159 protein-coding genes, 8 tRNA genes and 3 pseudogenes (1 of these 170 running past the window's edge) are annotated in these 207,774 nt (G+C 58.4%); 22 read left to right on the top strand and 148 right to left on the bottom strand.

All coding sequences use genetic code 11. The features are described 5' to 3' along the window. From recQ to Q0D41_RS02520, 3 genes are all read right to left on the bottom strand, one after another. Window positions 1–49 carry the start of a DNA helicase RecQ gene (gene recQ, locus Q0D41_RS02510; RefSeq protein ID WP_294374737.1) on the bottom strand. 1,880 nt of this gene lie to the left of the window's left edge, so 49 of the gene's 1,929 nt are visible here — the first part of the coding sequence; its start codon is at window positions 47–49; its stop codon lies off the left edge, out of view. A gap of 110 nt (window positions 50–159) precedes the next feature. Beyond that, window positions 160–1,224: a redox-regulated ATPase YchF gene (gene ychF / locus Q0D41_RS02515; RefSeq protein ID WP_294374739.1), complete on the bottom strand. Its 1,065-nt coding sequence runs from the start codon at window positions 1,222–1,224 to the stop codon at window positions 160–162. A 279-nt stretch (window positions 1,225–1,503) separates the two neighbouring features. Beyond that, window positions 1,504–2,883 (bottom strand): sodium-dependent transporter, encoded by a 1,380-nt coding sequence (locus tag Q0D41_RS02520; RefSeq protein WP_294374742.1) that lies wholly within the window; start codon window positions 2,881–2,883, stop codon window positions 1,504–1,506. Window positions 2,884–3,110: 227 nt separating this feature from the next. On the opposite strand from Q0D41_RS02520, the gene Q0D41_RS02525 reads away from it, so the two are divergent. Further along, window positions 3,111–3,266 carry a hypothetical protein gene (locus Q0D41_RS02525; RefSeq protein WP_294374745.1) on the top strand — a complete coding sequence of 52 codons (156 nt, stop codon included), beginning with the start codon at window positions 3,111–3,113 and terminating at the stop codon, window positions 3,264–3,266. Here Q0D41_RS02525 and truA read toward each other — a convergent pair. Beyond that, window positions 3,263–4,177 (bottom strand): tRNA pseudouridine(38-40) synthase TruA, encoded by a 915-nt coding sequence (gene truA, locus Q0D41_RS02530; RefSeq protein ID WP_294374748.1) that lies wholly within the window; start codon window positions 4,175–4,177, stop codon window positions 3,263–3,265. The genes Q0D41_RS02525 and truA overlap by 4 nt on opposite strands. Window positions 4,178–4,398: 221 nt before the next feature. On the opposite strand from truA, the gene Q0D41_RS02535 reads away from it, so the two are divergent. Continuing rightward, window positions 4,399–5,049, top strand: coding sequence for an MOSC domain-containing protein (locus Q0D41_RS02535; RefSeq protein ID WP_294374751.1), 651 nt, complete (start codon window positions 4,399–4,401; stop codon window positions 5,047–5,049). 465 nt (window positions 5,050–5,514) lie between these two features. Here Q0D41_RS02535 and dnaE read toward each other — a convergent pair whose 3' ends face one another. Next, a complete protein-coding gene (dnaE, locus tag Q0D41_RS02540; protein WP_294374755.1) occupies window positions 5,515–8,982 on the bottom strand; it encodes a DNA polymerase III subunit alpha in 3,468 nt (1,155 codons plus the stop codon). A gap of 324 nt (window positions 8,983–9,306) precedes the next feature. After that, a complete protein-coding gene (locus Q0D41_RS02545) occupies window positions 9,307–9,846 on the bottom strand; it encodes a pyridoxamine 5'-phosphate oxidase family protein (RefSeq protein ID WP_294374758.1) in 540 nt (179 codons plus the stop codon). A gap of 408 nt (window positions 9,847–10,254) precedes the next feature. On the opposite strand from Q0D41_RS02545, the gene Q0D41_RS02550 reads away from it, so the two are divergent. After that, entirely contained in the window at window positions 10,255–10,983 is a 729-nt protein-coding gene (locus Q0D41_RS02550; protein WP_294374761.1) for a B3/4 domain-containing protein, read from the top strand. 180 nt (window positions 10,984–11,163) lie between these two features. On the opposite strand, the gene Q0D41_RS02555 is transcribed toward Q0D41_RS02550, so the two are convergent. Beyond that, entirely contained in the window at window positions 11,164–12,750 is a 1,587-nt protein-coding gene (locus Q0D41_RS02555; RefSeq protein WP_294374763.1) for a YfcC family protein, read from the bottom strand. A gap of 246 nt (window positions 12,751–12,996) precedes the next feature. Between Q0D41_RS02555 and Q0D41_RS02560 the strand changes: the two genes are divergently transcribed. Then, the gene (locus Q0D41_RS02560; RefSeq protein WP_294374766.1) at window positions 12,997–13,962 is read left to right on the top strand and encodes a helix-turn-helix transcriptional regulator; all 966 of its coding nucleotides are present in this window, start codon (window positions 12,997–12,999) and stop codon (window positions 13,960–13,962) included. 190 nt (window positions 13,963–14,152) lie between these two features. On the opposite strand, the gene Q0D41_RS02565 is transcribed toward Q0D41_RS02560, so the two are convergent. The 18 genes from Q0D41_RS02565 to Q0D41_RS10035 form a co-directional block, all read right to left on the bottom strand. Beyond that, window positions 14,153–16,237, bottom strand: coding sequence for a hypothetical protein (locus tag Q0D41_RS02565; protein ID WP_294374768.1), 2,085 nt, complete (start codon window positions 16,235–16,237; stop codon window positions 14,153–14,155). 273 nt (window positions 16,238–16,510) lie between these two features. Then, on the bottom strand, window positions 16,511–16,774 hold the full coding sequence (gene atpC / locus Q0D41_RS02570) for an ATP synthase F1 subunit epsilon (RefSeq protein WP_114615386.1): 264 nt from the start codon (window positions 16,772–16,774) through the stop codon (window positions 16,511–16,513). Window positions 16,775–16,777: 3 nt separating this feature from the next. Beyond that, window positions 16,778–18,220 carry a F0F1 ATP synthase subunit beta gene (gene atpD, locus Q0D41_RS02575; protein ID WP_342767417.1) on the bottom strand — a complete coding sequence of 481 codons (1,443 nt, stop codon included), beginning with the start codon at window positions 18,218–18,220 and terminating at the stop codon, window positions 16,778–16,780. A 15-nt stretch (window positions 18,221–18,235) separates the two neighbouring features. Next, window positions 18,236–19,132, bottom strand: coding sequence for an ATP synthase F1 subunit gamma (gene atpG / locus Q0D41_RS02580; protein ID WP_114615388.1), 897 nt, complete (start codon window positions 19,130–19,132; stop codon window positions 18,236–18,238). 12 nt (window positions 19,133–19,144) lie between these two features. Continuing rightward, window positions 19,145–20,710 carry a F0F1 ATP synthase subunit alpha gene (gene atpA / locus Q0D41_RS02585; protein WP_183907127.1) on the bottom strand — a complete coding sequence of 522 codons (1,566 nt, stop codon included), beginning with the start codon at window positions 20,708–20,710 and terminating at the stop codon, window positions 19,145–19,147. Then, the gene (atpH, locus tag Q0D41_RS02590) at window positions 20,704–21,282 is read right to left on the bottom strand and encodes an ATP synthase F1 subunit delta (RefSeq protein WP_114615390.1); all 579 of its coding nucleotides are present in this window, start codon (window positions 21,280–21,282) and stop codon (window positions 20,704–20,706) included. Before atpH ends, atpA begins: the two co-directional genes overlap by 7 nt. Then, complete coding sequence (atpF, locus tag Q0D41_RS02595) at window positions 21,272–21,913, bottom strand: F0F1 ATP synthase subunit B (protein ID WP_281667972.1); 642 nt, start codon at window positions 21,911–21,913, stop codon at window positions 21,272–21,274. Before atpF ends, atpH begins: the two co-directional genes overlap by 11 nt. A 17-nt stretch (window positions 21,914–21,930) precedes the next feature. Then, entirely contained in the window at window positions 21,931–22,149 is a 219-nt protein-coding gene (gene atpE / locus Q0D41_RS02600) for an ATP synthase F0 subunit C (RefSeq protein ID WP_114615392.1), read from the bottom strand. Window positions 22,150–22,309: 160 nt separating this feature from the next. Then, window positions 22,310–23,113 (bottom strand): F0F1 ATP synthase subunit A, encoded by an 804-nt coding sequence (atpB, locus tag Q0D41_RS02605; protein ID WP_294374790.1) that lies wholly within the window; start codon window positions 23,111–23,113, stop codon window positions 22,310–22,312. Window positions 23,114–23,138: 25 nt separating this feature from the next. After that, window positions 23,139–23,429 (bottom strand): hypothetical protein, encoded by a 291-nt coding sequence (locus Q0D41_RS02610; protein ID WP_114615394.1) that lies wholly within the window; start codon window positions 23,427–23,429, stop codon window positions 23,139–23,141. Window positions 23,430–23,598: 169 nt separating this feature from the next. After that, the gene (locus Q0D41_RS02615) at window positions 23,599–24,060 is read right to left on the bottom strand and encodes a cytidine/deoxycytidylate deaminase family protein (protein ID WP_114615395.1); all 462 of its coding nucleotides are present in this window, start codon (window positions 24,058–24,060) and stop codon (window positions 23,599–23,601) included. Window positions 24,061–24,075: 15 nt separating this feature from the next. After that, window positions 24,076–24,726 carry a uracil phosphoribosyltransferase gene (upp, locus tag Q0D41_RS02620; protein WP_294374802.1) on the bottom strand — a complete coding sequence of 217 codons (651 nt, stop codon included), beginning with the start codon at window positions 24,724–24,726 and terminating at the stop codon, window positions 24,076–24,078. A gap of 139 nt (window positions 24,727–24,865) precedes the next feature. Further along, the gene (gene glyA, locus Q0D41_RS02625) at window positions 24,866–26,107 is read right to left on the bottom strand and encodes a serine hydroxymethyltransferase (RefSeq protein WP_288168974.1); all 1,242 of its coding nucleotides are present in this window, start codon (window positions 26,105–26,107) and stop codon (window positions 24,866–24,868) included. A 138-nt stretch (window positions 26,108–26,245) separates the two neighbouring features. Further along, a complete protein-coding gene (gene rpiB / locus Q0D41_RS02630) occupies window positions 26,246–26,701 on the bottom strand; it encodes a ribose 5-phosphate isomerase B (protein WP_288483625.1) in 456 nt (151 codons plus the stop codon). A gap of 45 nt (window positions 26,702–26,746) precedes the next feature. Further along, window positions 26,747–28,246 (bottom strand): glycerol kinase GlpK, encoded by a 1,500-nt coding sequence (glpK, locus tag Q0D41_RS02635; RefSeq protein ID WP_294374812.1) that lies wholly within the window; start codon window positions 28,244–28,246, stop codon window positions 26,747–26,749. Window positions 28,247–28,557: 311 nt separating this feature from the next. Next, window positions 28,558–28,812, bottom strand: a complete 255-nt coding sequence (locus tag Q0D41_RS02640) for a hypothetical protein (RefSeq protein WP_294374835.1) — start codon at window positions 28,810–28,812, stop codon at window positions 28,558–28,560. Between the two features lie 81 nt (window positions 28,813–28,893). Beyond that, window positions 28,894–29,874 carry an alpha/beta fold hydrolase gene (locus tag Q0D41_RS02645; RefSeq protein ID WP_294374837.1) on the bottom strand — a complete coding sequence of 327 codons (981 nt, stop codon included), beginning with the start codon at window positions 29,872–29,874 and terminating at the stop codon, window positions 28,894–28,896. A 284-nt stretch (window positions 29,875–30,158) separates the two neighbouring features. Continuing rightward, window positions 30,159–30,524 carry a hypothetical protein gene (locus Q0D41_RS10035; RefSeq protein WP_367113801.1) on the bottom strand — a complete coding sequence of 122 codons (366 nt, stop codon included), beginning with the start codon at window positions 30,522–30,524 and terminating at the stop codon, window positions 30,159–30,161. 193 nt (window positions 30,525–30,717) lie between these two features. Here Q0D41_RS10035 and Q0D41_RS02655 point away from each other — a divergent pair, with 193 nt between their 5' ends. Continuing rightward, window positions 30,718–31,146 carry a hypothetical protein gene (locus tag Q0D41_RS02655; protein ID WP_294375176.1) on the top strand — a complete coding sequence of 143 codons (429 nt, stop codon included), beginning with the start codon at window positions 30,718–30,720 and terminating at the stop codon, window positions 31,144–31,146. A 208-nt stretch (window positions 31,147–31,354) separates the two neighbouring features. Here the strand turns inward: Q0D41_RS02655 and Q0D41_RS02660 are convergent, their stop codons facing one another. Further along, window positions 31,355–31,954 (bottom strand): L-threonylcarbamoyladenylate synthase, encoded by a 600-nt coding sequence (locus Q0D41_RS02660; RefSeq protein WP_294374840.1) that lies wholly within the window; start codon window positions 31,952–31,954, stop codon window positions 31,355–31,357. A gap of 138 nt (window positions 31,955–32,092) precedes the next feature. On the opposite strand from Q0D41_RS02660, the gene Q0D41_RS02665 reads away from it, so the two are divergent. Beyond that, window positions 32,093–32,275 carry a hypothetical protein gene (locus Q0D41_RS02665; RefSeq protein WP_294374842.1) on the top strand — a complete coding sequence of 61 codons (183 nt, stop codon included), beginning with the start codon at window positions 32,093–32,095 and terminating at the stop codon, window positions 32,273–32,275. 24 nt (window positions 32,276–32,299) lie between these two features. Here Q0D41_RS02665 and Q0D41_RS02670 read toward each other — a convergent pair whose 3' ends face one another. After that, window positions 32,300–34,135, bottom strand: coding sequence for a helix-turn-helix transcriptional regulator (locus tag Q0D41_RS02670; RefSeq protein ID WP_294374845.1), 1,836 nt, complete (start codon window positions 34,133–34,135; stop codon window positions 32,300–32,302). A gap of 271 nt (window positions 34,136–34,406) precedes the next feature. Here Q0D41_RS02670 and Q0D41_RS02675 point away from each other — a divergent pair, with 271 nt between their 5' ends. Then, window positions 34,407–36,311: an FAD-dependent oxidoreductase gene (locus Q0D41_RS02675; RefSeq protein ID WP_294374848.1), complete on the top strand. Its 1,905-nt coding sequence runs from the start codon at window positions 34,407–34,409 to the stop codon at window positions 36,309–36,311. Between the two features lie 177 nt (window positions 36,312–36,488). Here Q0D41_RS02675 and recO read toward each other — a convergent pair whose 3' ends face one another. From recO to polA, 24 genes are all read right to left on the bottom strand, one after another. Beyond that, window positions 36,489–37,259 (bottom strand): DNA repair protein RecO, encoded by a 771-nt coding sequence (recO, locus tag Q0D41_RS02680; RefSeq protein ID WP_294374850.1) that lies wholly within the window; start codon window positions 37,257–37,259, stop codon window positions 36,489–36,491. A gap of 130 nt (window positions 37,260–37,389) precedes the next feature. Next, a complete protein-coding gene (gene thrS / locus Q0D41_RS02685) occupies window positions 37,390–39,150 on the bottom strand; it encodes a threonine--tRNA ligase (protein ID WP_294374855.1) in 1,761 nt (586 codons plus the stop codon). A 222-nt stretch (window positions 39,151–39,372) separates the two neighbouring features. Then, a complete protein-coding gene (locus Q0D41_RS02690; RefSeq protein WP_294374858.1) occupies window positions 39,373–39,897 on the bottom strand; it encodes a zinc ribbon domain-containing protein in 525 nt (174 codons plus the stop codon). Between the two features lie 142 nt (window positions 39,898–40,039). Next, window positions 40,040–42,721 (bottom strand): valine--tRNA ligase, encoded by a 2,682-nt coding sequence (locus tag Q0D41_RS02695; RefSeq protein WP_294374861.1) that lies wholly within the window; start codon window positions 42,719–42,721, stop codon window positions 40,040–40,042. 77 nt (window positions 42,722–42,798) lie between these two features. Further along, a complete protein-coding gene (gene clpX, locus Q0D41_RS02700) occupies window positions 42,799–44,190 on the bottom strand; it encodes an ATP-dependent Clp protease ATP-binding subunit ClpX (RefSeq protein ID WP_294374864.1) in 1,392 nt (463 codons plus the stop codon). A 6-nt stretch (window positions 44,191–44,196) separates the two neighbouring features. Beyond that, entirely contained in the window at window positions 44,197–44,814 is a 618-nt protein-coding gene (locus tag Q0D41_RS02705; RefSeq protein ID WP_294374865.1) for an ATP-dependent Clp protease proteolytic subunit, read from the bottom strand. 187 nt (window positions 44,815–45,001) lie between these two features. Beyond that, entirely contained in the window at window positions 45,002–46,450 is a 1,449-nt protein-coding gene (gene tig, locus Q0D41_RS02710) for a trigger factor (RefSeq protein WP_294374867.1), read from the bottom strand. Between the two features lie 79 nt (window positions 46,451–46,529). Further along, a tRNA-Leu gene (locus Q0D41_RS02715) sits at window positions 46,530–46,615 on the bottom strand. 446 nt (window positions 46,616–47,061) lie between these two features. Next, window positions 47,062–49,140: a cation:proton antiporter gene (locus Q0D41_RS02720; protein ID WP_294374868.1), complete on the bottom strand. Its 2,079-nt coding sequence runs from the start codon at window positions 49,138–49,140 to the stop codon at window positions 47,062–47,064. Then, window positions 49,140–50,063, bottom strand: coding sequence for a diacylglycerol kinase family protein (locus Q0D41_RS02725; protein ID WP_294375164.1), 924 nt, complete (start codon window positions 50,061–50,063; stop codon window positions 49,140–49,142). Before Q0D41_RS02725 ends, Q0D41_RS02720 begins: the two co-directional genes overlap by 1 nt. Window positions 50,064–50,276: 213 nt before the next feature. Next, window positions 50,277–50,525 (bottom strand): hypothetical protein, encoded by a 249-nt coding sequence (locus tag Q0D41_RS02730; protein WP_294374869.1) that lies wholly within the window; start codon window positions 50,523–50,525, stop codon window positions 50,277–50,279. Window positions 50,526–50,729: 204 nt separating this feature from the next. Then, window positions 50,730–50,805 (bottom strand) — tRNA-Lys (locus Q0D41_RS02735). Between the two features lie 94 nt (window positions 50,806–50,899). Continuing rightward, a tRNA-Lys gene (locus Q0D41_RS02740) sits at window positions 50,900–50,975 on the bottom strand. Window positions 50,976–51,064: 89 nt separating this feature from the next. Next, window positions 51,065–51,141, bottom strand: a tRNA-His gene (locus Q0D41_RS02745). A gap of 263 nt (window positions 51,142–51,404) precedes the next feature. Further along, window positions 51,405–51,480 (bottom strand) — tRNA-Arg (locus Q0D41_RS02750). Window positions 51,481–51,530: 50 nt separating this feature from the next. Then, complete coding sequence (rsfS, locus tag Q0D41_RS02755) at window positions 51,531–51,923, bottom strand: ribosome silencing factor (RefSeq protein WP_114615415.1); 393 nt, start codon at window positions 51,921–51,923, stop codon at window positions 51,531–51,533. Between the two features lie 42 nt (window positions 51,924–51,965). Continuing rightward, window positions 51,966–53,018 (bottom strand): bis(5'-nucleosyl)-tetraphosphatase (symmetrical) YqeK, encoded by a 1,053-nt coding sequence (gene yqeK, locus Q0D41_RS02760; RefSeq protein ID WP_294374871.1) that lies wholly within the window; start codon window positions 53,016–53,018, stop codon window positions 51,966–51,968. A gap of 30 nt (window positions 53,019–53,048) precedes the next feature. Next, a complete protein-coding gene (nadD, locus tag Q0D41_RS02765) occupies window positions 53,049–53,765 on the bottom strand; it encodes a nicotinate-nucleotide adenylyltransferase (protein ID WP_294374873.1) in 717 nt (238 codons plus the stop codon). A gap of 1 nt (window position 53,766) precedes the next feature. Next, window positions 53,767–55,068: a glutamate-5-semialdehyde dehydrogenase gene (locus Q0D41_RS02770; RefSeq protein WP_294374874.1), complete on the bottom strand. Its 1,302-nt coding sequence runs from the start codon at window positions 55,066–55,068 to the stop codon at window positions 53,767–53,769. Between the two features lie 150 nt (window positions 55,069–55,218). Further along, complete coding sequence (gene proB / locus Q0D41_RS02775) at window positions 55,219–56,316, bottom strand: glutamate 5-kinase (protein WP_294374875.1); 1,098 nt, start codon at window positions 56,314–56,316, stop codon at window positions 55,219–55,221. A 21-nt stretch (window positions 56,317–56,337) separates the two neighbouring features. Next, entirely contained in the window at window positions 56,338–57,735 is a 1,398-nt protein-coding gene (gene obgE, locus Q0D41_RS02780; RefSeq protein WP_114615417.1) for a GTPase ObgE, read from the bottom strand. Window positions 57,736–57,985: 250 nt separating this feature from the next. Beyond that, window positions 57,986–58,270 (bottom strand): 50S ribosomal protein L27, encoded by a 285-nt coding sequence (rpmA, locus tag Q0D41_RS02785; protein ID WP_114615418.1) that lies wholly within the window; start codon window positions 58,268–58,270, stop codon window positions 57,986–57,988. 27 nt (window positions 58,271–58,297) lie between these two features. Next, on the bottom strand, window positions 58,298–58,603 hold the full coding sequence (gene rplU, locus Q0D41_RS02790) for a 50S ribosomal protein L21 (protein ID WP_294374876.1): 306 nt from the start codon (window positions 58,601–58,603) through the stop codon (window positions 58,298–58,300). A gap of 531 nt (window positions 58,604–59,134) precedes the next feature. Further along, a complete protein-coding gene (polA, locus tag Q0D41_RS02795) occupies window positions 59,135–61,771 on the bottom strand; it encodes a DNA polymerase I (RefSeq protein WP_294374877.1) in 2,637 nt (878 codons plus the stop codon). 205 nt (window positions 61,772–61,976) lie between these two features. Between polA and Q0D41_RS02800 the strand changes: the two genes are divergently transcribed. After that, entirely contained in the window at window positions 61,977–63,884 is a 1,908-nt protein-coding gene (locus Q0D41_RS02800; protein WP_294374879.1) for an LTA synthase family protein, read from the top strand. 87 nt (window positions 63,885–63,971) lie between these two features. Here Q0D41_RS02800 and Q0D41_RS02805 read toward each other — a convergent pair whose 3' ends face one another. From Q0D41_RS02805 to trxA, 25 genes and pseudogenes are all read right to left on the bottom strand, one after another. Beyond that, window positions 63,972–64,829, bottom strand: a complete 858-nt coding sequence (locus tag Q0D41_RS02805) for a MetQ/NlpA family ABC transporter substrate-binding protein (RefSeq protein WP_294374881.1) — start codon at window positions 64,827–64,829, stop codon at window positions 63,972–63,974. A 158-nt stretch (window positions 64,830–64,987) separates the two neighbouring features. Beyond that, window positions 64,988–65,665, bottom strand: coding sequence for a methionine ABC transporter permease (locus Q0D41_RS02810; RefSeq protein WP_294374884.1), 678 nt, complete (start codon window positions 65,663–65,665; stop codon window positions 64,988–64,990). Then, window positions 65,665–66,429 carry a methionine ABC transporter ATP-binding protein gene (locus Q0D41_RS02815; RefSeq protein ID WP_294374886.1) on the bottom strand — a complete coding sequence of 255 codons (765 nt, stop codon included), beginning with the start codon at window positions 66,427–66,429 and terminating at the stop codon, window positions 65,665–65,667. Before Q0D41_RS02815 ends, Q0D41_RS02810 begins: the two co-directional genes overlap by 1 nt. A 290-nt stretch (window positions 66,430–66,719) precedes the next feature. Then, window positions 66,720–68,498 carry a zinc-ribbon domain-containing protein gene (locus tag Q0D41_RS02820; RefSeq protein WP_294374888.1) on the bottom strand — a complete coding sequence of 593 codons (1,779 nt, stop codon included), beginning with the start codon at window positions 68,496–68,498 and terminating at the stop codon, window positions 66,720–66,722. 3 nt (window positions 68,499–68,501) lie between these two features. Beyond that, window positions 68,502–69,407 carry a GTPase Era gene (era, locus tag Q0D41_RS02825; protein ID WP_114615426.1) on the bottom strand — a complete coding sequence of 302 codons (906 nt, stop codon included), beginning with the start codon at window positions 69,405–69,407 and terminating at the stop codon, window positions 68,502–68,504. Between the two features lie 414 nt (window positions 69,408–69,821). After that, window positions 69,822–70,796 carry a PhoH family protein gene (locus tag Q0D41_RS02830; RefSeq protein WP_114615427.1) on the bottom strand — a complete coding sequence of 325 codons (975 nt, stop codon included), beginning with the start codon at window positions 70,794–70,796 and terminating at the stop codon, window positions 69,822–69,824. Window positions 70,797–71,026: 230 nt separating this feature from the next. Beyond that, window positions 71,027–71,326, bottom strand: a complete 300-nt coding sequence (locus Q0D41_RS02835; protein WP_294374896.1) for a hypothetical protein — start codon at window positions 71,324–71,326, stop codon at window positions 71,027–71,029. 112 nt (window positions 71,327–71,438) lie between these two features. Further along, the gene (gene ettA / locus Q0D41_RS02840) at window positions 71,439–73,118 is read right to left on the bottom strand and encodes an energy-dependent translational throttle protein EttA (protein ID WP_114615469.1); all 1,680 of its coding nucleotides are present in this window, start codon (window positions 73,116–73,118) and stop codon (window positions 71,439–71,441) included. Window positions 73,119–73,570: 452 nt separating this feature from the next. After that, a complete protein-coding gene (locus Q0D41_RS02845) occupies window positions 73,571–75,787 on the bottom strand; it encodes an ATP-dependent helicase (RefSeq protein WP_294374901.1) in 2,217 nt (738 codons plus the stop codon). Between the two features lie 293 nt (window positions 75,788–76,080). Continuing rightward, window positions 76,081–77,139 carry a nucleoid-associated protein gene (locus Q0D41_RS02850; protein ID WP_294374903.1) on the bottom strand — a complete coding sequence of 353 codons (1,059 nt, stop codon included), beginning with the start codon at window positions 77,137–77,139 and terminating at the stop codon, window positions 76,081–76,083. Window positions 77,140–77,258: 119 nt separating this feature from the next. Further along, the gene (locus tag Q0D41_RS02855; protein ID WP_294374904.1) at window positions 77,259–77,945 is read right to left on the bottom strand and encodes a cytochrome b/b6 domain-containing protein; all 687 of its coding nucleotides are present in this window, start codon (window positions 77,943–77,945) and stop codon (window positions 77,259–77,261) included. Window position 77,946: 1 nt separating this feature from the next. Further along, a complete protein-coding gene (locus tag Q0D41_RS02860; RefSeq protein ID WP_294374907.1) occupies window positions 77,947–79,605 on the bottom strand; it encodes a nickel-dependent hydrogenase large subunit in 1,659 nt (552 codons plus the stop codon). Then, window positions 79,606–80,838 carry a hydrogenase small subunit gene (locus Q0D41_RS02865; protein ID WP_294374910.1) on the bottom strand — a complete coding sequence of 411 codons (1,233 nt, stop codon included), beginning with the start codon at window positions 80,836–80,838 and terminating at the stop codon, window positions 79,606–79,608. A 431-nt stretch (window positions 80,839–81,269) separates the two neighbouring features. After that, the gene (locus tag Q0D41_RS02870; protein WP_294374912.1) at window positions 81,270–82,154 is read right to left on the bottom strand and encodes an adenine glycosylase; all 885 of its coding nucleotides are present in this window, start codon (window positions 82,152–82,154) and stop codon (window positions 81,270–81,272) included. Further along, the gene (locus tag Q0D41_RS02875; RefSeq protein WP_114615446.1) at window positions 82,151–82,558 is read right to left on the bottom strand and encodes an Rrf2 family transcriptional regulator; all 408 of its coding nucleotides are present in this window, start codon (window positions 82,556–82,558) and stop codon (window positions 82,151–82,153) included. The genes Q0D41_RS02870 and Q0D41_RS02875 overlap by 4 nt, the downstream gene beginning before the upstream one ends. Window positions 82,559–82,560: 2 nt before the next feature. Beyond that, on the bottom strand, window positions 82,561–84,219 hold the full coding sequence (locus Q0D41_RS02880) for a hypothetical protein (protein ID WP_294374916.1): 1,659 nt from the start codon (window positions 84,217–84,219) through the stop codon (window positions 82,561–82,563). A gap of 303 nt (window positions 84,220–84,522) precedes the next feature. Continuing rightward, the gene (locus Q0D41_RS02885) at window positions 84,523–85,323 is read right to left on the bottom strand and encodes an HAD family phosphatase (RefSeq protein ID WP_294374919.1); all 801 of its coding nucleotides are present in this window, start codon (window positions 85,321–85,323) and stop codon (window positions 84,523–84,525) included. An 83-nt stretch (window positions 85,324–85,406) separates the two neighbouring features. Beyond that, window positions 85,407–87,263 (bottom strand): ABC transporter ATP-binding protein, encoded by a 1,857-nt coding sequence (locus Q0D41_RS02890; protein ID WP_294374922.1) that lies wholly within the window; start codon window positions 87,261–87,263, stop codon window positions 85,407–85,409. After that, window positions 87,260–89,416, bottom strand: coding sequence for an ABC transporter ATP-binding protein (locus Q0D41_RS02895; protein WP_294374923.1), 2,157 nt, complete (start codon window positions 89,414–89,416; stop codon window positions 87,260–87,262). Before Q0D41_RS02895 ends, Q0D41_RS02890 begins: the two co-directional genes overlap by 4 nt. Further along, window positions 89,407–89,913 (bottom strand): MarR family winged helix-turn-helix transcriptional regulator, encoded by a 507-nt coding sequence (locus Q0D41_RS02900; RefSeq protein ID WP_294374926.1) that lies wholly within the window; start codon window positions 89,911–89,913, stop codon window positions 89,407–89,409. The genes Q0D41_RS02895 and Q0D41_RS02900 overlap by 10 nt, the downstream gene beginning before the upstream one ends. A gap of 939 nt (window positions 89,914–90,852) precedes the next feature. Further along, a tRNA-Asp gene (locus Q0D41_RS02905) sits at window positions 90,853–90,929 on the bottom strand. A gap of 27 nt (window positions 90,930–90,956) precedes the next feature. Beyond that, window positions 90,957–91,033: transfer RNA gene (locus tag Q0D41_RS02910), tRNA-Asp, on the bottom strand. A 105-nt stretch (window positions 91,034–91,138) separates the two neighbouring features. Further along, a complete protein-coding gene (locus Q0D41_RS02915) occupies window positions 91,139–92,143 on the bottom strand; it encodes an ABC transporter substrate-binding protein (RefSeq protein ID WP_294374929.1) in 1,005 nt (334 codons plus the stop codon). Between the two features lie 625 nt (window positions 92,144–92,768). Continuing rightward, window positions 92,769–93,725: an NAD(P)/FAD-dependent oxidoreductase gene (locus Q0D41_RS02920; RefSeq protein WP_294374932.1), complete on the bottom strand. Its 957-nt coding sequence runs from the start codon at window positions 93,723–93,725 to the stop codon at window positions 92,769–92,771. A 140-nt stretch (window positions 93,726–93,865) separates the two neighbouring features. Further along, a pseudogene (gene trxA / locus Q0D41_RS02925) lies at window positions 93,866–94,183 on the bottom strand (thioredoxin); the annotation flags it as partial. Window positions 94,184–94,447: 264 nt separating this feature from the next. Between trxA and Q0D41_RS02930 the strand changes: the two are divergent. Then, window positions 94,448–95,365: a patatin family protein gene (locus tag Q0D41_RS02930; RefSeq protein ID WP_294374937.1), complete on the top strand. Its 918-nt coding sequence runs from the start codon at window positions 94,448–94,450 to the stop codon at window positions 95,363–95,365. 278 nt (window positions 95,366–95,643) lie between these two features. Here the strand turns inward: Q0D41_RS02930 and nth are convergent, their stop codons facing one another. The 10 genes from nth to Q0D41_RS02980 form a co-directional block, all read right to left on the bottom strand. Next, complete coding sequence (gene nth, locus Q0D41_RS02935) at window positions 95,644–96,300, bottom strand: endonuclease III (protein WP_294374939.1); 657 nt, start codon at window positions 96,298–96,300, stop codon at window positions 95,644–95,646. Window positions 96,301–96,302: 2 nt separating this feature from the next. Continuing rightward, window positions 96,303–98,030: a DUF2130 domain-containing protein gene (locus Q0D41_RS02940; RefSeq protein WP_294374942.1), complete on the bottom strand. Its 1,728-nt coding sequence runs from the start codon at window positions 98,028–98,030 to the stop codon at window positions 96,303–96,305. A 90-nt stretch (window positions 98,031–98,120) separates the two neighbouring features. Continuing rightward, on the bottom strand, window positions 98,121–98,954 hold the full coding sequence (locus tag Q0D41_RS02945) for an HAD family hydrolase (RefSeq protein WP_294374944.1): 834 nt from the start codon (window positions 98,952–98,954) through the stop codon (window positions 98,121–98,123). A gap of 212 nt (window positions 98,955–99,166) precedes the next feature. Then, entirely contained in the window at window positions 99,167–99,706 is a 540-nt protein-coding gene (locus Q0D41_RS02950; protein WP_114615457.1) for a flavoprotein, read from the bottom strand. 220 nt (window positions 99,707–99,926) lie between these two features. Further along, window positions 99,927–101,258, bottom strand: a complete 1,332-nt coding sequence (locus tag Q0D41_RS02955) for a cytosine permease (protein ID WP_294374947.1) — start codon at window positions 101,256–101,258, stop codon at window positions 99,927–99,929. Window positions 101,259–101,553: 295 nt separating this feature from the next. After that, window positions 101,554–104,820 carry a carbamoyl-phosphate synthase large subunit gene (gene carB, locus Q0D41_RS02960; protein ID WP_294374950.1) on the bottom strand — a complete coding sequence of 1,089 codons (3,267 nt, stop codon included), beginning with the start codon at window positions 104,818–104,820 and terminating at the stop codon, window positions 101,554–101,556. Window positions 104,821–104,823: 3 nt separating this feature from the next. Further along, window positions 104,824–106,161, bottom strand: a complete 1,338-nt coding sequence (carA, locus tag Q0D41_RS02965) for a glutamine-hydrolyzing carbamoyl-phosphate synthase small subunit (RefSeq protein ID WP_294375166.1) — start codon at window positions 106,159–106,161, stop codon at window positions 104,824–104,826. A 472-nt stretch (window positions 106,162–106,633) separates the two neighbouring features. After that, entirely contained in the window at window positions 106,634–106,972 is a 339-nt protein-coding gene (locus Q0D41_RS02970) for an AzlD domain-containing protein (RefSeq protein WP_294374953.1), read from the bottom strand. A gap of 3 nt (window positions 106,973–106,975) precedes the next feature. Further along, window positions 106,976–107,872 carry an AzlC family ABC transporter permease gene (locus Q0D41_RS02975; RefSeq protein WP_367113802.1) on the bottom strand — a complete coding sequence of 299 codons (897 nt, stop codon included), beginning with the start codon at window positions 107,870–107,872 and terminating at the stop codon, window positions 106,976–106,978. A gap of 315 nt (window positions 107,873–108,187) precedes the next feature. Further along, window positions 108,188–108,901 carry a sulfite exporter TauE/SafE family protein gene (locus Q0D41_RS02980; protein ID WP_114616416.1) on the bottom strand — a complete coding sequence of 238 codons (714 nt, stop codon included), beginning with the start codon at window positions 108,899–108,901 and terminating at the stop codon, window positions 108,188–108,190. Between the two features lie 325 nt (window positions 108,902–109,226). Between Q0D41_RS02980 and pxpB the strand changes: the two genes are divergently transcribed. The 5 genes from pxpB (at window position 109,227) to Q0D41_RS03005 (ending at window position 114,480) form a co-directional block, all read left to right on the top strand. Next, window positions 109,227–109,952, top strand: a complete 726-nt coding sequence (gene pxpB / locus Q0D41_RS02985; RefSeq protein WP_294374960.1) for a 5-oxoprolinase subunit PxpB — start codon at window positions 109,227–109,229, stop codon at window positions 109,950–109,952. Continuing rightward, on the top strand, window positions 109,953–110,987 hold the full coding sequence (locus tag Q0D41_RS02990; protein ID WP_294374963.1) for a biotin-dependent carboxyltransferase family protein: 1,035 nt from the start codon (window positions 109,953–109,955) through the stop codon (window positions 110,985–110,987). Between the two features lie 179 nt (window positions 110,988–111,166). Next, window positions 111,167–111,979, top strand: a complete 813-nt coding sequence (locus Q0D41_RS02995; RefSeq protein ID WP_294374966.1) for a putative hydro-lyase — start codon at window positions 111,167–111,169, stop codon at window positions 111,977–111,979. Window positions 111,980–112,073: 94 nt separating this feature from the next. Next, window positions 112,074–112,838 (top strand): LamB/YcsF family protein, encoded by a 765-nt coding sequence (locus tag Q0D41_RS03000; RefSeq protein WP_294374969.1) that lies wholly within the window; start codon window positions 112,074–112,076, stop codon window positions 112,836–112,838. Window positions 112,839–113,166: 328 nt separating this feature from the next. Next, a complete protein-coding gene (locus Q0D41_RS03005) occupies window positions 113,167–114,480 on the top strand; it encodes an Nramp family divalent metal transporter (protein ID WP_294374970.1) in 1,314 nt (437 codons plus the stop codon). Window positions 114,481–114,981: 501 nt separating this feature from the next. Here Q0D41_RS03005 and ppdK read toward each other — a convergent pair. The 19 genes from ppdK to Q0D41_RS03100 form a co-directional block, all read right to left on the bottom strand. Beyond that, complete coding sequence (gene ppdK / locus Q0D41_RS03010; protein WP_294374972.1) at window positions 114,982–117,702, bottom strand: pyruvate, phosphate dikinase; 2,721 nt, start codon at window positions 117,700–117,702, stop codon at window positions 114,982–114,984. Between the two features lie 49 nt (window positions 117,703–117,751). Continuing rightward, on the bottom strand, window positions 117,752–118,654 hold the full coding sequence (locus Q0D41_RS03015) for a pyruvate, water dikinase regulatory protein (protein ID WP_294374974.1): 903 nt from the start codon (window positions 118,652–118,654) through the stop codon (window positions 117,752–117,754). Window positions 118,655–118,914: 260 nt separating this feature from the next. After that, on the bottom strand, window positions 118,915–121,002 hold the full coding sequence (gene glyS / locus Q0D41_RS03020) for a glycine--tRNA ligase subunit beta (protein WP_294374976.1): 2,088 nt from the start codon (window positions 121,000–121,002) through the stop codon (window positions 118,915–118,917). A gap of 3 nt (window positions 121,003–121,005) precedes the next feature. After that, window positions 121,006–121,923, bottom strand: coding sequence for a glycine--tRNA ligase subunit alpha (locus Q0D41_RS03025; RefSeq protein WP_114616038.1), 918 nt, complete (start codon window positions 121,921–121,923; stop codon window positions 121,006–121,008). Continuing rightward, the gene (lepB, locus tag Q0D41_RS03030; protein WP_114616039.1) at window positions 121,924–122,490 is read right to left on the bottom strand and encodes a signal peptidase I; all 567 of its coding nucleotides are present in this window, start codon (window positions 122,488–122,490) and stop codon (window positions 121,924–121,926) included. It lies immediately after the preceding gene. 35 nt (window positions 122,491–122,525) lie between these two features. Further along, complete coding sequence (gene trmD / locus Q0D41_RS03035) at window positions 122,526–123,266, bottom strand: tRNA (guanosine(37)-N1)-methyltransferase TrmD (RefSeq protein WP_294374980.1); 741 nt, start codon at window positions 123,264–123,266, stop codon at window positions 122,526–122,528. Between the two features lie 4 nt (window positions 123,267–123,270). Then, complete coding sequence (gene rimM / locus Q0D41_RS03040; protein WP_294374984.1) at window positions 123,271–123,819, bottom strand: ribosome maturation factor RimM; 549 nt, start codon at window positions 123,817–123,819, stop codon at window positions 123,271–123,273. A 5-nt stretch (window positions 123,820–123,824) separates the two neighbouring features. Then, on the bottom strand, window positions 123,825–124,082 hold the full coding sequence (locus tag Q0D41_RS03045) for a KH domain-containing protein (protein ID WP_114616042.1): 258 nt from the start codon (window positions 124,080–124,082) through the stop codon (window positions 123,825–123,827). Window positions 124,083–124,084: 2 nt separating this feature from the next. Continuing rightward, window positions 124,085–124,330: a 30S ribosomal protein S16 gene (gene rpsP / locus Q0D41_RS03050; RefSeq protein WP_294374986.1), complete on the bottom strand. Its 246-nt coding sequence runs from the start codon at window positions 124,328–124,330 to the stop codon at window positions 124,085–124,087. A 178-nt stretch (window positions 124,331–124,508) separates the two neighbouring features. Next, complete coding sequence (locus Q0D41_RS03055; protein WP_294374989.1) at window positions 124,509–126,746, bottom strand: polyribonucleotide nucleotidyltransferase; 2,238 nt, start codon at window positions 126,744–126,746, stop codon at window positions 124,509–124,511. Window positions 126,747–126,875: 129 nt separating this feature from the next. After that, window positions 126,876–127,166 carry a 30S ribosomal protein S15 gene (gene rpsO / locus Q0D41_RS03060; protein WP_123219688.1) on the bottom strand — a complete coding sequence of 97 codons (291 nt, stop codon included), beginning with the start codon at window positions 127,164–127,166 and terminating at the stop codon, window positions 126,876–126,878. Between the two features lie 385 nt (window positions 127,167–127,551). Beyond that, window positions 127,552–128,808 carry an MBL fold metallo-hydrolase gene (locus Q0D41_RS03065; protein ID WP_294375002.1) on the bottom strand — a complete coding sequence of 419 codons (1,257 nt, stop codon included), beginning with the start codon at window positions 128,806–128,808 and terminating at the stop codon, window positions 127,552–127,554. A 3-nt stretch (window positions 128,809–128,811) separates the two neighbouring features. Continuing rightward, window positions 128,812–130,341, bottom strand: a complete 1,530-nt coding sequence (locus tag Q0D41_RS03070; RefSeq protein ID WP_294375004.1) for an MFS transporter — start codon at window positions 130,339–130,341, stop codon at window positions 128,812–128,814. Between the two features lie 91 nt (window positions 130,342–130,432). Further along, complete coding sequence (locus tag Q0D41_RS03075; RefSeq protein WP_294375007.1) at window positions 130,433–131,311, bottom strand: MaoC/PaaZ C-terminal domain-containing protein; 879 nt, start codon at window positions 131,309–131,311, stop codon at window positions 130,433–130,435. 45 nt (window positions 131,312–131,356) lie between these two features. Continuing rightward, a complete protein-coding gene (locus tag Q0D41_RS03080) occupies window positions 131,357–132,940 on the bottom strand; it encodes an AMP-binding protein (protein WP_294375010.1) in 1,584 nt (527 codons plus the stop codon). A 115-nt stretch (window positions 132,941–133,055) separates the two neighbouring features. Beyond that, window positions 133,056–134,276 (bottom strand): L-carnitine CoA-transferase, encoded by a 1,221-nt coding sequence (caiB, locus tag Q0D41_RS03085; RefSeq protein WP_294375013.1) that lies wholly within the window; start codon window positions 134,274–134,276, stop codon window positions 133,056–133,058. Window positions 134,277–134,423: 147 nt separating this feature from the next. Next, window positions 134,424–135,575 carry a crotonobetainyl-CoA dehydrogenase gene (gene caiA, locus Q0D41_RS03090; RefSeq protein ID WP_114616050.1) on the bottom strand — a complete coding sequence of 384 codons (1,152 nt, stop codon included), beginning with the start codon at window positions 135,573–135,575 and terminating at the stop codon, window positions 134,424–134,426. An 82-nt stretch (window positions 135,576–135,657) separates the two neighbouring features. Then, the gene (gene aes, locus Q0D41_RS03095) at window positions 135,658–136,629 is read right to left on the bottom strand and encodes an acetyl esterase (RefSeq protein WP_294375019.1); all 972 of its coding nucleotides are present in this window, start codon (window positions 136,627–136,629) and stop codon (window positions 135,658–135,660) included. A 140-nt stretch (window positions 136,630–136,769) separates the two neighbouring features. After that, complete coding sequence (locus Q0D41_RS03100) at window positions 136,770–138,050, bottom strand: MFS transporter (protein WP_294375021.1); 1,281 nt, start codon at window positions 138,048–138,050, stop codon at window positions 136,770–136,772. Window positions 138,051–138,588: 538 nt separating this feature from the next. Here Q0D41_RS03100 and Q0D41_RS03105 point away from each other — a divergent pair. Next, a complete protein-coding gene (locus tag Q0D41_RS03105; protein ID WP_294375173.1) occupies window positions 138,589–140,070 on the top strand; it encodes a response regulator transcription factor in 1,482 nt (493 codons plus the stop codon). Between the two features lie 380 nt (window positions 140,071–140,450). Here the strand turns inward: Q0D41_RS03105 and Q0D41_RS03110 are convergent, their stop codons facing one another. The 5 genes from Q0D41_RS03110 to Q0D41_RS03130 all read right to left on the bottom strand — a co-directional run bounded on the left by Q0D41_RS03110 (window position 140,451) and on the right by Q0D41_RS03130 (window position 147,634). Then, window positions 140,451–140,783, bottom strand: a complete 333-nt coding sequence (locus Q0D41_RS03110; protein ID WP_294375024.1) for a response regulator transcription factor — start codon at window positions 140,781–140,783, stop codon at window positions 140,451–140,453. A gap of 227 nt (window positions 140,784–141,010) precedes the next feature. Beyond that, window positions 141,011–142,723: a BspA family leucine-rich repeat surface protein gene (locus tag Q0D41_RS03115; RefSeq protein WP_294375025.1), complete on the bottom strand. Its 1,713-nt coding sequence runs from the start codon at window positions 142,721–142,723 to the stop codon at window positions 141,011–141,013. A gap of 670 nt (window positions 142,724–143,393) precedes the next feature. Further along, complete coding sequence (locus Q0D41_RS03120) at window positions 143,394–144,848, bottom strand: hypothetical protein (protein WP_294375026.1); 1,455 nt, start codon at window positions 144,846–144,848, stop codon at window positions 143,394–143,396. Window positions 144,849–145,149: 301 nt separating this feature from the next. Next, window positions 145,150–146,949 (bottom strand): AAA family ATPase, encoded by a 1,800-nt coding sequence (locus Q0D41_RS03125; RefSeq protein WP_294375028.1) that lies wholly within the window; start codon window positions 146,947–146,949, stop codon window positions 145,150–145,152. A gap of 517 nt (window positions 146,950–147,466) precedes the next feature. Further along, on the bottom strand, window positions 147,467–147,634 hold the full coding sequence (locus Q0D41_RS03130; RefSeq protein WP_294375030.1) for a sugar transferase: 168 nt from the start codon (window positions 147,632–147,634) through the stop codon (window positions 147,467–147,469). A 336-nt stretch (window positions 147,635–147,970) separates the two neighbouring features. Here Q0D41_RS03130 and Q0D41_RS03135 point away from each other — a divergent pair, with 336 nt between their 5' ends. Further along, window positions 147,971–151,645: a hypothetical protein gene (locus tag Q0D41_RS03135; protein ID WP_294375032.1), complete on the top strand. Its 3,675-nt coding sequence runs from the start codon at window positions 147,971–147,973 to the stop codon at window positions 151,643–151,645. On the opposite strand, the gene Q0D41_RS03140 is transcribed toward Q0D41_RS03135, so the two are convergent. The 4 genes from Q0D41_RS03140 to Q0D41_RS03155 all read right to left on the bottom strand — a co-directional run bounded on the left by Q0D41_RS03140 (window position 151,635) and on the right by Q0D41_RS03155 (window position 153,324). Further along, window positions 151,635–152,096: a sugar transferase gene (locus tag Q0D41_RS03140; protein ID WP_367113803.1), complete on the bottom strand. Its 462-nt coding sequence runs from the start codon at window positions 152,094–152,096 to the stop codon at window positions 151,635–151,637. The genes Q0D41_RS03135 and Q0D41_RS03140 overlap by 11 nt on opposite strands. Before the next feature lie 84 nt (window positions 152,097–152,180). Further along, entirely contained in the window at window positions 152,181–152,693 is a 513-nt protein-coding gene (locus Q0D41_RS03145) for an IS3 family transposase (RefSeq protein WP_294375040.1), read from the bottom strand. After that, window positions 152,690–153,034 carry an IS3 family transposase gene (locus Q0D41_RS03150; protein WP_294375041.1) on the bottom strand — a complete coding sequence of 115 codons (345 nt, stop codon included), beginning with the start codon at window positions 153,032–153,034 and terminating at the stop codon, window positions 152,690–152,692. The genes Q0D41_RS03145 and Q0D41_RS03150 overlap by 4 nt, the downstream gene beginning before the upstream one ends. Beyond that, window positions 153,031–153,324 carry a transposase gene (locus tag Q0D41_RS03155; protein WP_294375043.1) on the bottom strand — a complete coding sequence of 98 codons (294 nt, stop codon included), beginning with the start codon at window positions 153,322–153,324 and terminating at the stop codon, window positions 153,031–153,033. The genes Q0D41_RS03150 and Q0D41_RS03155 overlap by 4 nt, the downstream gene beginning before the upstream one ends. 535 nt (window positions 153,325–153,859) lie before the next feature. On the opposite strand from Q0D41_RS03155, the gene Q0D41_RS03160 reads away from it, so the two are divergent. The 3 genes and pseudogenes from Q0D41_RS03160 to Q0D41_RS03170 form a co-directional block, all read left to right on the top strand. After that, the gene (locus Q0D41_RS03160; protein WP_294375045.1) at window positions 153,860–156,307 is read left to right on the top strand and encodes an ATP-binding protein; all 2,448 of its coding nucleotides are present in this window, start codon (window positions 153,860–153,862) and stop codon (window positions 156,305–156,307) included. An 83-nt stretch (window positions 156,308–156,390) separates the two neighbouring features. Then, window positions 156,391–156,609: pseudogene (locus tag Q0D41_RS03165) on the top strand (ATP-binding protein); the annotation flags it as partial. A gap of 220 nt (window positions 156,610–156,829) precedes the next feature. Then, window positions 156,830–157,720: pseudogene (locus Q0D41_RS03170) on the top strand (IS256 family transposase); the annotation flags it as partial. Window positions 157,721–157,881: 161 nt separating this feature from the next. On the opposite strand, the gene Q0D41_RS03175 reads toward Q0D41_RS03170, so the two are convergent. The 21 genes from Q0D41_RS03175 to Q0D41_RS03275 form a co-directional block, all read right to left on the bottom strand. Then, complete coding sequence (locus Q0D41_RS03175) at window positions 157,882–158,085, bottom strand: 4Fe-4S dicluster domain-containing protein (RefSeq protein WP_294375047.1); 204 nt, start codon at window positions 158,083–158,085, stop codon at window positions 157,882–157,884. Then, window positions 158,082–159,074 carry a Coenzyme F420 hydrogenase/dehydrogenase, beta subunit C-terminal domain gene (locus Q0D41_RS03180; RefSeq protein WP_294375049.1) on the bottom strand — a complete coding sequence of 331 codons (993 nt, stop codon included), beginning with the start codon at window positions 159,072–159,074 and terminating at the stop codon, window positions 158,082–158,084. Before Q0D41_RS03180 ends, Q0D41_RS03175 begins: the two co-directional genes overlap by 4 nt. Then, window positions 159,064–160,206, bottom strand: a complete 1,143-nt coding sequence (locus Q0D41_RS03185; RefSeq protein ID WP_294375051.1) for a polysaccharide pyruvyl transferase family protein — start codon at window positions 160,204–160,206, stop codon at window positions 159,064–159,066. The genes Q0D41_RS03180 and Q0D41_RS03185 overlap by 11 nt, the downstream gene beginning before the upstream one ends. Beyond that, complete coding sequence (locus Q0D41_RS03190) at window positions 160,206–161,699, bottom strand: lipopolysaccharide biosynthesis protein (protein WP_294375053.1); 1,494 nt, start codon at window positions 161,697–161,699, stop codon at window positions 160,206–160,208. Before Q0D41_RS03190 ends, Q0D41_RS03185 begins: the two co-directional genes overlap by 1 nt. Then, on the bottom strand, window positions 161,692–162,435 hold the full coding sequence (locus Q0D41_RS03195; protein WP_294375055.1) for an acyltransferase: 744 nt from the start codon (window positions 162,433–162,435) through the stop codon (window positions 161,692–161,694). Before Q0D41_RS03195 ends, Q0D41_RS03190 begins: the two co-directional genes overlap by 8 nt. Continuing rightward, window positions 162,416–163,462 carry a glycosyltransferase gene (locus Q0D41_RS03200; protein ID WP_294375058.1) on the bottom strand — a complete coding sequence of 349 codons (1,047 nt, stop codon included), beginning with the start codon at window positions 163,460–163,462 and terminating at the stop codon, window positions 162,416–162,418. Before Q0D41_RS03200 ends, Q0D41_RS03195 begins: the two co-directional genes overlap by 20 nt. A 6-nt stretch (window positions 163,463–163,468) precedes the next feature. Further along, on the bottom strand, window positions 163,469–164,707 hold the full coding sequence (locus tag Q0D41_RS03205) for a hypothetical protein (RefSeq protein ID WP_294375061.1): 1,239 nt from the start codon (window positions 164,705–164,707) through the stop codon (window positions 163,469–163,471). A gap of 154 nt (window positions 164,708–164,861) precedes the next feature. Then, window positions 164,862–165,896: a glycosyltransferase gene (locus tag Q0D41_RS03210; protein ID WP_294375064.1), complete on the bottom strand. Its 1,035-nt coding sequence runs from the start codon at window positions 165,894–165,896 to the stop codon at window positions 164,862–164,864. After that, a complete protein-coding gene (locus Q0D41_RS03215; RefSeq protein ID WP_294375066.1) occupies window positions 165,886–167,202 on the bottom strand; it encodes a hypothetical protein in 1,317 nt (438 codons plus the stop codon). The genes Q0D41_RS03210 and Q0D41_RS03215 overlap by 11 nt, the downstream gene beginning before the upstream one ends. Then, window positions 167,203–169,071, bottom strand: coding sequence for an alginate lyase family protein (locus Q0D41_RS03220; RefSeq protein WP_294375068.1), 1,869 nt, complete (start codon window positions 169,069–169,071; stop codon window positions 167,203–167,205). Further along, window positions 169,071–170,177, bottom strand: a complete 1,107-nt coding sequence (gene wecB / locus Q0D41_RS03225) for a non-hydrolyzing UDP-N-acetylglucosamine 2-epimerase (RefSeq protein ID WP_367113804.1) — start codon at window positions 170,175–170,177, stop codon at window positions 169,071–169,073. Before wecB ends, Q0D41_RS03220 begins: the two co-directional genes overlap by 1 nt. Window positions 170,178–170,207: 30 nt before the next feature. Further along, on the bottom strand, window positions 170,208–171,425 hold the full coding sequence (locus Q0D41_RS03230; RefSeq protein WP_294375074.1) for a nucleotide sugar dehydrogenase: 1,218 nt from the start codon (window positions 171,423–171,425) through the stop codon (window positions 170,208–170,210). A gap of 4 nt (window positions 171,426–171,429) precedes the next feature. After that, entirely contained in the window at window positions 171,430–172,203 is a 774-nt protein-coding gene (locus tag Q0D41_RS03235; protein ID WP_294375077.1) for a WecB/TagA/CpsF family glycosyltransferase, read from the bottom strand. Window positions 172,204–172,207: 4 nt separating this feature from the next. Then, window positions 172,208–173,083 (bottom strand): sugar transferase, encoded by an 876-nt coding sequence (locus Q0D41_RS03240; RefSeq protein WP_294375080.1) that lies wholly within the window; start codon window positions 173,081–173,083, stop codon window positions 172,208–172,210. Window positions 173,084–173,231: 148 nt separating this feature from the next. Beyond that, window positions 173,232–173,756: an antiterminator LoaP gene (gene loaP, locus Q0D41_RS03245; protein WP_294375082.1), complete on the bottom strand. Its 525-nt coding sequence runs from the start codon at window positions 173,754–173,756 to the stop codon at window positions 173,232–173,234. Between the two features lie 597 nt (window positions 173,757–174,353). Beyond that, window positions 174,354–175,004, bottom strand: a complete 651-nt coding sequence (locus Q0D41_RS03250) for a CpsB/CapC family capsule biosynthesis tyrosine phosphatase (protein WP_294375085.1) — start codon at window positions 175,002–175,004, stop codon at window positions 174,354–174,356. 117 nt (window positions 175,005–175,121) lie between these two features. Next, complete coding sequence (locus Q0D41_RS03255) at window positions 175,122–175,886, bottom strand: CpsD/CapB family tyrosine-protein kinase (protein WP_294375088.1); 765 nt, start codon at window positions 175,884–175,886, stop codon at window positions 175,122–175,124. A 3-nt stretch (window positions 175,887–175,889) separates the two neighbouring features. Beyond that, window positions 175,890–176,549 carry a YveK family protein gene (locus Q0D41_RS03260; protein ID WP_294375091.1) on the bottom strand — a complete coding sequence of 220 codons (660 nt, stop codon included), beginning with the start codon at window positions 176,547–176,549 and terminating at the stop codon, window positions 175,890–175,892. A 41-nt stretch (window positions 176,550–176,590) separates the two neighbouring features. Next, window positions 176,591–178,060, bottom strand: coding sequence for an LCP family protein (locus tag Q0D41_RS03265; protein ID WP_294375094.1), 1,470 nt, complete (start codon window positions 178,058–178,060; stop codon window positions 176,591–176,593). Between the two features lie 425 nt (window positions 178,061–178,485). Beyond that, window positions 178,486–178,737 carry a hypothetical protein gene (locus Q0D41_RS03270; RefSeq protein ID WP_114616324.1) on the bottom strand — a complete coding sequence of 84 codons (252 nt, stop codon included), beginning with the start codon at window positions 178,735–178,737 and terminating at the stop codon, window positions 178,486–178,488. 103 nt (window positions 178,738–178,840) lie between these two features. Further along, entirely contained in the window at window positions 178,841–179,773 is a 933-nt protein-coding gene (locus tag Q0D41_RS03275) for a homocysteine S-methyltransferase family protein (RefSeq protein ID WP_294375099.1), read from the bottom strand. 1,626 nt (window positions 179,774–181,399) lie between these two features. Between Q0D41_RS03275 and recN the strand changes: the two genes are divergently transcribed. Beyond that, the gene (recN, locus tag Q0D41_RS03280) at window positions 181,400–183,082 is read left to right on the top strand and encodes a DNA repair protein RecN (protein ID WP_294375101.1); all 1,683 of its coding nucleotides are present in this window, start codon (window positions 181,400–181,402) and stop codon (window positions 183,080–183,082) included. 479 nt (window positions 183,083–183,561) lie between these two features. After that, the gene (locus tag Q0D41_RS03285) at window positions 183,562–183,993 is read left to right on the top strand and encodes a YbaN family protein (RefSeq protein WP_294375104.1); all 432 of its coding nucleotides are present in this window, start codon (window positions 183,562–183,564) and stop codon (window positions 183,991–183,993) included. Here the strand turns inward: Q0D41_RS03285 and Q0D41_RS03290 are convergent. Further along, window positions 183,945–184,832 carry an ATP-binding protein gene (locus Q0D41_RS03290; protein ID WP_294375107.1) on the bottom strand — a complete coding sequence of 296 codons (888 nt, stop codon included), beginning with the start codon at window positions 184,830–184,832 and terminating at the stop codon, window positions 183,945–183,947. The genes Q0D41_RS03285 and Q0D41_RS03290 overlap by 49 nt on opposite strands. Before the next feature lie 213 nt (window positions 184,833–185,045). On the opposite strand from Q0D41_RS03290, the gene Q0D41_RS03295 reads away from it, so the two are divergent. After that, window positions 185,046–186,725 carry a DNA-deoxyinosine glycosylase gene (locus tag Q0D41_RS03295; RefSeq protein WP_294375110.1) on the top strand — a complete coding sequence of 560 codons (1,680 nt, stop codon included), beginning with the start codon at window positions 185,046–185,048 and terminating at the stop codon, window positions 186,723–186,725. A 246-nt stretch (window positions 186,726–186,971) separates the two neighbouring features. Here Q0D41_RS03295 and nifJ read toward each other — a convergent pair whose 3' ends face one another. The 12 genes from nifJ to Q0D41_RS03355 form a co-directional block, all read right to left on the bottom strand. Further along, on the bottom strand, window positions 186,972–190,517 hold the full coding sequence (nifJ, locus tag Q0D41_RS03300) for a pyruvate:ferredoxin (flavodoxin) oxidoreductase (RefSeq protein ID WP_294375113.1): 3,546 nt from the start codon (window positions 190,515–190,517) through the stop codon (window positions 186,972–186,974). 735 nt (window positions 190,518–191,252) lie between these two features. Next, window positions 191,253–191,987 carry a very short patch repair endonuclease gene (locus Q0D41_RS03305; protein WP_294375117.1) on the bottom strand — a complete coding sequence of 245 codons (735 nt, stop codon included), beginning with the start codon at window positions 191,985–191,987 and terminating at the stop codon, window positions 191,253–191,255. Continuing rightward, on the bottom strand, window positions 191,987–195,781 hold the full coding sequence (locus tag Q0D41_RS03310; RefSeq protein WP_294375120.1) for a UvrD-helicase domain-containing protein: 3,795 nt from the start codon (window positions 195,779–195,781) through the stop codon (window positions 191,987–191,989). The genes Q0D41_RS03305 and Q0D41_RS03310 overlap by 1 nt, the downstream gene beginning before the upstream one ends. Before the next feature lie 4 nt (window positions 195,782–195,785). Beyond that, complete coding sequence (locus Q0D41_RS03315) at window positions 195,786–198,458, bottom strand: PD-(D/E)XK nuclease family protein (protein WP_294375123.1); 2,673 nt, start codon at window positions 198,456–198,458, stop codon at window positions 195,786–195,788. A gap of 62 nt (window positions 198,459–198,520) precedes the next feature. Next, window positions 198,521–198,595 (bottom strand) — tRNA-Glu (locus tag Q0D41_RS03320). Window positions 198,596–198,719: 124 nt separating this feature from the next. Next, window positions 198,720–199,208, bottom strand: a complete 489-nt coding sequence (gene ybaK / locus Q0D41_RS03325; protein ID WP_294375126.1) for a Cys-tRNA(Pro) deacylase — start codon at window positions 199,206–199,208, stop codon at window positions 198,720–198,722. Between the two features lie 184 nt (window positions 199,209–199,392). Beyond that, window positions 199,393–199,767 (bottom strand): 50S ribosomal protein L7/L12, encoded by a 375-nt coding sequence (rplL, locus tag Q0D41_RS03330; protein WP_114616313.1) that lies wholly within the window; start codon window positions 199,765–199,767, stop codon window positions 199,393–199,395. A gap of 88 nt (window positions 199,768–199,855) precedes the next feature. After that, window positions 199,856–200,374: a 50S ribosomal protein L10 gene (gene rplJ, locus Q0D41_RS03335; protein WP_114616312.1), complete on the bottom strand. Its 519-nt coding sequence runs from the start codon at window positions 200,372–200,374 to the stop codon at window positions 199,856–199,858. Between the two features lie 325 nt (window positions 200,375–200,699). Continuing rightward, window positions 200,700–202,661: a Tat pathway signal sequence gene (locus Q0D41_RS03340; RefSeq protein ID WP_294375136.1), complete on the bottom strand. Its 1,962-nt coding sequence runs from the start codon at window positions 202,659–202,661 to the stop codon at window positions 200,700–200,702. Window positions 202,662–202,815: 154 nt separating this feature from the next. Next, complete coding sequence (gene acnA, locus Q0D41_RS03345; RefSeq protein ID WP_294375139.1) at window positions 202,816–205,464, bottom strand: aconitate hydratase AcnA; 2,649 nt, start codon at window positions 205,462–205,464, stop codon at window positions 202,816–202,818. Window positions 205,465–205,566: 102 nt separating this feature from the next. Then, window positions 205,567–206,655 (bottom strand): isocitrate/isopropylmalate dehydrogenase family protein, encoded by a 1,089-nt coding sequence (locus tag Q0D41_RS03350; RefSeq protein WP_294375142.1) that lies wholly within the window; start codon window positions 206,653–206,655, stop codon window positions 205,567–205,569. Window positions 206,656–206,877: 222 nt separating this feature from the next. After that, the gene (locus Q0D41_RS03355; RefSeq protein WP_294375145.1) at window positions 206,878–207,486 is read right to left on the bottom strand and encodes a hypothetical protein; all 609 of its coding nucleotides are present in this window, start codon (window positions 207,484–207,486) and stop codon (window positions 206,878–206,880) included. Window positions 207,487–207,774: the final 288 nt, after the last annotated feature.

The raw sequence follows: 207,774 nt of genomic DNA on the forward strand, positions 1-207,774 counted from the left end.
GCGCGCACGGCGTCATGTTCGCCGCCGAAAGCCCCTGAATATTCGCCATCGATTCGCCCTTTCCAAAAACGCCCACGACAAAAAGATGGGCAACGCACGCAATGCGCACATCGCCCATCTACGAAACAGGATAGAAGCCCCCTCGGGCGTATCTGCCTGTTACACGTTGAACTTGAAGTGCATGACGTCGCCGTCCTGCACCACGTACTCCTTGCCTTCCTGGCGAAGCTTGCCAGCGTCGCGGCAGCCCTTTTCACCGCCGAGAGACACATAGTCTTCGAAGCTCGCGGTTTCGGCCTTAATGAAGCCGCGCTCGAAGTCGGAGTGGATAACGCCCGCAGCCTGCGGCGCTTTCGCGCCCACGGGAATGGTCCAAGCGCGCGTTTCGGTTTCGCCGCTCGTGAAGTAGCTCTGCAGGCCCAGCAGGGCGTAAGCGCTGCGAATAAGGCGAGCGAGGCCACTTTCGGAAAGGCCCAGCTCTTCCATGAACATCTTGGCGTCTTCGGGATCGAGCTCAGCCAAATCGGCTTCCGTCTTAGCGCAAATAGGCACGGGAATCTGGCCGTCGATTTCGGGGAGCTCGGCGTTGAGCTGGTCCTCATCGACGTTGGCAATGTAGAGCATGGGCTTGCACGTAAGCAGGCACAGGTCTTTGATGGCGGCGAGCTCTTCATCGGTCAAGCCCAGCGTGAGCACGCGATGGCCTTCGTTCAGGCCCGCGAGCACCTTCTTGGCGGTCTCGAACTTGAACATGAGCGACTTATCGCGCTTCGCTTCCTTTTCAAGGCGAGGCAGCGCCTTATCGACCGTGGCGATGTCGGCCAGCACGAGCTCGGTCTTGATGGTTTCGACGTCACTTTGCGGGTCGACCTTCTTGGAAACGTGCTCGACGTTGGGGTCGCTGAAGAAACGAACGACCTCACAAATCGCATCGGTTTCGCGGATGTTGGCCAAGAACTTGTTGCCCAGGCCTTCGCCCTGGCTTGCGCCGGCAACCAGGCCAGCGATATCGACGAATTCGACCGTTGCCGGCACGATTTTAGCCGGGTGGTCGATTTTCGCGAGCTCATCCAAACGATAGTCGGGAACGGGAACCATGCCCGTATTGGGCTCGATAGTGGCAAACGGATAGTTCGCGGCGAACCCGGTTTTCTTGGTAAGGGCGGTGAAAAGCGAAGACTTGCCAACGTTGGGCAGGCCAACAATACCGATAGAAAGCGACATGCGCATCCCCTTCATACTTACTTGCGGCGATAAAACTCATCAATGATAGCAAAACGCCGCGCAACCTGCGCCGTTTTCGACAATTCCCCACTCGATATCGTCATACGGCGCCCGTATCGTTCAAATATCGCAATAAGATTCGACGCTTATGAAAGCGACGTCCCACAGCGTTCATCCTTCAGAAAACAAAAAGAGGCCTACTCACCTCGCCCCGATCGTCAGGCCGACGAACGGGAAACGAAGCAAGCAGGCCCCTTAAATGAGCGGAAAGCCGATCGGTTACATGCTGAACAGACCCATGGTCTGAGCGACGTACGCGACCAGAATAACAACGAGCATCACAGGCGCGATATATTTGATGACGACCGACCACACATTGGCCAGACGGAAACGAGCCGACACGCGCACCTCGTCGATGAGCGTCTGGGGCTTAATAATCCAACCCACAAAAACGCAGGTAAGAAGAGCAGCGATGGGCATCATCACCGAGTTGGAGATGAAGTCGAGCAAATCGAGGATGCTCGACCCCTCGCCCATCGGCTGAATGAACGACAACGAGCTGTAGCCCAGGTTCACGACAACGCCCATAAGCGTCACAAACACGATGGTCGCAATAAGCGAGCGCTTGCGAGACCAGCCAGCGCCGTCGGTAATGATGGACGTGCAAGTCTCAACGAGCGAGATCGAGCTGGTAAGGGCCGCGAACAAAACGAGCACGAAGAACACGACGCCGATGATGGTCGCTGCGCCGCCGAGATTCTCGAACACCTGCGGCAGGATGATGAACATGAGCGACGGGCCAGAGTTCTGAGCCACGGCATCGCCCGAACCAAGCGCGGCAAACGTAGCGGGAACGATCATAAGACCCGCGAGCAACGAAACGCCAAACGTGGTGCCCGCAATCTGCGAAACCGAAGAGGTGAGCTTCGTAGACTTCTGCAAATAGGAGCCATACGTCACCATAATGCCCATGGCGAGCGACAGGGTGAAGAACGTCTGGCCAAGCGCGGAGATAACCAGTTCAGGCGAGAACTTGCTGAAGTCGGGAATCAGGTAGTAGGCAAGGCCGTCCATAGCGCCTGGCAAAGTGAGCGCATAAATCGCAACGGCGGCAGCCATCACGATAAGTGCAGGCATCATGATGAGGTTCGCCTTCTCGATGCCCTTGTTCACGCCGAGGGCAACAATGAAGTACGTCAAAGCCATGAAGATGAGCATGAAAACGATGCTCTCGGCACCCGAGCTAATAAAGGTCGAGAAATAATTGCCGCCGTCGGCAAGCACCTCAGGAGCGGTCACGATATAGCCGAACAGGTATTTCGTGACCCAACCGCCAATTACGCAGTAATACGGCACGATGATGAACGGAACCGCCGACATGAAAATGCCGATGAACGCATACTTCTTGCCGAATGCCTTGAACGCGCCAATGCAGCTCTGCCCCGTCTTGCGACCAAGCGACGTCTCAAGCAGCAGCAACGCAAGGCCAATAGTGAACACGAAGACGAGGTACATGAACAAAAACATGCCGCCGCCGTATTTCGCAGCCAAATAGGGAAAACGCCACATGCTGCCCAGGCCAACCGCAGAAGCGGCCGCAGACAACACGAAGGCAAGTTTGCCTGACCACGTTGCTCGTGATTTTGTAGTTTCTGACATGAGATTCCTCCCGCCGCGCATGCGGCGCGCAGGCACGTGGCATGCCCGCGTTCTTTCTTCTATCGAAATGAATTGGACCCTGGCGAGTGGCGTCGCGTGGGGCCAAAAGACTTAAGGAGATATTCTAAATCAGCTTTCGGAAAAACCCTCCAACTATCGGGTTTTTCTCGTAGACGGCACAATGCGCCACAGAACCACCGCTTTTGCGCCGCATTCTGAAACGAGTTATGCCAAGGTTTCAAAAACCCTGCTCGCACAACGAGGAAAACCCCGAGCGCCAGCAGAAATCGTCACTCGGAAGCTCTATGCGGGCGAGCGAAAGCGAAATCGCCCAAAAGCCCGATACACATTGGGAAATCGCCGACTCCTCGTCGCGCGATTAACCGCAAAGAGGCTGCATGTCTTCGGGGTATTCAACCTTCCAGAACACCAAACCTGCCGCAGGCGCATTCTGGCCCGCCGCTCGCCTGTCGCGCGCCACCAGCACATCGCCTACCCAAGAGGGCGATTTGCTTCCACGGCCGACCTCCACGAGCGTTCCGACCATCGTGCGCACCATGGAATGCAGAAACGCGTTGCCCACCACGCGAATGGTCACGACTTCGGTGCCGGCGATAATCTCGGGATACACCGAAAGCTCCATGACATTGCGATGCGTTGGCTTGCCTACCGCCGAGGCTGCCATGCAGAAGCTCTTGAAATCGTGCTCGCCAATAAGGTGCGAACAGGCCTCGTTCATCGCATCGATATCAAGCGTCACGCCGCCCAAATGCCACGCGATGGGCGCAATGAGCACCGGACGAGCCGTGCTCGTGCAAATGTGGTAGTGATACTCGCGCCACAACGCGTCGAATCGAGCGGAAAAACCGAGCGGACGCTCATCGATAGAAGAAATCGAAATCGCCTCATCGACCAGGGCATTAAGCGAACGTTGCAACCCACGGAACGATCGGGATTGAAATTCGTCTTCCGACATGTCGAAGCTCACGACCTGCCCGCGGGCATGTACGCCCGCATCGGTGCGCCCCGCGCAAACAACGGGAACATCGCGCTTGTAGAGCATCGAGAGAACAGACTCGAGCTCCCCTTGCACCGTTTTGATGTGCGTTTCCGCCTGGCGGGCATATCCCGCAAAACCCGATCCCTCATAGCCAAGCGTCAACGAAACCGTGTGGGAAAACCCAGCGGCAAGAGCGTCCTCCACGCGCTTCGCGCGCATTTCCGCACGCGCAGCAGCATCGGGCGCGCCCGTGGCAACAGGTTGAGTTTCATCAATATGATCGCATTGAGGCACAGCGGGCTCCTATCAAAATCCAACCGCAGAAGTATACCGAAAAAAGGTTGCACGCGGCATTCCAGCGACTCGAAGCCATCCATGAGCGCACCCGAGCACCATGCACCGAGGCAAGACGAAAGAGCACGAATGAGAACAAGACGGCATCATCCCATTAATCCTATTGCATTGATTGGTTTCTAGCTTTTATACTGAGCGGAGCATATTCGCAAGGGGGAATCATGACCGAAAACAACGAGCCATCCAAATCACGCGCACGCACAACCGCGCCCGAAGGGTCTATCGATATCCACGAGTATATTGACGGCAAGAACTTCGTTCCGGAACCCAACATCAAAACCGAAGTAGGCCAAAAAGGCGTCATTCGTGCAACATGTATCTCGAAGCGCAAAGGAACACGCAAAGAGCCTATCCCCAAGGGCGTTGAGGTCGTCGCGCATTTCGGAGTGAAAAACGACGCACACGCCTCGAGCGATTGGCATCGCCAAGTCTCGCTTCTTGCCTGGGAATCCATCGAACGCGCCCAAGCTATGGGGCTCGATGTGAAAGAAGGCGATTTCGCTGAGAACTTCTGTACCGAAGGCATCGACGTAATGCATATGCCCATGGGTACCCAGGTCAAAATCGGCAAAGACGTGATTATCGAGATCTCGCAAATCGGCAAGGTGTGCCACACGCGGTGCGCCATCTACTACCTCGCAGGCGATTGCATCTTCCCACGTGAAGGCATTTTCGGCGTCGTGCTCCAAGGCGGAACGGTCAAGCCGAGCGACGCCCTCGAAGTGCTGAAAGTCGGCGATGGCACCTGCGAGTACTCCCCCGCCGACGCTATCGCCGAAGTCGAAGAAGCTCGTCGCAACGGAACGCTCTAACCACCAACGTTCGACGCCTGGCTCGGCCCAGCCCGCCTAGGACCACAGCGGGCTACCGTTCGCCTTCGGCTCACTATGCGCCCGCTTGGCTGTGTTTCATATTGAACGAATGAGGCATGAACACAGACGGTCCATGGCGGGCCGGGCCAAGCCAGGTGCCGAATATGCTGTGGCTCAACCGAAACATAGACGCGGCGTCAGTTCCTTTGCATTGCCCCGAAGCCGCCGAGGGCGGCATGGCGGAGCAAAGACCGTCCCACGGTTTACTTCGACAGGCTTCCGCGCCTTGCGCGTCCCGCGACCGTCTGAGTTCACATATGCTCTTAATCTAAAGTTAAGCGAAGCCAAGCGGGCGCATAGTGAGCTCCAGCGAACGGTAGCCCGCTGTGGTCGCGGAACGCGCGAGGCGCGGAAGCCCTGCTAAGCAAAAAGAGGAAGGCGATGCCTTCCTCTTTTTCGTATGACCTATGCGGCGCTCGAACCCCATACCTTGCGCCCGAACAAATCAAGCAACTCGGAATAGATGATGTTCTTCGTCAAGTCGACCTTAATAGGCAGCTCGGCGCGGAACTTACGTCCATCTGCTTGGCGAATGAACAATACCACTGCATCGTCACCCGGATGGCTGCGCAAAATCTGCTGCAGTTGCTGGGAACGCAACGCGTTCATCTCGCTCGCCCAAAGGCGAATCTCGAGCTGGCTCGGCCCTATTTGAGACGCGTCAAATGCCAGACGCTCCACCTCGAAGGCCATAATCTGGTCGCCGCGGTCGGAGTGCTCGAACTTGCCGCGCACTTTCACGATAGCGTCCTGCTCAAGAGCATCGGCGAAGTCGTCATACTTGAAACACACACCTTCGCAATGGCCCGACGTATCCTCCAGCACGAAGTTCGCCATCTTCTTGCCCTTTTTGGTGAGCTTGACCTGCACGCTCGTAATAAGGCCCGCGAACGTCGCCGAAGGAATGTCGCCATTGTGCTCAGCCAAATCGCCCAGGCGGAACTTCGTGATGCGACGCAAAGCTGCCTCGTATTGCCGCAACGGATGATCCGAGACATAGATCTTCAGAATCTCTTTCTCGTACGACAAAAGCGTGCGCTTATCCCACTCGACGCCATCGGGCGCAGGAATGTCTTCGGCAAAGCCTGAATCGTTATCGGCCGCAAACATGTCGAACATGCTCACCTGTCCCGCATCGCGGTCTTTCTGGCGCTTCGACGCGCTTTCCAGAAGCGGCGTTTGCTCGATGAAATACATGAGCTGCTTGCGCGTGTATCCCGTCGAATCGAACGCGCCCGACTTGATGAGCGCTTCAAGCGTTTTACGGTTGTAGCACTTCGTGTCGAGTCGGTTCACGAAGTCGTGCAAACTCGTGAACGGACCGTTCGCTTCACGCTCGGCGATAATCGCTTCGGCGACTGCACCGCCAACGCCGCGCACGCCGGCCAAACCAAAGCGAATGCCTTCGTCAAGCGGCGTGAATTCCAGGTTCGAAGAGTTCACGTCAGGAGGCAAAACGGGAATGCCCGAATGCGTGCAGCTCGCGATGTATTTAATGAGCTTGTCGGCGTTGCCCATGTAGCTCGACAACACTGCAGCCATATATTCGTTCGGGTAGTGCGCCTTCAAATACGCCGTGCGCATAACGAGAATCGCATATGCGGCAGAGTGCGATTTGTTGAACGCGTACTTCGCGAACTTCTCGGCGTCAGACCAAATTTGGTTTGCGATCTCGAGCGAATAGCCGTTTTCGACAGCGCCGTTGCACCAGTCGTCCTTCAGCTTCATCATGACGTCGAGCTTTTTCTTGCCCATAGCCTTACGCAGCTTGTCAGCTTTGCCTGCCGAGAAGCCGCTCATGACCATAGACACCTGCATAATCTGCTCTTGGTAGACCATGGTGCCGTAGGTTTCTTCCAAAACCGGGCGCAGGCGCTCGTCGTAATAATGCACAGCGGTTTTGCCGCTCGCAACCTTGATGTAGTCGTCGACCATGCCGGACTCAAGCGGGCCCGGGCGGTTCAACGCAATTGACGCGACGATGTCCGAGAATCGGTGCGGTGGAAGCCTGCCAAACAAACTCACATACAAAGCGCCTTCAACCTGGAACAAGCCGTCCATGTTGCCCGAGCGCATAAGCTCGAAAGCCTTCGGGTCTTCGGTAGGAATCTGCTCGGGAATAAGCTCGATGCCATAACGCTCTTTCACGTTGCGACACGCGCGCGAAAGCACGCCCAATGTACGCAAACCCAAGAAGTCCATCTTAAGCAAACCCAGGTCGGGCGTATAGTGGCCGTCATATTGCGTAATAATGCCGCCACCTTTGGTGTCGCGCTTCATGGGAACGTGGTCAGCCATGGGGTCGCGACAAATGATAGTCGCGCACGCATGCACGCCCTCGCCACGCACGTTGCCCTCAATCGAGCGAGCGGCGTCGACGACTTCTTTGGTTTCAGGTTCCTCGTCGTATGCCTTCTTGAAATCGGGATTCGCATCGAGCGCCTTGTCGATCGTGATGCCCAATTCGTCGCCGACCATTTTGCACAAGCGATCGCCCACGCTATAAGGCTGGCCAAGCACGCGAGCCGCGTCGCGAATGGCGTTCTTCGCCTGCAGCTTGCCGAACGTGATAACGCCTGACACGTGGTCTTCGCCGTAGAAATCTTTAATATGCTCAATAACTTCCTGGCGTCGCTCATCCTCAAAGTCGACGTCGATATCGGGCATCTCAACGCGTTCGGGCGACAGGAAGCGCTCGAACAGCAAGCCGTTCGGCAAAGGGTCGAGGTCGGTAATGCCCATGGCATACGTGCAAATAGCGCCTGCAGCCGAGCCACGGCCCGGGCCTACGGCAATGCCGTTCTCTCGCGCCCAGCGGATGTATTCCTGAACAATAAGGAAGTATGCCGGGAACCCCTGTTGAATAATAACGCCCGCCTCATACATATAGCGATCCCACGCGTCTTTCGGAATGGGTTCGCCATAGCGGCGTTTCAGGCCATCTTCGCATTCCTTGCGGAACAGCGTTTCTTCAGTGTATCCCGGAGGCAAGGGGAAACGCGGCAGAATTGAATCGCGCTCGAGCACAACATTGCATTTCTCGGCAACTTCCACCGTGGTGTCGCACGCCTCGGGGAAATCGCGCAACGCTTCACGCATTTCCTCTTCGGTTTTCATATAGAACTGGTCGTTCGCGAAGCGCATGCGATTCTCGTCATCCATGAGCGAGCCCGTGCCAATGCACAGCATAAGATCTTGCGCGCGAGCGTCTTCGCGGCGAAGGTAGTGGAAGTCGTTCGTCGCGATGGTCTTCAAGCCGAGCTTATTCGCGATGTCGCTCAAATGCCCATTCATCTCACGCTGGCTCATGCCGCCGTTGGTGGTAATGCCCTGGTCTTGCAGCTCGATATAGAAATCACCCGGCTCGTACAGCGAAGCAAGCTTGCGAGCCCACTGCTCGGCGCCTTCGAAATCGCGCGCATCGATGCAGCGCGGAATAATGCCCGCGATGCACGCGCTTGAGGCGATGCAGCCCTCGGCGTATTTCTTCAGCATGTCGAACGTAGTGCGCGGCTTGTAATAAAAGTTGTCGCAATGCGATTCGCTCACGAGGTGCAGCAAGTTGTGATAACCCACGTTATTTTTCGCGAGCAGCACCATGTGATACAGGCGCGACTTCACCTTCGAGCCGATTTCGGGGTCTTCCGTAAAGTAGATCTCGCATCCGTAAATGGGCTTGACCTTCTTGCCGGTTTCTTTTTCCACCGCCTCGCACGCATCGCACAGCTCAGGCACGCCGCACATGACGCCATGGTCGGTAATGGCCACGGCGGGCATGTCAAGATCTGCCGCGCGGCGCACCATGTCTTTGATTTTGGTGGCGCCGTCGAGCATGGAATATTCGGTATGGTTATGCAAATGGACGAAAGCCATGCAGCCCTACCCCTTCCGTATATTTACGAACAAATGGTCGTTTTCTATAACATAGTTTTTATCATAGCGATCAGGCGAGCGCAAGAGCCGTATGCCACGCAGAAAACCTGTTAAATGCTCATAGCATTTAACAGGTTCCGAGCGGCTTCTGAAACCACGAGATCGCAGTCGAAAACCGCGCTCTTGTCCCGAAACGGCACCCACGCCCATAAGCCTTATGTCGCTCATGAATCGCACTCTAGCTTAGAAGCACCATGACGTCCCGAATCACACATCGATTCGGTCCATTCACGCTGCATGCCGAAGCAGCGCTCACCCAGAGCTCTACGCTTTCGGTTTGCGTCGACCAGCCTTGCCCGTAATGCGTTCCACATCGATGCACCAAACATCGGTGATATCGAATTCGCGCTCAATTGCGCCGCCAATCTCGCGCTTTTCGGAAGGCATGTATTTCATGCACAACGCTACGAGCATTTTGCGCACCGCGAGCGAGCTCTCGACATGACGAATGCGACCCGCAACCATCGCGCTCGCAAAGCGCGTGGTGAAGAAGGTTTCTTCGTAGCACGGCTCCACCTCGCACGCGACGCTACCCCATACGCGAGCGTCGCGACGCCAGTTGGCCATCTTATGCCCATCATTCTTCGTCGTATGGATATAGATACGGCACACGGGCGCCTCGCCTTCGCCGGCACTTTCAACAGAGCCCCAACCGCGTTCAACCACATACGACAACGGTACGCAATACGGCATGCCATCGTCGTCGACAGTCGCCACGGTGATGAACTCCCCTTCGTCGAGAACCTCAAGAGCGTCTTCGACGGATATCTCACGGTCGGCGTACTGCATTGGGTAGTTTTTCATAACGAAGCTCCTCTCAACCATGGCGAACACGCGCAATCGAGCAAAGATGTCCTGGAAAGTGGGGCATGTCCCCTGCCGCCCATCTCGTTCAAACCAACGCGCGCAAAAAGCGAAACGCGGCAGGCTTCGATGCAGAACGAACGCCAACAAACAGCTGACCCGATCACGTGCGCATATTGTACCCATCAATGGCTTTGAACCTTGCAGAGCCATCCCATTTTTGATAAAGTGCACCACAAATTGAAGAACATCCCGCCGCCGGGTGGGAAACCGAGCACTCGGATCAATCGCGACGTTAGGCCTTTGAAGCCGCGATTGGCCCGAGTGCTTTTGTTTTTCGAGGAAACAGCAGCCCAGGAAAGCCGCATCGAATTCCATAGCGTGAAACGAACACAGGAAGGACCCGCCATGCAGAAATTCATCGCCGAACCGTCTTTTTGGGAAATTCTGCCAGAAGCTTCGATTGGAATCATGGTCGTGCGCGCCATGAAAACCGCTGACGAAGTATCCAGCGAAGACAAGGCAGCCATTGCGAGCATCCTCAACGAGGCGAATGCAGCGGCGAACCAGCACCTTACGAGTGACACCATCTCCGAAAACGAGGTCGTGGCCGTATGGCGTCAAGCATACCAGCTCTTCAAAACCAAGAAGGGAGCACGCTGCTCCATCGAGAACCTGCTCAAGCGCGTGCTCAAAGGCAACCCCGTTGGCTCAATCACGCCATCGGTCGACATTTACAATGCGATTTCGTTGAAGTACGCCCTGCCCGTTGGCGGAGAGAACATCGACGCATTCGTAGGCGACTTTCACCTGGGAATCGACGAAGAAGGAGGCAAGCCGTTCCTTCCTATTGGAGAAGAGGAAAACGCCCCCACCCTTCCCGGCGAACTGTGTTACTACGACGAAGAAGGCGCTGTATGCCGTTGCTTCAATTGGCGCGATGGCCAGCGCACCGAGCTCACCGACGACTCCCGTAACGCAATTCTCGTTATTGAATGCGTCGATGGCGCCCGCCTGCCCGAATTGCATGCCGCGCTCGACGAGTTCGCCGATTTGATGCACCGTTTCCTGGGCGCGGAAGTGGCAGCGAAGGGAATCGTCACGAAAGACAGCCCCGAAATGACGATCGTCGAGTAACCGCAAAAGCAAAACGGCCGTGCACCCAAGACGAATGTCCGGAAACACGGCCGCGCTCCCCTTCGGAAAAGAAAGAAGCCGCCCAGGGGAAAGGGCGGCTTCAGTCGTCCCGTGGCGGGGACGTATGGCGACTCGCCGCGCGTGGTTGAGCTGCCGCGGGCGATTAGGATATACCGTAGGTTAGGCGCCAACCATAACCTGGATAACGAGCAGGGCGCCACCGAACACGAACAGGAATCCAACCATCGGGAGAACGAACTTCACCCAGTGGGAATACTTCATGTCGAGCATGGTCAGGGTTGCCATGACCAGACCCGTAGGTGCGAGGTAGAGCATTGCGTACTGGCCCCAGTTGTAAGCGGAAACAACGATGGAGCGGTCGATGCCAACAGTGTCGGCGAGCGGCGCCAGAATCGGCATTGCGAGCACGGCCAGGCCCGAAGAAGAAGGCACGATAAAGCCGAGCAGGAAGAACATGACCATCATCATGAGGATGAACAGCGGGCCAGACATACCGGCGACTGCGTTGGAAGCCCAGTACAGAAGCGTGTCAGAAATCAGGCCGTTCTCCATGATCATGTTGACGCCGCGGGCGAGACCGATGATGAGCGAAACGCCAACCAGGCTCGAAGCGCCGCTTACGAATGCGTCGGTGACGGTCTTCTCATCGAGGCCGCACAGGAACATGCAGACGATGGCGACAGCGAGGAACGAAGCGGCCATCTGCGGGAACCACCAGCCCTGGGTCACAACGCCCCAGACCATGATGACGAACGCCATGATGAAGAGCACCAGGATGACCTTGCGCTTCCAGTCGAACGCAGGAATGTTGTCGGAATTGGGGTCATGCGTAGCGTAGAGCTTGGCGAATTTCTCGCGATCTTCGTAGGTGTAGCTGAACTCGGGGTTCGCCTTAACCTTCTTGCAGTACCAATACAGGTAAGAGATAACGACGATGCCGCCAACGACGCAGCCGATAACGCGCCACATGATGCCTTCGGTCCAGATAACGCCGGCAGCATTTGAAGCGATAACGACCGAGAACGGGTTGATCGTCGAGAACGTGGTGCCCATGGAGCCTGCGAGGAAGATAGCGCCAACGCAGACGATGGAGTCATAGCCCAGTGCCAAGAAGATAGGCACCAGAATCGGGTAGAACGCAACAGCCTCTTCTTCGAGACCGCAGGTGGTGCCGCCCAAAACCATGAGCGCGGCCACGAGGAATACGAGCGCGAACTCGCGACCTTTCGTCTTCTTCGTGAGCGCGACCAAGCCGCTCTCGAATGCGCCGGATGCGTTCACAACGCCGATCAAGCCACCAAGAACCAAGATGAAGACCATGATGTCAACGCCGTTGATGGTGCCATTGACCATCGAGGTGAAAACATCGGCAACACCCATGGGCTGAGACTCGAGCTCGGTGTAGGTGCCAGGAACAGAAATCGCCTTGGTGATAGCGCCGTTCAAGAACTGATTGACGTCGATCTTCATGTCGGCGAGTTCAGGGTCGGCATGGAATGCCTCGGCCGTACCTTCAATAGTACGAACATTGCCATCGGGCTCGGTGATCTGGAACACGCCCGAATCAGCGACGTAGGCGACCTTGGAATAGGCGCCCGCGGGAATAAACCACGTTGCGATAACTGCGAGAATGGTGATTACGAACAGGATCGTAAATGCCGTGGGGAAGCTGAGCTTGTGCTTCTTCTTCGGCTTTCCGTCAGCCGCGCCGTTTCCCACCGGCGTGGCCACTGCCTCTTCTGCCATATTTCCTCCTTGTGACGTGGGGCTCGCACCCGTATGGCGCCCAACGCCCCTCTCTCTGGCGCGAGTGTATCGGGAAAAGTAACGATTTGGCTACGTATAACTCTGGTGCATAAGGGGTATATCTTGGGTGTAGCATGCCGTTTACCCAGGTCAGCAAATACGCCTCGCATAATCCTCGACTCACACCCAGCCAGAGAGGTCTACAATGGTTGTAGGGGAAACTAGTACTGTGAAAAGGGGGCAACCATGGGTTTGGTCGCTCTGTTTTATTACACGCTTATCATTTTGCTGGTGAGCATCATGACGTCGGCAATGTGCTTGTCGACGTTTTTGGTCACGCATCGCAAGTCTCTCGGCTTCGCTTGCATTGGCTTTCTGTTCTACTTCTTTGACGTCGCGCTCGTCTTCTTGGACGACTTCATGGTAAGCTCCACGGCTACCATGCCCGAATCGGTGTATTTCATTGGATCGCAAGTCGCATCCATCGTTACGGGCTGCGGGCTGTTCACGGCTTTCTGGCTCATGGTGTGCGACGCACTTGACGAGCAACGCCGCGCGCTGCAAATCGCGCCGGCCGTCGTGTTCGTCGTCGCGAGCTTGCTCGTGTACGCATTTATGCCAGCAGGCAACACGCACCTCTTCATGTTCTACGGCATGCGCACGCTCTATCTGCTTTGGATGATGGTCTACATCGCCGTTCGGTATATGGGGCGAAGCGATGCCCTGCGCGAACGCATGTGGCGCCATCGCATAGCATATGTTGGCGTACTCGTGCTCGGAGCTGCCATACTTATCGAAAACGTCCTCTTCCTGTTCTACATCGATCCCGTGTTGGTCGAATCGGGCGCGGTGCCGTTTTTCCCTGAACGCAATTTCGCGGAAAACGCCCTCATGTTGTGGATGGCGGCGTTTATTGGAACCTCGTGCTACAAGCTGCTTTCGATTCATTTTGAGAAGCCCCCTGCCGAAGCTGAAGGCCGCGTTGGAGCATTCATCAATGCCGGCCTTGCTGGCTATGCGCAGCACTATGGCCTTTCCGCACGTGAAACCGAGGTACTTCGCATGGTGCTCGAAGGCAAAGACAACCAAAACATCGCAGGAGAACTCAGCCTCGCCGCATCGACCGTGAAGGTGCACGTGCATAACATCCTGAAGAAAACGGCCCAGGCGAACCGCCAGGAGCTCATGCGCGACTTCCGCAAAATGTCATAACCCGTTTGCACTCGCCTTCCCGTCCTCACGATCCCAATGTGCCGCAAGGCAACGCTCAAGCATCGCGTACGCCCCATGCTATCGGCAACCTGCTAAACGCTACGAGCATTTAGCAGGTTTCTGAAAGCAAAAAAGCCGAGCTCGTCGTGTCACGAGCTCGGCTTTTTACTTGATCGGTGAGGCGCCGCCGCTAACGATCGTCCCTGCGATGAGTCATTCGGAAAACGACCACGCCGATAACCGAAAGCGCCGCAACGGCAATCGCAGCCATCGCGATAATGAGGCCCTTCATGCTGTCGTTGGTTTGAGACAGCCTGTTGTCCTGCTGTACCTGGTTGTCGGCTGCAGCCTGTTCACCCTGGGCAGAACCCGATTCGGCCTTCACTGTGGCCGCATCGGGTTCGCTATCCAACGCCTTTGCAAGGCTCAAGGAACCATCCTCGGCCTTTTTCTCGTCATCTGCGGCATCGGCTTTGTTCTGCATGCCATTATCGGGCTGAATATCGCTTCCGCCCTCTTCTTTCCCAGACGCCCCACCCTGGGTTGCGCCGTCAAGGACGCCATTGGACTCCTCAGGGCTTTGGGAAGCACCGGAATCATTCGAAGGAGCCTGGTTCGAACCAGAAGCGTTATTTCCGGCTCCATTCAACGTGCCGCCCAAAATCGAGAAAGGCGGAACGAGAGGCGCCATATTCACGACAGGAGCGCCCGTCGAAGCAGAACCGCCCGAAGAGGAAGCGGAGCCAGACGTTGCATCCGATCCCAATGCTGCATCGGAATTCGAACCCGATCCTGCACCGGAACCGTTGCTTCCGCTAGAGACGCCCCCAGCTGCACTCCCGTTTCCAACCGACGAAGAGTCCGAGCCGCCCGAAGCTCCAACGCTCGACCCATTGCCGGCCCCCGTCGAATTCGAGGCATCGCCCGAAGACGCAGCACCAGCGCCATTGGAATTCGCATTTCCGTTGCTCGGCGAAGGGCCCTCATTATTCGAGCTACTATTTCCGCCCGCAGCAGCATTATTGCCACCCGACGGCTCGCTGCTTGAAGAAGAGCCATTGCCAGCACCCGATGCGGAAGAATCATTGCCATTCGAGGCACAATCACCGTTCGACACCGAATCGCCACTAGCGATTCCACCATTGCCCGGCTCGCTCGGCTGGGTTGGCTCGCTCGGCTGGGTTGGCTCACTCGGCTGGGTTGGCTCATCGGCTTTCACATGGGTATCGCCATGCTCGGCAATCATCGCGAGGCATTGGGCCTTCTCGCGCTTGTAGCGATTCTGCCAACCCTGATGATATTGAGGCTGGCCCTTGTAGAACACGACGACGTTTTCGACCACATAGTCGCACAGCGTGCTCACGAACTCAGCATCGGTCATATCGTTATTCAGGCCGCAACCATCCCAATATTTCCAGCTATTGTAGAAGCCGTTCCAGTCATAGCCATCGGAATACCCTCCGACGAATTTATGCCATCCAGACGGGCCGAAAAGGTTGCACAAGCTCGCGCAGAGGCCCTGAACGGCATCGGCGCGGCTATAAATATCGATTCCACGAGAGTCAAGATAGTCGAGCGCAGGCTCGATGTACTTGATGTATTCCCAGCCATCTTGCAGACGAGAGAATTCCTCGGCATCAGCCGCGTATGCGGCTTTCCACGAAGAGTTCAACGCGACGCCAAGCGCCGTGAATTGGCCGTTTTGACGCATGGCATTATCGGCTTTGAAGGTCGAATCGGCGACATAGTTGAATTGCTCAAACATCGAGTACTTCAACGGATCGTATGCGTACACCGCACGAATGAAATCGAGCAGACCGTAGCGATTATCGAACTGATAATAGCCAACCGCATGGAAGCCGTCGCCCGAACTCAAGGTTTGAGCGTAGCTGCCGCCCTCATAGGCACCGAAATACGTTACATCGCTGCTCAGGTTCACAGGACGCAACCCCGACGCGGATCTTCCCATCGAAAACAGCGACATAAGCGCCTCGGGAGAGCCTTCTTCGGAATAATAGTCTTCCTTATTCACCTGCACGCCGGTTGTCTCGGCTACATAATTGGTTTGCGACTCCCCTGCAGAGCTTGCCGCAGCTTCGTCAACCGAAACGCCAGCTTCCAGGCCGGCAGAATGAGAGGCTGCTGAATCTCCTTCAGAGCCATTGAAGGTATCGGCAAGCGCAACGGCGGGAAATGCCATCGTCGCCGCCATAGCAACCGCAACGCCGCTCGAAATAACATTACGGCGCGTATAAGCAAAATGAGACAGAGCCATAAGCCCTCCTTACGCGTGGTTCGAATACATTGCAGATGCGTAATCGTATTAATACAACCACAGAAACAAAGAAATGGCTAGAAGGCACTAAAAGTAATTGGGTCTGACCTGGCAAAAGACAACGACCAATTCAGCCGAATACCAACGGAGGAAACAAGCGGCACCCGCAGAAAAGGCAACCGCGCCCATTGTTTCGCGCCGCGTTCCAGCTCCACACGGCAAACAAAAAAGCCGACCCCAAACGGGATCGGCTTTTCAGAGATGCAATGGATGCTATTTCTCTTCGGCCTTGTCGGCAAGGATGATGACTTTGTCACCGCTCACTTGCACGTAACCGCCTTCAACGGCAAATTCCTTGAAGGGGCCGCCTTCGTCTTTCTGAACGCGAACAACGCCGTCCGCGAGCGTCGAGACCAAGGGCACATGGTCATAGAGGAAACCCATTTCGCCTTCGGATCCGGGCACCACGACGAAGTGGACCTCGTCGGAGTAGAACTTCGCCTCAGGCGTCACGATATCGCAGGCAAATTTCGTCATCGCTTATGCCTCGTCCTTCTTCATGGCTTCGTACTCGGCGTACACGTCGTCGATGCCACCCTTCAGGCGGAAGCACTGCTCAGGAATCTCGTCGCACTCGCCGTCGAGAATGGCAGCGAAGGAACGAACGGTGTCTTCCATCTTGACGTACTTGCCCGGCAGGCCCGTGAACTGGGTCGCAACGTGGAAGCACTGGCCGAAGAACTGCTGAGCCTTACGCGCACGGGAAACCGTGAGCTTCTGCTCTTCAGTAAGTTCGTCCATACCCAGAATAGCGATGATGTCCTGCAGGTCTTTGTAGTTCTGCAGAAGCTCCTGGATGCCGGTAGCCACGCGATAGTGCTCTTCGCCAACGATAGCAGGCTCAAGAGCGCGAGAGGTGGACTCCAGCGGGTCGACGGCGGGGTAAATACCCAGCTCGGCGATGGAACGAGACAGAACGGTCTTCGCATCCAGGTGGGTAAACGTCGTGGCCGGCGCGGGGTCGGTCAAGTCGTCAGCGGGAACGTAAACAGCCTGAACGGACGTAATGGAGCCCGTAGAGGTAGAAGTAATGCGCTCCTGCAGGTCGCCCATCTCGGTAGCCAGCGTGGGCTGGTAACCAACGGCGGAAGGCATACGGCCGAGCAGAGCCGAAACCTCAGAGCCCGCCTGGGTGAAGCGGAAGATGTTGTCAACGAACAACAGAACGTCCTGGCCCTGATCGCGGAAGTACTCCGCCTCGGTCAGGCCAGCCAGGCCGACGCGCAGACGCGCTCCCGGAGGCTCGTTCATCTGGCCGTAGACCAAGCAGGTCTTGTTGATAACGCCAGAATCGCTCATCTCCAGGTACAGGTCGGTACCCTCACGGGTACGCTCGCCGACGCCGGTGAAGACGGACGTGCCGCCGTGCTCCTGCGCCAGGTTGTTGATGAGCTCCTGGATGATAACGGTCTTGCCAACGCCAGCGCCGCCGAACAGGCCAGTCTTACCACCCTTGATAAAGGGCTCGATAAGGTCGATAGCCTTGATGCCCGTCTCAAAGATTTCGGTCTTCGTGGACAGGGTATCGTATTCAGGCGCGGGGCGATGAATCGGCATGTAGCCAGAAACCTCGGGCATCGGCTTCTCATCGACGGGCTCGCCGATGACGTTCCAAATGCGGCCAAGGGTCTCAGGGCCAACGGGCATCATAATCGGATGACCCGTGTCAACGACCTCGGTGCCACGCACCAGGCCGTCGGTAGAGCTCATTGCGACGGAACGCACGAGGTTGCCAGGAAGCATGGTTTCAACTTCCAGAACAACGTGCATTTCGCCGGCGGGGGTTTTCGCATCAACCGTCAGCGCGTTATAAATCGCCGGCAGCTGATCCGCAGGGAATTCGACGTCAACAACAGGGCCGACGATACGCACAATGCGACCGGTGGCACCCTTGCTGGCTTCGAGTTCCGCTTTGGTAAGCATTCTCTCGTCAGCCATTTAATCCTCCAAAGCTGCAGCGCCACCAACGATCTCGGAGATCTCTGTGGTGATGGCGCCTTGACGTACGCGGTTATACACTCTCGACAGCGTTTCCACCATCTCGTTGGCGTTCTCGGTAGCCGAGTGCATTGCCGTGCGGCGTGCGGCCTGCTCGCCAGCAGCAGAGTCGATCAACGCATGGTAGATCGACGTGCGCAGGTAAGCGGGCAGAAGACGCGCGAGCACATCGGCGGGTTCGGGCTCGAACTCAACGCTCGCGGAGACTTCGGCATTCTCGGAGGTTTCCTCGGCAGCCGCAGCAACGACAGCCTCGGTATCGACCGGCAGAATGACTTCCTCACGGAGCACCTGCTCAGCCGCGTTCTTGCAGTGGTTGTACACCAGAACGACCTCGTCGACGGAGCCTTCCTCATACGCCTTGACAGCGTAATCGGCGATCTCGCTCGCCTCTTCAAACGTCGGATCGGCGGAGAGGTCCTTGAAATCAAGAACCGGCGTCACGCCGCGGAATTTGAAGAAGCCACCGGCCTTCTTGCCACAGGCGATAACGTCCACCTCGACACCCTGCGCCTTTTTCGCGCGAATCGTCTTCTCGACGGTGCGCAGGACGTTCGAGTTAAAGCCGCCTGCGAGGCCGCGGTCGGAAACCACGGCCACACACAGGACACGCTTTACGCTCTCACGCTTTTCCAGCAAGGGGTTCTCGCTGGCCTGCACGCGCGCCGCGACGCCTTGCAGCATCTCGGTCATGGAGTCGGCGTAAGGAGCAGAGGTCTGAATACGCTCGGTGGCATATTTAACCTTCGCGCCAGCGACCATTTCCATGGTGCGCGTAATCTGCTTCGTCGAAGAAACCGACTTGATGCGCTTTTCAATGTCGTGCAGGTTAGGCATTTTGGGCCTTCCTTACGCCACGAATTGCGCCTTGAAAGCGTCGATAGCAGCGTTGAGCGCAGCTTCGCTTTCAGGGGTGAATTTCGCATCGTCGTGAATCTTCTTCAGGACGTCAGCGTGGCTTGCGCGCAGGAACTCGATGAGCTCGTTGCGGAAGCGCACGACGTCAGAAACCGGTACGTCGTCCAGGAAGCCCTTGCCGCCAGCGTAGACAGCCACGGCCTCTTCCTCGAAGGAAAGGGTGCTGTAGCGGCCCTGCTTGAGCAGCTCGGTCATGCGGGCGCCGCGGTTCAGCTGATCCTGGGTAGACTTGTCAAGGTCAGAACCGAACTGGGTAAACGCCTTGAGCTCGCGATATGCAGCAAGGTCGAGGCGCAGAGTACCGGAAACCGATTTGACGGCCTTGGTCTGCGCGGAGCCACCAACGCGTGACACCGAAATGCCGACGTCGACAGCGGGGCGCTGGCCCTGATAGAACAGGTCGGTCTGCAGGTAAATCTGACCGTCGGTAATAGAAATAACGTTGGTCGGAATGTATGCAGACACGTCGCCTGCCTGGGTCTCGATGATCGGCAGAGCCGTCATGGAGCCGAGGCCGTATTCCTCGTTCATCTTCACAGCACGCTCCAGCAGGCGCGAATGCAGGTAGAAGATGTCGCCGGGGTAAGCTTCGCGTCCCGGCGGGCGACGCAGGGTCAACGACATCTGACGGTAAGCAACAGCCTGCTTAGTCAGGTCGTCATAGGTGATAAGCACGTGGCGGCCGAGGTTCTCGGGGCCAGCGGGCTTGCCGTCTTCGCCGTTGTAGACGAAGTACTCACCCATTGCAGCACCAGCCATAGGAGCGATATACTGCAGAGGAGCCGAGTCGGCGGCGGTGGCGGCGACGATGATCGTCTTGTCCATAACGCCGTACTTCTCGAAAGTCTCCATGATGCCAGCAACCGTAGAGGCCTTCTGGCCAACAGCGACATAGATGCAGATCATGTCGTTGTCTTTCTGGTTGATAATGGCATCGATAGCAATAGCAGTCTTGCCGGTCTGGCGGTCGCCAATGATGAGCTCGCGCTGGCCACGGCCGATAGGAATCATCGAGTCAACTGCGATGATACCGGTCTGCATGGGCTCATGCACGGGCTTGCGGCTGATAACGCCAGGAGCCTTGAACTCGACGGGGCGATAGCCGTCGGCCTTAATGGGGCCTTTGCCGTCGATGGGCATGCCAAGCGGGTTCACAACGCGGCCGAGAAGACCCTTGCCCGAAGGCACTTCCATGATCTTGCCGGTGGTGCGAACCTGATCGTTCTCTCGGATTGCCGTGACATCGCCGAGGAGCACAGCGCCGACTTCCTCTTCCTCAAGGTTCTGGGCCAAGCCGTACACGGTCTTGCCGCCCTCACCAATGAACTCGAGGAGCTCGCCGGCCATGGCGCCCTTCAAGCCGTCGACGCGAGCAATACCGTCGCCAACCTGGACGACCGTACCGACCTCGCGTGCATCGACGCTCGTGTCGAGGGACTCCAGCTGTTTGCGCAGCGCTTCGTCGATAGACTTCGCGGTGATTTCAGTCACTAGCATTCACCTCCATCGTTTTCTTCTTTGAGCACGATGCGCGCATGTTCCAGTTCGGAAGCAACGCTCGCATCGATGCGTTTTCCATTGGTGCTCATAATGATGCCGCCCAGGATAGAAGCGTCGATGTGCTCGCGCAGCACGACCTTCTTACCCAGATCAGCAGAGAGCTTCTCGGTGATGACCTCGCGCAGGTGATCGTCGAGAGCCACCACAGTGGTGACATCGACAACCGCTACGCCGAGCTTTTCCTCGGCCGCGTTGCGGTACGCATTCACGGTAGAAGAAAGCTTGTCGAGGTCGCCACGCTCAGCCATGACAGCGATAACGCTGACGGCCAAAGGATCGATACCATCGAACACGTTGACGGCCAACGTGTGTCGCTGCTCAGGGGAGTACGCCGGATTGCCAAGCGCCTCGCGCAAATCCGCGTTGCCGCGATAGGTGCGAAGCACGAAATCCAGCTGCTCGCGAACCTCAAGCACGCGCTCTGCCCCACCCTGCTCAAGGGCGGCGTCGAGGAGCATGCCGGAATAGGTCGCGACCTCTTCTTTTGCGAGCAGTCGATTATTTGGCATTGAAGCTACCTGCCTCTGCGACATAGCGCTCGATCATCTTGCGATGCTCGTCATCGGTCAAGTCGTTGCCGATGAGCTTGGCCGCGACGTTGATCGAGAGGTCGGCGACAGAACCCTGAAGGTCGGCGATAGCGGCCTTCTTCTCTGCCTCGATGGCCGCGTGGGCCTTCTCAATCATGCCGGCGGCTTCTGCCTGCGCCTTGGCGGTGATGTCGGCCTTCACATCTTCGCCGGCCTTCTTGGCGTCGGCGACGATCTTGGAAGCCTGAACCTTGGCCTCAGCGAGCTGCTGCTGGTACTCAGCAAGCACGCGCTCGCTTTCCTGGCGCGCTTCTTCAGCGTTCTTGAGGTCGTCGCGAATGGTGTTCGCGCGCTTCTCAAGCATCTTGTCGAAGACGGGCCAGCCAAACTTGGCCAGGACGATCCACAGAATAATGAAGGCGACGAGCATGGGGATGAATTCGCTCATCTCAGGCAGAATGGCTTCGATGCCACCTTCCTGGGAAGCGAACGCATACGTCGGGCACGACAGAGCGAGAGCACCAGCGGACAGAGCCACGGCACTGAGCTTGCCAGCTGCCTTGTTGAAATGCTTCAACTCGTTTGCCTCCTGTTCTTTCTTAGTAATCATGCAGTGATCGAGCGTGATTAGCCGATGAAGAACAGAACCAAGCCGAGCAGAGCCAGCGCCTCAGACATAGCAGCGCCGATGAAGAAGTAGCCCATGAGCGTACCCTTCATTTCAGGCTGGCGGGCAGCAGCGGTGCAAAGGCCATAGGTGGCGATGCCGATGCCGATGCCGGGGCCGATGGCGGCCAGGCCGTAGCCGACGACCTTCAGTGCGGCGAGCGCGAGCGTGATTTCCACAGTTTCCTCCTTTGTCGTGCCCCTCACTTCTCAAGTCGCGTCGGGGCAAGATCCAATATTGCTCAGCTGAGGGGTGCAGCTGCAACACCATAGTTATGCGTGTGCGCCACGCAGGGCGGGCGGTTTAACGACGCGGCGGTCGATGCCAAACGATTCGGGCTTAGTGCGCGTGCACCGCTGTGGACACGTAGGAAGCCGACAGAATCGCGAAAACGAACGCCTGGATGAAAGCAACCAAGCACTCGAGGGCATACATAACAACGAGCAGGGCGAACCATGCAATCGAAGGCAGGCCGGCGATGAGGTCCATGGAACCGGAGAACAGCGCGGTCTGGATGAAGCAGGTGGTGGCGATGCTGAAGATGGCGAGCATCATGTGGCCGGCGAGCATGTTGCCGTAAAGTCGGACGGCAAGGGTAAGCACGCGAATGACCATCGAGAAGAGCTCGAGGAACCAGATGACCGGCTTCATGGGACCAGGAACGCCCGACGGGCAGAGGTTCTTGAAGTACTGGAAGAAGCCGAAGGTCTTCATACCATAGAAGTTGAAGTACACGAACGAAATGACTGCGAGAGCCCAGGTGCACGAAATGGCGCCGGTGGACGTCTTGAAGCCGGGAACGAGGCCCAAGATGTTGCAGACGAGGATGAAGAAGAAGATCGTTGCGAGGAACGGCACATGCTTCTTGAAGCCTTCGCCAATAACGTCTTCAGCGATAGAGCTGTTCACGAAGTCGTAACCAAACTCAACCGTGTTCACGAATTTGTTGGTGGGGACCAACGAAATCTTCTTAGCGGCAACGAGCACGACGACGAACGTCACGGCCAGAGCGATGAACAGCCACACAATGTACTGCGTGACGCCCCAGGGGCCGATGTAGAACACGACCTGGGGATCGAACTGGGCCGAGAGCCCTTGTGCTTCCTCGACGAAGTTACCGAGAGCGGTTGCAAGACCCTCCATAGCTTTCCTTCCTTACTAATTTCACTTAAACGCGCTTGCGCTTGGCGAGCACGTTCTTGTACACGACGAACGCGATGGTGCAGCCCAGAAACACGATGCCTTCGGCCACGACGAAACCCACGAGCCCGTCGCGTGCAAGCATCGCGCAGGCGATAAGCCCCGCGACAAGTATGACGAGAGAGATTGCAACGCCCGCAAGGCCGTACAGGCCAATAGTGAGGGCGTGCGTGGAAGTAGAACGGCGCGATAACCTCAAAGACAGGAACAATGGCAGAAACCCTAAGATACCGGTCACAATTCCCAATGCGATGAGCATATTGCGGTGCTCACTCTCCTACTTCTCGTCGTGTTGTTTGCCTCTATTCCGTGGCAAACAAGCGTTACCTTAACAAAGAACTACGCATATGAATGCATGAAGCGTTTAAAAGTTGAAAAAAACTCGTAAGCGGCACGTAAATAACGCCCATGCCGGTGAATAATGTGCGTTATTCGGAGTATTCAACGCAGCGAATGAGGATATCAGTTTCGCCGAGCAGCTCTTCGGAGAGCTTGTCGGGATACGCGGTGGCGAACACAATCTCCTTAATGCCGGCATTGATGAGCATCTTCGCGCACACCGAACACGGCTCGGTGGTGATGTAGATCGACGAGCCCTCAATGTCGATGCCGTAGCGCGCGGCTTGGATGATCGCGTTCTGCTCGGCATGCAGGCCTCGGCAAATCTCGTGGCGCTGGCCGCTGGGCACGCCGAGCTGTTCACGCAAGCATCCTGTTTCTTCGCAATGCCGCAAACCCGAAGGCACGCCATTGTAGCCCGTGGCCAGAATGCGACGGTCCTTCACGATAATGGCCCCTACCGCACGACGCAGGCACGTCGAACGCTTCGAAACCTCGAAGGCGAGCTTCAAGAAATATTCGTCCCAGCTGGGTCGTTGCGTATCGCGCATGAAGAATTTCCTTACCTAGACCGTGCCGAAGATGCGATCGCCGGCATCGCCAAGGCCGGGAACGATATATGCGTCATCGTTGAGGCCTTCATCGAGCGCGCAGGCCCAAATATGCACGTCGGGCTCGGCGGCGTTCACGGCAGCCACGCCTTCAGGGGCGGCGACCATCACGAGCAGGCGAATGTCTTTCACGCCCGCCTCTCGAAGGTATTTGATCGCGGCCAGAGCACTTCCGCCCGTAGCCAACATGGGATCGATCACGAGCGCCATGCGGTTCTCGATGCCCTGAGGCATTTTCGCGTAATAGGAATGGGGCTCGTGGGTCTCTTCGTCTCGCTCCATGCCGAGCACGCCCACAGCGGCCGACGGAACAACCGAAAGCACGCCCTCGAGCATGCCCATGCCGGCACGAAGAATGGGAACCACGGCCAAGGCGTCGTCTTTGAGTCGCACGCCCTCGGTTTCGCAAATGGGGGTTTTCACCTGCACCTGCGTCGTGGGCAAATCGCGCGTCGCCTCATAGGCCTCAAGCGCCGCGAGCTCGTGGACAAGCTTGCGGAAGTGCGCGGGGGCGGTGCTTTCGTCGCGCAAAATCGTCATCTTATGGCCGACCAGCGGATGGTCGAGCACGGTAAGGCAATTCTCGTCGTACGTAACGTTGGCCATGGGCTCATCCTCTCTGAATAGAAACGAATTCATGATACTGCAATGCCACGCGGCACACAAAAAACTCGCCGGCCAAGCGGAATGCTAAGCCGACGAGCCTCTCTTCGCTGCTTTTCATGCGAGCAGCGCGCGCACGTGGTTACAGTTCGGGATACAGGGGATGCTTGGCGATAATGGCCTTCACGCCCTCTTTGATTTCAGCGAGCTTCGCTTCATCGCCATTCGCGAACACGGTCGCGGCAATGAGCTTGCCCACCATGTTGAAGTCTTCGGCATCGAGGCCGCGCGTGGTGGCCGCCGCCGTGCCCACGCGAATGCCGCTCGCCACAAACGGGCTGCGGGGCTCGTTGGGGATAGTGTTCTTGTTCACGGTAAGGCCGACGCTTTCGAGCAGCTTTTCGGCGTCTTTGCCAGTCACATCGGCAGGCGTGAGATCGACCAAGCACAGGTGGTTGTCGGTGCCGCCCGTCACCAGACGCAGGCCGCCATCGATAAGGCCGTCGGCCATCGCTGCGCAGTTCTTCACCACGTTGTCGATATACGTCTTGAATTCGGGCTTGAGAGCCTCGCCCAGCGCAACGGCCTTGCCTGCAATCACGTGCATGAGCGGACCGCCCTGGCTGCCCGGGAACACCGCGGAGTTGATTTTCTTCGCGAGGGCCTCGTCGTTGGTAAGAATGAGGCCGCCGCGCGGGCCGCGCAGGGTTTTATGCGTGGTGGTGGTCACGATGTCGGCATACGGCACGGGCGACGGATGCGCGCCCGTAGCCACGAGGCCGGCGATGTGGGCCATATCGACCATGAAAAGCGCGCCGTTGTCGTGCGCGATGCGCGCCATGCGCTCAAAGTCGATCACGCGCGGATAGGCGCTCGCGCCGCCCACGATAAGCTTGGGATGGAGCTCCTTCGCCATGCGCTCGATGGCGTCGTAGTCGATGCGCTCATCCTCGCCCAGGCCATACGCATGGAAGTCGTACAGCTTGCCCGAGAAGTTCGCCGGCGAACCATGCGTAAGGTGGCCGCCATTGTCGAGACTCATGCCAAGCACGACATCGCCCGGCTTGATAGTTGCGAAATATGCCGCCAAATTAGCATTGGCGCCCGAGTGGGGCTGCACATTGGCGAACTTGGCGCCGAACAATTCCTTCGCGCGATCGCGTGCGAGGTCTTCGACGATATCGACCTTCTCGCAGCCGCCGTAATAACGCTTGCCCGGATAGCCTTCCGCATATTTATTGGTGAGCACGCTGCCCATAGCCTGCATGACGGCAGGACTGGTGAAATTCTCAGATGCGATAAGCTCAATGGAATTGCGCTGGCGATCGAGCTCTTCGGAAATTGCCTCGGCCACCTGAGGGTCTTGTTCGGCGAGCAAAGACATGCTGTCTCCTTCGTTTGATACGGCATCGCGCATCATGCGCGAGTTTCGGAACCGCTCCAATATAGCCGAAGGGAGCCGCGGGGGCTCCCTTCTCTTCGGTATTTAACGCAATCGTTCGAAAACGATGGTGGCTGGCGCCTAGCGATACGTATTCACGTCGGCGTCAAGGTCCATGATCTTCTTCACGCGCATAGCGTGGCGGCCGCCCTCGAACTTGGTCGTAAGGAAGGTATCGACGATCTGCTTGTTCACGTCGAGCTCAACGAAACGGCCGGAAAGCGTGATGATGTTCGCGTCGTTATGCTGGCGGCACAGCTCGGCGAACTGCACGTTGATGATGTTCGCAGCGCGGCAGCCAACGATTTTGTCGGCCGCGAGCGCCATGCCGATGCCCGTGCCGCATACGAGCACGCCGCGATCGGCCACGCCGTTGGACACGTCATGAGCAACGGCGGCCGCATAATCGGGATAGTCGACGCGATCGTCGCTGTCGGGGCCGCGGTCGATAACCTCAAAGCCCTGCTCTTTCAGATACGCCGCGAGTTCTTGCTTCTGCTCGAAACCAGCGTGGTCGCTGCCAATGGAGATTTTCATTGCCATGACAATCCTTTCTTCGCGCGGCCATGCCGCCGATATTCGTTACTCGTGAATCATAACCCGAGAAACTGCCGCGTGCCAGTCGGCAAGCTTTTCTTCACGCTCTGCCTCGATCATTGCGGGGCGGAAGTGGTCATCGCGCTCACGCATGGCGCGCAATTCAGCCGTGCTTTCCCAGAATCCCGTGGAAAGCCCCGCCAAAAACGCGGCGCCCAAGCCAGTGCTCTCAAGCACTTTGGGGCGATTGAGCTGGGCATTGAGGATGTCGGCCTGAAATTGCATCAAAAAGCCGTTCGCCGATGCGCCGCCGTCGACGTTGAGCTGGTCAATCGCATGTCCCGATTCGCGCTCCATGGTCGCGGCGACATCGGCAACCTGGTACGCCATGGATTCGAGGGCCGCCCGGGCGATATGCGCTCTATTCGCGCCGCGCGTAAGGCCGAAAATCGCGCCGCGCGCTTCGGAGTCCCAGTACGGCGCGCCGAGGCCCGTGAACGCCGGAACCACCACGACGCCCGCAGAATCGGGGACGCTGTTCGCAAGGTCTTCGCTTTCGGCGGCGTTTTGGATAATGCCGAGCTCATCTCGAAGCCACTGCACCACAGCGCCCGCCACGAACACGCTGCCTTCAAGGGCGTATTCGAGCCCATCGGTGCCAGGAGCGCTCGCGGCAACCGTGGTTACCAGGCCGTTTTGCGATTCGACGGCGGTATGGCCCGTATGGAGCAACATAAAGCAACCCGTGCCGTACGTGTTCTTCGCGCGGCCGGGGTCGAAGCAGCACTGGCCGAACAAGGCCGCCTGCTGATCGCCCGCAACGCCGCGAATCGGAATGCCGGCAGGCACGGCGGCGCAGGCCGTTATTCCAAAGTCGCCCGACGAGGGACGCACTTCGGGAAGAAGCGATACAGGCACGTCGAACAACTCGAGCAATTCTTCGTCCCACTCGCCCGTATGGATGTTGAAAAGCATCGTGCGGCTCGCATTGGTCACGTCGGTCGCATGCACTGCCCCGCCCGTGAGCTGCCAAATGAGCCACGTATCAACCGTGCCGAACGCAAGCTTGCCGGCCTTTGCCGCCTCGCGAGCCCCGGGAACATGGTCGAGCAACCACTTGATTTTGCTCGCCGAGAAATACGCATCGGGAATAAGGCCCGTTTTTGTTTGAATGAGCTCGCGAACGCCTGGCCGCGCGCACACTTCCTCGACGATGTCGGTCGTACGGCGGCATTGCCACACGATGGCGTTCGCAATGGGAGCACCCGTCTCGCGATTCCAAACCACCGTGGTTTCGCGCTGATTCGTAATGCCAATCGAGTCGATTTCTTCAGGAGATACGCCCGAAGACACGAGCACCTCGGTTATTACACCGAGCTGCGATGAGGCGATTTCGCGCGGATCGTGCTCAACCCAGCCGGGCTTAGGGTAAATCTGGCGAAAGGGATGCTGTGCGATGCCGACCGGCTGGCCTGCATGGTCGAACAAGATAGCGCGCGATGACGTAGTCCCCTGGTCGAGCGCAAGAACGTATTTTTTCGACATGGATCCTCTCTTTGCTCGTCGCCTGGAATGCGGTTTCGGCTCGGTCAGGTCCTGACTCGCGCGAAAGCCACATTAAGTGGCTTTCGGCTCGTGCGGAATCTACCGAAACCGCACCTCAGGCGACGAGCAAACGCGCTCACCAGCATAAACGAAGTCGTCTTCTTCATTCGAAGGAAGCTTCGAGGCCCTCGGTGTTCAAATATTCTTTATTCCAATACGAAACACCGCGAAGCGGGCGCATAGCGAACGAAGTGAGCGGTAGCCCGCTGTGGCCTCAGGGCTTTCTTCGGATGAAGAAGACGACGGACGGGTTACGAAATTCCGTAGGCCTCGTACATCGCGAGCGTTGCCTTGATGGCAATTTGCTGGGCGAACAGCTGCTGCGCTTGAGGGTCGGCCGAGCCGGTCTCCTCGATATCGGCGAGCTTTTCGTTCACGTTTTCCAACTGGTCTTCCAAATCTTGGTGCATGTCTTCATAAGCGGCCAGGCGACGAAGCGCCGCTGCTTGGTAGCGAGGCTGAACTTCCACATCGCCGTTCGCAGCGATTTCAGTCAAACGATGCATAGAACTCTCCAATCGTTAAAGCCGCCAAATAACAGGCGGCGCAATACAACCTTTGCAAACGGTGCAATTGTAACGCGAACGTTAGATTCCTTGCTTTGCAAGCCAGGCTTCCACATCGGCCATAACGCGTGCGCGACCGGGTTCATTGAGAATCTCGTGGCGCATGCCGGGATAGATTTTCATCTCAACCGATTGCACGCCGGCATCCCGGTACTCTTCGGCAGCCTTCCGTACGCCGCGCCCGCAATCGCCCACAGGGTCTTCCCCACCCGCGATAAAGAACAGCGGCAAGGCTTTAGGAACTTTGGACGCGCTTTCCGCACGAACCACTTCGCCCGTAAGCGCGGTGAGCGTGGCGTACCCACCCACGGTGAACATCTGGCCGCATTCCGAGTCGTTGATGTAGGCGTCGACTTGCGCAGGGTCGGTTGAAAGCCAATCAAAATCGGTACGCGGGTTTTTGACGGCCTTCGAATAGGCGCCGTCGGCCATGGAATGCAAGAGCTCGCTTTTGTGGCGCTCTCCGCGCAGACGTGCAAGCGCATGCGCCAAAGCATTGCCCGCCATCGAGAGCGCTGCCGCCTGCTGGCCCGTGCCGCACAGCACCGCTGCCGCAAGGCCCTCTCCGTGCTCGGAAATGTATTTGCGCGTAATGAAACTACCCATAGAATGGCCGAATATCACATAGGGCACCTCGCTGCCGAATCGCGCCTGCATAATGCCCCGCAAGGCGTGCACATCTTGAACGAGAACCTCGGCGCCATCGCGAGCGGGCATATGGCCCAAGTCTTGCGCATCGGAAATGCTTTTTCCATGCCCCACGTGGTCGTTCGCGCACACCACGAAACCGCTTTCCACAAGGAATTTGGCGAAATGAGCGTAGCGCGCGACATGCTCCGACATTCCATGCACGATTTGGACAATGCCCCGAACGTCTGAATACCGCAGTCCTTCCGAGCTTTCCGAACCTTCCGGCCGCTCGGCGGCATCGGGCTCCCATACGAGCGCGCGAATCGCCGTTTTTCCATCGGCGCTCGGATACTTCAACGTGGCAGTTATCATATGCGCACCTCTTTCAACGGAGCTGGCGCGCCACCCATGCGCCCCTTGCCCATTCACTCTGCGCTCATTTTACAATGGCGAATGCCGCGGCCGCCCGTCATGCTGCTCGTTTGCCCAATTGATAAAAATGCCGTCCATGGAGCACGGGGCACCGGCATGGGCATGGGCATGGGCATGGGCAATCATAATGGCTGACGATTCCGCGGCAATGTCGGCCATGGGCACGGGACAATCGCTCGAACGAATCATGCGGGGCCGGTCGCCGTGCCTACACCTTTTCGAAATCACAGCGGCGCCCCTCCCAAGAAGAGCGGCACGATGCCACTTACGGCAAGAAAGCCGATTGCGAGAAACGGGGCAAAGGGAAAGTCGCGCGCTGGTCGGCCGGCCGCGAATCGAGCCAGACAATACAGAAGCGATGCAACGCACGCGACGCCAAGCGCCACGATGCCCCCTTCGAAACCAGCGAAGAGCCCTATGGGGAACAGCAGTTTCACGTCACCTGCGCCAAGCGATTCGCCACCACGGAAGAACGAGATTGCAAGCGAACACGCAAGCGCGAAGAGCGACACCCCGAAAGCCCCCATGACGTTCGATGCCGCCGTGGACAATATCGACTCTACGAGGTTCGATGAAGACGCGCCCGCCAATTCAGAAGGGCTTCCCGGTGAGGCATTCGTCGCGAACGAGGAAGTCACCCCGTTGAAAACGAGATCGACTGCACATGAGGGTTCTTGGACAAAGAACGGCCCTTGAATAACACCTACGACCTGAACAAGAAGCGAAACGCACCATAACGCGATTCCAACAACCACAACGCGATTGGGAATGATTCGCTCCCGAATGTCAATGAAGCTCGCGCAAAGCAGAACGACGAGAAACGCCGCAGAGAAGAAATTGGAAGCCATCGCAAAGAAAAGGCCGCAGGTCGTAACCGAGACGCCCTTAAGAGCAGCCACCATACCCCCTTCGCATGCTTATTGGCGCTCTGACGGAATGGAGCAGCCGCCACAAGCACCGGAACAAAGCCGGCGCGAGCGGAAATATGCAGCGCAACGTATTCATGAAGTCGAGCGCGCCATTCCGCTTACAAGCGCATCCACGCCCCATGCGACAACTCTAGCGCGCCAACCTTGCCGAAACCTTGCCCGCATGCTCGCGCTTCGGCTCAAAAATCTCGCCTATTCCCTCTTTTTTCCCGCGATTATTACTTCCGTTTTCCCTCGAAACAACGATTATTTTCCTTCGCAATCGCTCGCGTTTTCCATCTAGGAAACTCCGGATTGTCGCGTATCCCAGTTCAAGGAGCCGGGACCAATCATCAAAGGCATCGCGCATGCCGCCACAACGGCATCACACACGCAGTCACCAAAGCGCCGCGCGTGCCGGCACAGCAGCATCGCTCGCGTATTCACGACGGAATCGCACATGGCGTTACGAGGGCATCGCGCACGTCGCCGCAACAGCATCGCGTATGCTGCTATAACAGCTCCTTGAAATCATCAGCGGTAAGGGCCCCGACTCGCAAAATATGAGGATGCTCATGCGTGCAGTCGACGATGGTCGACGAGACGCCCGAACGAGGAACGTCGTCGCCAAGCACAACGGGTACCTGCGCCGCGAATTCAGAATCGACGTCAGCCAGTGTTTGGGGTGGTTTCTTTCCTTGGAAATTCGCGCTCGAGGTTGCCAAGGGGAACCCGACTCGATCGATAAGCTCCAGGGCAACAGGGTCGTTCGGCATGCGCAGCGCAATGGTGTCGTTCGCGCCGCGGAAAGCTTCGGGCACATTGTCGCCCGCTTTCACCACGAGCGTGAGCGGCCCAGGCCAAAACTGCGAAACCATATTGTGCGCGAGCTGCGACACGTCACGGCCATAGCGAGTAAGCGCCGCAGGAGAGCCAACAAGCCACGGAATAGCTTTGTCGGGGTCGCGACGTTTATCGGCGAAAATAGCCTCGGGGGAACACGCGAGACCGACGGCAACGCCGATGCCGTATACCGTATCGGTCGGGAAAACGACGGGCTTGCCCGCGGTAAGCGCCGCGACAGCCTTGCTCAGTTGGGCGTCATCGACCATAGTTGCCTCTTCCAAACGCGCCGCCTGCACCGGCGGCATTTTCTTTTAGCCGGATTGTACCAACCACGCGCCCTCAAATGGGAACGCATGCGTAAAAGACACCGTGACGCCACGCGGGCGAAAGGAACCCGAATCCCCATGGAGCCGAACCGGGCACAGGAATCGATGGGGCATCGCGCGCGGATTCCCTTCACGCACGAATTCTCATCAAGCATGGAACGGTTGCGGCGTTCGCCCGTGGCGCTGTTCGTGCGAAAACGGATTCCCAACGCGTACAAAGTAGTCGACATGATTGACCAAGGGGTCGTGCTCGCGCAATAGGCCCCCTCAACACGCACGGAGCAGTTACTCACCCAGCGCACTTTTTTCGAACAGTTCAATGAGCGCATTCTTGCCGGCCGCGCCCGTTTTCGCATACACGTTCTTCACGTGGCTCCATACCGTATTTTCCGAAATCACGAGCTCTTCGGCGATATGCTTTGCCGAACGACCGCGCACAAGATACGAACATATTTCTGTTTCGCGCGGCGTAAGACCATAGGTCTGGGCAAACGATGCAAGCTCGCTGCGCCAATCGGGCTCCGCGACGGTTTCGACAGAAGCGCCAATGCCCGCTTCCTTTTGAGCGGCATGCCCCTCGGCGGAACTCAATTGATCCACGTTCGATTGGCCATCGGACACGAGCGCATTGTCAGCCTGGCGCCCATGGACCGTCGCATCGCTCGACGATGGATTAAGCGGCACAGCTACGCTCTCCGAAATGGCGCTTTCCCGCGGAACCTCCGCCGTCGTATTGCCAATCGCCGCGTTGCCCACGAGGCGCGCATTCACTCCAGCATCGCCCGACACCACGGCGCCCGCTGCCGCATCCCCTTCCGAAGCGCCGCCAAACACACGATCGCCTTCGGAAAACCCAGCATGAGCCACCGCCGCTCCCCTGCCGTCGATTTCACGCTCCGAATGGCGCATGGCGAACACGAACGCGATGCCGAGCGGATACAGGGCGACGAACGCGAGCAGTGTCAGCAGCGAAACGCCCCTGCTTGCGGAAAACGCTCCCACAACCAAGCCGGCCGCCAACCCGAGCGCGAGAAACGCATTCGACCCTATGAGGTAAATGCCCGAAAGCACGAAGCTGCTCACGCCCGTTTCACGTGAGGCGTTCGCGATATAGAACAGGAACAGCATGCCGCACACGTCGTAGCACATAATCATGATGGTGCCCGAAAGAGGGCCTAAGGCATCGCCGATGAAAGGCATGAGCGAGAGCACTACGAGCATTACCGGCAAGCATGCCTTGTATGCCGCCGTGGGATTGCCGCGTCGCGATGCGACAAGCGCAATGGCAGAAGCTACCGCGGTCGATGCGAACAGAGGCGCCGCCATGGAAACGTCGCCGACGATATGCTCGGAAGACGACCCCAAAACCGACGTATGCAAAATGCCGACCACGCCAACGAGCGCGAAGAGGCACCAATAATCAGGACCGAATGTGAGCAGAATGCGTCGGACAGGCATCGTCTTGCCCGCGGATCGCGCAACCGCACACGCGCCGCCAGCAGCTTCCCCAAAAGATCGCGCAGCATTTCCTGCGTCGCGGCCCTTTAATGCTGACGCGGGAGCGGGCCTGTGCGCCAATGCGACCGACACGCGATAGCACGCAAGCGAGCACGCCGCCATGGCGCACACGACCAAATCGAACGCGAGGCCGTATCCGAAGCAGAAAGAACCAGCGACAATGAAAGCTTGCAGAACCAAGCCGCACACCATGCATATATGAGAACGTTCGCTCTCTTGCATGGAAAAAATATCGAGCCAGGCAATCGAAACCACCGTTTGCCCAATGCCGTAAAGAACGCCCAGAAGCGGCGCCATCTCAAGCGCAACGCCGGCTTGCGCGAAAACCGCCGAAGCGGCGAAGCCCACCACAAGCGCGGCAACGCCCGGCCACATCGCAAACGAACCCGGCTTCACCGCGCCGCGACACGCAAGTGCGATGACGAGCGAAGCGACGATGATCGAAGCCGCCTCGCTCGCGAACATGAACCAGAGCTCGGTGACAAAGCCCACACTCTGCCCCACCGACCCCATGGCCGACAAGTATCCCAACGAAGTGGCCGCCTTTGCCAAGCCGAAGCCCACAATGGTCGCAGCCGCTTCCTTTTTTCGTTGCTCTTCCATAATCCCTCCCCATATGGAACATGCCTATTGTAGCGTCTCTCACAGGGGTCTTCCGAACATCGTTACGAACATTGTTTTTTCAATGACCTATTTATCAGGCTTTTTATAAATATCACCGATAGTCGGTGAGGACTTCGCCAGGCAGCGAGAGTAGGTTTGGACCCATACGAGGCAGGCAAAGCATGGGAGGCTTTGCACAATGCGAATGCCGAAAACGCCAAAACGCGGCAACGGCATGCATTGGCCGTCAACAACAAGGAGGGGTTTCATAATGGAACTTTCACGCCGTAATTTCTTGAAGGGCACCGGCGCTCTTGCGGGCATTTCCGCGATGGGCGCAATTGGACTGGGCTGCTCGCCCGCGGCAAAAGAGGGCACCGAGGCGAAGGGCGGCAAGGCCGAAGCGCCGAAGACGCCGGCAGAAACCACGCCCACCGCGCTGAAAGAAGCGACCGACGGCAAGTTCACCGCCAAGGCCATGGGCCACGAGAACTACATCTACGTCGAAGCCACCATGGCGGGCGGCGCCATCGCGAACCTGCGCGTGCTTACCCACGACGAGACCGTTGGCGTTGGCAGCCTTGCGACCGAGATGTGGCCTGCCAAGGTCGTCGAGACCCAGAACCTCGACGTTGATGCCATTTCTGGCGCAACCACGACGTGCACCGCTATCAAGAACGCCGCCATCGAGGCCATCTCCAATTCCGGCGCCGATGTCTCGCAGTTCCAGAAGGGCGCTCAGGCTCCCGAAAAGGGGGAAGACCAGACCATCGACACCGACGTCGTGATTATGGGCGCAGGCACCGCAGGCCTCACCGCCGCGACCCGCTTGCTCGAGAAAGGCTTCAAAGTCACCCTTTTCGAGAAGCAGGACATCCCCGGCGGCTCTATGTCCATGACGTATTCCGGCCTCGCCTGCGCCGGCAGCCAGCTGCAGAAGAACTACTCGCTCGGCCGCTTCGACTCCAGCCCGTTCTTCGACAAGGACGCCATGCTCGGCGTGCTCAAGGGCCTCGTTATTCCCGAAAACGACCGCTTCGACGGCGCCATGCCTTATGACGACGCTCTGTACACCACCTCGCCCGCCTTGGTCGACTGGCTGCACGAAATTGGCGTCGGCTTCTACAGCATGGGCGTGAACAAGGCCTATGGCGTGACCCCGTACCTGGCTCCCGGTTGCTATGAGGGCGGCTGCGGCTACGCGATGCAGTACCTCGTCGACCGCATTGGGGCCTTGGGCGGAACCATTATCTATGGCGCGAAGGTGACCGACATCACCATGACCGACGGCCGCGCTACGGGCCTTGTCGCCGAGGGCAAGGGTGGCGAAGTCTACACCGCCACCGCCAAGGCCGTGCTTCTGGCATCGGGCGGCTTCGGCGCCAACCAGGAAATGGTCGACGAATACTACCCGCAGTACAAGGGTCGTTCGTTCAACTGCTGCCCCGCTTCCACGGGCGACGGCATTGTGCTCGGCCAGAAGGTCGGCGCAGGCATCGAGTGCATGGGCCGCGAGCTTGGCGCTTACATGTCTACGACTGCACAAGCCGGCAGCCGCATGGAGATCGCCTTCATGTATCAGACCACGCCGGGCATCATGGTGAACGCGTCGGGCGACCAGTTCGGCAACGTGATGAGCGCGAACCACTACGTCATTGGCCGCGCCCTGTGCGACGACGCCAACGGCGGCAAGTTCTTCTGGATCACCGACGAGTCGGGCGCCGTCACTACCATGAACAACCTCACCTATGCGTTCGACACCTACAAGGCTGTCTTCGAGCGCGGCGATATGGTTCACTATGCGTCCGTCGAGGAAGCCGCCGAGGCTTTGGGCCTGTCCAACCTGCAGCAGACCCTCGACACCCATAACGCCCATGCTCTCGCAGGCGAGGAAGACGAGTTCAAGCGCAAGAAGCTCCCCTACATCGACACGCATGACGGCGTGTGGGTCTGCGGAATTGAGCCCACGTTCTACCTCACCACGGGCGGCTTGGCCATCGACACCTCCGCGCATGTTCTTACCGACGACGGCAGCACCATCGCGGGCCTCTATGCCGCAGGCGACGTGTGCGGCTCCGTCGAGGAGAAGGACGGCAAGCAGTACGGCATGGGCTTCGATGCGGCCATGAACTATGGCTACATCATGGCCGAGACCGTGGCTTCGGAAATCGCCTAACTCTCTCTTTCAGCCCCTCCATTCCTTGGGAAGCCCCTCGATTGCTTCCCAAACCCAAAAAGCCGACCCATCTTGGGTCGGCTTTTTTGCTGGCAACGAGCTGCCAGCAACCTGTTAAATGCTCGTAGCACCTAGCAGGTTTCAACGGGATTCGGGGACGCACATGGGAAGCGTCCCTTAAAACAAACCGCAGGTGAAAAGGAATTCCAGGCTCTTCAGCTTGCTGCCGACATGCTCGCGCACCCACGCCTGGCACAAATGGAGAATCTCGAAGGAAATATGGCGCGGCACCTCACGTTGCGCAATGTCGTCAAACGTCGACATCATGAGCCAGTGGGCCCACGAAAGCACGTCGCTTCCCACTTGCACGGTATCGGAAAACATGAGGCAATCACGGCACACGGCGCCGCCTTCCGCGGGCGAAAATGCAACCTGCACGCGAGAATCGTCTCTCGCGAGCGGACGCCCACACATCACACACCGATTCAGACTCGGACGAAAGCCCGAAAACGCAAACGCCTTCAGCATGAATGCCGCGCACACCGCGAGCGCGCCTGTCGCATCGGTCGATTCCGCATGCTCGAGTGCAGACGTGCTTAGGTCATATAGGCGGGGCGATTCCAATTCGGGCTGCGTCAGCCGCGTGAGCAAATCGACGATAGGGGCAGCGGCGGCCGCATGCTCCATGTCTTCCCGCACGCCAATATGAGCGTTGAGCAGCTTGGCCTCTTTCACGATATCGAGGCTTTTGCCGCATACGAGCAGCAAGTCGACTTCCGAAAAAATCTCGAGACGCGAGGCAAACGATGAGTTCGGCTTGCGCGCGCCTTTCGCGACCGCGCGAACCTGACGGCCGTCTTGAGCCAGAAGGGTGACGATCAAATCGGTTTCACCGAGTTTCGTTTTGCGCAGCACCAACGCCTGAAGCGAATACGTATCTGCCGGCATGGCCCACTCCCCTTCCAAACAAAAAAGCCGCCTTCAAAAGACGGCTTTCATTGTATATCAGCGCAGCTTCACGCGAACGTCAGCCCCATATTCCGGGCGCCGCGGCGCGAAAACATCGCAGAACTCGAACCTACGCGCGATCGGCGATTTCCTTCGAAATCTCGGCGACGAATTCCTCGATGGACTTCTGCACGGTCTCGTTCGAGCGGTCGCGTACGGAAATGTTGCCCTCCTCGGCTTCCTTCTCGCCCAAAATGAGCATGTAAGGAACGCGGTCGACACCGCGGGCCTCGCGGATCTTGTAGCCGATCTTCTCGTCGCGATCGTCGACAACCACGCGCACGCCGGCCTCTTCAAGCTTGGAAGCAACCTGGTGAGCGTAGTCGCGCGACTTCTCGGACACAGGCAGCACCTTCACCTGCACGGGCGAGAGCCACGTGGGGAATTTGCCCGCGAAGTGCTCGATGAGAATGCCAATGAAGCGCTCAATGGAGCCGTAGCACACGCGATGCAGCATGATGGGGCGCTTCTTCGAACCGTCGTGGTCGGTGTACTCAAGATTGAAGTTGAGCGGCATCTGGAAGTCGAGCTGCACGGTGCCGCACTGCCAGGTGCGACCGAGCGAATCTTCCAGATGGAAGTCGATCTTCGGGCCATAGAAGGCGCCGTCGCCTTCGTTGACCTCATAAGGCATGTTGAGCCTCTCGAGAGCGGCCTTCAAGCCGCCTTCTGCTGCTGCCCAATCTTCGTCAGAACCCATGGAGTCGTCGGGGCGGGTGGAAAGTTCCACATGGTATTTGAAGCCGAATTTCTGATACACCGAATCGATGAGGTTCACGACGCCGATGATTTCATCGGTGAGCTGGTCAGGGCGCACGAACAGGTGCGCGTCGTCTTGGGTGAAGCAACGAACGCGGAACAGGCCGTGCAGCGCGCCGCGCATTTCGTGGCGGTGCACAATGCCCAGCTCGCCTGCGCGAATAGGCAGGTCGCGATAGCTGTGCGGCTTCGAAGCATACACGAGCACGCCGCCCGGGCAGTTCATGGGCTTCACGCAGTACTCTTCTTCATCGATGATGGTGGAGTACATGTTGTCTTTGTAGTGGTCCCAATGACCCGAGGTCTTCCACAGCTGCTTGTTCATGATGAGCGGCGTGGAGATCTCGACATAGCCGGCCTCGCGATGAATCTCGCGCCAGTAGTCGATGAGCGTGTTCTTCAGAATCATGCCGTTGGGAAGAAAGAACGGGAAGCCGGGGGCCTCGTCGCGCATCATGAAGAGGTCCATTTCGCGGCCGATCTTGCGGTGGTCGCGCTTCTTGGCCTCTTCGAGCACGCGCAGATGCTCGTCGAGCTCTTCTTTGGTGGCGAAAGCGGTGCCGTTGATGCGGGTGAGCATCTTGTTGTTCTTGTCGCCCTTCCAATAGGCGCCCGAAACGGCCGTAAGCGTGAAGGCCTTCAGGGCCTTCGTATAGCAAATATGAGGGCCGACGCACATGTCGATGTAGTCGCCCTGCTGGTAGAAGGTGATGCGAGCGTCGTCGGCCAAGTCGCCGATGTGCTCGACCTTGTACTTCTCGTTGCGCTCTTCCATGAGCTTGATAGCCTCTTCGCGCGGAAGCTCGAACGTCGTGAACTTCAGGTTCTCTTTCACGATCTTCTTCATTTCGGCTTCAATCGCGGGAAGGTCTTCCTCGCTGATTTTCTTGTCGCCCAGATCGACATCGTAGTAGAAGCCGTTGTCGGTCGCGGGGCCATAAGCGAAGTCGGCCTCGGGATAGAGGCGTTTGATGGCCTGCGCCATGATGTGCGCCGCGGAATGGCGCACGACGTGCGTGACTTCTTCCTCGGGCAGCTCGGCGACGGTACCGTCGTTGTAAAGGGCCTTCATAGGGCTATCTCCTCTCGAATGCGAATACGCATACGTTACTGAAATCGAGTTCCAATTATAGGCACACGGCGCACAGGAACAAGCTGCGCCGCTCAGCATACAGAATGGCGACATGACGGCGGGATAACCGCCTCGCCCACCTGCGCGATTAAGGTCGCGACAACAAGAAAAGCCGCGCGCAGGCGGCTTTACTTAAGGCAGGATTGCAAACCAGATCGGCGCTTACTGGCGCGGTGCCTGGCCATGGGCCCCGACATTCGCCTGGGGCACAGCCTGCCTCGGCGCGCCGGTAGTTCGACCGCTGCGACGAGCGCCGACGCCGGGAAGCGGCGTTGCGCAGTACGGGCAAACGGTCCACGACGGATCGAGCGCATGACCGCACTTCTGGCACTGGTTCTTCAAACGCTGGTGGCAGTTCGGGCACAGCACGTAGTCGGCCTCGACCGGGTAACCGCAGTTGGCGCATTCGCCATACTGCATGAGCTGGCGCTGCTTCAGCGCGACCTCGAGCTCTTGCTCGTCGCGGTCGATTTGCAGCAGCGGCGGACGAAGCAGGCAATACGCAATGACGCCCAGAATGGGAATAAGCGCGACGATGGCCCAGATGTACCACACCGTGCCGCGCTGGTAAGCATCGCGAACAACCCAAATAATAGAGAGCACGTAAACGGCCACGAGCATGACGATGCATACCGTGACAGCCATTTGCAGCTCAGGAGTCCAAAGCTGCGAGAGAATGTCGCTCATTGAGAAATCCTTTTCGTACATCAATACACTAGCCATGCATTGTAGCAAAGAAAGAAGCGCCCCGCATACCGCGAGGCGCTTCTCTATGCAATTTTGAAATTCGGCGGCACGCATGCTCGAAATTCGGCAGAAAGGCCCTCGCCTACAGCTCGGCGATCTGCTGGGCAACCAGCTCGAGCTTCGCGGCGAACTCGGCGCGCTTCGCCTTGTCCTTCTCGACGATTTCGGGCTTCGCCTTGGCAAGATAGCCCGGGTTGGAGAGCTTCTTGTCAAGCTTAGCGACGTCTTTCTCGAGCTTCTCGCGTTCCTTGGAAAGGCGAGCGTGCTCAGCCTCGAAATCAACGAGGCCCTCGAGGTGGCAGTAAACCTCGCAGCCAGAGACGAGCGTGGCGTTGGACGCCGCGGGCTTTTCGGCTTCGGCGGAAACCTCGGCCACGTTCACGCGTGCGAGCGACACGATAAGATCCTGCTGCTCGTTGATGGCGGAAACCACCTCGGCGGGCGCCTTCACCGTAATGGCGAGCTCCTGCTTCGGCGAGATGCCATAGCGCGCGCGAGTGGAGCGCACGGCAGAAACGACGCCGCATACCAGCTCGATCGCGCGTTCGGCTTCGGCATTCTTGAAGCGCGCAAGCGTTTCGGGCTCAGGCCAGGTGGCGACCATAAGAGCTTCGGCGTCTTCGCCTTCCGCGTGAGGCAGCTGCTCCCACAGAGCCTCGGTCACAAACGGCATGGCCGGGTGCAGAAGGCGCAGGGCGGAATCGAGCACGAACACGAGGTTGCGCTGCGTTTGCAGGCGGGCAGCCGGATCGGCGCCTTCGCGCAGGCTCGCCTTCGAGAACTCGATGTACCAGTCGCAGAACTCGTTCCAGAAGAACGCGTGCAGGTCGCTGGCGACTTCACCGAACTTGTATTCGGAAATGCCCTGGGTCACGCGCTCGGAAAGGCCGGCCAAACGCGACAGGATCCACGCATCGGCGGGCGTCGCGGCAACGGGCTCGCCCAGCGTGAAGCCCTCGAGGTTGCCGAGCACGAAGCGGCTCGCATTCCAGATCTTCGTGACGAAAGCGCGCGCTTGCTCGGTGCGTGGCGAAGAAATGAGCTCGTGGGTTTCGGGGTCGATGTCGGCATCGAAGCGCACGTCCTGGTTGTTCGTAACCAGCGTGAGCAGGTTGAAGCGCATGGCATCGGCGCCGTATTTCGCGATGAGGTCCATAGGATCGACGCCGTTGCCCTTCGATTTGGACATGCGGCTGCCGTCTTTCGCCAAAATGGTGGCGTAAATCACGACGTCATGGAACGGAATCTCGCCCAAGAAGTACGTTGAGGACATGATCATGCGGGCAACCCACAGAGCGATGATGTCGCGCGCGGTAACGAGCGCCGCCGTAGGATGATGGCCTTCGAGCTGCTCGGGGTGGTTCGGCCAACCCTGCGTGGCGAAAGTCCACAGCTGGCTCGAGAACCACGTGTCAAGCACGTCTTCGTCCTGATGCACATGATGGCCGCCGCATTTCGGGCACACGTCCACGTCTTCCATGCATGCGTCTTCCCAACCGCAATCGGCGCAGTAGAACACCGGGATGCGATGACCCCACCACAGCTGGCGGGAAATGCACCAGTCTTTCAGGTTTTCCATCCAGGTGAGATAGGTCTGCGTCCAACGAGCCGGGTGGAACGTGACTTCGCCGCTCGTGACGGCCTCGGTCGCGGGGCCCTTCAGCTTATCGACGGCGACGAACCACTGCTCGGAAAGCCACGGCTCAAGAGCGCTCGGGCAACGGTAGCAATGCATCACGGAGTGATGATGGTCTTCCACATGATCGAGCAGGCCATGCTCCTCGAACCATGCGACAACGGCTTCGCGGCATTCCTCGCGGCTCATGCCGGTGAATTCGCCGTAGCCTTCAACCACGTGGGCGGTTTCGTCGAAGATATTGATTTTCTCGAGGTCGTGGCGCTCGCCCATCGCGAAGTCGTTCGGGTCGTGAGCCGGGGTGACCTTCACGAAGCCCGAGCCGAAATCGGCGTCGACATAGAAATCGCTGAAAATGGGGATCTCGCGGTCGACGATAGGCAGCTTGACCTTCGCGCCCACGAACTTATCTTTGTCGTGGTCTTTCGGGGACACCGCAACACCCGTATCGCCGAGCATGGTCTCGGGGCGCGTGGTAGCGACCACGATGTATTCCACGCCGTCGATGGGCTCGACAAGCGGGTAGCGAAGGTGCCACAAGTGGCCATCTTCTTCCTGGTATTCCGCTTCGTCGTCGGAAATGGCAGTACCGCAGGTGGGGCACCAGTTCACGATGCGCTTGCCGCGGTAGATAAGGCCGTCATGGTACCAATCGCAGAACACCTTGCGCACTGCGGTGGCATATTCGGGATCCATGGTGAAGTGCGGGTCGTCGAAATCGACCGAGCAACCCATGCGCTTGATTTGCTCAATGATGTGGCCGCCGTATTCGTGCGTCCAATCCCAGCAGGCGTCGATGAACTTCTCGCGGCCGAGCTCGCGACGGGAAATGCCCTGTGCGGCGAGCTTTTTGTCGACCTTCGTTTGCGTCGCGATGCCCGCATGGTCGGTGCCGAGAATCCAACGGGTCGATACGCCGCGCATGCGATTGAAGCGAATGATGGTGTCTTGGATGGTGTCGTCCATGGCGTGGCCCATGTGCAGAACGCCGGTAACGTTCGGCGGCGGAATGGTGACCGTGCAGTCACCCACGCCCGGGCGGCGGGCGTAGTAGCCGCCGGTGAGCCATTTATCGAGAATGCGAGGCTCGAGCACCTCGGAGTCATAGTTCTTGGAAAGCTCTTCCACTCTCTGCTCCCAACTTGTTTGTTTGTAAGGCGGAATACTGAAACAGCCCGGCCGCGCGTGCGGCCAGGCCGTGGCATTTATTCAGAGACGACAGCCGCGCCGGCCGCCTGCTCGATTTCGGGTTTCGTTTCGCCCTCGATATCGCTCGGGCGAATAACGACCCTCGTGGGTCCGGCGTGCTCAGGCAAATCGAACATCACGTCTTGCAGCACACGCTCGCAAATGGCGCGAAGGCCACGCGCGCCCGTGCCATGCTCGACCGCCTCGTGCGCGATGGCGCGCAGGGCTTCGGGCATGAACACGAGTTCGGAGTTCTCGAACTCGAACATGCGCACATACTGCTTCACCAACGCGTTCTTCGGATCGGTGAGAATGTGCACCAGGTCGTCTTCGGTAAGCTCATCGAGCGAGCAAATCACCGGAATGCGGCCCACGAATTCGGGAATCATGCCGAACTTGTTCAAGTCTTCAGGCAGCACCTTTTCGAGAAGCTCTGCTTCGGCGTGCTTTTTCGACTGCGGCACATCGCTCGTGAAGCCGATGCCCTTCTTGCCCACGCGCTGGCCAATGATGTCGGCCAACCCCACGAACGCGCCGCCCAGAATGAACAGGATGTTCGTGGTGTCGATATGAATGAGCTCCTGCTGCGGGTGCTTGCGGCCACCCTGCGGAGGCACGCTCGCCTCGGTACCCTCGACAATCTTGAGCAACGCCTGCTGAACGCCCTCGCCCGACACGTCGCGCGTGATGGAGAGGTTTTCAGCCTTACGGGCGATCTTGTCGATCTCGTCGATATAGATGATGCCGATCTGCGCGCGCTCGATGTCGAAATCGGCCGCGGTAATGAGCTTCAGCAAAATATTCTCGACGTCTTCGCCCACGTAGCCCGCTTCGGTAAGCGTGGTGGCGTCGGCGATGGCGAACGGAACTTGCAGCGTGCGAGCGAGCGTTTGCGCGAGCAGCGTTTTGCCCGAACCCGTGGGGCCCAGAAGCATGATGTTGCTCTTAGCGAGCTCAACGTCGTCGTCATTCGACTCGGCGCCGAGGCTGATGCGCTTGTAGTGGTTGTATACGGCAACCGAAAGCGCACGCTTGGCAGCCTCCTGGCCAACGACATGCTGGCTCAGGCGATCGAAAAGCTCATGCGGCGTGGGCAGCGCGGCGAGAATCTCGGCCGCAGAAGGAGCGCCCTGCTCTTCGTCGTCAAACGGAGCCTGCGCAATGTGGCCTTCGTAGCCGTCGAAGTCGGCGTCGAACGAATCGGGCATATCGCCCTGGCCGGGATGGCGACCATTGAGGTAGCCGCCACGGGCAAGCACGTCGGTGCAATACAGAATGCACTCGTCGCAAATGCACGTGCCATCGGGGCTTTGGATCATGCCAGCAACCTCATCGGCCGTTTTGCCGCAGAAGACGCAGCGCGCCTTTTTCGGGTCCATGGTTTGAGAATCGGGATTCTTGGTCTGCATAAGGCCTTATGCTTCCTTCTTCGGCATAGCGCGAGACGTGATGATATCGTCGACCAGGCCATATGCCTTCGATTCCTCAGCGGTGAGCCAGTGGTCGCGCTCGGAATCGGCATGGATGGTCTCGATGGATTGGCCGGTGTGCTTGGCGAGAATGCCTTCGAGGCGCTCGCGGCACTTGCGCATTTCTTTCGCAGCGATTTCGAAATCGGTCTGCTGCGTGCGGCTTTCGGCACCGCCCATGGGCTGATGGATCATGATTTGCGAATTCGGCGTGATGAAACGCTTGCCCGGAGTACCCGCAGCAGTGAGCACGGAGGCCATGGAAGCGGCCATGCCCATGCAAACGGTGGACACATCGCAGCGAATGAACTGCATGGCATCGTAGATGGCCAGACCCGCGCTCACGCTGCCTCCCGGGGAGTTGATGTAGAGCGAGATATCTTTCTCGGGATCGGCGCTCTCGAGGTGCAGGAGCTGCGCGATAACGACGTTCGCGACGTCGTCGTCGATAGCGCTGCCCAAGAACACGATGCGGTCATTGAGCAGTCGAGAATAAATGTCATACGAGCGCTCGCCGCGCGGCGACTGCTCGATGACGTAAGGAATCGTATATCCGTTTTGCATAAATGCTGCCCCTTTATTCTGTATCGAAGTCGAAGCAATAATACAACCAAGGCTCGCTTCCGAAAACAGGAAGCGAGCCTTAAGGACTGTACCACGTTTATTGAGCGGACGAGCGATATCGCCGCCCTTGCAGCCAAGCCGTCACGCGCACTCCACGGTTTGTTCGAGAAAACGCGCGGGATGGAAGCTATTCGGCAGCGGCCTCGGTGTTCTCGGCCTCAGCCTCGTCAGCCTTCTTAGCGGCCTTCTTGGTGGTTTTCTTGGCGGCAGCCTTCTTGGCAGGCTTCTTCTCTTCCTCGTCAGCCGTGGGAAGCTCGACCTCTTCGATCTCGGCTTCCTTCAGCAGGGCCTCGAGAGCCTTGCCGCGCAGAATGCCCTCGCGGACGAAGGACAGGCGACCCTGCTTCTTCCACTCAGCATAGAGCTTGTCGGTATCCTTGGCGCCGGAGTTCTTGAACTCGTCAACGACTTCCTCGTCGGTCACAACGATGTTGTTGTGGCGAGCATAGGCGTCAAGAGCCAGGTTCTGCTTGACGGTGTCGGCAGCCTGAGCCTTGACGTCTTCCTTGAACTGGTCAGCAGTGATCTGCTGGGCAGCCAGGTAAGCGTCGAGCGTAGCGCCCTGGCGCTGGAGCTGCTCGAAGAAGCTCTGCAGCAAGTCGCGCTCGGCGGCGTCGCACATAGCCTGGGGCACGTCGCCCTCGAGGCGCTTCTGCAGCTCGAACAGAGCATTGTTCTCCATAATGCGGGGAATGATCTCGCCCTTCTGAGCCTCGATCTGCTCGCCCATGAGCTTGCGCAGCGCGGCGACATCTTCGAAGCCGAAGTTTTCCTTGACCCACTCATCGGTGATTTCAGGAAGAACGACCTTCTTCACGGCATTGACGGTGACGTCGAAGACGACCTTGGCGGTCTTGCCCTGAAGGATGCTGGTGAGCATGCAGGGGTTCGACTCAACCTCGATCTCGAAGTGCTTCTCTTCGCCCTTCTTGCAGCCAACGAGCTCCTCGTCGAATGCGGCCGGGAACAGGCCCTTGCCCAGTTCGTAAAGGCGAGCTTCGCTGCACAGCGCGGCGATATCTTCGCCGTTGTCGTCGACGGCCTTGATGTCGAGCTCGACGACGGAGTCGGCCTTCACCTTGGTGTTGGCAGGAGCGTTCTTGTAGTCGTGATAAGCGTTGCCCAGGTTGTCGATTTCCCTGTCGATTTCGGCCTCAGAGGCGGTCTTGAAGGGAACCTCGATGTGAACCGGGGAGTAATCGGAAAGCTCGAGAGCGGGCTTGACCTCGCACTCGATGGAGAAGGTGAAATCTTTGCCCTCTTCAACGAGGCCGTCGACCTCGGAGAACTTGGGCTCGGAAATCAGGATGAGGTCGGCTTCATCGATAGCCACGGGGAACGACTCGTTGAGCATTTCGTCGGTAACCGTGGAGAGCACGGCTTCCTTGCCCAGGTTGGCGTCGATAATCTGACGAGGCACATGGCCGGGACGGAAACCAGGGAACTTGTACTTCTTGCCGAAGTCTTTGTAGGCCTTCTTGATGCGAGCATCGATATCGGCGGCTTCAATGGTCACCGTGAGTTTGGTGGCGCCGGATTCGAGAACCTCAACGTTCGTTTTCAACTTTTCCTCCATCTGGATCTTCGTTCAAAGCCTGTGTTACCAGACTAGACTGACCGAGACGCGCGTTCGGGCACGTCGGCGGCGCGAGCTATGGTGCGGGCGAAAGGACTTGAACCTTCACGGGTGTTGCCCACCAGAACCTAAATCTGGCGCGTCTGCCAATTCCGCCACGCCCGCATTTCGCAAGCGCACGCATGCCCGTATGGACACGCAACAGAGCACTATAGCAAAAAACCCGCAGGTTGTGCAGGTCAGCTTTCGAATACACAAGACCGCCGTTCGATGGCCGCTCTGCCAAAGAAGGCCGCACCTTCAGGCCGCCGCCCCATTCGTTACACGAGCGCAAGAGGCCGCGTCGGCTCGGGATGCCTGCCGGCGACCACAGCTCGCTGGCGCTTCGCCGTATTTGATTCGATCGGGCAAGCCTGAACGCGTGAACCTAAGCGGTCGCTCCGGCTCGGGATGCCTGCCGGTGGCCACAGCTCGCTACCGCTTCGCGCCTCAAGGCGCTTCGCTATGCGCTCGCTTCGCCGTGTTTAACCTTAGACGAAGAACAAGTTTGAACACGGAGGGCCTCCGGCAGGCATCCCGAGCCGGGGCGGCCGCCGGAGCCTTCTCCTCCCCTACACCTTGTCCTCGAGCTCGAGCTGCATCATGTGCACGTTTTCGCGCATATGCTTCGCCGTGTGGCGGTTGATGCGACCCGACTCGTACATCTGCTGAATGTGCTCAAGCTCGATTAAGAAGCCGGCACGGCGCACTTCGGTCGCCTTGTCCTCGACGCGCGCCACGGTGCCTATGTCGCGGCCGATGCGCTTCACGCGCCTCAAGTCGCGCTGCACCTGCACCATGAGCGAGCTCACATGCTCGGTGCGATAGTTCGGGTCGTCGAGGCGCGCGCGCAGATTCTTCACCACGTACTCGAGCGATTCAGCCTGGAGCTGTCGCACCTCGCGCTCCTCTTCGAAACCGTCGGAAAGCACGTTGCTGTCGAGCAGCGTTCGGGTAATGGAACGGGAAATAAGGGCCGCGCGGCGGGCAATGATGCCGAACAGCCACAACGCATCGCGATCGCGCTGGATGAGGTTTTTCGACTGGCGAATGCGGCGCAGCATGCGATAACCCACCACGGGCGACACGCGTTCCTCGTCAATCGTGGAAAGCACGTATTCCTGCTCCCACTCCAAAGCCTCAAGGCGCAGCGCCGAATCGTCGTCCTGCTCGCCCGTCCCCTGCTTAATGCGATCGATTCGATCGTTGTACTGGGCCATGACCGTTTGCGTCGCACGGCGGTTTTCCCTCGTTTGGCGCGCCGCAAGCTCTTCGATGGTCGCGCGCAACACCTCGATCGACGCATCGGTATCGGTGGCGTAGGCCTTCTCGCCCTGCTCATCGGGCAACAACACCGGCAATGCGAAGTTCGCGAGCAGCAACGTCACCAAAATCACGCCGCATGCGAGGAAGATGAGGAACTCGCGCTGCGAGAACACGCCCGGCGCGGCATTGAGCGACCACGGCAGCGTGAACATGATGGAAAGCGTGATGGCGCCCTTCGGCCCCGCAAGCGCCAGGGCGAGCGATTCTTTCAGCGAATCGGGCGTGACCAAGCGAATCGAGCGCAGCACGCGGCGCACCTGCTCGGGCGTGCCGCCGGAATTCCTTTGCTCAGCCTGCGCGACCTGCTTGCGGCCGACATAGCTGATGCCCACAAACCACAGCGTGCGCACGCCAATCACGATGGCGGAAATCACCAGCACGAGGAACAGCAGCTCACCGTTGCTTATGGCCTTTTCCTCCCACATGCCCGTCATGGCGTGCGGAAGTTGTATTCCCAAAAGCACGAATACCAGGCCGTTGAGCACGAACGAAAGCACGCGCCACACGCTCGATGACACGATTTTCATGCGCGCGATTGACGGGCCCAAATCGCGATTGAAAAACGAATACGAAAGACCCGCCGCGACAACCGCCAAAATGCCCGAGACGCCCACATGTTCCGCCGTGAGGAACACCGCAAACGGCGTGAGCACTTCGAGCAGCACGTGGAACGTGGTGTCTTCAAGCCCGAGGTTGCGCACTCGCGAGACCAGAAACGCGAGCAGCGCCGCGAACACAAGGCCGAATGCGATGCCGCCAAAGAAGCTCACCAAAAACGCGCCCGTCGCGGAAATCAGCGAGAAGGTTCCCGTAGTAAGCGCGGCGATGGAGAACTGGAATGAGACGACGCCCGAGGCATCGTTGATAAGCGACTCACCCGAAAGCAGAATCGATTGACGTCGCTTGAGGCTCACGCGCTTCGAAAGCGAAGCTACGGCCACGGCGTCGGTCGGCCCGAGCGCCGCGCCAAGGGCGAAAGCTGCCGCAAGCGGAATAGTGGGCTCAAGGGCATGCAACGTGAAACCGATGCAGAGAATGGTAACGACCACAAGGCCCACGGCGAGCGAAAGCACCTTCGCGCGATTCGACCACAACGCCACCTTGTCGGTGTTGCGCGCCTCGTGATAGAGCAGAGGCGCGATGAAGAGCACCAAGAACAGCTCAGGGTCTACTTGGAAATTCGACGTGGTAAGGCCTGCAAACGCAAGCAGCACGCCGATGCCAATTTGGATGAGCGGGGTTGCGACGCCGCTCACGACCTGGTTGATGGCGCTCGAGACGAGAACCGCGGCGCCGAGGATGAGTACGAAGGTAAAGGTGCTCATTAATGGGCGGCCCCCTTCGCAAAGTACACGTCCAAAGCCCCCGGCAAAACCGCGATATCGAATTTCGTGCCATGAATAGGCTCGCCATCGATCTGGGCCGGCGGCTCGCGATCGAATTCCAACGTGAGCGATTTCGCATCGAAGAAATCAAACGAACCCGTATGCCCCACGTGCTTTCCGTCTTTCGCGCGTGCGAACAGGTACGCCGCCTTCAGCATGCTCAGCGGCGCCTTGGCCACGCAGCAATCGAGTTTGCCGTCAGTCGCATCGGCGTTCGGGCACACCCGAAAACCGCCGCCATACGTAGGGCCGACCTGCACGGCGAACAGGTGCATCGAACCTTGCTTCGGAGCGCCGCCATCTGCAATGGCGGTAAAATCGTAGGCATCGCGATGGAACACGAGCTGGTTCGCGCCTTCCTCGACGAACAAACGCGTGCCTTCGCGACCCGTTCTGCGTCGGCGTTCGTACGTTCCCAGCGCAATGGCGGCATCGAGCCCGAACGAAAGCGTCTCCGCGAAATACTCGCCATTGCACACGCCCACATCGGTGCTTATGCGCTGCGCGGAGGAGAGCTGCGTGAGAGCTTCTTCCATAACGAACGACATGCCGAGCGTGCGAGCGTAATCGTTGCCGTTGCCGCACGGAATAAGCGCGAATGCGGGGCGCTTCTCGCGCGGAATTCGCATGAGGCCCGCGAGCGTTTCATGCACGACCCCGTCGCCGCCCACAGCAAGCACGCAATCGAAATTCGACGCCTGCGCAGCAAGCGCCGTCGCATGCCCAGCTTCGCGGGTGGTCTCAATCTGAATGCTCTCAAAAGGAGCCGCGGCCGAACCAGCCGTATATCGCAAAAAAGCCGCGCCGCGAGCGCCGTCCCCATTTCTTGCCGCGGGATTCACAATTGCCAGCGTTTTGCCCATGCTCGTCACGTGCGCACCTCCCCGAATCGCCGCACATGCGGCGAAATATCTTTCGGTGGCATTATACAGAGGAATGGAGATGTCCCGTCGAGCAAAAACACGCCGAAACATAAGAGCAATCGCACGGCACGCGGCATCTTGAGTAGGTGCGGAATGGAAACTCAAAAAAGAAAAGCCGCCCGAAGGCGGCACGCATACGAACCGAAAGTATCTCTATCGCGCGTTAGGCGGAAGATTCAATGCAACGTTCACGGGAGGCTCGGCCATTTCCCAATTAGCGAGAAACGCATCGGCGTTGTCGTAAGGACGCGTGCAGCGCGACTCGCCATCGGTGATTTCAACCCAAAAGCCCTCGCGCCCATATTTGCGCTCGAGCGGGTCGATTTTATATACGTGACCCGGCTCGAGGCTCAAGCCCGTGACAAGCGCGCGTTTACCGCGGTACCTCATCATGTCGCTCATGCCTAAAACCGCCTCCTTCTATTCAAACCGCACACGCGGTTTCGAAATTGACTCGAAAACTAAGCGTCTATGATAGCGACTGCCAGCAGAAGGCGAAAGGGGGGAACGCCAATATTTAGCAGAGGGCCATCATTATTCAAGAGTTTTTTACACTCCTGAAATAAATGAAAAGACCAGGTACTTGGCCTGGTCTTTAAATTTCAGTGGTGGATCGTCGGGGACTCGAACCCCGGACCTTGGGATTAAGAGTCCCCTGCTCTACCAACTAAGCTAACGATCCAGAAAAGAAAGCATATGTAAAGGTTCGCGCGTTTAAACGCAATGTCATCTGCGGCTTAGCTTTCATTCAGCTGCAGCGACACCGAAAGTGCAAGTGGTGGATCGTCGGGGACTCGAACCCCGGACCTTGGGATTAAGAGTCCCCTGCTCTACCAACTAAGCTAACGATCCAGAAAAGAAAGCATATGTAAAGGTTCGCGGATTCCCGCAGCCATTGTGAACGTAGCTTTCATAGCCCACAATGCCTTGTGTTGAAAAACTGGGGTGGGTGATCGGATTCGAACCGACGACCTCAAGAGCCACAATCTTGCGCCCTAACCAACTAGGCCACACCCACCATGTTTCTCACGCCGTTTGGGTGATGCCCAAGCGGCAAGCGAATACTATACAGATGTCTCCCTCACAACGCAACCCCCTTTTTTAAAATTTTTTCGAGAGAATCGAAACCGCAGGTCAGGGCTTCGAATTCTTGAAGAACAGAAATGAGGCCGCTCGCTTTCCAAAAACAGCGAGCGTAGCTTGCGAGGGTCGAGGCGGCCGCCGGAGCCCGGCGCAGCGTCGACAAAAAACGCCGTTCGGCAGAACGGCGTTTGACATCAATGGTGCCCCCGGCGGGAATCGAACCCACAACCATCGGATTAGAAGTCCGGTGCTCTATCCGTTGAGCCACGGGGGCTTGTGCAGCGTTTAATTATATACGAAGCTGCAGCAATATCGGTTTGTTAATTATTCGGCGTCTTCGCTTTTCGGCTCATCGGGCTCGAAGTCAATCGTGGGAGCATCGTTCCACACCTCTTCGAGGCGATAGTAGTCGCGGCCTTCGGGCTGGAAGCAGTGCACCACGAAATCGCCGAAGTCAAGCAGGGCCCAGAAACCCTCATCGGCGCCTTCGATGCCGAACGGCTTCACGCCGGCCTCTTTGACCTCAGCCTCTTCAATGGCGTCGAGTACAGCGGCAACCTGGCGGTTGTTCTGCGCGGTCACGATAACGAAGAAATCGGTCACGCTCACGAGCTCGCGAACGTCCTGAATCACGATGTCGGTAGCCTTCTTGGAATCGGCCGCCTTCGCAGCGATCATCACTTTCTCAAGGGCGGTAAGTCCTTTGTCTTTTGCCATTCGGCATTTCCTTTCTAAGCTTTTGGGCAGGCGCCCAACGGTTTACTGAATGGGGATAATGCGCGCGCCATTCGGCGTGCGCTCCACCTTGGGTTGTTCGTTCGTCTTTGCGACAGATGCACATTGGCCCTCAGCGTCAACGACGGCTTTCGGCCCAGTTTCGGCGACGGCCTCGGGCTTTGCCTGGGCGGCAGCGTCAAGTCGCGCCTTTCCGCGAGCTTCAAGCTTAGCTCGCGCCTCGGCGGCTTCTGCCTGCATTTTCGCACGCTTCTCTTCGCGCACGCGCTCGCGTTCTTCGGCAGCCTTGCGGGCAAGCGCCATTTGCTGCTCGGCCTCGCGCGCCAACTGCTCGCGACGGGCGATTTCCGCAGCAAGCAATTGCGCTTCCGAGGCTTCGCCCCCAGCCGGCGCATCGCACGCGGCGCGTTCGGCCTCAAGGCGCTCTTTGCGCTCAACGACCAGGGAATTGTACACGTCAAGCGACGGCGACGCCACCACCATGTCGGCCGAAAGCAGATACATGAAGTTCGCTTTATACGTGCGATAGAACAATTCTTCCAGGCACACCTCGCCCACCGCGGCGCGCAGGCCCTCGATATCGGGGAAATCACGGCCCGGCTCAATAATGTCGGCCACGAATACCACCATGTCCAAATCGGACATTCCAACCGCACCGCACGTGTGTCGGCTAATCGCCTGCAACACGGCATCGGAAAGCTCAGGGAACTCGTCGCGCAGCGTTGCCGCAGCCGTCCACGAATGCAGCACACCCGTCGCATGCTCGCGCACTTCCTTGTCTGCGAGCTTGAGCTTTTTCGCCTTGCGCTTGAGTTCATCGCCCGTAAGCGACTTATCCCAATCGTGCAGAAGGCCCGCAACGGCCGCCTCGTTCTGGTCCACGCCATAGATGCGAGCCAGCTGTTCGGCGGTTTGGGAAACGCCGAGCGAATGGCGGTAGCGCGACGCTTTCACGCGCGCCTGGAGCGCCTGGCGCATCTCGTCGAAACGGTCAGGAGAAATCGCGACAACCTGCTCGCAGCTTTCCTGATGCTTCTTCATCTTCTTTTCTTTTTTCTTCGATTTGGCCTTGGCCATATCAATCGCCCCTTGCATACGCCCAGCGGTTTAACGCTGGTAGAGCCCGTGTGACTCGATATAGTCTGCCACAACCGCTGGCACCTCATCGCGAATGGAGCGGCGTGTGCGCACTTTTTCCCTTAAATTGGTAGAAGATACATCCATTCGAGGCATCTCTACCTGCAATATCTCGCGCGCGCCAATGATTTGGGCAAGGCGAGAAAGACCGCGCTCGTCAAGCGCCACGTCGTCGCGCTGCGACACCACGGCGAACCTCGCGAGGCCGCCAAGCTCGCTCGCCTCGCGCCACTCCCCCAAACGCGCCGCAGCATCGGCTCCCATAAGGAAGCACAGCTCGACATGTGCGGGAAGAATTCGACGCAGCTCGCGCAGCGTATCGACCGTATAGGTTTCCCCAGCCCGGTCGATTTCCATACGGCTTGCAGCAAAGCGAACATCGCCTTCAATGGCGGCCTGAACCATGGCAAAGCGGTCTTCCGCAGGCGTCAAGGAGCGTCCATGCTTCATCCACGGGTCACCCGCAACTACGAACAGCACGCCCGAAAGGCCCAGCGATTCGCACGCGCGACGAGCGATTTCGAGGTGGCCATTGTGAATGGGATCGAACGTGCCCCCCATAACGCCCAAACGGCGCACATGTCCACCGGCTGCCAAATTCGCGAGGAAGTCGCCTTCGCTCAATCGCGCGGAACAACCGCCGCCAGCGCCCAAGGGAGCACCCGCATTCAAGCTTTCATTCGCCACGCTAGCCTCGCACCTGGCCCGACCCACGAAGCTGATACTTGTACGTGGTAAGCGCTTCGAGCGCGAAGGGGCCGCGCACATGCAGCTTCTGCGTGGAAATACCGATTTCGGCACCAAGCCCGAAGCAGCCGCCATCGGTGAAACGGGTTGAGGCGTTTGCATACACTGCCGCGGCATCGACGCCTGCAAGGAATTCCTCGATTGCATCGATGCCCGCCTGAGTCGCCTCGTCAGCCACAATGCATTCGGAATGCCTGGTGCCGTAACGATTGATATGCTCGATTGCCTCCTGAACGCCAGAAACAGCCTTCACGCTTATCTCGAGCGCAAGATATTCACGACCCCAATCGTCATCGGTCGCATCAACAAACTTCGAACGCGCAGCCTCCCCTGCCAAATCGGCAGCACGCCGAGCTGCCGCATCGCCGTGAATAGTCACGCCCGCCTCGGCAAGCGCGCCTAAGGCCTTCGGCAGAAAATCGGCGGCGATGGATTCATCGACGAGAAGCGATTCGCACGCATTGCACACGCCCACGCGCTGCGTTTTCGCATTAAGCAGAATGGCGCAGGCGCGATCGAAATCGGCCGTTTCATGCACATAGGTATGGCAGTTGCCCGTGCCCGTCTCGATGACGGGGACCTTCGAGCACTCGATGCAATGGCGAATAAGGCCAGCTCCGCCGCGAGGAATGAGCACATCGACAATGCCGTGAAGTTGCATGAGGGCATCGGTCGCCGTGCGATCGGTGGTATCGATGAAGGAAATGCAGCCGGCGGGCAGGCCTGCGGAAACGACCGCTTCGCGCAGCGCGGAAACGATTGCCGCGTTGGAATGGAGGGCCTGCGAGCCACCACGCAGCACGCACGCATTGCCCGATTTCAGGCAAATGCCCGCGGCATCGGCCGTGACGTTCGGGCGCGCCTCATACACCATGGCGACAACGCCCAGCGGCACGCTTACGCGCGTAAGGTCGATACCGCCTTCCAATTCGCGATGCTCGAGCACGCGGCCCAGCGGGTCGGGCAGATCGGCGAGCGATTCAAGGGCATCGGCCATGGCATTGACGCGGCCTTCGTCCAAAAAGAGCCTATCGAGCAAGCCAGACGACATGCCGGCGGCTTTGCCAGCCTCCATATCGACTTTGTTACCCGCGAGAATGTTGGCCATATTGCCCCGAAGCGAAGCGGCCATTGCGAAAAGCGCCTGGTTGCGAACCTTTTCCGAAGCGCGCCCCACCGCACGGGAAGCCGCCTGCGCGCGAAGCGCGATATCACGAACTGACTCTTCGATTGAGGTCATCATTGTCTCCAATCAAACGCACCTGCGCTGTCTCGCGTCGGGCATGCGGATACGCAAGATTCCGCACGAGCCGAACAGCCCAGTGGGCTGTTCGTGCGAGCCAGGACTTGCCCGAAGCGGAGCCGCATCCCCATACAAAGCGGCCTTGATTGCTTATTCAAACAAGATTAGCTCATCGCGATGAACAGCGACGTCGGCTTTCCCCGAACGCATCGATTCGGCCGAGCAGCGTGCAAGGCCGCGAGCAATCACGAAGCCGGCTTCGTCAACCACATCGACCACATCTTCCGCTTCGAACTCGCCTTCAACGTTCTTCACGCCCACAGCAAGCAGCGAGGCGCCGTCTTCGACGATGGCGCGAGCGGCGCCCGCATCGACGAGCAACGTGCCTTTCACCGAATCGCCGAGGGCGATCCAAAGCTTGCGCGGCGTGATTTCATGGGGAACATCGGCGCCCGTGAACAGCGTGCCAATTGGGTCGTCGGCAAGCGAGCGCACCACGGCATCTTCAGCGCGGCCGCTGCAAATGACGAGCGGGATGCCCGCCGCGCCAAGCACACGCGCGCTCGTAAGCTTGGTGATCATGCCGCCCGAACCAACAGCGCTGCCTGCGCCCGACGCGCCGGCAAGAATTTCGGGCGTAATGCGATCGACGCGCTTAATGAGCTGAGCCGACGCGTCGGTTTTAGGATTCGACGTATACAGGCCATCGATGTCGCTCAGAATAACGACGCGGTCGGCGTTCGCAAGGCACGCGACAAGCGCCGCAAGCGTGTCGTTGTCGCCGAACTTGATCTGCTCGACCGATACCGTGTCGTTTTCGTTCACGATAGGCACCGCGTTCAGTTCGACAAGGCGGCGGAACGTGTCGCGCGCATGCAGATACGCATTTCTGTCGGCGGTATCGCGGCGCGTGAGCAGCACGAGCGACGTGAGCATGCCATACGGAGAAAACACCTGGTCATACGCGGCAAGAAGCGCGCGTTGCCCAACGCTTGCTGCAGCCTGCACGGTAGGCATGTCATCGGGGCGGCGCAAGGGCAAGCCCAGCGCTTCAAGGCCGCACGGAATGGCGCCGGAGCTCACGATGATCACGCGCCAGCCCTCGCGGCGAACGCGCGCCACCTGATGCGCCAAATCGGCGAGATAAGCGCGGTCGCACTTGCCCTCGTCATCGGTCAGCGTATTCGAGCCGATTTTAATAACGGCGGTCTTGTACGCCTTCGCGTTTGCGGAAGTTTCTGCAGCCATGCCCATCACGCCTTCACTATGCTAATCGTCGAGTTCGGCGAAGATATCTTCGGTCGACTCGGCCGTCTCGAACTCGAACGCGCGACCGAGAATGCGAATCTCGTCGCCATTCACAGCGCCCGCCTTGAGCAGTTCCTTCTCCAGGCCCAAACGATTGAAGCGATGCTGCAAGAACGACAACGCCTCGTCGTTTTCCCAGTCGGTTTGCACAACCATGCGCTCGATCTGCACGCCTTCCACGCGGAAGATGCCATCGGAAAGCTTACGCACGGTGTATTTGCGGTCGCGCTGTTCGCGCTTGTGCTGCCACACCTGGTCGTACTGAACCTCGCCCTCCTGGGCTTCTTTGGCGGCGCTGCGCAGCTCGAACACCTTGTCGGCGATGGCATGGATGAGCGAATCGACGCCCTTGCCCGTAAGCGCAGAAATCTCGAATACGCGCGAAGCCTCGTCGACGCCGTCGGCGAATTCATTGCCGTTCGCGGCAGCGATGGCGTCTTTGCGCACCTCTTCCTTCAAGCGACGCACGGCGTCTTCGGTGCCGGGAACGTCGACTTTGTTGGCAACCACGATGCGAGGACGCTGCGCCAATTCATCGGCGTACATCGCAAGCTCGTTGTTGATGATGCGGTAATCCTCCACCGGGTCGCGGCCTTCATAGCCGCCCGTCATGTCGACGACATGCACGATGAGCGCGGTACGCTCGATATGGCGAAGGAATTCGTGGCCCAGGCCCTTGCCCTGGTGAGCGCCTTCGATAAGGCCAGGAATGTCAGCCACGACGAAGTTGTGCTCGTCGCCCTGCACAACGCCCAGGTTCGGAACGAGCGTGGTGAACGGGTAGTCGGCGATTTTGGGGCGGGCGGCGCTCATGCGGGCGATGAGCGAGCTTTTGCCCGCGGAAGGCACGCCAACGAGCGCGGCGTCGGCCATGAGCTTCATCTCGAGCTCAATCCAGCATTCCTGCGCGGGTTCGCCCAGCTCGGCGAACGCGGGAGCGCGGCGCGTGGAGGTCACGAAATGGATGTTGCCGCGACCGCCGTGGCCGCCTTCCGCGACAATGACGCGCTCGCCATCGTGCGTAAGGTCGGCGATAAGCTCACCGGTTTCCTTCTTCTCTTCGAAGTATTCGTGCACCACCGTGCCCACGGGAACCTTCAGAATAAGGTCGTCGCCCGTAGCACCGTGCATGCGCTTGCCCATACCATGGGTGCCGCGCGTCGCCTTGAAATGATGCTTGAAGCGGTAGTCGAGCAGCGACGAGACCGACTGGTCGGCCTCGAGCACGACGTTGCCGCCGTGGCCACCGTCGCCGCCGTCGGGGCCGCCCTTGGGAACATGGGCCTCACGGCGGAAGCTCAAGCAGCCCGCGCCGCCGTCGCCGCCCTTCACGTAAATGCGTACTTTGTCTACGAACATAGCGTTCCTATCGATATCGTTGGGGCATATCGCCGCCTGCGCGCCGCCTGCCCAAGCCTGTGTCGCGCCGCATGGGACGCCCAATGAATTGAGGCTCTGCGGTGCGCTTTCTTGCAAGAAAAAACGTGTTCTCGAATTATACGCATGCACCTGCGCCAATACGGCGCACACACCTCAAATACGGAAAAAGCCCGCCGCAAAAGCGACGAGCTTTTTCCTCCCCTTATGAAACCCCTCTGGTTGCGTGAGGCTATTCAGCGCTCTCGGTGGTCAGAGGACGAACATGCACAAAGCGGCGATAGCCCTTGTTGCGGCGGGTGCTCTTCGTGAATTCAACGGTACCCTCACACAGTGCGAACAGGGTGTCGTCTTTGCCACGGCCGACGTTCTCGCCGGGATGGAAGTGGGTGCCACGCTGGCGAACGATGATGTTACCGGTGATGACGTGCTCGCCACCGAAGCGCTTCACGCCAAGTCGCTGGGAATGAGAGTCGCGGCCGTTACGGGTGGAGCCAAGACCTTTTTTATGAGCCATGAGTAATCTACCTACCTTCTAAACTAACTAGCCGATGCTCTCGATCTTCAGACGAGTGTGGAGCTGGCGATGGCCGCGCAGCTTCTTGTAGTTCTTGCGCTTCTTGAACTTGAAGACGAGGACCTTGTCGCCCTTGAACTGATCAACGATGGTAGCCACAACCTTGGTTTTGGCAGCCTCAGCCGGATCGGCGACAACCTTGGTGCCGTCGACAACAGCGATAGCCTGCAGCTCAACCTTGTCGCCAATTTCGCCCTGAAGCTTCTCGGTGACGAGGATGTCGCCAGCAGCAACCTTGTACTGCTTGCCACCAGTCTTAACGATAGCGTACATGTATGTTTCTCCTTGGTTTTGCGGGGCTCATATGAACCTCTACGTTTACTTCGCTTGCCGTTTGTACAGCGCACGTGAGCGGTGGGAAACGGTTACCGCCAAGTCGCGCCAATACAGCAAACTCCGCTATTATACGCCGCGAAAATCGTTTGACAAGAGGGGTTTTGTGGACTCGTCACAAGTTTTCCTCTTCTCGCCGGCGGAAGCTGGGCAAAGGCCCGTTGGAGACCGTCTGCGCTCAAACATGCCCTTATTTCAATGTTAAGCGCAGCCAGGCGAGCGCATAGCGGAGCCCTCGGGGCGGAGCGGTAGCGAGCCGTGGTCTCAAATGGGCCTTTGCCCAGCTTCCGCCGGCGAGGGCGGCCGCGAAGCCGATGACGGGCACAGCAGGCTACCGCTCGCTGCGCTCGCTATGCGTCTGCTTGGCGGTGTTCAACTTTGAAACGAAGGGCAAGTTTGAACACCGACGCCCTCTATCGGCCCCGCGGCCGCCCTCGCCTGCCCTTCGCGCCACCTTCAGCCGAACAGCCGTTAGTGCGCTTCGGCCCAGTTCTCGCCGCTGCTCACTTCGGCAATCAGCGGAACTTTGAGCTCCACAACCGAATCCATGACGCTTGCAACCATTTCGGAAAGGCGCTCCACCTCGTCCGCCGGCACGCTGAAGTCGAGTTCATCGTGCACCTGCAGCATGAGTTTCGCCTCAAAGCCGTCGGCGACCAAGCGGCGCTCAACCTCGTTCATGGCGAGCTTGATGATATCGGCCGCGCTGCCTTGCATAGGATGGTTCATCGCTGTGCGCTCGCCGAAGCTGCGCTGCATTTTGTTGCTCGCCTTCAGTTCGGGAATATGGCGCTTGCGGCCGAACATCGTGGTCGCGAACCCGCATTCCTTCGCTTCTTCAACCGTCTCATCAAGGTAAGCACGCACGCGAGGATAGGCCTCGAAATAGCGGTCAATCATATCTTGAGCCTCTTTGAAGCCGATTCCCAGGCTTTGCGCCAAGCCGAACGCCTGCTGGCCATAGACGATGCCGAAGTTCACGGCCTTCGCGCGGCTGCGCAGCTGCGGGGTGACCTCTTCCACAGGAATGCCGAACACGCGCGCCGCCGTGTTGGCGTGGAAGTCGGCACCCGAGCAGAACGCATCGATCAGGTGCTCATCGCCCGACAGGTGCGCGAGCAGGCGAAGCTCGATTTGCGAGTAGTCGGCCGAAACGAACACGTCGCCCTCGCGCAGCGGCACGAAGCAAGCACGCACGCGGCGACCGAAATCGGTGCGCACGGGAATGTTCTGCAAGTTCGGATCGCTCGACGACAAACGGCCCGTGGTGGTGACCGTTTGGTTGAAGCTCGTGTGCACCAAGCCATCGATGCGACGCATGCGCGGCAAGGCATCGAGGTACGTGGACTTCATTTTCGCGAGCTCGCGATAGCGCAGCACCTTGGCCGCGATGGGATGCACGTCCACGAGCTTGCCGAGCGTTTTCGCGTCGGTGGAATAGCCGCGCGAGTTCTTCTTGCCCGCCGGCAACTCGAGCACTTCAAACAGAATATGGCCGAGCTGCTTGGGCGAATCGACGTTGAATTCCTCACCCGCAAGTTCATGGATCTCGGCGCGCAGCCCTTCGAGCTCGGTCGTGGTTTCCTGCGCCATGCAGGCGAGCTTGTCGACATCGATGCGCGCGCCCACGCGTTCCATTTGGGCGAGCGTTGAAACGAGCGGCAGGTCGATGCGCTCATACACCTCGAGCGATCCGTCGCGCTCAAGCGCCTCGCGCAGCGCATCGGCCAAACGGTGCGCGACCAAGGCATGCGTCGCAGCCTGCGCTCGCTCGTCTTCGCACTCGGGCAAAGCCGCGCCCAAATACGCGTCGCACAACGAGCTGTATTCGTATTTCGTGACATTGGAATTCAGCAGGTACGCGGCCAAGCCAATGTCGAAGAAGCGCGCCGCGTGCATTTCGGATGCCTCGATGAGCGCTGCTTCCGCGGAATCGACTGGATAGATTTCCTGCAACGCACGCTTGCAATCGAGCGCACAGAAATGCCCCAAGCGCACGATTTCCGCAAACGTCTCGTGGGCGTCTTCGCCCTCGAACATGAGCACCGAATCGGGCAGGCCGACGAATAGGCGATGCGGCTCGGCGAACAGGCTTTCCTGCGCCTCAACGAGGAATTCCACGCCCAGGCACACGTCGTGCTCCATGGCGGTTTTCAGCGCGTCATGCGCGTAGTCGCCCACAACGGGCGCCAAGCTGGGCAGCTCGAGCGCGGCGGGCGCGGCAAGCGATTCGTCGGCGCCGGCAAGGGCGAGCACCTTGGCCAAATGGGCGTTGAAGCGGACTTCGCCAAAAGCCTCGGCGACCTTCGCGCTGTCGAAATCGGGGAATTTCACGCCCTCCAAATCGAGGTCGAACTCCACATCGCGCACGATGGTCGCCACGCGGCGGCTCGTGTACGCATCTTCCTTGTGCTCGGTAAGGTTTTGCAGCTGCTTGCCCTTGAGCTTGTCGAGATTGTCGTAAATACCGTCGATGCTGCCATAGTTTTGCAGAAGCTTCGCGGCGGTCTTATCGCCAATGCCGGGCACGCCGGGAATGTTGTCGGACGAATCGCCCTTCAGGCCCAAGAAGTCGGGGAACTGCGCCGGCGTCACGCCATAGCGCTCCTCAACCTCGGCGGGGCCGTAAATCGCGACATCGGTGATGCCTTTTTTCGTGGTAACCACGTGCGTGCGATCGGTCACGAGCTGGTAGACGTCTTTATCGCCGCTCACGAGCAGGGTTTCGTATCCCAGCTCTTCATCGCGGGCCGACACCGTGCCCAACACGTCGTCGCCTTCCCAACCCTTCACGCGAATAACGGGCACGTTCATCGATTCAAGCAAATGCTCGATAACGGGGAATTGCGCCTTGAGTTCGGCGTCCATCGGCGGCCGCTGGGCTTTGTACTGCTCGAGCGCTTCCATGCGGAATGCCGGACGTCCAGCATCGAACGCGCATACCACGGCATCGGGACGTGCCATTTCGTAGAATTTCAGGAACATGGACAAAAAGCCGAACGCGGCATTCGTGGGCGTGCCATCGGGCGCGTTCATCGTGGCCGGCACCGCGTGGTATGCGCGATGCATGAGCGAATTACCGTCGATTACGGCGATTTTCTTTGGCATAATACGTCCTTCGAGACCAATTTCGGCTGCTTGTGCCGCGCACATTGGCGGCATGGGGTTGTACTTCATAAAGTATAGCCCGTGCGGCCTCTCGAAATCGAGAAGCACCCACAACGCGCAGAAACGCGCCCAATGCCCAAGCGAAGGCATGCGCACTCGTCGCTTCCTTCGAGCCGCGCCCCGCTTTGAAGAAACGGAGCCATCTATGCTCGCCTTGCATATATCCTTGCCCATTGCATGCGTATTCCTCATATGTGCAGCCTTGCTCGCATGCGCCCTGGCGTTTCGCGTGCAGCTGCGCGATCGGTTCGGCAGCGTGCTCGACCGCGCGCGCCCCATTGTGACCATCGCATGCGTGCCTATGGGCTTTTGGCTCATGGAGGCACCCTACAACACCATATTGGACCAGATGAGAACTCAATGGATGGTTTTGGGCCTCGTGGTTTTGGAGCTCATGTTCGCCGTGGTGTACTTCCTAGGCCAGCGCACGAAAGGCGCCATGGTCGCGTTTCTTGTGGCATGCTTCGTAAGCGGCGTGGCCAATCATTTCGTCGCTCAGTTCAAAGGCCAGCCCGTTCTGCCTTCCGACGTGCTCGCCATTCACACCGCGGCGTCGGTGGGCGGCGGCTATGAATACGCCATCGACAACACGCTCGCATTCTGCATCGCCGTGATGCTCGCCGCGTTCGCGGCAATTGCGGTTGTGCCGCCTACCAAGCACACGCGGAAAGCCGCCATCGCGAACACCGCCCTTGGCGCCGCAACCCTTGCCGCGTGCTGCGTCGGCTTCTCGACGGTCAACATCGAAAACGACTTGAACGTCAACGTCGACGTGTGGAGCAGCCTCGATTCTTACCAGGCGCAAGGATCGCTGCTGTGCTTCGCGCAGCGTGCCCAAAAGATCTCGCCGCACGAGCCCGAAGGCTATTCCGAAACGCGCGCCGCCGAACTTCGCAGCCAAAAGGCCATGGCGGAAACCGTCGACGAGCTCATCGACAACCCTCGCGTGGTAAGCGCCGCCGAAGCCACCGACCCCGACGTGCGCCCCACCATCATCGCCATCATGAACGAAACGTATTCCGACATTTCGACGTATCCGCAGCTGGCGGAAAGCTACGACGGCCCCATTCCCTTCTCGACGTACGCGGGAACCATTGCCACGGGCGATGTCTATGTGTCGGCGATGGGCGGCGGCACGTGCAACAGCGAGTTCGAGTTCCTCACGGGATCGAGCATGGGCCTTTTGGGACCGGGCGTGTACCCCTATATGCTCTATAACCTCGAAGGCGTTGACAACTTGGCATCGTATTTGAAATCGATCGGCTATGCCACGAGCGCCATCCACCCCGCCGATGCGCAGAACTGGCGCCGCGATCGCGTCTACGAGCAGCTCGGGTTCGACGAGTTCTACGACATCACGAACTTCGATGGCGCCGAATATTTCCGCGACATGGTGTCGGACGGAGCGACCTACGACAAAATCCTTCAAATCATGGATGAAGGCGAAGGGCCGCAGTTCATCTTCGACGTGACCATCGCCAACCACGGCGGCTATGACACGGGAACGATTGCGGAAGAAGACATGATGCATGTCGACATGGACGGCGAGGAATCGGCCGAGGTCAATGAATACGTGACGGCCATCGCGCGCGCCGACGCCGATTTGGCGGCATTTTTGGCGAAGCTTGCGCAACGCGAAGAGCCTATTGTGGTCGTGCTGTTCGGCGATCACCAGCCGGGATTCGTCGAGCAGCTCGCGCCTACGGGCGATTCCGACGAAGAGCCTACCGTCGACGACGCGCAGCAGCGCTACGTCACCCCCTACATGCTGTGGACGAACAGCGAGCAGCTTTCGCGCCACGTGCGACACGACGGCGACACGAGCTTGAACTATCTGGCGGCCACCACCCTGAAAACGGCTGGCTTGCCGCTCAACGAGTACTTCGCGTTCCTTTACGCCACGAAGCAATCGCTGCTGGCGATTAACCTGAACGGCTATATGGACGCGGAAGGCGCTTGGCATTGGAACGACGATGCCGACAGTTCTTCCGCCGAGGCGGTTTCCGATTTGGCAATCGTGCAGCACCAAAACCTCTTCGACAACAAGCAATAGCACGAGCAGCGACACGAACAAGGGGCCTAATACAAAACAAGCCGCTCCGAAGAGCGGCTTGCGTGCGACAAAGCGAATCGACTGAGATTATTTCTTCAGGTCGTCGAGGCTTGCGGCCTTGCCACCGTAGAGGGCCATGGCCTCAAAGTGGATCTTGGCGACGCCAACCAGATCGGTGCCGTTTTCCTCGTTGTAGTTGTCGAGGTAGGGCTGATGCTGGAAGTAGTTCGCGTCGAGGCTGCCGTCAGACAGGGCGACGTTGGGCTGCACGTAGTCGGTGAACTCAACGACCTCGAGCGTCCAACCCTTGGCAGCAAGCAGGTCTTTCGCGGCGTTCAGAATCTCGGCGTGAGGCGTGGGCGAAGCTCCAACCTTGATGGTAGTGTCGTCGCCAGTGGCCTGCGGAATGTCGTCAACGACGGTGAACACAGGCACGACGGTACCAGAATAGGTGCTCGTGATGAAGTCGGAAACCTTCTGGCTCTGCAGCGCAGCGAGCAAAGCTTCGGTCTTGGCAGACTTCTCGTCGCCAGAGCGAACGGCCACGACGTTGCCGTATTCCTTAGCGGCCTGGGAGTCGGCGCCCTCAGCAGCGAACGCGGTCGACGGGTCGAGGTTTGCGCCCAGGGCGTAGTTGCCGTTGATCACCGCAGCGTCAACATCGGAAAGCGTGCGGGGAACGCTCGCGGCTTCCGTTTCAACGAACTGGATGTTGTAGGGGTTTTCCTTGATGTCGTTGATGGTAGCCGTAAGGCCCGCGCCGTCATTGAGCGTGAGCAAGCCCTCGTCCTGCAACAGCAGAAGCGCGCGAGCCTCGTTGGTGGCGTCGGACGGAACGGCGATTTGGTGCTGCGAGGAAGAAGACCCGCAGCCGGCGAGTGCCACGGCGAGCACGCCCGTGGCGGCGGCGCATGCAGCGATGCGCACAACGTTTTTCAGGTTCATAACGAAACCCTTTCCTTCTTGCGAGCCAAACGGCCCGCACCTTCGAAGCGCCTGGGCGCTTCCCTTCCCTATTCAAATTCCTTAACGGAAATGAACGCAATGTGGGTGCACGAACCCAAGGCCAGCATGTGACCTGGGAAAACTATGCGAAAAAATGATTAACGAACGCGGTGGTCGATCTTGCGGGCGATGGCCGAGCAAATGCTCTGCGCGATTTGCACAATGATCACGCACAGCACGATGGCCACGACCATGACGTCGTCTTGGTAGCGCTGGTAGCCGTAGCGAATGGCGATGTCGCCGATACCGCCCGCGCCCACCGTGCCGGCCATGGCCACGAAGCCGAACAGCGTGATGAACGTGATGGACAGGCCGCGCACCAAAGACGGCATGCTCTCGGGCAGAAGCACCTTGCTGATGATTTGCCAGGTGCTCGCGCCGAAGCTTTGCGCGGCTTCGACAAGGCCGCCGTCGATTTCGGCGAGGCTTTGCTCAACCATGCGCGCAACGAAGGGCGCAGCCGACACGGTAAGCGGCACGATAGCCGCGCCCACGCCAAGCGAGGTGCCTACGATGGCGCGCGTGAACGGAATCATGAACACGATAAGGATGATGAACGGGATGGAACGCATGATGTTCACCACCCAGCCAAGCACGCTGTTGAAAACGCGGTGCGGGTGCAGGCCGCCCGGCTCGGTCAAAACGAGCAGAACGCCCACGGGAATGCCGATGACGTACGCGAACAGCGTCGAGAGCACGGTCATGACGATGGCGTCCCACGTACCCTGGGCCATAAGGGCGCCGTACTGGGCGACGAATGCGTTGATCGCTTCCATTAGTTGCCCCCTTTCGCGCACGCGAAGCCCTGGTCGGCTTCGATGAGCAGGCGCGTTGCGGCGCTCTGCGGATTGCCGAACACGTCGGCGGTTTTGCCCTGCTCGGCAATGCTGCCGGCTTCGATGACGGCCACCTTGTTGCAAATTTGCTCGGCAACCGAAAGGGAGTGCGTGATAACGACCATGGTGACGCCAAGTTCTTTATTGATGTCGCGCAGAAGGCCCAAGATCGAGTGCGTCGTAAGCGTGTCGAGCGCACTCGTCGCCTCGTCGCACAGCATGATCTTCGGGTTCGAGGCAAGGGCGCGCGCAATGGCGACGCGCTGCTGCTGGCCGCCCGAAAGCTGGCTGGGATAATTGTTCGCCTTGCCGGAAAGCCCCACGAGTTCGAGCAATTCGAGCGCGCGAGCTTCAGCCTGCTTCTTCGGCGTGCCATGCAGCTCGAGCGGGAACGTGACATTGCGCAGCACCGTGCGCTGGGCGAACAGGCTGAAATTCTGGAAAATCATGCCAATGGACTGGCGCAAATCGATGAGCTGTTTGCCGGAATAGTCGGTCACATCGGCGCCGTCGATGAGCACGCGGCCCGCCGTGGGGCGCTCGAGCAGGTTGATGCAGCGAACGAGCGTCGACTTGCCCGCGCCCGACTGGCCGATAATGCCGAACACGTCGCCCGCCTCAACATGCAAGTTGATATCGCACAACGCTTCGTGCGCGCCGGCCGAGCCGACATAGGTTTTCGAAAGGTGGTCTAAAACAATCATGATGCCTCAAAAAAGAGATAGAAAATGGAGCAGTTCCGCAAGATATGCGCGGCTAAGCCGCGGGCGTTACGCCTGAGTGTCAGCACACGAACGCGGGCACCCAGGCTTGGGCATCTCGCATGCGTTCATGGCCATGATATGTGCGGAAATCGTATTCATAGCTGCGTATACTACCTGATGGATTGAGGGCGTCAATAAGAATCGCCCGCTTTTTCGACGGGCGATTCTTGGAATTATCGATGATTCGCTATCTGTTTTGTAGATATCCTATATAACTGCAGTTGAGAACGCTATTTCAAGACCGGCTTCGAAGACGGATACAGCTCATCGTAGCGCTCAAGGTAGGGGTTGTTGCCGCCCACGTAGTTCGCCGACAGAGCCGCGAGAATCTCGTCTTGGTGTTCCGAGGGAACTTCGTACTGCACGCTTACCGCCCACGCGTCAGTCAACGACGTAATGCGGCCGATCTGGCAATCGTAGAGCTCGATCAGGTTGGCGGCATCGGTCGCGTACGGCGAGCTGCTGGAAACCTTCAAGCTCTCGATTTCGGCTTTGGCTGCTTCAAGATCGCTCTTCACCTTTTCGGCCGTCGCCTGCGATGCCTGACGCTTGTTCATGTCGCGCGCAATATACCAGCTATTGAAGTCGTCCACGCAGCTCACGATTCGATTGCTGTAGCCATCGAGCGCCGAATACTCGCTCGACAGCGTTTGGAAGATTTGCTCCTCGGTCGGAGTCGACTGCTCGCGTGCAAGCGCCTCGGCCTCGGTCGAGGCCTTGGCCGCTTCGTCATCTGCCTTGGCTTCGGGCTTCTCGCTTTCCTCGGAAGAAGCCGCCGGCGCCTGCTGCTGCGTTTGGGGCTGTTGCTGAGAAGCATCCTGGCCCGCTTGCCCGCCGAAGCGAACATAGGCCAACACGCATGCCGCGATTACGAGAACCGCGATCACGCAACACAGGGCGATGAAGATGCGCTTGCGTTTGCGCTCCTGCAAATCGGGCCTGTCGAGGCCGAAATGCTTAGGCTGTGCATCGCTCGGCAGCACGAGCGTATCGGTTCCATCAAAGCTGATGGGGCCAGGCTTGGCAGCAGCCGCCTGAGCCTCACGAGGAATCACAGGCACCGCTTCGTGCTCATCGTCGAAATCGAATACCGCAGCCGGCTTGGGCGCAGCGTCGGAAGGCTCCTCGCCGGAAGGGGCAGATTTGGATACATCGGCGTCGGCTTTCGCTTCGGCTTCGGCAAGCTTTGCCCCATCGGCCTCGGTGTCGCCTTCGGCATCGTCGCACTCGGAATCGGTACCGCGCGCAGGCTGCCCGCCAGACGCATCGTCCGATTCAGCAGGCTCAGCGTCTTCGGTCGCGGCGTCGCCCTTGGGCGTTTCCACGCCCGCCTCGCCGCCAGCCGCTTCGGCATCGCCCGCGTCCGAAGGCTCGTCACCTTCCGCAGCCCCAATCGCCTCAGCAACGAGAGCTTCTTCAGATCCGCAGGCCTCTTCGGATTCAGAGGCGTCAATCGCATCGGCGGCATCGTTTTCAAGCGCTTCGGAAGAAGCCTCGGTTTCAACTTCTTCATCTGCCTCGGACGCATCCGCAGCGTCGGCAGAGCCCGCTTGTTCAGCCACCGCGGAATGCGCTTCGGCGCCATGGACGCTTACGACTTTGAAAGCGCCCGAAGCGCCGCGATCGGCCGCAAGCCCGCAGGCGTCTCCCACCTCGGGCACAGCGATAATTTCAGGGGCCTCAACGACCTCGGGAATCTCAAGGGAGGTCGTCTTCGCTCCACCGAAATGCGCCGCAGCAGCGCTCGCCAGGCTGGGCTTAGCATGCGTGGGCTCGTCATCGCCCGGCAAGCTATCGCGAAGCTTGAGCGCCTCGAGGGTGCCCAAGTCGAGCTTGGTGGTTTTGCTGGCGGGAATGGGATTGCCGCCCACGATGTCGAGCCCGCGCATGGGATCGCTGTCGCCTTTGCCGGTGACCCTCACGCTCTCGAGCACGCGCGCGCCGCATTCAGCGCAATAGCGCGCGCCCGGCTCGAGCGGCTCGCCGCACCACGAACAGTACTTCGCCATGGCCTACATGCCTTCCCCGTAGCCGAAACGACGAATCTGGTTCAGGTCGCGGCGCCAGTTCTTCTTCACCTTGACCTGCATATCGAGGAACACTTTGCAACCGAGCATTTGCTCAAGGTCGCGGCGGGCTTCGATGCCGACCTTCTTAATGGCCTCGCCGCCCTTGCCGATGATGATGCCCTTCTGGCTGTCGCGCTCGACGTAGACGTTCGCGAAAATGCGATACATGTCTTTCTTGCGGTCGTAGGTCATTTGGTCGGCAACGACGCCGATGGAGTGAGGAACCTCGTCGCGATAGCTGCGCAGGATTTTCTCGCGGATGAACTCGGCGACGAGCACCTCGAAGGGCTGGTCGGTATCCATATCTTCGGGGAACCATTTCGGGCCCTCGGGCAGCCATTTCGCGACGGCCTGCACGAAGCCTTCGACGTTGAAACCGTTCTTGGACGAAAGCACCACTTCATCGTCCCACGTGCCCAAGGCGCGAGCCGCCTCGAGCTGTTGGATGGCGGTTTCTTTGCTCACGAGGTCGGCCTTGGTAATCACGAGAATCTTGCGAGCGCCGCGCACTTCGCGCACCTGACGGGCAACCCACTCGTCGCCCGTTCCAACCGGCTTGCTCGCATCGACAAGGAATGCCACCACGTCGACGTCTTCCATGGCCTTGATGGCGGAAGTGTTGAGCTCTTCGCCCAGCGCGTCGTGGGGCTTGTGCATGCCTGGCGTGTCGACCATGATCATTTGCATGTCCTCGCGGGTGACAATCGCGCGGAAACGGTGGCGGGTGGTTTGCGCGGTGTTCGAGGTAATGGCGACCTTGTGGCCCACCACGGCGTTGATAAGGGTAGATTTGCCGGCGTTCGGCCGGCCTACCAAAGTGACGAATCCACTGCGGAATTCTTCGGTCATGAACGACTCTCTTTCTCTCATCGACGAACGACTCAGTTCGCGGCTTTATGGTTATGCATATTGTACTGGGGAATCCCTCCGGTGGGTAGCCTTTCCGAAGCAGATACCTGAGCTCGCACAAAAGCGCCACTGGCGCTTTTGGCTCGTGCGGACACCTTCGGAAAAACTACCCACCGGAGGGATTCTCGTAAACCGAAACAAAAGAATTCGTTGTGCGCAGATTCCGCAACAAGTCCTGATCAGAACGAAAGCCACATTACGTGGCTTTCGGCTCGTGCGGAAAAGTTGCTCCAGGCATACCCAATGCACGAATTCTGCGCCGTCGGCTTTCGGTCGATAAAACCAGAGCAACTTTCCGTATAAGCCATGACTTGTTGCATAGATTACACTCGCCGAAAACCGGAACGAGATGGGCTAGCGAGTTTCGGCAGCCCTTTCGTAGGCTTCTACGATTCGCGCGACGAGGTTGTGTCGCACCACGTCGCGCCCGGTAAGGTCGCGGAAGGCGATGTCTTCCACACCTTCAAGAATGCGGCGCACGCCCTTCAGGCCCGAATAGCCGTGCGGCAGGTCGACCTGGGTCACATCGCCCGTGATAACCATTTTCGAGTTGAAGCCCAAACGCGTGAGGAACATCTTCATTTGTTCGGGCGTGGTGTTTTGAGCTTCGTCGAGAATGATGAAGCTATCGTTGAACGTGCGGCCGCGCATGAATGCGAGCGGCGCGATTTCAATAACACCGCCTTCGATGAGTTCGCGGGCGCGTTCCATGTCGGTCATATCGAATAGCGCGTCGTAGAGCGGGCGAATGTAGGGGTCGACCTTCTCGGTGAGCGTGCCCGGCAGAAAGCCCAGGTTCTCGCCTGCCTCGACCACAGGTCGCGTGAGGATGATGCGGTTGACTTCCTTGCGCTTGAGCGCAGCCACCGCCATAGCCATGGCCAAATAGGTTTTGCCCGTGCCTGCAGGGCCAATGCCAAACGTTACCGTATTCTCGCGAATCGCATCAACGTAACGTTTCTGACCTGCGGTTTTTGGACGAATCGCGCGGCCACGATACGTGAGCAGAATATCTTCGCGCAAAATGCTCGGCGCGAATTCGCCCTGTCGCAAAAGTTCGACGGCACGGCGCGCGTCGTCGATTGTCGGGTCGCTTCCCGCGGCGGCCATTTTAATGAAATCACTGAACAGAGCCGTGAGGCTTTGCACTTCCGCGGCATCGCCCGAAAGCGCAATGGTGTCGCCTCGAACCGTGATGCGCGCGGAAAACGCCCGCTTCACCTCGCGCAGCACGCAATCGGAAGGGCCCACGATTTGTTCCATGCCCACCCGTTCAGGCAGCGTAAGCGTGATTTGCGTTTCGTCGGTCGAGATGGGATCGTTGCTCATGGAAGCCCCTTTTGACGTGCATCTGCAGAACGACTTCATTGTATCAAAGCGCGCCGAGACGCTTGTAAAGGGCGCTTCAAAACAGGATGGCTGGTTCGTAGCGACGCGGTACGCGACGGCACAGCGTGCGTTTTCGACGAAGCCCAAGTTTGCACGACGCGCGCATTCCGCACGTGGAGTTTCCCGGTTACTCAAGCGATTCCGGGAGTGACGTCGAAGGTGCCACTCGCCTATCGGCGAAACGCGCGCACATAGGCGCAGCTCGGCGGCAAATGGTCGCCGAAAAGCGCGATGCGCGGGGTAAGGCGGCAGCACCGCTCGCATTCGTTGAAGCGATTCTCGTAGACGCTGCAGCGACGCGTAGACTCGTCGAGAAACTCGCACGGCGACGAAAGATCGACGGCGACACCGCCGTATTCGTCGACCTCGCGCTCGTAACAGCACATGCCGCAGCAATCGCAGATATCGTCCCACGAGCCGTCGTGCCATGCGCGCATCGCCGATACGATGCCCTTAATGGTTGTAGACATGGAGCATGTGCCTTTCCGTCGTCGTTGATTGCTTTCATTCATTAAAACCTCGGTGAAGAGCGAATCGCACAAAAAGCGCCGCCCATAAGAGCGGCGCTTCGGAATTGATAGCTTAGTCGCGAGTGAGCTTGCGATGGATGCGATGCGGCTTGGCGGCCTCTTCGCCCAGGCGCTCGACGCGGTTCTTCTGGTAGCTGTCGAAGTTGCCCTCGAACCAGAACCAGTTGCCGGGATTCTCGTCGGTGCCTTCCCACGCCAGAATATGCGTGGCAATGCGGTCGAGGAACATACGGTCGTGGCTCGTGACAACCGCGCAGCCCGGGAACTCCATGAGCGCCTCTTCGAGGCTCTCGAGCGTTTCGACATCGAGGTCGTTGGTGGGCTCGTCGAGCAGCAGCAGGTTGCCGCCCTGCTTGAGCGTGAGCGCCAAGTTCAGGCGATTGCGCTCGCCGCCAGAAAGCACGCCAGCGGGTTTTTGCTGGTCAGAACCCTTGAAGCCGAATGCCGACACATACGCGCGGCTCGGAACCTCGGTTTCGCCCACCTGCATGTAGTCGAGGCCGTCGGACACGACTTCCCACAGCGTTTTATTGCCGTCGATGCCCTCGCGGTTCTGGTCGACGTACGAGATTTGCACGGTTTCGCCGAGCTTCAGCTCGCCCGAGGTGGGCTGCTCTTTGCCGACGATCATCTTGAACAGCGTCGATTTGCCCACGCCGTTGGGGCCGATCACGCCCACGATGCCGTTGCGCGGCAGGCTGAACGACAGGTCGTCGATGAGCACGCGGCCATCGAATTCCTTATGCAGATGCTCGACGTTAAGCACCTCGGCGCCCAGGCGCGGACCCACGGGAATGTGGATGTCGGTGAAGTCGACCTTCTTGCTTTGCGAGGCCTCGGCCACCATGCGATCGTAGTTTTCCAGACGGGCCTTGTTCTTCGCCTGGCGAGCCTTCGGGGACGAACGCACCCATTCGAGCTCGTTCTGCATGCGCTTGGCGAGCTTCGCGTCGCGCTGGCCCTGGGCGGCCATACGGGCGGCCTTGGTTTCGAGATACGTGGAGTAGTTGCCCTTGTAGGGGTACAGGCTGCCGCGGTCGACCTCGCAAATCCACTCGGCGACGTTGTCGAGGAAGTAGCGGTCGTGCGTCACGGCGAGCACGGCGCCCTGGTAGCGATGCAGGAACTGCTCGAGCCACAGAACCGACTCGGCGTCGAGGTGGTTGGTGGGCTCGTCGAGCAGCAGCAAATCGGGGGCCTCGAGCAGCAGGCGGCACAGCGCCACGCGGCGACGTTCGCCACCGGAAAGCACGTTCACCGGCATGTCGGGGTCGGGGCACTGAAGCGCGTCCATGGCCTGGGACAGCTGGCTGTCGAGGTCCCAGCCGTTAGCGGCGTCGATGGCTTCTTGCAGCTTGCCCATTTCTTCCATAAGCGCGTCGAAGTCGGCGTCGGGATCGGCCATTTCGGCAGAAATCGCGTTGAAGCGGTCGATTTTCGCGAGCACGTCGCCAAATGCCATTTGCACGTTTTCGAGAACGGTTTTGTCCTCGTCAAGCGGCGGCTCCTGCTGCAGAATGCCCACGGAATAGCCCGGGGACAGGCGCGCCTCGCCGTTGGAAACCTCTTCGAGGCCGGCCATGATCTTCAGCAGCGTGGACTTGCCCATGCCGTTCGGGCCCACCACGCCGATTTTCGCGCCGGGATAGAACGACAGCGTAACGTCGTCGAGAATCACCTTGTCGCCGTGCGCTTTGCGCGCCTTGTACATGGTGTAAATGAATTCCGCCATGCGGGACTCCTGTTCGTTGATTGATGCGCTCATGATTGATTGGCTCCGCGCGCAACGCAGCGGCGCCAGGCGAGCTGTTGTACCGAATTCAATTCAGCCATTCTACCAGGTCGCTCGCAAACGCCACCGCGCGCCCATCAGTTCCCCACGAGCGGACGGAGTGCCCGGGCGGAATCGCCCGCGAGGTTCTTTGGAGTTGGGCCTGTTAAATGCTCGGAGCGTTTAACAGATGGGGCTGCGGTGGAAATCCTGGACCAAAAGAGGACCAGGATTTCCACCGCAGCCCCGGTTTTTCTCGCGGGCCTCGTGTTCCCCGCGATTGACCCCAAGGCGTTCAGCCGCTTCAGCAACTCGTCGCCTGAAGCGGAATCAATATCGGCCACACTCAGCAGTGCCGCAGCAAAACAGCCGAGCACAACCGCGCCGCATCCGTCAAACAAATGTGCTAAATGCTACGAGCACTGAGTACATTCCAATTTCACGCGGAAGCTGATGGCGCGAGTGGTATTGAGCTCGTCGAAGCGCACGATGTAAGCACGCTTTTGCATGTCGATTTCCTCTACCACGCCAGAGCCGAACACGGCATGCGTCACACGGTCGCCCTTGCGGAACTGCACGTCGGCGCTCATGCCGGCAATCCACTGGTCGTTGGCGGCATACGCGGCGCGCGCAGCCTCGAGCGCAGTTTGGTCGGGTTTATGCGAGAACACCAAACACGCGGGGTCGATGTCGAGCAGGAACCGAGACGGATAGCGCGGCGTGCCCTTATGCGTGAAGCCTTCGGCCTCGGTAAGGTAAAGACCATCTTCGGCGCGCGTCATGGCAACGAACGCGAGCCTGCGCTCTTCTTCCATTTGCTCGCGCGTGCGCGTTTTCTTCGATGGCAGCACGCCTTCGCTCATCGAGCACAAAAACACATGCTTGAACTCCAAGCCCTTCGCCGCATGAATCGTCATGAGCTTCACCTTGTCGGCTGCGCCATCCATCGCATCGGCGTTGGTAAGCAGCGCCACATGCGACAAATAATGCTCGAGCGTCACTTCCTCGCCACATGTGGTTTCGAACTCATAAATGCTCTGCTTGAGTTCGGCCACATTGTCGAGCCGCTCTTGGCTTCCCTCGGTGCGCAGCATGCGATCGTAGCCGCTCTCGTTAAGCACAGCCGCCATCACGTCACTCACCGCGCGCCCCTCGAACTGTCCGCAGAATCGCTCGACGAGCGCCAGAAGCTGTTTGGCCTTGGTGCGCTTGAAGATTTCATCGTCGATGGTTTGTTCGAGTGCCTCATACAGCGTGCACTCGTGCGCATCGGCCCACTCGCGCAGAAACGCCATGCGTCGCTGACCCATGTTCCGTTTCGGCACATTCGCCACACGCGCGAACGACAAATCGTCTTGATACGCCACGAAACGCAGGTAGCTCAGCGCGTCTTTCACTTCGCGCCGGCCAAAGAACGGAACCCCAGAATACAGTGTATAGGGAACTTTGGCCTGCATTAACGCTTCTTCCACCGCACGCGATGCATAGTGCGCGCGATACAGCACCGCCATGTCGCGATACGCTACCCCAGCCTCATGCAGCTTCTGGGCGCCTTCCACAATCCACGCCGCTTCTTCCTCGGGCGATTTCGCATGGTGCCATACCGTGGGACCATGAACGTCGCGCTGCGCCTCGAGCCGTTTGGGAATGCGCTGCTTGTTTTTCTCGATGAGCGAGTTCGCCACACCGAGCACTTCAGGCGTGCTGCGATAGTTCTCGGTCATGAGAATCGTTTTGCACCCTTCATGCGCATCGGCGAAATCGAGCAGATAGCGAACGTCGGCGCCGCGCCACGTATAAATCGTTTGATCAGGATCGCCCACGACGAACAGATTGCGATGGTATCCAACGAGCTTTTCCATGAGCGCGATTTGCAGCGCGTCGATATCTTGGAATTCGTCGATCATGATGTATTCAAGACGCTGCTGCCACTTCAAGGCGATGTCGGGGAAATGGTCAAAAATGTGAAGCGTAATGATGATGAGGTCGTTGTAATCGAGACCAAAGCATTTCTTCTGCTGATACAAATAACCGTAGAAAATAATGTCGTCCACCGAACGCGCATCAAGGTATTTTTGCTTGAGTTCCGCCAGCGGAAGCGAGATAAGGTCGACGTAATAGTCGGGGCGCTGCACCGTTTTCAGCATCTCGATCATGTCGCGCGCTTTGCCGAAGGTTTTCTCGCGCAGGGTGATTTTGCGTTCCTCGTAAATCACCTGCAGCATTGCGTCGATATCGGCATTGTCGAGCACCAGAAAGTTTTGAGGGTACCCCACGGCATGCGAATCTTCCTGCAACACCGAAACGCAGAAGCTATGGAACGTGCAAATATAACCCGTGTCGTTATCGCCCGTCACGCGGCGAATGCGCTGCCGCATTTCGTTTGCTGCCTTGTTGCTGAACGTGACGCACAGAATATTGCCCGGCAGAATGCCCAGGTCGTTGACCAAGTATGCAAACCGATGCGTGAGCGCACGCGTTTTGCCCGTGCCCGCGCCAGCAATCACCCGAACGAAGCCCTCGGTCGTGGTAACGGCTTCGAGCTGCGCAGCGTTCAGCTGAGGCTCTTCAGGCGTCGCAAGCCCTGTAGTCTTCTGTATACCCGTGAAATATGTTTGCTCGTTTTTCATGCGAAACAGTATAGCAAAAGCGAACAGGTGTTCCTATATAAAAGTTAATGTGCCTGACGAGACATGCGCTTCCGCTTCGGTCAAGTCCTGCTCGCGACGAAGGCGCCACTGGCGCCTTCTGCTCGTGCGGAATCTATCGGAAACGCACGTCTCGCCAGGCACACCACATCAAATCGATGCCTTGGCTGTCATGTCAAAGCACTTTCGATGTGCAACCCGTAGCTTGAACGCGAAGCGCACCGCCAGATCCCCGCGTAACGTCAAGTCAATACTTTGGCCCTCAGGCCAACGTATTACCTGTTCTCAATGTTCCCGATATTCTTCAGTTCAATAGAGATCATGCCGTTCGGCATGCTCACGAATTCGATGAAATCGGGATTGTGAGAATACTCCGTTGGGAAGGTGATTTCGATGCCCGTATCGGTACGAATCTTGTGGTTGCGAGCCAAGCGCTGCGCCGCCTTCTTCTCCATGGGCACTTTGTCGGGCAAGTTTTCGGCTGCGACCGCTTCCTCAAAACGCTTCTGCATGGGCTCGTCGTCGAACACTTCTTCAGCCATGTCCCACGGCGCAAGATACGCGGAATCGTCGGCATTTTCGTTCACGTAGGCCTTCGCCTTCGAAGCGGCCACGGCCGTGTTCGCGCCGAATTCCTGCGCGACCTCCTCAACGATACGCGTCACCGTATCAACGACTTCCTTGCTCGAAGCCTCGCTCGAGCATTGCAGCAAGCCCTCGGGCAAAAGCAGTCGTTTCTCGCCCGAAATCTCGCGCTCCTTGTCGCAGAACAACACCTCGAGCGTTTTGCTCTCCACAAGCGCGTAGCTCGAAAGTTTCTGCGAAGGGTTCGGCAAAATGGCGTGATGGCGCGCGATGTCGACGCGCGTGCCAAGCTCTCCCCCGCCCACTTCATGCATGAATGCGGGACGACTATTCAGCAGCGCCACGACGAAATAGCGCTTGCCCCGCGCCTCGTATGCGGCTTCCTGGTCTTCCTCAGGCGTATCGGACGAAACCTTGGGCGCATCGTCTTCGAAATCGACCACGAGCACATCGCAGCTTTCAGGCGATTCCATATGACCCAACTCTTCGGCGATGAACTGGGCACACTGGCGCGACAGGCTCACGAAATCGACTTGATTGGCGAAGTAGTCGCGCACCTCGCCCTGAAACGACGAATCGGGCTCGAATTCGCCACGACGATTTTCCACGCTCGAAAGCGCCTTTCGGCACGTCTTTCCCACATACGACTTCACCTTGCGATCGGAAAGATCGAGTTCCTCTTCGGAAAACACGTTCACGCACGATTCGAAATCGCACACATGAAGAATCGCATGGTTCACACGCAGCATACGCACTCGCTTTCAAACGTCAATAAACACAGCAATCTATGGTATCGCACAAAAGAAAAGAGCCCGCGATTTCTCGCGAGCTCTTCAAAGAAACAGGCCTTCAGGCGAACCGCCATGGCTTAGTGAGCCAGGTCGTCCTTGCCGGAAATGTTGTGCTTCTCGATGTCGTAGGTCAAGCCACCATGCTCTTTGCCGAAGAACATGAGCATGGAGGGAGCAAGACCCTCGATATTGGCCAGGTACGCATGGAGCAGCGTAAAGGCGATGAACACGAACATCATGAAGTAATGGATGATGCGCACGCTCATGGCGCCACCAAGACCATTGATAGCAGCCTCGAAAATCGGCATGTTCGCGCAGGGCGGCCACAGGCACAGGCCAGTGAAGAACATGAAGATGATCAACACGGGGATGCACAGGTAGCTGATCTTCTGCGGAACGCCGAGCTTAGCGGACAGCGGGTGGTCCTTCTTGAGGAACAAGTAGTATTTGATCCACTGCGGGCCCTGGTGAAGGTTGTCAGCCTGGGGCAGCCACGTTTTGTAGTCGGGAACCACTTCGCGGGTGCCAGCGGTCGGGGCGCTCTTCACGATGAATGCCAGCACGACGCGCAGCAAGCAGTTGATAAAGAGCACGAAGCCAAAGGCGATGTGCAGGCCACGGGCGATACCCATGAACTCAGGCCAGTACGGGAAGTGAATCGCGAAACCGGTGATGATAAGAATCACCATGGAAACGAGGTTCACCCAGTGAGTGAAGCGGAACGGAGCCGGATGGGCCTCACGGTAGTGTGCGAGATGTGCCATCTTACTTCACCCCCCACGGGCTGGTTACGGTCTCAAACTTCTTGCCGGTCTTCGGCTCGACGATGTGCACGGCGCAAGCGGTGCAGGGGTCGAAGCTGTGAACGGTACGCAGCGCATTGATCGGCTTCTCCACGTCGGCGACAGGGACGCCGATGAGCGCCTGCTCCAACGGGCCGTAGTTGCCCTGCGGATCGTGCGGAGAGAGGTTCCACGTGGACGGAATGATAATCTGATAATCGGTGATCTTGCCGCCCTTGACCTTCTCGGAGTGGTAGAGAGCGCCACGAGGGGCCTCCCAGAACGCGGTGCCTTCACCATCGGACTTCTCGGGAGCACGGAAGTACTCGGAGTCGCCGCTCTTGATGGCCTCGCACAGCTCGTTGACCCATTCCTTCATCAGCGTGGCGATGTAGAGGGTCTCAACCTGGCGGGCAGCAGTACGGCCGAGCGTGTTCTGCAGAACAGAAAGATCGCCAGCCTGAGCGCCCAGAGCAACGAGCATCTCGTCGACATGCTGCTTGACGAACGGAACGCCGCGCTTGTAAGCGACGAGCACGCGAGCGAACGAGCCGGTCTCGAGAGACTTGCCGTCGTACAGCGGGCACTTGTCCCAAGTGTAGCGGTCGTTGACGTCGTACTCGGTGAATGCGGGCTTGGTGTCCTGTTCGAACGGCGGCAAATCGGCGTCGCCCTCGTACCAGGAGTGGCCAACATACTCGGTGATCTTCGACTCGTCGGGGTCGGAGATGTTGAAGTTCTCGTCGAGAACGCCAGCAGGCAGGTAGCGATTGCGCATGCGGTCGGCGTAGGAAGTACCTTCGTCGAACGGGCTCTCGAACACGCCCCAAGCGGCATAACGGCCAATGCCCTTGCCGAACGTGGTGGCCTCGGGATAGTACTTCGCGATGGCCAGCGTGTCGGGAATCATGGTATCGGCAACCCACTGATAAACCTCGTCGACAAGGCCCTTCAGGTCGTCGAGCTTCTCGGCGGTGGGAACGAATGCCGTGCCGCCAGGAACGATGGTCATAATGTGGGGCATCTTGCCGCCGAGCAGTGCTGCAATCTCGGAAGCCTTCGACTGCATCTGCAGAGCTTCCAGGTAGTGCGCGGTGAGGATGAGGTCGGCCTCGGGAGTCATGTTGTACTCGCCGGTGTCGAACCAGTTGCCGCTGAAGATGGAGAGCTGGCCATTGTCGGCGAACTTCTTCAGGCGATCCTGCAGGCCAACGAAATCGGCAGACGGGGTGCCCAGCTCGGTCGCCAGGTCATACGCGTCAGCCGCGTCGGCGGAAAGCGCGTTCAGTGGGTTCACGTAGTCGAGACCAGCCAGGTTGTACAGCCAAAGGATGTGGCTGTGCAAGAACTGCGCGCCCTCGACGAGGTTGCGGATGATGCGGGCGTTGTTGGGGATGGTGATACCCAGAGCCTGCTCAGCTGCGATAGAAGCGGAATGCATGTGCGAAACGGGGCACACGCCGCAGATGCGCTGCACGATGTAGGCGGCATCTTCGGGGGTGCGGTCACGCACGACGAGCTCCATGCCACGGAAGCAGCCGCCGGAAATCCAAGCGTCGGTAACGACGCCGTCGGTAACCTCCATCTCAGCGCGAAGGTGACCCTCGATACGGGTAATGGGGTCGATAACGGAACGCGTCATTTACTCGTCGCCTCCTTTCTTGGCGTCAGATTTCGGGGCGTCGTCATACACGCCGATGGACTTCTCGGGATGCTTAGCGTCCCAAGCGCGCTTCTTCTCGAACTCGGCGCCGTTCGGCACGCGGCCGGCGGCCTTCATGCCGAAGCCATGGATGACCAGAGCAACAGCTTCGATGCCGAGAACGGCAGCGGCAATGGTGCCAGGCTGGAACTTGAAGTCGCCGATGTTCAGGTCGCGATGACGCTTGAAGAACGGAGTGTTGACCTCGACCCAGTTCTGGCCCGGGTTGTTCGGGTTGGCTTCGCAGCAGCCGATGCAGGGAGCGCCGGCTTCAACGCACCAGGAACGACGGTGGTTGTAGCGAACAACGCCGCAGTTGGCCTTGGTTTGCGGGCCACGGCAGCCCAGCGGGTACAGGCAGTAACCCTTAGCCTCTTCGGGAGAACCGAACTGGTAAACGAATTCGCCGTTCTCGAAGTGGCCACGACGCTGGCAATTGTCGTGAATGGTCTGGCCGAAGATCTGCGTGGGCTTGTTCTCGGCGTTGAGCTCGGGCAGCTCGCCCAGCAGCAGGTACTGGATGAGCACCGCGCAGAGCCACTCGGGGTTCGGCGGGCAGCCCGGGATGTTGATGATGGGCACGTTGATGCCCTGCTCCTTGAGGAACGCCTGCACGCCCGTCGCGTTAGACGCGTTGGGGGCGGCAGCCATCCAGCCGCCATTGACGGCGCAAGAGCCGAGCGCGACAACCGCGGTCGCCTTTTCGGCAGCCTCGATCAGGTGCTCATTGCCGGTTTTGCCAGCAACGCGAAGCGCATTGCCGTCCCAGCCATTGAGCACGGCGCCTTCATACACCAAAATGTAGTTGCCGGCTTCGATGGTCTGCTCCTTGGCTTTCTCCATCGAATGGCCCGCAGCAGCGGACAGGGTCTCGCTGTAGTTGAGCGAAATGAGCTCGAGCACGACGGCAGCAGCGTCGGGAGCGTCGATCTGAGCGAACGCCTCGGTGCAACCCGTGCAAGAAGCACCCTCGATCCAGATGACCGGGTACAGGTCGCCCTGGCTTGCGCCGATGACCGACTCTTCCAGAGCCTGGGCCACGCGCGGAGCGGCGACTTCACCCAAGCCAGCCATAACCGCGAGCGTGCCACACAGTTTCATGAAGCTACGACGCGAAACACCGCGCGCTTCGAGCATTCCCTGAAACTCTGAGGCAGTGGACTGTTTGTCCATTCGTACACCTCCTATTAGATGCATGGTGGAATCACTGACGGCTATGCATTATGGCGCAAATGTTGCCCGCAAAGTAACGAAACCCGCCAACGGCCGCCTGTTGTGAAGACATTGGAGGAAATGGCACAACTATGTTACGCCGTTGTCGAATCGTAACATGAATGTTGACTTTGGATATCTTTTTTTCGCCCAAATGGGGCGTTTCTGTCCGTCGTGTTCCTTTATACGGCATCCCTGAACTGGGAATAACCATTTTATAGTGAGGACATGTTTCCAATTCTTTGGACACTTTCCACTATTTGTGGTTTGCGGAAATGAGACAGGCTCAAAAAGTGACTAACAGGATATCCCCTAAAGCGGGGTAGTTACGAATTGAGTACGACGGCCGCGCGAATCTGTCCTATTCACCGTAATGCATAAGCCCGAAAACGCTACGCGAGCCACCCGTCGCCTTCGCGATGGAAGAAACCTTCGCGCGCAAGATCGGCCATGATGGATTCGAATTCGTCACCCTCTACCCCATCGCGGCCCGATTTGCGCTCCTCGGCATTCAATCGACGCAGCAATTCAGCCGAAGAAAGCCCCGGCGCGGCCATGACTTCGCGCACGAGCCATGCGCGCTTTTGGCGGCGCGAGCCTTCAAATTTGCTTTGGCGCGTATAGGCCGCGGCCTTGCGGGCCGGGTTTTTGTGGTCTTTCTTCAAGCGGGCGCCCACATCGAGCAGCGCGTAATACCAACCGCGCACATCTTCGGCGGGGCACGCGCGCTCTACGAGCGGGCGCAGCTCCTTGTCGGTCACGCGTTCGGCATCGCGGAAGAAGCAGTGGATGAACACCGCGCGCACGTTCGTCTCGAGATAAAGGCAGGGAACATCGCGCGAAAACGCGGTGATGCCCGCCGCGGTGGCGTCGCCGATGCCGGGAAGCTTCACGAGCCCATTTACGCCTTCGGGCATGCGCCCGGCGTATTCGGCGGAACATATATCGGCGGCGCGCTTCAACGCGAGCGCGCGGCGGTTGTAGCCCAAGCCCTGCCATTCCTCGACCACATCGGCCGAGCTCGCCGACGCAAGCGCATCAACCGTGGGGAAATGGCGCAAGAACCGCTCCCATCGGGAAAGCACGCGCGCCACCTGCGTTTGCTGCAACATGGCTTCAGAAATCCAAATAGCATACGCGTCGCGCGTATTGCGCCAGGGAAGATCGCGGTACAGTGCCTGCCCCGCCTCGCGCACCCATGCCTGGAATTCCGCGATGTCCGCATCGCTGGGCTCGCTCGAAAAAAGGGGCGCTTCAAGCGCCCCTTCAATGGTCATCGAACCTCTCCCGAAAACAGCTTTTCGAGCGTGATGGATTCGAAATAGTCCTGCATAAGCCTGTCGGCATGCTTCCAAATGCCATGATACTCGCAACCGCCGCAGCGCTCGCAGTATTCCGGGTCGGCCGAGCACGGCGACATGTTCATGGGCCCCTGAAGCGCGGTGAGCACATCGAGCACCGTGGTTGTCGCGGGATCGCACGCGAGCGTAAGGCCGCCCTTCGCGCCGCGCACGGTTTTCAAAAGCCCCGCATGCACCAAATCGTGCTGAATGGAGCGGGCGAACGCGTAAGGAATGCTTTCAGCGTCGGCCACATCGGACACCGACACATACGCGTCTTTATTCGCATACGCCGCGCGAATGATGCGGCAGGCGTAATCGGTTCGGCGAGTAAGTTCCACGGCTATTCAACACTTTCGTCATCGTCGCCAAGCGCATCGTAGCGCTGGCTTTCGGCTTCGGCTTCTTCTTCGAAATCGCGTTCGATATCGGCAATCTGCTTGCGGAAATCGGCGATCACGGCGTCTTCGAGCGCGCGATACTCGGTGGAATCGAGCGGCTGGAAGTTCGAGATGTGCTCGAACATGAGCTCCTGCGTGATGGGCTTGTAGCAGCGCGCCTTCAGGCCTGCGCGGTACGCGTCTTCCACAGCTTCGCGGGCGGCGGTCACGATATCGGTGCGCGAAAGGTTGCGCGACATCTTCGTGAGCATCGCCATGTCGAGCGATTGCACCGACGGATGCTCAGACGCGATGGTTTCCCAAATTTGGCGGCGCTCAAGCTCGTCGGGCAAATAGATGTCGACCACGCTCATGGGCTCCATGAGGTCGTACAAATACCCCTGGTCGGGGGCTTCGCCGCCCACGGAGGCAAGCACGTAAATGTTCGGGTTCTCGACGGCCGCGGTCACAAGCGCCACGGCTTCGCGCGCGGCGCGCGACATGCTCGCGAACATAGCGCCTTCGCCCTCGGTAGAACTGGCGGCGTCGATGAGCGGCGCGCCCCACATGTCGATGTCTTCGAGCACGAGCACGCTCGGCGCTTCAAGCGCGACGCGGCCAAGCATGCGCGGCTGGTTTTTCGCCGACACGGTGACACACAGCATGGGCACGCCCATGGGGCCCTGCTGCATTTGAATGCGCATGGCGGGAAGGCCAAGCTCGCCCACCACGGCCTGCATGAATGTGTTCGCATCTTCGCGCGACGACGTGCGGAACACGACCGAACCCGCGGCGGAAAGGCCGTCGAGGCCGTGCTGCTCGCGCAGCGTGTCCACGAGCGCGCGGTATTCCTCGTCGTCTTCAACGCCCAACCCGAGCGAGCGAGCGTCTTCGATAATGCTGTCGAAGCCCACCAAATCGGAATAGCGCAGCATGGGCACGGCCTTTGAAGGCGCGGCCTTGTGCACGTCGGCCGAAGCGGTCGTCGGGCGCGGCTCATCGGAATCGTCGGCGGAATCGGCGTCGGCATCGCCCGGAATATGCATCGACATAATGGGCGAGATGCCCGTGATATGCGCGTTTTGGCCGATTTCCTCGGAAATCATGTCAGCCACGCCTTCCAAATCGGCACGCGAGATGCCGAACTCGGAAAGCTTGTCGAGCGCCAAATTCTGCAGGCGCTTGGCGTATTCGGGCGCCTCGTCGGTGGACAGGTGCGGCTCAAGCTTGTCGAAAATGTACTCGGCGAGCGAGCGCTCCTTCATATCGCACGCAATGCCCCACGCCCGGCGCAGCGCTGCGATGGCGGAATCGCTCGCGACTGGCGAACGCTTGCATGCTTCCTCATAAGCCGTAAGGAACAGATGCATGGCGAGCTCGCGGTCGCCCGCTTCCGCCGCCGCCTGAGCGCGCTCGAGGTAATCGTTGCGCGCAATGAAATCGGCCGCCAAGGCCTCGCCATGCACGATGGCGGCGCCATGATTGGAATATTCGTCATGTTCGAAAGAGGCGTTGCCCTGCGCAGACGAGCTGCATTCGGCGCAATCGCCCTGAGGCCGATGGGCTTGATCGGGCTCTTGATTGTTGGCGATATTCGCCTCGTCGTTGTTCTGGTTGAGCACTTCGCCCACCCCCTTCAATGAATTAAGCGACAATACTACAAAGATAAGTGTAACCAAGCACCTAGCGATGTGCAAAAATTTCACGAAACGTTACTTAGAAAGAAACAGTTCCACAAATATGGAAGAGGCAACGAGCGCCTCGCTTGCAGATGCACCCGCCGAAACGGCCCGATCGAAGGCGCGCCCCTACGGACGCTTAACGCACAATGGCTCGCACGTGGCGCTCGGCGCCATAACGAACGGGGCGTGCAAACGCAAGGCACCCCGTCGCAATCGCGAGCCGCGACGCCGCATCGCCTCGCGTTATTTCTCGGCCTTGCAATTCCAATCGAGCGCGTGCCAGTCGTTTTCTTTGGCGGTGCGCGAAAGCGTGGAATCGGGCGTGATGGCAAACGCATCGGCAGCGCGGTTCAGCATGGGAATGTCGGAATGGTGGTCGCCGAAAGCGCACGAAAGCTCCCAGTTGCCTGCGCCGTATTTCTCGTTGGCCCATTTCGTGATAGCGCGCACCTTCGCTTCGCCCTCGACGCACTCGCCGTCGACCTGGCGCGTGTAATTGCCGTTGGCGTCGACTTCCATTTCGGTGCACAGGCTCACGTCGAACGGCTCGAATTCCTGGGCTCGGCGCACGATGGGCCCAAACGTGGCCGACACGATGACGACCTCAATGCCCGCATCGCGCAGCGCATTCATAGCCGCGCGCGCCTTGGGGCGAAAACGCTTCTGACCAGCGATAACTTTGTCATAGAAATCGCGCAGGTATTCATCAACCTGCTCTTTGGGGCCGCCCTCGAACGCGGTGAACACCTGGCCGCGCACCCATGCCTCGCTTTGCGGAAGATGCAGTTTGTAGGCGGCGCCCCATGCGCCCACCTTCGCTAAAACGCGCTTGCGCAGCAAATCGTCGCCGCGCAAATAGCGCACGAGCAATACAGGCGAATTGCCCTGGATGGACGTTCCGTCGAAATCGAACGCGGCAATGGCGTGCTTGCCCGTCGCCTTCGCGCGTCGAGCCGCCGCTGCTGCCGCCGCCACGACTTCATCGTCAACCGTGCACGATTCCCCTGCAATGCTCGTCTGTGCCTCGCGCAGCTTCTTTTCCATACAGAAATTCGCCCCTCATGAGTGCCGGGCAATCGCCCGACTGGCACGGAGCGCACCCTTTCATGGGCGCGCTCCAATAATGGTTATTCAGCAAACTGTGAGTTATAGAGTTTAGCATAGGCCCCATTTGCCGCAAGCAGCTCCGCATGAGTTCCTTGTTCCACAATGTCACCTTTTTGTAAAACGAGAATCAGGTCGGCATTGCGAATGGTCGACAAGCGATGCGCAATGACGAACGACGTGCGACCGCGCATGAGGTTGTCCATGGCCGCCTGGATGCGCTCCTCGGTGCGCGTGTCGACCGAGCTTGTGGCCTCGTCCAAAATAAGCATGCGACGGTCGGCCAAAATGGCGCGCGCGATGGTGAGCAGCTGGCGCTGGCCTTGGCTGATGTTGCTCGCGTCCTCGTTGATCACCGTGTCGTAGCCTTCGGGCAGCGTGCGAATGAAATGGTCGGCGAACGCGGCTTTCGCGGCTGCCTCGACTTCAGCATCGGTCGCATCGAGTCGGCCGTAGCGAATGTTCTCGCGCACGGTGGCGTTATACAGCCACGTATCTTGCAGCACCATGCCGAATTGCGAGCGCACGTCTTCGCGCGAAAATTCGCGCACGTCGTGGCCGCCGATGCGAATGGCGCCGCCGTCCACGTCGTAGAAACGCATGAGCAGCTTCACCATGGTGGTTTTGCCTGCGCCCGTGGGACCGACGAGCGCGACGGTTTGGCCCTCGCCCACGCGCGCCGAGAAGTCGCTGATCACCGGATGCTCGGAATCGTAGCCAAAGCGCACATGGTCGAATTCCACGTCGCTTGGAACGTCGGCGGCCTTCGCCTTCGGATGCTCGGGCGCCTCTTCGGGGGCTTCAAGGAATTCGAAGATGCGTTCCGCCGCCGCGGCCATTTGCTGCAGCACGTTTGCGACCTGGGCGAGCTGCGTGATGGGCTGCGTGAAGTTCTTCACATATTGAATGAACGCCTGAATGTCGCCTACCGTGATGCGGCCCTGCACGGCGAAAATCGCGCCCGCAATGGCCACGGCCACATATCCCAAATTGCTCACGAAGCCCATGATCGGCATCATGAGGCCCGAAAGGAACTGCGAGCGCCACGCCGATTGGTAGAGTGCCTCGTTCGTTTCGCGGAAGGTGGCAAGCGCCGCGTCTTCCTTGTTGAACGCGCGCACGATGGCCTGACCCGAGAACGTCTCCTCGATTTGGCCGTTAATTTCGCCGAGTTTCTTCTGCTGCGCGCGGAAGTACTTCTGGCTGCGCTTCACGACGACTTTCACCAAAATGAGCGACAACGGAATCACCAGCAGCGCAATAAGCGTCATCTCGACGTTGATGGACAGCATCATGACGAGCACGCCAATCATGGTGGTAGCGCTCGTAATGAGCTGCGTCACGCCCTGGTTGAGGCTTTGCCCCAGCGTATCGACGTCGTTGGTGATGCGCGAAAGCACGTCGCCAGTGCTCGTGCACTCAAAGTAGCCCACGGGAAGGCGATCGATTTTCTCGGCGATTTTGCGGCGCAGGCCGTAGCACGTGCGCTGCGAAACCGAAGTCATCATCCAACCTTGCACGAATGAGCATGCCGCACTCACGCAATACAGCGCCAGCGTGGTAAGCAAAATGGCGCCAACTGCGTCGAAGTCGATGCCGCCAGTGCCGCCGATTTTGGCGACGATGCCGTCGAACAGCTCGGTAGTCGCTTGCGAAAGCACCTTCGGGCCCACGATGTTGAAGGCGGCCGACGCCATGGCGAACACGATGGCCGCGATAAACGCTACCTTGAATTGCCCCATGAAGCGCACGAGCTTGCCAATGGTGCCCTTGAAGTCTTGCGCCTTTTCACCGGGCATCATGCGGCCCATAGGACCATGCCCGCCGCGGCGGCGCGGGGATGCCGCCTTCAGCTTCGCCATTTCTTCCTGCCGGCTCATTGCGCGTCACCTCCTTCCAGCTCTTCTTCCGATAGCTGCGAAAGCGCGATTTCGCGATACGGCTCGCAGGCGCCCATGAGCTCGGCATGCGTGCCGCACCCTACGACGCGTCCCTCGTCGAGCACGACGATCTGGTCGGCGTGGAGCACCGTGGAAATGCGCTGGGCCACGATGATTTGCGTTTTGCCGCCAAGCTGCTCGGCGAGCGCATGGCGCAGCGCGGCATCGGTTTTGTAGTCGAGCGCGCTGAAGCTGTCGTCGAACAGAAACGCGCGCGCATCGGTGGCAAGCGCGCGGGCAATAGCCAAGCGCTGGCGCTGGCCGCCCGAGACGTTCGTGCCGCCTTGGGAGATTTCGGTTTCAAAGCCCTTATCCATGTCGTCCACGAAGTCGGCCTGGGCGATTTCCGCGGCGGCGCGCACGCGTTCGGCATTCGGCTCGTCGGCGGCGTAATCGACGTTTTCCTCAACCGTGCCGCTGAACAGGAAGGCCTTCTGCGGAACGTAGCCCAGCTGGCTGCGCAGCGCGCGCAGCGACAGGTCACGAATATCGATGCCGTCGATGGTAATGGAGCCTTCCGACACGTCGGCGAAACGCTCCACGAGCTTGATCACCGTCGACTTGCCTGAGCCGGTCGAGCCGATGATGGCCGTGGTTTGACCAGGCTTCGCGATGAAGTCGATGTGCTCGAGCACACAATCTTGCGAGCCAGGATACTTGAAGCTCACGTCGTTGAAGGCGATTTCGGCGCCGTCCGTGCGCGTGGCGAGCTCGTCGTCGTGGCACGCTTCCGGCACGGGGTCGGCAATCGAGCTTTCCGTCTTCAGCACCTCGTCGATGCGCTGGGCGGCCACATCGGCGCGCGGCAGCATGATGGAAAGCATGCCAATCATAAGGAAGCCCATGATGATGACCATGGAATAGGTGATGAACGCGATAAGGTCGCCCGTTTGCAGCGTGCCCGCATCAACCGCGTGGCCGCCGAACCAAATGATGGCGACGGACACCAGGTTCATAATGAGCATCATGAGCGGCATCATGAACGTCATAACGCGGTTCGTGAACAGCTGCGTTTTCATGAGGCGCAGATTCGCTTCGTCGAAGCGCTCCTCTTCGTGCGATTCGCGGCCGAACGCGCGCACCACGGGGATGCCCGTGAGAATCTCACGCGACACGAGGTTCACGCGGTCGATGAGCTTCTGCATGATTTTGAACTTCGGCATCGCCACTTTCATGAGGAACAGCATCACCACGGCAATGGCGAGCACGGCGGCCACGATGATCCAGCCCATAGAGAGGTTTGTGCGGGCGATCATGATAATGCCGCCGATAGCCAAAATGGGAGCGTACAGAATCATGCGCAGCATCATGACCGACACCATTTGCACTTGCTGCACGTCGTTGGTGCCGCGCGTGATGAGCGAGGCGGCCGAGAAGCTTTGGATTTCAGCGTCCGAGAACGACAGCACGCGCTCGAACAGGCGGCTTCGCAAGCTGGCGCCAATTTTTGCCGCCGTGCGACTCGCGATAAAGCCCACGATTACGGCGATGACCATGCCGAGCGCGGCGAGGCCGAGCATTTTGCCGCCCGTGGTGAGCAGGTAATTCATCTGCATTGCGTTCAGGTCGTAACCGAGCTGCTCGTATTCGGCCTTGGCGGCGGCAATCGCCTGCTGGCTCACGATGGAATCGGCCATGTCGCCCATCTGCGACTTCGCTTCATCGAGTATGGTTTGAACGTCAGATTTCTGCACCATGCCGGCGTCGTAAGCGGCTTTCAGCTGGTCAAGGTCCATGCCGGTTTGGTCGGCGTAATGCACCGCAACAAGCGGCATAGACATGGCATCGTCGAGCTCCGCACGATGCTCGCGGCCGAAGTCGGTGAGCTCGTAGGTGCCGTCGGATTGCTGGGCGTAGGAATCGGCAAATAGGCTTTCGTCCTGCTCGCTTTCCATAATGGCGACCAGGTCGTGCGTGCGTTCGGTGAGCACATCGGTCGACGCATGCTCGACGCCCGATTGCTGAATGCCCACGTCAACGATGTCAGATGTGTAGTTCGGCAGCGACAAGTCGCAGAACGCCTGAACCGCGAGCAGCACCACGACGATCGTTACCGCGATTTTATGATTCGCAAAATTCTTGATTAGGCGCATGGCTCGTCACCTTCCTTATCGCGGCAAAGGGCGTTGCTGGCGGCGGCATCCTTCCAGGGATGCGACTCTTCGAACTCGAGCATGCGGTTCACGATGCGCACGAATTCGCGAGCGTCGTCTTCGCCCAAGAATTCGAGCATATGCATGAAACGCTCGTCATGCAGGCGACGGCCCTCGTTTTCGAACTCGTGGCCCGCATCGGTCAGGGAAATCGCGACGGAGCGAGAATCGCCCTCGCCGCGCTTGCGCACGATGAGGCCTTTTTCCTCAAGCGACTTGAGCGTTTGCGAAACCGCGCCCGGCGTCGCATGCGTGCACGCGGCAAGCATGCCGGGGCGCACGGCCTCGCCACGGGCTTCCATCATGGAAAGCATCATGAGCGTATTGATCTCGCCACGCGTGATGCCCGGTGGCAACGGCGGTGTCGAGCGGCGTTGGCGCATGCGCTGCATCGTTTCAAACATTTCGGTGCGCAACGCTTCCAAAGATTCGCTCATATCAACCCCTTTCGAAACTCGGATTGTTTAGTTCCTAAATATTTAGCTACTAAACAATATCGAACCTAAAAGGAATTTCAAGCGCTGTTACCTATATGTAGTCATTCGCTGAAAATGATTCATATTTTCAAGGTGATTACCCTGCCACGGTCGCCACGCCATGGCCACCACGTCGGAATCGCTACGCCGCAGACGCTACGGCACGACCTCGGCGACGCAGCCGTTACGACACGGTCAGCACGATACGACCGCTCCACCGCAATCGCCGCGACACGGCAGCCACGGCGCAATCCCTTTTCTTCTGAGCAGAACGTATAGAGCAGTGCGCGACCCGAACGTCATGAGAATCGAATGCCATGCGATTCGAACGCCATGCGATTCGAACGCCATGCGGACTGAATGTCACGCGACTCAACTAGCATGTGAATCGAACGACATGTGAGCTTGCCAGAAAATGGCGCAATGGGGCCCGATTGCAGAAGATGACGACCTTGCTGGCAGAAAATGAGAGAAGGGGGCCTCGCTATCTACGGGCTAAATCGAATCCCTGGACCACGACACACCAATGACCTGCGCTTTTGCAATGATGCGACCCATCACGAACTCCCAATTGCCCCTTTCGCAACGAATAATGGGCCGCAATCGGGCCCCCTTGTGGCATTTCCTGACACCAGAGCGCAGAAACAGCGCAATCGGAATGCACGGCGACCAACGTCAAAGCAGCCAGCCAGCAACAGGCATCCAAAATAAGCCCCACTTTTCGTCCTATAAGCCCACGCTGCACACCCTACCGCCGCACCAAAGGGGATTCCTCAACGCATGAACGCTGCTCTAGCCCACATGGCCGCACGTCTTTGCACCCCCACCGCGCTAACGAGGGCTCCAAACGCTCTGGAAAACAAAAAAGCCTGCTCTTTCGAACAGGCTTCAGATTTTGGATGGCGGGATGTACGAGACTCGAACTCGCGACCTCCGACGTGACAGGCCGGCGCTCTAACCAACTGAGCTAACACCCCGTGCTACACACGTGAGTTTGAAAAGGATGGCGGGATGTACGAGACTCGAACTCGCGACCTCCGACGTGACAGGCCGGCGCTCTAACCAACTGAGCTAACACCCCGTTTTTTCAAACTTCGCCTCTCTCAAGGCAGCCAGGATAGTCTACACAAACGAAGAGATTCGGGCAAGAACTTTTTTAAAAAAATTCTTGAAGGCGGAATTTCGCCTATTTCGTCTTCAAGTCGCCCGTGGCGGAATCATAGGCAACGTCGGCCTGCAGGTATTCCTTGCCCTTCATCCAATTGAGAACCGGATCAACCATGTCCTTCGTGGGAAGCTCAGCTTCGGGGTAAGAGGAAATGGGATACGTGTCGGCCACAATGCCCGGCAGATTTGCCTTTTCCACGAGCAAATCGCGGAATCCCTCGGGATCGGCCTCAATCGCAGCCACGGCATCGTTCCATGCGAGGCGCACGCTCTCGAGCGCAGCCTTGCCGCCCTCGAGCCACGAAGATCGCACGGCGAGAACCGACTGGCTTACGTTGCCCACGCCTTGCGTGTCGTCGGCAAGCGTGATCATGCCCGTCGCCTCGCCCAGCGCAAGCAAGCTGCCCGGCAACGCGGCCGCAGCGACCTGATTGTTCGTCATGGATTCGTAGCGAACGGGAAGCTTCTTGATCTCTTCGTTGACGATTTCGCCTTCCGAAGCGCCAGCGGCCTCCATAAGCTTGTCCATTACATATTCGGGCACGGTGTTCGAACCCACGCCAATACCCTTGCCCTTCAAATCGGCAAGGCTCTTGATGCCCGACTCGGGCGACGTTTGAATGCCGAAACGACCCTGTTCGGGCGTGGCGCCCAGCGTAACCCACGCGAGGTTCAGGCCAATGCCGCTCGCCACGAGCGAAGCGGAAACCATGATATCGGTCATCGCGCCATCAATTTCACCCGCAGCGAATGCCGTGGAAAGCTCCTGCGCGCTTTGGAACGTAACGATTTCGACCTCGACGCCATGATCGCTATAGAAGCCCTTTTGCTCAGCAACCCAGAAAGGCAGCGAGTCCTCGGTCTGCATCGTGCCGATTTTCATCGAAGTCGCTTCAGGCGCGGCGTTCTCCTGCGAAGAGCAACCCGAAAGCGCGACCGCCGAAAGCGCGGCAACCGAGGCAAAACCGATGAAGCTACGACGCGACATTGCGCCCTTGCTCATAACGTCGGTGACGTTTTTCATGAAACACATCTCCCTTCATTGATGCGTTGCGGTAAATTGTTACCGTTTAAACAGCACATGCGATAGTACAGACATCGCCAAGCAACACAAGCAAATAATGATACCGCCCCCGCATAAGGACGAATAATCCATGCGAGCGAGCAAAGAAGCAGCCGCCGACTGGCGACCGCATAGAGCATCAAGATGGCAAATACCCAAACGCGTATTTCTTTGCGCAGCGATACAAATGCCATTGAAACAATAATTCAATTCTGTGAAGAACGGATGGGTTCACGAGAAAACCCGCCCGCAACTCCCCGACGCGCTCCTTGATAGAGTGGCGCTCGCCAAGGAGCCAGTCGATCGATTCGAAACCAGCCGATGCGTAACCAGCCGATCCGTGCTTCCTTAAGAATCGACCCGAAGAGGCCCGTACGACGGCGATGGTTTGTATATGGCGGTGCGATACTACGGCATCGCACCAGCGCATGCAGCCCTGTGGACGCGTGGGCACGGCAATGGCTTGACCGGAGTGTAGGAAGCTGCGTCATGTGATCTTGCGGGCGCGCGAGCACGGCAATGGCAGAACTGCCGTTGTGGGAGCGAAGGTAAGTACGTTGCGGTTTCCACGGCGGCAATGGCAAAACTAATCGAGGCTCAAATATTCGAACGCGGCCGTAGCCGCATTTGCTCCGTCGGAAGCAGCGGTTATCACTTGGCGCAGCGGTTTTTCACGCACATCGCCCGCAACGAACACGCCTGGCACATTGGTCGCGCCGCTCTCGCCCGCGATCGCATACCCCGCCTCGTTAAGGGCGACACCGGCAGCCTTGAGCACGTTCGAGCGCGGAGTCGTACCCACAGCAATAAACACCGCATCGGTATTTACGACACGCTCATCGCCCGTATTCCTATCGCGAACGAGAATCGATTCCACGTGCGGCATGGGCGCTTCCCCATCGGTCGTTGGCCGAATCGCTTCAACGGTCGAATTCAGCACGAGCTCCACATTCGGCAGCTCGGAAAGCGCGCTAAGGTAAAGGGCATCGGCACGGAACGCGTCGCGCCTGTGCACCACATACACCCTCTCGCAAATTCGCGATAGATAAAGGGCATCGCCCACGGCCGTGTTGCCGCCGCCCACCACCACCGCGACCTTGCCGCGGAAAAACCCGCCGTCGCATGTGGCGCAATACGAAACACCTCTGCCGCGCAGTTCAGCCTCCCCTGGAACACCTAGCTCTCGAGGCTCGGCACCCGTCGCGACAATAACCGCCCGAGCGGAATACTGAGCACCAGATGCGCAGGTCAGTAATTTCTTTACACCGTTAACATTGAGATCAACAACTTCATCGGAAACGCGCTCGGCGCCAAACCTCTCGGCCTGCGAAGCCATTGCAAACGAAAGCTCGAATGCATCGACCCCCTCGGCAAAACCCGGATAATTGTCGAGTCGCTCCGTTTGGGTCATTTGCCCGCCTGGCCCCATTCGCTCGAAAACCGCCACCGACAATCCGGCGCGAGCCGCATAGAGCGCTGCAGTCATACCAGCAGGCCCGCTTCCTACTACGGCAACATCGAGCTCAGTTCGTCCATCAATCATGGCGCGACCCCTTTCCTTAAAGAAAAAGGCGGCAAGCATTGATGCATTGCCGCCTTAGCCGTTCATTCGCTCTAAAGCGCCTGCCAAGACGCCATTTTCTCAAAAGGTCCAACCCGATGCGAGCCGGGACCCCTCAATAACTAATCGAGCAACGCGAGCACGTTCGCTTTCGGTTGCGCGCCCATTGCAGTGCGCTTCACCTGACCGCCCTCGAACACCATAAGCGTGGGCACGCTCATAATGCCGTAACGCTGGGCGATATCAAGCGATTGATCGATATCGACCTTGTACACCTCGGCCTTGCCAGCAACTTCGCTCGCCACTTCATCGAGCACGGGAGCGAGCATCTTGCAAGGGCCGCACCACGTTGCGAAAAAGTCAACGAGCACAGGGCCACTCGCCTGCAGCACCTTGGCATCGAATTCTTGAGAAGTAATGACCTGAGCCATAACGCCCTCCTTCGTCTGTCGCCTTACATTCGCGACTTCTTAATTGCTACCGATAAGATAACATATAGAATATGAAAAGCAAGTAAATCTCTGTAACGTTGCCCCAACGTCAACAAAGCAACGCTTGACCCATGGGTCCGAATTGTTCACCATGGAAACAAAACAGCCTGCCCATGCGTGCAGGAAGCTCTGGGCAGATACGCGAAGCACTCCAATGCGTACCCAGCACCTAGCCCGCCCATGCGTGCGGGAAGCTCAACTGAAGGAGCAACAATGCAATCATCATACGTCTACGATACCTCCGATCGAGCCCCAGCCTACGAAGGCGCCCAAACTGTTAACGTGAACCTCATTTTGGAGGGCGGCGCAATGCGCGGGCAGTTTACCGCAGGCGTGCTCGACTTCTTCATGGACCAAAACCTTTGGTGCGAACATGTTATTGGCACGAGCGCGGGCGCACTGAATGGCTATAACTACGTTGCCGGCGAGCTCGGGCGCACCTGCTTTTTGAACACGAAATATTGCGACGACCCACGCTATCTCTCGATGAAGAATTTTGTGCGAACGGGCGATGCCCTCGGTCGCGATTTTGTGTTCCATGAGATTCCCGAAACGCTCGAGCCCTTTAACTTCAAGGCGTTTCGCGAATCTCCCATGGAGCTCACAACCGTAGCAAGCGATCTTGAAACCGGCGAAGCCGACTACCATGTGATGGAAACCGCCGATGACGAGCGCGATATTGAATACCTGCGCGCATCGGCAAGCATGCCTTTGGTGTCGCACATCATTGAACTTGACGGCAAAAAGCTGCTCGACGGTGGCCCGTGCGACAGTGTGCCGCTGCTGCATTCTATGCTCATGGGCAATACCGACAAACACATCGTGGTGCTCACGCAAGATTCGACATTCGTGAAGGGCCCAAACAAAACCATGCCGCTCATCAAGCGCATGTATTCCGACTACCCCCATTTCGTCGACCGCGTCGAATATCGCCACTACGAATACAATCGCTGCTATCGATGGATCAAACGTCTGCATGACGAAGGCAAGATTTTCATGATTCAGCCGAGCGAGCCGGTCACGGTTTCCAGCATGGAGCGCGATGCCGACAAACTATTCGCGCTTTACGAACAAGGCTTGAGGGTCGCAGCGGAAAATTGGAGCGCGCTGCAAGATTACCTGGCGAAATAGGAGCTGAGCTCGATTTCGCCCACAAAGACGCCGAAACGAAAAACCTTCATCCAACCGTTCGTGCAAGCAGGGCCACGCGAAAACCGGCGTGGCCCTGTACTATTTTGCATTCAATCGCGTCCCAACGTGCTTAATGCGCCTGCCGCGCACTCCACGCAACCGAGAGAACAGCGCGCCTCACGCAAAACATCACCAAGCCATGCGAAATACCGGCGTCTTTTTGCGCGAAACCCTCGGCAGTCTTTGCGAAACGAGCAACGCCAATGCATTCGCCTATGCTATTTCCCCGAACTTGGGCATACATCAGCCAAGAAGCACTCCTGGCATTTCGGACGACGGGCCACGCAGAACTCGCGTCCAAAATGGACCCACTGATGATTGATATACAACCAATCGGGCTGAGGATAGATTTTCATGAGCTTAGCCTCGACCTTTTCGGGCGTATCGTCGTTGCGCGTAGCGAAGCCCAGCTGATGGGCGATGCGGAATACGTGCGTATCGACAGCAATGCCCTGAGGGTCGCGAAACGCTTGGCACATAACCACATTTGCCGTTTTGCGCCCCACTCCAGGAAGCTTCTGCAAATCGGCCATAGTACGCGGCACTTCGCCACCGAATTCGGCAAGCACCGTTTGAGCGCATGCCTTCAAATTCTTCGCTTTACTGCGGAAAAACCCGAGCGGGTGGATAATCTCCTCTATGTCTTGGATGCTCGCTGCCGCCATAGCCTCTGGCGTGTCGAATCGCGCAAACAGTTCGGGAGTCACCTTGTTCACGGCCGCATCGGTGCACTGCGCCGACAGAATAACCGCCACGGTAAGCGTAAATGGGTCGACATGGTCAAGCGAGCATGCGCCTTCGCCGTAATGCTCGAACATGCGCCGTTCGATTTCGGCCGCACGCTCACGTTTCTGCGTAAGATTCTCGCGAGGCATGGCTATTCGTCGCCCTTCGCATCGATATCGCTTTCCAGAACCTCGACCGAATCGTTTCCGTCGCCGATCATGGCGCCCGCAGCACGCTGCTCGGCAAGTTCAGCGAACTTCGCCTGCATAGTGGGGTTTTTACGCGTGAGCTTCTTAATGGTGAGGTCTTGCGCCTTATCGTTGGCCAGACGCAAATTGCGCTCGCTGCCAAGCAGGGCATCTTTCGTTTTCTGCAAATGATCGATGGTCTTGTCGATTTCCTCAATCGCCGTTTGGAACTTGCGGCTCGCCAAGTCATAGTTCTTCGCGAACTTCGTTTTGAATTCTTCCATCGAGTTTTCGAAATTCGTGATATCGATATTTTGATTGCGCACCTCGGCCAGCTGCGTTTTGTATTGCAGAGCCGAAAGCGCAGCATTGCGCAGAATGGAAATGATCGGGATGAAGAACTGCGGGCGAATGACGTACATCTTCGGGTAGCGATACCCCATGTCGACAATGCCTTCGTTATAGAGCTCATTGTCGGGCTCGAGCATGGTGCACAATACCGCGTATTCGCAGCCCTTCTTCGTGCGGTCGGAATCGAGCTTCTTAAAGAAGTCTTCGTTTTTATGCTTAGTTTTCGTTTCGTCGTTCTCGTTTTTCATCTCGAACATGATGGAAACGATTTCCTCGCCGGTTTCGGGGTCGCACTCGCAAAATACGAAGTCGCCCTTCGTGCCTTCGACAATATCGTTATCTTTTTCGAAGTATGCATGCGGAAACGCCGTAGCGCGAATTTTATTGAACTCGATTTCGCAGTGCTGCTCGAGCGACTCGCCCACCATTTTCGTCGAAAGACGCGCCTTCATTTCTTTCACGCGGGCAATTTCGTCGTCTTTGTACTTGATGAGCTCGTCTTTCTGGGCAAGCTCATGTGTCATTTGCTCGCGCAGCGCCGCCTGGGCTTGGGCCGCCTTGGCGCGCTCGAGCTCGACAGTCGCCTTTGCTTCATCGCGCTCGCGCTCGGCCTGAATGCGCGCCTGAGACACGGCGAGCTCTTTCTCGGCGGCGAACTGCTGCGATTGCGACTCGATTTGCTGTTTCTGGCTTGCGATGGTCTGCTGCAGCTTCGCCGACTCCTCGGCAGCACGTCGCGATGCCTCGGTTTGTTCCAGCGCCAATTTCTGCGAGTATTCCTTCGACTGCGACTCAATTTGCTGCTTGAACGCGGTTTCCTGCGAGGCGAGCTGGGTTTTAAGCGTTGCGATTTCAGCATCGCGTTTCGCGGTGGCATCGATAAGCGACTTTTCGTGTTCGGCCTGTGTGGCGCGCTTTTGCGATTCCTGATCGGCCGAAAGCTTCTCGACCTCGGCTTGAAGCTTGGCAATTTCCGCCTGTTTTTCAGCAAGCGCCGTTTTCAAATCGGCATCGGCCTTTTGACGCTCTGCCTGCTGCAGCTGCTGCTTTTCTTTCTCGGACGCCTTCGCCGCCTGTTCGCCCTGTTCAAGCGCCGCTGAAAGTTTCGCTTCTAATTCCGCGATGCGCGCCTCGCTTGCAGCCTGGGTGTTTTGTGCATCGCTTTTCACCTTCGACACGGCAAGCGCCACAGCTTGCTCGTTTTGCTGCTTCAACATGCCTTCGCGCTGGGCGATTTCCTTATCGAATTCCTGCGTGCGAACCTGACGCACGATGTCGGCGAACCCACGCTCGTCTACCTGGAATACCTCGCCGCAATGGGGGCACTTGATTTCATTCACGTCGCACGCCTTTCAACGAATCGTTTTCTGGCGCTTATTATCGCTCAAAGTCACGCGATATGCGAATTGTTTTTCGAATATCTGTTCGAATTATTCAGTATCGAAAGCATGGTGTCCTATCGCACGCGATTCAACCACAGCGCGCAACTCAGCCTGCACCGCCTGCTCGGTATTCGTGCCGATAATACGCTTCGAAATTTGCTTCACCGCCCAGCGGCCATTCCCCATGGCGCAGCTATGGCCCACCATGCGCAGAATCTCATAATCGTTCATGGAATCGCCGAACGCCATCACGCTCTCGGCCGCAATGCCATGGGCCGCGAGCACTTGGTTGATACCGGTAGCTTTGTTCACGCCACGCTGCATCACGTCAATCCACTTCACGCCCGAAGGAGCGAACACGAAGTCGGCCTCGAGCTCGCGAGACAGGATATATGCCATATCCATTTGAGCACTGTCGCATGAAATCGACACCTTCACAATCGACGTGTCAGGCGACGGCAAATCGCGCAGCACCACCGGGTTGGGCAGATCTTTGTCGAATTCCGCATCGAAGCACGCGAGGTCGTCGAGCAAATAGCTGTTCGTGCGGTCGTATACCACCATGTGAAGGTTATCGAACTCGCTCACAAGCGCATACAAGCGGCGCAGCGCCGCGTGGGAGAACACTTCGCGGTCGACGAGTTTTCCGCGCACGAATACCTGAGCACCATTGCTCGCAACGAAATCCATGCGATCGGCAACGGGCTCGAAAAACGCGCGCAACGTATCGTAACGACGGCCCGACGCGGCAACGAAACGAATACCTGCGGCGTCGAGCGCTCGAACAAGGTCGAATGTTTCAGGGGGAACCTGCGAGTGTTCGTCAAGCAACGTGCCATCCATATCGCAGGCAATGAGTTTGATGTCTTCATACGTTTCCATATGCGGGCCTCCTTCAGGCTCGCGCCCGAACCCTTCGGGCGACCTAGCAATTCTTCTTGGTGCAGCCATAGTACGGCCCCGCAAAACGAATCGGCGCCAAGCCTTGCCGCTTTGACGCCGATTTAACCGGTTGCGCATATTCGCGCCACGATATGGAAGGTGGAGGCCACGCTCGATCACACAAAACCGCAGCCCAGAAGCCGACGCGACCTTTACACGCCCAGTTTCTTGCAAATGGCCTCAACAATTTCGTCGACTGGCGAGAGCGTGCCCTTGGCCACATCGCCGCACGCAAGCTTGCCAATGCCAGGGCCAACCAGCTCAATGCCGCGCGCGGCAAGCGTCGCAAGGTTCGCCTGGGTTGCGGCGTTTTCATACATATGCGTGTTCATCGCGGGGCACACGATAACCGGGCACGTCGTCGCCAAAAACGTGGAAGACACCATGTCGTCGGCGATGCCGTTGGCGAGCTTCGCGATAATGTTCGCGGTCGCGGGCGCTACGCACATGACATCGGCCTCCTGCGCAAGCGTGATGTGCTTGATGGACGCATCGTAGCTGTAGTCGAACGTATCGGTGAACACCATGTTCTTCGAAAGCGCCTCGAACGTGAGCGGCGTCACGAACTTCGTCGCGTTCTCGGTCATGATAACCTGCACGTCAACGCCGCGCTTGCCAAGATCGCTTACAACCTGGCACACCTTGTACACCGCGATGCCGCCCGAAACCGCGATAAGCGCCTTTTTTGCCATGGAACATTCCTTTCCGCAATTCAAATTCCGCAGGCAAGTATAGCCTAAAGAAAAAGGGAACCCACCCGCTTGCGAATGAATTCCCCCACATTTCCCTACCGAAATGATAGGGAATTTCAATCAAGCGCAATTCCCAACGTCCCTTCCAACGAAAAAAGGGCTGGCACGAAGCCAACCCTTTTCAATCGCGAATGGATGCAGCTTTCGCAGCGCAGTTCAGTTACAGAATCTGATCGGTTTCCTTGAACTTCACCACGTCGACCTTCTTGACCGACTTGTAAATGGTCATAGCGCCCCAGTACACAACGCCGGCGAAGATAAGTGAGTTCAGGCCCGGAATGCCGATGGCCAGAATCGAGGAGCCCTCGCCCACGCAGAACGCGAGCGCCCACACGGTAAGCGCGATGGGGTTCCACTTCTCGACCTTCTGGGGCAGTTTGCCCGACGGACGGGTTTCCTCCAGAGCAGCGCGGTTGCGCTTCAGGATGAAGTAATCGATAACCATGATGCCAGCCGCAGGCGGAATGGCAACGCCGAGCAGCGTCAGGAAGCTCGTGAAGTAGTTGATGATGCCAATGACGGAAAGCAGCGTGCCAATGATGCCGAGCGTCCAGGTCATGACGTTGCGGTTGATCTTCACGTTGAACAGCGCATTGATGGCAGTAGCAACGCCGAGGCCCGACGAATACAGGTTCATGTCGTTGAGCTTAACGGTGGAAGCGACGACGATGATCACGCCCAAAACGCCCGAAGTGGCCATCATGATGTCGGTCACGTTGTCGGTGCCAGTTGCGTGAGCCAGAATAACGGCGAGCAGGTTCATGCCAAGCTCACCCACGAAGGTGCCAATGAGGGTCATCCAGAATACCTGGGTGCCATTCTTCAGGTAGCGCGCGTAGTCGGGCGTGCAAATGGCGCCTGCGATAAAGCCGCCGGCAACCATGGTGGTAGCCGTGCCGAACGTCAACTCAGGACCGGGATGCGGCGAGTTAAGGAATTCGATGAGGCTGTGGTCCTGCAGAACAATGGCAGCCGAAATGATGACGGCAGCGATGAACAGCGGCACGAATACGGTAGCAAAGCGGGCAATCCAACGAATGCCGGCAATAACCAGAAGCGTGATGCCCAAGCCAGTGATGATTGCCCAAATGGGGAAATTCAACACGCCGGTGATGGAGAGCATGCCCTCGGCAAACACGGAGTTCTGAACGCCGAACCAGCCGACCATCGAAATAGCAACGACGCCGCCCAGAATAGCGGAGCCGTTTTTGCCGAGGCCGCACCAGCGAGACAGCAAGCTCGTCGAAAGGCCTTCGCGAGCAGCCGCGGTGCCGAGCGCCCAGCTGACAACCTGCAGAATAACCGAACCGAGCATGGTGGCCCAGAATGCGCCCCAGAACGACATGCCATAGCCAAGCGTTGCACCCAAAACCAACTGGGAAACGCAGCAAATGGCGCCGATACGAATCATCAAAATTTGCCAGAGCGGTTGCTTGGCTCCCTCAGGAACGCGCGACAGCGAATAGTCGTTGTCGATGGCTTCGTTCGCCATGGAGACCAACCCCCTTCTTTCTTTACAGTAGTGCTCCGAATACGACCGACGGTCTTCGAAGCGAACGTCGCGCACCGCAGGTGTGGCAAGCCCACGCGCGACGGCCCTTTCGGCGACCGTCAAATTAAAGTGAGATTATACACTGTTGCTTTAGTGTGACAGAGTAACAAGTTTGTTAACACCCCTATATATGGGAATTTCTAGCCGTTGAACACAAAAAGAGGCCCGAAGGCCCCTTTTTGAAAGAGAAGTCGTTATTCACTAGAGGGAACAAGCAGCTCTTTTGTTCCAGCGCTTACTTCACCTCGTACTGCGGCAAATCTTGCAGCGCGACCACCGGCAAGCCGTACGGATTCTCATCAAGCGCTTCAAGCGCGGCGGTAAACGCGCTTGCGCCAGAAAGCGCAGTCACGCACGTCACACCATGCTTCACGGCTTCGGTACGCATGAAGTAGCCATCGCCGCGCGTTTCCGAACCATACGGCGTATTCACGATGAGCGCGATTTCGCCATTGGAAATCATGTCGCCGACATTGGGATGCGACTCGGAAATCTTGCGCACGACCTCGCAACGTACGTTTCCGCCGCGCAGCGTGCGCGCGGTGCCTTCGGTCGACACAATGCGGAAGCCCAAACGTTGAATCGTGCGCGCGATGGGAAGAATGTGACGCTTGTCGCGGTCGCATACCGAGATGAACACGGTGCCTTCCTTCGGCAGCTCATAGCTCACGGCGAGCTGCGTTTTCGCATAAGCCTCGGGATACGTGCTCGCGATGCCCATGACCTCGCCCGTCGATTTCATCTCGGGGCCCAGCACCACATTCGCGCCCGGGAAGCGGCCCCACGGCATAACGGCTTCCTTCACGCAGAAGTAATCCATGCGGCGATCGTCAGCCGGCAAGCCCAGGCTTTCGATGCTGCGGCCGCTCATGATGAGCGCGGCGCACTTCGCCAGCGGCACGCCGGTCGACTTCGACACGAACGGCACCGTACGGCTCGCACGCGGGTTCGCTTCGATCACATAAATCGTCTCGCCCTTGATGGCGTACTGCACATTGAGCAGGCCGCGCACACCAAGACGCAGCGCCAGGCGGCGCGTGATGTCGCGCAGCTCGCCGACCAAACGGTCGCTGAACGAGAACGGCGGAATGCAGGTGGCCGAGTCGCCCGAGTGAATGCCGGCTTCCTCAATGTGCTCGAGCACGCCGCCCACATACACCTGCTCGCCGTCGCACAGCGCGTCGACGTCGCATTCGATGGCGCCTTCGAGGAAGCGGTCCAAATACACCGGATGGTCAGGAGAGATGCGCGTCGCTTCCGCCATGAAGGTGCGCAGGTGCGACGGGTCGTAGGCGATTTCCATGCCGCGGCCACCGAGCACGTAGCTCGGGCGAACGAGCAGTGGGAACCCAATGCGGTTAGCGACGCGTTCAGCTTCCTCGAAGCCCGTCGCCATGCCTGCGGCGGGGTACGTGATGTCGAGCTCGTCGAGCACGGCGCTGAAGCGTTCACGGTCTTCAGCCAGATCAATCGCCTCGGGGCTCGTGCCCATAATGGTCACGCCCGATTCCTGAAGCGCGTGCGCGAGCTTCAACGGCGTTTGGCCGCCGAGCGTCACCACAACGCCGTCGGGCTGCTCGACATCGACGATGTCCATGACGTCTTCGTAGGTAAGCGGCTCAAAATACAGGCGGTCGCTCGTGTCGTAGTCGGTGGACACGGTTTCGGGGTTGCAGTTCACCATGATGGTTTCGTAGCCGGCCTCGTGCAGCGCGTAGCTCGCGTGCACGCAGCAGTAGTCGAACTCGATGCCCTGGCCAATGCGGTTGGGACCTGCGCCCAAAATCATGGCCTTGGGCTTGTCGACGGGCACGATTTCAGAATCGCCGAAGCTCGGCGCCGCGCCCGCAGCCGCAACGTGGGGCGTTTCGTAGGTCTTGTAGTGGTATTCGGTTTTGCCCGCGAATTCAGCCGCGCACGTGTCGACGGTCTTGAATGTAGGCACAACGCCCAGGCCCTTGCGATAGGCGCGCACGATAACTTCCTTCGTGCCCGTGAGGTGGGCGATTTGGGCGTCGGAAAAACCGTATTGCTTCGCGATGCGCATAGCCGACGCGTCGAGGTCTTCGAGGCGCAGGCCTTCGAGCTGGTTTTGCACGGCGGCCATATCGGCGATGCGATGCAGGAACCACGGGTCGATGCCGCACGCCTCGTGCACTGCGTCGACGGTCCAACCGCGACGCAGGGCCTCGGCCACATAGAAGATGCGGTCTTCCGTGGGGCGCGCCACGCATTCGTCAAAATGCTCTTCGTCGAAATTGTCTTTACCGTCGGCGCCCAAGCCCGCACGGCCGTTTTCCAGCGAACGCATGGCCTTGCCGAACGCTTCCTCAAACGTGCGGCCGATGCTCATAATTTCACCCACGGCCTTCATGCGCGTAGAGAGCGTCGTGTCGGTGCCCTTGAATTTCTCGAATGCGAAACGCGGCACCTTCACCACGCAATAGTCGATAGACGGCTCGAAGCATGCCGGCGTGACGCGCGTGATGTCGTTCGTGATTTCGTCGAGCGTGTAGCCCACGGCCAGACGCGCGGCGGCTTTCGCGATGGGGAAACCAGTCGCCTTCGACGCGAGCGCCGAGGAGCGACTCACGCGCGGGTTCATTTCGATGACGATCAGGCGGCCGTTTTTCGGGTTGAGCGCGAACTGCACGTTCGAGCCGCCCGTTTCGACGCCGATTTTCTCCAGAATAGCAAGCGAGGCCACGCGCATGCGCTGGTATTCCACGTCGGAAAGCGTCTGCGCAGGCGCCACCGTGATGGAGTCGCCCGTATGAACGCCCATGGCGTCAACGTTCTCGATGGAGCACACGATGATGCCGTTGCCGGCCTTATCGCGCATGACTTCCATCTCGTATTCTTTCCAGCCGATGATGCTCTCTTCCACGAGCACCTCGCCGGCGGGAGAAAGCTCCAGGCCCTGCGCCACGATCTCGCGCAGCTCCTGCTCGTCGTAGGCGATGCCGCCGCCCGCGCCGCCGAGCGTGAAACTCGGGCGAAGCACGCAGGGGTAGCCCACCTTGCCGGCGAGCTCGACAGCATCTTCGACGGAGTACGCATAACCGCTGCGCGCGCATTCCAGACCTATTTCTTCCATGGCCTCAGCGAACAGCTTGCGGTCTTCGCCGCGCTCGATTGCCGCCAAATCACAACCAATCATTTCGACGCCATAGCGATCAAGCACGCCCGATTTCGCCAGCTCAACGGCCGCATTCAGGCCCGTTTGGCCACCAAGGGTAGGCAGCAGGGCGTCGGGATGCTCTTTGGCGATGACGCGCTCGATGAATTCAGCGGTAATCGGCTCCACGTAGGTGCGGTCGGCCAAGCTGGGGTCGGTCATAATGGTAGCGGGGTTCGAATTCACGAGCACCACTTCATAGCCGTCCTCCTTGAGCACCTTGCACGCCTGGGCGCCCGAGTAGTCGAACTCGCACGCCTGGCCAATGACGATGGGGCCCGAGCCAATAACGAGGATACGTTTGATGTCGGTACGTTTGGGCATTACCTAGGCCTCCTTCGAGCCGAAGACCCAGCCGGCGAGGCGGTCTTGCGAAATGTTGATGTTCAGGTAGTCGGCGTCGCCGTCCATCAGGCGGCAAAACGCCGTGAACAGGTAGTGCGCATCGGTAGGACCAGGGTTGGCCTCGGGGTGGTACTGCACCGAGAAAGCATTTTGGTCGAGCAGCTGAATGCCTTCGCAAGTGCCATCGTTCAAGTTGACGTGCGTCAGGCGAATGCGGCCGAAGCGCTCGTTTTCAACGACGGGCGCGATGCGGCGCTGCGACCAGAAGCGAAGGTCGCCGTCGGCAGGGTGCTCGACCACGCCGCCCGAAAGCTCGGGCACGAGTTTGCCGAGGCTCGGGAACACCAGGCCGAAGCCGTGGTTCTGCGCGGTGATTTCCACCTGGCCGCTCACGAGGTTCATGACGGGCTGGTTGCCGCCGCGATGACCGAACTTGAGCTTCTCCATTTCGCCGCCGCTTGCGAGGCTGATCATTTGGTGGCCCAAACAAATGCCGAACACCGGCACCTTGCCAATAAGCTCGCGCGCCTGCTCGTAGGTTTCGGTCACGGCGTCGGGGTCGCCCGGGCCGTTGGAGAGAAAAACGCCGTCGGGTTCTATGGCGAGCACGTCAGCAGCGGGAGTGTCCCACGGCACAACGGTAAGGTCGCAGCCCACACGCACGAGGCCCGCGAGAATCGACTCTTTCACACCGCAGTCATACGCAACCACGTGATATTTCTTCGGCGCAGGAGCGGCCACAGCGAACGCCTGGCTTTCAGGCACCCTATCGAACGACTCCGTGGCGGCGCGGCTCACGGTTTTGGCGAGATTGTGGCCCACCAGGCTCGGAGCTGCGGCGACCTTTTCCGCAAGCGAAGCAGCGTCGAGGTCTTCGGTAGACAAAATGGCAGTCTGCGCGCCGAAATCGCGAATATGGCGAACGAGCGCACGCGTATCGATGCCCTCGATAGCCACGATGTTCTCGCGCTCGAGGAATTCGGGCAAGCTCATGCTCGAGCGCCAATTCGAAGGCGTGCGGCACATGTCGTGCACGACCAAGCCGCGCAGAGCAGGCTTGGCCGACTGCGTGTCGTCGAGGTTCACACCGTAGTTGCCGATCTGGGGATAGGTCATCGTGACAATTTGACCCGCATACGAAGGGTCGGTAATGACCTCAAGATAGCCCTCGAGCGACGTGTTGAAGCAAATCTCGCCCGTAACTTCGCCTGCGGCACCGCATGCCCAGCCGTCGAATCGGGTTCCGTCCTCCAATAACAAAATAGCCGCCTTACGAGCCTTTTTGCTCGTGGCGGCTATAAGCTTCTCTGCAATTGTCATGGCTTTGGCCCCCTCTTGGCCAGCTGCCGACGCTGTTGCCGCGGGCGCGTGTCCTGCGGCGGTTTGGGTGGCTTCCATTTGCATCTCCTTTTCGGTCTCTCGGTACCGGTTTAAAGGCACTTTCGCTCTAAATTGCATATTTATTACGAAAAGTGTATTAAACAACCCGTGTTTTGCATTTGGGCGATTATAACGGCGATTTACGTCTATGGGGGAAATTTCTACAATCCACCACACTAAAGCGCGGTAAGCGGCGAGCGTAAATCAAAATGCGATTTTCTGCCAAAAGTTAGACCGGCGCGGCCCGGATTGAGGTCTGCATGCATAGGAAAGAGCGAATCAAGCTGCCCTCGCCCGCATCGCCGCCCGCAACACAACAGGCCCCGTGGCGGATATACCGCCACGGGGCCTGTCAAACCTTAGCCTCAAACCATATCCAAAATGAAACCAGTAGAGCACCAGAGCCAAAAACCTACAACAGCGCAGGCACATACATGAGCACGGCAAGCATGCCAACACCCACCACGATGCACGCCGCCATCGATTTCGTCTTCGCACCCACCACAAGCACTACGGCGGCAGCCAGCAAAGGCATGCCCCACAGTGCGATGTCGCCCGAAGCGACCTCCGCGGGATCGAAGAGGTCGTTCGTCACCAGGGCAGCAAAAGCCGCGGGCGGAATGAAGTTCAGCGCGCGTACGAACCCTTCAGGCAGCTGCTTGCCCTTCAATAAGAAAATAGGCAAGCAACGGCAGGCGAGCATGCACGCCAAGCACACACCAAAAATGATGAGGAAGCTCGTAACGTCCACTGTTTACTCCCCCACTTTCATAGTCGTGTTGCGATTATCGCGACGCACGCTCGAGAACGCGAACGCGGCGCCCACGCCCACAAGTGCGCCAATCAGAATGGCGGGCCCGGCAAGGCCCACGCACTTGCACACAATAACACCGGCAATGGACCCGAACACGGCGACCAAGTTTGCGGGAGTCACCTTCTGCATGCACAACAAGCAAATGAACAGCGACGTCATGGCGAACGAAGCGAGTGCGGTGGGCAGCGAAATCGCCGAACCGATAAGCGCGCCCGCGACATTGGAGACGGTCCACGATGTAAGCGAGAACAAATTAACGAGCAGGGCGTGCTTCACCGACCAATCGCCGTTAATCATGCGCGCCAAATTCACGCCGAAGCTCTCGTCGGTTACCGTGGCGCCGAAAATGAACGCCAGGCGCTTGCCCGCGCTGCCGCAGAACTGCGAAAGCGATGCGCCATAGAGCATTTGGCGCGTGTTCACAAGCGCGACGCTGGCGATGATGGCCGAAATCGGGTTGCCCGCGAGCCACATATTGGGAATCATGTATTGGCCGGCGCCCGAATAGAACAGCAAGCTCATAACCGCGATCATCCACACGTCCATGCCGGCGGCCACGCCCAAGATGCCACACGGGATGCCCAGCACGATATAGCCGAGCACAATGGGCCATGCGGCTTGGAAAGCCTCTTTTTGCATAGTTGCAGAGACGCCGCTTTTATGAGCGGCGCTCGTTTCGACTGCGGCGGATTGGGATGCAGCCGATTCAGCGACGCCCAATTCAGCGCCGTCTTGCTCGGCAGCAGCAGGTTCAACCGCCGCCTGATTTTGTTTCAAATTTGTTTCAGACATAGTGTCGTGATTATAGAAGGGCGCCGCCGCTTTTCCAACCGCCACGCACAGATATTTCACGCGCGCCAGGGCGTATTTGGGTTGTAGAGGCGCGCCACCAGCACGAACCCCCACCTGTTAAATGATCACTCGCCACCTGCTAAATGCTCGTAGCGTTTAACAGGTTCCGACTCATACACAACACGGAAGCAAACAGTCGCATCGAGCGACAACCCACGCCTCGGCCCGCTAGCTCTCGGCTCGCCCTGGCTCGATGCAACCTATGCCTCGCGCGGCGCGCCTTCGAGTGCCTCGGCATCCCGCGCCGCCAGCCTCGGCTCGCTTTCGGAACCAGCCCAAGCTTCTTGCCAAAAACAGCGCTTATTTCACAAGCAGAATAATACCAATCACCGTGAGCAGCACATAGGTCACCTTGATGAACGTTGCCTGGCTGATACGCTTCTGCAGCTTGTTGCCGAGCCACGTAGCCACAAGCAGAAGCGGAATGGCGATGGCGACCATGACCAGGCAATCGGGCGTGTAATGCCCCTGGCTAAGCTGCAGCGCGGCATACACGAAATTGAGCACCATCCAAATGCACGAAAGCGTGGCGCGGAACTGGTCTTTGTCCTGAAGGCGCTGGAGCGCGTAAATCGCGAGAATGGCGCCGCCCGAAACGAACATGCCTTGAATGAGGCCCGCAAGCACCAGCAGCACAGCGAGCAGCCACTTCGGCATGAACCGCTGCTGTTTGAGCACCAAGCCGCGCACGCCCACAACCACCACAATGGCGCCGTAAATCTTCGACAGAATGCCCAGCGGCAGCACCGTGTCGAGCCAAATGCCCACAAACATGAACGGCGTCATAACCGCAAGCATAATCGCGAGCTCGCGCCAGTTGATGTGCTTCCAGTTTTGAATGGCAATAAGCCCACAGCCGATCATGCCGGTGGCGTTGAGCATGGCGACGCTCTCTTGCATGCCGACGGTCGCCATGCCCGCAGGCATCGCGATAATGTTGCCGGCAAAACCCGTTATCGCCTGAATGGCGTAGGCGATGAAGAACACGCCCAAAAATAAACCGCGACCAACCACGAAAAACAGCCTTTCAATCTCTCATATTCGAAACAAGCAGCCTCTGTCGGCGTGCCTCATTCGGAAAACGCGACGGCATGCATCGCGAGCGATTCGCCCAAAAGCCAAGCCCAACCAAGAAAAAGCACGCGCCCAGCGGAAACGAACCGTCCTGTAAGTTTCGCACGCATTCCCGCCGCTTGCGGTTGCCAAATTGTAAACAACGAAGTCTTCGCGTCAACTCCGTACTATCGTGCGCTAAAGTATACAAAGCAATTAACCGACGCGGCACGCCACGCCGCGCATTTTCGCCGAACGTTCAAGCAAAACTAGAGGGAGTGCACCCATGCGCCCTTACCAAATCAGCGTGTGCGGAGATTCCGCCATCAATATCGTTGTCGCCGATGCCATCTCGGCCGAAGCGAGCGCCCTTGTGCGCAGCGCCGCCGCGCGCATTCAGGCGGCAGGCATCGCGGGCATCGAAGACATCGTTCCCACGTTTTGCGCCGTCATGGTCGCATACAACCCCGAAATCATTTCCTATGAGGAATTGATTTCAGCCGTGCACGCCAACCTCGACGGCCTTTCCGCCGAAGGGGCCTCGGCTGGCAAAACCATCGTGATTCCCGTGTGCTACGGCGGCGAATTCGGCCCCGACCTGGAGCATGTCGCGCAATTCCACGGCATCACCCCCGATGAAGTGGTTCGCCTGCACACCGAGCCCACGTACCTCATCGCGATGCTGGGCTTCCTGCCGGGCTTCGCCTACCTAAGCGGCTTGAACCCCGATTTGGAAACGCCCCGTCTCGAAGTGCCGCGCGTACGCATCGAAGCCGGCGCCGTGGGCATTGGCGGCGCGCAAACGGGCATCTACCCCTTGCCCTCGCCCGGCGGATGGCAAATTATCGGCCGCAGCCCGCTGCGCCCCTACGACGCAGAACGCGAGCCGGCGTTTTTGTATGCCGCGGGCGATTCCATTGAATTCGAAGCCATTTCACCTGATGAATATGCGGAAATCGAGGGCGCGCTGCAAGCTGGAACCTACGAGTACCGAGTGAAGGAGGCGAACTAAATGGCGAAGTTCACGGTATGCGTGCCGGGTCTTCTGACCACCGTGCAAGACCGCGGCCGTATGGGATACGCCGCGAGCGGCTTCTCGCCCTCGGGCGTCATGGATCGCCGCGCATTCTCGCTCGGCAACCTGCTTGTGGGCAATGCGGCGAATGCGCCGGCCATCGAATTCGCCTTCGCGGGCCCTACGCTCGAATTCGAAAATGACGCCGTCGTCGCCATTACGGGCGCCGATTTCAACCCGCGCATCGACGAAGAGCGCGCACCCATGTACCAGGCGTTCGTGGTGCGCGCCGGCCAGCGCCTCTCAATGCCGGCCGCAGAGCGCGGCGTGTACGGGTATTTGGCCATCGCCAACGGCGGCGTGGATGTGCCCCGCGTCATGGGCAGCGCCTCCACCAACCTGAAGTGCGGCCTGGGCGGCTTCGGGGGCCGGCGCTTCGCGTTCGGCGACGTGGTGAACTTCCACGACACCACGCCGAACCCCTACTACGATTTCGGCCCCAACCACTACCGCAACGACCCGTTCTACCATTTCGAATACCTCACGCAGGAAATTCGCGTGGTGCCGGGCCCGCAAAGCGATTTGTTCACGAGCCGCGGCATCGACACGTTCTATAAGGAACGCTACCAGGTAAGCGCGCAAACTGACCGCATGGGATGCCGCCTCGATGGCCCGCAAATCGAATCGAGCCGCGGTTCCGACATCATTTCCGACGGCATTGCGCTGGGCTCGATCCAAATTCCCGCGCAGGGCACCCCCATCGTGATGCTCGCCGACCGCCAAACCACGGGCGGCTACGCGAAAATCGCCACCGTCGCGAGCGTCGACATTCCGCTGCTCGTGCAGCGCGCGACCAAGCAGTACGTGCGATTCAAGCCCGTTTCGGTCATCGAAGCGCAGCGCCTGCTCGTGGCCGAGCGCGATTATTACCGCAACGTGCGCGCCAACGCACGAGGCAGGCTCACGCTGGAAATGCCCTGCATCGAGCCGAACGACCACGCGGGCGAGCCCACCATGCCGCCGGTGGAATAAGCGGCGGAAGAAACCGGCGCGGGCAAGAAACGAGCCGCCTGCGCAAACCGACCGATGCGATTCGCGCGACATGCGGCTTTGGCCGGGCGCCGCGCGCAGCATACAGAACGCGACCACGGCGTATGAAGTGGCGGGTGCCGCGCCCGACAAAGCGGCAGAAAGATACGCGAGGAAGCATCATGGCACAAGAACAGCTCAGCATTTCCGACATTCCCGCAAACATCACCCCGCGCGAAATGCGCCATATCATTCGCGAAGGACGCTTCAGCGGCCCCACGAGCGGTTTGTGCCCGGGCTATGCGCAGGGCAACCTCATCGTGCTGCCGAAGGAAGACGCCTACGACTTCCTGCTGTTCGCGATGCGCAACCCCAAGCCCTGCCCCATTTTGGAGGTTTCAGAAGTGGGCGACCGCTTCTTCCATACCAGCAGCGCCGACTGCGACATCGCCAACGACTTCCCGCGCTACCGCGTCTACCGCGACGGCGTGATGGTCGACGACCCCACGAGCGTTGAAGATTTGTGGCGCGACGATTTGGTCGCGTTCCTCATTGGCTGCTCGTTCAGCTTCGAAAGCGAGCTCATCGAAGCCGGCATCGAGATGCGCCACAACACGCAGGGCCGCAACGTGAGCATGTATATCACGAACATCGCATGCGAGCCGGCGGGCAAAATGTCCGGCAACATGGTCGTGAGCATGCGCCCCATTCCGTATGACCAGGTCGTGCAGGCCGTACAAATTTCGGGCGCCATTCCGAAGGTCCACGGCGCTCCGATTCACATCGGCGACCCCTCGGTCATAGGCATCGACGACATCTCCAAGCCCGATTTCGGCGATGCGGTCGACATCCACGAGGGCGAAGTGCCCGTATTCTGGCCGTGCGGCGTCACCCCGCAGTCGGTCGTCATGAACGTGAAGCCGAAATTCGCCATCACCCACGCGCCCGGCTGCATGCTCATCACCGACACGAAGAACATCTCCCTGAAGTTTTAGCGACCTCGAACCGCACCTGTTACATGCTCGTAGCGTTTAACAGGTCTCAGCGCAAAGCAAATTCCGCCCCACCACATCCGAAAGGAGCGCCTTTATGGCACGCGTAGATTTGAACAGCGATTTGGGCGAAAGCTTCGGCCGCTATTCCCTCGGTCTCGACGACCAGGTGATTCCTTTAGTCACAAGCGTGAACGTCGCATGCGGAATGCACGCGGGCGACCCGTGCGTCATGCGCCGCACCGTGGCCGCCGCAGCCGCCGCTGGCACCTCGATTGGCGCGCACCCGGGATATCCCGACTTGCAGGGCTTCGGCCGACGCGACATGGCGCTTTCCCCCGATGAAGTCTACTCATTCGTGCTGTACCAAATCTCGGCGCTTGCCGGATTCTGCAAAGCGGAAGGCACTGCGCTCGCCCACGTGAAGCCGCACGGGCAGCTTTACAATCGCGCCGCGAAAGACGCCGCCCTCGCCGAGGCGATTGCCGCCGCCGTACGCGATTTCGATCCCACGCTCGTGCTCGTAGGCCTCGCGGGCGGAAAGCTCATCGAGGCGGGACACGCAGCGGGCCTTGCCACCGCGCAGGAATTCTTTGCCGACCGCAATTACATGGCCGACGGCACATTGGTGCCGCGCAAGCAGGAAAACGCCGTGATCGCCGACGAAGACTTCGCCGTAGCACGTGTGGTGCGCGCGGTACAGGAAGGCACCATCGAAGCGGTTGACGGCAGCACTATCGAGGTCGCTGCCGACACCATTTGCATTCATGGCGACAATGCCCACGCGCTCGAATTCGCCAAGAAGATTCGCACCGCGCTCGCGCAAGCAGGCGTGGAGCTGAAACCCTGTCGGGCGCAATAAAAAGAAGAGGCCTTACGCTATCCGGAAGTGCTTCATGCAGAATCTTAGAGCGCTTTCGGATAATCCAAACAACCTATCGAGCTGGCATGAATAACGCACATCTATTCATGATGGATAATTTCCACGCCATTTCTTATATGTGCTTATCCATGTCATTATTTCGGCATATGCCAGTTACCGACATGTTAAACTCTTCCACTGCCACTCTAATGCGCTAAAGCGTTGAGTACCATCATAATAGACAAGTTACATTATTCGGTTTTGCGCTCGCACCGCCCGCAACGACGGGGCGCGCGCAAGGCCGAAGCCCGAAAAAGAAAGGAACGCCATGAGCAAAGTCATCGAAAAGCTCAAGAACGTTGGCCCGGGTGCTCTCGTGGCCGCGGGCTTCGTCGGCCCCGGCACGGTTACCACGTGCACCGTTTCCGGCGCGAGCGTCGGCTACACTATGCTGTGGGCCCTCGTGTTCGCCACCGTCGCCACCATCATCTTCCAGGAAATGGCCGCCCGCGTCGGCATCGCCAGCCAGAAAGGCCTGGGCGAGAACATCCGCGACCGCATTCCCAATCCCGTGTTGAAGGGCCTGGCCATCGCAATCGTCATTATCGCTATCTTCATCGGCAACGTCGCCTATGAAACCGGCAACATCACCGGCGGTATCCTGGGCATCCAGGCCGTCGCGCCCGGCATTCCCATGGGCGCCATCGTCGTTATCGTGGGCCTGCTGGCAGCCATCGTGATGTTCATCGGCCACTACAACCTCATCGAGAAAGTGCTCACGGCCATCGTCGTGTTCATGGGCGTGGTTTTCCTGGTCACCGCATTTGCTTCCAACCCCGATTGGGGCGCCATTATTTCCGGCATGTTCACGCCGCATCTGCCCACGAACAACTCCACCGGCCTGATGACCGCCATCGGCCTCGTCGGCACCACCATCGTGCCGTACAACCTGTTCCTGCATGCCTCTTCCGCAGCCGAACGCTGGAAGGACCCCGAGCAGATTTCCGATGCCCGCTTCGACGCCGTGCTCTCTATTGCCTTGGGCGGCATCATTTCCATGGCTATTTTGATCTGCGCCGCCGCAAACCTGCACCCGCTGTGGACGACCTGGGAAGTTGACGGCGCTACCGTCGCCGGCATCACGACCGTCGCGGGCGACCAGATCGCAAGCGCGAAGATCAACGGCCAGGTCATGGCTCTCGCGCTCACGCCACTTCTGGGCGACTGGTCTACGTGGATGATCGGCCTTGGCCTTCTTGCCGCTGGTTTCTCTTCGGCCATCACCGCTCCCCTTTCCGCGGCGTACGCCGTGAATGGCGTGCTCGGCTGGGGCAAGGGCCTGAAGGACGCGAAGTTCAAGATCGTTTGGGCCATCGTCCTCGTATGCGGCTGCTGCATGGCGATTGCTTGGGGCAAGAGTCCGACGCAGCTCATCCTTGTTGCGCAGGCCGCAAACGCGATTCTGCTGCCCATCATGGCGTTCTTCGTCATCTTCTGCGCAAACGGCAAAGACCTGGGCAAGTTCAAGAACCATGCCTTCGCCAACATCGCCGGCGTCATCATCATCGTGGTTACGCTGTTCATTTGCTACCGCAACATGACGAACTTCCTCACCTCGCTGCAAGCCCTCATCGGCATGTAAGTCACGGAAGCTATCAATACCCAAGAAAGGCCGCTCTTCGGAACGGCCTTTTTCATGCGTCAAAATGTCGTCCCGCCGCCCCGCGCCCGCCCCGGGTGCCGCGCAAAGACCACACCGGGCTACCGTTCGCCTACGGCTCACTATGCGCCCGCTTGACGGCGTTTCATTTTGAAATGAAACGCAGGAATGAACGCCGACGGTCTTTACACGGCACTCGGGGTGGGCGCGAGCCTGCACGATTATTCATTGTCAGCTCGCCCAACTTCCCGAAGGGCTTGCCGAGGTCGTCTGCGCTCAAACTTGCCCTTCATTCCAAAGTTAAGCGCAGCCAGGTGAGCGCATAGCGAGCGAAGCGAACGGTAGCGAACCGTGGCCCCGGCAAGCCCTTCGGGAAGCTGGGCGAGCGACGGAATATGAAAGCACCGTAGAAAAAGGCGCCCTCCCGAAGGAGAGCGCCTTTGAGCCTCTTGAAGAGTCGTCGGCAGGAATCGACCGATTCGGTTACTGCTTGTCGGCGATAGCAGCCTGAGCGGCAGCCAGGCGAGCCAGCGGCACGCGGTAGGGGCTGCAGGAGACGTAGTCGAGACCGATCTTGTGGAAGGTCTTGACCGAGTCGGGGTCGCCACCGTGCTCGCCGCACACGCCGCACACCAGATCGGGGTTGCCCTCGTGACCCAGCTCAACACCCATCTTCACGAGCTTGGCAACGCCCGGGTCGACGGTCGCGAACGGGTTGTAAGGCAGCAGCTTCTCGGCGAGGTACTGCGGAATGAACTCAGCCTCAACGTCGTCGCGGCTGAAGCCGAACGTCGTCTGGGTGAGGTCGTTGGTGCCGAAGCTGAAGAAGTCGGCCTTGGTGGCGATTTCGTCAGCGGTCACGGCAGCGCGAGGCAGCTCAATCATGGTGCCAATGGGAAGCTCGAGCTCAACGCCCTGCTCCTCGGCAACTTCGGCGATAACGCGCTCGGCGACGCCGCGCATCTTGTCGAGCTCCTTCACCGTGGAAACCAGCGGGATCATGATCTCGGGCTTGGGATCGAGGCCTTCCTTCTTGAGCTTGGCAGCAGCGGACGCAATAGCGCGCACCTGCATCTCGGGAAGGATGGGATACACGATGCCCAAACGGCAGCCGCGCAGGCCCAACATCGGGTTCTGCTCAGCCATGGAATCGATCTTGTCCATGAGCTCGCGCTTCGCGGCGATTTCCTTCGCATCGGCGCCGGTGGCCTCCATGCGGGCGATTTCCACATCGAGGGCACGCGGGCTCTCGAGGAACTCGTGCAGAGGCGGATCGAGCAGACGAACAATAACCGGCAAGCCGTCCATAGCCTTGAACATGCCATAGAAGTCGCCCGTCTGAGCTTCGAACAGCTGCTCGACAGCTTCCTTGCGAACTTCTTCGTCCTCGTTCAGGATGAAGGTCTGAATAATCTGCTTGCGCTCGCCCAGGAACATGTGCTCGGTACGGTCGAGGCCAATGCCCTCGGCGCCGAAGTCGCGGGAAAGCTGCGCATCGGCTGGGTTGTCGGCGTTGGCGCGAACGCCCAGGCGGCGATACTCGTCGGCCCACTCGAGAATGGTGTCGAGGTCGCCGGTGAGCTCAGGCATAACCAGGTCGACAGCGCCCAGAACAACGATGCCGGTGGTGCCGTCGAGCGAAATCATGTCGCCCTCGTGGATCACGATATCGGTGCCGGTAAGCGCGGCTTCCTTCTTCTCGGCGTCAATCTTGAGCTGCTCAACGCCGCAAACGCACGGAGCGCCCATGCCGCGGGCAATAACGGCAGCATGGCTGGTCTTGCCACCATGGCTGGTGAGAATACCTTCGGCAGCAATCATGCCAGCGAGGTCGTCGGGAGTGGTCTCCCAGCGAACGAGCACGCACTTCTTGCCTTCTTCGGCGGCCTTCACAGCGTCGGCAGCCGAGAACACGGCACCGCCCACAGCAGCGCCCGGAGAAGCGTTCAGGCCACGGGCGAGCACGTCGTAGTTAGCGTTCTTGTCGAACTGCGGGTGCAGCAGCTGGTCGAGCTGAGCGGGGTCGACGCGGCACACAGCCTCTTCCTTGGTGATGAGGCCTTCTTTTTCCATCTCAATGGCGATGTGCAGCGCGGCGGCGGCGGTACGCTTGCCCACGCGAGTCTGCAGCATCCACAGCTTGCCCTGCTCGATGGTGAACTCGATGTCGCACATGTCGCGATAGTGGTTCTCGAGAATGGTGAACACGCCCTCGAGCTCCTTGCCGGCTTCCTGCAGGCCGTCGACATGCTTCAGCTCGGCGATGGGGCTCGTGTTGCGAATGCCCGCGACAACGTCTTCGCCCTGGGCGTTCACCAGGTAGTCGCCGTAGAATTCCTTCTCGCCGTTTGCGGGGTTGCGGGTAAATGCAACGCCGGTAGCGGAAGTCTCGCCCTTGTTGCCGAACACCATGCACTGCACGTTAACGGCGGTGCCCAGATCGTCGGCAATCTTGTTCTGCTTGCGGTAGAGCACCGCGCGCGGGTTGTTCCAGCTGCCGAACACGGCCTCGATGGCCAGCTTCAGCTGAACGTCGGGGTTCTGCGGGAAAGCGACCGCGCCGTCAACGACGAGCTCGGGATGCTCTTCGGCGGAAACGTTCTGGGAGAAAATCTGCTTGAATTCGGCGACGAGTTCCTGCAGGTCTTCAGCGGAAAGCTCGGTGTCGCTCTTCACGCCGCGAGCGAGCTTCTTGGCGGTAATGGCGTTTTCGAACAGGTCGCCGTCGAGGCCCATAACCACGTTCGAGAACATCTGGATGAAGCGGCGATAGCTATCCCACGAGAAGCGAGCGTTGTCGGTGTGCTTGATGAGGCCGTGAACCGACTCGTCGTTCAGACCAAGGTTCAGAACCGTGTCCATCATGCCGGGCATCGACATGGGGGCGCCGGAACGAACGGAAACGAGCAGCGGATCTTCAGCATCGCCAATGCGCTTGCCGATACGCTTCTCGAGGTCGAGGCGATACTCTTGAATGGTGTCGAGCGCGCCTTCGGGCCACGTGTTATTCGCGTTTGCATATTCCATGCAGGTCTGGCAGGTGATGGTGAAGCCCGGAGGCACGGGCAGGCCAATGAGGGCCATTTCGGCGAGGTTCGCGCCCTTGCCGCCAAGGATGTTCTTCATATCCTTGTTGCCTTCAGTAACGTTGTTGCCCTCAGCGTCCTTGCCGAACGCGTAGACACGCTTAACGTCTGCAGTCAATGTCTTCTCCTAACATATGAAGTCTAAAAAGTACTGCACCGTGTAATTATCACTCAATCGCACTTTTTTGAAGAGGGTGAGCCAGCTCGAAGTACCGTAATATCTCCTGAGCGGTTTCTTCGACGGCTTTATTGTCGGTTCTGATCACAATACATCCAAGTTTTCGCATGAGCGCGCGAGCCTCTTCGAGGTCTTGATAGACCATTTCGGGCTCGGCGTAGCTCGCGGCGACCATGGAAGCGATGCGCCCCGAACCGCCCAAGCGGCGCTGGCGAATGCCCACGAGCACATCGGGAGTCGTCATAAGGCCGAAGATGCGCGACGGATCGCAGTCATAAATCTCCTTCGGCGGCTCGGTTCCAAGCGCGAGCGGCACATTGGCAACCTTGTAGCCCTCCATGCCCATGTAAATGGAAATAGGGGTTTTGCTCGAACGCGAAACGCCCAACAGCACAATATCGGCATCAGGCAAATCTTGCGGGTTGCGGCCGTCGTCGTGCTCCACCGTGAATTCCATGGCGGCAATGCGGCGGAAATAGTTCTGGTCGACCGTGCGCATGAGACCCGGGTCACGACTCGCTTCAAGCCCCGAGGCTTTCTCGAGCGCCGAAATAGGCCCTCCCATCAAATCGACGGCATGCATGCCGCGTTCGTCACAAAACGCCTGCATCAAATGGCGCATTTCATCGTCGACGAGCGTGTAGAACACCACGAGATCATCAGGCTTGCCCTTGGCGCGATGCGATTCCTGATGCTTGCTCAAAAAACCCGCGATTTCATTAAAGCTGCGAACCTTGGGCAGCGTCTCGATATACGGATCGGGGTAGCCAAACTGCCCCGCCGCCGCGCGGGCGAGAGAATGGGCCGTCGCGCCAAGCGAGTCGCTCACAATATGAATCGTGGGAAACGGCGTGTCGTTGTTCACTCCAATAAATCCTTCATTCGATGCCATGCATGTCCCCTTTCTGAAGCGCCCTGCTTCATAGCATTCGCCCCATATTGTTTCATACATTACAAAAGAAAGAGGTTTGGCGAGGCCCTCGCCAAGACCGTCGGTGTTCAAGCTTGCACTTCTTTCAAAACGAAACACCGCCAAGCGAGCGCATAGAGAACGAAGTGAACGGTAGCCCGCTGCGGTCTTGGCGAAGGCCTCGCCAAACCCCCGATGGGATACGAAAAAGGGCCCGCCGCATGGCAGGCCCTTCAAAAGCTCTATTTCTTGGCCATTTTGCCGAAGTCGGCGACGTCTTTGAACACGGCGACGAAACGGTTGAGCAAGCGCAGGCGGTTCTCGCGAATCGCCTCGTTCTCGTCCATGACCATAACGCCGTCGAAGAACGCGTCGATGGGAGCGCGCAAATTAGCGAGCTCGGCCAAAGCGGCGGCGTAATCGTTGCCGGTGAGATGCTCTGCAACCTTGCTTTCGGCGGCGGCAACCGCGTCGAGCAGCGCACGTTCCTCGTCGCCAAGCAGCGACTCGTCAACGTTCGTGCCCAGCTTCTCGTCGCGCAGGTTGTTCGCGCGGGCGTACGCGGTGGCCAAATCGTCGAACGTCTCGGCCTGCTGCTCGCGGGCAGCCACAAGCGCGCGCACGCGCTGCATGAACACGACGGGCTCTTCAACGCTCACGGCAAGCACGGCCTCGATGGCGTCGGGGGAAGCACCCTCGTCTTTCGCCATGACCTTCGTACGCGTGATGAAGAAGTCGACCACGTCGGCGCGAACGGCGGCGGCGTCGAACTCGATGCCCTGATCCGCATAGCTCGCAAGCGCCACGTCAATGGCGGCGCCGAGCGAAATGTCGAGACCCTTGTCGGAAAGCAGCATAGTCACGATGCCCAGCGCGCTGCGGCGCAACGCGAACGGGTCGGAAGAGCCCGTGGGGCCCTGGCCAATGGCGAACAGGCCGCAGATGGTATCGAGCTTGTCGGCGATAGCCACGATGCAGCCAACGCGCTCGGCCGGCACATCGTCGCCCGAGAAACGCGGGCGGTAGTGGTCGGCAATGGCGCGCGCCACGGCGTCGGTCTCGCCGGAGGCCTTGGCGTAGTAGCTGCCCATGATGCCCTGCACGCTCGTAAATTCCACGACCGCACCCGTGACCAGGTCGGCCTTGGCCAAATAGGCGGCGCGCTCAGCGTCGGCGGCCTCTTGGCCCGTCGCGCCGGCGTCGGCGGCGATGGCCTTGGCGAGCGCCACAATGCGGTCGGTCTTGGCGCGCGTGGTGCCAAGCTTTTCCTGGAACACGACGGTGTCAAGGCGCTCAACGTAATCTTCGAGCGGGTGCTTCAGGTCTTCGTCGTAGAAGAACTTCGCGTCGTAAAGGCGAGCGGCCACGACGCGCTGGTTGCCGTCGACGATGTTCGCTTCGAACTTCGGATCGCCGTTCGAGGTGATGAGGAACTTGTTCGCAAGCGTTCCATCGGCGTTGAACAGCGGGAAATAGCGCTGGTGCACAAGCATGGCGTCAACGGTGATTTCCTTAGGAACCGCCAAGAACAGCTCGTCGAACTCGCCCACCATGACCGTGGGGAACTCGGCGAGGTTCACGACCTCGGCCATGGTCTTCGCGGGAAGCTCGGCCACAAGGCCCGTCTTCTCTTCGATAGCCGCGACTTGCTCGCGAATGGAAGCCTCACGCTCGGCCTCGGTGGGCACCACGTTGTGCTCGCGAAGCACGTCGATAAGCGCGTCGGCCGAAGCGACCTCCCACGGGCCGGGCGCCAGGAAGCGATGGCCGCAGGTGGTGTTGCCAGCGGTCAGGCCCGCGAACTCAACGGGAACCACCGCGTCGCCGTGCATGGCGAACAACCAGCGAACAGGGCGGCTGAAGTGCTCGTGGCGCGAGCCCCAGCGCTGCGAACGCGGCCAATAGATGGAGGTGATGAGGTTCTGCAGAATTTCAGGCAGAAGCGTGACCACCTGCACCGACGGGGTCGATTTCACGGCGTACACGTACTCGACGCCGTTCTCGTCGCGGCGCTCAAGGGCGCTTGCGTCAACGCCCTTGCCGCGAGCGAAGCCCAAGGCGGCCTTCGTGGGGTTGCCGTCGGCGTCGAACGCGATTTTCGCAGCGGGGCCGCGGAAGGTTTCGGTCAAAGCCTCGGTAGCCTCGGGCACGGCGAGCGCGCTCACAATAAGGCGGCGCGGCGTGGAGTACACCGAAATCTCGCCATGGGGAATGCCCGCGCCATCGAGCGCGTCGGCGAACATGCCGCCGAGCTTTTCGGTTGCGGCATGCAGAGCGAAAGCGGGCAGCTCTTCGGTGCCGATTTCAAACGTCAGCGTCTGATTCGCCATGATTTACGCCTCCTCGCCTTCCTCGGCCGGCTTCACGCCAACCACGTGTTCCAAATAGCTTGCGCAGCACGCCTTAGCAATGGTGCGCACGCGCAGAATGTAGCCCATGCGCTCCGTGGCCGAAATCACGCCGCGCGCATCGAGCAGGTTGAAGGCGTGCGAGCACTTCAGCACGTAGTCATACGCGGGAAGCGGCAGACCGGCGGCCAGCACGCGGTTGCACTCGGCTTCGTAGCGATCGAATTCGCCGAACAGCATGTCGGTGTCGGCAACCTCGAAGTTGTACGCCGAGAACTCGCGCTCGTTTTCCAAGAACACGTCGCCGTAGGTGAACTCGAGGCCGTCGTCGCCGCGGCTCCACACGATGTCATACACCGAGTCGACGCCCTGCACGTACATGGCCAAACGCTCCAGGCCATAGGTGACCTCAGAGGGAACGGGGTCGCACTCGAAGCCGCCGACCTGCTGGAAGTAGGTGAACTGCGTCACTTCCATGCCGTCGATCCACACTTCCCAGCCAAGGCCCCAGGCGCCCAGCGTGGGCGATTCCCAGTCGTCCTCGACGAAGCGCACGTCGTGCTCGGCGACCGTGATGCCAATGGCTTCCAAGCTGCCCAGGTACAAATCCTGAATGTTGTCGGGCGAAGGCTTCATGAGCACCTGGAACTGGTAGTAGTGCTGCATGCGGTTCGGGTTTTCGCCATAGCGGCCGTCAGCCGGTCGGCGGCACGGCTGCACATAGCACGAACGCCAGGCGTCGGGGCCCAGCGAGCGCAGCGTGGTGGCCGTGTGGAACGTGCCCGCGCCTACTTCGTTGTCGTAAGGTTGCATAACAACGCAGCCGTTGTCTGCCCAGTAGCGCTGCAGTCGCAGGATGATCTCCTGGAACGTGGGCGCCTCGGGCCTGGGAGCTTTGCTCATTTACAGCACTCCTATATGGTTGAGGGGCCAATAGATCGCGACAGCGCGGCCGGTGACGGTTTTGCTGTCGATGGGTCCGAAATAACGGGAATCCGCAGAATCGGTTCGATTATCTCCCATTACCCAAAGATACCCTTCGGGAATGGTATAGGGATAGCTTATAGAAACATTCGCCGCGGTTTTCAGCGGCTCGGAAGGCTTGCCTTCGGTATAGGGCTCGTTTTGCGCAACGCCGTCGATATACACGGTGCCATCGATGAGGTCGACCGTTTGACCGCCCGTGGCAATAACGCGCTTGATGAGCGTGCGGCCTGCGATTTCAGGGTCTTCGAACGTCACGATGTCGCCGGCCTGCGGCTCATGCGTGTAATAGGTGATTTTCTCGGACCACACGTTGTCGCCCACTTCGATGGTGTCTTCCATGGAGCCCGAGGGAATCGTGTACGGGCATACCACGAAGTTTTGGAGCAGCCACACCAGACCGATAACGAAAACGATGTAGAACACCCACGAGAGCGCTTTTCGCAAACCCCCACCGGCGCTTGAGCCATGCTGGCCATAAGCCATGAAACGTGCATCCTCTCAAATAAAAAGGCGCCCCGTTAGGCGCCTTCGATTGTGCCATCGCGCAATGATAGCAAAAAAGCCCGCTCGGCTTGCGAAACATTGGCACTCTCCAACAAATCGGGACGCAAGCGCGCCGTGCGAATGAGCGATTGTTGGCGGCGCCACGCATCGACCTTGCCGTGGTCGCCCGACAGAAGCACGCTGGGAACCTCCATGCCGCGAAAATTCGCGGGGCGCGTGTACTGCGGGTATTCGAGCAAGCCGTCGTAGAAGCTCTCGTCGATGGAGCTGCCCTCGTCGCCCAACACGCCCGGAATCAGGCGCACCACGGCGTCGATGACCACCATAGACGCGAGCTCGCCCGAGGTGAGCACATAATCGCCCAGCGAAATGCACTTGTCGGCGAGCGTATAAGCGCGCTCGTCAATGCCCTCGTAATGCCCGCAAATGAACAGCAGGCGATCTTTCTCGGAAAGCTCGGTGGCAACGCCCTGGTCGAACGGCTCGCCGCAGGGCGTGAGGAAGATGGTGTAGGGCGCGCTTCCCTCAGCGACGATGTCGTCGTACGCCTCGAAGATGGGGTCGCACTTCATTACCAGGCCCTGGCCACCGCCGTACGGGTCGTCGTCGGTGGTGCGATGGCGGTCGTGCGTCCAATCGCGCAGGTCGTGGGCGTGGAAATCGAGCGCGCCCGATGCCTGAGCGCGCTTCATGATCGACTCGCCCATAACCGAATCGTACATATGCGGGAACGTGGAAAGCGTATCGATGCGCACGGTACTACTCCTCCTCCGCTTCCGACATATCAACCAAGCCGGCCGGCAGGTCCATGTAGATCACGCCCTCGGCTTCGTCAATATCGACAATGAAATCTTCCACGAAGGGAATGAGCACCTGCTCGCCCTCTTCGGTTTCCACCACAATGAGGTACTGCGTCGGCATCTCGCGCACTTCCACGATTTCGCCCACGTACCCCTTGGTTTCATCCTCCACCTCAAAGCCCACGATGCGCTCGGTGGCATACGAGGCGCCTTCCTCAAAGCCTTCCGGCAAATCGGCGCGCTCGACAATCACGTGGCTTCCCACGAGCTTCTCGGCAGTGTCGAGGTTTTTCACGCCGGAAAACGCCACGAGCCAATCGTGGCCGCCGGCATGCGTTGCCTCTTTTACTTTTGCCTCGCGCGGCCCATCGATTGTGGGCGGCACGAAGTGAACGCGAAGGCCTTCAGATAAAAGAAAAGGAAGGCCCCGTACCGGGCGTACGGTGAGCCTTCCCTTCAAGCCTTGCGTTGCGACGAGTTCGGCCACATCGGCCCAACGACGCGACATATACGCTACCCTTCGACGAGTTCGACTTCCACGGCGTTGCCGTTGCCACATGCGGCAGCACGGGCGAGCACGCGAATCGACTTGATTACGCGGCCCTGACGGCCAATCACCTTGCCAGCGTCGTCTGCGGCCACGCGAATCTCCACGAGCTCGCAGCCGTCGTTGGTAAAGGTGGAAGTAACTTCCACGGCGTCTACGTCATCGACGAGAGGCTCGACGATGCCGCGCACCAACTCGACGATGCCGGATGAAGTCTCGGCCATGACTACTGAGCCTTCTTGACCGTATCGATCAGGCGAGCAACGGTGTCGGTAGGCTGAGCGCCCTTGGCCATCCAGTCGGCAACCTTCTCGAGGTCGAGGGTGATCTCAGAGGGATCGGTGTTGGGGTTGTAACGGCCAACCTGCTCGATGTAACGACCATCGCGGGTGCAGCGGCCATCGGCCACGACGACGCGGTAGACAGGATGCTTTTTTGCGCCATGGCGGGCGAGGCGAATCTTGACTGCCATTTAGAAAACTCCTTAACGTGTTTTACTACGAATTCAAAACATGCGAGGGAACATGATATCTCCTGCTCCCCCACTTTTCAAGCCGACCTCGCGAAAGAGGTGCTCAGCGGGGCCGGTTTATGCGGGGTTTGTGAAGCCGAAGCCCACAAACCCCGATTATTTGCGTGTGCGGCGGCGCTTAGTGGCGACGACGCGGGGTGCGATGCTCGTTGGCTTCGCGGTTGGAACGACCCGGACGATGGTCGGTTTTCTCGCCGCGGTCGCGACGCTCGCCGCGATCTTCGCGGTCGCCGCGCTCGTGGCGGGGCGCCGGAGCGGAACCTTCAGGAGCATCGGGCTTCTCCAAGCGGTCGAGCGAGATTTTGCCCGACTTCGGATCGATCTCGATAACCTGGACCTTCACCATGTCGCCCATGGAGAGCACGTCCTCGACCTGGCCGACGCGACCGTTGGCCATACGGGAGATATGCAGCAGGCCGTCCTTGGAAGGCGTGAGCTTGATGAACGCGCCGAAGCTCTGGATGCCAACCACGGGGCCCTCGTAAACCTCGCCCACTTCGGGGACCTTCACGATGGCCTCGATGGCAGCGCGAGCAGCCTTGCCGGCTTCCTGGTCGACGGACGCGATATGCACGGTGCCGTCTTCCTGAATTTCAATCGAAGCACCCGTGGAATCCTGGATGCCGCGAATGGTTTCGCCGCCCTTGCCAATGACCTCGCGAATCTTGTCGACCGCGATGTGGATGGTGTCGATGCGCGGCGCGGTATCGCGCAGCTCTTCGCGGGGCGCGGCGATTTCGGCAAGCATGGCCTGCAGAATGAAGTGGCGGCCAGCCTTGGCCTGCTTCAGCGCGCGGCCGAGAATCTCGGTGGACAGGCCCTTGGCCTTGTTGTCCATCTGAAGGGCGGTGATGCCCTTCTCGGTGCCCGTGACCTTGAAGTCCATGTCACCCAGGAAGTCTTCCAGGCCCTGGATGTCAGAAAGAATGACGACGTCGTCGCCTTCCTTAATAAGGCCCATAGCAATGCCGGAAACAGGAGCCTTGATAGGCACGCCCGCGTCCATGAGCGCCAGGGTGGAACCGCAGGTGGAAGCCATCGAAGAGGAACCGTTCGATTCCATGATCTCGCTCACCACGCGAATGGCGTAGGGGAACTCGTCTTCGCTGGGCAGCACCGGCAGAAGCGCGCGCTCGGCGAGAGCGCCGTGGCCGATTTCGCGGCGCTTGGGAGCGCCCATGCGACCCGTTTCACCCGTGCAGTACGGCGGGAAGTTGTACTGGTGCATGTAGCGCTTGGATTCCTGCGGGTCGATGGTGTCGAGGCGCTGGGCTTCGTTGAGCAGACCCAAGGTGCAAATGGAGAGCGCCTGGGTTTGGCCACGCTGGAACAAGCCCGAGCCATGCACGCGAGGCAGGTAGCCGGGGCGAATGTAGAGCGGGCGAATCTCGTCGGCGACGCGGCCGTCGGCACGCTCGCCCGACTCGATGACCATGCGGCGCATGGCATGCTTCTCGAGAGCCTTGCAGGCGGCGGCGATATCGCTGCCCCATGCCGCGAGCTCTTCCTCGGTGAAGTCGTTTTCCTTGATGGACGACTTCAGGGCCTCAACCTTGGCGATGCGCGAAAGCTTGTCGGCATCGTGCAGGGCTGCGCTCATCTCGTCGTAGTGGGCGTCGACGCGCTCGGCGATAGAGGCGTCGGGCACATGAACGGGATATTCCTTGGGCTCGGGAGCGACCTTGGCCAAAAATTCCGCCTGCTTCTCGCAGAAGGCGGCGATGGCCTGCTGGCCGAACTCCATGGCGGCGAGCATGTCTTCCTCAGAAACTTCCTGAGCGCCGGCTTCGACCATAGAGATGTAGTCTTTGGTGCCAGCGATGGTGAGCTCGAGGTCGCTCGTCTCCTGCTCGGCGTAGGTGGGGTTCACGATGAACTCGCCAGTCTCGGCGTTGCGGGCGATGCGCACGCAGGCGGCCGGGCCGTCGAACGGGGTGCCGCCGCACAGAAGCGCGGCAGAGGCGCCGCCCACGCAAATGCAGTCGGGCGGGTTCTGGCCGTCACACGCAAGCGTGGTAGCCACGATGTGGACTTCCTGCTTGAAGCCGTCGGCGAAGCCGGGGCGAATGGGACGGTCAATCATGCGGGCGGTAAGGGTGCCCTTGTCGGAAGGCTTGGCCTCACGCTTGAGGTAGCCGCCCGGAATGCGGCCGACGGCGTACATCTTCTCGATGAAGTCGACGGTCAGCGGGAAGAAGTCGTAGTCCTTCTGCTCCTTGGAGACAACGGCGGTGACCAGGCACGTGGTTTCGCCCTGCGTGACGAGCACGGCGCCGGTGGCCTGCTTGGCGAGCTCGCCGGTTTCCAGGCGGTAGCTCTTGCCGTACAGCTCGAAGCTCTCGACGATCTTTTCCATGTAGAAAGTTCTTCTTTCTCTTCTTCTTCGGAGGCATGCTCTTCATGCCCCTCGCGAGCAAGCGGGGCCCCTGCCCTGCCCGACCGCTATATACTGCAAAAGCCCGCCGAAGCGGGCTCTATGCAAGACTTAGATGTTGTCGCGAATGCCGAGCTTCTTGATGAGAGCGCGGTAGTTCTCGATGTCGCGATCCTTGATGTACTTGAGCAGACGACGACGCTTACCGATGAGCTGCATGAGGCCACGACGGGTGTGGTTGTCCTTCTTGTGCTCCTTGAGGTGCTCGGTGAGGTGCTTGATGCGGTGCGTCATGATGGCGACCTGAACCTCGGCGGAACCGGAATCGCCTTCGCCTTTGCCGTACTCAGCGATGAGTGCCTTGACAGTCTCTTTGTCAATGGAACGAGTGGTTGCAGTCATTGCTCCACCTTTCTTGACACGCGAACGTGCCATCGCGCGGCCGTTGCAAGCCGCTTGCTTTCATTCGCCCAATGCCGCGAATCCATGCAGGTGGTGCGTGGAAACAAGGCCCTGGGTAATTGCAACCGTTGCAGTATATCAGACAATCCCCGCACTTCGCGGGAATTTCACAAGCTTCGAAAGCCGAAAACCTGCCGGACGCCTCCCCGCCTGCGAAATGCTCGCCACCCATCAACGGCCGACGCCCGTTAAAAGCTCGCCACCCTTTTAAAAGCTCGTAGCATTTAACAGGTTGGTCGAACTGCGAACACGCCAGGAGCGCAAAAACCTGTTAAGTGCTACGAGCATTTAACAGGTTCCTGGAGGCATCGACCCCAAGCCCGCACTAGCACACGTAGAATCGCCAGGTGCCGTCGACTTCTTCGCGGCGGAGCTTGCCTTGGTTTTCCAGGTAACGCGCGCCGACAAACGCCTCGAGCATCGAGTAGTATCGCGAAATCGAAGGCGCCGCGCGCCAGGCGGCCTCATCTTTCTGCGTAAGCGAACGCCGCGCCAACTCTTCCCCGCCAATGCCGGGGCACTCGCGCACGGTCGCGATCATGCGGTCGCAATGGCGCAGCTTACGCGCCACGATATCGGCCGCACGCGAACGCAGCGTTTGCCCGCCGAACCCCTCGCCGTGCCCGGGAAGCGTCCAATGCACGTGCTGAAGCCACTCGCCATCAACGCCATGCGGCTGCGAATCGTCGCGCTCACGCACCTCAGAATCAGCCGCACCATCGGCAACCTGCACGCGCGAATCGACCCTGCCAAGCTGCAGCTCGTCGGGCTCCTGCACGCGCGCGCCGCGCGGGCCATGCAGCTGCCAGCCGCCCGAGCCAAAGAATCGCTTCTCGCCGAAGCGCTCCGACTGCATGCCGCTCGCGCCGAACACGCGCTTGCCGTCAGAGCGCCACAGGGCAAGCCGCTGCGGGCCATCGCCACTCAGGCCAAGCCCTTCCATATAAAGCGCAAGCGCATCTTCGCCATCGAACGGCGCATCGACGCTCGGCGTGGTACCGAAAATCACTTCATCGCCCGTAAACGACGGCGCGCCGTCGCGCCCCACCAAGCACACCAAATCGAGCGTGTGCCCCGGCACCTCGACAACGTCGAACACGAAGCGCCCCACATGCACCTCATCGCCCTCGCGCACGAAGCGGTAGTCGAACGCGCCCGCCGGCAGAAACGTGGGCTCGTAATCGTTGCGCGAATATTCCTCGGCATCGGCCAGCGTCGCGCCCATCTTCAGCATGCGTCGCACGAACAGCTCGCGCGCGGCCTCGGCGCGAATTGGGCTGCGCTCCTCGAAGCCCACCTCGGACACATACACGCACGTGCCCTCGGGAAACAGCACCCGCACCGCCTCGGCGTGGTCGAAGTGCGTGTGCGTCAAAAACACCTTGCACTCCCCCGGCGCCACACCAAGCTCGAAAAGCGCATTGCGCACGCGGCGCATGCCCGCTTCGTTGGCCGCCCCCGGGTCAACAACCAAGCAATCGCCGCCGTCGCGCACGATGTAGCAATTCGACTCGCCCGAAGCTAAATTAACGAAAGGAACCCGAACGCAATGCACGTCCGGGTTCGAAAAAACTTTGACCATGAATTAACGCGCCTTGTAAACCGAATCGATTCCCTCGAGCGCGCTCGTCTCGGCGAGCGATTTACCCTTGGTCTCGGGAGCAATGAACCACGACATAACCAGGCAAATGCCCACAAGCACCGCCGCCACGAGCATCGTGGGGCCAACACCGAACGCAGCCAAGAACAGCGGCGTGCCGTACGTCGACACAATAGTGCCAATGCGCGAGAAGCCAATGGCGATGCCCACAGCCGAAGCGCGAACCTCGGTCGGGAACAACTCGTTGGGATAAAGCCACTGCAGAATGCCCGGGCCGCCGCTGAAGAATGCGTACAGGCCGAACGCAAGAATCACGACGAAAATCGGAGCCGTGGGCCACACGCCAAGAATGGCAAGGCCCACGCCCATGAACACCAAGCTAATGAGCAACAGCTTGCGGCGTCCCATGGAATTCAGCCAGAACATCGCGGGAATAGAGCCAATCAGGAAGAACAAACTCACGACGCTCTCGCCCAGAATCGATTCCTGTCCCTCACCCAAGCCGAACGCGGTCATGATATCGGGGCCGAACGTGTAAATGGCGTACATCGGCACCACCTGGCACAGAATGAACACGCCCATGAACACCATACGCTTCATGTAGCCGGAATGCAGCAACATGCGCAGCGAGGTCTTCGGCTGCTCTTCTTCATCCTCGAGCTCGACGTCTTCGCCGAACACGCGGTGCACAATCTCGTCAGCCTCTTCCTTGCGGCCCTTCTTCGCGAGCCACATGGGCGATTCGGGAATATCGTGACGGCCAACCAGCAGAATAATGCAGGGAATAACCGCCGAACCGAGCATCCACTTCCAGCCATCGGGCACGGTATACAGGAAGTAGCCCACGAACGCGGCCACCGTAGCGCCCAAATACCACGCCGCCGACACCGCGCCCATTGAAATGCTACGGTATTTCTTCGGCGTGAACTCGGCAATAAGCGAAGTCGCAATGGGATAGTCGGCGCCTACGAACACGCCGATGAAGAAGCGCGCCGCGACGAGCTCCCACGGATTGCTGCAAAAAACGCTCAGAATCGAGAAGAGGGCAATGGCAACCAGGTCGATTATGAACATTTTCTTACGGCCGATGGCATCGGTCAGATAGCCGCCGACAATGGTACCCACCAGAATACCCAGCATAACCGACGCGCCAATGGCGGCCGATTCGGACGCGGTGAGGTTGAACATGGGGGTGATTTGCGTAAGCGCCACGCCGATAAGCGAAAGCACGTAGCCGTCCAAGAATGAACCGCCACTCGAGAAAACTGCGATCTTGCGCAAAAACGGCGTCATCGCGACGTCATCGATGGTCTTTTTCGCCTTGCGCTTCACGTATCGCGCAACGCGTTCGGGCGACCATTTGCCATGTTCTTCAACGTACGCGCGCTGCGTGCGCACGTCGGGGCTCGCCTGATGCAAAATCTCTTCGCGAGCCATGTCGTTGTTTTCGCGGGCCATTTCGCTGTCGTTCTTTGGCGGGCTCACAACTTGAGTCTTTTTCTTAATGCTACTCATTGCTCCTCCTTTGAAACGTAATCGTCTATAAGAAGGCCCGTCGAATCGCTCCGACGAGCCCCACACTCACAAGAAATGCTGTGCGCGAATGCTATGCGCGCTCGGAATCCCACTCAACAATACCATTGTTGAGGAACGGCTTCGATTCGGGAGCGTCGGCGTTGACCATTCGGAACCTTGCCTCGCCCTCGGCCGTCTTCCACACCACGGTGCGCAGGCGAACGCCAGGCAGAACGGGGGAAGTGAAGCGGCACTTGAAGCGCGTCATTGCCTCGGGATGGCCCGGGAACAGCAGGGAAATCACGTGACGCATCGCCACGCCCGCGCTGCTCACGCCGTGAGCGATCGGGCGCTCAAGGCCAGTCTGCTCGGTGTAGGACCAGTCGATGTGCTGCTGATGCCAGTCGCCCATCATGCGGTACACGAGCGGCCAGTTGTAGCCGTAGGTTTCCTCGTAAGCGAAGTCGGCTTCGCGATCGGGGTAATCGACAGCGTCCTTCGGAGGAAGCTCGCCGCCCCAACCACCGTCATAGATGCAGCAGTCGTAGGTATCAACCGTGCACAGGTGCGTGCCGTCGGCGGAATACGACTTGCCCACCTGCTTCGAGAGCGAGCCGCGACCCTCGCCGCGGTCCCAAATGGCCTCTTGGGTCACATAGGTCTCAATGTGGTCAGACATCTTGAACGGCGCATGGAAATGCACGTCGATGCCGTAGTGCAGCGAACCGGAATAATCGAAGCCGTAGTCGAGCGTCGTCGTCATTTCCTCGTTCACAGTCAGCGGCACGGCGAAGATCGGGAGAACCTTCAGGTCGGGGTTTTTCGCGTCGTGCTCGTTGACGTATTCCAAGTCAACGCAACCATCCCAGCCAGCACCGCATCCGAGCGCGCAAATCTCCAAATCTTTGAAGGTGTAGTCGCGCACGAAGGGCCCAAAGGTCTTACCTACGATCTCAGTTGAAATAGCCATGTCCTCCCCTTTCAGCAAACAACTGATTTATATGAAGAAACCCGTTTAATGCAAAAGCTTCTTCGCGCACTTCCCTACGCTTGTGTGGGGAAGGGCATCCACCACCTCTACGATGGTTGGAACTTTGAAATGCGCCAGGTTGTGGCGGCAGTGCTCAAGCACGGCTTCTACATTAGGCTCGACGTTCGGCTCGAACACGAGGAACGCTTTCACCGCCTGGTCGCGAACAGGGTCATCGACGCCGATGACCGCCACCTCGGCAAGGCCAGGGAATGTATTAAGAACCTCTTCAACTTCAGAGGCGGAAATATTCTCGCCAGCGCGCTTGATCATGTTGGACTTGCGATCGACGAAATACATCCAGCCGTCTTCGTCGAAATAGCCCTTATCGCCCGAACGCATCCAGCCCTTGCAATCAACGCAAGAATTCGTGGCGTCCTCATCGTTGTAGTAGCCCCTCATAAGGCTGACGCCCACCTCGCCATGGAAGACGATGTCGCCCACCTCGCCGGCAGGAAGCGCGTTGCCCTCGGGATCGACCACGCGCACATCGTAGCCCAGGCCGCTGCGGCCCACGCTCGGCCAACGACGCTCGCCATACGGCAGGTCGGTCGTTACCCAGCACACCGACTCGGTAAGACCGTAGCAGTTCTGCAGTCGCACGCCGAAGCGGTTTTCGAATTCGTCTTTCTCAGACTCCTCGATGGCCAGGTAGTATTGCACCGACTTCACGTTATGGTCGCGCTCGCCTTCCACCACGGGCTGCATCATAAGGGTGCGCACCATCATGGCGACGAGCTGCAGAGCGGTGGCGCCATATTCGCGCACCTGCGACCAATAGCGATGGGCGCTGTATTTCTCGACGAAAACGAGCGTCGCGCCACAGGTGAGCACAGGCATAAGCGCCGCGGTTTGGAAATTGGAATGGAACGCCGGCATGGTCGTGAGCAGGCGGTCGTCGGGCGAAAGGTTGCACTGCCAATCACCATAGTAGCCGCCATAGAGCAAGTTTGCGTGAGTAAGCTCAACACCCTTCGGATCGCTCGTGGTACCCGAGGTGAAAATAATCATGGCCGTATCGAGCGGATCGATGTCGACCGAAGCCGAAAACTCACTTGCCTGCCCGGCAACTTCCGCGTCGAAGTCGCGAGCCGCGTCGAAGAGCGCTTCGTCGCCCGCATGCGCGATGAACAGCGTGGGCACGTGGTGCGGCTCACCGCCAAGTGGCCCCGCAATGCAACTTTCCACGCCCGTGCAGTAGTAACACTGGCAATCGGGCTCGGCGATAACCACCGAGATGTCGCACTTCTCGAACACATACACGCATTCGGCAAGCGTGTGCTGCATGTTAATGGGCACTGCCACCGCACCGAGCTTAGCGCATGCCATGCAGCATGCGATATGCTCGGGGCTGTTGTAGAGCTGCACGCCCACATTCTGGCCGGCGGTCACGCCGACCGAGCAAAGAAGATTCGCAACGCGATTGATGTATGCATTGAATTTGGCATAGGTAAAATCGCGCTGCGAGCCATCTTTGCCATGAAACTCAAGGAAGGTATGCGACCCCCTGTTAGTGGCGAGCCATTCCCACATGTCAGCCAAATTCTGGTTTCCCACAATAGTTGCCATGCGCTAAAACCTTTCCTCCGAATTCCTGGTAAAAAATCCCCAGTTTTTAAATGTGGCCCGCACGAATGCGGGCCACATCAGCAATTACGCCGCGATGAAAATCGCGAAATCCCGCTTAGTTCTCGCCGATCTTGACGACGTTCTTCTCAGCGAGCTCCTGCACCTGCTCGGCGGTGTAGCCAAGCTTGGTGAGGGTATCCATGGTGTCGCCACCCTGGGCAGGCATCGGGCGCCAAATCTGGCCCGGAGTCTGCTCGAAGCGAGGCATGGGAGACAGACCCTTGAAGGTGTCGCCGTCTTTGGTCTCCCACTCGACGAAGTTGCCACGGGCAGCCATGTGCTTGTCGGCGACCATGTCTTCGAACTCATAGACGCTCTGAGCGGCGATGGCATGCTCGGCCAAAATAGCCTCGAGCTCAAGCTTCGTGCGCTCGAGCAGCCAAGCCTCAAGGCGCTTCTCGAACTCTTCAGCGATGGGCATGGACAGCCACAGGGAAGCGGTGTCCTCGGGCAGATCGGGGGTGCCCCAGTGCTCGCCCAGGCCGAGCTCTTCAATGATCCACTTGTTCTGGCGAATGCCGAACAGGTTCAAAGCGATGAAGCCGTCAGCGCACTTGTACACGCCGATGCCGCAGAGATTCTGGTTGCGAGCGCCAGCGCGAGGCCACTTGATGCCGTCGTTGAGGAAGTCGACCAAGTAGTACTGGCTCATGTACATGATGCCTTCGTACATAGCCCAGTCGATGCTCTCGCCCTGACCAGTGCGATCGGCCTTGCGCAGAGCAGCCAGGGAGGCGGCAATGAGCAGGTAAGAGTTGATGTAGTCACCAGAGTACGGCATGGTGATCATCGGCTGCTCGGGAGTGCCGTTCTGGCAGGTGAGGCCAGCGTAGGGGCCAACGGTGCCGTCGTAGGCAGGACGCTTGACACGGTCGGGGTCGCCGAATTTACCATAGCCGGAGCAGTGGACGATGATGAGCTTGGGGTTAACGGCCCACATATCCTCATCGGTGAAGCCCTTGCGATCCCACGTGCCGCCCTTGGAGGACTCGAAGAAGATGTCGGTGTCCTTGAGCATCTTCAACAGAACTTCTTTGCCCTCGGGGGTGAACTGGTTCAGAGCGACGGAGCGGCAGTTACGACGCTCGGCCTGAGCAGCGTTCTTAGCGTCGCGAACGGTGTCGCCATAGCCCGTGTTCTCGAGCCACGTAACATCGGCACCCCAGTCAGCCATGATGTTGCAAGCGCGAGGAATAGCTTCCTCCATTGCAGCGAAGACGATTTTGACGTCGTCGAGAACACCAAAGCTCGGTTTTTCGGTAGGAATGGCAGCCATATTGCTGGTCCTTTCTCGTTTCTCAGGGTGCGCCGCGCCCTCACACGGCGCACCCGTTGAGATTTCCCCACATGCGAGGCGACTTGCGCCTCACGTTATTCGTAAACGCTGCACGGCCCCGCCCACGACGGGGCCACACGATGCGAATTACTGGCGATACGCCTTGATAGCGTTCTTGGAAGCGGTGAGAATCATCATCTCGTCGGTGCCGCCGGAGACGCGGTCGACACGCAGGTCGCGCCAGATGCGGTTGATGCGGTGCTCGGAAGCAACGGCGATGCCGCCCATGACCTGCATAGCGTCGTCAACGACCTCGAAGGAAGCGTTGGCGCAGAAGTACTTGCACATTGCAGCCTGGCCAGCGTCGACGTCGCCGCCGAGATTGGTGTCGGCGTTCCAAGCAGCTTCGTAGAGCATGTTGCGCATGGAGTCGAGCTTGATGGCCATGTGGCAGAACTTCAGGGAGTTCAGCTGGAAGCGAGCGACCGGCTTGCCGAAGGCAACGCGAGCCCAAGCATGCTTGGCAGCGTCCTCGAAAGCAGAGATAGCCGTGCCGTAGTCGCACGCAGCAACGAGCCAGCGCTCGAAGTTGAAGTCAGCGACGCCGCGGTTGAAGCCGTTGCCCTCTTTGCCGAAGAAGTCCTTCTCCTCCATCTCGACGTTGTCGAGGTAGACCTCGCAGCAGGAGTCCATACGCAGGCCCAGCTTGGTGAGCGGGGACAGCGAGATGCCCGGCTTGGACATGTCGACGAAGAACTCGGAGATGACGTCCGGGTTGTCAGCGTCGCGGCACATGATGATGAGGTACTTAACACCCTTGGAAGAGGTGATGAAGGTCTTGGTGCCGTTGAGGTAAATCTTGCCGTTCTCGCGCTTGTAGGTGGTCACGAGGCCGGAAACGTCAGAGCCGGCGCCCGGCTCGGTGCAAGCGGAGTTCACAACCTGCTCGCCCGTGCCCAGATACTTCAGGCAAGCGTCGATCTGCTCCTGAGTGCCTTCGCGGACGATGGTGTTGTAACCGGTGAGCAAGTACAGAACGTAGGTCGGGGCACCGTACTGGCCGAGAACCTCGTAGATAGCCATCAGAGTGGTGATGGGCTGCTCGAGGCCGAGGCCACCGTGCTCCTCATCGAGCATGATGCGGTCGAAGCCCATTTCGCAAAGGCCCTGGGCCCAGCGCAGCGGGTACTCGTGCTTCTCATCGCACTCGTGGAAGTAGGTCTCCCAGTTCTCGCTCTCCATGTAGTCGCGGTAGGACGCCACGATGAGCTCTTGTTCGTCGGTCAGATTAAAATCCATTGAGAACCTCCTTATTGGTTGCACTCACATCCGGTCTCGCCGGAATATGACAGGATTGGGGTGGGCATCTGCCCTATTGAAGCTACGCCTGATGGCGGGTCTTCCAGAATTCAGCGGAATGTTCGATGCACTCAATAGCCTCGTCGAGCATTCGGGAGTAGTGAACGAAAGCATGCAGCACGCCTTCGAACACTTCGTGCTGGTTGCGCACGCCGTTGGTGTCGAGAACGCGATGCAAAAGCTCTGAATCGTCACGCAGCGGGTCAAGGCCGGCAGCGGCGATGTAACACACAGGCATGCTCGTCGTAAGGTCGTTATGGAACATGTCCACGTACGGCGCCTTGGTTTCGGCAGCCAGGTCGTTGAGCCAGCACTCGTTGTAGTAGATAAGGTCTTCCTTGCGCATGCCGTCGATATCCCAACCGTACAGGCGCTGCGACATGGAATCCTCAAGGCCATAGAAGCCGTAATACAGAAGCAGGCTCTTCACGAAGGAGTTGTCACCCTCTTCGTCGCGCAGCCACAAATTCGATGCCATCGAAAGCACTGCGCCGCCCGAGTCGCCGGCGAACGAAAGGTCGTCGCCGTCGATGCCTTCTTCAGCACCATGCTCGTGCAGGTGCTTGGCGACCATCACGCACTCCTGAATGTTGGTGGGATACTTCGACTCAGGAGACAGGTGGTAGTCGACGCTCACGACAACCGCACCCGTTTTCTCGGCGAGAATGCGGCACACGCGATCGTGGGTGTCGGGGCTGCCCACAACAAAACCGCCGCCGTGAATGAACTCGATCACGGGAAGCTTCTCGGCTTCGACGGGGTAATAATAGCGAGCCATGAATTCGCCCATGGGACCCTCGAACGTACGCTCGACGGTCTTGGCCATAACCGGACCGCCCTCGTTCCAGAAGCGGCGCTCGCGCACGTAGTTCTCGCGCATCTCGGCGAATCCTACATCGGTGACGAAGGCGTCACCTGCAAGCTCGGCCGACTTCTGGAGGACGGCTTTCATCTGATCGTTCATAAGCAGCTGCGGATCGACTTTGTTTTCCATGTTCAATCCTTTCTTGATGACTTGGGAAAGTGGAGAGGCGTTTGGCGTCGCCTCTCCACGAGGCCAGCGGATTCGCTGGTAGTAAGGGACCTGTGCGGCCGGTCGGCGTTATGCGGGCCGGCCGCTAAAGTGCTTGAAAGTTACTTGGCCTGAGAGGCAGCGTGCTTCTTGGTAGCACGGATGCACATGACCAGGAAGATGATGCCGAGGACGGCGAACATGATCTCGAAGCCGAAGATCTGATTGAAGGCTGCGACGCCGGAAGCGTCGATCAGCGAGCCGTACCAGGTGTGAATGAACACGTCAGGCAGGAAGCCGATAACGGAAAGGATGCCAGCGGCGGTGCCGAAGATTCGCATCGGAATGCCGAGCTCGGAGAGCGGCGAGGAGCCGATGGAGAAAGCGCCGTAGGTGGCGAAGCCGAACACGACAACCAGGCAAGAAGCCATGATGGACATGCCGGGATCCTGCGGCAGAACGATGAAGACGCCCAGAACCACGATGGCGAGCGCGAAGCAGCCCATGATGGTCTTGGAAGACTTAGCCTTCGCAGCGATAGCGCCGATAACCGGGCCAGCGAGCAGGCCAATACCATAGGTACGAATGAGGCCAACAACGTTCACGACGTTGGCGTCGGTACCCAGAGCCTGAGACAGGTACGGGGTGGTGTAGGTAGCGCCCTGGTATACGCAGTAGACGCAGAAGTAACCGAGGCAAGCCCACAGAACGCCGGGGGTCTTGATGGCCTCAGCGGCGTCAGCGAGGCTGAAGAGCTTGGAGTCCTTGTTGATCTCGCCCTTGAAGTCGGGAATGAAGACGAAGGACAGAACGCCGAGGATGGCAATCAGAACACCAAGGAAGATGATGACCGACTGCATAGCGAGGGTCGTATCGGGAATAGCAGCAACGATAGCAACGTTGATCATGCCGATAACGAGGCCGGCAACACCGTAGATGGAGTAGGAAACGCCAATGCGGGCAGGATATTCCTCCTCTTCGCAGCACAGACGAATGACCTTGAAACGGGTGCCCCACCAAATCAGGATGGAGGTAAGGCCCATGCCGCCGAACAGCACGTAGCACATCTGCACGGAAGGAAGCATCGCGTAGAGGAACGTGAGCACTGCGGTGCCGATGAAGCCAACCCACGCCAGGGTGCGCATACGGAACTTGTCAGCCAGAATGCCCGAAGGCAGGTAGCAGATAAGAGCGACGATGCCGTAGAAGGACACCATTGCGCCCAAGTCAGCATTGGTGCAGCCGAGAGCCGTCATCAGAGGATCGTAGAAGACGCCCTTCAGATACATCGGCGTGTAGATGATGGAGGAACCCATCGAAATGAGGATGATCAAGAACCACTTGTGGAAACCAGTGAGGTCCTTGTACGTCACCTCGCCCTTGCTCTTTGCAAGAATGGACATGTGTTTTCCCTTTCTCGTTTACCTTAAGAAAGCAATGCTTTCCGGTACGAGCGCCCCTCTCCTTGCTTATGAAGTTCTTGATCGTTTTCCGAATTGCTCCGTTCAAAAGAGCCAAGAACTTCATAAGAACTCGCGGGACGCGTGTCGCGCATGCGCGACGCCAAATAGGTAGGCCCCTTAAGCCCAGCGAATTCCGCCTCCTTCCAAGGGATCGTGCCACCGCATGAAGCCTTATTCCGTGGTTTCGGCTTTTGTTGCCGACCCCGGTTCCCCTAAGGCCTCACCGATCAGACAAGTTGCATTTTGTGGCCGAATCGTGAAGCGCGCTATCGCTTATTGACTATGAATCACGCTTTACTGGCAAACGAGTTAGTGGATAATTGGCGCATACTTAAAAACGCGTGATGCAGGTTTAATCCAGGTGAATTACCCTATTCAGCATAAATCTGGCCTATTGGAACAAAAAAATCGATAAGCTAGATTAATCAATCGGCATATGCTGCACTGCGCGAGGTAAAGGATGGGGAGCGCTGTGAGTATGGTTTCCTTCTTCGGAAGCGATGCGGAATCGGAAGAAAAAAGGGATGCGTTAGGCGTCCATTATCTTGGCCTGAGCCTCGTGCTCGCGTGGTTTTATTGCCTGTGGTTCTCGCCAAGCGTGTTCGTATGCACGCCGCTTATGGGCCGCGCCATGGTGTATTCCTGGCTTGCGAGCCTCGCGTTTTCGGCGCTTGCATTCCTCGTAATGCCGTTGGCGCTTCGACGCATCAATATATATGAGCACCCTACCCTTGTATGGGTTTCGGCCGGAACGCTTGCCGTGGGCACGCTGCTGTTCACACTCGTGGAGCCGCTGGCGACTATACCCTTCTTCATTTGGGTGGTGTTCCCCATTGTGCTGGCCGTGGCCAACGTGATTCTATGGGCTGCATGGGGCGAATTCCATACGCGCAAACGCTCGACGTTCGCAGTTGGTAAATTCGCACTTGTCTACGGGTCAGTAATGCTCGTAGCGATGATCATGACCGAGATTTTGCCCGCGCCTGTATCGAACGTGTTCGTGGCGCTGTTACCCATTGCGTGCGGCGCGGTATATAAGTTCGAAAACAAGACGGTTGAAGGGCTTGCGTTCCCCACGCTTTTGCCGAAGGCAATTCGCAAGAAGACGAATCGTGCAACGCTTATTATGTCGGTTTCGCTGTGCATCGCGTGCGTGGCCTGCTACTTCACGATTGCTATAGTTCCTGAAGACAATATCCTCACAGGTGCGGCGGCATACCCCTTGGGCATGGGCTTTGCGGCGCTTTTGTGCCTTGTTATTGCATCGATCGCACGCGCGGGCAAGCACACCGAAGCCGCGTACAAGCTTCTTCCCCTCTTCATGGTTGCAACCATTGTCGCCATCGCCTTTTTCCTGAACAATATGGTCGAGCTCGATACGATCGCGTTCACGCTCGCTGTGATTCTGACCGGCATTTTCGAGTTGTTCGTGATTTCGTATTTCGGCACTATGTCGGCGAAGGGCTACATGGCCCCCGTTGCGGCGTTTTGCGCGTCGAGCGCCATTGTGCGCCTGGGCTTTTCGATTGGCGAAGTCTGGGCCGTGCTCTACGAGGATATTCAAGGCATTTGGAACACGCTCGTTGAGCCCACGTCACTGTTCCTTATGTGCCTTGTGGCGCTGGCGCTTATTCCGCTCGTGCGCAGCGAGGGCGACATTATTCACGTAACCACGGCGCCCGCCACGCAGAACGACACCGAAGAGATTTGCGACGCGGTTATCGTGGAATTCAAGCTCTCGAAGCGCGAGGGCGAGATTCTGAAGCTCGTGGCGCGCGGCTACACGGTGGACAACATCTCGAACAAACTCGTGATTAGCCCCTATACTACGCAGACGCACATTCGCCACATTTACGCGAAGATGAACATTCACAAGCGCAGCGAGCTGTTGGACTACATCAACATGCATCGCGACAGCGAAAAGCCCGTACGCCCCGCCGCAAAGGCCGAGAAGAAGTAACGGGAAACGGGAGAAGATGGTTGAGGCGCCCTGCGGGGCGTCTCTTTTGGCGTTGGGACGATCTAGCGAAAGAAAACCTTACCATCCATACATAGCTCGTATCTGTCTGCAGACCGCTCGTTTCCTGAATCTTAAATCAGGATATTAATCGCCGAAAACAACGCACGTTCTCGATGCCCAGCGCAATCAGAAACATAACTTCGGTCTTCCCCGCTCAAACATTGAATGACGAGACATCGAAAGCCTCGCAGCTCTTCTATGTATTCGGATAAAACGAGACAACAGCTTGCGCAATGCCCGTTGACGCTGGATGCCGGCCCCTTATTAACCGATATGCCCAGTTAGGCCTAAAGCGCAAAAACAGGTACCTCGTCTAGCCCTTAATCATCGCATCCCCGCAATGCAATCGCGTTCAGCAATTCAACCCTCGTATGGACATCGAATTTGCCATAAATGTGTCGCGTGTGACTTCTGACGGTTTCAACCGATATGGTCAATTCGCTTGCGATGAACCCACGATCGTAGCCCTTTACCAAATACGGAAGTATCTCAGATTCCCTCGGCGTCAGCCCCTTTTCCAAGGCGGCCTCGCTACACAGTTCGTCACCCTCCCCAATGTAGCAACCGTCAATGCGATAGGCACAGAGACAATCCCGCACCCAGCCCGCAAACAAAGAAGGAACTGCCGGAGATGCATCGATAAATTGCAGCATGACGTCCGCATCGCTCCTCACGAAAATCCTGGCGCAAACAGCGATTGCAGTACCTACGCCGATACCGCTCGTAGCGAAGAGAACAGCCGACGGGATCTGCTCATATCAAAAAAGGAGCCGACAGAGCGTATCTCCGTCGACTCCAAGAACCAAGCACCGCTTTGAAATAGCCTTAGATATCTGACATTCAAGAAGAAGCCAGGGCCATCTACTGGCTATCCGATAAATTACTTCCAGCACACCCTGCATGGGCTCGATTTCCCAGATGCCGCAACCGAGCCAGACATGATGTTGCTTGAACGCTTCAGCGATGTGCAATTCGGCGTTTTATGGTAGACGTCGCCATTAGCAACCCAATATACATATTGCCAACAACCGCTGTCATCAACATAGTAGCCATCAGCAACTTGGTTAGTGGCCATTTTTCCACTTGCCAACACATAGCAATCGCCAACCCACCTCGACGTCTGCATCGCTCCGGAGCCGTCGAAGTAATACCAGGAGCCGCCAATCTCGCGCCAGCCGGTCGCCATCGCGCCAGAGCCATCGAACCAGTACCAGGCGCCGCCGACGCTCTGCCAGCCGGTCTGCATCACGCCGGAGCCGGAGAGGTAGTACCAGGACCCGCCGCTCGAAAGCCATCCGGTCTGCATCGCTCCGGAGCCGCCGAAGCAATACCAGGAGCCGCCAACCTCGCGCCAGCCGGTCGCCATCGCGCCAGAGCCATCGAACCAGTACCAGGCGCCGCCGACGCTCTGCCAGCCGGTCTGCATCACGCCGGAGCCGGAGAGGTAGTACCAGGACCCGCCGCTCGAAAGCCATCCGGTCTGCATCGCTCCGGAGCCGCCGAAGCAATACCAGGAGCCGCCAACCTCGCGCCAGCCGGTCGCCATCGCGCCAGAGCCATCGAACCAGTACCAGGAGCCGCCGACGCTCTGCCAGCCGGTCTGCATCACGCCGGAGCCGGACAGGTAGTACCAGGAGCCGCCGCTCGCGAGCCAGCCGGTCTGCATCCAGCCGTTAGCATCGAAGTAGTAATGCTCGCCATCGATTATTTCCCAGGTAGAAACGGGATAGCTACCGTCGCCGTAATTCCACCACCAACGACCATTGCTCTCAACCCATTTGCCCGTTATTTCAACCATTTGCCTTTCGTAAACGGCAGAAACATTGTTCGGCACTTCTTCTGCGGCATATTGCTTGCCCGAATTGATATCTCTCCACTCGTAAGCAACGGTTCCATCTTGCCCAGACGCTGGCAGCGAGCAAAGCCTCTCTGAGCCGGCCCCCGAAAACGAGAACGATGAGCCAAGCGTCACCATGGCAAGGGAGTCGCATCCCTCAAACATGCTTTGCATCCGAGTTGCTTTTGAGGTGTCAAAGTTCGACAAATCAAGCGTTTCCAGAGATGAGCAATCTTCAAACATCACATTCATATTGAGAACTTGAGAGGTATTGAAGCCAGACACATCTATCGATTTCAGGGACGAGCAGCGAGCGAACATTGCCGCCATATCACTGACGTTCGAAGTGTCCAGGCCAGCAAGGTTCACGGATTCAAGGGCTGAACAATCCGAAAACATCCCCTGCATGCTTGTGACGCAAGAAGAATCAACACCTGAAAGATCGAGCGATTTCAAAGACTCGCAAGCAAGAAACATGCTGTCCATATTTACGGCAGACGAAGTATCCAGCCCCGTGAGGTCGATAGATTCGGCGTTATGAAGATACGCGAACATATAGGCCGGCTTCTCCACCTTGACAACACCCTCAAAGCGAACATTCAAGATTTCGTCTTCGTAGCTCGACCACGGCGCGCTCGTGTAATAGTAATCAAGCTCAGCGCTTGGCGCACCGTTTGCAGGACGAATGACGAGGCAACCTTGGTCGATTGCCCACTCGCACTGCCCATATTGGTTCCAGGTTGTGGAAACTCCCATTGCGGATGAATCGCCCTGAGATGCTGACGTGCCCGCAGCTACGTCATCCGCGAACGCCGGCAATGCAAGCAGCGTAAGCCCAAGACAAGACGCCAATATCATCATCGGCGCGTGCTTGAGGGCCCCTCCAATGCGTTTATGGCATTTCATATAACTCCTCCATTCTAAGTAGCTACCCAGTGTTTATTGTATAGCTGCTCGATATGATTTCCAGCTGTCTTGCTGGCCGCTTCGACGGAGGGATGGCAGTAAATACGGCGCGGGGCCGAAGAAAATCATGGGAGCTTACGCGGGCGCGGCCCCTCAGCCACAAATCATGGCCACGAACAACGCATTCAAAATCGTCCTGCCCAATGCGAACTTCACGGCAACGGAGACAAAAGAGCCCGCGGCAAATAGCACGGGGACGCCCGCTACTTCCCATTCCCGAGAGGACGAGATCCTGCGGTTCTTGGCAGAGCACCCCTCAATCACCCGAAGGGAAGCGCAGGCGTTGCTCGGGGTCGGCCGTCTAGAATGCAATGCAACGACGACAAAGGGGAATACGGGGCGCATCAACATGTCGAACCTGGCCATCGAGGCGAAGAAGCAGGTAGAAAGGACGAGCAGGATGATGGACCAATCGGTTGGGCGAACACGGGGTAATCCATTTGAAAGGAAATGCGACTCACTACCGAGTAGGCATGCATAACGTATTGCTAAGGGTTTTACGGGCCTCCGATCCAGAAGCTATCGGATAGCTGACGGATGTCCAGCCCTCGATTCTAGGCTTAATTAAATCTGGACCGCCATAGCATTCAATTTTGCAAAGAGCCGATTCGACGTATGTGATCCCGTCAATGCACCAGCCAGCGTCTTTAAGCATTGCGATCGCAAATTCAGCCGAATCGGAGGTTACCGAACTGCCGCTCCTCGTGAGGCATGCATACACAGGGAAAGAACAAGATTCCTCATGGATGCCTCGCACCCTTTGGCCATCCTCCCAAAACGCAAGGTCGGCGGTGATCCAGCGCGATTCCATCGGGAACAGTGAACCCTGTGCGACGACCTTACTGGGCATAAGGCAATAGCAATTTCGCTCCTCAAACGCCTTTACATTTCTGAGTACCCATGATGCATCATGCAATCGGGTGCCACAATAATCTCCGTAAAGAGCCGAGAAGGACCCGATGAGGGCATTTCCTACAGAATCATAATCATAGGAATACCAATCAGAAGCAAACGAAATTGAGCACGCGCCGCCCTTCTTTCTCGACTTTGCAAACTTACGCAGAAAGTCATCCCACATGCGTTCGACGTAATCGAGCGCAAGGACAACACTCTCTTCATCCGAGAGGGCCCTTTCCGCTTTCTGCTGCATAATTCCAGTCGTCTTGGCGGCACCAAATTTAAATACCATTCTTTCGAGCACCCGAATACCCGAAGGGCGGTTAGAATCCTCTATGGCCATAATAGAAAAGAACACACAGCGTAGAAGCGGATCGTTCTTATAGCGAGAAGGAAGAAGGGGGCCGTAATCTTTTTCATACGAAAAGAGCTTTTTCTCACTAACGTCAACATTGCCGCCATAATAGCTCGGTCTTCCAGCCCCGCCAAAAGAGGGCTCGATACTAGTTTTATAATCACGACGGATTCCAATGGAAACAATAATTTCAATCGCAACATAGAACAACGCGATTTCCATCTGGAACGCTAAACTCGATTGGTCGAAAATCGCAAGTCCGACCTGCGTGTATCCCTCAACAATGAATCCATCAGCAACAATCGCCAGAGCGGAAGATAGAATCGCCTCCATAACCGCCATGCAAAGAGAACGGCGCTTATTCGCAGTAATAAATTTCACTGAAAGAAAAATCAGCCAATACATCACAGTTGGCAACCATCGATAGGCCGGAAGAGGTAGACCCAAAGCGTCAAACGCCATCACGCACGCCAGCATAGGCAGACTGCAGCAAATCATTGGCGACAATACTCTATACAGGATATTCATCGCACCATTTTGCTGGTCATAAAGCTCTTCGAGGCGATACTCGACTATCGAAACGGGACCAAGAATTCTTACGAGAGGAATGCATAAAACCGCAATCGCGAAATAAACCGCAAGCCAAACGATATCTATACTCAAAAAAATCAGTCCTTAGAATTCAAAACTCTTGATAATGGCTGCATAAAACAACTCGATCGAATTAATAGGCCGCCAGACGTAGCCCCTGTCCTTTGCCGCAACTATCAGCCTTTGGCTTTTTGGCGTTAAGCCAGGCTGCCCAACCCTAGCCGATTCTTCCGCATCTCATCGCAACGCCCATCTTTATCCATTTATGGCATACGAAAAAAAGCTGAATTCTCGCCCTCAAGGAATTCATGAATCCCGCCGATTTTCCATTTGCCGTGATGTCGTATTAAGCAGATTAAGAACTTCGTCTTGCCTAAATTTCAATCCCATTCGCCGAACAGATTGCACTACAAAGCTTCGCCACCCGCTCGCGGCACCTACCTAGAGGCTCGAAGCCGGCCTGGCAAACCGCCCTGGCAATCGCAATCTTGTTCGGCGCCACAGAACGTGAGCCACTGAACTTAAAGCTCAACGGGCAAACGTAGCGACTGCCGAGCTCATGGTTCCACTTTTTCCCAGGATGGACGACCTCGATAGCGGATGCCAAAGCTTCTTCGGGCACGTAGTTCTCAATCGTCGCCCCCCAAGTAACCCAAGACATCGCGCAACTTGCCTCACACTCATCCACAATTCGCCGCTTCGTCTCGCCCAGGCTAGAGTTCTTGCTCTTCTTATCCGAGTCCATAAGCACGCAAAAATGAGTGCTGATTCGAAACAAGGCTATCAGGCTGTCATCAGAGCCGGCGGCGTTTGCGTCCAACGCATTCAGGAGCTTTCCTCCGTACAACATGACGCTGTAATGAATGCCCTCGTTAAGTCGAATGCCGCGTCCTTCAGCCCACTCTTCAATCCAATGGTTGATATAAATGCGGTCCGAAGGCCCCTCGACCCATACAACAAAATTCGACTGGAGCAAATCCGACGCCTTCGCACCCAAGTCGTCCAAAAGATCGCGAGCAACGACCATTCCATCAAGCTGACGACACGCAGATACCCCATTCGCCTTGCTCACATGGGCGACTTGAACTCCAGCGGCATTAATTATCGTCGGCGAATGCGTTGTCACGATGAAGCGGTTCGACTCATCCGTGAGCAAGAAGTCCATGAATCTCGCCTGAAGCGCTGGATGTAGGTGTATCTCGGGCTCTTCAATACATATTATCTTGTCTACGTTGCACGCAATAACCGACGCCAAGATAAGCAACTCTGTTACCCCAGTACCAAGCGATTCAAGGGGAAGGTAATCCGTGTCGGTCGTTTTAACCGAAATGACATGACTAGCATGAGATACCAAAAGCGACGCACCTTGGTCGTTCAAAACGTCGCGCACGAAGCCTTCGAGTTTGTCCCAACGTCGCCTCGACAGCTCGAAATCACCCCTCTCGGGGTTCCTCAAACGCAACAGAGCGGCTGGAAGTCCCACTCCGCTATTAATGACGCCATCCTTGCCCATCGAATCCGAATCAACGATTGATCTGACAGCATCGACTTTTAGAAACTTGGGCAGCAAGTCCCACGGCATTGCAGCACGAACGACGTTGGCGTAATTGAGCGCCGCATTGTCGGCACTACTGCAGATGGATAGAGACGCATCAGTTGGATCGATCGTCGCGTCCGAGGCCTCGTACTGCGAATACTGAGCACAAAGTGCGCTTTCATATCCAAAAGTATTTTTCTCTCGCTCAAAAGTAAAATCTATCCAGGCAGCCCTTCCTCCGTTCGCGGCATATGGAGAACCCCGAAAGAGTCTGGAAAGGCTCTCTGCGTGAAACCGCTGCCTCGGCGATTGCGCATCCCGCATTAATCTTTCATCAAGCGCATCAACGCTAACGCAAAGAGAGATTGTTGCTTGAATTTGTTCGTTGGAGTCCCGAAACCCCAACGGGGCGTCAGCCTGAACAAAAGGGTTGTCCTCTTTCCTCAGCTCACCGCGCGCATTAATCGCTCCGAGCACCTTAATAAAATAATCGATAAGCGCCGACTTGCCGCAGTTATTTTGCCCCGCAACTACCTGTACCCTATCGAACGGCCCTATACGCGCAAGCTCAGATCCGCAGAAAGACCGGTACCCACCGCGGCCAAATCGACATGTCATGATTACCGAGCCGAACAAGACCGCACTGCATATCACGCAACAAAACGCCACAATCAGAATACCGTGCAATTGCCGAAACAGCCACGTTAAAGCGAGAAGGGGCCACAAGTTTCCTCATCACCAATTGCTAACGAAGCCGACAAGTCTATGTCCTTAGCCGGATCGCCGACCATCCTGACACCCACAGCTGCAGCCTCGGGCCCAGATTCCATCGTACGACCGGCACAAAAGTCCGGACGATGGCATGGGCAAACGCAGGAAGGTTTAATCAACAAGCCTTCAATGCTCAACACTTCGCGAGTAACCACGCACGTTCTTACGCGAATTTAGAGCCCCGCCTTAGCCGGCAACGCAATGAAGAGGACACTCACCACCAACCCGTACCGAGCCGCACACGCCGTCCAGCCCAAACCAAAAAGAGGGGGGGCGCACCAGCGCAAGCCGATACACCCCTCAATCCAATCTAGCAGCATCGTCGCCACAGGTCCAAATCGACCCATTCGTCAAAGGTTATGGAATCGCGGTTGCGACGGGTTTACCAGTAGCAGGTCATGCCGGGCTTCACAAGCAGCCTTTGGCGCTGGTAGTCGTTGTAAGTTGCCACCTCGGTCGGCAATGCGGGTCGAGGCCCCACAGTGCTCATCCCTTTTATCAAAACGAAAATGCGAGGGGAAATGGAAGGACGAGAGAAAATCGCGCACATTAGCTCGTGTCAAAATGGAGCACACGATTATTCGTAAGCTAGACTAGGGCGAAATAGGCGAAGAAGCAATTGCTCGCTCCAGCATCTCGTTCGAATGCCAGAAGCATTCGAGTGTTTAGAGAGGTCGCATTCCTTGAATGCGGTAAACCCCGTCGTCGAATCGTTCAAAGCATCGACTGATGCTGCATAATTAATCTTATAAATTTGAACACACGCCCATGGCTTATTGGGCGGAGCTACGCAGGAGGCGCCATTGAAGTCAGAGCACAAACGAGCCATCAAGCAAAGTCGAGGAAGAGCATATTAAACTGCCACGGCTACAAACAAGGAGACAACATGACCGAATGCAAAGCGAACGAAACACCCTGCATTCAAACGCTATCCTATCCTGGATGCATCGAGGCAGCTAGAGCGATTATTCCCTTCATTAGACAGTTCGATGTCGACAGCGCAGCGTGTGCGATATTTTGCATCAACTCCTGGCATGAGAACAGATCTTCCCAAAACTCTGCCTACGCACTCAACGCCGCGCTTCTCAGCATCGACGCATTCGGAACGCGACAAATCGCAGACTACAAATCGTTCTCGGCGTTCTTCTCGCGCATTAAGAAAGCCCTCTCAGCGCCTTGTAGCTTTGAAGACGAAGTTGTGCCCATGATGGGACAAACGTTGATTCCCTTTAGAGGAAAATGGCATCGGGCGCTTCACGGATGTGGCGCCACGCTTGAATACCCAAGGCTCTGCTTCGCGAGCACTATCATCGATGATCCAACCGAAATATCGGAATTCGAAGAACTCCTTGATTACGTCGATGAGATGTCACAGAAGCTAGGGGGTGGAGAATGGCAAAATTCAGATGTGGCACCCGGTGACATGCAAATGCCAAGCCGCGACTACTGGAATCGCGTATGCAGATGGATGGAAACCAATCCCGTTAGGCGCTTGTCGGCCGACACGATAGCTGCAATCGACGAATCAACGAGCTATGTTGAAAACAAATGCTTCCTCATGAATGGCGACAGGACAATCCCCCTCTTCTGCCCGTCGATTCTTGAAGACTACTTGACTCGAAGCATGGCCAAGAAACGAACAGAGAAGAACCAGGCTGGCATAGATGTCGCCCTGCTGAAGCAGGCTCGAGCGATATTCGACTTCCCAAAGGAAAGGGGGAGCTCCGTCTTGGCATTCCCTTTGTTCCTCGTTAACGACAAGCCCATAGAAAACTGCCCGTCGACCTTTCTCGTCCTCGATGGGGAAAGCAAGGCAACGCTCTTCTACAACGCAAGCGCCGGTCATAGCGACAGCGGGCTCGAGGAGCTCAAAATGCTTTTCCGAAAAGACGGGGCACCTCTCAATGTCCTGGACTACATCAAAATACAAGGACGGCGAAGGAGGCTCGTGCTCAAACAGCCAAATCACCTGGACTTCACGATCGTTGCTTACCACGACAATGTCGACATGCCTCCGACCCCCAAAGCCGAAAGGCTATCGGGAATCGCCGACTACGACTGCGGCGCCGCGGACCTTATGGCCATATTGATGATGGCCAGCAACGCGGGCGAAATCTGCACGTTCTTCCAATCCGCCGCAACATCCCCGAACACGATGCTGGCACCCTACGCCGCTGCAAGCGATTACTTCATCATCTGGTCCGACAGCAACCGACAAATCCTCGACGGCGCAGAAGACCACCGGGGCGGGGTCGCGTTGGCCTTTGACTACAATGAAACCGATCGATATTTTGCGGAGCTCTTCCGCGACGGGCTCGTAGATTTCCCCAAAGACTTTAGCGGCGAGTGGGTTCTCGGCTCCCCATTTGCGTACAACTTGAGAAAGAACGAACGTGGATTTACCGAAATCATACGGAAAAGCGACGGGTGGAGCTTCGGCTTGGCGAAAAGGCTCCCCGGCGAGAACGGTCAGCCTTGCTTCATTCACCTCAAGGCGGACGTCGAAAGCGCCCGCAGCGTCCCTCCTAGAACATTCGAGAGAAATGCCTCCACATTCCCCTTGTTCGAGGACCTCTTGATGTGCATGACAAATGACGCCGAACCAGAGATTGCAGGACTTATCTCCGATCAAAGCCGTCTTGACCTCATATACGTGATGCCGGGAGGATCTGAGGCGAACGATCTTCCGGTGATCGATGACGAGCTGGGCATCAGGGCCCTCTTCGTTGAGTCAGACCACCCCATAGTGCTCTACAGCGCCGAGAGCGAGACGTTCTGCAACGCCATGTCAAACGTACAAGATAGGAGCGTCGAATGCCGTTTCGCCGGCGCCGTCCTGTCGCTTGCCGGAAATGGCCGCTTGAGCGCCGTGCACGCCTTGGCGTCCAAGCTCTCGCGCCTTTCGTCTGAAAGGAAGATGGTAGACGTGGGGAGCCTCTCCCTTCCCTACAGGTGGCGTTACGGCGCGAAAAGGATTACCTTGGACGCCGCCTCCAAGGCGGCTGCGCTGAAAGCGGTGGCTTACGCCGTTGACGACGAGGGCGTCAAGCCTGGCAGCTATTTCGGAGCCGACGCGAACCACGTAATCAGGAAATTCCAAAAAGCGCTGAGCAAGGCATTCGAAGATCAGCTTGCGCGGTTCGATGAAGAGGACCTGCTGATCAAGATTTACGAAATCCTGGCAAACTCCTCCCATGCTTTCCACCTCGACACCAAGAGATACAACTCTTTCTCGAACCTGCAAGACAGTGAGGAAATGAGGGTCGAGGAGAAGATCATCAACCAGAGGGAGGATTCGCGGCACGAGGCGAGGGCGGCCATGTTCTCGATGGAGACTCTGCTCACCATATCGCGCCACGGAGACCGTATCGCCGACGCAAGCGAGGTCGCGACGCTGGTCGCCGTCGGCGGACAGCTTCTCGCGGCATCGGACGCTGCCGGCATGCTCATGTTCAAGCCAAGGGGCATGGGCGTCGAGATAGCGGACAACTGCGTCGCCACGGCGATAGAAGACGAAGAACTGATGGAGAGATCCCGCAGTCTCAAGGCCCGGCAACTGCGCGACGGGGGACACGTCGGATCGGATGCCACAGAGGACGAAAAACATGTCGGATTGGCAAAGGAGGCTTTCGAAGCCGACACGGGCGTTTCGTTCCCTTGCTTTCTAGACGTCCTTACCACCCTTTCGCTTGACAGCTCTGCACTTCCCGACAAACATTACGTATCGCCAAATGTCATGTCGATCGAAAAATCTTCGATGCTCGATTCAATCGAGCAGGAGCTCTCTGGCACTTACGACAAAGCCATGATCGAGAGATGCGTCGACTTCCTAACCCTCGACTGCGAAAAGTTAAAAGAGATCGACGGAGAGACAACCGAATACCTGCCTTTCGGCAAGACGAAGAACCGCCCGAATAGGATCGAGCTCAAGCCGCTCGTGGAAATCGATGGCAAGCTTGTTTTCTCGCCAATTCGCACGGGCTTGCTTCAAGAGCGGTGGATTCGAGGCATTGCGGAGCGATTCATACCGGCCAAAGCGGCGTTCCCGTCGCTAAACACGGTCATGGAAAACTGGAAGCGCCGTTACGAGAAGGCCCTGGAGAAGGACGTTCAGAGCTGCTTCCTGAGAGAGGGGTTCTCGCAAAAGCACGTCTTCAGAGGAATTGAACTTTACAAAAAGGGAGACCACCCTCAACAGCTCGGCGACTACGACGGACTCGCATACGACCCGTCAACCGAAACGATCTGGGCCATCGAATGCAAGGAATTCGAGAAGATCGAGTCCGCCTACGACTATATGCAGCTCCAAAGCCGATGGTTTGGAGAGAAGGGCAAACTGCTCAAATTTGAGCGACGAATCGAATATCTGCGAGACAACCTCGACGAGGTTGCTGCAGACCTGGGATTCGAACATACCGGGACGTTGCACATACGCCCCTACCTCGTGAGCAACAAGCTGTTCGTGAACGCCATCGGCCAATCGAGCTTCCAAGTCGTCACCCTATCGGAGCTAGAGTCGCTACTCGAGGAAGAGAGAAGCAGCGCGAAACTCAACGGCTAGGCGAAAACGCATAAACCCACCACAAATCCAAATCGACCCACTCGTCGAAGGTTATGGAGTCGCGATTGCACCGGGTTTGCCAGTAACGAGTCATGCCCGGCTTCACCAGCGGCCTTTGACGCTGGTAGCCGTCGTAGGTTGCAACCTCGTTCGGCAGTGCGGGGCGCGGGCCCACAACGCTCATCCCTTTTGTCAAGACGAAAAAACACTGAAGGCGCCGATAGGTTGGATTATTGGCTTGACCTGCAGGTTCTCGTATTGCCAATAGCACTGCGGACAGCGTATTGCGCCAGCGAATCGCGGCTACCACTTTGCGCATAATAAAAACACCCGGCAGCGACCTGGAGGGTCGGGTCGAGCCCGAGGATGGCCTCTCCCCCCCCAAGCGGAATCGTCCCATTGGGGCGAATTCCCAATGGGACGATTCTCCACAAGCGACGCGCGGCCACATTGAATCTGAATCTACCCCGATTCCATTGACAGCTTCTACGCCGCCCTTTGGACTGGGACTGTTTTATGGACATCCGGAATCGAGCTAATGAGCGCACTGCCGCTCATATTCCACGGGCGATAGGTTGCCGAGGGACGAATGCGGCCGCCTGGTATTGCAATGCAGCTCGCTGAACTTGAATATTTCCTGCCTGGCCTCTATCCGGGTTTCGTACTTGCGATCGAGGGGAAGCTCCCTTTTCAGGGTCTTGAAGAACGATTCCATGACGGCGTTGTCGCAAGGGCAGCCCTTGCGGGAAAACGATTGGACGAACCCGCGGTCCTCGAGCTCCCTGCAAAACCTGCTCGAGGTGTATTGGCTGCCCCTATCCGCGTGCACCATAAGCCCTCCCCTCGGATTTTCCCTGTTCACGGCGTTGTCTAGGGCGTCGATCACCAGATTCTCGTTGATGCGGGAGGAAACTTGCCATCCGACTATCTTGCGCGAGAACAGGTCGAGGCGGGTGGCCAGGCAGGGCCATCCTTCCCACGTGGGAATGCAGGTGATGTCGCCGCACCACACGCTGTTCCTCTTTTGGACGGAGAATTCCCTGTTCAAGACATTGGCGCCTTTGTCTGAGGCCTTTCCGCCCCTTCCGTGCTTCCTGGGCCCCTGCAGGATACCAGCCCCTTCCTCGCCATCATGCGCCGCGCGGTCTTGCCGTTCGCGACGATGCCGATCTTGCGAAGCTCGACGACGATCCGCCTCGACCCGTATCTGCGATTGCTGGCGTAGAAGATGTCCTCGACGAACGGCTCCAGCGCCTCGCAGGCTATCCGCCTCGATGATTTGGGGCGGTTCAGGAAGGCATAGCATCCGCCCCTGCTGACGCCCAGCGCCCCGCATGCCTTCTTGACGCTCATCCCATGCTCGCCGGTCCTCACGAACTCGAACCTCACGCTTGGGCTTGCCTCAAGAAGGCCCGGAATTTTTTTAGTATCGCGACCTCCTTGCGGAGCTCCTCGTTCTCCTTCTTGAGCTTCAGTATCTCGTAGTCCTTGTTCGTGACGGGATTACCGCTTCCGGGGAACGCGTCCTCGCCGTCGGCCTCATATTCCGCCGCCCACCTCCTGAGGGTGCAGCACGGCACGTTGAGCTGATCGGACAGCCCCTTGACCGGGACCTCTCCCTCGAGAACCAATCTCGCGGCGGAGAGCTTGAATTGCCTGCCGTGGCGTTTTCCTGGCATAGTATGAACACCTTTCCAATCGAAACGCTCGATTCTCCGTGTTCATTATATTGTCCCAGTCCAAAGGGCGGCATAGAAGGCGTCAATGAAATCGGGGTAGATTCAAGGTGGATGCGGCGTAGCATGGCCGCTCGGATCTCGGGTTCGGGAGAAGGCCGAGGCCTCTGACCATCCCGATTTGCCGTTCGCTCAGGGACGCCTTCGACGGCGCGTCGCCAGAACGGCTTACGCCAGCATTCCCGACGCTACCAATACATCACTTATTCATGAGGTTTGCTTCCATGACCAGAACGCCTCACGCAAACGTGATGTAAATTGAAATCGATAGAACTGCTACAAATTTGTGAGGTGATATCATTTGTACATCTTCTCAGTGCGCTAGGTGAAACCATAAGGACAAGGCGGAAACATGTTTGGTGGAAAAACAAGGGCGACTTGACACCACTCTGCTCGCGCAAGATTGAGAAGCTCGAGAAGAAGAGGCAGCTTACCCAGAAACAGCTTGCCGAGCTTTAGCAGTATCAGCGAAAGTGCGATGCGCAGCTACGATCTTGGCAACCGCAAGCCCAAGAATGAAGCCTTAGAGCGTATCTCAATAGCACCGAAGGTGAGACCCAAGTGTCTATCCGCACCCGAATTCAGACCCAAGATGGAGTTTCTCTACGCCCTCTTGGAAAATGACGAACTCATGGGTTGCGCCATCACCGAAGTTAATGGCAAGCCTGCCATCGTAGGTAGCGACACGACCGCCAGTCTCACCTTCAATGGCTTCCTGAGATCTTGGAACAATGTGAAAAAGGAGCTCAATGCCAAGGGGATTACCCGCGAGGGGTATGAGGATTGGAAGGAAAGATTCGATCCCAACCACCGGGTGAATACCTCTAATGGCAAGAACCCCGGACCAGAAAGTAGGAGGGACATGTCTAGGACTTATCGCCTCGCCTTGATGATGTTGTCTATATTCGTCTTGCTCATCGTAAGCTTCGCAATTTACGGTAGCCCTAGTTTCCTCCTGGATTCCTTCTGGTTCACAGCGGGACTTTTGTTGCTAATCACACTTTCTCTAGTTGACCAACCGCATTTTTCAAAAGATGCGAACATCTTCATCAACTCCATCACCGCAGGACTCTCCCTGCTATTGGTGCAATCCAATGACAGAGACCCGTTGTTCTGGACATTTCTTACCGTAATAGCTTATTTGCTAGCTTCAAGCTATGCACTGATTTTGATTAGAGAAAGGACACTCTCCGCCGAGCCGCGTGCCGTCCAAATACTTTCAAGGGTCAACAGGCAAATCGGTAAACCTGAAGTATTGTTTTCCGCCCTGTTCATCTGGGGTGCGGCACGTCAGTTCACAATGAGCGCACCAGAGTTTAACGCACTGCTCGTTTTCTGGATCGCATTCATGATTTTCGACATTCCAGCTGTCGCAAGTATGATTGAGGGATTATTCGATAAAGACTCTTTTGAGAAACGCGAAGGAGCTATCGGCTATATTATTTCCGCTCACTCGTCTAACCTCTACACTGCAGAGCTGTCTCAAACAGACAAAGAGGTTCTCGGGTCGCAGGTGATGTTTTCAGATCGCGTATCTCGATTGATGCATTCTGGGTTTGTATTCAGGATTGACACCCTCGCCGATTCTGTTTGGGCTGACATAGTTTGCGAAAGAGCGGCTGTTACCCCATCCAGCAGCCAGCAGGAGCTAAAGCCAGGGGTTGTATATCTGGACGACTCCGTGCGGCAGAATCATGATAACTTTGCTGGTTTAGTTTCTGCTGGCACTACGGTGGATGTCTTGAAATTTGAATATACAAATTTCACGGAAGTATCCGTCGGCGAATTGCTCGAAATAGTTCAAAGAGACAGTTCAGTCGTCTACCAAGTGACTGATGCCTCCATCAACCAAGACGCCCTGTCAGGTCCAAACAAAACCAGAATAACTATCGGAGAGGCAGTTCAACTTGGTGTTTGGGACAACACGACGAGTCGGTTCGAACTGTTCGGATGGGTTCCAAACCCGACCGGAATCGTCAACAAAGCCACACCTCTTGAGTCAACGGAGCCCCTCGGCAATAGTGAAATAAAAATCGGGACCGTACCCGGTTCAAATTATCCCGTCATCATGAACAAGGAAACTGCCGTTACCCATCATCTTGCAATTCTTGGAGTTACCGGCACGGGCAAATCACATTTCGCTCGCTCGCTAATCCGCCAAATCGCAGACGATGAGCTAAGAGTGATTGTCGTTGACCTTACCGGCGAATACAAAGCGATGTTCCCAGAGATGCAGAACATTGTTTGCCAAGACGACTCGGAAAAAGCTTTTTGCGCAATTGAGAAACTAGCTGGAGAGAATGCGAAGTTCCCGAATCAAAGAAATCAGACGGTTATCGCCAGTCAAGAAAATGCCATCAAGTCCGCTTTTTATAATTCGATTAAAAAATTCCTAGAGGGGGACGAAACCAAGACCGTCTTGGAGCTACCTGACATTTCCAATAAATCAAGCATTTTCGAATACGTCAGGTGGTTCTTCTGGTGCCTGTTTGAGACTTCGAAAACAAAGAACAATTTTGGAAGGCGAATATGCATAGTACTCGAAGAAGCCCATACGGTCGTTCCAGAATATAACGCCATGGGATCATCTGACAATGCATCGAAAGCCTCTGTAAATAGCATTGCTCAGATTGCCCTCCAAGGCAGAAAGTACAACATCGGCCTGATCGTTATCGCCCAAAGAACCGCAAATGTCTCAAAAACGATTTTGACGCAATGCAACTCGATTATCGCATTCCAGGAGTTTGACAAGACTAGTACAGATTTCTTGTCGAGTTACATGAATCAATCACACCTCAAAACGCTGCCCACTCTTAAGTTCAGAACGGGAATCGCTGTCGGGAAGGCTTTCAAATCAACAGTTCCCATGTTGTTCGAAGTTCCATTCGAAGCGGAAAAACCAGCTATGGGGAAACATACCCCATAGCGGTAAGGAGATGCGGACGTTTCTTTGCACCCCGAACACAAGTCCAGGTCTGCAAAGGGTAAGATTTCCCGAACACCCTTGAACGCCCCTCCGCCTCCCGTTCATACGAGCCGCTCATGAAGAAGCTGGCACGCTACGACTTAATCATACTCGACGAGTTCGGCCACGTGCCACTCGACGTCGAGGTCGCGAGGCAGCTGTTCAAGGTGATATCGGCGCGCTGTGGACGCCGCAGCATAATACTTGCAACCAACATCGAGTTCGGGAAACGAAGCACCACGCTCGGAAAGAGAACCGAATGACAGCGCGAGACGGGTCCGCAGCGATTGAAAGCGCATAGCCGACAGGCCAGGGACACTGCTCACCATACCAACCGCCTTTAAAACAGAAACACGAAATTGAGGGTAACGTAAAATTCTTTGCACACCCTGAAAGCTGAACGCGTCCAGAAAAGAGAAAGGGCGTGGCGCGTGCCGTCGGTATGATTTGAGTGTCGAGTTCAATCATGCTAGAAGGCAGGCCATGTCCAACCCAATCGTATCATTCGACGATGAGGCGGTGAAGTCCGAGCTTCGCGAGCTGGTCAGGAAAACCATCGAGGAGACCATCAACGCCATGCTTGACGAGGAGGCCGACCAGCTTGTGGGCGCGGGCGTCTCCGCCGGCACGGCCTCCAATCTCGACGACAAGGCTTTCAAGGCGGTCGAGGAGTGGCGATGCAGGCCTCTGGCCTGCGAATACCCGTACGTCTACGTCGACGGCATCTACCCGAAGCGAAGCCGGGGCGGCTCCTACGAGAACATGGCGATGATGGTGGCGATCGGCGTGAACGAGGACGGCTGCCGCGAGGTCATCGGCTGCGCCGAGGGCTTCACCGGGTCGTCGGAGTGCTGGCGCGACTTCCTGTCGTGGCTCAAGTCCCGAGGACTGCGCGGCGTTCTCATGGTCGTCGGCGACAAGACCGCCGGCATGGTCGGCTCGATCGCCGAGGTCTCCCCTGGCGCCAAATACCAGCGCTGCATCGTGCACTTCTGCCGCAACGTCCTCGCCAAGGTTCCGAAATCGAAGAGGCCGCAGGCGGCGGCCATGCTCAAGGCAATCCACGCGATGGAGCCTCGCGAGACGGCCGCCGCCAAAGCCGAGGCCGCGACCGAGGACCTGGAATCGATGCGGCTCAAGGAGGCCGCCAAGGTGGTGCGCGGCGGGTATGCCGAGACGCGGGCGTACCGCGAGATGCCGCGCGAGCATTGTCGGCGCATCCGGACGAACAACGCGATCGAACGCCTGAACAGGGAGATACGCCGGCGCACTCGCGTGGTCGGCGCCTTTCCCGACAGCAAGTCCGCCCTGATGCTTGCGGCCGCCCGCCTGAAGCACGTCGCCGACAGCGAATGGGGATCGCGCCGCTCCTTGGACACTTCTTTGTTCAAGAAGCAGCCGTACCAACGGCTAACCGAAAGCTCGCAACGGTATCGACGGCACCGAATTCTAAACGACAGCAATTTTCTTCCCTCTGTCGGAACCTTTCGCTTGTTGCTTTTCCTGGCGCCAACAATAGCAGCATGACCCGCCAATCAGGCAAGCTTCTTCTTGAACGCGCAAACGCTCAGGCACTTACCGCAACGCACGCAAACAACCTCGTCAATCTTAGGGTACAAAAAACCGTAGCGATTCGGAATCATCCTGATGGCACCTTTTGGACAGACGGCGTAGCAGGCACTGCATCCGCAGCACTCCGAATCATCGGAAAACAAGACGGGGACCTTCTTTTCCGTCATCTGCCGAGCACCCCTTTCAGAAACTTCTTGACAGCCCTCTTAGCGAGCCATTCTTTGGATGATATCAAAGTAGACCGACGATACTCGTCCTCCAGCACGTCGATACCCTCCTCCTTCCAGCGCTCGAGCACGACATCGCGAGACTCGGGCCGCGGAGTGGGGTGCATGAGCTGATCATTTCCGCGCACCGCTTCCTCCAGAGGGCGTTCGGCCCACGAGGTCTCACTCTTTATATAAGGGATGAGTTCTTCAGCCTTCGCCGTGTTAGCGATGACGAGGGAAATTCCGCGGCGAGCATCGAGACCCGAGCTATTAACATCAATCCCCCAAAAGTCGCCGATAGTGAAGTCGCCGGGGCGCTCGCCGCCGGCATAGGGGCACCTGTAGCAGCTCTCGCGATACACATCTCCGGCAAGGAAGCGCTTGTAGTAATACGAGATCTCGGGCGAGAAAGGCACATCCTTTTCAATCCCGGCATGGAGAATAGTGGCACCACCACCACAGCCCCAGCCTTCACGCTTGTCGCGGAAGCGGAGCGAAAGCAGCCAATCGGCGAACTCTTCCCCCATGCAGTCAGCGAAGAACGCCTGACTAGGCACCCCGTGGCAGACGATGTCCACGGTGAGCAGGCCATCCCGTGGACCCCCGAGAAACGCAAGCAGCCCATCCACCTGACAAGGCGTCCCGCTGAACAGAACCTCGCGCCCCGCACTAAGGTCACGCCCGACGCTCGCAATTGCGTCGCCCATATCGCTTTGAACGTATTTAGAGCCACGCATCGCCGCAAGCTCGTCGAGGTTTTCCGCCCGCACGCAGTTAACATGGAGGCCATCATCGAAAGCATGACCGTACACCACACCACCGCGAGCGATCACCCTTCGCGCCAGGACCGAAAAGGCTCCGCCCGATGATGAGAACATGAGTTCATTGTCATCGGAGCCAACGGCTGCGAGACATGTTTTGCGAGATTGAGAAGCGTTATCTGCCATTCTGCCCTACCTCGACGCATGTTCCGAACGCACTGTCGAGAAACGTCCTCGCGTCTTTCGCGAATCTCTCCTTGCACGCGCGTACCGCACTCCAATCAATTGTCGCATCGGCAATATCCATCGGATCGCGCCCATCGGCAGCTCGCCTGTCGGCGAGTGCAAAGTCCCCGAGCACATCTTTGAGGCGTACCGAAAACTTAGGCGGGTCGAATACGACCATGGGACGCTCGAACAGGAGCGAGAAACAAGTGCCATGGAAAGAATCCGTCACCACGTAGGAGGCGTCGCGGAACAACGAGACCCACTCTTCGGGCTTGGGAAGGCAAACGCCTTCCAGTCCCTCGGGTGCGCGTTTCAGGGGGTTGAACGTCACGATGCGGGCGCGCAGCCCCTCGCGCTCGGCAAGCTCCCGGGCAAACGCGCACATGCCAGGATTATCATTGAGCATGTAAACGAGAACGTAGCCGTCCGCTGCAGCGGGAACGCCCGCCGCGAGTTCGAGCCAAAGCTCCGGTCGGCAGAGCAGCACAGGGTCCTTGAGAGCCGTACCGCCAATACCCATTCCTTCCAGAATCGCCACACTCGAGCTCTCGCGTACCGAAATTGCATCGAATTGCGAGAGCAGCGGCTTTGTAAGCGCCATCTCCTCGGCGCTCAGGTCGGGACGCCCGAAGCTCGCCGAGAAGGCAACCTTCTTGTAATTCCCAGGTACATTCTTGAGGAAATAAACGGGGTCGATGCCATAGTTGCACTCGATGTTCCACGTTTGATCGCTGCCCACGCAATACGCGGCGGAGGGGTCGAGCCCTTCGCCGCGAGCAAGGTACGGCGCTGACGAGCACAGCTCAAGTTCGCGCTCGACAAAGGAGCGAAACAGCGTTGATGACTTATGCCTAACCGGTGCATTCGCAACGAGGCGAGCAAGTCTCTCGGGCACGCTTCGATTGGCGTTGTTCATGTACGACTTTATCCAGCCCTTAGTTGTCCAATGCGGCCGGCAATAGTCTATGAAAACGGGGCGGCCGTAGCGCTCGAGGACATCGCGAGTTGCAACCGCCTGCAGCACGGTCCCATAGTTATGCGAGTCGATGATGGTCGACACGTAGATGTCTTGCTTAAAAGCTGGAATCATCAACCTTTGAACTCCTTAACCTTTGTGGCAATTTTTTTGCGGAACACGACGGCCGCAACGACGGCGATGCCGAATACGACATATCGGACGATGGGGTGTGGATAGAGAAGCGGCAGAACAAGAGAAATCGCAGTGAAGATAAGGGCGAGCCCCCACACGGCGGCGCCGTTGAGGACAGCGGAGCCAACCTCTGCACGCACGACCTTTTGAGAGAAAATGTAGTGAGCAGCGCCGAGCGCCACATAGCACGCCAAGGTTGTATAGCCCGCAGCACGATAACCAAACAAAGGGATAAACACGGCGTTGAGGGCGACATTAAGCACTGCAGCGAGCACAGAAGCGACGGAGGCGAGGCCAGTCTTCTCGTAATAGAACTCAATGTTTGAGCAGTACGAATACATGAACATGAAGAACACGCTCGCGGCGATGACGGGAACAAGCGTCATCGCCTCGCTATACTCCCCAGGAGCCAGGATAGCGACGACTTCCGGGGCCAGGATATCAACAACGAGCACAATCAAAGCCAAACCCCCAAGAACCGTAATGCTCGTTTTGCTGATTCTCCTAAGCTCTTTTGCGGCCAGAGTGCGATAGAGCCATGGAACGACAGTCGAATTCAGGGAATTGGTGAGCAACGTCATGATCATCCCCGCCGAATAGGCGATGCTGTAAATGCCCGCATCGGATGCGGTGCACATGTTCGCAATCATAATGCGGTCGCTGGAGCTTAGCACCACTTGCGAAAGGTAGTGCGGAAGCAAGGGGATGTTAAACAGGAGGGTAAACTTCCAATACTCCCATTTAAACAGGCACTTGCTGCGTTTTAGCATGCATCCGCCAAGAACCATTGCAAAAGCCGCCTCGACAAGTACAAAAGACAGAACTCGAGCGAGAACTTTATCGCTAGCCATCACAACAAATAGGATGCCGAGCGCGGGAACCGCAATAGAAAGAACCAGAGAAGCCGGAACGAGTTTCCGATACTCATAGTCGAACTTCATCCTGGACACCCAAATATCGTAGATGCCCTTAACAATTACCTCGACGAACAACAGGGATGAGAGCATAAGCGGCATACCCGTAATGGCCACGACATTGCCGGACAAAGTGTAGCAAAGCGCAATCCAAAGCACGCCAAGAGCAAGAACCAAGCCAACTACAGAAGTCGTATAGCCCTCGCGATCGTCTTTGAAGCGCATCATGCCGTTGTTGAAGCCGCCATATGTGACACCAAGGGTAGCCACATACATAGCGACCATTTCCCAGCTCTGGTAAACACTCACAGAACCATAGTCCGCAGTGCTCAGCAAGCGAGTAAAGATGGGGACCGTGATGAAAGAAAGTCCACGTTGCAGGAAACTGCACAGAGTTATCCAAAGAGTTGCCTTCTTAACCTTGGAGAGCCCGCCGTATCTCTCCTTTGCGCTCTTGGCCAATCTGTTTATCTTTACCGCCACCAAACCACCGCCAACGTCAAATGACAAATCATCCAAGCATGCCCTCAAGGTGCTCAATGAAATCCTCATACGATTCGTACTTAGGCTTATTCTGCATAAACCGCTCGTAGCTCATGCCGCGAGTTCCACGCAAGGCCATAGTTGCCTCGAAAGACGGGTCGCTGAGCACGTCTGCATCCCTCGACTCGAACAACCAAAAGAACTCGCTGAAAACGTTCTTCGGAGGGACCCCTCCCCGCTTGCCTTCAGGCGAGTTCCGACGCCAGCAGTCGTACAGGTCAGCCGCTTCGGAGACTTGGGCGGCGCGGCGCTTCTCCAAATAAGAGTCGATGTCGCAAACCACGCGCTGCGGATTTCCCACTACGACACAGTTGTCCGGCACGTCCTTGTTGATAAGCGAATTGGCGCCAATCACAACGTTATCGCCGATGGTCACGCCCTTGAGGATGGTCGAGTGCATGCCGATAAATACATTGTCGCCAATCTTCACGCGTCCTGCGCTACCTAGAACATCACCGTACATGCCTTTGAAGACGCTCCAATCATAGCCATGTGTAAGGATGGTGACGCCAGTTGTGATCGATACGTTGTTCCCAATTTCAATCATCCAAGGTCGCGTCTGGTCAATGACGCAGTAATTGGGCGAATAAATAACGGTATTGTCGCCAATGACCATGCCCAAGGAGCGCAGGTATGCAACATAATCCGATGAAGAGGCCTTAGGCCCCAATATCAATTTCTTCAGCATGTGTTTAAGCCCCATGCTTCCCATTCCTTCCTTTTGCCAAGCAAAGCGCCAGACCAGTCATCTTATATTTCATACACACGAAGAAAACCGCCTGCTTAACAGGCACTCGCCAAAACGGGAATGATTTGCAAGCAGAGACAAAAACTTGCCTGCCAAGGGCATCATCAGCAAGTCTCCTTTTCTCGCAATCCGATAAAGATGCCGAGGCTATGAGAATCAAGATTCCTCTTGTGTAATCGATTATCCTTCTATCCGCCCTCTTGAAACACTCGCCTCGAAAGATTGCAGGCTCATTCCCGCACTCTTCTAACAGGGTTTCAAAAAATACGAAGAAGGAATCAATGGTTGAAACTCGAAACGTTTTAGTAATGGAGTCCTGATCGTCCTTGCGATAGCAATACGGGGCACCATCTAACGCAGCAACGCAATCGGCTGCCTTGCAGATATCCGTGTTAAAGAGTATGTCTTCGCTTCTTATCGCGCGGAACCGAATCTCGCCGTCCTCGATAAGCTGGCGACTATATAAATTCGGACATGCCGACACAGGAACGGGATCTTCCCTGAGCTTATTCGGAAGCGCACCGTAAAATGATCTCCGAAGCTCAAATATTTCCTTATCGCCACAAAGGGTCCTTCCAGCAAAAGGATGGCTAGACCACTTTTGGGAATTCCCATGCACAACACGCTTCAGATTCGAGAAAACGACTTGAGCCTGGGTCTCCTTTGCCGCGCGATAAAGCCGCTCGTACATGTCTTCCTCGACCCAGTCGTCGGAATCGACAAAGCCGACATATTCTCCTGTCGCCACCGCTAACCCACTGTTCCTTGCCGGTCCTAATCCACCGTTCTCCCTATGAACAACTTTCACACGCTCGTCAAGTCGTGCATATTGCTCTGCAATCTCACCGCAGGCATCTGGGGACCCATCGTCCACTAAAAGAATCTCGATATTATTAATCGTCTGCTTTAAAAGGCTATCGACACAGCATCGAAGATACCTCTCGGTGTTATACATTGGAACGATTACGCTTACCGCCGGTTTATTGCTCATATACATCTAACCCCTACGCATCTCGGAAACAATGAACAGCCCAACGCAAAGCGAAAGCGCCCAAAGTACGGCTGGATAAGTAACCGCTGTGTTGTTATACATGCAATTAATCAGGAAAAGGACGCACATTGCAATGGAAAAACCGCCACTAGCGGCAAAGCTCTTCCGTACAATATTCCCCCTGTGAGCAATCAACATGATGCCTAAAAGCGCAACTGGCATCACAAATAAGACGGTGCCAATATAGCCCAATTGAATAAAGACCATAGCGGAAGTGAGAAAATGATAGTTAAGCCAACCATACAAGTTAAAGAAGGGCGAGCAGAAGAAGGGCATCGATGATTGGCTGGCGCTTCCAAACCCAAACCCAAACATCATCGTGAATAGATCCCCATTGAAAAATTGCTCACCAATCTGAGAAAAGGCATTGAGGCGAGAAATACCATAGCCTGTCTCTATGTTCGAATTATCCGCCTCCGTCATAAGCGCATCAAAATCAACCAATGTTTCATATTGAAACGGATTTATTGCTGCAAAAACAGACAATGCCGCAGCAATAAGGAAAGCAATTGCTGCCACTGAGACGATTGTCTTGCGCGAAACGCGCGCATACAGGATAGATATAGCCACAATGAGGGCGAATTCCACGAAGAAGAACTTCAACTCAGCAACGGCAGCAATTAACAATGCCGATAAAACAGTCAGCAGCAGCCCCGAAAGCCGCCCCTCTTTAGCAAGATAGAGATTAAGCCCCCATGCCACCACAATACAGAGATACACGTTGAGGATTCCGTTGCAACCTCTTTCGACCCCGAAGATGCCGCCGATATTATCCTGGAAAAGCCCCAATACGTAATACTGTATCAAAACGAAGATGACGTTTGGCACCTGCATTTTGTAGACGAACCCCATAAAAGCCCTGATATAGTCTTTGTCCCAAAAAATACGAAAGAGATAAATCCAGACGAACAAGCGACTGAAGGATATCGCTTGCCAGATTACGTATTGTGGCGCAATAGTATTTATGACTCCCGACAAAGGAGCCATAACCGCGAATAAGGCGACAGGCACATTGAAAAACGGCTCATTGCCGACTCGCTTTCCGATAAGTCGAGCATTCGAAAGAAGGATGCAAATGTTGACGATGTCGAAAGCATAAGTAAAAGCACTCGGGATCAGGCCAATGTTCGAGAGGAAATTGACAACAAACAACAGCACAAACTCGATTGCCAAGAAATCCGCCATGTTGAACCTGTGCACAAGTACGGCGCTCAAACCAGAGGTAGAAAGCCCTCTATTCGCATGTGTTTGCTTAGGGGTCGTTGGGTAAGACATTTATCTGCAACCTGTAATCGAATCGAAAAGAAATTCCTCTTTATCCAGCAACAATGGAGCAACGCTATCTGCAAACGACATCGAGTACCTCCCGTTTCCATGCCGCGACGTCGTAATTAACACGGTCCTCGTAGCTGCTTCGCTTCAACCTCGCAAGCAAGTCACGGTCCTCGATGACGCTACGCATCGCCTCAACAAGAGAACCGACATTGCGAGGTTTGACTATCAGCCCGTCAACGCCATTGCCGACGCATTCCGGGTTGAACCCAGCGTCGCTCACGATGTTGGCCGTGCCAGCAAACTTGCACTCAATGTTGGAGCCGCTCATGCCCTCGCGCCATGAGGACGAGGACACAGCAGCATCATACATGTTCAGCTCGGCACACACGTCACCCGTCGCGGCGTCGAAAGTGCCCTTGTACGTCATGTTCTGAACGTCGCTCAAAAGACGTTCAAACTCATTCTGGAAGCCATCGACGACCGTCCCGTACACGGCGATGTCAAACTTGTCAGCAAAGCCCTCCGAGTTAAGCGTCCTCGCGGCTGCCGCCAATGTATCAATGCCCTTCTCGGGCCGCACCTGGGCAAAGTACACGAAGTGCACCGTGTCGCCTACGGCGCGCGGCGCGCGCGCACTGTCCCCCTTTCGGAAGTTGGGCAAGTAGCGAGAGTTGCGGCACCCCACGGTCTCAAAATCCGCCATCAACGAACGGCTCTCAGCAAAAATGCACCGGGCGGCTTGATATTTCCAGACTTGTCCCGGATTCTCCCCAAGGTAATCGGCCAGTTCGCGTCCCATCATGAACACGGTCACATTGCCCAAGAACTCGCGCCCCCTGAGCTTCGCGATGATGCTCAGCATCGTGCTCTGGCGCGAGTTGCTGCCGATTCCAAGCGCTATCCTGTCTGCACCCCGGACCGCCCTAGCAAGCGCGATGGCCAAGACAGGAAGCGCAATTGGTTTGCGCTTGAAGTCGTACAGATCAAAGTTCTTCGCGTCGCACGAAGAGAAGATCTCGTCGCGAAGCAGTGAGTCCTTGACAGTCACGCCACCGTACGGTGGCGGAAACTCGCCTATAAATAGTAGTTTATTGCCCAATGTCCAACCTCTGTATCAGGAGAGTTCTTTTGCCCCTCGGGGTGAGCTGTAAGGCGTCCACGCGTCTCAGCTCGCACTTCATGTTGCCCATAAACTTTGATCCAAGGCTACGCAGAAGCGCATCTTTCTCCGTATCATCCAGCTCGCTAGCAGCTATATAGTCCATACGCAGCCTACCGGGCTCATCCTGTACGAATTGGAACGAAAGAAGACTCGAGGCGCTCTCGCCGAGGTCACATAGCGATGCAGTGCTGATGTGCTCCCCGTTTCTTCCCACAACAGGGACATTTCTATGACCCCTAATCGCGTAGCCTCCAGCGCGGGGCTCGACGGCGTCGTCGATTGTGTAGCGAAGAAGCGGCATACGCCTGTTGATGAAGCCAGTGCCGACAATATGCTCGTCGACAATCTCCGTGAGGCCGTACAGCCTGTTGAACTTGTACACGGGCGTATTGCCGTCCCATTCCACCTGTTCGCCAAACACCGTCCTCTCGGTGGAGCCGTACGATATCCTCACCGGGCAACCAAACGCCTCCTCGAACTGGCGCAGCTGATAGGGATGGACGTTTTCCGACTGCAGGAACACGCCCTTGGGCTTCTTACGCAGCCTCACACCGGTCTGAATCAGCAGCTGCGCGAAAAAACTCACCGATGAAGTCAACCCGCGCAGGTAGTCAGGAGCAAACGCATCAATCCTACCCACGGCCTCCTCGAGGTTCCCCTCGTTGAGCAGCTTGGTGTTGCACCTAACCATACGGTAGAGCGGGCTAGTAGTGACGAGGGTCGAGCCGTCACCTCCAAAGTAGGCAAGCTTGCTTCTGCGGAAGTCGTACCCCAACGTCCCGTAAAAATGCATCGCAAAGGCGTTCTCGCGGTAGAAGCACTCGTCGGAATTCATAACGACGAGACGCCGACCCGTCGACCCACCCGTCTCGGCCGCATACGAGCCTTCACCGGGGATAGGCACGCTTATCTCATCATAGTTTATGAGCACCTGCTCCTTATCGAGCAGGGGCAGCGTGGCAAACGAATCGAAATTGACCGTCTCAGGACAGACGCCCGCTTCGTCGAACCTCCTCTTGTAGAAGGGGCTCGCGGCATAGCAGTACGCGCACAGGTCGCGCAGCTTGCCGAGTTGAAGCTCGGCAAGCTGGTCCTCGCTCATGGCCTCAGAGGCGTCCAATTCGCACATCTGAGACAGGAACGTCTTGTTGCCCACGAGGCCGCGGTGGATTGGCATCGCAAGGGCGTCTTTCACAACCTCGGGCATCTTCTCGTACATCTTTTTGAGCTTATTGGTGTCCATTTAACCTGCTTTACTATCGCGTATGATAAAAATGCCTGTGGTCAGTGACCCACTAACAGGGACGGAGAGCTCGACACCCGTAGCGTTCATGCCGTAGACGGGCGAGTACTCAAACTCCCCCGACTCCAGGGATTCCCCCGCCTCGATGCGCACCACGACCCCAGACCGCAGGCATAACTCAGCGGCGCCGCCGTCGATCTCGACCCTCGCAGAGGGAAGGTGCCAGAAAGCCGCAGCGGTCTCCCCAGCTTCCACCTCGTCGGTCACGACAGCCATCGCGCCTTGGATCTCCACCGTGCGGCGCACGCGCACAGGCGAGTAGCCATCATGCTCGGCCGACATGATAATGCAGCCGTCACATTCCTCGAGCGCGAATCCTGAGACGTTCGCCTTGCGCCCCCACAGGAACGGACCGAGCGCCTCGGACTGATCCCCGCCACCCACGCACACCGTATTGTGAACACGTGTAGAGCGGAACTTATCTCGCATCCTGCGGTCACCGTTGTAGATAAAGGTACCAGGGTCGATGAGCACGGGCTCACCGTCGACATACAGCTGAACGCTCAGCGCGTCGGCATGGCCATGAGCCGCAAGCCGACCGAAGCCAAGCGGGCCGTGGTCGAATGCGAGCACACCATGTCCTTCGTCGAAGCGGACTATGGTCACACCGCCATCAGGAAAGCTCTCAACGGATGCGTTTTGAGCAAGCAGAAGAGCATTGGCGGAATGGAGCTTCCGCTTGCCGTACAACCAGCCGATTGTCTCGCAGCAGCGAACATCCTCCGCCCAGCGGCAATCCGATTCGAGCTCCAAAGTGGCCAGCGCAAGAACGTAGTCCGAGTAGCAGGACATCTCGGACCCGAGACAAAGGATGACACCCTCGTCGTCGTCGCCGAACTCGATGTACTTGCCACCGCCAACGCTGCATGCGCGTGCATAGCGCGCCATGGAGAGCAGGCGCTCCACGAGAGACGTTGGCAGCGCCTTCCCTATCGTTCGCAGCGCGTGCGAAACCAGGCAGAGCCCCTCCATGACGAACAGCTGGTAGTGCAACGCCTGTTCCTTGTTCACGCCGTCTGGGTGGGTCTGATGGGCAACTTCCGATTCGAGCAGCGCCAAGGCTTCGTCGAGCCACTCGTGCTCGCCGAACACCGTGGCCGCGACGGCAACGCCAGCCGCCTCGACGATTGTGTGGTTGTTCGCCGAGGAATAGCGGGAGTAGTGCTGCCGCACGTGCGCGGCCATAACCCATGCGCCGACGACCAGGCGCCTTCTCAGCCCATCGGTGGCCTCATCGCCAGCAGCCTCGAGAAACGCAGCCGTCACGAGCCAGTTTATGAGCCTGATGGACTCCTCCATAGGGCTAGCCCACTCGGGACCCCACATGAAGGGGTTTTGTTCGTTCCAATCTTCGAACAAGTCGGAAAGCTCGGAAAAATAATCATCCGTGCTTGTAACGAAATAGGACTTCGCCAAGAGGGTAAACTGACGGTGCCTGTTCAACTCCCAGTTGGTGCGGATGTCACCAGGCGCGCCCTCGTCGCCGAAGGCATAGTCCGCCGCAAAGCGCATCGGCCAGTCGCCGAGAGACTGGAATGCGGCGTGCCAGCGCTTCCGATATTCGGAATACTGGTACCCACCCAGAAGTTCTATGTCCGCCCCAACGCTGAACTCGTCGTTCGCGAAATCGATGCCAAGTCTCGAGAGATTCGCCTTTGGCGCGCGACCGTAGGCGTCGACGGCATAAACGGGTTCCATCTTGGAGAAAGCCCGGCGCTCATGCGCGGAAAGGCGCTTCTGACCGAAGCGCCACACAACCTCTCCCGCGCTCATGGCCCGGAGTCTCAGGATGTACCAAGAAAGTCCCACTAGGCGCCCATCCTCCCGCACAGCACATCCGCGATGCGTTCGCTGGCGTGCCCGTCACCGTAGGGGTTCGACGCATGGGACATGGCCGCATACTCGATCTCGTCGGAGAGCAGGCGGCTAAACTCGCAATAGATTGTCTCCTCCTCGGTTCCGACGAGCTTCAGGGTGCCGGCAGCCACGCCCTCGGGACGCTCGGTGGTGTCACGCATCACCAGAACCGGCTTGCCCAGGCTCGGAGCCTCCTCCTGGATGCCACCCGAGTCCGTGAGGATGAGATGGCTCGCCGCCAGGAAGTTGTGAAAGTCCAACACCTCCAGCGGGTCGATGATGCGCAACCTATCGAAGCCATCCAGCTCCTCATGGGCCGCTTTCCTCACGAGTGGATTCATGTGTATGGGGTAGATGGCCTTGGTGTCGGGGTGCTCCTCCATAACCTTTCGTATTGCCCTGAACATCCTGTGCATGGGCTCGCCCAGGTTCTCGCGTCGGTGCGCCGTGATCAGGATGAGACGACTGCCCTTCGCCCACTCCAGCTCGGGGTTGCTATAGCCGTCGCGCACCGTAGTGCGCAACGCGTCGATACCGGTGTTGCCGGTTACCCAAATCCTGTCGGCGGGCTTGCCCTCTTCGAGCAGGTTCTGCTTGCTGGCTTCCGTAGGCGCAAAGTAGTATTCAGCAACGATGTCCACGGCCTGGCGATTGAACTCCTCGGGCCATGGGCTATATATGTCATGCGTGCGCAGGCCCGCTTCCACATGTCCCACGGGAATCTGCAGGTAGAAGCAAGCGAGTGCCGCAGCAAAGCTCGTGGTCGTGTCGCCGTGCACAAGCACCACGTCAGGCCCCTCCTCCTCGAGAACGGCCTTGAGCTTCAGCAGCACGTCGCACGTGACGTCAAACAACGTCTGCCCCGGCTTCATGATGGCCAGGTCGTGGTCTGGCGTCACGTCGAAGACGCGCAGGACCTGATCAAGCATCTCGCGGTGCTGGCCCGTTACGGTCACAACCGTCTGAAACTCGTCGGGGCGACTCTTGAGCTCGTTCACGAGCGGACACATCTTGATGGCCTCCGGGCGCGTCCCGAAGACAAGCATCACTTTCTTCAAACCTGCTTCTCCCCGCATCTCTAAAATGGCTTACAGCTTATAGACGTTCTCGCCGTCGCCGCACACGTTGCGCGGGTCGATCAGAATGCGCCCGCCGAAGGCCTCGGGCTTGCCCTTGATCTGGGAATGGCCCACCATCACTATCACCATCTCCAGGCCGTCCAGGAATTCCTCCATGGAGTGCACCTGATTAGGAACCTCGTCGCGCTCGACCCACGGGTCGTACACCTTCACAGCGCCGCCGCACAGGTGCTCCTCCATGGACTCGAGCATCTGCAACGTGGGGCTCTCGCGCACGTCGTCAACGTCCTCCTTGTAGGTCAGGCCGTAGATACCTATCTTGGAGGCGTCGGTGATGCCGTGCTCGGCCATGGCCTCGTGGGCGCGGTGCAACACGTACTCGGGCATGCCGGCGTTGGTCTGCAGGGCAAGGCGGATGAAGTTGGCCGTCTCGGGATAGTCTCCGACGAGGAACCACGGGTCCACCGGGATGCAGTGACCACCCACACCCGGGCCAGGCTGCAGGATGTTCACGCGCGGGTGCTTGTTGGAGATGCGGATGACCTCCGCCACGTCCATGCCGCCAATGCGGCAGATCTTGGCGAGCTCGTTGGAGAAGGCGATGTTAATCGCGCGGAAGGTATTCTCAACGACCTTGGTCATCTCGGCGGTGCGGATGTCGGTCACGCTGATCTCGCCTTGACAGAAGGTCGCGTAAATCTTTGCAACCGCCTCGCCCACCTCGGGGTCGTCCGCACCAACCGTACGGTTGTTATGCAGCAGCTCGTAGACCATGTTTCCGGGGATGATGCGCTCCGGGGCGTGCACGAGCTTGACGTCCTCGCGCTCGGCCTCGACGAGCAGCGGGCGCACGAAGCGATCAACCGTGTTGGGCGAGATGGTCGACTCAATCACCAGAACGGCGCCCTTCGGAGCCACCTCGAGGACGGTCTTGCAGGCAGCCACCACGTAGCAGGGGTCGATCTTCTTGTCCAACTTGTCGTAGGGAGTGGGCACGCTCACGATGTAGGTGTCGCACACCTGGTACTCGGTCGTGAACTTAATGCCCGATTCCAGTGCATCGGCAAACAACTCGTCCAGACCTTCCTCCTTGAAGGTGGTGTGGCCGGCGTTCAGAGTGGCCACGAGCTCCTTGTTGTAGTCGGTGCCCACGACCTCCACGCCGTGCGTGGCCATCATGAGCGCGGTAGGCAGTCCGATGTAGCCGAGGCCAATGACGTTAACCATTTCCCTATTCGCCTTTCTTCGCGAGTTTGTACTTATACGTGAGGGCCACGAACTTGACGTTGCCCACGATGTAACGCTTCCAGAGCCTTCCGGGCTCCTGTATGAACCGATAGAACCATTCCAGGCCATGGTCTTGCATCCACTTCGGCGCGCGGTCAGTAACACCTGCCACCACGTCGAAGCTGCCTCCCACGCCCATCACGAAGGGGATTCCAATTGTGTCCAAGTACCTGTGCACCCAGTACTCCTTCTTGGGGGAGCTGAAGGCCACGAACATCATGTCCGCGCCAGAGGCCGCCATGTCCGCCACGATCCGTGGCTCGTCGGCCTCAGTGAAGTAGCCATTGCGATAACCAACTATCTGAATGCCGGGATAGCGCTCCTCGAAAATCGCCCTGACCCTCGAGACAACTTCCTCCTTCGCGCCGAAGAGGTAGACCTTGTAGCCCTTCTCGGCGGACAGCTCCACCAGGCGTTGGAACAGGTCAATACCCGTCACGCGCTCGCTCAGGGGCACGCCCAGCTTCTTAGCGGCCCACACGATGGAGGCACCGTCGGCGTTGATGAGCGGGCAGGCGTTCACAATCTCGGCCAGCTTCGGGTCGGCCTCCATCAGGTTCACCTTCGAGGCGTTCACCACCACATGTTGGGTGGGCACGCCGGCGGCAATAACCTTCTCAACCTCGGCAACCGTCTCGTCGAGCGAGAGGGCATTAACGTATGTGTTAAGAATGGGATAACGCCTGGATGCTTTTATAGTATTTTGAGAATTCAACAATTGCCTAACTTCCCTGAGCCGTAAGGACTACGCCCACGGTCTGAACAATCAACTTCAAATCACTCCATGCGGAGCACTTCTTGATGTAAAGCAGGTCGAGTTCAACCCACTCGTCAAAAGTGATGGAGTCGCGATTGCGGCGAGTCTGCCAATAGCACGTCATACCCGGCTTCACCAAAAGACGTTGGCTCTGGTGATCGGTATACGCAGCAACTTCAGCAGGGAGCGCAGGACGCGGTCCCACGGTGCTCATATCCGAAAACAAGACATTAATAAACTGTGGCAGCTCGTCCAAGCTTAATTTCCTGAGCCATTTACCTACACGAGTAATGCGCGGGTCGTCGGCAATTTTGAATACGGGACCGGTTTTCTCGTTAAGCTCTTTGAGCTCCGCAAGCTTCGCTTCCGCATCGACGCACATGCTGCGGAATTTCAACATCTGAAAGGTTTTGCCGTTCTTGCCCACACGCGTTTGCTTAAAAAAGACCGGCCCCTTAGGGTCGTCAATTTTAATGAGAATCGCAATAAGCGCGAACAGCCAACTGAAGCACACAAGAACCGCCGCGCTAAACACAATATCGAAGGCGCGCTTTGCGAAACGGAATGCGACGCGATTCTCTATGCCCACAATAGGCTCGCTTCCGATTTCTTCCTTCAGGCGTTTAATTCGCTCTTCGCCTTCACGCTTGAGCTCATGCAGATTGAAGTCATAGACCGTGCCGTTCCGCACGGTCTTATTGGCGATTCCGTCAGCATAAGCCTGCGGTACCAAATACGCAGCATCGGTTGCACTCGTATCGCTAAGACATGCCTCGGCAGATTCGTGAACGGAAGCAATCTCGGCTTCCTGTATACGAATGCTGGCTTCACCGCTTCTCACGCACTCTTTCAAAGCAATACCACCATATGTAGCTTCAGCTGCTTGCATTCCCAAAGAATCCCTCTTAGCTAAGGTTGCCTCCCCGATGCGGGGCTTCTGTTACCGGTTTTTGCCGTCCAATTGCCGTTGGGGATTCGCCTTCTGGCCCCTACGCTTTCGCAGGGCTTTTGGAAATAATCTCCAGGCCGAGCCGTATCGTTTTCATCCTGCCAAGCATGCTCACTTCAAGTTCAGCCATCCTGCGATGCCTGTCTATCCGCTTGATCTCCGCCTCGTGACCCCTAAGCGGGCCGCGCAGCACAATCACCTTGCTGCCTTCCACAATGCCCTCGCTCATTTCGATCACGCGGCGATCGTTGCCCGTGAAGGCATTAAGCCAGGCCACCTCTTCATCGTTTAGGGGAATGAATACTTCGTTGTTACCAAGCACCTTGGTAAAAGCGGGCACGCGGCGCAGCTGCAGCGCGAGCTTTTCGGCATCGTGCGTTTCTACGAACAAATACCCCGGCGCCAAGCGCTCCGCGCGCTTGTGCCATTCGCCCTTCCAGCGACGCATAGCTTCAAAACGCGGCACGAAGATCTCGCCAACCAAAGCTTCGTCGACGAAACGGCGAATGCACTCTTCGACTTTGGCTTCTTCTCCGCTCGATATTTGAATGGCGTAAATACGCATGCCCATTTCCTTACTGCCGCGCAAGAGCTTGGCACCGCATCGTACATGAGCGCGCAAAGCACCCGCTGGCACCCAGGCCAGTTTTGAGCGCAGCTACGCTACCGCGCAATGCGACCGCATACCAACGAACTATTCATTTCCCAGAAAACGATGCAACGCGCTCAGAGCGACGATTACTTGCTTGTCAGGGTGTGCGCGCTACAGCTCAAAATTGAGCGCAAAAAAGGCCAATAATCATTGGCCCGTAGGTAACGCTGTAGACGTATCCCCCTCGTCAAAAGAGGAATATTCGCCGTTCAATATAATTATGACCCTCCCCGCTCATATGTAAAGAAAGATATACGTTAAATGAATATTAAACGCCACTTCTTCATTAATACGGCTGCTAAAAGGGATTTTTAGGTGCCGCCACGTGACGTTGCGCACATCAACGCCGAAAGTTGCGCAACTTTTTAATTGCGGCGTTTCATTTACGCAGGTGGGTTGCCGCATTTTTGCCACAAGGTGACATTGAGAAGCACTTTTGACCCAGGGGGGTTAGGCTCCAGCAGGGGCCTCATGTCAGAGCAATCGGGCCCGCATGCCGCAACCCGCCGCTTACTTCATATGCGCGCCACGGCACCGATGCGTCGCCTTCGCCTTGGCCAAATTCTGGTAGTGCTCGGGGCGGTGCGCATCGCTTGCGATATAGCGATACAGCATAGCATCGAACAGCTTCTTCGCGGGCTTCTTTTCTTTGCCCAAGCGCCCGCCGGCCACGAAATCGGCCGACGCCTGCAGCTTGCAGCCCATGCGCACCAAGCGCTCGGCAATGCCAACGTCTTTCTGAACGGCTTTGTAGCGCTCGGGGTGCGCAATAATCACATCGTAGCCCTTGCCCTGCAGCTCGTAAATCGTGCGCTCGTATTCCTCGAAATCGCGCGCGGTGCAGTGGCTCGAAAGCTCGAGCAGAAATTCGTTGCTGCCGTCGAAATGCAGGTATTCGGCCCATTGCATGCCCAGTTCCATGAGCTTGCGGTGGTTTACCTCGAAACCCATTTGCAGCGGAAAGCCGTCGGCATGCGCCACGAGCAATTCGTACGCATCCCACATGGCGTCATAGTCGAAATAGGGGTCGCGGCAATGCGGCGTGCACACGATGCTTGTAACGCCCGCTTGTTTGGCGGCTTCGAGCATCGCCAGGCTTTCATCCAAATCGCGCGCGCCATCGTCGACGCCCGGCAAAATATGGCAATGGATATCGCGCACGGGCGCTTCCTTTCCGCATTGGTGCGAACGCATTTTGGCAAGGTCTCTTCCCCGCCGAGCAATCACCCTAACACAACAACGCCCGCACCAAACGGCGCGGGCGCACATCATTTCGGTTTAGAACCTTGAACCGCGAGGGTTCTGTGGCACCACGATCGACGAATCCATGTCGAACGTGTCTTGCGCGGCGACGGGCGAAGAATTGCCGTTCTTCATACGCTTGCCGTCTTTGTTGTAGTACGCGTAGTAGTACTCGCTGCTCTCAACTTCGCAATCGTTCAGAACGGCGCCAATCACGTTGGCGTCGGCCTTGCGCAGCTGCTCGTACGCAGCTCGCACCTGGTCGCGCTTCGTGAAGTTGTCGCGCACCACGAGCACCGTGCCATCGACCAACGAAGAAAGAATGGCGGCGTCGATGAACGTGCCAACCGGCGGCGTGTCGAACAGCACGTAGTCGAACTCGCGGCTCACCATGCCAATGAAGCGGCCGAAGCGCTTCGAGGAAAGCAGATCGGGCGGGTTGGGAATGTGCGGCTCGGCGTCCAGGAAATACAAGCCTTGCTGCGGCAGGGCCACAATCGCCTGGTTCAGCGGCACTTCATCGGCGAGCACCGCGTGCAGACCCACCTCGGGGTGCACATTGAACATGCCCGCCAGCGAACGCTTGCGCATATCGCTTTCGACGACCAGTACGCTCTTGCCGCCCGCGGCAATGGCCTGGGCCAGCTGCGCCGTGATGGTCGACTTGCCCTCGTTGGGCACGGTGGACGTTACCACCAGCGTGCGCACCGGGTTGTCGACACTTGCGAAGCGAATGTTGGCGAGCAGGGTTTTAATGGAGTTTTGAACCGCTTGCTGGTTCTGCGACTTCTTGCGAGCCATGGGTTATTTCGCTCCCTTCATCGACGGAATGCGGCCAATAACGGGAATGCCCAGAAACTCTTCCACGTCTTCGGCGCCGCGCACGCGGGTGTTTAGCATATCCATGAGCACCACAATGGCAATGGCCACGAACAGGCCGGCCAAAAACGCGACCGCCGTGTACATAAGGCGGTTCGGGCCGCTCGGCGACGTGGGCGTAACGGCCTCGTCAATCACGTTCACGCTTTGCACGTCCATGACCGACTGCGCCACGCTCGAAACGTTCTTCGCGAGCTCGTTGGCGATGATCGCCGTGCTGGCTGCGTCTTCGCCGGTCACCGTGAGCGAAATTACGCGCGACGTGGTTTCGCTGGACACGTTGATTTTGTAATCGCGCAGGCTCTTCATTTTCAGGGCCTCGGCGGTTTGCTTCGACACGGTGTCGCTCTTAATAAGGGTCGAAACGTCGTTGGCGATCATCTGAGAAGCCGACAGATCTTGGCTCATGGACGTTTTCGTCGTCGAATCGCCCTTCACCAACACGTACATGCTGGTAGATGCGGTATAGGTGTTCGGCATGAACAGGTAGCTATACGCGCCCATCGCCAAAGCGCACACCAAAGGGAGCGCGATCACAAGCCGCAGGTGCTTGCGCAAAAGCTGCAAGAGCTCAAGCAGAGTCATATTTCGTTTGCCTTTCTCGTTAGCGCGGCATGCCGCGATTGTTACTCTCCAGGGGCCACGTCGTTTGTGGTAAGGCCCGCATTCGCCACCAGGGCATCGTAGCTTTTCGGCGCCGGCGAATTGCTTGCCGCGCCCAGCTTCAAGTTGCTCGACTGGGCCTGCGGAATTTCGGCCGTGGTGTCGTTGGGGTCGAGGCCCGCATCGACTCGGCACATCATATCGCGCCATTCGTTGAACATGGGGCACGCGTAGCTCACGCCGCCTTCTGTAAACGAATAGCTGGGGCACACCGCCGAATACAAGGTGAGGTCTGTCGCTTGGAACTGCTGCGCCAGAGCCACGATGTCGGTAACCGACAAGTCGGTGCTAATGCTCGACGCGAGCGAGCTCACAAGGCCCGGCAACTGCCCCGGGGGCGAGGCGAGCACCTGTTTGATGACGCCCCGCACCACCAAGCGCTGCGCCTGGGCGCGACCGAAATCGCCGCCCGAAACGTTGTAGCGCTCGCGAGCGAAGGCAAGGGCCTGCGCGCCGTTCAAGCGCTGGTTGCCGGCGCTGAACGACATGCCGCCGTTGCCCACGTCGAAGCTTTCGGGAACGTCGACCCAAATGCCGCCAAGCTCGTCGACCACGCGTTGCAGGCCATCGAAGTGCACCTCGCAGTAATGCGTGATGGGCACGCCCGCGAACGTCGAAACAGCATCGACCGCGCCCGACGCGCCGCCGAACGAGTACGCCGCGTTGATTTTCTGCCTTCCCTGGCCCTCGATGGTCACCATGGTGTCGCGAGGGATGGAGACGAGGTCGACCTGGCCTTTGTCGGGGTCGATGCGCGCGAGCATGGTCACGTCGCTTCGACTGGCGGTTTCACCATCGTCGCGCGAGTCGCTGCCCAAAATGAGCATGTAGAACGCGGTGCTTTCCTCGGTGGCCGATTCGCTCGCCGATGCAGGCTGCAGCACTTCTTTGAGCTCGGCTTCTTCCTGCTTATCGTCGAAGCCCATCGACGTGTTGAGCGAGCTTACGTACGCGGCGAGCGCGATGCTGCTGCCCACGATAAGCGTGAACAGCACCGCGAACACGATGAGCGCGATGCGGCGGCCCTTGTGGCGCTTTTTGCGCACGCGGCGCACGCCGTCGCGCTCGGTCGCGTTGCCGTCGAGGCCAGCGTCGAAGTCGGTGCCAAAGCCGTCGCCCGCGCCCGCGTGGAAGCCCTCGTGGAACTGGTTCACGCTCGGCATGCGGCGCTGGTAAGCCGCGCCCGCAGCGCGATAGGCGCCCTGGCCATCTTTCTGCTGCCACTCAGGCTGAGGCCGCTCCTGCTGCTGCGAAAACGGCGAAGGGCCTTGGGGGCTGTAGCCTCGATTCTGCGAATCGCGCTCACCCGGCTGCTGCTGGGTGATAAGCGACCGAACTGAATCGGCGACCAGGCTGCCCAGGTCTTCAGGCTTGGCGTGCAAGCCTTTCCGCGGAGGCAAAGGCGCGCCGCCATCGTTGGAATTATCCGACATACTCAGTTTCTTTCGTTGCATTCAAACGTCAAAAGCTCGCGCGCCATATTTGGCGCAAGCCCGAATATTCTATATATGCTCATGCTACCCGCGCAACAAAAGAACGGGCTTACACATAAAAAGGGTGCTTTACGCACGATAGGCCGTGAGCAACGCGCCTGATGGCAGGCTCGCCTGTTGCGCAACTTTTCTTGAAGTCGAAATGAGAGGCCCACCCCATATTGTTGAATGCGCACAAGCGCCAAAACCTGGTAAATAAGGGGCAATGGAGAAGCAAAGGTGCGGGAAAACCGCGGCTCGAGAGGCGCGAGTTCGTGCAGGCCAGCGGCTCGGCTCCCGCGCAGGCTGGCAGCGATGCTTGCCCTCTCCGGTGGCGCTATTGGCGCAGCGCGCTTGCCGATTTGGGGCTCGTGCAGGACGATTCCCTACTCCACGGTGCCGTAGGTGTAGCCCCAGCCGTGGCCGGCGATCGAGGAGTTCATCTGCTGGCACAAAGCGATGCGCGTATACGCGCCTGGAGGCAACAGCTCCACGATTTCGCGCATGTCGGCGCACACATCGAACGTCTCCGCCGCCAGAATCACATCAAGCCGCTCAACGATAGGCGTGTTCTTGAAGAGGTAATCCACAACGCGCTGCATTTCGCCATACGAATCGCTTCTCTCAAGCAAAGCCATGCAGTGGTGTCCTTTCTTTATATCTACAACCTGCTGCCACCTGTTAAATGCTCGCAGCGTTAACACATCCCCAGCACATCCCGGCAGGCCTGCCGTCAAGCAACTAGCGAATGCTGTCGACGCCGAAAACGCCTGCGGCCAGAGCGCCCGTGTATGCGGGAGTCGCCTCGCCGCACGCACGCAGGAACTGAGCTCCCGCCGCGCGCAGAGCCACAGCCGCATCGGCCATGAAATCGGGCAGCGCATAGGGGTTCTCGGGAATGGGCGCGCCGAGCGAAGCACGGCGTTTCTCGGCAGCGGTTGCCTGGCGCACGCTCACCTGCACCAAAATGGGTTTCAGGGTGGCGGCGGCAATCTCGCGCACCACTTCCGCAATCGCCTCGGGCGCGGCAGCGCTGCGAATGCCAATCACGTCGGCCTTCGTGAGCACCTCGATCGCTTCAGCGAGCGGCTTTCCGTCGAACTCGCCTTGCTCATTCACGTCGACCGACACGAACACCGGGCCCGCATACGCGCGACGCACGCCCTCGATGCCGCACTGGACATCGGCCGCGCTGCGCAAGCCGTTCAGGAAAATGGCGTCGAAGCCCACGCCTTCGCTTTCCGCAAGAGAACCCATGGCTTCCTTGCCGCCCTCGACAAGCGCTCGCGCCGCACCTTCGTATTGCGCCGCGCACTGCTTCATCGACATCGCCGACATGGCGTCGAGCGGCAGCCCGCACGGGCCAACTTCGCACAGCACATGCTGCGGAGCATTCGCGCGCGCATGGGCTATAGCCGCCTGGGCAAGTTCCTGGGCGCGATCTTCCATGCGCTTATGCGCCAGGCGCGCCTCGCAAATATCGGTTTCGGCAACCAAGCACTGCGCGCCCGCCATCGACTCCAGGCGCAGCACATCGCGCATAGTCTCTGGCTCAACCAAGCTCATATATTCAGCTTCGGTTTCCATGTCGACGCCTTGGTTCGCGAGCGCGAACGCGAGCGGGGCGGAAAGCACGAGCATGTCTTTGTGGAAACGCAATTCGATATCGGCCATAAGAGCCCCTTTCGGACGTGGCGAACGCGGCGCGGAACACGGCAGAAGCGTGCACGACGCGGCTAATGCAATGCTCTGAGTATAGTTGCAACGCGGCGAACGGAGCGCCTGCAAGGGCCGCTTTCCCGAAAAGTGGCGCAAGCGCGCTTCATAAGTCAAGAAGTGGCTCAAAATGATGCTGCGGCAAACGGTCGTTTTGCAGCGGCGAACGGCGAAGCTTTTTAATGACGCTTCAAAAGCCCTTCACAAACGTATACACATTTTTAGGTTATGTCTAATTCACCCTCATTGTGTGAGGTGCGATTTCATGGCTCCCATCAGGGCTTTTACGCCTTGTCGAGCACAGGTGCCCTGCGTACACAAGTCGTTCAAAACCGTCTCACAACTTCTTGAAAACCCGTACCTATACTTTTGCCTTGCAAACGCGGGGTCCCCTTCCCAGTTTGCCTGCTACCCCAAAGCAGTACGTACCGGTGCACCTCCCAAAATCAAGCACCGTACACCCCCTCCTTGTGTGAGGCCCGGTTCCCCTCCGGGCCTCAAGTTCTCTCTTAGGCCCGCTCGTCCGAACGGGCCTTTTCCTTTTCCTGGGGACGAAACGAAAGCGGACCTTTGCAAAACAACCCTTGCAACGAACGTTCGCCATAATGGCGCGCAAACGCCGATCGCAATCACGAACGGTGCCGTTGCAGAAAATCTCAGGCATCGCCGCACACGCATCGCCGCACACGCATCGCCGTACGCTCATCGCAGTGCACGCAAATCGCGTTGAATCGGCCCCGTGACACAAAAACACGCCCAAGAATCGCCAAAAAGATGCTCGGCCGGCTTCGTTATCCCAACTACGCGTTGTTGACCTGCGGTTTTTAGAAGAATTGAGCATTTTTAGTAATCAGATTCTCAATGCTGTGGCGCACATGGGCGCGTGAAAGCAGGCGCAGTTCATGCATATATGCAATTTCATCGCTTTCTTGCCACGTATTTTTTATTCTGTCCTTTTTTTCGACAGCATTCAGTTTCTTGAATTTTTCCTATAGGCGCTGCTTATATATTTCACTCGTAAAATTGAATGCATAAGCGCGGCTTATGGAATTTCCCGGAACGTAAGCTCGAAACTGTCCCGTTCCACAAACCATCCACTTCATGGTCACAACTTCTCAAATAGCGACCTGTATACTTTTGCCCTGCAAGCGAAAGGCTCCCCTCCTTTACTTGCCTGCTTCCCCAAAGCAGATTTTGAACCGACGCAATCTGACGCGTCGTTCATCCCCTCCTTGTGTGAGGCTCGGCTCCCCTCCGGGCCTCAATTTGTTTCTACAGCCCGCTCGACCGAGCGGGCTTTTTTGTTGCCCCGTTCCGCGCGAGAAACCGCGCTCGAGTTTCGCGCACAACCATGGCCCGCCTTCGCGCGCAAAGTTCGCCGCCACGTCACCCTGCGCCTCGCCCTTCCACCCTCGCTCGCGCGCGTCCCTCTCCTAGCGCCCAGCCGCCACGTCACCCCGCTCACGCACTTTCACCGTTTCCCTTTGGTTTTTGCACCAGACGCAACCTCCCACCCTAAGAGCCTATAATGGACGGCACCTGACCGTCGCGGCGTGCGACGGCGCATTCGAGAAAGGTTTCGCCATGCTCGACGAGCTCCACGTGCAAAATGTCGCCCTTATTCGCGAAGCGACGTTCGCGCCCGCGCCGGGCCTCACGGTGGTCACGGGCGAAACAGGCGCCGGCAAAACCGCGCTGCTTTCGGCGATCAAACTGCTCGTGGGCGAACGCGCCGACGCCTCTACCGTGCGCGAGGGCGCGCAGGGCGCCGTGGTCGAGGGCCGCTTCTTCTTGCCCGCCGAAGCCGACGCCGACGACGCGAGCGACGGGCACATCGCATGCCGCAAGGTTTCCGCCGACGGGCGCAGCCGCGTGAGCATCGACGGCTCCATGTCCACCGTGCGCCAGCTTGCCGAACAGCTGGGCGCCACGGTAGATTTGTGCGGCCAGCACGAGCACCAGCACCTCTTGAAGCCCGCAAACCACGCCGCCATGCTCGACGCATGGGCGGGCGATGCAGCCGGAAACGCAAAAGCGGCCTACATCGAAGCCTTCAACGCCGAACAAGCCGCAGCAGCCGAGCTCGCCCGCATTCGCGAAGCTTCGCAGGCTTCCGCCGCGCAGCTCGAAGAGGCGCGCTTCACGCTCGCCCGCATCGACGAGGCAAACCCCACGATCGACGAGTACGACGAACTTATGGCGGAACTCCCCAAAATCGAAAACGCCGAAGCTCTCGCCCAGGCAAGCGATGGCGCATACTGGGGCCTGTCGGGCGACGGAGGCGCGATTGAGGCCGTGAATTCGGCCATCGCCTCGCTTGAGTCGCTCACGGCGGCCGACGCCGCACTTGAACCCCTGGTTTCGTCGCTCACCGACGCTTCCTATATTCTCGAAGACGCATCGCGCGATTTGCGTGAGTACCGCGACGGCATCGACCACGACCCGCATGCCCTGGAGCGCCTGCAAGAGCGCGCAAGCGCCCTGCAGAGCCTTATGCGCGCCTTTGGGCCGCGAATGGAAGACGTTATTGAGCGTCGCGATGCTGCGGCCAAGCTCATCGAGTCGGTCGACGATTCCTCGCGCGTAATTGCCCAGGCCGAAACCGTTCACGCCACCGCCGAGGCGAAACTCGTCGAGGCCGCCAAGGCGTTCGACGACGCGCGCAAAACAGCCGCCCCGAAATTCGGCGAGCAGGTGAACGCGCACATGGCCCGCTTGGAGATGGGCGGCGCCGAGCTCATCGTGCACGTCGACCCCCTTGAGCGGGCGCAATGGACGCGCGCGGGGGCTTCGAAGGTCGAATTCATGTATCGCGCCGGCGCCGGCATGACGCCGCGCCCGCTTGCGCGCATTGCCTCGGGCGGCGAAGTGAGCCGCGTGATGCTCGCGTGCAAAGTCGTGCTGGGCGAAGCCGACGCGCGCGACACGCTCGTGTTCGACGAGGTCGATGCTGGCGTAGGCGGCTCGGTTGCGGTGGCGCTGGCCGCCGTGCTGGCCGATTTGGCGAAAACGCACCAGGTAATCGTCGTAACGCACCTCGCCCAGGTGGCCGTGCGCGGCGAGCGCCATTTCATGGTGAAGAAAACCGCGGGAGCGACCGGCGACGAAAACGAAGGCGCAAACGCCGCCGAGGCCGCGATTCCCGAGACCACGCTCTACGAACTGAGCGAAGACGAGCGCGTTCGCGAAATCGCCCGCATGCTTTCGGGCGATGCAAGCGAGGCCTCACTTGCCCACGCAAAAGAAATGCTCAAAAACGCGCGATAGCAAGGACAACACGCAAACCCGCACGTACCGCCAAACGATTGAGTTCGCTCGGCATGTTGGCAAGAATCGCGTCGATTAGGCCGGGTTGCAACGTTTTATACGCCACGTGACAAGAATCGCGACGATTAGGTAATTTTCATCGGCGGCAGAAGCCAACAACAGGCCGCTTTTTTCGCCTTCTCTTTATCGTCTCAAGAAAACCCCGGGTCACATTCGGCCAGGTTCTTTTCCATTGCCTCAAAAGGCTCTTTTAAACCGAAATCCCGGTTCAAGCACAGTGCAATTCGACCTAATCGTGGCATTTTTTGACAGAAGAGTTCGCGCTGGCCCACAGGGCCGCTTTCCCAAAAATACGTCATTCGACGGTCGCATTCTTTGGATTCTTTTGTTAGCATTGGTTAAGTTTGTTTCCGATAGCAAACTTAACCGTTATGAAAGGGCCGCAACGAGCGCCCCTACAACCGACCGAAAGGCCAGCTGTGAAAAGAATCTTCTTCCTCGTTATCGCTTGGATAAGCCTCGCCCTTGGGTGCATCGGCGTATTCGTTCCCCTGCTACCCACAACGCCCCTTGTGCTTTTGGCGACGTTCCTGTTCGCGAAAAGCTCGCCGCGGCTGCATGCCTGGATTTGCAAAACCCGCGTATACGGCGCGTACGTCAAACCGTTCAAGGAGCGCGGAGGCATCACGCTTGCGCGCAAACTTCAGATGCTCGGCCTTTCGTATGCCGTCATGGGCGTGAGCGCGTTCTTCATGCGCAACATCATTGCATGGGCAGCCCTGGGCGTGATGGCCCTGTTCCTTGCGTGGCTTTTGGCCGTTCGCATTCCTACGATTTCTAGCGAGAAAGAAGCAGCTGCCAACTACTCCACCGCGACGATGCGTCCGTCGGACGAGATTACGTCGATCTGAACAGGGATACCCGCAGCGCCAGCAACGCCGCCCGCAACGCTACCAGAACCAACAGCGCCACCATTGCCAGAGCCGTTCTGAGAGCTTGCGATTGCCACCGCGCGGCGCGCGGCCTGCTCAAGACCGCCGCAGCACGGCACCTGCATGCGTGCGACGCGAACGCTTCGCACGTTGTTCGCAGCGATGATCTGTGCAAGCTTCTCGGTATAGTCAACGCCATCGAGTTTCGGGCAGCCAATTAGGCACACGCGGCCCTTCAGGAAGTCTTCGTGGAAGGCGCCATAAGCGAATGCCGTGCAATCGGCGGCCACGAGCAAATCGCAGCCTTGGAAATACGGGGCATTCACAGGCGCGAGCTTTATCTGAATAGGCCAATTCGACAGGCGCGCAGGAACGTTCACCACCGTGGGAACGCCACCCACAGGCGCCGGAAACGGGTTTTCGGCCGAAAGCGCATTCGAAGCGCTGTTCTCGCCATGAGCAGGAGCGGCTTGGCCGCTTCCCGACGCCACGCTCGGCTCGACTTCGCGCACGATCGCTTTCGCCATGGAGCCAGGGCAGCCGCCCGCGGGCATGCTCGCATGAATCTCGGCCTGCGCGCGGCGCATCTTTTCGGCAATCACGGCCGCTTCATCGTAGGCAGCCGCCTCGCGCTCGATGAATTCGATGGCATCTTCGGGGCACGCAGGCAAGCAATCGCCCAGCCCGTCGCAATAATCGTCGCGCAGAAGGCGCGCCTTGCCGCCCACCAGGCCAATCGCACCCTCGTGGCACGCATGCACGCACAAGCCGCAGCCCGTGCACTTCTCTTCATCAATATGGATCACACGTCGCTTCATACGACCCCCTTCGTTTTTTTTTGCGAGCGCATACTAGCACCGCGCCCGACCGGTGGCAAGAATATGTTACTTATACGATATCAATTTAAGAAAAAAATACGCTTACGGCATAAGCGGTGGCGGCCCTTTGTCGATTCGGCCCCGCACGTGCCCAAGCAACGCTGCGAGACGTATGATATCTACGAACGAAATTACCCGCGCGAAGGGGCCTCAATGGACGCAACAACCGTCACCCACGAAATCCAACCCGTGTTCGATAGCCGCAGCCGCGTGCTGCTGTTGGGCACTATGCCCTCGCCCGCATCGCGCGAACAAGGTTTTTACTACGGGCATCCCCAGAACCGCTTCTGGCGTGTGCTCGCCGCGATTTTCAACGAGCCGGCGCCTCGAACCACCGACGAAAAACGCGACATGCTTCTGCGCCACCACATTGCGCTTTGGGACGTGCTCGCATCATGCGAAATCGAGGGCGCGAGCGATGCGAGCATTCGCGACGCGCAGCCGAACGACCTTGCACGCATTTTCGACGTAGCCGACATTCGCGCTGTATTCGCCACGGGAACGAAAGCCGGCGAGCTCTATCGCAAGCTCGTTGAACCCACATTGGGCGTACCGTGCACCACGCTGCCCTCAACGAGCCCCGCAAACGCGAAAATGAAGCTCGACAATTTGGCCGACGCCTACGGCAAAGCGCTGCTGCCGCTTCTTGGCGAAACCGAGAAGCACGTGCTGCCCGTAGCCGATATCGTGAAGCTCGAGCAAGCCATCGCCAAAAACGGAACCTCGCTTTCAACGCTCATGGAACGCGCCGGACGCGCGCTGGCCATGGTGGCGTTCGATGAAGCTCAAACGACGACTCGACAGGGCGACGCGAGCAATGCGGCACAGCGCCAAGCCGGCGTAATCAGCTATGCTCCCCGCGACAACCAAAATGACAGCGCGTGCCGTACTTCCAGCAACGACCAGGCCGCCGAAGCGAGCAACGCCTCTGACGAAAACCAAGCAGCGCCCCGCATCGCAATTCTGTGCGGCTCGGGCAACAATGGCGGCGACGGATGGGTCGCCGCACGGGAGCTTGCCCGCGCAGGCTGCGCGGTCGACCTTGTAACGAAACGCCCGGCAGGCGATATTTCGGCCGAACCCGCCCACGAACAGGCGCTCTTAACGGAAGCTGTTGCATCCGAAACGGCCAATGCGGCGCACGCAAGCTCACTCCAAACCGCAACCGTGCACCAAGCCGCAGCCTCGCCCCAGGCTTCGCCGCAAACTACAACCGCCGCGCATCATGCCGGCACCGGCGCAATCGTGATTCACGTATCGCCGAGCGACGATAAACTCGCCAGCCTGCTTGCCTCAGCCGATGTGATTGTCGATGCCATTTTGGGCACCGGCTTTTCAGGCGACACCGTGCTCGCGCCCTATGACGCATGGATTCGCCTCGCAAACGAGCAGCGCCCACGCGGCGCGCGCATCGTTGCGGCCGACGTGCCGAGCGGCCTTTCGGCTCAAACCGGCAAAGCGGCCGAGCCCTGCCTGAAGGCACACGAAACCGTGACCATGATCACTTCCAAACCCGGCCTCGAAACGCCGTATGCTTTTGCCTTCTGCGGCACAGTGCGCGTGGCGCCGCTTGCCTATATCGAGCCCATTCTCGAAGGCTGGAAGCAGCAAGAAGCCGAAAGCGACGCTTCGACCAAAAACGACAGCTCAGCCGACAGTAGCGCCGCAACAGGCGCGAACGCCGCGCTCGATGCCTCGAGCACCGGCAAACAGCCCTCGCTTAAACACGACGCCTTCCGCCGTGCCGAGACCGAAGACGACGACGGCTACGACCCCTATTCCGACCGTCCGCCAACACCCGAACCGTTCTTCCAAGCCGACCCCTGGAATTAGAGGGAAGCACGGGGCGCACAAGCGCCCAACGAAAGGGCGAGCGCCAGCAACGCATGGAAAGCGAATGCTGCCAAGTGCTTGCCCCGCTTTCCGGGCACCGCCGACGCAACCGCTCGTCGCCCCATCCTTTCTTCGGCACCATATCTAATCCCGCCCGCATTCCGCATCACGCAAAAAAGAAAGCTCCCCTACGGGAGCTTTCTTCATGAATGCGTCAATTGAAGCGCGTTGTACCTGACGATAGGCCTATTCGGCGTCGTACATGGCCTTCAGCTTCAGCAGGTGCTGGTAGCGATCCATTGCGGCCTGCTCGTTGCGCTCGAACAGCTCGCCCGCGCGCTCGGGGAACTCGCGCGTGAGTCGGCTGTAACGGGCCTCGTTCATCAGGAACTCGCGATAGCCGCCCGCGGGCTCCTTGCAGTCGAGCACGAACTTCTTGCCCGGTGCGCCCTCGGGATTGAAGCGGAACAGGTTCCAGTAACCGCAGTCGACAGCCTTCTTCATCTCGGACTGGCAGTTCACCATGCCGCCCTTAATGGAGTGCATCTCGCAGGGCGAGTAAGCGATGATCAGCGACGGGCCGTGGTATGCCTCGGCCTCGGTGATGGCCTTGATGGTCTGCGCCGGCTTGGCGCCCATGGCGATTTGCGCCACGTATACATAGCCGTATGCCATCGCGATTTCGGCGAGCGACTTCTTCTTGACTTCCTTGCCAGCGGCAGCGAACTGCGCAACCTGACCGATGTTGGAAGCCTTGGAAGCCTGGCCGCCGGTGTTGGAGTACACCTCGGTGTCGAACACGAAGATGTTCACATCTTCGCCCGACGCGAGCACGTGGTCCAAACCGCCATAACCGATGTCGTACGCCCAACCGTCGCCGCCGAAGATCCAGATGGACTTCTTCGACAGGTAAGCCTTGTTCTCGAGGATTTCCTTGGCGAGCTCGGCCGCTTCGCCCTCGCCGGCAGCGATGGCGGAAAGCTTCTCGACGAGCACGTCGGCGGTTTCGCGAGCGGCATGCTTGTCGCTGCGAGCCTCGAGCCATGCCTGGGCAGCGTCGGCAACGTCAGTCTCAACGCCAGCGGCGATGAGCTTCTCGGCGTCGGCCGCGAGCATGTTGTTCACAGCCTCGTAGCCAAGCAGCATGCCCATGCCGTGCTCGGCGTTGTCCTCGAACAGCGAGTTCGACCACGCCGGGCCATGGCCCTGCTTGTTCACCGTGTAAGGCGACGTTCCCGCAGGTCCGCCCCAAATCGAGGAGCAACCCGTGGCGTTGGAGATGTACATATGGTCGCCGTAGAGCTGCGTGATAAGGCGTGCGTACGACGTCTGCGCGCAACCGGCGCAAGCGCCCGAGAACTCAAGCAGCGGCTGCTTGAACTGGCTACCGCGCAGGGTCTGGTCCTCGATCTGCGGCTTGTCGGCAACCTTGGACACGCAGTAGTCGAAAATGCTCTGCTGAGCCATTTCGCCTTCGGCGCCCACCATGGAAAGCGCGTCGGAGGGGCAAGCACCCACGCACACACCGCAACCCATGCAGTCGAGCGGGGAAATCGCGAGCGTGTACTTCAGGTCTTTCGCCTTGCCCTTCATAGGCAGCACTTCCAGGCCAGCAGGCGCAGCGGCGACTTCTTCGTCGGTCAGGCCGTACGGGCGAATGGTGGCATGCGGGCACACGAACGAGCAGCTGTTGCACTGGGTGCACTTCTCGGCATCCCACTTGGCAACGGTGACGGAAACGCCGCGCTTCTCGTAGGCGGAAGCGCCCTGCTCGAACTGGCCATCGGCGTGATCGGCGAACACCGAAACGGGCAGCGAGTCGCCAACCATGCGGCCAACGGGCTCCATGATTTCGCGAACCTGCTTCACGAGTTCGGGGCGGCCCTCGAGCTCGGTGGTGTCTTCCTTATCGGGGCAGGTAGCCCAATCGGCGGGCACGTCGATCTTCACGAACGCAGTGGCGCCGGCGTCGATGGCGCGGTGGTTCATGTCGACGACGTCTTGGCCCTTCTTCAAATACGACTTGGTAGCCGCATCCTTCATGTAGCCAATGGCCTCTTCCTGGGGAATGATGTTCGCCAGGGCGAAGAACGCCGACTGCAGAATCGTGTTCGTGCGCTTGCCCATGCCAATCTCTACGGCCAGGTCAATAGCGTTGATGGTGTAGAGGTTGATGTCGTTTTGCGCGATGTAGCGCTTCGCGGCGGGGCTCAGGTGCTCGGCGAGCTCCTCGGGCGTCCACTGGCAGTTCACCATGAAGGTGCCATGGGGCTTCACGTCGTACACGATCGGGAAGTCCTTCTGGATGTAGCTCGGGTTGTGGCATGCCACGAAGTCGGCCTTGTTGATGTAGTACGAGCTGCGAATGGGCTCGTCGCCGAAACGCAGGTGCGAAATGGTCACGCCGCCGGTCTTCTTGGAGTCGTACTGGAAGTACGCCTGCACGTATTTCTCGGTATGGTCGCCGATGATTTTGACGGAGTTCTTGTTCGCGCCAACCGTGCCGTCGCCGCCCAAGCCCCAGAACTTGCACTCGATGGTGCCAGGCGCCGCGGTGTTCGGCGAATTCGGGTCTTCAGGAAGCGAGAGGTTGGTCACGTCGTCGACGATGCCCACGGTGAACTCGCGGCGAGGAGCTTCCTTGGCGAGCTCGGTGAAAATGGCGAACACCGACGCGGGCGGCGTGTCTTTGCTGCCCAGGCCATAACGGCCGCCGGTAACCAGAATGCCCGTGCGGCCTTCACGATTCAGAGCGTCGACCACGTCGAGGTACAAAGGCTCGCCCGTGGAACCGGGCTCCTTCGTGCGGTCGAGCACGGCGATCTTCTTCACGGTTTCAGGCAGGCATTCGACGAATTTCTTCGTGACGAACGGACGATACAGGCGAACCTTCACCAGGCCGACCTTCTCGCCCTTGGCGTTCAGGTAGTCGATGACTTCCTCGGCCACGTCGCAAATGCTGCCCATGGCAACAATCACGCGCTCGGCGTCGGGAGCACCATAGTAGTTGAACAGGTCGTAGTTGGTGCCCAGCTTCTCATTGACCTTCTTCATGTACTCTTCAACGACTGCAGGCAGCTCGTCGTAAGCCTTGTTGCAGGCCTCACGGTTCTGGAAGAAGATGTCGCCATTTTCATGGCTGCCGCGCATTGCGGGATGCTCGGGGTTCAAAGCATGGGCGCGGAAGTCGCGAACGGCGTCGAAGTCGCACATCTCGGCCAAATCGTCGTAATCCCACACGGCGACCTTCTGCACCTCATGCGAAGTGCGGAAGCCATCGAAGAAGTTAAGGAACGGAATGCGGCCCTTGATGGCGGAAAGGTGAGCGACGGCGGAAAGGTCCATGACCTCCTGCACGTTGCCCTCGGCGAGCATGGCGAAGCCGGTCTGGCGGCAGGCCATAACGTCGGAGTGGTCGCCGAAGATGTTCAGCGCATGGGTCGAAACGGTACGGGCGCTCACGTGGAAAACGCTCGGCAGCATTTCGGCCGCGATTTTGTACATGTTCGGAATCATGAGGAGCAGGCCCTGCGAAGCAGTGTAGGTCGTGGTGAGCGCGCCCGCTGCCAGCGAACCATGCACGGCACCGGCGGCGCCGCCTTCGGACTGCATCTCGCATACCTTCACGCGAGTGCCGAAGATGTTCTTCATGCCCTGCGCCGACCACTGGTCAACAAGGTCGGCCATGGGGCTCGACGGGGTGATGGGGTAAATGCCCGCCACCTCGGTGAACGCGTAAGACACCCATGCGGCGGCATTGTTGCCGTCCATGGATTTGAGCTGTCTCGCCATAGGTTATCTCCTCTTCCGTGCACGACCTGCGAGCCGTACAACCCCCTACTTCCAGCCCCCTTTTTGGAAAAGGGCACTGTGTCGTAATTTAGAACAGAGGTAATAGTATCAGCGCGAGCGAGACGCTATCGACGACTAAAGCGCAACGATACGTCGACGCGCGAACGCGTTCGGTGAGCGGGATACTTGGGCGAAACAGGGGTCGCAAACGGTTGAATAACGGCGGTGAGTGGAAATGCTACCGAATAAGTTGCCGTTCACCGGAATGCGGACGCGTCGGGCATGCGCTTCCGCTTCGGTCAAGTCCTGCTCGCGACGAAGGCGCCACTGGCGCCTTCTGCTCGTGCGGAATCTATCGGAATCGCACGCCCGACACGCCCGCATTCCTTCCCAAACGAAAGAGCGACCATCATTCAGCAAGGGGCAGTGTTCCAACTTCATCCTCGAGATGCCCGACGGGCTGGGCATGCGGTTTCGCTAGATTCCGCACGTTGAAATGCCCAGCGGGCATTTCAATTCCACACTTCTGCGCCAAAGCGGGCGCATTGCCGCTCGGCAAAGCCGAGGCGGCAACTGCGAACCAGGACTCAATCGAAATCAAAGCATTCGGCAAGCGGCTCGGGCGGACGTGCGGTTCCGATAGATTCCGCACGAGCCGGAAGCCACTTAATGTGGCTTCCGTGCGAGCCAGGACTTGACCGAAGCGGAACCGCACGTCCGCACGGGCCGCTTTCCTTACTTATCCAATTCCTCACGAAGAACGGGAATAAGCGACTCAAACGTCGCATCGATGGTCTTCTTTTTCAGCTCGCACTCCCAAATCACGTGCACGCGCCACCCCTGCTCTTGCAGCAAAGCGAGGTTTCGCTGGTCGCGTTCCACGTTGCGCTGGAATTTCGGCACCCAGTATTCGAGGTTCTTCTTCGGCGCGGGAGGGTTGCACTTCGGGCACCGGTGCCAGAAGCAGCCATTGATGAGCAGGCACACCTTCTTGCCTGGCCACGCCACGTCGGGACGGCCGGGCGCCCTCCATTGCAGACGATAGCCACCAAGCCCCGCCTCGCGCAAACGCTCACGCACAAGCAGCTCGGGCTTGGTATCTTTGCTTTTATTGCCTTGCATGCTCGCATGGGTGGCGGCGCTCACATACGGACGCTTTTCCGGAAGCGCCGCAAGCACGCAGCGCACCTCGCGGCAGCTCTCGCGCGTAAGCGGGCGGTTGTCGCGCGCCACCGACACGTACCACAAGCCCTCGCGACTCGCTTTCTTTACGCGATGCGCACCCACGGAAAGGCCCGCGGCGATGCGTTTCGCCTGGGCCCTCGTGCGCGGCGCGCTCGCGTAAGCGCCGAATCGCCGTGCGCGCTGGCCCGCGATCTGCGACGACTCGTTCGACGAGGCGGATTTCTTGGCGCGCGACGCGGGCTGCCTGCCACGCGCAGCCGCCGTCTTTCTGCTGTCGTCGGCCATTAGTCGCCTTCTCGCAATGCGGCCCACGCGCTTTGAATGCCCTGGAGCAGCTGCGGCATGTCGCTTCGCTCGTACAGGTAATTCACCGTTTGAGGCGAGCCGTCTTCTGCGGGCGCCTCCACGCGCACGAACGTCGCCCGCACGCGGCTAAAACCGTGCTCGAGTGCGGCGTAAGCGTTGCATTCCGCCTGAAAACGATGCTTTTCGACCAAATCGTCCGCATGCTCCTTGGGCGATCCGCCCGTTTTGTAGTCCACGATATACGCGTCGCCCGCACCCATCTCGTCGCACGCGAACAGGTCCATAGAGCCTTCCAGATAGGCGCATTCCCCACCTGGCTCGGCCACAGGGAACGCCACGAAGAACGGCAGTTCGGCGCGCAGCATGCGATGGCTCGCCATGTTCGAGGCAACGCTGCTTTCGCACCAACGCTCGAGCGCGCGCTGCACGCGGTCAACGGTGGCGGGGGCGCACCCCATTCGGCGCACGGCAGCATCGATCGCCTCGCGCGAAGGCATCTCGATTGCAGCGGGGCGACCTTCTTCGCCTCTCGCAACCGCGCGTCGAGCCGCACGCTGGGCAAGCACGTGGAACGCCGATCCCACGTCGGTCGCCTTGTCGGCGTCGGCGAGCAAACGGGCACCAAGCTCTTCCCAAAACGCATCGTCGTCGCTTATCTCGGCCACGGCCTCGCCCGCCGCCGCATCGCTGGCGGTCGCAGCATGAGTCGAATGCGCCTGCGCAAGGGCAGAATAGCTCGTCACATTATCGCGGGCGGGCTTATACGCAACCTCGTCCAATTCGGAAGCGGTCATGGGCTCGAACACGTCGACAAGCGAGCGCGAAACGCATGCGTCGTGAGCCGTGCCAACTATCTGGTCGCACGAAGCATCGTTCGCCTCGCGAATCTCGGCGCTGTTCGAAGCGGAAACGCATGCGACGCCCGACCGAGCCGAGCAATCGCCCGTGCAAACAGGCCCATCCTCGCCAGCGTCCGAAGCCTCGCACGACGCGCCGTCGCTGGGCGCTTCCGCGTTACCTTCGGCCTGCGGCGCGTCGAATTCGCCTTCGTGCACGTCGTAGCGCGAAACACGGGCAGGCGCGCTTCCGCCGAACGGCACCGCGCATTCCTTTTCGGGGATATCGCCTTCCTCGCCAAACAGCGCGTGGGCGATATCGCCATACACGCCCGACGAAGCGCCCGAGCCGCCTTCCTTATCGCGCTTGGTCGTCATGGCAACCACCAGGGCTTCCTTCGCGCGCGTAAGGGCGACGTACAACAAGCGCCGGCGTTCCTGCAGCTCCTGCGCACTTTCGTATTCGGCCATGGCCTCGCGGCGCAAAACAGCACTCGACGCATTGGCCACAAACGCAGCATCGATTTCGCCTTCGTAATCGAGCAGCGCCGCATAGTCCTTCGAGGCGCACTTCTTCAGAAGCGACGTCGAAGCCGCCGAAGCGACCGAACGCTGCGGCGCGAGCGACACATAAGAGACGCCGTCGATGGTCTGCAGCGCGAACGCGCTCGAACGCCCTGCGCCCGTCGCCATTTCGGCCACGGCCACAATGGGAAATTCCAAGCCCTTGCTCGCATGCACCGTCATAATGCGCACGAAGTCGCCGCCCTCGGCGGAAAGCGCGCCCGGAGCCTCCTTGGCCCGCTCGATATGCGCCGCCAAACGCGACGCGCAATCGGCGGGGCCGCGCGCTCCCTGCGCCTCGAAGCCCTCGACCAGGCGAATGGCCTTGAACACGTTGCCGGCAACCGAGAGGCCCTCGGCTTCTTTGCGTTCAAGGCGCGTGAGCCAGCCCGAGTCGCGCACGGCATTCATCATAATGCGCGACGTGGGCTGCACGCCCGCTTGCTCAGAGAGCGCATTGATCACGCGCACCGCGCAGGCAAGCTGCGGCGAGACATTCGACATATCGCCCTCGGCAAGCTGCCTGAAACCGATATCGAGGCCGCGGCGGCGATTGATGCCCGCGGCCTCATCGAAGCACGTAGACAGAGCGACGAAGTCGTCGGCCGAAAGCTCGAACATGTCGCTCGCAAGCAATTCGAAAAGCGACGCCGTCGCCTTGGGATTGGCGATGACCTCGGCAAGTCGCTGCACGACGCGCACCTCGGGCGCGCGTGAAAAAATAGAACCGCCCGCAATAACGCACGCGAAACCAGCTTCACGCAGCGCGGCGGCGTAGGCGTCGGCGTTCGTCATGCGGCCCAGCAGCACCACCATGTCGCCCGCGGCGTGGCCCGCTTCGCGCAGCTCGGCGAAGCGTTCCGCAATTCGGCGCGCCTCAAGGGCCACCACGTCAGATTTATCGATTCCGCTTGCGCCAGGGTACGTGGTGCACAGCACATCGACGCGACCAGGGCCAGCCAAGAACGGGTGCTTCACCTTCGATTCGATGCGCGACGGAGCAAGCGACATGAACGATTCGCCGAATACCTCGCGCTGCTCAAAAATGCGATCGACGAAGCTCAGAATGTCGGCATGGCTGCGGAAGTTGTCGGGCAGCACGATGGGCATGCTCGGGTCGTTTTCGCGCACGTGCTGCACATGGCGGTCGTACACCACAACGTCGGCGCCGCGGAAGCGATAGATGCTTTGCTGGGCATCGCCCACCGTGCACAAACGCTCGCCGCGCGCGCCCGCCATAGTGCGCACCATGTCGATTTGCAGCTGGTCGGTGTCTTGGAATTCGTCGACCATAATGAGTTTGAATTTATCGGAAAACGCCTCGCGAACGCGCTCGTTTTCCTTCAACGCACGCGCGGCCAAAATGAGCAGGTCATCATTGTCGAGCGCCGCCATCTCGTGTTTCTTCGAGTTATACGCCGTATAGACCTTGCCGGCCAAGCCAACGAGGTCGCTCAATAGCGGCTGGGCGAACGCGAAGCGGGCCTCCTGGCCAAGCTGCGCCGCCTCGCGCTGCATCTCTTTCGCGAGGGCCTTGTAGTCTTTCGAGCCAAAATTCGCGGCAGGGAACGGGCACGCATCGGCAAGTGCCAGAAGCGCTTCGCCCGACACCTCGCCCGAAGCGAGCAGCGCGTTAGCCTTCTCGAGGAATTTGTCGGCCTTCTCGAGGAACGCGTCGGCCGATTTCTTCCCGGCGGAAGGCGCCGCGGCATCGCGCGCGGCCGTCGCAAGCTCGAGCAGCTCGCGGGCGATCGCTCCAGCAGGGCGCGGCTGCGGCGGAAGGCACACGCATTCCATGCCGCGCGGGCTCGCGATTGCCGCGCGGGCGATTTCGCGAATCATGTCCTCGATGGAGGTTTGGGCGAAACCGCCATGCGAACGCGCGGGGTATTCCGAAAACAGCGCATCAAGACCGCCCGGCGACCAGAATTCGTTCTGTCCCGCAAGCACCTCTTCCACCGCGGCGTTGAACAAGTCGGCAGCCGTCGCCTCGTCGAGCACCGAGAACGCGGGGTCGACGCCCAGCTCCGTGGCATGCATGCGCAAGATGCGCGAGCACATGCCGTGGACGGTCGAAATCCACGCGTCGTCGACCTTGAGCGCCTGTGCCGCCATGCCCTCCGCGGCGAGCGTCGCCTTCACGCGCGATTTAATTTCTCCAGCGGCCTTGTCGGTAAATGTGATGGCTAAAACCTGGTCGATGTCTTCCAGAAACGGCGCGCCGTCGGCACCCGACCCAGGCAGCAATGCCCACGCGATGCGCTGGGTGAGCGTGAAGGTTTTGCCGCTGCCCGCGCCCGCCGACACCGCCACAGGGGCATCGAGCGTTTTCACGCAACGCAGCTGGCCTTCTTTGAACGTCGAAAAATCCATCGCGCTACCCCCTCCTTTGCGGGCAGGTGATTTCCGGGCAGAAAGAGCACGCCGAATCGCTCGAAGGCGAGGCCGGCACAACGCCCGCCAAAAGTTGGTCGAGCGCCTTGGCGACACGCTCCTCGGTCGCGTCGAGCAAATCGCCGAACACGGGGCCGAACTCGCCCTTGTACACGCAGCGATCGGCCTTCAAACCGGGAACATGCAGCGGCTCAATGCTCCTGTCGAGCGCGCCCGAAGCGGCAGGCGTGCGCCCGTAGCGAACATAGATCGCGCCCACCACGTCGAGCCCGAGCAGGCGGCGAATCGCCTGCGCGTAAATGAGCGCCTGCACCTTGCCGTGGCGCATCGCGCCGCCTTGCTTTTCGCCTTCATACAAATCGTATTCGGGCGAAAGCGAGCTTTTGTAATCAACGATAATCGCGCGGCCCCGGTCGTCCACATCGATGCGGTCGATTTTACCCATGAGCAAATGGCCCGCATACGCAACAGGGCTCGCCGCGGGAATGTCGTACTCAAAATGCGCGGGGCGAAAGCCCGGCAGAAACTGCGCCTCGATTTCAAGGAAATCGAGGAGCTTGCGCTTGAGGTCGTCAACTTCGCGGCGTTCGAACTCAGTTGTGGCAACAAGGCGGTTGCTCATCGGCTTCATGCTATATTGCGCGGCTTCGTGGTCTTCGAGCACGCTTCGCATAAGCTCACGCGCAGCCGGCAGCGCGCCTTCCTCCACCTTCGGCCCAACGCTTTCCTGAAAGCGCCTGTAGAAATCCTCGAGCACGCTATGGGAGAAGTCGCCCATCTCTTTTGCGCCGAACGTCTCGTCGAGTTCGTCGAGGCGAAGGCGACGCAGCGCGAACCACTTCTGGGGGCATTCCAAGTAGCTTTCGATTTGCGATGCGGAAAAGCACGGCTCGCTCACCACAACGCCGCCCTTCCCGCGGCGCGGCAGCATGAGCTTGCCCCGATACGGCTCCGACACGCGCCCCATATTCGGCGCCTCAACGCGCGCGCATACCTCCTGGCGCGCATCGCGCACGCTCGCGTTTTCATAAAGCGCCTCTTCACCACGCTGAAGCATGCCCGCCTGAAGCGCTTCGGGAAGCGAGAACGGGTTATCGATATCGTCGGGGTTGGTGGTGTCGGATCGATAGCAGTCGACGAATTCCTGCACCACGGCGGCAGGATAGGTAGGCGCGGCGTTTTCGTCGTTCAAGCAGCGCTCGATGAGCACGCTTGAGCTGGCTGCGCGCACGCAACCCGAGAATGCCTCGCGGGCACGCAGAAGCGCCTCGGGGCCTCGGCCGATTCCCAGCGCGTCAAGTATCTCGACCGCTATATCGTGCGTTTCCTTCAACGGATAGGCGGCGCTTGTCATGTCGGTGAGCACCACATGGTCGAACGAGCCTGGCTCGCAGGCGGCAAGCTGCGCCTGCGACATAATCACGACGCGCGGGCTGCCCTCTCCGGCCTGGCGCGAAACGTTGACACTCGCGCATTCGAGCGCGGCCACGCACGCGCTTTGGTCGGCGCCCATCGCGCAGGCAGCGCCAAACGCATCGCGCAGCGTTCCGATTGCCGAGAGCTGCTCTTTGGTATACGCCTCACGTCCCGCGCCAATTGAGCGAGCGGCATCTTCGAACACGCCGGCAATCGTGGCAGCCTCGGGCGATTCGGCAAGGTCTTCGAAGTATTCAAAAGCACGGCTTTCCTCGCGAAGCAACGCAAGACATGCTTCTTTATCAATAAGGCGATCGCCACGAATGGCAGCCGCGAAGTCGAACGCGGCGCGTTTGCCCATGCGCGAAAACGGGTTCAGCGCGAAATCGGACGCGGCGGCCACGTCGACGCAATCGTCGGAGCACAATGCGGCAACGCACCCAAACGCGCGGCCGAAATCGGTCGAAGCGAACGGAACGCTCGCCCGGCACGCCACAGAGATGCCTAAAGAACACAGCGCAGGCGCAATGGACCCATAGAGCGCACGCGGGATGCGGGAAGCAATGCCCACGGTCTCACCGGCGGATACCTTCGAAATGAACTCGGCGAGCAACGCGGGCTCGGCATATCGGCCCGAGGGAAACGCGAATCGAACTGCAATGCCCTCCGGAGCTCGCTCGATTTCACCCGAAAATGCCGATTCCTCGCGAACGGTCGCGTTTTGGCTCGCGAGGAATTCCGTAAGCGCGCATGCGGGGCGAACGTCCTGCAGAACGACTTCGCATTCAGGCAACAGAACCTGTTCCTCAGAAAGAACGCGCCATGCCCTTCCCTCGTCGACGAGACCCGCGCGCGACAAAATGCCCTCATACGCGCGCACGCAGCTCAGAAGAGCCTCGCAGCCAACCGGGAGCGCCTCGGCAGAAACCGCCCCGGAAAGCGCAGCATCAAGTTCCACGGTACCTAACCCGCCATCGATCAAACGCATCACAAGACGCCACGTGCCCTGCGACGCCCACAATGCATCGCCCTGCGCCTCCAAGGCGGAAAAGAGCGCAACGCTTCTCTCGGAACGCGCAGCGATGCGGCGAGAGTCGCCGTAGGCTTCCCACAGCTCGCCAAGCCAGGCGCGCGGCGTGGAATATGTTGTCGCGAATGCTTCGGGGTCGCCTGCACGCGCCATGCGCTTGCGAGCGGCAAGCGCGGCATCCATACTCGAGAACAGCACGACTTTTTCCATGGACTCCTCCGCGCCTTGATACGAAAAAAGCCGCCCTGAACAGGCGGCTTTTCAAATTTCTGTGGTGCCCCCAACGAGAATCGAACTCGTGTCTCAGCCTTGAAAGGGCCGCGTCCTAACCTCTAGACTATGGGGACGTGCTTTCCGCTTCGTTTGCGGCAGCTCGGATATTATTACAAACTCCAGCGGCTCATGCAAGAACTTTTTTAAAAAAATTTCCCCGAGCCGCGCGAAACATGGCGATTGAAACAAGCCGAAGCGCTAAGCCGTAATGTCAACGGTCTTAACATCCACAAGTTTCTGCAGGTCATCAAGCGATGAGCAAATCTGGCAGCCACGACGGCCGCCTGAATACATAATGGTATCGAACAGAATTGCAGTCTCGTCGATGAACGTGGGGAATACCTTTTTCATGCCAAGAGGACTGCATCCGCCATGAATATATCCCGTCAAAGGGAGCAGTTCGCGCGACTTGATCATCGCAATGCTCTTCTCTCCCGCCGCCGCAGCCGCCTTCTTAAGGTTCAGCTCCGCCTCGACAGGAACCATGAACACGTAATGCTCGCCGCTCTTGCCAACGGTCACAAGCGTTTTGAATACCTGGTCGGGATCTTGACCCAAAGCCGCAGCAACTTCTACGCCCGAAACCGCAGCTTCGGCGTCGTAAAACAAAACCTCATGCGGCAACCCGGCCGCATCGAACATGCGCATGGCGTTGGTCTTATCCTGAGCCTTATCGTGCTTCGACATAACGGCCTTCTTCCCTGCTCGAGAGAACGTTCTTTTGTAGTGCGCTTTGGGATGTGGATACGCAAGATTCCGCGCGAGTCAGGACCTGCCCGAAGCGGAGCCACATCCCAAAGCGCACTACAAAAAAGAGTCGGGACGAATCCCGACTCTTCAGAAGTTCGAGCTGACATATTGTCAGCATCAATTACTTCAGGGTAACGGCAGCGCCAGCACCCTCGAGCTGAGCCTTGACTTCCTCAGCCTTGTCCTTGGCAACGCCCTCGACGACAGCCTTGGGAGCACCCTCGACGACCTCCTTGGCCTCTTTCAGGCCAAGACCGGTGATCTCACGGACAACCTTGATGACAGCGATCTTGTTGTCGCCGAAGCCCTCGAGGATAACGTCGAACTCAGACTTCTCCTCAGCAGCAGCGCCACCCTCAGCAGGAGCAGCAGCAACAGCGACGGGAGCAGCGGCGGAAACGCCGAAGGTCTCCTCGATGTCCTTAACGAGCTCGGAAGCCTCGAGCAGGGTCATTTCTTTCAGAGCCTCGATGATCTCTTCACGAGTAACAGCCATGATAGCTTTCCTTTCAAAGGGGCCATGCGCCCTTGCGCCTGGCCGGATTGTTGAATGTTATGCAGCGCGTTTTACGCTGCGGTTGCAATTAAGCAGCCTTCTGGTCGGCGACGGCCTTGGTGACCTGAGCCAGACCCTGGGGCACGCCATTGACGCAAACGGCGAGAGCCTTGGCAACACCGTTGATAGCGGCAGCGATGTGGGCGAGCAGTTCCTCGCGAGAGGGCAGAGAAGCGATAGCCTCGACCTCGGCGGCGGTAACAGCCTTGCCTTCCATCAAGCCACCCTTGATCTCCAGCTTGTCGTTGCCCTTAGCGAAGTTCTTGACGGCCTTCGCGGCAGCAGCAACGTCCTCACCAGCGAACACGAATGCGCTCGGGCCGTTGAGCATGTCGTCGAGCGTAGGCAGCTCGGCATCCTCGAGGGCGATGTGCACGAGGGTGTTCTTGTACACCTTCATGGAGGCACCAGCCTCGCGAACGGAACGACGAAGCTCCTGAACCTCCTTAACGGTCAGGCCGCAGTAATCGACGACCCAGACAGCGCCGGCGTTGCTGAGCTCCTCCTTGATAACGGCGAGAGTCTCTTGATTTTTGACGTTGGGCATGAGTACACCTCCTTCTTCTGAAAATCGGGTTCCGCCCCGTGGAGTGGAGCCGTTTCAGAAGAAACAAAAACGGCCCCCGCGTCTCAAAACAGCAGGGGCCGTCAAAGCAAATCGCTCTTCAGAACCACCTCGGCGGGCCGCATGCGAACATGCGATTGAACCTTTCGGTGCCAGCTGTCTTGGGCAGCGGAACTAACGTGTAGTTGCGCATCTCTTAAACACGCAAAATGATATTTTACTAAACGAAAATGGCCCGTCAAGGATTAATTTCCCTAACGGACCATCTTCAGAAATGCTTCACGAAATCGAGAAGCGCCCAATCGAGCTAGGCGGTTTTCTGCTCAGCAGATGCATCACTGCTCGCGGAAGAGCCGGCATCGTCTTTTGCCGCACCGTCGCTCGCCTTGGCTTCATCGCTTGCCTTAGCGGCATCACTCGAAGAAGCGGCATCGGTCGAGTTCGCCTTCACGCCCTTCGCGGCTTCGATGGACTGCGCCGAGCACGTGGGATCGCCTTCCACATACTTGAAAGTAATCGTATCGCCCTGCGCGTACTGAACGATTTCGATCATGCCGGGCAACGCGAAGTCGTAAATCTTGCTGTCGCCCTCGAGCGTCACGTAGAAGTGCGAATTGCCCTCGATCACCGCCGTGGCGATCGTCTTAATGACGCCCGTCGCCTCAAGCGCCGAATCGCTTACCGACGACGTATTCGCTGCCGTTCCGTTTGCCGCAATAAGCGACAGGTACGACTTCTGCGTGTCGGCCACCGTGTCGCCAACCGCAACGTTCTGGTAGCTCTGGATGTCCACCATAGCGTACTTCTTCACCAGGCCCGCGTTGTCCTTCAGCGCCATGAAGTACGTCGGCGTGTTGTTCACATTAATAAGAATGGGGAACGTCGCCTCGTAACGCAGGTTCTGCACCTGGCCCTCGGCCGATTGCATGGCCGAGCTTTCCGTAGCGCCCGCGCACGAATAGAAGTGCGCTTCGGCGGTGCGCTGGTTCACCAGCACGAAGCCGACGATCGATTCGTCGCCCGTGGCGGAGGTGACGCCCGTGTACAACCACACGTCATCGTCTTTGGCGATGTAGTTATAGCCTGCGCTGCCATCGGTGCCCGGAGTGGTTTGCACCACGCCGTTCTGGCCAAGCCAGCTGTTCAGCCAGCCATTGGTGTACTTGCCATGCCAGTTGTACTGCTGAATGATGAGATTCGCGGGGTACACATGGTCGACCCACTGGGGCACATCTTCAACCGCCACATCTTGGCACTCGCCCGTCGACGCATTCACGAGCACGGCGCGCGACACGGTCTCGCCGCCGAACAGGCCAATCGTGAAGTCGCGCACCGGGCAAATCCACCATGCGTTGCCGTCGTCGTCGATCTCGAACGACTTCTCACCGAACATATAGAAGGGGTACTTGAGCTGCACATAGCGGTCGATGTTGCGCGCCAGAGGCTCGCTTTCGGAATACTTGATCGCATGCTCGCTATCGAGGCGCACGACCTGGGCGTCCTGCGAGGTCATATCGACAATGACATATGCGGGAATGCCCTGCTCGCGATTCTGCAGCCACTTGAACAGGTCGGCGTAGCCAAGCGGGCTCACGCGCACCGGATGGTTTTGGTAGTTGATCTGGCTATAGGTAGGCGCAATCTCGAACTGGCTTACCAGGTCGGACATGCTGCCCATGGTTCGATTGCCCAAAAGCATAGCCGAATCGCGGTCGATAACGGGGATTTCGTCGTAGTTGACCTCCTGGATGTCCTGCGTGAACTCGTCGTCGGCAGGAACCAGAATGTTGGCGTACTTCTGAGCATTGCCCGGGAAGAACGACAGCGACAGAAGCGTGCCTACCGCAACAAGCGCGACGACGGCAACGGGAATCCATGCAAGCGTATCGAACGTTTTCGCCTTCGCCTTAGAGACGCCCACTTTCGCCGATCCGTGCTTGCACGCGTGCGCGCGAGCGCGGAAGAACAAGAACAGCGGCAGCAAAATGAAAATGCCAATGAACATCCACGTGTCCATCGAGTGGATGTTGATGGGCGGATGGAACCACCAATACGCCACAGCAAGCACGATAACCGCGATAATGGCGCAGGCGATCATCGCCTTTTTGCCCATGGTCGCGAATTTGTCTTTCATTTTGTTGAGCTCTTCATTGGTGTTGAATTCAACCTGCGGTGCGCTCTGCTGCGAGCCGCCGCCTGAAAAACCGCCCCCTACACCAAATGGGTCGTCGCCGAAAATAGCGGCGAACGGGTTCTGGTTGCCAGCCATGAAATGCCTTTCTCATCGTATTCGGGCCTTCCCTTTTCCGCCCGAAAAATCAACGCGCGCCTTTGCATACAAAAAGCGGCCGCGCCAAAACCGGCACGGCCGCCTGAATGCAGTCTTGCATGGACGAATCAGGCGCGAAGCCCCACGTCAAGTTCTACGCAAGCTGGCGAAGCACGTATTGCAGAATTCCGCCATGAGCCATGTATGCGCCTTCAGTAGGTGTGTCCACCCTTACTATAGCGTGAAACTTCACCGTTTCGCCGTCCTGTTTTGAAGCTGAAACGTTCACTTCGCGCGGATTGGGCATGCTCGGCTCGCCGGCGCCGAAATCGACCGGCTCAATGGCAAAGGTTTCCGTGCCATCGAGGCCCAACGTTTCGGCATTTTCGCCCTCGTGGAACTGCAGCGGCAAAATGCCCATGCCCACCAGGTTCGAACGGTGAATGCGCTCGAAGCTTTCGGCAATAACGGCGCGCACGCCCAACAGCAACGGCGCCTTCGCAGCCCAGTCGCGCGACGATCCGCTGCCATACATCTTGCCCGCGAGCACCACCAAGGGCACGCCCGCCGCAGCATAGCTTTGCGACGCATCGAAAATCGACGTGATCTCGCCCGTTTCGAAGTCGCGCGTCCATCCGCCCGACTTGCCTTCCGCCAACAGGTTCTTCAGCTTAATGTTCGCGAAGCCGCCACGCGCCATAACCTCGTGGTTGCCGCGACGCGAACCGTAGGTGTTGAACATAACCGGGTCGACCCCACGCTCGGCCAAATATTTCGCGGCGGGCGAATCGGAAGCGATGCTGCCAGCAGGCGAAATATGGTCGGTCGTGATGAAGTCGCCCAAATTCGCAAGCACGCGCGCGCCAGAAATGGGCGCGAAGCCCTCGACGGCCTTGCCCATGCCATCGAAATACGGAGCGCGGCGCACATACGTGGAGTCTTCATCCCACACGAAAATGTCGCCCTCGGGAGCCTCGAGTTCCTGCCATGCCTGCGTGCCGCTGTATAGGCCTTCGGCACCCGCATCGAACAATTCCGCCGTAACGAATTCGTCCATAAGCGCAGCGATTTCGGCATCACTCGGCCAAATGTCGCGCAGGAACACGTCGTTGCCATCGCCATCGGTGCCAAGCGGCTGGGTCTCGAAATCGAAGTCCATGGTGCCCGCCATAGCGTAGGCGACAACCGAAGCCGGCGCGCACAGGAAGTTCTGCGACACGTCGGGCGAAATGCGTCCGTCGAAGTTACGATTGCCGGAAAGCACGCTCGTCAGCTCAATGTCGCCAGCGACCTCGTGCATCTCGGGCCACACAGGGCCAGAGTTGCCAATGCAGCTCATGCAGCCGAAACCGCATGTCGCGAAGCCGAGCTCAGCGAGGGGCTGCGCCAGGCCGGCACGCTCGAGCATAAGCTGGGTCGCGTGCGAACCCGGAGCCATCACGCGCTTCACCCAAGGCTTGGCAAGCAGGCCGCGCTCGCAGGCATGCTTGGCAACCAGGCCGCATGCGAGCATCATGGCGGGGTCGGTTGCGGTCGTGCAGCTCGTGACCGCAGCAATCGCGATAGCCCCATGAGTCAATTCGTATTCGCTGCCCATGAAATTCACCGCAACGCGCTTGTCCATATCGAGGTTGCGGTCGGCGCAAATCGCATCGAAGCGCGAGCGGGCATCGCTGCGGGCAAAGCGGTCATGCGGACGGCTCGGGCCCGCGAGCGAGCACTCAACTTCGCTCAAATTCAGCTCGAGCACCTCGGAGTACACGCGCGATGCGCCATCGTTCCACATGCCCTGGGCCTTCGCATAAGCCTCGACGAGCGCAACCTGTTCCTTATCGCGGCCCGTAAGCAGCAGATATTCAAGCGTGCGATCGTCAACCGGGAACAGCGTGCACGTGCAGCCGTATTCGGGAGTCATGTTCGCGATGCAGGCGCGCTGCGTCGCCGAAAGCGTAGCAACGCCATCGCCGAAGCATTCGACGAACTTGCCCACCACGCCTTTCGCGCGCAGCATCTGCGCGAACGTGAGCGCGGCGTCCATGGCCGATACGCCATCGCGCAGCTCGCCCGTCAAATGAACGCCCACGACCTGCGGCACGAGCGTCGTAATGGGCTGGCCGAGCGCCGCAGCTTCAGCTTCGATGCCGCCCACGCCCCAGGAAAGCACGCCAATGCCATTTGCCGTGGTGGTATGAGAGTCGGTACCCACAACGGTATCGAAGTAGGCGAGCTCGCCGGCGTCGGTCGCCTTCGTCATAACGCCACGCGCAAAACGCTCGACGTTGATCTGGTGGCAGATGCCCGATCCGGGAGGAACGATGCGCACGTTCTGGAACGACGACTGCGCCCACTTCAAGAAGCGATAGCGTTCGCCGTTGCGCTTGAATTCCATATCCATGTTCTTCTCAAGAGCATCGGCGCAGCAAGCCGTATCGGCGATAACCGAATGGTCGATTACCAAATCGAGCGGGATTTGCGGATTAATGCGCGCGGGATCGGCGCCCAAATCGCGCGCAGCTTCGCGCATCACGGCCAAGTCAACGAACACCGGCACGCCAGTGAAATCTTGCAACAGAACGCGAGCGGGCATGTATTCAATTTCGCCGCCCTGAACGCCCTGCGTGCCGGCGTCGACAATGCGCTTCGCATAGAGCTCACGGGCATCGGCGTCGTCGACATTGCGCAGCACGTTTTCGAGCAGAATACGCAACGAATGCGGCAGCGCTTCGACCCCTTCGACATGCGACGTGCCGCATACCTCGAAATCGTTATCCCCCACGTGCAAGGTTTGCGTCTGAACGCTCATTAGCAACACACCCATTCATCAAACAACTTTGCCGCGCATGCGCGGCCTCTTCGAACGCAAATGCGCGAGCCGCAATACGACCCGCACATCATAAGGACTAACCTACAACGCGGCAATGAGCGCGTCGGTGAATTCCGTGCACGAGCACGCAGGTTTCGAGCTGCCCGTGACCTTGCGAATGTCGCCCGTCAAATGCTCGCCTTCCGCATACACCTTGGCGATGGCGGCACGAATCTTCTGGGCAACCTCGGGCTCGCCAATGTAATCGAGCATCATGGCCGCAGAAAGAATTTGCGCCGTAGGATTGCAGATATTCTTGCCCGCAATATCGGGCGCGCTGCCGTGAACGGCCTCGAACACGGCGTAATCGTCGCCGATATTCGCACCCGGAGCAATGCCCAGGCCACCCACAAGGCCGGCGCACAAGTCGCTCGCGATGTCGCCATACAAGTTCGGGAACACGATGACATCGAACTGGCTGGGGTCGGTAACCAGGTTCATGCAGAACGCGTCGATGATGCGGTCGTCAAACGCAATGCGTCCTTCGTAATCGGCCGCGACCTTGCGCGCTTCTTTCAGGAACAGACCGTCGGAAAACTTCATGATGTTCGCCTTGTGCGCGGCGGTCACCTTTTCGCGGCCATGCTTTTCAGCATAATCGAACGCGAAGCGAACAATGCGGTCGGAGCCGGTAATCGAAATCGGCTTAATGGAAATGCCCGAATCGGGACGAATCACGCCCGCGACTTCAGCAGCGCAAAAATCGATGAGGCGCTTCGCTTCGGGCGTTCCCTCTTCGAATTCGATGCCGGCATAGAGGTCTTCGGAGTTCTCACGAACAATAACGAGGTCGACATCCTCGTAACGCCCGCCCGCACCAGGAATCGAGAGCACAGGGCGAAGGTTCACATACAAATCGAGCGATTTACGAAGCGCCACGTTCACGCTGCGGAAGCCCGTGCCCACGGGGGTAGTAATAGGGCCCTTGATGGCGACTTTATTGCGCTTCACGGCCTCGATAGTCGATTCCGGCAGCGGAGAGCCACCGGTCTTTTCCATAACAGCAGCGCCAGCTTCGGCAACTTCCCATTCAATATCGGCGCCAGCCGCCTCAACAACGCGTTGCATAGCGGCAGAGGTCTCAATTCCGATGCCATCACCTGGGATGAGCGTAATAGTGTGCTTTGCCACGATGAACACCTTTCCATTATCGCGCGGCCGCAAGAACAACGGCGGGCGCATAATTCACGCTTCACAAGTCTCGCCATCATACCATGCCTTTGTTACGCGTCGATTAATTGCACCGAGGCGTCGATGAGCGGCACGCGGGAGCCATGCAAACCATTTTGGACTGCCGTTTAAGAAGGGGCTCCAAAAACAAACGAGACACCCCGAAGGATGTCTCGTTGGCATTTACGAAAGGTTCTCAACAATTTGAGCGGCACGCTTCTTCAGCACGCCCCTACCACTTTTGGCATCGAAAGCCATGCGGGATTTCAGTTCCTCGGCGACCTCATCGGCAAGCTTGCCCTCGGAGAACGCGATAACAGCGACAAGCATTTCCTGGAATTCGACGTCACCGTGATAGCACTGGATGGCTTCGTCGATAAGGGGCCAAACCTTCTGGCTGCGGTTTTCGGTGGTGGCGCCCAGGCGACACAGGAATCGCATAGCGGCCAAATGGAGCGGACCTGAATCTTCATCAAACAGCGCGCTCTCGGCACCCGGGATTGCCTTGTCGCACAGACGAGACTCAACGCCAACTATGCTCGTAAGAATATCGAGGCACTCCCAACGGGTCTGTGCTTCGGGACGGGTAAGCGCATCGACAAACACATTCGAATACTCGGCCAATGCCTCGGGCTTCATAGATGCGGCGACCGAAAGCGTCGAAGCGGCCGCTTGCCTCTTGCGACGAGAGGAACCCTCAAGATCAGCGATAAGGGCATTCAGCGCCTCAGGCGTTTCGAGGGCAACTTGAGCGTAAAGGGCACGCTGTTCCTTGATAGAGGAATCGGCCATAGAGATATCAACTCTTTCCTGGTAATGAGATGGGCGCAATAACGCCAGAATGAATACGCTCATATGATACAGCGCAACTCACGTATCCCGAAAAACCACCCAACAAGAAACATAAACCTGTTAAATGCTCGCAGCGTTTTACCGGTTTAAAGAAGGCGGCTGGGCGAGCGCAAGCCGGACGGCCACAGCGCCCAAGAACAATCGCGCCCAACGGGTCCGCTTTTCCGTCTAGGGGCAAACAAAAAGAGGGGCCCGCCGTCTCCGGCGGGCCCCTCGGGAATCCGTGGT

It is taken from the genome of uncultured Slackia sp. (genome assembly GCF_934630525.1).
GTDB lineage: Bacteria > Actinomycetota > Coriobacteriia > Coriobacteriales > Eggerthellaceae > Slackia.

Excerpts from the sequence above, each read along its gene's own strand:
- ychF (WP_294374739.1), bottom strand. The coding sequence starts at position 1,224 with ATGTCGCTTTCTATCGGTATTGTTGGCCTGCCCAACGTTGGCAAGTCT.
- Q0D41_RS02520 (WP_294374742.1), bottom strand. The coding sequence starts at position 2,883 with ATGTCAGAAACTACAAAATCACGAGCAACGTGGTCAGGCAAACTTGCC.
- Q0D41_RS02525 (WP_294374745.1), top strand. The coding sequence starts at position 3,111 with ATGCCAAGGTTTCAAAAACCCTGCTCGCACAACGAGGAAAACCCCGAG.
- Q0D41_RS02535 (WP_294374751.1), top strand. The coding sequence starts at position 4,399 with ATGACCGAAAACAACGAGCCATCCAAATCACGCGCACGCACAACCGCG.
- dnaE (WP_294374755.1), bottom strand. The coding sequence starts at position 8,982 with ATGGCTTTCGTCCATTTGCATAACCATACCGAATATTCCATGCTCGAC.
- Q0D41_RS02545 (WP_294374758.1), bottom strand. The coding sequence starts at position 9,846 with ATGAAAAACTACCCAATGCAGTACGCCGACCGTGAGATATCCGTCGAA.
- Q0D41_RS02550 (WP_294374761.1), top strand. The coding sequence starts at position 10,255 with ATGCAGAAATTCATCGCCGAACCGTCTTTTTGGGAAATTCTGCCAGAA.
- Q0D41_RS02555 (WP_294374763.1), bottom strand. The coding sequence starts at position 12,750 with ATGGCAGAAGAGGCAGTGGCCACGCCGGTGGGAAACGGCGCGGCTGAC.
- Q0D41_RS02560 (WP_294374766.1), top strand. The coding sequence starts at position 12,997 with ATGGGTTTGGTCGCTCTGTTTTATTACACGCTTATCATTTTGCTGGTG.
- Q0D41_RS02565 (WP_294374768.1), bottom strand. The coding sequence starts at position 16,237 with ATGGCTCTGTCTCATTTTGCTTATACGCGCCGTAATGTTATTTCGAGC.
- atpC (WP_114615386.1), bottom strand. The coding sequence starts at position 16,774 with ATGACGAAATTTGCCTGCGATATCGTGACGCCTGAGGCGAAGTTCTAC.
- atpD (WP_342767417.1), bottom strand. The coding sequence starts at position 18,220 with ATGCTTACCAAAGCGGAACTCGAAGCCAGCAAGGGTGCCACCGGTCGC.
- atpG (WP_114615388.1), bottom strand. The coding sequence starts at position 19,132 with ATGCCTAACCTGCACGACATTGAAAAGCGCATCAAGTCGGTTTCTTCG.
- atpA (WP_183907127.1), bottom strand. The coding sequence starts at position 20,710 with ATGCTAGTGACTGAAATCACCGCGAAGTCTATCGACGAAGCGCTGCGC.
- atpH (WP_114615390.1), bottom strand. The coding sequence starts at position 21,282 with ATGCCAAATAATCGACTGCTCGCAAAAGAAGAGGTCGCGACCTATTCC.
- atpF (WP_281667972.1), bottom strand. The coding sequence starts at position 21,913 with ATGATTACTAAGAAAGAACAGGAGGCAAACGAGTTGAAGCATTTCAAC.
- atpB (WP_294374790.1), bottom strand. The coding sequence starts at position 23,113 with ATGGAGGGTCTTGCAACCGCTCTCGGTAACTTCGTCGAGGAAGCACAA.
- Q0D41_RS02610 (WP_114615394.1), bottom strand. The coding sequence starts at position 23,429 with ATGCTCATCGCATTGGGAATTGTGACCGGTATCTTAGGGTTTCTGCCA.
- Q0D41_RS02615 (WP_114615395.1), bottom strand. The coding sequence starts at position 24,060 with ATGCGCGATACGCAACGACCCAGCTGGGACGAATATTTCTTGAAGCTC.
- upp (WP_294374802.1), bottom strand. The coding sequence starts at position 24,726 with ATGGCCAACGTTACGTACGACGAGAATTGCCTTACCGTGCTCGACCAT.
- glyA (WP_288168974.1), bottom strand. The coding sequence starts at position 26,107 with ATGTCTTTGCTCGCCGAACAAGACCCTCAGGTGGCCGAGGCAATTTCC.
- rpiB (WP_288483625.1), bottom strand. The coding sequence starts at position 26,701 with ATGAAAATCTCCATTGGCAGCGACCACGCTGGTTTCGAGCAGAAGCAA.
- glpK (WP_294374812.1), bottom strand. The coding sequence starts at position 28,246 with ATGTCGAAAAAATACGTTCTTGCGCTCGACCAGGGGACTACGTCATCG.
- Q0D41_RS02640 (WP_294374835.1), bottom strand. The coding sequence starts at position 28,812 with ATGCATCGTTTGACTGAAATCGCTGCGAACGGCGATGTGGAAGTTCAG.
- Q0D41_RS02645 (WP_294374837.1), bottom strand. The coding sequence starts at position 29,874 with ATGATAACTGCCACGTTGAAGTATCCGAGCGCCGATGGAAAAACGGCG.
- Q0D41_RS02655 (WP_294375176.1), top strand. The coding sequence starts at position 30,718 with ATGTCAATGAAGCTCGCGCAAAGCAGAACGACGAGAAACGCCGCAGAG.
- Q0D41_RS02660 (WP_294374840.1), bottom strand. The coding sequence starts at position 31,954 with ATGGTCGATGACGCCCAACTGAGCAAGGCTGTCGCGGCGCTTACCGCG.
- Q0D41_RS02665 (WP_294374842.1), top strand. The coding sequence starts at position 32,093 with ATGGAGCCGAACCGGGCACAGGAATCGATGGGGCATCGCGCGCGGATT.
- Q0D41_RS02670 (WP_294374845.1), bottom strand. The coding sequence starts at position 34,135 with ATGGAAGAGCAACGAAAAAAGGAAGCGGCTGCGACCATTGTGGGCTTC.
- Q0D41_RS02675 (WP_294374848.1), top strand. The coding sequence starts at position 34,407 with ATGGAACTTTCACGCCGTAATTTCTTGAAGGGCACCGGCGCTCTTGCG.
- recO (WP_294374850.1), bottom strand. The coding sequence starts at position 37,259 with ATGCCGGCAGATACGTATTCGCTTCAGGCGTTGGTGCTGCGCAAAACG.
- thrS (WP_294374855.1), bottom strand. The coding sequence starts at position 39,150 with ATGAAGGCCCTTTACAACGACGGTACCGTCGCCGAGCTGCCCGAGGAA.
- Q0D41_RS02690 (WP_294374858.1), bottom strand. The coding sequence starts at position 39,897 with ATGAGCGACATTCTCTCGCAGCTTTGGACTCCTGAGCTGCAAATGGCT.
- clpX (WP_294374864.1), bottom strand. The coding sequence starts at position 44,190 with ATGCAGACCAAGAATCCCGATTCTCAAACCATGGACCCGAAAAAGGCG.
- Q0D41_RS02705 (WP_294374865.1), bottom strand. The coding sequence starts at position 44,814 with ATGCAAAACGGATATACGATTCCTTACGTCATCGAGCAGTCGCCGCGC.
- tig (WP_294374867.1), bottom strand. The coding sequence starts at position 46,450 with ATGGAGGAAAAGTTGAAAACGAACGTTGAGGTTCTCGAATCCGGCGCC.
- Q0D41_RS02720 (WP_294374868.1), bottom strand. The coding sequence starts at position 49,140 with ATGAGCACCTTTACCTTCGTACTCATCCTCGGCGCCGCGGTTCTCGTC.
- Q0D41_RS02725 (WP_294375164.1), bottom strand. The coding sequence starts at position 50,063 with ATGGGCAAAACGCTGGCAATTGTGAATCCCGCGGCAAGAAATGGGGAC.
- Q0D41_RS02730 (WP_294374869.1), bottom strand. The coding sequence starts at position 50,525 with ATGAGCGACATGATGAGGTACCGCGGTAAACGCGCGCTTGTCACGGGC.
- rsfS (WP_114615415.1), bottom strand. The coding sequence starts at position 51,923 with ATGGCAAAAGACAAAGGACTTACCGCCCTTGAGAAAGTGATGATCGCT.
- yqeK (WP_294374871.1), bottom strand. The coding sequence starts at position 53,018 with ATGGCCAAGGCCAAATCGAAGAAAAAAGAAAAGAAGATGAAGAAGCAT.
- Q0D41_RS02770 (WP_294374874.1), bottom strand. The coding sequence starts at position 55,068 with ATGATGACCTCAATCGAAGAGTCAGTTCGTGATATCGCGCTTCGCGCG.
- proB (WP_294374875.1), bottom strand. The coding sequence starts at position 56,316 with ATGGCTGCAGAAACTTCCGCAAACGCGAAGGCGTACAAGACCGCCGTT.
- obgE (WP_114615417.1), bottom strand. The coding sequence starts at position 57,735 with ATGTTCGTAGACAAAGTACGCATTTACGTGAAGGGCGGCGACGGCGGC.
- rpmA (WP_114615418.1), bottom strand. The coding sequence starts at position 58,270 with ATGGCTCATAAAAAAGGTCTTGGCTCCACCCGTAACGGCCGCGACTCT.
- rplU (WP_294374876.1), bottom strand. The coding sequence starts at position 58,603 with ATGTACGCTATCGTTAAGACTGGTGGCAAGCAGTACAAGGTTGCTGCT.
- polA (WP_294374877.1), bottom strand. The coding sequence starts at position 61,771 with ATGCCAAAGAAAATCGCCGTAATCGACGGTAATTCGCTCATGCATCGC.
- Q0D41_RS02800 (WP_294374879.1), top strand. The coding sequence starts at position 61,977 with ATGCTCGCCTTGCATATATCCTTGCCCATTGCATGCGTATTCCTCATA.
- Q0D41_RS02805 (WP_294374881.1), bottom strand. The coding sequence starts at position 64,829 with ATGAACCTGAAAAACGTTGTGCGCATCGCTGCATGCGCCGCCGCCACG.
- Q0D41_RS02810 (WP_294374884.1), bottom strand. The coding sequence starts at position 65,665 with ATGGAAGCGATCAACGCATTCGTCGCCCAGTACGGCGCCCTTATGGCC.
- Q0D41_RS02815 (WP_294374886.1), bottom strand. The coding sequence starts at position 66,429 with ATGATTGTTTTAGACCACCTTTCGAAAACCTATGTCGGCTCGGCCGGC.
- Q0D41_RS02820 (WP_294374888.1), bottom strand. The coding sequence starts at position 68,498 with ATGGCGAAGTACTGTTCGTGGTGCGGCGAGCCGCTCGAGCCGGGCGCG.
- era (WP_114615426.1), bottom strand. The coding sequence starts at position 69,407 with ATGACCGAAGAATTCCGCAGTGGATTCGTCACTTTGGTAGGCCGGCCG.
- Q0D41_RS02830 (WP_114615427.1), bottom strand. The coding sequence starts at position 70,796 with ATGAGCAACGATCCCATCTCGACCGACGAAACGCAAATCACGCTTACG.
- Q0D41_RS02835 (WP_294374896.1), bottom strand. The coding sequence starts at position 71,326 with ATGTCTACAACCATTAAGGGCATCGTATCGGCGATGCGCGCATGGCAC.
- ettA (WP_114615469.1), bottom strand. The coding sequence starts at position 73,118 with ATGGCGGAATTCATTTACACCATGTACAAGGCGCGCAAAGCGCACGGC.
- Q0D41_RS02845 (WP_294374901.1), bottom strand. The coding sequence starts at position 75,787 with ATGAAAAACGAGCAAACATATTTCACGGGTATACAGAAGACTACAGGG.
- Q0D41_RS02850 (WP_294374903.1), bottom strand. The coding sequence starts at position 77,139 with ATGCTGCGTGTGAACCATGCGATTCTTCATGTGTGCGATTTCGAATCG.
- Q0D41_RS02855 (WP_294374904.1), bottom strand. The coding sequence starts at position 77,945 with ATGGCACATCTCGCACACTACCGTGAGGCCCATCCGGCTCCGTTCCGC.
- Q0D41_RS02860 (WP_294374907.1), bottom strand. The coding sequence starts at position 79,605 with ATGACGCGTTCCGTTATCGACCCCATTACCCGTATCGAGGGTCACCTT.
- Q0D41_RS02865 (WP_294374910.1), bottom strand. The coding sequence starts at position 80,838 with ATGGACAAACAGTCCACTGCCTCAGAGTTTCAGGGAATGCTCGAAGCG.
- Q0D41_RS02870 (WP_294374912.1), bottom strand. The coding sequence starts at position 82,154 with ATGACCATTGAAGGGGCGCTTGAAGCGCCCCTTTTTTCGAGCGAGCCC.
- Q0D41_RS02885 (WP_294374919.1), bottom strand. The coding sequence starts at position 85,323 with ATGGAAAAGAAGCTGCGCGAGGCACAGACGAGCATTGCAGGGGAATCG.
- Q0D41_RS02890 (WP_294374922.1), bottom strand. The coding sequence starts at position 87,263 with ATGAGCCGGCAGGAAGAAATGGCGAAGCTGAAGGCGGCATCCCCGCGC.
- Q0D41_RS02895 (WP_294374923.1), bottom strand. The coding sequence starts at position 89,416 with ATGCGCCTAATCAAGAATTTTGCGAATCATAAAATCGCGGTAACGATC.
- Q0D41_RS02900 (WP_294374926.1), bottom strand. The coding sequence starts at position 89,913 with ATGAGCGAATCTTTGGAAGCGTTGCGCACCGAAATGTTTGAAACGATG.
- Q0D41_RS02915 (WP_294374929.1), bottom strand. The coding sequence starts at position 92,143 with ATGAAAAACGTCACCGACGTTATGAGCAAGGGCGCAATGTCGCGTCGT.
- Q0D41_RS02920 (WP_294374932.1), bottom strand. The coding sequence starts at position 93,725 with ATGATTGATGGACGAACTGAGCTCGATGTTGCCGTAGTAGGAAGCGGG.
- Q0D41_RS02930 (WP_294374937.1), top strand. The coding sequence starts at position 94,448 with ATGCAATCATCATACGTCTACGATACCTCCGATCGAGCCCCAGCCTAC.
- nth (WP_294374939.1), bottom strand. The coding sequence starts at position 96,300 with ATGCCTCGCGAGAATCTTACGCAGAAACGTGAGCGTGCGGCCGAAATC.
- Q0D41_RS02945 (WP_294374944.1), bottom strand. The coding sequence starts at position 98,954 with ATGGAAACGTATGAAGACATCAAACTCATTGCCTGCGATATGGATGGC.
- Q0D41_RS02950 (WP_114615457.1), bottom strand. The coding sequence starts at position 99,706 with ATGGCAAAAAAGGCGCTTATCGCGGTTTCGGGCGGCATCGCGGTGTAC.
- Q0D41_RS02955 (WP_294374947.1), bottom strand. The coding sequence starts at position 101,258 with ATGGCGAACGAAGCCATCGACAACGACTATTCGCTGTCGCGCGTTCCT.
- carB (WP_294374950.1), bottom strand. The coding sequence starts at position 104,820 with ATGCCCAAACGTACCGACATCAAACGTATCCTCGTTATTGGCTCGGGC.
- carA (WP_294375166.1), bottom strand. The coding sequence starts at position 106,161 with ATGACAATTGCAGAGAAGCTTATAGCCGCCACGAGCAAAAAGGCTCGT.
- pxpB (WP_294374960.1), top strand. The coding sequence starts at position 109,227 with ATGCGCCCTTACCAAATCAGCGTGTGCGGAGATTCCGCCATCAATATC.
- Q0D41_RS02990 (WP_294374963.1), top strand. The coding sequence starts at position 109,953 with ATGGCGAAGTTCACGGTATGCGTGCCGGGTCTTCTGACCACCGTGCAA.
- Q0D41_RS02995 (WP_294374966.1), top strand. The coding sequence starts at position 111,167 with ATGGCACAAGAACAGCTCAGCATTTCCGACATTCCCGCAAACATCACC.
- Q0D41_RS03000 (WP_294374969.1), top strand. The coding sequence starts at position 112,074 with ATGGCACGCGTAGATTTGAACAGCGATTTGGGCGAAAGCTTCGGCCGC.
- Q0D41_RS03005 (WP_294374970.1), top strand. The coding sequence starts at position 113,167 with ATGAGCAAAGTCATCGAAAAGCTCAAGAACGTTGGCCCGGGTGCTCTC.
- Q0D41_RS03015 (WP_294374974.1), bottom strand. The coding sequence starts at position 118,654 with ATGGCATCGAATGAAGGATTTATTGGAGTGAACAACGACACGCCGTTT.
- glyS (WP_294374976.1), bottom strand. The coding sequence starts at position 121,002 with ATGGCGAATCAGACGCTGACGTTTGAAATCGGCACCGAAGAGCTGCCC.
- Q0D41_RS03025 (WP_114616038.1), bottom strand. The coding sequence starts at position 121,923 with ATGAGCAAAGCTCCCAGGCCCGAGGCGCCCACGTTCCAGGAGATCATC.
- lepB (WP_114616039.1), bottom strand. The coding sequence starts at position 122,490 with ATGGCTTATGGCCAGCATGGCTCAAGCGCCGGTGGGGGTTTGCGAAAA.
- rimM (WP_294374984.1), bottom strand. The coding sequence starts at position 123,819 with ATGTCGCGTCGTTGGGCCGATGTGGCCGAACTCGTCGCAACGCAAGGC.
- Q0D41_RS03045 (WP_114616042.1), bottom strand. The coding sequence starts at position 124,082 with ATGGCCGAGACTTCATCCGGCATCGTCGAGTTGGTGCGCGGCATCGTC.
- rpsP (WP_294374986.1), bottom strand. The coding sequence starts at position 124,330 with ATGGCAGTCAAGATTCGCCTCGCCCGCCATGGCGCAAAAAAGCATCCT.
- Q0D41_RS03055 (WP_294374989.1), bottom strand. The coding sequence starts at position 126,746 with ATGGAAAAGATCGTCGAGAGCTTCGAGCTGTACGGCAAGAGCTACCGC.
- rpsO (WP_123219688.1), bottom strand. The coding sequence starts at position 127,166 with ATGACTGCAACCACTCGTTCCATTGACAAAGAGACTGTCAAGGCACTC.
- Q0D41_RS03065 (WP_294375002.1), bottom strand. The coding sequence starts at position 128,808 with ATGGTCAAAGTTTTTTCGAACCCGGACGTGCATTGCGTTCGGGTTCCT.
- Q0D41_RS03070 (WP_294375004.1), bottom strand. The coding sequence starts at position 130,341 with ATGAGTAGCATTAAGAAAAAGACTCAAGTTGTGAGCCCGCCAAAGAAC.
- Q0D41_RS03075 (WP_294375007.1), bottom strand. The coding sequence starts at position 131,311 with ATGGCTATTTCAACTGAGATCGTAGGTAAGACCTTTGGGCCCTTCGTG.
- Q0D41_RS03080 (WP_294375010.1), bottom strand. The coding sequence starts at position 132,940 with ATGGCAACTATTGTGGGAAACCAGAATTTGGCTGACATGTGGGAATGG.
- caiB (WP_294375013.1), bottom strand. The coding sequence starts at position 134,276 with ATGGCTGCCATTCCTACCGAAAAACCGAGCTTTGGTGTTCTCGACGAC.
- caiA (WP_114616050.1), bottom strand. The coding sequence starts at position 135,575 with ATGGATTTTAATCTGACCGACGAACAAGAGCTCATCGTGGCGTCCTAC.
- aes (WP_294375019.1), bottom strand. The coding sequence starts at position 136,629 with ATGGAAAACAAAGTCGATCCGCAGCTGCTTATGAACGATCAGATGAAA.
- Q0D41_RS03100 (WP_294375021.1), bottom strand. The coding sequence starts at position 138,050 with ATGTCCATTCTTGCAAAGAGCAAGGGCGAGGTGACGTACAAGGACCTC.
- Q0D41_RS03105 (WP_294375173.1), top strand. The coding sequence starts at position 138,589 with ATGGTTTCCTTCTTCGGAAGCGATGCGGAATCGGAAGAAAAAAGGGAT.
- Q0D41_RS03110 (WP_294375024.1), bottom strand. The coding sequence starts at position 140,783 with ATGCTGCAATTTATCGATGCATCTCCGGCAGTTCCTTCTTTGTTTGCG.
- Q0D41_RS03115 (WP_294375025.1), bottom strand. The coding sequence starts at position 142,723 with ATGGGAGTTTCCACAACCTGGAACCAATATGGGCAGTGCGAGTGGGCA.
- Q0D41_RS03130 (WP_294375030.1), bottom strand. The coding sequence starts at position 147,634 with ATGTGCGCGATTTTCTCTCGTCCTTCCATTTCCCCTCGCATTTTCGTT.
- Q0D41_RS03135 (WP_294375032.1), top strand. The coding sequence starts at position 147,971 with ATGACCGAATGCAAAGCGAACGAAACACCCTGCATTCAAACGCTATCC.
- Q0D41_RS03140 (WP_367113803.1), bottom strand. The coding sequence starts at position 152,096 with ATGTGGCCGCGCGTCGCTTGTGGAGAATCGTCCCATTGGGAATTCGCC.
- Q0D41_RS03155 (WP_294375043.1), bottom strand. The coding sequence starts at position 153,324 with ATGCCAGGAAAACGCCACGGCAGGCAATTCAAGCTCTCCGCCGCGAGA.
- Q0D41_RS03160 (WP_294375045.1), top strand. The coding sequence starts at position 153,860 with ATGCGCAGCTACGATCTTGGCAACCGCAAGCCCAAGAATGAAGCCTTA.
- Q0D41_RS03175 (WP_294375047.1), bottom strand. The coding sequence starts at position 158,085 with ATGACGGAAAAGAAGGTCCCCGTCTTGTTTTCCGATGATTCGGAGTGC.
- Q0D41_RS03180 (WP_294375049.1), bottom strand. The coding sequence starts at position 159,074 with ATGGCAGATAACGCTTCTCAATCTCGCAAAACATGTCTCGCAGCCGTT.
- Q0D41_RS03185 (WP_294375051.1), bottom strand. The coding sequence starts at position 160,206 with ATGATTCCAGCTTTTAAGCAAGACATCTACGTGTCGACCATCATCGAC.
- Q0D41_RS03195 (WP_294375055.1), bottom strand. The coding sequence starts at position 162,435 with ATGGGAAGCATGGGGCTTAAACACATGCTGAAGAAATTGATATTGGGG.
- Q0D41_RS03200 (WP_294375058.1), bottom strand. The coding sequence starts at position 163,462 with ATGAGCAATAAACCGGCGGTAAGCGTAATCGTTCCAATGTATAACACC.
- Q0D41_RS03205 (WP_294375061.1), bottom strand. The coding sequence starts at position 164,707 with ATGGCGGATTTCTTGGCAATCGAGTTTGTGCTGTTGTTTGTTGTCAAT.
- Q0D41_RS03215 (WP_294375066.1), bottom strand. The coding sequence starts at position 167,202 with ATGGACACCAATAAGCTCAAAAAGATGTACGAGAAGATGCCCGAGGTT.
- Q0D41_RS03230 (WP_294375074.1), bottom strand. The coding sequence starts at position 171,425 with ATGGTTAACGTCATTGGCCTCGGCTACATCGGACTGCCTACCGCGCTC.
- loaP (WP_294375082.1), bottom strand. The coding sequence starts at position 173,756 with ATGCGTATTTACGCCATTCAAATATCGAGCGGAGAAGAAGCCAAAGTC.
- Q0D41_RS03255 (WP_294375088.1), bottom strand. The coding sequence starts at position 175,886 with ATGGCTCGCAAGAAGTCGCAGAACCAGCAAGCGGTTCAAAACTCCATT.
- Q0D41_RS03260 (WP_294375091.1), bottom strand. The coding sequence starts at position 176,549 with ATGACTCTGCTTGAGCTCTTGCAGCTTTTGCGCAAGCACCTGCGGCTT.
- Q0D41_RS03265 (WP_294375094.1), bottom strand. The coding sequence starts at position 178,060 with ATGTCGGATAATTCCAACGATGGCGGCGCGCCTTTGCCTCCGCGGAAA.
- Q0D41_RS03270 (WP_114616324.1), bottom strand. The coding sequence starts at position 178,737 with ATGGCTTTGCTTGAGAGAAGCGATTCGTATGGCGAAATGCAGCGCGTT.
- Q0D41_RS03275 (WP_294375099.1), bottom strand. The coding sequence starts at position 179,773 with ATGGCCGATATCGAATTGCGTTTCCACAAAGACATGCTCGTGCTTTCC.
- recN (WP_294375101.1), top strand. The coding sequence starts at position 181,400 with ATGCTCGACGAGCTCCACGTGCAAAATGTCGCCCTTATTCGCGAAGCG.
- Q0D41_RS03290 (WP_294375107.1), bottom strand. The coding sequence starts at position 184,832 with ATGAAGCGACGTGTGATCCATATTGATGAAGAGAAGTGCACGGGCTGC.
- Q0D41_RS03295 (WP_294375110.1), top strand. The coding sequence starts at position 185,046 with ATGGACGCAACAACCGTCACCCACGAAATCCAACCCGTGTTCGATAGC.
- nifJ (WP_294375113.1), bottom strand. The coding sequence starts at position 190,517 with ATGGCGAGACAGCTCAAATCCATGGACGGCAACAATGCCGCCGCATGG.
- Q0D41_RS03305 (WP_294375117.1), bottom strand. The coding sequence starts at position 191,987 with ATGGCCGACGACAGCAGAAAGACGGCGGCTGCGCGTGGCAGGCAGCCC.
- Q0D41_RS03310 (WP_294375120.1), bottom strand. The coding sequence starts at position 195,781 with ATGGATTTTTCGACGTTCAAAGAAGGCCAGCTGCGTTGCGTGAAAACG.
- Q0D41_RS03315 (WP_294375123.1), bottom strand. The coding sequence starts at position 198,458 with ATGGAAAAAGTCGTGCTGTTCTCGAGTATGGATGCCGCGCTTGCCGCT.
- ybaK (WP_294375126.1), bottom strand. The coding sequence starts at position 199,208 with ATGTCGAAGCACGATAAGGCTCAGGATAAGACCAACGCCATGCGCATG.
- rplL (WP_114616313.1), bottom strand. The coding sequence starts at position 199,767 with ATGGCTGTTACTCGTGAAGAGATCATCGAGGCTCTGAAAGAAATGACC.
- rplJ (WP_114616312.1), bottom strand. The coding sequence starts at position 200,374 with ATGCCCAACGTCAAAAATCAAGAGACTCTCGCCGTTATCAAGGAGGAG.
- Q0D41_RS03340 (WP_294375136.1), bottom strand. The coding sequence starts at position 202,661 with ATGGCTGGCAACCAGAACCCGTTCGCCGCTATTTTCGGCGACGACCCA.
- acnA (WP_294375139.1), bottom strand. The coding sequence starts at position 205,464 with ATGAGCGTTCAGACGCAAACCTTGCACGTGGGGGATAACGATTTCGAG.
- Q0D41_RS03355 (WP_294375145.1), bottom strand. The coding sequence starts at position 207,486 with ATGGCCGATTCCTCTATCAAGGAACAGCGTGCCCTTTACGCTCAAGTT.